The organism is Brucella sp. NBRC 12953, assembly GCF_040369775.1.
Lineage (GTDB): Bacteria > Pseudomonadota > Alphaproteobacteria > Rhizobiales > Rhizobiaceae > Brucella > Brucella pseudogrignonensis.
Window position 1 is genome coordinate 57,672 of record NZ_BAABSV010000005.1, and the last position, 228,718, is coordinate 286,389.

Genomic DNA, 228,718 nt, shown 5'->3' on the forward strand with positions numbered 1-228,718 from the left:
CCGAACGCAGGAGTGATGAAAACTCAACAAGCACTTGATCACCGATTGAATGACCAAATTCATCGTTGATCGCTTTGAAATGATCAATATCAGCAATGATAACGGCAAGCCTGTTCTTCTCAGCAGCCATAAGGCTTCGCTTCGCAGCTCGCTCCAGACCTCGACGATTAAGAGCCCCGGTGAGAGGGTCTGAATCCCGCTCGGCTTGCAGTTCGTTAATCACATCCGCAGTTGCAACGACCAAAATAACGAGGCCCAGCAATACGCCTATGAAAGAGACAGAGATTGTAACCAGTGTCCAATATTGGGACCTTATCAGCTGCTCTGTCGTGCTAATTCCACTAAGCATTTTGACGGTAAGGATGCTTCTAAGGAAGAAATGCGCGGCAAGGATCGTGAGAAAACCATGCAATGTGCGCTCGATCCATTTGCCATGCATTAGCGCCCGCGACTGCAGACAAAGCGTGGCAATCATTGCGCCAAGCCCAAAATTGGATGCAACGGCCATATATTTATAATCCGCCCCCACCTGAGCCAGGTCACCTATCACCGCCAGTGTCAGCACGCTAATCGATGCGCTCGCAAAAGGCGAAAACTGCTTGTCCAGCCGAAGCATGACTGCTTCACAGAAGAAAAGGCCAGCCAAGAGATAAAGTGTTGTTGCTGTAAATACTGCCGCATTCAAACTCGGTAAGAGCTGCAAGACCTGCAGCAACAAACCAGCAGCAAAGGTTGCGAAACCCAGCCCGAAGAACAACATATGCCTGCGTCTGGTGTCTAGCATCCAGACGCCAGACATTGTCGTCGCAAACAATATAATCAGGAGTGGTGGAACAAATTTCACGACCTATGATACCGTTTAATTAAAAAAATTATGGAAAATCAAATTGAGCATCTTTCAAACGACAATAAACGATTTAAATCAAGAATAAATTCAGCATAAAAGTTTAGGTATTATTTTAATTTACTACATTATAACATAATAATTTTCTGATAAATAACTACAATCAATGCATTCGCAGCAAATGTTATCATGTAAAGAATTTCGAAGGAAAAACTTATCCCCAAATATCGATTTCAAAAAATGACTTAAATACGCCAATAGCAAGCTGAAACACCAACATTACCTGTTACTAAATTTATTGAGGGCTTGGTCAGCAAGCCGTGAAATGCCATTTTATAGCTACGCACAGCCCCAATGCGGAGAAAACATATGCGCCACCAGTTCGACCTCTTTGTCCCTTCTGCCGAAGGCGACGTGAAGCAGGCAGAACTGCGCCCTGCCCGCACCAAACCCGGAAAGACGACCGGCCCTGACGAAGCGGAAATGGTCCAACGCCTGAAAGACAGCGGACGCTATCGTATCTTGCAGCGGCTTGACCCACCGCCGACAGTGCCGGATGCAGACACGGTTGCGTTTCCTAGGCTCGGGGTTGTGGTCGATACCGAAACGACGGGCTTGAGTGCTGCGCAGGAAGAAATCATCGAGATTGGCGCTGTGGCCTTCCGCTATGCGGATGATGGCTCCATTGGTGATGTTTGTGCAACTTTTGGCGCTTTGCAGGAACCTTCAAAGCCAATTCCAGCCGATATTACGCGTATCACCGGTATTACCGATGAGATGGTCGCCGGGCAGATCATTCCGCGTGCGAAGCTTGAAGCACTGATCGGCAGTGCGGATCTCATCATTGCGCATAATGCAGGTTTTGATCGGCCCTTTCTGGAACGTTTTTCACCAGTCTTTGAAAACAAGCCCTGGGCATGTTCGGTCAAGGAGATTGACTGGACGGCTCGCGGCTTTGAAGGCACCAAGCTTGGTTATCTGATCGGCCAGAGCGGCTATTTCCATAATGGCCATCGTGCAGAAGATGATTGTCAGGCGTTGCTCGCCGTGCTGAAGGAACAATCCGGCAAGACGACACCTTTTGCAGAATTGCTGAAGGCCAGCCAGAAATCGCGCCTGCGCATTTATGCAGAAAACAGCCCTTTTGAAATGAAGGATAAGCTGAAGGAGCGTCGCTACCGCTGGTCTGATGGCAGCGATGGGCGCCCGAAATCCTGGTGGACCGAAATAGACGAAGATGAACTCGAAGCCGAACTCGAATATCTACGCACAGAGATTTACCCTTGGCGCGATGCAGAGCCGTTGATTCAAAAGCTCACTGCCGTCGACCGCTATAAAGAGCGAGCGCCACTCAGATCAAAATAAAGAAAAGGCCGCATCAAGCGGCCTTTTCTTTGCAACGTGTGTGATTTTGTCTAAGGGTAGCCGAAAATGGTGGCGTTCGAGAACCGGAGCGAAGTGTACTTAAGGTACATGAGCACCGGAAGCGCAGAACGACGCCATTTACAGGCAGCCAGAGGCGAAATCTAGAGAACTGGCCAAGGGCGCTGCGCTGGCCGCATATCTTCATATGCCTGGGCGAGACGCAGCACGCCCAGATCATCAAAGCGCTGGCCAAAAATCTGCAAGCCAATAGGCAGCCCCTTGGACGTATAGCCACAATTGAGCGAGATTGCAGGCTGTTCCGACATATTCATCGCAACGGTAAACGCGATGTGCTCGAAAGGACGCTGCGGATCATTGACCGGAGAGGCCCATTCCGCCGGATAGGTCGGCATTGGAGCGGTCGGGGAAATGATGAAATCGAAATCCTTCGACGCCGCAAGAGCTGCATGGCGCATCGCATCTATTTGGGAAAAGCCGGAATAGACTTCCTCGCCAGTCAAACCTTCAGCGGTTTCAGTCCATTGATAGATGTATGGCAAGATTTTCGCACGATTTTCCGGCGTCATCTTAGAGACGTCGGCCCAGGAACGTGCGCGCCAGAAGCGATCAAGCCCATCGATCATGGTGCGATTGAGGAATGGGGCAACCGGCTCAATAATCGCGCCAGCATCCGCAAACAGCTTCGCTGCCGCTTCCACAGCCGCGCGTGTTTCATCGCCCGTTGGTTCGCCAAAACCGGCATCGAGCCAAAGGCCGATTTTGAGACCTTTTACATCGATATCAAGGTTCATCCAGTCGATATCCTGATATGGCAGGCTCATCGCGTCACGGCGATCAGGACGGGAAAGCACCGACATATAAAGCGCGCTGTCGGCAACCGTGCGCGTCATCGGACCAGCAACGCGACCAAGAAACGCCGGATCGATTGGAATACGCCCGAAGGACGGCTTCAGGCCAACCAGACCACACCAGCCGGCAGGCAGGCGGATGGAGCCACCAATATCCGTACCGATATGCAGTGGCCCGTAACCAGCAGCACCAGCGCTGCCTGCACCTGCACTTGAACCGCCCGGATTGGTGTTCAAGTCCCACGGGTTGCGCGCAAGCTTATGAAAGCTCGAAAGCCCAGAGGACAACATACCGAGATCAGGCATGGTTGTTTTAGCCAAAAGCACGCCACCAGCCTCGCGGGTGCGGGCTGCGGGCGGCGCATCAACGGCTGCAGGATTGAGAGGCAGTGCCGCACAGCCGAGCGGAACAGCGGTACCTTGCGTGGCAATATTTTCCTTGATCGTCAGCGGCACACCGTCAATGGGGCCAGCGGGCTCACCTTTTGCCCAACGTTCTTCCGATGCCTTCGCAGATGCCCTCGCGTTTTCCGGATCATAAGCCCAAAGCGCATTCAGTTTCGGCTCATAGGCCTCGATGCGTTCAATTACAGCTTCCGTAACTTCAACCGGCGAAAGCGATTTCGCCTTATAGGCAGAAACAAGATCGACAGCTGACAAATCGGCAAGTGAAGACATGGCGTTCCCTTATTTCATTCTGGTAGTTTGATTGTAGAATTGAGCTTACGGGCACGTTTGCGCCGTCCCGAAAATGGCTTCGGCACAGCATCAACCAATGCGCGCGTATATTCATGTTTCGGATGATCGAAGACCGCGTTGGTCTCTCCCTGCTCGACGATATTGCCGTGATAAATCACCGCTACACGATCGGTAATTGCGCGCACGACACCGAGATCGTGACTGATGAAAAGATAGGAAAGGCCGAACTTTTCCTGCAGATCCATCATCAAATTGAGAACCTGCGCCTGAATGGAGACATCAAGAGCTGAAACAGGTTCGTCAGCAACGATGAGTGCCGGTTTGGTAATCAGGGCGCGAGCAATAGCGATACGCTGGCGTTGCCCCCCGGAAAACTCATGCGGATATTTTTCGGCAGACGCTTTTGGGAGGCCGACAGCTTCCAGCACTTCTGCCACGCGCTCATCCCGCTCCTTGCTGCTTGTCCCGCGCTCCAGTGAAACAATCGGCTCCGAAATGATCCGCTTGACCGTGTGGCGCGGATCGAGCGAACCATAAGGGTCCTGAAAGATCGCCTGAAAACCTTTACGCGCTTCACGCAGGCCAGAACGGTCAAGCGCGTAGATATCCTGACCATTGATAAGAATTTGGCCAGATTGCGGTCGTTCCAGTCCCATTACAGCACGGGCAAGTGTTGATTTGCCCGAACCGCTTTCGCCTACGATGCCAAGGCTTTTCCCTGCTTCGATCTCGACATTGACACCGTGGAGAACGCGCAACGATCCCGGCTTTGAAAGGAATGATGGGCGCGGGAGCTGATATTCACGCACGACATCACGAACCTGCAAAATCATCTTGCTCATGCCAGCACCTCGCCATCGCGTGGATGCAGACAGGCAGCGCGATGGGCAATGCCTTCGCTTTCACCGATCAGATCGAGCGGCGGAATGAGCTTTCGACAATCGCCTTCAACGAATGCGCAGCGATCAGCAAAGCTGCAATATGGCGGGCGGGCCAGCGGGTCCGGTACAACACCGGGAATTGCAGCGAGGCGCTGACGTGGTTTCGTATGATCGCGAACCAGATTAGCCCCATGTGGAGAAGCCTGAAACAGCCCCCGCGCATAAGGATGCGCCATACGATTGAACACGGCTTCGGTTCGCCCCGTTTCTACAATCCGCCCGGCATACATCACTGCGATACGGTCGGTCATTTCCGACACAACGCCGAGATCATGGGTAATGAGCATCAGCGCTGTTCCAGTTTCGTCGATCAGCTCATCCATGAGATCAAGAATCTGTGCCTGAACAGTGACATCGAGCGCCGTGGTCGGTTCATCAGCAATCAACAGATCAGGCTCGCAGGCAATCGCCATGGCGATCATCACGCGCTGGCGTTGCCCGCCGGAAAGCTGGTGCGGATACAGATCGAGATTAAAGCGTGGTGCAGGCAGTCCCACGCGATCCAGCAACTCGCGCGCCTTGCGTTCGGCATCAGTGCGGCTTTCGCCAAGATGCAGACGGCGGCCTTCGGCAATTTGCGCACCAATGGTTTTAACCGGATTGAGCGCTGTCATTGGCTCCTGAAAGATCATCGCCATGCGACGACCGCGCATTTTGCAGAGTTCGGCTTCTGGCTTGTTTACCAGATCCTGCCCATCAAAACGCAAAGTTCCGCGCACGCGCATCCGGTCAGGCAGCAAGCCCATGGCAGCAAGTGCGGTAATCGACTTGCCACTGCCAGATTCACCCACAACGCCCAGGCGTTCACCACGGTTGAGGGTTAACGTAATGCCCGACACGATATCTGCAGTGCGCGTGCCAAATGGCAGCTCGACAGACATATTGTCCATTTCAAGAAGAGGTGTTTTTGGCAAAGCTTTTATCATCTCTGCCTCCTTACGCGCGGATCAAGTATGTCGCGCAGACCGTCACCCAGCATGTTGAGACCAAGGACTGCGAGCGTAATGGCAAGACCAGGGAAGATCGCCAGCCATGGCGCATCATAGATAAAGGTCTGTGCATCATTGAGCATCTTGCCCCAGCTCGGCATTGGCGGCTGTGTACCAAGCCCCACATAGGAGAGGCCTGCTTCCGCCACGATGGCGAGTGCGAACTGGATAGTCGCCTGTACGATCAGCACATGATTGATGTTGGGCAGAACATGCAGCAGCGTGATCGAGATATCGCCGCGCCCTGCGCAACGCGCTGCCTGCACATATTCGCGCTTCCAAAGCCCAAGCGATGCACCACGCGTAACACGGGCAAAGACGGGAATATTGAAAATACCGATTGCAATCATGGCGTTGACCGCACCGGGGCCAAAAATAGCAGTGATAATGACTGCGGTCAGCAGCGCCGGAAATGCAAAGGCCAGATCGGTCATACGCATGACAAAGCCATCGACCAATCCCCCGCGCGCTGCAGCAAAGGCACCGAGAGGGATGCCTATACCCGCGCCAACAAGCACAGCAATAATCGACACGGCAATGGAATTGCGCGCACCGACCATAATCATGGAGAACACATCACGACCGAAATTATCCGTTCCGAACAGATGACTGAAGCTCGGCCCCTGCAGCTTGTCGCGGAAGTTCATGGCGGTGGGTGAATAAGGCGTCCAGAAATAGGAGATGAGAGCCATAGCCACCAGGATAGCGGTAACAAGCGAACCGATCACAAGGCTGCGGCTTAAAAACAGCGTCCGAAAGCGGCTTGGCTTTGCAATTGTCTGAACCTCACTCATCGGCTGCCTCCCGTCGAAAGACGCGGATCAATGAAGCCATAGACAAGATCGACAATGAAATTGACCGTAATCACGGAAGCCGCAAGCAGCGTCACCAGCGACTGCACCGTTATCAGATCGCGCTGGGCGATTGCCTGAAACACCAGCCTTCCAAGGCCGGGAAGATTGAAGACATTTTCGATGATGATCGTTCCAGCCAACAGAAATGAGAATTGCAGGCCAATAATCGTGACAACCGGGATCAGTGCATTTGGCACCGCATGGCGCCAGAGTGCCGCGTTACGGGTAAGACCTTTTGCGCGCGCGGTCCGCACGAAATCCTCACCCAGCGTTTCGATGACGGCAGAACGCGTCACGCGGGCAAGAATAGCGGCAAGCGGCAGGGCAAGAGCCAGCGCGGGCAGAAACAGCGAGCGGATACCGTTCCAGAATCCACCTTCCCAGCCAGCAAAGCCAGAAGCTGGAAACCAGCCTAGCTGCAAAGCAAACAACAGGATCAAAAGCAGGCCGAGCCAGAAATTCGGGATAGCAACCCCCACCTGCGCCACACCCATGGAAAGCACATCGCCGGTTTTGCCACGTTTGGAGGCCGCATAAACGCCCACGGGAATAGCTACCGCAACCGACAGAACCATGGACAAAAGCGCCAACGGCAGCGTGACCATAATGCGTGGTCCGAGCAATTCACTGATCGGCACGGAATAGGTGTAGCTGGTGCCGAAGTCTCCCTTCAGAAAGCCACCAATCCACGAAAGATACCGCCACCAAAGCGGCTGATCGAGGCCGAGCTGTTTGTGAAGCGCTGCCAGTGTTTCAGGTTGCGCGTTGATGCCGAGGATAACTGCGGCAGGGTCGCCCGGCAGCACCTGCATCAACAGGAAGACGATGACGGAGGCCGCAAGCGTCGTAAGCAAGAGCGAAACTATTCGCCCGGAAATATAAGCCAGCAAGGCGACCTCCTAAGCACAATCCCGAAAACTTGTCCGGTTTTTCGGAAAAGATTGTGCGTCATAAAAATGCAGGAATGAGCGTTTCACGCCATTCACTCCACATTCCATTTCTTGCCGTGCCGCAGCCCCTTGATTGTTATCGCTGCACGGCTATTCGCGTAAAACCGCCCCCCAAAAAAGCCGGGGCGGAAATGTTCTTATTCGGCCCAGTAAGCCTGTGTCAGATCATCAGCCGGGATCGGCATGTTCTTCCACAGACCTTTGACGTTCTTATTCCAAACGCCGATTTTTGGCAGCGCATAGAGGAAGATGTTCGGCTCGTCTGCAGCAAGCTTTTCCTGAAGCTTCTTCACCAGTTCGAGCTGTTCTTCGTCGCTACCGGCCTCGGCATAAGCTTTGTAGAGCGCCTTATATTCCGGGTTGTTGTAGTTGAAGTAGTATTTGTCGCGGGCATAGATATCGAGATCACGCGCTTCTGTATGTGCAATGATCGTGGCATCGAAATCCGAGCGCTTGAATACCTGATCCAGCCATTGTGCAAACTCGATTGGAACGAGATTGGCCTGAATGCCCACTTCCGCCAGCATGGCAGCGATGATTTCACCACCACGACGCGCATAGGCCGGAGGTGGAAGCGTGATGGTGATTGACGTGCCAGCCGGAACACCCGCCTCTTCCAGCAGCTGCTTCGCCTTTGCCGGATCATACGGATAGGTTTCCGAAAGATCGACATAACCCGGATCGACCGGTGCATAATGCGAGCCGATTGGTGTACCAAAACCGGAATAGACACCTTCGATCAGCGCCTTGCTGTCAATGGCATGGGCCAGTGCCTGACGCACCTTCACATTGTCGAATGGAGCCTTGGCATTGTTAAGCGAAAGCAGAACTTTGCCTGCAGTATCACCGACTTCGACCTGCAACTTATCATCGCTCTTGAAGCGACTGATCAATTCCGGCGCCTGGAACATCGGGAAGACATCAATGTCGCCAGCAAGGATTGCAGCGGCTGCTGCCGAAGGATCGCTCACAAAGCGGAAAGTAACCGCAGAAAGCTTTGCTGGCTCGCCCCAATAGTCCGGGTTACGGTCGAGCTCGACACGATCACCCTGCACCCAGCGCTTGAACTTGAACGGACCTGTTCCGACAGGCTTGGTCTTGTTATCGGCTGCCGAATTCGGAGCGATCATAACCGCGTCGCCCCACCCCATATTGAACAGGAAGTTCGAGGTTGGCCGCTTCAGCGTTACAACTGCAGTCGCTGGATCAGGACACTCGGTGCTGGCGATTGGTTCAAAAAGACCCTTTTGCGCATTGGTGGAATCTGGAGCCACCGCACGCTCATAGGAGAACTTTACAACCGAACAATCGAATGGCGTCCCATCGTGGAACTTCACGCCCTGACGAAGTTTGAAGGTGTAAGTCTTCTTATCGTCAGAAACTGTCCAGCTTTCGGCCAGTTGTGGCTTTACAGTGCCGTCTTCGACGATACGAACCAGGCCTTCATAGAGATTGGCGTAAGTAACCTGCCGGATACCGGCAGCAGCATTTGCCGTCGGATCAAGGCCCGGCGGTTCCAGCACTTCGCCGACCACCAGCGTATCCTTTGCGAAGGCACCGTTGATCGATGCAAGCATCGTGGCTGTAATCAGCCCGGCTTTCAGCAGTTTACTCATCGTTTCTCTTTGGCTCCCCTTATCAATTTTTTAAATCGAACGCCCGCCATCGACGTCGAGCGCAACCCCGGTGATCATAGAGGCTTGAGGCGAGCAAAGGAAAGCCGCAGCTTCAGCCAAATCATCAGGTTTCAACAGGCGGCCCATCGGAATGGAATCGCGGAACTTCTTGCGGATTTCTTCGGTATCCTCGCCCATGAAGGTGGTGAGAAGCGGTGTCTCACCCGCAACCGGGTTCAAAGCAACCACACGAATCTTCGCCGGTGCAAGCTCGATAGCGAGCGCCTTGGTCACAGAAACCACCCAGCCCTTCGTCGCATTGTACCAAGCGAGATTCGGGCGCGGACGACCTGCGCCAGTCGAAGCGACATTAAGAATGACGCATTCCTCACCCTTGGCACCATTGCTCTTAAAATGTGGGATGAGCTTGCGCGTCATCAGATAAACGCCACGCACATTGACGCCAAGAATGCGATCAAACTCGTCCGGCTCAACCAGCTCAGCGTTTTGCGGCTTATGGCCGATGCCAGCATTGTTGATGAGAATATCGACTTTACCGAACTTCGCCAGGGCGGCTTCTACTGCTGCATCAACATCTGCTTCCTTGGAAATATCGGCAGCGATCGCCAGTGCTGCATCTCCAATTTCGCCTGCGACGCGCTCGGCACCTGCCTTGTCGCGGTCAACGATGACGACCTTGGCGCCGTCTCTGACAAAGCGCTTTGCCATGCCCTCACCAAATCCCGAACCAGCTCCAGTGATGAGCGCGACCTTACCTTCAAGCGACACTGCAATTCTCCCAAATTCTAACTTCAGCACATTTTCGGACGGGAAACCGGTTCCCACTTTCCCTGAAAATGCTATTTCAGCCGTGATACACGGAAATCGTCTTCAGCGAGGCAAATCCGTAGAGCGCCTCAAAACCCTTTTCACGGCCATGTCCGGATTTTTTCACGCCGCCGAATGGCAATTCGATACCGCCGCCAGCGCCGTAATTATTGATGAATACCTGACCGGAATGGATAGCGCGGGCCAAACGGAATTGGCGTCCGCCATCATTGGTCCAGATCCCGCAGACGAGGCCATATGAAGTCCCATTGGCAATCGAAATGGCTTCTTCTTCGGTATCGAAAGGTAGAATTACCTGAACAGGACCGAAAATTTCCTCCTGCGCCAGACGATGGTCGGCAGGCACATCACGGATCAGTGTTGGCAGTACATAAGCACCACCTTCCGGCGCATCGTCCACCAACACACCTTGCGCCGCAATCGCCAGACCACTTTCCTTTGCAAGATCAAGATAGCCGTCAACAATCGCCTTCTGGCGCTGCGATACAACGGGACCGACAGAAAGATCATCGCCTGCCGGGCCAACCTTCAACGCGCGATAGCGTTCGCTCATGCGAGCCACGACATCTTCATAGACGCTGCGTTCGACCAGAATGCGCGAGGATGCCGAGCAGGTTTGGCCGGCATTCTGGATGCCCGCATTGACGAGGAACGGAATGGCACGGTCGAGATCAGCATCCGCGAAAACGATCTGTGGAGACTTACCACCAAGCTCCAGCGTTACCGGAACAGTGTTTTTTGCGGCTGCCGCCTGCACTGCTTCGCCTGTACGCACCGATCCGGTGAATGAAATGTGGTTCACGTCCGGGTGCTCCGAAAGTGCTGCACCTGCTTCTGCACCAAGTCCGGTTACGACATTGAGTGCGCCTTTCGGCAGACCGGCTTTCTCAGCAATCTTTGCGAATTCCAGAATGGTCAGGCAGGCTTCTTCCGCAGGCTTGACCACAGCAGCATTGCCCATCGCCAGTGCTGCGCCGAGGCTGCGGCCCAAAATCTGCACTGGATAGTTCCACGGAATGATATGGCCCGTGACGCCATGCGGCTCATAGATCGACAGAACGGTGAAACCGTTCTGATAAGGCAGCGTGTCGCCATGAACCTTGTCGGCGGATGCGCCATAGAATTCAAGATACCGCGCCAGCGCCACAACATCGGCGCGCGCCTGAGTTACAGGCTTGCCAACATCCTTCGATTCAAGATCAGTCAACAAGTCGATGTTTTTTAACACTTCTTCTGAAATGCGGTGCAAGACACGACCGCGCTCGGTCGCGGTCAACTTGCCCCATTCACCGGAAAGTGCGGCACGGGCTGCAGCCACAGCCAGATCGACGTCGGCGTTTGTGCCGCGCGCGATGAGAGCCAGATCGCTACCATCGGAAGGATTGCGAAGCGTAATGTGCTCGCCACCCAAAGCGTCCTGCCATTGACCGCCAATGAAATTGCCATAAAGAAGAAGGCCTGAGCCACCCGACTTGTTTTCATGCTTCATTTTCATTCTCCCGCAGAGGCATTTCCGCCTCCAGTCTTGCCGTGGTTGCGCGGATATGTGCCCGCGCCAGCCGCTCGGCCTCTTCCCCATCACGCGAAGCGATGGCTTCAACAATTGCTCCATGTTCGCGAATTGCATCGCGTGCGCGGTCTACCGATAGCGAAAAAGATGGCGCGAAAACCTGCGATGTCATGCGCAACAACGGAACGAATGCGATCAGCGAGGCGTTGCCCGCCGTGTTCATCACCGCCATGTGAAAATCGACATTCGTCTGCGTATAAGCTTTCGGGTCCCATGGATCGACAACCGTTGCCTGACCGGCGACATGGGCACGCAGCTTTGCAATGTCCTCATCTGTTGCGCGTTCAGCCGCAAAACGTGCAGCAACGCCATCAAGAACTTCTCGCACAGCATAAGCATCAATCAGGCGTGTGAGATCTGCGGAGGCCACACGAACGCCTCTGCCCGGCAAGTGGATAACCAGCCCATCACGTTCCAGAACACGCAAGGCTTCACGCAATGGCGTGCGGCTAATGCCAAATTCGGCAGCGATATGTTCCTGTCGGAGAATGGCACCCGGCGCATAAACGCCCGCATAAATTCTCTCACGAAGCGCTTCTGCAACTTCGTCCAGCAAACGGGTCTGACTGCGCCATTCAAAAGCCGCCAAAAGAAAAGCCTCCCAACTTTTCTGAGTACAATATCCTGGATACAAAATCAGTCAATCCGAAATTCGACGCGCTTTCTGAAAAGATTTATGCGTGCCGGCGAAGGATAATTTCGGATAACAACCGTCGCACGAAACAAGGCGCAAAACACAAAAACGCCGCGACGAGCGCGGCGTTTTTTAGGGCATAAGTCCTCTCGGTGTGAAACGAGGACCGATAAGATTATGATTCAAATAGAGAGGCTTAGATCACGTTAGCACAGAGATAGGGGCTGCAAGATATGGAGACACATCGAGCCGAAAATGGTGGGATTCGAGAACCGGCGCGCAGCGTGCTTATGTACGTGAGCACCGGAAACGCAGTCCCGAACGCCATTTACAGGCGGCGAGAGCCCAAATGCTGGCTGTCTCTAGAGGAAGCTTTCCGGTATCGGCTTCCACTCGCCATCCTGATTATCGAACTGCGGAATGTGTGCGAGGCTGTGAAGCAATTTCACATCATCGCCAAGCACTTCCTGCCAATCCTTGGCTTCGGTGAGGATGACACCAATTCCAACGACTTCGCCACCAGCCTTGCGCACCAGCTCTGCCGAGCCCTTGATGCTTGATCCGGAAGCAACGACATCATCCACCACGACAACGCGCTTTCCTTTAAGAAGCGGGATTGCCTGACGGTCGAGAAGCAGGCGCTGCTCGCCTTTAGAGGTGATGGAAGAAATCGTCTGCACGAGTGCATCGCCAAGATGGATCTTAGGCGATTTCTGCAAGATAACGTAATCATCGAGGCCAAGAGCACGCGAGACTTCAATCGCAACAGGAATGCCAAGTGTCGCAGCGCCAACAATCACATCCGGCTTCAACGGCGCAAGCTTTTCCGCCAGTGCCTTGCCTGTATGTTCGCCAAAACGAACGCCAAGATCGATGACCATCATCAACGAAATAGCGAAATTCGGATTGATCGGCACAATCGGCAGATCAACCTTGCGGCCCGCTACATCAACGGTCCAGACCTGACCGTTTCCAGAGAGTTTCGCGCTGTCTTCAGTCATCGTTTTGCATCCTTGGGATTATAGCATTTCCAGCAAAAGCGCGAAGCGGTTTTGCGTCGGATAATGCGAAAGAACAAACAGTTACAGCGGTTTCGTCGGTTCATTTTTAACTGGAACCGCTGCAAGTCTCGATTCGACCAGCAGGCCGACATTACGCCATGTTGTGCGCTTCCGCTTGGTGTCAAAGCCATAAATGGCAAGGGACAGCGAAATTGCGTGGGCCATGCGGATAGCCTGAACCAGCAATGGCACCCCGCGCGCCAGCGCAAAACGCAGACGCATTGGGAAGGAAACGTCGTCAATTTCCATTCCGCGTGCGCGCTGAGCATCCGCAATACGCTCGAAATCCTCACGCAGCATCGGAATAATGCCGAATGTGAGCGACAAGACGAGTGTCACCATCGGCGGTAGGCGCGCAGCACTCGCAGCAGCCAGAATGGAGCCGGGCGTGCTGGTTTCCATCACGAAATAGAAAGCTGCAGTCGTTGTCACCAGACGCGCAGCCATACCGGCTGCAATCGGTAAAGTGTCAACGAAAGCAATACCTTGCAAGACGAGATTGAGAATCCAGCTTGCCATGACAAGCAGCGTCAGAAGCACGGCACCTTTGAGATAGCCACGCAAGCCCGGAACCTTAACCAGCACCAGAAAGGCGACCGTGACCAGCGCCAGTGGCACACCGTATTTCCAACCCGGCACGAGCCAGGCCGCAAGCATGACCAGAAATGCCGCTGCGAGCTTTACGAAGAAGTTCAGATCATAAAAGATTTTCATTCTGCTTCTCCTGTCTCGACAACACGCGGCTTGGGCCAGCCCAGCGCACGATAGGCATCGGAATCCCAGGATGCATCCACATCGCCATCAAAGGTGACATGACCGCGATCCAGGATCATGACGCGGGACGAAACGTCATCCACGAGTTCCAGATCGTGAGAAATCAACATAACCGCACGGTTTTCGGCGAGCGCCGTTTCGAGGAACAGTTCCAGCATTCGACGGCCATTGAGATCGCGTGCCAGAAGCGGCTCATCTAGAATGGCAACCGAAGCGCCTGCTGCTTCCGCACAGGCAAGGCCCAGCAGAGCCTGCTGACGAGACGAAATCGCAAATGGGTTGGTTTCCTCATGGCCACCAAGTCCATATTTTTGTAGGCAGTCCGTTGCACGCGCAGACACTGCATCGTCCTTTGTTGCACGGGTCGCGGCGGTGATCGCAAAGGCCACTTCTTCCAGCACAGTCATGTTGAACAGAATACGGCGCATGTTCTGCGGCAGGTAAGCCACCGAGCGGGCACGCTTTGCAGCCGTCCACTTGTCGGCATTCTCGCCGGCAATGATGATTGAGCCTGCTGCAATTTTCTGAAGCCCGAGTATCGATTGAAACAGCGTGGTTTTGCCCGCACCGTTTTTGCCGATCAGAGCGACGACTTCACCGGCGCGGATCTGGAAATTCACGTTTTCAAGAACCGGCTGGCCGTCCCGACGCTGAAGCTGCGTCTTAATTCCTGAAACGGAAACAAGAACTTCACCGCCGCTCTTCACATCTGCCAGACGTTTGCGTGCAGCAATTGGTGGCAGAACGCCCGCATCTTCCCAGGAAGCCACATCGTTGATGATCGAGGCAAGCGGCACGACGGGCGCTAACTTACCGTCTTTAACCAGACCGATATCGGTGACGACGGCCTGCAGCGATGCAGGGTCCTGTTCGGCAATCAGCAAGGCTGGAATTTCTGCACCAAGCTTTTTCAGAACCCGCACAAGACGCTGACGCGCTGCAGGATCAAGTCCGGTTGTCGGCTCATCAAGCACAAGCAGTTTCGGCTCGGCCGCAAGTGCCGCAGCCATCGCCACCATGCGCCGTTCGCCGCCCGAAAGCGTCAAGACGCGCCGCCCTCGCAATGCGTTCAGCTCAAGCTCGTTGAGCAGCTCGTCGATACGAGCACGAACAGCATCCTTGGCAAGTCCACGATTTTCGAGTGGAAAGGCGACCAGATCTTCAACGCTCAGATCCCAGAGCTGATCTTCAACATTCTGCGAAACGACGCCGACTGTGCTGAACAGCTCATCCTTCGGCATGAAAGACATGAGCTTGCCATTGAGCGAGACTTCGCCATCGAAGACTTGTGGGGTAATCAGGCGTGGAACGATGCCCGATGCAGCGTTGAGCAGCGTGGTTTTACCACTGCCGCCCGCGCCACACACCAGAAGCCGTTCGCCGTCGCGAATTTCGAGGTTGGCTTCGGCGATTGCCAGAACGGAATCGCCAAAACCTACTTTTACATTCTGTAGTTTGAGCACTTTTACTGCTCTCTATCAGAAACGTGTGAAACCGGACGGGTGAGCGCCCTTGAGAATCTTGAGGGCTGGAACAACCAGCAACGGCGTACCGATCAGCATTGGAACGATGTCCGAAAGGCCGAGATACATTACCGCCCACCAGTATGGGAAAATGCCGAGATAAGCCAAGCTGGCCGAAACGGCGGCAACCATCAAAAGACCAACAACAAGGCAGGTTGCTGCAATTTTAATCAGCGTTGTGCGATTAAACGTTGTCGTCTTAGGATCAAACAACATGCCCGGGATCAGGCCTGTAAGACCGACCATGATGCCGTCAATGATCAGCGAATGCGCGGGAATGAACGTGCCTGCCAGAAGCGACCAGATCACGGTGCCGAGATAACCGCAGATGAATCCGCTCTTGCGGCCCAGAAGAATGCCGACAAGCGGTGGCAGAAATGCAAAAATTCGCCACTGGATCACGCCCGGAACGAGCTGGATCGGATTGGCATAGGCCCAGAGAACGCCGGTTGCAGCAGCTGCAACGATGGAAAGGACGATCGGAAACAGCGTATTTCCGTCGTTATGCGTGATCGTGGTGTTGGACATTGTCGTATTCCCGTAAAGTGCCTCCCGTCTGCAACAAGCAAAAACCGTGCCGCCTGGTGATTGCAGCAAACGAAGGGAACTTTGAGATGAAGGTGGTGGAGCTATCCTGTCGGCATTTCTGTAGCGCTATCAACAGGCAAAAACACCGCGTTTGCGGTAGAGTCAAATAGATTCAGTGCCTCTGACGCAATGAGTCACATCAAAACTGACTATTAAAGCAATAATCGATCATTCACCCACAATATCGGCTAGCATCTGCACAAGTTGCCGCATTTGATCCGGGCCGTTCTCCATGTGCTGGATGACGATTTCCATCGGCTCTACAAATGGTAATCCGGCTTCTTTTGGAACAATGCGGTGCAACGGCAGTGCGACACGCGCAGGCAACAAGCTGACACCCAGTCCTTCAGCAATTGCACTTTGAACACTCGCGAGGCTGGAACTGGTAAAAACAACATGCCAAGGCCTGCCAATACGGTCGAGCGCCTCCATCATGTCGCTCCGATAAAGCCCGTTTGGCGGGAATGCGACGAGAGGCAGTGGATCGACGTCTGAAACTGGATAATCAGCACTTTCCAGCCAGGATAATGGTTCAGGCCAATGGATGGTGCCAAGCGTTTCACCGCGCTTCTGTTTAATCATCACCAGATCAAACTCGCCCGTTTCAAAACCTTTCTGCAATTCGCGGCTTAACCCGCTCGTCACTTCAAGTTTCATCTTGGGATGTGCGCGCAAGAATGCGGCAAGCGTCGGCGTCACCAATCTTGCTGCAAAATCCTCTGCCAGACCAAGGCGAAAGACTGCGGTGAGCGCACTGCCAGTCATGGCAGCAGCAGCCTCATCATGGAGGTGAAGCATCCGCCGTGCATAGCCGAGCAGCTTTTCACCCGCATCAGTTGGCCGAACATCATGCCTTGCCCGCTCCAGAAGCGATTGTCCGGCAGCTTCTTCAAGGCGCAGAATTTTCTGACTGACTGTGGATTGCGTCGAATGCAGCTGCAGCGCTGCAGCGGTGAAGCTGCGACTGTCGACGACAGCCACGAAAGCACGCAATAGATCGAGGTTGAATATTGTATTCATAATTCAAATGAATACCAGTTGAACATTTAATTTCTAAATATGTCTTATTGCAACTATTTTAGCAACGAATAAGGAGCACTGCCGATGCGTCAAACAATATTCAGCTTGGGTGCCTTGGCATTGATTGCAGGGACGATAGTCATGACCGAGCCAGTTTTACCGGGCAGCCATGCTGTCGCACGCGCCGAAACACCGCTCATTCAATCCGCTTCAGCGGGAAATCTCGCTGCGGTTAAAGCAGCAATCAAGGCAGGCGTCGATCTTGAAACCAAAGGCAAGGCTGGTGAAACAGCGCTTCTTGCGGCCACACACGCCAATCATGTCGATGTTGCCCGCGCATTGATCGAAGCTGGCGCCAATGTGAATGCAAAGGATGCGATCAAGGACAGCCCCTATCTTTATGCAGGCGCACGCGGACATCTGGAAATACTGAAACTCACGCTTACGCATGGCGCCGATCTTAAAAGCACCAATCGCTATGGCGGAACGGCACTCATTCCGGCTTCGGAACGGGGTCATGTTGAAACCGTCCGCACGCTGATTGAAGCAGGCGTAAAGGTTGATCACGTCAATAATCTCGGATGGACGGCTTTGCTTGAGGCTGTGATCCTGGGCGATGGCGGTCAGCGCCACGTTGATATCGTAAAACTGCTGATTGATGCAGGTGCTGATGTGAACCTCGCGGACAATGATGGCGTTACGCCATTGCAGCATGCGCGAGCACGTGGGTTTTCTACTATGGTTGCCATGCTTGAGAAAGCAGGCGGCAAATGAGCAACGACAAAGAGTTCTTGCAAAAGGCAATCGCGCTTGCATTCGACAATGTCGATCTCGGTGGTCGTCCCTTTGGAGCCGTTGTCGTAAAGGATGACAAGATTATCTCCATCGGGGTCAATCGTATGCAGGCCGATTGCGATCCGACTGCCCATGCGGAACTTCTCGCATTGCGCGCGGCAGGCAAGGTTTTGCAGTCGCCTCGGCTGGATGATTGCAGCGTTTACGCGAGCGGCCAACCCTGCCCTATGTGTTTTGCTGCGATGCGGATGTCAGGCGTCAATAAAATCATATTTGCCTATTCCAACGAGCAGGCTGAACCGTTCGGCCTTTCGACAGCAAAAATTGCCATGGAACTCGCCAAGCCTGTGACAGAACAAACTGGCGTTCACTTTGAACAATGTTCGCCAGACGATGATGCAGCACTTTATCGGCGCTGGCAGGAAAAGAAGAAATAAAAGACTGAATTTATCATGCAGACCCAGCAAACCAATGGCAGCACGCAAGCCGCACCCGTAGCCCTTATCGCCCTCGTTGTTCTGATTGGCCTTAATCTAAGACCATTCCTGACCGCACCGGGACCAGTGCTTTCCGATATTGTCACAGATACCGGAATGGGCTTTGGCATGTTGTCTCTGCTAACATTCCTTCCCATGATGCTGATGGGCCTTGGCGCATTCATTGCACCACACATTCAGTCGCTAATTGGCACGCGCCGCAGCATGTTCGCTGCACTCATCATTCTTGCATCGGGTTCTGTTTTGCGGGGCTTCGTGCCAGATGGTTTTTCTCTCGTGCTGACCGCTGTCCTGTGCGGCGCAGGCGTTGCGATGATACAGGCGCTGATGCCCGGCCTGATCAAAGCAAATTTCCCAGCAAGTATTGCAGCTGTTACCGGCCTTTATTCCGCAATGATTATGGGCGGCGGTGCGCTTGGTGCGCGCCTGACACCGTGGCTTGCGGGCACTGAACACAACTGGCGTTTCGCGCTATCTGTTCTTGCAATTCCTGCCGTGCTTGCGTTGCTTACTGCTATTCCAATTCTTAAAGAAACGGCGTCTTCTGGTTCAAAATCTGGCATCACCGGAAAGCTGCTCCGTCGCCCACGAACATGGGTGCTGATGGCGGCTTTCGGCCTCGTCAATGCGGGCTATTCATCGATGGTGGCCTGGCTTGCTCCTTACTACCAATCATTGGGCATGGAAGCGGCAGAAACCGGCAATCTGGTCGCCGTCATGGCAATCGCGCAGGCTTTGTCGGCCTTTGGCCTGCCGTTGCTTGCAAGACATGGCGTTGATCGTCGCCCTTGGCTTTTCTTAACACTGGCGATGCAAGCGACAGGCTTTGCTGGTCTGGCTTTTGCACCGCAGCTTTCGCCTTATTTCTGGTCCGCGATTTGCGGCGCAGGTCTTGGTGGCAGCTTTGCGCTCGCCATGATTACCTCGCTCGATCATCTGCCCAAGCCTCAAGAAGCAGGTGCTCTGGCCGCGATGATGCAAGGCGGCGGCTTTCTGATCGCAGCTCTGGGCCCAGTGGCAACGGCATTGCTACACAATTTAACCGGCACCTTTGCATCGGGCTGGATCATGCATCTGGTGCTGGTTGCAAGCATCTGTCCGCTCTATCTGAGCTTTAATCCGCGCCATTACGCGCATGTGATGAATCTGGCGCTTCCTGCCGAAAGCGGCACACAATAGCGTTACCTGACGCGATAATGCGGGGTTTATCTATGTTCTGCGGGCAATTCTGAGCTAGATGACTTGCTGTCCTTCCCATGAGGGTTAAGGTTGCTTGAAATTCCGCATTACTGGTCAATTGAATGAAGCACGAAGCAGTTATAGAGCCGAACAAGTCCACAATTCAGGACGGTTTGCCCAAGCCAAGAATTTATTGGGCGTGGGCGACCCTGATGGTCGGTCTCACACTCGCAGTTATCGACGGTACTATTGCCAATGTCGCGCTTCCCACCATTGCGGCCGATTTCTCGGCAGGACCGGCTGCCTCCATCTGGATTGTGAACGGATATCAGCTCGCCATCGTTATCACTTTGCTGCCATTTGCAGCTTTGGGCGAGATTTACAGCTACCGTCGCGTCTATCTGCTCGGCGTGTCGCTCTTCACACTTGCCTCGATTGCCTGCGTTTTTGCGCGGTCGCTTGAAGCGCTCACGATCGCACGCATTATACAAGGCTTTGGTGCAGCAGGCCTGATGAGCGTTAACGCTGCTTTGCTGCGCTATACGGTGCCGCAAGCAAAGCTTGGCACCGCAATCGGCTTGAACGCACTTTTCGTGGCCCTCTCCTCGACCATAGGTCCAACGCTCGCAGGTATCATCCTGCATTCGCTCACATGGCCCTGGCTCTTTGTCATCAATATTCCACTCGGCGTTCTGGCGGTGGTTATGGGAATGAAAAGCCTGCCCTATAACGAACTCTCATCACGTCGGTTCGATTATCTGAGCGCTATCCTCACTGCCTTCACGCTCGGCCTGCTGATTACGGTCATTGATAGTGCAGGTAATGGCGTCAGCTCGACATTTCTGGCCTTGCAGGCAATCGGCTGCGCGGTCGCAGCAACATGGCTGATACGACGCTCAATGCAGACAACTAACCCGTTGCTGCCGCTTGATCTTCTGCGTATCCGAGTGTTCAGCCTGTCTCTCTGCACTTCAATCATGTCCTTTCTCGCACAGATGATGGCATTCATATCGCTGCCATTCCTGTTTCAGAACGTCTATGGTTTCCAACCCATCGAGGTTGGCTTTTTGATGATGCCTTGGCCGATTGCCCTGGCCATCGTTGCCCCGTTATCCGGCAAATTCTCGGACAAATATTCACCTGCCACGCTCGGTTTGGTTGGGCTTGTGTTCTTCGCTGCCGGGCTTGCACTGGTCGGAACGCTGCCAGAACAACCGTCCGTGGTCGATATCTGCTGGCGCATGGCGATTTGCGGCATCGGGTTTGGCTTCTTTCAGGCTCCGAACAATCGCATGATTATAACCTCGGCCCCACGCGCAAGAAGTGGCGCTGCCAGCGGTATGCTTGGAACAGCTCGCTTGCTTGGTCAGTCGCTTGGTGCTGCATTCGTAGCATTTTTGCTCTCGCATTGGGGCATCAACAACATACCTCGCATCCTGCTTGTTGCTGCTGGGTTCGCGGCTTTTGCATCAATCATCAGCATTTCGCGCCGCAAACGCTAAACACCCCGGCAAGATTTTGGTGATATGAAACTCAAAAATGAACAAGCCTGTGAATCTTTTGAAATATCTTAGTCGACACATGAAATTCCCTATTGCAATCCGGATTCCGTTGGTTCATATACCGCCTGCCTAACGGAAACGACTTCTCTCAGAGAAGACTGGCGCGAGCGGGTGTAGCTCAGGGGTAGAGCACAACCTTGCCAAGGTTGGGGTCGAGGGTTCGAATCCCTTCGCCCGCTCCAGTTTTTCCGAGGTATTTCCCAACAGCGTCATAATATTGAGCCGTGAAGGCTTTAGCTGTGCCTCTCTACCGCAATACGCATAATCAGACTGAGACTGCCTCATGATCCGTAGTGTACTTTTGTTGATCGTTGGTGTTGGCGCCCTCGTGCAGGGGATTTTACGCCTGGGAAAACCCGCTCAAGCCGTTGAGCGAACCGGCTGGCTATATCAACAGTTCGGTGATCAGGGCGTCGCTTATGGCATGATGGCTATTGGCTTGGTCGCGCTGATTGTCGGTGTGATCCTGTTCGACAACACTTGGGTCAGAGCTATTCGCGAACGCAGAAAAAGCTGAAACTCTATTCATTAAATAGAAGAACAACGACAGAATTCAGCTTTTAATTACTAGGCTTAGACCATCAATCGCATGCCAGCTATGCTTTATTATTTATTGTCCTCAGCTGTTTTTCGCCCCATATGCGAGATCAACGTCACAGGACGATTAATTCCATGAAACCGGATACTGTTGTCACCGCCGTTCTGGCGATGTGCCTGTTGTTTTTAACATGGGCCATTGCTCAACGTGCTTTCGATGAAATGGCACATGTGCAAAATGGTGCCAGCGGACTAGCCTTGCCCGCTGCCTCCATTCAGCATCCTACGGCAGATAAAAGCCGGATAAACTGACCTCCCCTGCCAGATGCGGGACTCAGCGGTTAAGTGTTATTTGCAGGCTTGTTGAAATTAAATTCGATAATTCGGCGTGGATGTCTTTCCGCGCCCTGCCAGTTTCCTCGCAAATAGGATCAATTTCCCCCACCGACTTGAGGAATGCGCGCGCATCTTCCTTACACTCCGGCAGAAAACTAAAGTGATCCGCTCCACGGACAGTGACATAAGAGCTGCCTGGTACCAGCGCGGCCACTTCATCAGCTTTGACTGATAAAGGCACCTCACCTTCATTACCCAGATTGATAAAACTCAAAGGGATTTTGATATTCTTGAGGCTATCTTCGTCGTAGGCTTGAGCCATCCCCGGATCGACAAGCACCGCGGTTTTGACGCGCTCATCAAGATTGGACTGCTCAAAAGCCGTTTTATCAACGGTGCGCAAATCGAGCTTTGGCACTGATACCGGCTCCATTTTGGCATAGCCGCGACCACCAGCATACCATGCGCAATCCCACTTCGTGTAAGTGTCGCAATATTTGGCATAAGCCTCAAGATTTGTGCGAGCGCCAGCAAGTTTCAGTGACGCAGCACCACCAAGCGAAAACCCGACAACGCCGATATGTTCTGCATCGATGTGAGACTTCCAGTCTTCGCTTGTAGTCAGATAGCTGATAACGGTCGAAAGATCGTCAGTTCGCTTCCATAGTTTTGGCGTTTCATCGGGCAGCGAGTCGCCTGAAGTCGTGCCCGGATGGTCAGGTCCGGCAACGATAAAGCCCGCCTTTGCTAAATCTGTCGCAAGCCAGTTTATGGCTTCAGCGCGCCCACCCGAACCATGCGAGAGAATGACGAGAGGAAAGCGACCATTGGCAAGTGATGCATCTTTCGAAGCCTTTGTTCCTTTAAAAATTCTATCGTCACCAAAAAGTTCGGGCGAACCTCCACCCGAGGCGGGATACCAGATCGTTACTGCCAGGTTTTGCCCCCGCATTGCAGAGGGCACTTCAATAGTGCGAACGCCAACCTCTGCGGCCATCGCAGCAGAACTGAAGAGGGTCGCACCGAGTGCGATGCTCGACCAAATAAAACGAATTTTGCTCATCTTGTATCTCCGTGTTTGCAAGATGAGCCAGGTTTTTCAAATATCCTCCGATCCGGCGTTCTAAATCACGATTCAGGTCGTCCAGAATCGCGATATAGATCATTGATCGGCGATCTTTCGCCCTTTAGATCGCGAGAACGCTTTTGATTTTCGTACCATTACCCTTTGTCGTTGCCCTTCTGCAGCTGATCCTTCTGGTTGCCATGTGGCGCAATCAGGATAAAGCGATTGCAGGCAACCCGTTCCAACTGCTGGTCGCTTTGTGCGCCGTGCAGTCAGCAGCCGTTGGTGTTCGCTGGGGTTATGGCGTCGAGGAAGTCCGCTATCTGATGCCGATTATCGCAAGCTGTTTGCCACCGCTCGTTTACGCAAGCTTTCGCAGCCTAATACATAACGATAACAAACGTTTGAGCGACCGCAATCTCTGGAAGGTCGCGGCTTTCCCGATAGCGATCATATTCATATTGCTCATTCTGCCTGCGTTGCTGGACGCAGCCCTGATTATCCTGTTCGTCGGTTTTGCTATTGCTCTGCTTAATCTTGCACGCGCCGGTCCTGATGCCTTGGATGAAGCACGATTTGACAGTGCAATTTCTGCTCATCGAGCGTTGATAATTGCGGCTGTTTCACTATGCATTTCTGCTTTATTCGACTTTGCAATTCTGATGGATTTTGAATGGGCAAACGGCAGAAATTCGGCGCTGATTGTGAGCAACGCCAATCTTCTTGGGCTCCTGTTTGTGGCACTCACGGCTCTGGTCGCAAGCCGCGCTCAACCCGCTGCATCCGGTCTGGATGAGCGACCCCTCGACAAGAATGATATCGAACAAGACCGAGATACTTTGGCTCGCGTCGAAAACATCCTCGCACAGAACAAGCTCTATCTGGATGAAAACCTGACCCTTATTCGGCTGGCGCGAAAAGTCGGTCTGCCAACGCGTCAAATATCGGGCGGTATCAATCGGCTAACCGGCAAGAACGTATCTCAATATATCAATGAATTTCGTATTGCCGAGGCTTGCCGACTTTTACGGGAAACCGAAATGTCAGTGACGATGATTATGTTGGAATCAGGCTTTCAAACGAAGTCTAACTTCAATCGAGAGTTTCGCCGTGTCACTTCATCAAACCCTGCCGCTTGGCGAGAGCAAAACAGCTTAGAAAAAAGAAAGCGCAAGCTCGTCGCATAAGATGCTACACGAGCCTGCGATAGTTTAACCAAAAATGCTTCTTCCGCCAAGGAATGGTTGTCCACCAGCTGGTCCGGTTATGGTTCCCGGCCGGCTTTTGCCTACAGCCAATTGAATCAAAGTTTCGTTCCCCTGCTTTTCAGCTTTAGACACCGTCTCAATACTCGCAGGTGCGGCAGCCAGCGCAGAACTTGCGATCATTAATGATGCAATCGTCGTTAGTGAAATCGTTTTCATTTCGCCCTCCAATATTGGCTGAAGCCAAACGCGCCGTGAGTCGTTACTCGGAGATCATGCTGGCGCGCGACACGCACAACCCAGCGCGACCTTAGTTGGAGACCAGCAAACGACACATACGTCATATGACGTATTTCGTTATGAAAGACGCTCGATACACGGCTGAGAAATGGGGAAAATGGCGGAGGGGGTGGGATTCGAACCCACGGTACGATCTCTCGCACGCCGGTTTTCAAGACCGGTGCCTTAAACCGCTCGGCCACCCCTCCGCATCTGCACGAAGCAGATGTGAACGCCTCTTTATCGTTATCAAACAGCAGCGTCAATCTGCCACTTGATGTCATCCTCGATTAAATGACTGATAGCCTTGCTCTTCAGGTTAATGAAGCATAAACTTGAGAATAATAGTCATAAAGAAAAGGGAACGTATGAGCCTGGAATCGGTCAAGGCGTTTTTCGCAGACAAGGCACCCGAAATCAAAGTGATTGAACTGCCAACCAGTACGGCGACAGTCGCCCTCGCCGCCGAGGCGCATGGTGTGGAACCGGGACAGATCGCAAAGACACTGTCATTTGCAGCGAAAGATCAGACCATACTTATCGTGACGCGGGGAGATGCGCGTATCGATAATCGCAAGTTCAAGGACCAGTTCGGAACCAAGCCGCGCATGTTGGATGCAGAAAGCGTCTTGAATGAAACAAGTCATCCGGTCGGTGGTGTTTGCCCGTTTGGATTGCCTAGCGCCCTGCCCGTTTATTGCGATTTGTCGCTCAAGACTTTCGAGGAAGTCGTTCCGGCCGCCGGGGCTACAAACAGTGCAGTGCGGATCGCACCGCAGAAAATGGCCGAGCTTGTTTCGGCTGAATGGATTGATGTTTGCCAGTAAGGCAAGTGTTGCCCGGATTATCTAATCGCGATGACGTGATGAAATGAAGTGCTTTTTTGCCCTTTAAAGGTGATAAAACACTTCATATATTTTAAGAATAGTTCTAAAGTGGATTCGAAGTGAATGCACTCGCTTGGCACATATCCCTGAAATCTCCGGGCTCCGGAGGAGCCTGATGGGGTTGTGACGTAACCAAAAGCAGAGTTTTCCGTGGGTAGGTCCATAAGGAAGGCTTGAGGATGTGCTGAAAGGAATAATCAATGCGTCTTACTCGTCAGACGAATTATGCCATTCGCATGCTTATGTATTGTGCCGCCAATGACGGCAAACTGAGCCGCGTTCCGGAAATTGCCCGCGCTTATGGCGTTTCGGAGCTTTTCCTCTTCAAGATTTTGCAGCCACTTGTCGAAAACGGACTGGTTGAGACTGTACGTGGCCGTAACGGTGGTGTGCGTCTCGGACGCGCTGCCAAGGATATTTCGCTGTTCGATGTCGTGCGCGTGACTGAAGAAAACTTCGCCATGGCAGAATGCTTCGAGAACGACGCAACAGAATGCCCGCTTGTCGATAGCTGTGGCCTTAACTCAGCCCTGCGTGAAGCACTCAATGCGTTCTTCGGCGTATTGATGAAGTATAGCATCTCGGATCTGGTTAAGGCGCGTCCAAATGTTCGCGTGCTGCTCGGTCTTGATGAAGATCTCGAAGCGGAACGTGTTGCCAGCTGATTTGCAGCGTGGTTGAATAAAACAAGGCTGAGAACCGGGCAGGTTCTCAGCCTTTTTGTTTGTCTCAAACTTTTCAGAGTGCCGCGGCATAGGCCGATTGCGGCAACACGAATGGCACGCCTTGCGCTGGCGGTACACCGACCCTTAGAGAGCACTCATAAACCCGCTCCAACCGATCATCAGTCAGCGCATGTTGTGGCGTGCCGATGGTATCAAGTTTGCCCTTGTGCATGACAGCGATGCTGTCGGCGAACATGGCAGTCAGATTGAGATCGTGAAGGATAGCAATCACGCCGCCACCAGCGGCCGCGAAATCGCGTGCAATTTCCATAACTGTGATCTGATGCTTGATATCGAGGCTAGAAATAGGCTCATCCAGAAACAGATAACGCGGTTTTCCATCCACGACTGGCTTCCAGACCTGACAAAGCACGCGTGCAAGCTGCACCCGTTGCTGTTCACCTCCCGAAAGCTCCTGATAAAGCCTACCGCTGAAGCCTGCGAGATCAACCTTCTGCAATGCAAGATCGGGCAACTTCTCCTGCTCTGCACCAGTTACGCCGCTGAAACCACCCGTCAAACCGATATGGACGATCTCGCGGACAGTAAAAGGAAACGACAAAGCGCTGGCTTGCGGCAGCACAGCCCGGCGCGCAGCCATACGCCAGGGCTTGATCCCTGCAAAATCCTCGCCATCCAGATAAGCAGAACCCGTATAAGTAATATCACCGGAAAGCGCGCGCAGCAGCGTCGTCTTGCCGGAACCGTTAGGCCCAACAATCGCTGTCACTTCGCCAGGACGCGCGACAAAATTGATATTCTCTATAATCGGCTTATTGCCGATAGAAACACTTAGGTTTTTGGTTTCGATCATTTAGCGCCTCACAGATCAAGAACGCCGCGCTGGCGCAGCAATATCCAGAGGAAGAATGGAGCGCCGCACACAGCCGTAATGATGCCAATCGGCAATTCGGCAGGTGCAACAATGGTGCGGCTTACCGCATCTGCAAGCAAAAGCATGATTGCGCCGAGCAGTGCTGCGGAAGGCAACAAGTAACGGTGATCCGGACCAATGCTCAAGCGCAGCATATGCGGCACGACAATGCCGATAAAGCCGATGCCGCCGGATATTGCGACCGTCGCACCCGTCGCCGCAGCAACAGTTACGATTGCGACGTTTTTAATCCGCTGCACAGGAATACCAAGATGGCCGGCTGCCGCCTCACCCAACGCGAGCGCATTAAGACCCCGCGACAGAAACGGTGTCGCAAAAAGTATGACCATGATAATCGGGCCAGCCGTGCCGATCTTGCCCCAAGTAGCACCTGCCAGCGAGCCAAGCCCCCAGAAGGTCAGATCACGCAACTGTCGATCATCAGAAATATAGACGAGAGCGCCAGTGGCAGCACCTGTCAGAGCGCCAAGCGCGATACCAGCCAGAAGCATCGTAGCGACAGAGGTGCGTCCGCGCCGCGTCGCCACGCGATAAAGGATAAGCGTGGTTATCAGGCCACCAAAAAATGCAGCGAGAGGCAGGGCGTAAAGACCGAGCAACAGATAAAGCGGAGCAAGTGCTGTTCCACCCAAGACAATCATTGAAACCGCACCGAGGCTGGCACCTGCGGAAACACCAACAAGTCCCGGATCAGCAAGCGGATTGCGGAACAAGCCCTGCATAACGGCACCGGAAACGGCAAGCGAAGCGCCAACCAGTATTCCCATGATGATGCGCGGTAGACGAATTTCCATAATGATCAGATGGTCACGCCGGAATGCGTCTGCACTTTCTTGCGTTCCAAAAACCAGTTCGCGCAAAACGCTCATAACAGAGGCGTCGGAAGCACCCGCAGTCAGGCTGAACAGTGCGGTTATGCAAAGCGCAACAGCGAGAATTGCGATAGCCAAACGAGCGCGCGCGGAGCGATCTCCGGCATGACTATCGTTGGCTTGATCACGCACGGCAAAGCCCCCGGGTTTTGCCACGCGGTCTTGGCTGGTCATTTCGATATGTCCTTATTGCGGGTTTCCGCGATATGCCTGCCGGCAATGACGCTCGACAGGCATATGTTTTAGTTTGCAGCCTGCTTGCCATAGAGCTTTTCAGACAATTCACGGCTGGCAGCGCCTGTGCGTGGACCAAAGCCGAGCAGATAGAGTGAATCCATCTGAACGATGTTACCGCTGCGTCCAGCAGGCGAATTAGCAAGAGCCGGGTTCTTCAGCAGATCTTCCTTCTGAACGCTATCCTTGCCAATATTCATGGTGAGGATCAGATCAGGAGCAGCCTTCTCAACGGCTTCATCGGTGAGCTGCTTATAACCCTGATAAGAGTCGATTGCGTTCACACCGCCCGCAAGGGTGATGATGCCATTGGCACCTGTGCCCGTACCGGACGCCATAATGCGCCCTTCCTGAGCCGACATGATGAACAGCACGCGCTTGCGCGGATTCTGGTTTGCTGAAATTTTCTGCGCAGCTTCCAGATCCCGCGATACGTCAGCTGCGAGCGCTTTGGCTTTATCTTCCAGACCAAGCGCCTTGCCGACGGCTTCAATCTTGGCAATCACGCTTTCGCCGGTATGCTCTTCGGGAATAACAACCATCGGAACCGAAGCTTTTTTCAGCACTTCAAGCGCTTCTGGAGGACCACTGCCCTCAAGCATCAAAATACCCGTAGGATTGACTGAAAGAACACCTTCCGGCGAAAGACGGCGCATATAGCCGACATCAACCAGTTTTCGAGCTTCTTCCGGATAGCTACTGGTTTGATCACGAGCGACGAGCTTATCGCCCGCGCCAAGCGCATAGACGATTTCGGTGACAGAACCGCCGATGGACACCAGACGTGACGTATCGGTGATTTTCTCAACCGTATCGGCTTTTGCGACACCGCCAAAAGCAACAGAAGCGACAATAACCGCCAGCGCCGCGCAACGACCGATGCTTGATGAAATGATTGACATGTTCCGCTTCCCTAAAGCACGCCCTGGAAACGAGCTAACTCGTTCTCCAATGATGACGTGCATATAAAACTGGGCTTAGTGTGTATTCCGAACGGAAAAAACATCCGGAATACACATCAAAACAAGGAGTTAGCCGCCTGTTCTTTAAGCAGCGTTCGACTGCGGCAAGCGCGGCAGATTTTCCGCTATCATACGCCAGTCAGCCAGTTCCGCTTCGCCCTCGTGACGCTCGCCGAAGAACTGGATAATCAGCTCACCATTGGCATCATAAGCCTCAAGCGAAGTGACATGACCGTCCTTGGTTGGCTTACGAACAACCCAGGCATTGGCGATATGATCGGCGCGAAGGTGCAGATGGAAAGTCGGATCAAGCACATTGAGCCATGGACCCATTGTCTTGATTTCGGCAATCTTGCCGGTGTGAATCTGGATACAGCCTCGGCTTCCAACGAAACACATGATTGGAATCTGTTCCTGAACGACATGGTTCATCATCGCTTCGACAGCAGACAGATCAACGCGCCATGCGAAATCCTGCCCAGCAAGATGCACGGCCTGATGACGATCAACGCCGAAATCTTTCAGAAGACCGACAAACTGGTGAACATCGGTGAGTGCGCCCCAGCGTTCACGGAACGCATCGGCATCGATAGCCGAAACATCGGCTTTTTCTGCCTTGGCAGCGACAGGCTTTGTTTCGATCGAAGGCGTCTGATCATCGAGCAACAGTTCAGAAACAAGCTGCTCGTAGGCTTCCAGATTAGAAGCTGGACGCAGATGAATTTTATGAACGGCTTCGCCCGATGCATCAAAGAACTGAAGGCTGCGGCGAACGTGTTCGCCATCAAGCTTGGCAACCGCAAAACCATGCACCCAGTGCTTTGGGAAAATGCGGAGATCGATTTCCTTGCCGAGCGTGAGCGACGCATGCGGTCCCCAGATCGTCTTTTCAAATGGACCGATCTTCTCGTGCACAGCGCTTTCATTGCGTGTCAACGCCATGACTTCACCAAGCGAAGGGGCGTGTTTGAGCAAGGTTTCCACATCTGCGCGAATACGGCGAGCGGAGATCGAGCTGTCAGCATCTGCACCGGTGTAAGCCGCAATGAAATCGGCCTCTGATATCCCGAGGCTCTGCGCAAAATCACGTTCACGCATTTTCGGGTTATCTGCCCGTGCCTTGAGTATCTGCTCTGGGGAGGGCTTGGTCTGGGTCGTCATCTGTTGTTTGCCTATTTGTTCAGGATGAGCTTGCCTTGACGGGTGATCTTCAAACGATAGAGAGAGCCGCCGTGCTCTATCGCCACTTCACGAGAGCCGTTGAAGAGTTCACGGCTGCCATAAGTTTTGAGCTGCGGCTCGTAGGACTGTTCAGAAACGTGCGATTTAGCTTGTCCGCCCGTTTCAAGACGGGATTGAATTTCGGGCATGCGGCTGGAGACGCGTTCACGCGGCAACCGCACCTGCATGTCGATATGGATTCGCCTATTCATTTTATTGCCTCTGCACCAGTTATGGAGCCGTCTTGTGAACTGACCGGATGCCAAACAAATCATTAGTTGACATCGAAAGTCATGTTTTATAATCACTGCCTTACTGGATTAAACGAGTCAAGTTTAAATCTTGTTTTTTCCAGCGCAAGCCCGAAGGTTGTCCCTTCCAGCCAGCACAAATGCTCCTCTCGGGATGAGGAGAAACTAACCATTTGTAACAATTGATCTTCTTGCTCCCTCTTGGGCGCGGGAGACTTCCTTTGGCCTCAGGAGAAACCAAGGCAATGCGGGCGAAAAACGGGGAACAGACGCGGTCATTTCTGGCGAGCACAGGTCTCGCTGTTGTAATTCTGGCAATGACGTCGAATGCATACGCGCAGGAACAAGCTGCAGCGACTGACAACAACGGCGTCGAGCTGAAACCTATTGTTATCAAGAACACACGCGGCACAAAGGGATCGGTTTCCGATACACCTTTGGCAAACGTCACAACCGCTGACGAAATCCGCAAGAAGGACATTGATTCCGTCCGCGATCTGTCCAACACGCTGGAACCTGGCCTCGCCGTCAGCGCTACGACCGGTAGCGTGAACATTCGCGGTCTTCAGGATGATCGCGTACTCACGACAATCGACGGCATTCCTATTCCTTATCTCGACGCAGCCATCCGTACCGATGTGAGCGGTGGCAGCAGCGATGCATATGATATTTCTGCTCTCTCCACATTTGACGTGCTTTACGGCGCAGATGCCAGCCGTCTTGGCTCGGGCGCTATGGGCGGCGCGATCGCGTTGAGAACACTGGAACCGGAAGACCTGCTTGCTCCGGGCAAAGCATTCGGCGGCATCGCAAAGCTGACTTACGACGGCTCCGACCGATCCTTCATCGGCTCTGGCGCGGTTGCACAGAAGATTCAGAACACCTCGGTTCTGTTTCAGGGCTCGTATAAGCGCGGCCATGAAATTCGCGGAACGGGTGACGTCGGCGGATATGGCGCAGCACGCACCGAGGCAGATCCTAAAGATTACGACCGCAGCAACCTGATGTTCAAGCTACGTCAGGAGCTTGAAGGCGGTCACACCATCGGCATAACAGCCGAGCGCAATCGGTATGATTCAGACACCAATCTGAATTCGGACGCAGGCACGACCTACAACAATCGCGATTACAATCAGAACCGCAAAAACGATCGCGATCGTGTATCGCTCGACTATCGTTATGAAGGCCAAGGCGATGGCCTTGTAAACAATGCCTGGGCAACTGTTTACTGGCAAAAGATGACGCGCTCTTATGGTACGGACACCATACGCAAAGGCGCCCTCGCAGGTCCTTTCAGCCGCCATTATAAGCTGGAGGATGAACGCTACGGCGCAAGTGGTTACACAAACCTCGGTTTCGACACTGGGATTCTCAATCACTCGCTGACTGTTGGTGGTGATTTCAGTATCGGAAAAAGCACCCAGTCGTTTACCGGTGACGATGCTTGTATTCGCGGTGTTCAGAACCCAACCTGTGCATTCCTGCATATTAATCAATCAGATACACCGGACGTAGATTCCTATCGTCTTGGCCTGTTCGCTGAAGATCGTATCGAAATCGGTGATACTCCGTTCGCAATCACGCCAGGATTGCGCTTCGACTGGTTCAAGTATGAGCCGGACTCGATCAGCGGATATGATAATAATTCTGACGGCCGCATATCACCAAAAATCCGCTTCTCGTGGCAAGCCGCGCCTGCTCTCGAACTCTTCGCGCAGATTTCATCGACCTACAAAGCGCCTGAGATCGATCAGCTTTATGTGACGTATCTTTCGGCAAGCTACGGAACTATCGGTAATCCCGACCTGAAGCCGGAAACGGGTTATGGCATTGATGTAGGCGCCAAGTTCGGCGATCAGGATTCCGGCGGTAAAATCACCGTCTTTGCAAATCGTTATAATAACTTCATCGATACTGTAACGACCCCAACCGACGAATATCCAGACGGCTTGACGACCTTCCGTAACCTGAACAAGGCTCGCATCGCTGGTATTGAGGTCCAAGCGCACCACAACTTCGTTAATGGCTTCAATGTCCATGGCACCCTTGCTTATTCCAAAGCAATGAACCTTGACGACGATATCGCATTGTCATCGTCGCAACCGTTCAAGGGCGTATTCGGCGTTGGATATAATGCTGAAACCTGGGGCGTTGACACCAGTGTGGTTGCTGCCGCCTACCTGAACCAGACCATTTCGACCAGAGCGGGCAGCGCTACGCGTAGACTTCCTGGATACGGTGTTGTGAATCTCACCGGCTGGTGGGAACCAAAGCAGCTGAATGGAACACGCCTGCAGGCTGGCGTCTATAACATCTTCGATAAGGGTTATTATGACGCGATGAACGTCAGCACGGTCACAAATATCTCAGAGCGTTACACGGAAGCTGGCCGCTACTTCAAGCTGTCGCTGACGCAGAAGTTCTAATCACATTCGGGAGGTTGTTGCCTCCCGGAAACCAATCGTCGTGTCTACGAAGTCCACCCAACTCTGACCGCGGCTGTGGCCTTCATATCCCGAGATACGACGCGGCGAGTGCGGGCCCTACCACCGCACTCGCCGGAAAACCGACAGGACACGACAGATCATCTGTGCGATTGTCCTGACGAATTTTTGTAGCCAGTCCATCTTTGCAAAGAAAAGGATCAGCAATGTTCATAGCAATGAATCGCTTCAAGGTTATCGTCGGCAACGAAGCCGAGTTCGAAACCGTCTGGAGAAACCGCGATTCCCAGCTCGCCGAGCTTCCGGGCTTCGAAAGCTTCAACCTTCTGCGCGGCGCAACCAACGAAGATGAGGGTTACACACTCTACTCCTCTCACACCGTTTGGAAAACGCGTGAAGATTTTGTCTTCTGGACCAAATCAGAGCAGTTCCGCAACGCGCATCGCAATGCAGGCGACCGTAAGCCACTTTATGCCGGCCCACCTCAGTTTGAGGGATTCGAGGCTGTTGAAGGCATCTGATCGCTCGTTTGAGTGTGTTTTCCACACGGTGCGGCGAAATGGCACATAAAGTTGAAACGGGGTCAAAATGGCCCCGTTTTGAGCAGGTGAAAATGCTAATTAATGTTTAAAGATGGGCTGTTAACTCATATTTAGAATTATTCTAACTTATTGATTTTTAGAACGTTTCAAAAACATAAAATTTGACAGAACCACCCCACAAAAGCCATAACCTGACTTAATTCGGTGGGTTTTATAAAGACTTATCGAAGTTTACCTTTGATGTTCGGGCCTTTAACCCCTGCAATTGGAGGAACCATTGTTCGGTTCAGAGTTGCGCCAAGCGCGCGTACAAATAAATGTAGCAGCTGATAGCTGTATTCCTGATGCCTTCGCAGGCAACGAACGGGTTTATTCCAACCGTATTGTGAATAATATACTTTCACATCGCATTGCAGATGCCGGAGTTTACTGCTCATGCTAGTCTGCAGCTGCAATGTTATTACTGATAAAGACATCGAAGCCGTCGTCATACAACTTCTCGATGAAGATTGCTGGCGGTTGATTGTCCCTGGCACCGTTTATAACGCTATGTCCAAGAGCGGCCGTTGCTGTGGCTGCTTCCCAAACGTCGTAGAAACCATCATAAGGGTTACCGAAGAATACCATCTTCGTCGCAACCATATGGACGAAAACGTCATCCAGTTCATGGATCGTGTACGTTCTCTACGAGAAAAATTCGGGAGTTCTTGGAATGAAAGGCGAACCAAAGGTCATCGAGCGGCTTAACGAGGCACTGTTTCTCGAGCTCGGCGCCGTCAACCAGTACTGGCTGCACTATCGTCTGTTGAACGACTGGGGCTTCACGCGTCTTGCAAAGAAGGAACGTGAAGAATCCATCGAAGAAATGCAGCATGCTGACAAGCTAATCGACCGCATTATCTTCCTCGAAGGTCATCCAAACCTTCAGACGGTTGCTCCGCTGCGCATCGGCCAGAACGTCAAGGAAGTTCTGGAAGCCGATCTGGCTGGCGAATATGATGCACGCGCATCCTACAAGAAGTCGCGCGAGATTTGCGACGAACTCGGCGATTACGTTTCCAAGCAGCTTTTCGACGAACTGCTTGCTGACGAAGAAGGTCACATCGACTTCCTCGAAACGCAGCTCGACCTTCTCGCCAAGATTGGCGAAGAACGCTACGGCATGCTCAATGCAGCACCTGCCGACGCTGCTGAGTAAAATAGCCTGAATGAACGACTTTAAGCCGGGGCTACGCTCCGGCTTTTTGTTTATGAAGGGTTTCGGGAATGCGCGTGAACGAATAGGCTTATACCTACAAATTAAAGCATTTCCAGCAAAAGTGGGAACCGGTTTTGCGTCGGATAATGCGTAAAAACAAATAGTTACAGCGGCTCCAACGATTCAGTCTTAACTGGAACCGCTGTAAAGCCCATGGACGTTCTCAATGACCGATACTGCAATATCCATCCGCAAAGCCAGTCAGGCCGATCTGACGGCGATTGTTGCCATGCTTGCAGATGATGCACTTGGAGCAAAACGCGAAGATGCAAGCCACCCATTGAAAGCGTGTTACATTGATGCATTCAACGCCATCGAAAGCGACCCAAACCAGCTGCTTGCTGTGGTTGAACAGGATGAACAAGTAATCGGCTGCTTACAGCTCAGCTTCATTCCCGGCCTTTCGCGCAAGGGCATGTGGCGCGGGCAGATCGAGAGTGTGCGTATAGCAAGCAATATACGCGGTGGTGGCGTAGGCCGACAAATGATTGCGTGGGCAATCGATAAATGCCGCGAACGTGGTTGCGAACTTGTGCAATTGACGACCGATAAATCGCGCGCCGATGCCCTGCGTTTTTATCAATCGCTCGGTTTTGTTGACAGTCATGAAGGCATGAAGCTGTCGCTTTAATGAATTCAACTAGTTCCTTGATGTAAAAAGAAAAAGGGCGCATCAAGCGCCCTTCCTTATTCGATCTTCAAACTGCTTATTGTGGCAGCTTATCGTCAACGCCTGCGACGTAGAAGTTCAGACCGAGCAGGGTCTTGTCGTCAGCCTGCTCGCCTTCCTTGAGCCACTCCGAACCGTCCTGCTTCTTGATAGGACCGGTAAATGGCTTGAAGTCGCCCGACTTGATCTTGGCTTCGGTTTCTTCAGCCAGTTTCTTAACGTCATCTGGCATGTTGGTGTAAGGCGCCATCTTGACGAGGCCTTGCTTCATGCCCCACCAGATGTTCTGCGTCTTCCACGAACCGTCAAGCGCGGCCTTGGCGCGGTCGATATAGTATGGGCCCCAATCATCCACGATTGCTGTGAGCTGGGTTTCAGGGCCGAACTTGATCATGTCCGAAGCCTGACCGAATGCCTTGATGCCACGCTCATGCGCAACCTGGATCGGAGCAGTCGAATCCGTGTGCTGGGTCAGGATATCCACGCCCTGGTCAACCAGTGCCTTGGCAGCATCTGCTTCCTTGCCTGGATCGAACCATGAATTGACCCAGATCACCTTGACCTTGAAGTCAGGATTGACCGACTGAGCGCCGAGCATGAATGCATTGATGCCCTGCACCACTTCCGGCACTGGAACTGAAGCGATATAGCCAGCAACGCCCTTGGTCGACATTTTGGCAGCGATAACGCCCTGCACATAGCGACCTTCGTAGAAGCGCGCATTGTAAGCAGATACGTTGTCTGCGGTCTTGTAACCGGTTGCGTGTTCAAACTTCACATCCGGGAACTTGGCAGCAACCTTGATGGTTGGGTCCATATAACCGAAAGAGGTCGTGAAGATCAGCTTGTTGCCTGCGCGAGCAAGACGCTCGATCGAACGTTCGGCATCCGCACCTTCCGGTACGTTTTCGAGGAAGGTCGTTTCGACCTTGTCGCCAAGAGCTTCGATCATTTCCTTGCGGGCCACATCGTGCTGATAGGTCCAGCCGAAATCTCCCGGAGGTCCGATATAGATGAAGCCGACTTTCAGCTTGTCTTCTGCATGTGCTGCCCCACCAACCATAAAGCTGGCTGCAGTGGCAATCGCCAACAGCGTCTTTTTCATGTTCCCTGCACTCCTTGTTGTCACCCTCAAAACAAAACGGCAGGCCGTGGGAGCCGGTCTGCCGTTCAGAACTCATATTTACCTGTCCGGCACAAAAGGTTTGCCGAGCGATGCAGGCGTATTCATCATCGTCAGACGCCTGTTGCGTGAGATGATGACCAGAACCACAATGGTCGCGATATAAGGCAAGGCCGAAAGGAACTGCGACGGAAGACCGAAACCAAGCGCCTGCGCATGAAGCTGGCCAATGGTTACGGCACCGAAAAGATAAGCGCCGATCAGAACACGCCACGGACGCCATGAGGCGAACACGACGAGCGCAAGTGCAATCCAGCCACGCCCTGCCGACATGTTCTCCACCCATTGAGGCACATAAACCAGTGACAGCTGCGCGCCCGCGAGCCCTGCACAAGCGCCGCCAAACAGCACGGCGAGATAACGCGTGCGAACCACATGCACACCAAGCGCATGGGCTGAGCCGTGATTGTCACCGATAGCGCGCAATTGCAGGCCTGCTCTCGTGCGAAAGAGGAACCATGTCACGCCAATCACCAGCAATATGGATATGTAGAAAATCGGATCCTGCCCGAAGAGGAAGCGGCCGACATAAGGAATATCGCTGAGATATGGGATACTGATCGCACCCAGACGCACGCCCGGCATACCGACGAAGCTTTCGCCCAACATGGCTGAGGCACCAATGCCGAGAATAGTGAGCGCCAGACCCGTTGCGACCTGATTGGTCACAAGCGACAGTGTCAGAAAAGCAAAAATGCCTGAAAACAACGTGCCTACCAGAATGGCGGCAATCATGCCGAGCCACGCCGAGCCGGTGAACTGCGCGGCAGCAAACCCCGAAACAGCGCCCATCAGCATCATGCCTTCGACGCCAAGGTTCAAAACGCCGGAGCGTTCGACAACGAGTTCACCAATGGCTGCAATCAGCAACGGTGTTGCAGCTGTTGCGATGGTGAGAAGGATTGCCTGTGTCAAATCCATTGATCAGGCCTTTCCTGCTGAGCGACCCGCCACAAAGCGGATGCGATAGTGAATGAGCGTGTCGCAAGCGAGCACGAAAAACAGGATCATGCCCTGAAACACGCGCGCTGACTTTTCGGAGATACCGATGGCAACCTGTGCCGCCTCGCCGCCAAGGTATGAAAGTGCCAGTACAAAACCGGCTGCAATCGCACCAATCGGATTGAGCCTTCCAAGGAAGGCAACGATAATCGCCGTAAAGCCATATCCGGGTGAGATGACAGGGCGTAGCTGGCCAATGGCACCGGAGGTTTCGGCGATACCTGCAAGACCAGCCAGTGCGCCTGAAACTGCAAAGACGAAGAAGACCAGCTTACCACGGCTGAAGCCTGCAAAGCGCCCTGCCCGTGGGCTTTGGCCGATAACCTTGACCTCAAAGCCTTTCAGCGTCTTGGCGAGCAGAAACCAGACCAGCACCGCAGCAACAATGGCAAAGATGAAGCCCCAATGGGCACGGCCCGATGCACTCCAGATTTCAGGCAGCACCGCACTTGGATTAAACTGCCGGGTTTCCGGAAAATTATAGCCTTCCGGATTGCGCCATGGACCACGTACCAACCAGTCGAGGAACAATTGCGCGACATAAACCAGCATCAGGCTGGTAAGAATTTCATTGGTGTTGAAGCGAACTTTCAGAAGCGCCGGGATGGAGGCATAGGCAGCTCCACCCGCCATGCCCATCAGCATCATCAAAGGCAATACGATCCACATCTGCAGATCGGGGAACATCACCGGCAGGATCGAACCGGTAATTGCGCCAATAATGAACTGGCCTTCAGCGCCGATATTCCAGTTGTTGGACTGAAAACAGACGCAAAGACCAATAGCGATCAGAATAAGCGGTGTGGCCTTAACCAGAAGCTCATGCCACGACCATACGTCAAACAGAGGTTCGACAAAGAAGACATAAAGCGCATGAAGCGGGTCTTTGCCCATCAACGCAAAGGCAATACCACCAAAAACAAGCGTAAGCGCCAAGGCCAGCAACGGCGAAACGGCGCTAAAGATTTTTGAAGGCTGCGGACGTTTTACGAGTTCAATACGCATCACGCTGCCCCCGCCTGATCCGAGCCGGAAACGCCGCCCATCAGAAGGCCAATCTTTTCCAGCATTACGTCTGCGATAGGCATTGGATCGGAAAGCGCGCCATGGTTCATCACGGCAATACGATCACTGATTTCGAGCAGTTCATCCAAATCCTGACTAATCACAAGCACGGCTGAACCCGAGCGGGCGAGATCAACCAGAGCCTGCCGGATATGCGCCGCAGCGCCTGCATCCACGCCCCATGTCGGCTGATTGACGACCATTACAGAGGGAGAACGGTCCAGCTCGCGTCCGATGATGAACTTCTGCAGATTACCGCCCGACAAGGCCGAAGCTGGCGGATTTTCCGCACTCTTGCGTACATCCATTGTATCGATGATGCGCTTTGCAGCCGAGCGCAGCGCGCTTTCGGCAATAAGTTTCAACTTGCCGCCGCGCATGAAGGCCTTCGCATCGGTCTTATAGCGCGAAAGAAAAAGATTGTCGGTCAGCGTCAGCGCTGGAACCGCGCCATGTCCAAGGCGCTCTTCCGGCACAAAAGCTGCGCCCATCATGCGGCGCTCACTAATGTCAAGTTTGCCAGCATCCGTGCCACGAATGCGTACCGCCGAGGGCGTAGATTGCAGAACCTCGCCCGAAATGGCTTCAAAGAACTCGCCCTGCCCATTACCGGCAACGCCAGCAATACCAACAACTTCACCGGCTTTAATGCTGAGCGAAATGTCTTTCAGTGCAGTCGAAAACGGGCCGCGCGGAGCTTGAGACAGGTTTTTGATTTCAAAAAGTGGCGCTGCCTGTGCTTCTAAAGCTGCCATCGGGCTGCGTGCTACGACCTTGATGTCATTGCCGACCATCATGCGGGCCAGCGATGCAGCCGTTTCCTGCCTCGGATCACAATGCGCGACGACTTTGCCGTGACGCAGCACAGTGGCGCGGTCGCAAAGCCGTTTCACCTCTTCGAGGCGATGACTGATATAAAGGATCGACTTGCCTTCCGCCTTCAAACGCTCCAGCGTTTCAAACAGGCGGTCAGCTTCCTGCGGTGTGAGAACCGATGTCGGCTCGTCAAGAATGATGAGGTCTGGTTCCTGCAAAAGGCAGCGCACAATTTCGATACGCTGGCGTTCACCGACCGAGAGGTCACCGACATGGGCTTGCGGATCAATCGGAAGACCGTAAGCCTGCCCCACATCGCGCGCACGTTTGGCGACTTCGGAAAGGGACAGCGAACCATCGAGCGACAGCGCAATATTTTCGGCAGCAGTGAGCGAGTCAAACAGCGAGAAATGCTGGAAAACCATGCCGATGCCAAGTTTTCTTGCCGTAGCTGGTTCGTTGATCGTTACCGGCTGACCTTTCCAGACGATCTCGCCCTCCAGAGGCTGGAGCGCGCCGAACAGCATTTTCACGAATGTGGATTTGCCAGCACCGTTTTCACCCAAAAGGGCGTGTATTTCCCCAGCTTCGATGACGAGATCTACCGCATCGCACGCTCTGAGTTGACCAAATACTTTAGTGAGCCGGCGGACATCCAAAAGAGGCCGGTCGGATAAAGGCGCTGACATTGTTCCCCAAGGTTATTTTTGAACGACCTTATCCAGCAAGTTCGTTCTTGAAAAGCCAAAAAGAAAACGGCGGAGGACATATGCACACCGCCGATTCATTTCACGCAATTTATGATCCAAAAAGCCTCGCAACTTTTCGGGATCGTGCTCACAGCTTCTATATTACGGAAGCAGAATACTCGCACCCGTCGTCTTGCGCGCTTCGAGGTCTTCATGCGCTTTACGCACATCTTTTAGCGCATAGGTCTGGTTGATTTCTATCTTCACTGCACCACTTGCGACGACATCGAACAACTCGTTCGCCGTCTTTTCGAGTTCAGCTCGCTTTGCAACGTAATTAAACAGCGTTGGGCGGGTCGCAAAGAGCGAACCCTTCTGAGCGAGAAGATTGAGATCAAACGGAGGAATAACGCCGGATGACTGGCCGAAGCAGGCAAACATGCCCAGCGGCTTCAGAACATCGAGCGAACCCATATAGGTGTCGCGACCCACGGAATCATAGACAACATTTACGCCCTCGCCGCCGGTCAATTCCTTCACACGTTCAACGAAGTTTTCAGTGCGGTAATTGATGACATGGTCATACCCATGGGCTTTGGCCAGAGCGATCTTCTCTTCCGATCCGGCTGTACCGATAACGGTTGCACCTAGATGCTTCGCCCATTGACCGGCAATAAGCCCGACGCCACCTGCTGCCGCATGAAACAGGATCGTGTGTCCCGGCTTCACAACAAAGGTCTGACGCAGAAGATATTGCGCCGTCATGCCCTTGAGCATCATGGCAGCAGCGGTTTTCAGTTCGATGCTGTCAGGTACTTTAACAAGCCTGTCGGCAGGCAAAATGCGCTCTTCGGCATAGGAGCCGGGCGTCGCTGCATAGGCAACCCGATCACCAACTTTGAGGTTTTCGACGCCAGAGCCGACAGCAACGACAATGCCCGCACCCTCGTTGCCGGGCGTAAACGGCATCTGCGCTGCCTTATAAAGCCCAGTGCGGAAATAAACGTCGATGAAGTTCAGCCCAATGGCCTCATGGCGCACCTTGGCTTCACCTGCTCCCGGCTCACCGATCTCGATCTGTTCATATTGCAGGACTTCCGGACCGCCGGTCTGGTGAACCCGAATAGCGTTGATCATGGTTTCCTCAGCCTCTCTTCTTCGCTTCTGCAGCCTGTTCAGCCGCTATAACAGCAGCAGTTCGTCCGAGATTAGGGAAGAACTGCATGATTGCGCCGATGAAGTAGATATAAAGACCGGTCACTGTGATGCCGACGCGCACCCAGAGCGGCGCATCGAGCGTATAGTAAAGACCTGCAGCGCCAAAGGCACACCACAGTAAAAAGATCGTCAGATTGAGCGGGCGCAGACGCACCACACGCACCGGATGCAGGAAGCTGATTGGCAGGAAGGAAAGGATCGCCGACAGAACCACAATGGCGAAGGCTTCCCATTCTCCGGGCCGGACAATGAAGAGCGTAAACACCACCATATTCCAGACGACCGGGAAGCCTTTGAAGAAGTTCTCCTTCGTCTTCATGCCGGTGTCGGCATAGTAAATCGCGCTCGAAACCACAATAATCGCACCGGATATGAACGACAGGTTCGTCCCCATGAAACCGCTTTGATAAAGCGCAAAGGCCGGTATCAACACATAGGTCACATAGTCGATAATGTTGTCGAGCAACTCGCCCGACCAGTTCGGCAGTACATATTTGACTTCGAGCTTGCGCGCGATTGGTCCATCGATGCCATCAACGAACAATGCAAGACCAAGCCACCACCACATCGCGGTGTAGCGGCCATCACTTGCAGCCACGATTGACAGAAACGCCAGAAACGAACCGGACGCGGTGAGCAGATGAACAGAAAATGCCTTCGCCTGTGGCGCAGTCACTTTCTTGGCTTTGAGTTTTCCGGTCAGTTTGCTTTTCACGCCGTTTGCCATTTCTCTTGATCGCCGCCTTCAATCTTCCAACAAGGCGTGAAGCGGCAGATAAGACCTCCAACGCGAAAGATCGGTGGAAGCCATGCTGTTGCACAAAGCTTTCCCCGAATAAGGCGAAAAGAGCAAGTAAGTCGTGAGACAAAACCGCCCTCATTCCACCAAAGATTGGGTTTTAGCTTATGCAACAATGGCCTTTGACCGCCATTTGCGGTTAAGTGGCAACAAATACGATGCGATAAGAATCGCTTTGGGCCGGAAGTTTCTGGCCAGGGATAGAGCACTATGAATGACGTGGTTGTAGAAAAGCCCCTCACCGAAATCACAATCAGTGGCGGTGGCCCTGCCGGAATGATGGCCGCATTGGCCCTAAGCGCCAAAGGTTATCGCACGGCATTGCTCGGTCCGGAAACCGACAGAAACGACCGCCGCACCACAGCGCTGATGATGCCTGCTATCCGCTTTCTTGAAGAAATCGGCGTCTGGGGCGATATCGCGCCTGAAGCTGCTCCTCTTGCTTCAATGCGTATTGTCGATGCTACTCAGCGTCTGATCCGCAGCCCTGCCGTAACATTCCGCGCAGGCGAAATCGATGAAACAGCCTTTGGCTACAACATCCCCAATGCAGCGTTGAACCAGAAGCTTGCGGAAGCGGTTGAAAACAACCCTGCAATTAAACGCATCACGCAGCCTGCAATCGAATATCGCAACAATGGCGATCACGTCACCATAACACTTGCAGGCGGCGATACGCTGCATACCCGTCTTGTCGTAGCAGCTGATGGACGCAATTCCGCTGCACGCGAAGCTGCTGGTATTCGCACACGTCGCTGGAGCTATCCGCAGACGGCCGTGGTGCTTTCTTTTGCGCATGAAGTCGAACACGAGAACATCTCGACCGAATTTCATACAGAAGAAGGCCCGTTCACACAGGTTCCACTTAAGGGAAAACGTTCGAGTCTCGTCTGGGTGGTGAATCCCGGCCGTGCCGAAATGCTGCTCGCATTGGATGACGTGGCCCTCGCTCAGCGCATCGAAGACATGATGCAATCAATGCTTGGCAAGGTGACGATTGATATCCGTCCGCAAGCGTGGCCGCTATCGGGAATGGTGCCGCTTTCATTTGCATCAAAGCGCACCATTTTAATCGGTGAAGCAGCGCATGTGTTCCCGCCTATCGGCGCGCAGGGGCTTAATCTCGGTACACGCGACGTCGAAACACTGATCAAGGCCATTGCAAGCGATCCATCGGACCCCGGTTCGGACCGTGTGATCCGCGCTTATGATCGTGGTCGTCGTCCAGATATTCTGGCCCGCACAGGTTCTGTGGATGCACTCAACCGTTCGCTGCTCTCGCCTATGCTGCCAGCACAGATTGCACGCGGCGTTGGTCTGGAAATGCTGCGCTCTTTTGCGCCGCTCCGCGCATTCTTTATGCGTGAAGGCTTGCGCCCTGGCAGCGGCTTTTCTCAGCTGTTGCCGCGGCTTCCGAAACTCCCTAATCGCGGGAAAAGCGCGACAAAATAATAAATCGCCTCAATAACCGAACCTGAAACCTCCCGCAGCTTTAATTCAGCGCGCGGTGAACTACATATGTCTCATGGGTATGACACAGATAACGCACGCTAAGTTTCAGATCGGACAGGTGGTCAAGCATCGACTGTTTCCTTTCCGAGGGATCATTTTTGATGTCGATCCGGAATTTGCGAACACCGAGGAATGGTATGAGTCCATCCCTGAAGAGACCCGGCCGCGCCGCGATCAGCCGTTCTATCATTTGCTGGCGGAAAACTCGGAGTCCGAATATGTGGCCTATGTCTCTGAGCAAAACCTCGTACCGGATCTGAGCGATGAGCCGCTGCGTCATCCGCAGATCAGTGAAATGTTCGACAAGCTTGATAACGGGTCGTACCGCGTGAAGCTGCACGCCAATTAAATAAAATTGGGTATTTACTCGGATCACTTAATCAAATGCTCAAACAAAAAGGGCGCTAAAAAGCGCCCTTTTCGATTCATTGCAATAGAGCAGCTTAGTTAGCTGCGCCCTTTGCCTTGGCCTGTTCAGCCTTCATCTTTTCTTCGAATTCCTTCTGGCGCTTTGCAACAGCGTCCTGAAGTTCCTTCTGGCGTTCTTCGAGTTCAGACTGCTTGAGGCCCGGGCCGGTAAGGGCTGCCGAGAAGCCGGTCAGAGCAACTGGAATCGGGTTCTGCTTGTTCTGGTAGTTGACCGAAGTCAGCGTAACCTTCGTGCCTTTTTTCAGCGCATTGATCAGATCGTCTGAAAGCGGAGCTTCAGCAATGCAGCGATCCGGGAAGCAAATGCCATACTCAAGCTTGGTTGGCTTGGCATTGTCGATCTGCAGACCGACACCAGCAGGGATCAGGCGGCCGATTGGAACAGTGACCTGAAAAATCTTACGATTGATCTTGCCCTTGATCTCAATGAGGTTAACTGCGGTCAGCAACTGGCCGGAGTCTGCAGTGATAATGTTCTGCGTGTTGCAGATGTCATTGTCTTCCTGCTTCGAGCAAACCTTGAACCAACCCTGAGGCGGCTGCTGTGCAGCTGCAGGCATCGTCGCGGAGGCAAGCAGGGCGAACGCGCCAGCAAATGCGGATGCGGCAGCGATTGTCTTCGTGCTGGTCATGATCAACAGGTTCCTTTCAACGCTATGATCTTCCGTCTCTGGTTGAGTCAGCGATAGACCGTCACTGATTAGAAAATGCGGCAACAGCGTGACCTTTGGGAATTAACATCCCATTCCGGGCGTCGTGTTACAACGACTTCTGATATGAATCCAGATGGTCGAAGCCTTTCAACCAGCAAAATACGTCATATTTTTTGTTTTAATCTGCACTGTCGCGCGTCAGACACGCTGTTAATCCGCACAAACTCAAGGTTCATGCTAATTTCGCCACACGAATCGATACTAAGATTTCACACTTATTTACAATGAACCTATTAAGTTGAACGAGGACGCGAGAAAGTTGACTGGATTGTTTGCTCTTTTCCGCAACACAGCTTTAGCCAGCCTTATCGGCATTTGCGCCAGCATCGCTCCAGCGAAGGCCGAAAATGGTGCAGCGCCAGACTACGCACTTTCAATGCATGGCGACGTGGCACTGCCTGCTGATTTCACCAGCTTTCCATATGCCAATCCCGACGCCCCAAAAGGCGGCGCGCTGCGTATGGGTGTTGTCGGCACGTTTGACAGCCTTAATCCGTTCGTTCTCAAAAGTATGCGTACAACCGCGCGCGCGCTTTTCAGCGATGCCGATTTCGGGAATCTGGTCTACGAAACGCTGATGCAGCGTTCACGCGATGAACCTTTCACGCTTTACGGATTGCTGGCAGAGAAGGTCGCGATCGACCCGGAACGCAAATGGGTCGAATTCACGCTCAATCCAAAAGCAAAATGGTCTGACGGTGAACCTGTAACAGTTGAGGATGTCATCTTCACCTACGATATTCTCACGGAAAAAGGCCGTCCGCCTTACAACAATCGAATGAGCCGGATCGAGAAAATCGAAAAGACCGGCGAGCGCTCCGTGCGCTTTGTCTTCAATGACAAATCGGATCGCGAGTTTCCGATGCTGATTGCCGGAACGATGCCGGTGCTGCCCAAGCACGCAATCGATCCGGTGACATTCGGCAACTCGACACTCAAGCCTCCAGTGGGAAGCGGCCCTTACACCGTCTCCGGCGTTCAGCCCGGCCAGCGCATCACCTATAAACGCAACCCGGATTACTGGGGCAAGGATCTGCCAGTTCAGCATGGGCTGAATAACTTCGACACGATCTCAATTGAGTATTATCGCAACGAGACATCGCTGTTTGAGTCCTTCAAGAAGGGCATTCTCGACGTATTCATCGATGCCAACCCGACACGCTGGGAAAAATCCTACGACTTCCCGGCGGTCAAGGAAGGCAAAGTCGTTAAAGAAAACTTCGAGAAGGGAACGCCAGCAAATATGCTTGGCTTCGTCTTCAACACACGCCGTCCAGTGTTCGAAAATCGTCGCGTCAGACAGGCACTCGGGCTTCTGTTCGATTTCGAATGGGCCAATCGAAATCTCTTTGCTGATCAGTATGAACGTCTGCAAAGTTTCTGGGAAGGCTCAGATCTGTCATCGGTAGGTAAAGCTGCTGATGCGCGCGAGAGGGAGCTTCTCGCCGCTTTCCCTGATGCTGTTCGCAAGGATGTGTTGGAAGGAACGTGGCATCCATCGACCACCGACGGCACCGGTCATGATCGCGGCCCTGCCAAGGAAGCTTATGAACTGCTGATAGATGCCGGCTTCTCGTTTGAGCATGGCAAGGCGATTGATCCATCTGGCAAGCTATTCCAGTTTGAAATCATGACACGTTCGGCTGATGAGGAAAAGGTAGCACTGGCCTATAAGCGCAACCTCGCCCGCCTCGGAATCGATGCCGAAATTCGCACCGCTGATGACGCACAGTATCAGCAGCGTTTGCAGACATTCGACTACGACATGATCCTCGGTGCCCTCACGGGCTCGCTATCACCAGGCAACGAGCAATGGATGCGCTGGGGCTCTGCATCACGCGATGCACAAGGCAGCTTCAACTATCCCGGCGTATCCGATCCGGCAGTCGATGCGATGATCGAAGCGATGCTTGCGGCGCGGGAACGCGATGATTTTGTGAGTGCAGTGCGTGCGCTAGACCGTATTCTCATCTCCGGTGATTATTACATCCCGCTCTATTACCTGCCTTATCAGTGGGTGGCACGCTGGGATCGGATCGGACATCCGGAGAAAACATCGCTTTACGGCTATCAGTTGCCAACCTGGTGGCAGGCGAGCAAATAGACTGAGTTGATCGCGTCGTAATTCACCCTACATTTTCGATCTATAAAGATAAGCAAGCGGGAGAATAATCCTCCTGCTTGCCGAACGGAGCACCTTATGACCACAAGAAAAATCACCATCGACGTTGTGTCTGATGTCGTTTGTCCATGGTGCTTCCTCGGCCGCAAAAGGCTGGAACAGGCACTCGAATTGACGCCGGAAGTTGACGCGGAAGTTCGCTGGCGTCCTTATCAGCTCGACCCTTCTCTGCCTTCGCAGGGCAAGGATCGTCAGGCCTATATGCGCGAAAAATTCGGTACTGGCTCGAAAATTGACGACATTCACAAGCAGCTAACTGAGCTTGGCGAAGAGAACGATATTGTCTTCGATTTTGAAGCCATTACGCGCGCGCCCAATACGCTTGATGCTCACCGGCTGATCCATTGGGCTGCACAGGCCGGACCCGGCCTTCAGGACAAGCTGGTTGGCCGACTGTTCTCGCTCTATTTCGAGCAGGGACAGGATATTGGCGACCATGAAGTGTTGGTTGATGCTGCAGCAAGCGTTGGTATGGAAGCGCCTATCGTTGCCCGCCTTTTGCAAAGCGAAGCCGACAAGGCCACGATCCGCGAAGAAATCGACACTGCAAACCGCATCGGCGTGCGCGGCGTTCCGTGCTTCATCATCGACCAGAAATATGCCGTCATGGGTGCGCAATCAGCCTCCGCGCTCGCTGATGCTATTCAGCAGACAGCGGAAGGTTTTGAGCCTGGCATTTCCGAAGATCGCTGATAACCGAATAAGTAACGAAAAAGCCCGCGCATTCTCTCGGATGCGCGGGCTTTTTCTTTAAATATCAAGCAAATGTTTACATGCTTTCGTCGGATACGCGAACCAGCGTCCAGCACGGCTTTTTGGCAAATTCAAATTCCATATATTCGCCATTGTCGGTGCCTTTGATTACGACAATCTTATTGCCGTTTTCAGCGTCTTTGTATTCAGCCTGTTTCTTTCTTCCGGCCAGCGTTTCCACATCTGGCATCACCGGCCATTCAACATCAGCGAGCGGAACTTCGGTGCTGACCTTCTTTGGCTCCGGATCGGCTTCCATATCCAAGCTCTCAAAGATGACGGTCTTTGCGGTATTGGCTTCCTGAATCGAAATATCATGGCTGAAAGTCTTGACGAAATGCTCAATCGTCTCAACCTTGCAATTCGGCGTAGACAAAGCGAAAGCCGATTGAGAAACAAATAGGTGTGCTGCAGCAGCGCAGGAAACGCGCAAAGCATTCTTTAGCATCAAAGTTCACTCCGTTTTAAACTTCAGAGCCGGGGAATGGCACTGAACCCTCAGTGTTTAATAGCTAACTATTTAACTGCCGGTAGCAATCTTGGCCAGCTGAGTCATGATGACAGCCGAGCCATTAAGACGCTTTTCGGGCGTAGCCCAATCACGAATGAAAACAATGCTCTGATCTGGTCTGATCTTGGCCATGGAGCCCTGCTCGCCGATCATCTTCACCAGCCCAACAGGGTTGTTGAAAGTTGCATTGCGGAACTGGATAACCACACCCTTCGGACCGGCATCGAGCTTCTCGACATTGGCGCGGCGGCAGAGTGCCTTGATGTAAACGATCTTGAGCAGATGCTGCACTTCTTCCGGCATTGGTCCGAAACGGTCGATCAGTTCTGCGCCGAATGCATCGATTTCCTGCGGTTCTTCAAGGTCTGCAAGACGACGATACAGGCCAAGGCGCAATTGCAGATCCGGCACATAGGCCTCCGGAATCATCACAGCTGTACCGATTGCAATCTGCGGCGACCACTGGCTGTCTTCGACTTCAATGGTGCCCTTGAGCGTTGCAACCGCTTCTTCCAGCATCTGCTGATAAAGCTCGAAGCCCACTTCCTTGATGTGACCGGATTGTTCTTCGCCAAGCAGATTGCCTGCCCCGCGAATATCCATGTCATGGCTTGCAAGCTGGAAGCCCGCGCCAAGTGTGTCGAGCGATTGCAGAACCTTGAGGCGGCGCTCGGCAGTCTGCGTCAGCGTGCGACCGGCAGGCAGTGTGAACAGCGCGAAAGCACGCTGCTTGGAGCGGCCAACACGTCCCCGCAACTGGTAGAGCTGCGATAATCCAAACATATCGGCGCGATGCACGATCATCGTATTGGCCGTCGGAATATCAAGGCCTGATTCCACGATGGTCGTCGACAGCAGCACATCATATTGCCCGTCATAGAAGGCATTCATGATGTCGTCGAGCATACCCGGTGCCATCTGGCCATGTGCGACACCGACTTTGACTTCCGGCACATGTTCTCTGAGAAACTGCTCTATATCGGCCAGATCGGCCACACGGGGGCAGACATAGAAGCTCTGGCCACCACGATAACGTTCACGCAGCAATGTTTCCCGGATCACCAGCGGATCAAACGGTGATACGAAGGTACGCACGGCCATACGATCGACTGGCGGCGTCGTAATCAGTGAAAGCTCGCGCACGCCTGTCAAAGCCAGCTGCAATGTGCGCGGAATCGGCGTTGCGGAAAGCGTCAGGACGTGAACGTCCGACTTCAGTTCCTTGAGCCGCTCCTTGTGCTTCACACCGAAATGCTGCTCTTCGTCAATGATAAGCAAGCCGAGATTTCTGATCTTGATAGAGTTGCCCAACAGTGCGTGGGTGCCAACCACAATATCAACGGTCCCGTCTTCAAGACCCTTCTTCGTAGCGGCCAGCTCTTTGGTACCGACAAGACGCGATGCATGCGCGACATTGACTGGCAGACCATGGAAGCGCGTCGAGAAAGTCTTGAAATGCTGGCGCGACAGAAGCGTGGTCGGTACAACGACAGCTACCTGAAAGCCGCTCAAAGCTGCAACGAACGCCGCGCGAAGCGCCACTTCCGTCTTGCCGAAACCAACGTCACCGCAGATGAGGCGATCCATTGGCTTGCCTGCACCGAGATCGTCCGTGATGGCATCAATGGCGCGCAGCTGATCTTCGGTTTCATCATAAGGGAAACGCGCTGCGAATTCTGCGTAAAGGCCTTCTGGCGGCTGCATGACTGGCGCGCCACGCATCTGTCGTTCGGCTGCGATCTGGATCAGATGTCCGGCAATCTCAAGCAGGCGCTTCTTGAGCTTGGCTTTGCGCATCTGCCATGCGCCGCCGCCAAGCTTATCAAGAACTGCTTCCGATCCTTCCGACCCGAAGCGAGAGAGCAGCTCGATATTTTCAACTGGCAGGAACAGCCGATCATCGCCCGCATAGTGAATTTCAAGACAATCATGCGGCGCACCTGCAGCCGTAATCGTCTTAAGACCAACGAAACGACCAATACCGTGATCGACGTGAACGACGATATCCCCAGCCGAAAGCGAAGCCGCTTCCGAAATGAAATCCTGATCGCGCTTGCGGCGTTTAGAACGGCGTACAAGGCGATCGCCCAGAATATCCTGTTCGGCGACGACAACGAGATCGCCTGCATCGAAGCCGCTTTCAACAGCCAGAACCGCGGCCGTGATCTTGTCACGCGACAGCGCCTTGACGGTGGAAAGGCGATCCACCGTCTCGATCTTTTCAAGGCCGTGCTCGTCCAACACCTGCAAGAGACGGTCGAGCGAACCTTCCGACCATGCGGCCACCAGCACTTTTTTGCCAGCCACGCGCAGATCGGCGATATATTTCACCGCCGCTTCAAACAGGTTCACATCGGTCGCAGCGCGCTCTTCCGCAAAACTGCGACCTTTATGAACGTCAGCATGAACAACCGTGCGGCCTGAGACTTCCGGTGTGCCGAACGGTGTCAGATCAATGCGCAGACCACTCATTTCTGCAATTGCTTCAACTTCGCGGGGCGTCAGATAAAGCGCTTCCGGCTTAACCGGCTTATAGGGCACGGCATCGCTGCCCGGCTCTTTCCCTTCGGACTGCCGCAAACGCGACTCAAAATGATCGACGACCATCGTATGACGCTCGGTCAGCGCTTCATGTACCAGATGATCGAACACCACCGGCATGTCGCCCGTATGGTCAAATACGGTTTCGAGATTGTCGTAGAACAGCGGCAGCCAGTGTTCCATACCGGCAAAGCGACGCCCTTCGCTGATCGCCTGATAAAGCGCATCATCACGCTGTGGTGCACCAAACATCGCCACGTAATTCTTGCGGAAACGGCTGATCATATCCGGCGAGAGCGAAATTTCGCTCATAGGCTGAAGCACGAATTCCTTGCGCGCGCCTGTGGTGCGCTGCGATGCCGGATCGAACGCGCGGATTGTTTCGAGCGTGTCGCCAAAGAAATCGAGCCGCAGCGGTTCTTCTGAACCCGGCGCATAAAGATCAAGAATGCCACCGCGCACAGCATATTCGCCAATGTCACGCACGGTCGAGACACGCTCGAAACCGTTACGCTCAAGCCGCGCACTCAGATCATTCATATTGAGCTGATTACCGGGGCGTGCGGAAATCACCTGCTCGGCGATTGCGGCCTGCGGTGGCAGCTTTTGCAGAATGGCATTGGCAGTGGTGATAATGACAGCTGGATGCCGCGTTTTCTTGAGCGATGCCAAGGCAGCGAGTGCCGCAAGCCTGCGCGCCGATGCATCGGCCCCCGGCGACACACGATCATATGGCAGACAGTCCCATGCTGGCAGATGCAGCACAGGAAGATCGGGCGAAACAAAGTTCAGCACCTGTTCCAGATCAGCAATGCGCTGTCCATCGCGCACAATATACAAGACAGGCCCGCGTTCTCCGATCTCTTCGACCAGACGCGCAAGACAAAAAGCCTCGAAACCATCGGCTACGCCGTCGATAACGATATGCTTGCCATTTTTAACGCTTGGGCCGGTTTTAAGACCAAATTTGCTGAATACGGGCATGGGGATTTATTCTCAGAATTCTATGCGGTCGCGGAAAGCGATGATGTCTCGGAATAAAGGCGTATCATATTCCTGTGGTGTTTCGCTTTCGCCTGTCACCCACTTCAAAAGATCTCGGTCGAGCACCTCAAGAATTTGCTCAAACTCATCCAACTGTGCATCGGTGAAGTCTGGAAGATATTGATCGGCATACTGGCCGAGGATCAGATCCATCTCGCGCATACCGCGATGCCAGGCGCGGAACAGAAGCTTGCGACGCCTTACATCAAGATTCCCTGCCGCAAGTGTGCTGCCAGTCATTGTTTAAGCGCTCCATTAACAAATATGTTGCCGGTATATAGCATCTGTTGGCGATGAGGGAACCAGTTTCCTCAATAAGAACAAAAATAGTACAAAACTATTTCAAAGGCTTGCACAGAAAAGCAAAGCAGTTAATGCTCCCCGCCATGCGTCCGTCTGTGCTTGATCCGTTTTTCGCTTCCGTCCGCTCCCTTTCCGGCATTGGCCCGAAAGTGGCAGCTTTGCTTGGCAAACTTTTAGGCACAGATGTGCCCGGAGCCGAGCCAAAAGTTGGCCAGCTTCTTTTCCTGCCGCCTCACAGTGTGATCGACCGGCGCAATCGTCCCGGCGTTGCATTTGCGCAGGAAGGCGCGATTGTCACGCTTGAGGTGATGGTCGATCAGCACCAGCCAGCACCGCGCGGACGCGGCAATGTCCCACATCGCGTGATTGCGCATGATGATACTGGCGAAATCATCCTCACATTCTTCCATGCGCAATTGCCTTGGCTTGAAAAGATGCTGCCCGAAGGCGAAACTGTAATCGTTTCTGGCAAGGTCGAATGGTTCAACGGGCGTGCCTCGATGGTACATCCGGATTATATCGCAAGCCTTGAAGATGCAGCCAATCTGCCCATGGTCGAACCCGTCTATCCGCTGACGGCTGGGCTTTCTTCCAAAACGCTTGGCCGCGCCATGAAAGAAGCTCTGACACGCGTGCCGGTGCTGCCCGAGTGGATTGACGGGCCGCTGATTGCGCGTGAGCGTTTCACCGCTTTCAAAGACGCACTCAACACGATGCATCTGCCGGAAGACCCCAGCGATATTGCGCTTGAAAGCATCACCCGGCGCAGGTTGGCTTATGATGAGTTTCTGGCGGGACAGCTGGCGCTGGCTCTCGTGCGTGCCAAAACACGCCGCCTTTCAGGGCGTCCGCTGGAAGGCAATGGCCGCATCGTTGCTGAAATCATGCGCCACCTCCCCTATAAACTGACCGGGAGCCAGGATCAGGCGGTTCGCGAAATCATCACCGATCTTAAATCGCCTGAGCGTATGCTTCGCCTGCTACAAGGCGATGTCGGTTCGGGTAAGACGGTTGTGGGCCTTTTATCGATGGCACACGCTGCGGAATCTGGCGGTCAGTCTGCCCTGATGGCGCCTACAGAAGTGCTGGCACGGCAGCATTTTGCAACCATTGCACCTCTGGCAGAAAAGGTTGGCCTGAAAGCCGCTCTTCTTACAGGCCGCGAAAAAGGCAAGGAACGCAATGCTGTGCTTGAGGGCCTGAAAAGCGGCGAAGTCGATATTGTCATCGGCACCCATGCGCTTTTTCAGGAGAAGGTTGAGTATCATGATCTCGTCTTCGTCATCATCGACGAGCAGCATCGTTTCGGCGTGCATCAGCGTCTGATGCTGACAGCAAAGGGCAGCGCGCCCGATATGCTTGTGATGACGGCAACGCCTATTCCACGCACGCTGGTTCTGACCGCATTTGGCGATATGGATGTGTCCAAACTCACCGAAAAGCCCGCCGGACGCCAGCCGATTACCACTGCCATTCTGCCCATGGAACGCATGGGAGAACTTGTCGAGCGTATTCGGAAGGCCGTTCACGAAGGGCAGAAGATCTATTGGATTTGCCCACTCGTTGAAGAATCCGAAGTCGTAGAGCTGACTTCCGCCGAAGAACGCTTTGAATCGCTCAAATCTGTTTTTGGCAACAAGATCGGCCTCATCCATGGTCGCATGAATGGTGCTGAAAAAGACGAAGCCATGCGCGCTTTCAAGCAGGGCGAAACACGGCTGCTCGTCGCCACCACCGTCATTGAGGTTGGCGTCGACGTGCCGGATGCAACGATCATCGTCATCGAACATGCGGAACGTTTCGGCCTATCACAATTGCACCAGCTGCGCGGGCGCGTCGGACGTGGCGACAAACCATCCACCTGTCTTCTGCTTTATAAAGGCCCGCTTGGTGAAGTCGGACAGGCGCGTCTCAAGGTGATGCGTGAAACGGAAGACGGTTTCCGCATCGCCGAAGAAGACCTGAAGCTGCGCGGTGAAGGCGAGCTGCTTGGCACCCGCCAATCCGGTACACCAGGCTTCCGCCTTGCTTCGATTGAGGCACACGGAGACCTGCTGGAAATCGCCCGCAAAGATGCCCGTTATGTGTTGACCAGCGACCCCGACCTTGAAAGCGAACGCGGAAAGGCACTGCGCGTTATGCTCTATCTTTTCGGTCGCGATGAGGCCATTCGTCTGCTACGCGCAGGATAAAGCATGTCGCGGAAAAGTGGGAACCGGTTTTCCGATAACGACATGCACGAAAGTAAAGACGAAAATGGCCGCATCGCTGCGGCCATTTCTATTTATCTGTCAAAATTTCCAGATAAGCGATTGTTTTAATTTATTCTACCGTCACTGACTTTGCGAGATTACGCGGCTGATCAACGTCTGTACCCATTAGAATTGCGGTGTGGTAAGCGAGCATCTGGATCGGCAGGGCATAGACCAACGGCGTGATAAACTCAGGCACATCCGGCAGAACGATGGTCGCCATCGTATCAAGGCTCGCTGCCGCAGCACCCTTCTTATCGGTGATGAGAATGATGCGACCGCCGCGTGCTGCCACTTCCTGCATGTTGGAAACGGTCTTCTCATAAAGACGATCCGACGGTGCAATGACAATAACCGGCATGGTCTCATCGATGAGCGCAATCGGGCCGTGCTTGAGTTCGCCAGCCGCATAGCCTTCGGCGTGAATGTAGGAGATTTCCTTGAGCTTCAGCGCGCCTTCCATTGCTAGCGGGAAGGATGTTCCGCGGCCGAGATAAAGCACATGATTAACCTTGGCCAGCTCATGGCAGACGGCAGCAATCTGGTCTTCAAGCTTGAGAACCTGATTAAGGAAGCGCGGAGCTTCCGAAAGCTGACGCACCAGCTCCTGCTCGCGCTTGTCATCAATCGCACCGCGTGCTTTAGCAGCAGCAATAGCAAGTGATGCCATGGTCGACAGCTGGCAGGTGAAAGCCTTGGTCGATGCAACACCGATTTCAGGACCGGCAAGCGTCGGGAACACAGCATCCGATTCACGCGCAATGGTCGAGCCAGTGACATTGACCACGGAGGCGATTTTCAGGCCCTGTGACTTACAATAACGAAGCGAAGCAAGCGTATCTGCCGTTTCACCAGACTGCGAAACAAACATAGCGAGCGAATCTTTTGAGAGCGGTATTTCGCGATAGCGGAATTCCGAAGCGATATCGCTGTCGACTGGCAAACGTGCGATCTGCTCAAACCAGTACTTACCCACCGAAGCTGCGTAGAAAGCCGTACCGCAAGCAGAGATCGTCAGACGATCAATCTTGCTGAAATCTATGCTGACTGCTTCCGGACGCACCTTGCCGGTAGTGAAATCGAGATAATTGGCGAGCGTGTGCGAAATCACTTCCGGCTGCTCGAACATCTCTTTTTGCATGAAGTGGCGATGATTGCCCTTCGAGACCAGCATATTGGCAGTCTGCGATTTCTGAATCGCGCGCTCAACCTCTACATTGTTTTCATCATAGACGGTCACGCCCTTGCGGGTCAGCACAGCCCAGTCGCCATCTTCGAGATAAGCAATCGTATCCGTGAACGGCGAGAGCGCGATAGCGTCGGAGCCGAGGAACATTTCACCTTCGCCATAGCCAACAGCCAGTGGCGGTCCCTGACGGGCACCAATCAGAGTTTCTTCATCGCCTTCAAACAGGAAAGCGAGGGCAAAAGCACCCTGCAGCTGCGGCAGGCAATCGCGCACGGCCTCTACCGGCGACTTGCCCTTTTCCAGCTCACGCGTCACGAGATGCGCGACAGCTTCGGTGTCGGTTTCTGTCTCGAACTTGTAGCCTTCAGCTGCAAGCATGGCGCGCAGTTCGGCAAAGTTTTCGATAATGCCGTTATGAACAACGGCGAGACGTGGCGTGATGTGTGGATGCGCATTGCGCTCAACAGGCTTGCCGTGGGTCGCCCAGCGAGTGTGGCCAATGCCGATAACGCCCGGAAGCGGCTCACCTGCAAGGCGTTTTTCCAGATTGACCAGCTTGCCTTCCGCACGGCGACGATCAAGCTTGCCATCTAGCAGCGTAGCAATACCGGCAGAATCGTAACCACGATATTCAAGTCGCTTCAGCGCATCGACCAGACGCGGTGCGACTTCGTCATTGCCGATAATGCCGATAATTCCACACATAGGGTGCTCCAGATCCGAGATTCACGCATTCAATTGCGATTTAAAGATTCTAACGCTGAACGGCAACCCAAAGGACTGCCGTTTCAATCATCTGTTGGTGGTTTATTTCGAAGAGGTTTTAGCCGCTTTGATGGCAGCATACTTCTCTCGCAGGATCTTTCCCCGACCTTCTTTGGTTTCCTGTCGCGCACGACCGAAAGCCAGAGCATCCGCAGGCACATCATCCGTGATCGTGCTGCCGGATGCGATATAGGCATTATCACCAATCGATACGGGCGCAACAAGCGAGCTGTTGGAGCCAACAAATGCGTTTTCGCCGATCACGGTCTTGTATTTGTTATAGCCGTCGTAATTGCAGGTGATCGTGCCTGCGCCGATATTGCTCGACGCTCCAACGGTTGCATCGCCAATATAGGTCAGGTGGTTGATCTTGGCGCCCTTGCCGACCTGCGCATTCTTCACTTCGCAGAAATTACCCACTTTAGATTTTTCACCAAGATTTGCACCTGGACGCAAACGCGCAAACGGTCCGATCTCAGCACTCACGCCGATCTTCGCACCTTCAATATGTGAGAAAGCATGGATCAGCGCGCCCGAAGCCACATGCACGCCCTGCCCGAAGAAGACATTTGGCTCAATCACAACGTCAGCTTCGACCAGCGTATCATGCGAGAAGAACACGGTTTCAGGCGCAATCAGCGTCACACCGGCAAGCATCATTTCCTGACGCTTGCGGTTCTGCCAGATGTTTTCAGCTTCTGCGAGTTCAGCGCGATTGTTGATGCCGATCACATTATCGACCGGCACTTCAATCGCTACGACATTCAGGCCCTTGCCATGAGCAAGGCCGACAATGTCGGTGAGATAATATTCGCCCTTGGCGTTCTTGTTATCAACCGCATCGAGAAGAGCAAGTGCGTGGCTTCCACGAACGGCCATAAGTCCGCCATTGCAGAAACCGATTTTCTTCTGCGCTTCGCTCGCTTCTTTTTCCTCGATGATTGCGGTGAGCTTGCCACCTTCTTCGATCAGGCGACCGTAGCCATGCGGGCTCGCGGGACGGAAACCGATAACGACAACATCAGCACCCTCTGAAAGCTTGTTGCGCGCAGTTTGCAACGAATGCGCTTCGATAAGCGGTGTATCGCCAAAGACGATCAGCAGATCATCATAGCCGCGTTCAATCGCTGCACGCGCAGCCAAAACTGCGTGCGCCGTACCAAGACGTTCTTTCTGCTCAAAAGCAGAAACAGCATCGGCAACTTTTTCGACAGCGCCGCGCACGTCATCAGCACCACGTCCGACGACCAGCGCAACGTCGCTCTTACCGGTTCCCTGCACGGCTTTGACCACATGAGAGACCAGCGGCAGGCCTGCTACCTGATGCAGAACTTTTGGCAAATTCGACTTCATGCGTGTGCCTTCGCCAGCGGCAAGCACGATGGAAAGGCAGGTACGGTCTGTCATTGTTTCGTCCAGAATGATTGAAGGCTTCTCTGCTCAATAGCATCAAAGCGTATATGGAAGCTTACAGCTCTTTATCCAAGTCTGCCCAATGCAGGAAAGGTTTCAAGCAGCCAGAACGAGAATGACTGCATTCCGCCCGTAAGGAAAAGGATGCCTGCAGCGATCAAAAGAGCGCCCATCGCTTTCTCGACCTTGCCGAGATGCACACGGAAGCGGGACAAAAACCGCATGAACGCGCCAGAGAAAAGCGCTGCGATCAAAAACGGAATGCCAAGCCCAAGCGAATAGACCGCAAGCAGTGCCGCACCCTCGCCTACAGTGCTGCTGCCGCCTGCCAAAGTGAGGATCGGGCCTAAAACCGGGCCGATACAAGGCGTCCATCCAAACGCAAAAGCCAGCCCCATGACATAAGCGCCCAATGGCGTGGCAGGCGCACTGCGCGCCTGAAAACGTGCTTCGCGTGACAGAAATGAAAAACGCAGAACACCAAGAAAGTTCAGGCCCATCAGAATGATGACGACGCCCGCCACCATTGCGATTTCCTGCTGCCACATGCGCAGGAATGCGCCGATAGAAGAAGCTCCCGCGCCAAGCGCGACGAAAACAGTGGTGAAACCGAGTACAAAGCAGATAGCCGCGAAAGCTAGCGAACGACGATGCGAAGGGGCGGCAGCAATCCGTGATTCTTTTTCGGCACGAAAATCCTCAACACTCACGCCCGCCATATAGCACAGATAAGGCGGCACAAGCGGCAGAACACAGGGCGAGAGAAACGACAGCGCACCCGCACCGGCAGCCGTCAGATAAGAAACACTAAGCACCAAAACCTCATTTTTCACATAGAACTTGGTTTTATCTGATACAGATAAATAGCTCTATTCATTTGTTTTTGATCAAAGTTAGAAGAAATTGAGCTTTCTTTCCCCACTCTGTTCAAAGCGCTTGCGGCAAAAACCATTTCGCTCAACTATACCGTCTAACTTCGACATTACTTTTAGTATTTTCAATGCGGCATCTCGCTCGAACATAAGTTCGCCCTAAATCAGGATCACTGCGCGATTTTAGATTGCTCCAACTGGACGACGCTCCTATGAGCCTAATTGATGATGATGAACCTACCGTAGTAACCAGCGGACCGAGTACGTCATTTGGCTGGCTAAGGCGATACCAACATTTTCTATTTCCTGTCGCCGGTATAGCGATCGCTCTGCTGGCAATTTATGTTCTGGAAAACCTTCTTCAGAACACGTCCCGCAAGGATACGCTTGAAGCATTTCACAGCTTTTCGTGGTCCACTATCGGCCTCGCCGTTCTCTTCACAATGCTTAGCTATGCAGCGGTAGCACTTTACGACGTGGTCGCGGTTGATACGATTGCACCCAACCAGATTCCACGCCGTATCGCGGCGGTCGCAGGCGCTGCGGGCTACGCGATCTCCAACGCAATCGGCTTCTCACTGCTCACCGGTGGCGCGCTTCGCTACCGCATCTATGCAGCCGAAGGCATAAGCCTTGCCGACATTGGTAAGATCGTTGGAACGTCGTGGTTTGCAATCTGGTTTGCACTCATCATCATGGTCGGAGCAGCATTGCTTATCGACCCACAAGATGTGCCATGGATCTCCACCATCGACTCGCGCATCGATATTGTTGCCGGCATCGTCATTCTGGGTGGCATCACATGGCTGATTTATTGGCTTTCGCACGGTCAGCGGACGCTGCGCATCGGCTCGCTTAGCCTTCGCCTGCCCAACTCAAAGGGTGCAATCACCCAGATTTTAGCGGGTCTTGTTGATGTCGGCGCAGCAGCAGCAACCCTTTACGTGCTGATGCCACAGGATGCGGTTCCAAGTTTTGCGGTTTTCGCACTGGTCTATGTGATTGCTATCGTGCTTGGCATTGCCAGCCATGCACCGGGTGGGCTCGGCGCATTTGAAGCGACAATCATTGCCGGCTTGGGCATTGGCGGAAAACCCGACGCGATCGCAGCGCTTCTCGCCTATCGTGTGATCTATACGGTCATGCCGCTCGTTGTTGCCACGATTGGTTTGCTTATCTGGGAAGCTATGCGCCGCAGGCAGATGCTTGGCCGACAAGCCAAGTTTGCCAAGCGACTTGTCGAGCCTCTCATTCCCGGCCTTTCTGCCAGTATCATTTTCCTCGGCGGCATTATCCTGCTCGTTTCAGGAGCCACGCCGGATCTGCATAACCGGACCAAAATTCTTTCAGGCATTGTGCCTGAGTTTTTTGTCGAAACATCGCATCTTGCTGCAAGTCTGATCGGCGTCGCTTTGCTTATCGTTGCGCGCGGCCTGTTTAAGCGGCTGGAGCGCGCCTGGATTGCAGCACTTGCACTGCTGCTTTTCGGTGCCGTTTTCTCACTCACCAAGGGTCTCGACTGGGAAGAGGCGACTATTCTCTGCGTCTTTGCCTTCGCCCTATGGGGCTTCCGCGATTCATTCTATCGCCGCCCGATCTCCGGCCCGTTTGAACTGAGCTGGAGCTGGATTGCATCCGTCGGCACCACTGTTATCGTTTCAACATGGCTGGGCTTCTTCGTTTATCGCCACGTCGAATATTCCAACGATCTCTGGTGGGATTTTGCCTGGAACGACAACGCACCGCGATTCCTGCGAGCAACAGTTCTCGTCTTCGCGGTGGTGGCAGCAGTCGGTCTTCATTCCATCATCAACCGGCACAGCCAGCGCAAACGCAAGCGCGATTATTCCATTCCTGACGCGGTGCCCGCGCTTGTGGCCGCTTGCCCGCATACGGACGCTGCGCTTGCCATGCTTGGCGACAAGCAATTCATGCTCGCTCCTGATGATACTGCCTTCATCATGTATGCGCAGTCTGGCGGAAGTCTTATTGCGTTAGGCGAGCCTATTGGTTCTCCCCAAAGCAGCAAAGACCTCGCATGGGCTTTCCATGGCCTTGCCGACAGAATGGCTCTGCGCACAGTCTTTTACGGCGTTGGCCCACAAAGCCTGCCGCTGTTTCTCGATATGGGGCTGGTGGCACTGAAACTCGGCGAAGTCGCTCGCGTCGACTTGACTGACTTCTCGCTTGAAGGCCCCCGTCGCCAGCCGTTCCGTTATGCCGATCGCAAGGTTGATAAGGACGGACTGACCTTTGAAGTCATTGACGTTAAAGACGTGCCTCCATTGGTGCCGCGTCTGCGTGAAATTTCGGATGCATGGCTTGATCATAAGTCCGGCAGCGAAAAAGGCTTCTCACTCGGTTACTTCGATGATGACTACATGGAGCGCTTTGATGTGGCCGTTCTGAAAAAGGATGGCGAGATCGTGGCTTTCGCCAATCTCTGGCGCGGCGCTGATAAATACGAAATCACCGTCGATCTGATGCGTTATATGCCCAATGTCCATAAGCTTTTGATGGACGCGCTTTTTGCCAAGCTGCTTATGTATAGCAAGGATCAGGGCTATAAATGGTTCAATCTGGGTGCGGCACCACTCTCTGGCCTGAACCGCAGCAGGCTCGCTTCGCGATGGAACCGCTTTGGGTCCTTCATTTATCGTCGAGGCGCAGACCTTTATCACTTTGATGGCCTCAAAGCCTTCAAAGAGAAGTTCGACCCGATCTGGACGCCGCACTATATGGTCTGTCCCGGCGGACTTGAAACACCACGTACTCTTATCGATGCCACAACCCTGATCAACGGCAACCCTCTGGAGTTCATCCGCAAATGAAGAAGCGACGCATTCTTTTGACCGTCCTTGGGCTGGCACTGATCGGTGGCGCTGGTGCCTATGCCGCACTTCATCCGGGCAAAATTGCCCGTCAGTGGGCGCAGTTCTTCAATGCAGATGAACCCGTCATTCATGCAAGCGCTGAGCGGCTTTCAAACATTCCGGTTTATATGCCCAAAAGCGATCCAGTTGGCCTTGCCATTCTCCTGAGCGATGAGAACGGTATTGGCGACAAAGAACGCAGCTATATGGATGCCATGTTGGCACGCAACATCATCGTGTTGCCTGTGGAGCTTGGCCCTTGGCGTGCGGCGCTAGACAAGGAAGATGGCGAGTGCAACTATCTCGATTCCGACTTTGAGGCGATTGCCAAGGAAGCCCTGCGCGGGCTTGATCTGGATGTCTATTTCCATCCCGTCGTAACCGGCATCGGTCAGGGCGCAACGATTGCTTACGCCGCCGCATCGGACTCGCCAGATGCAACTATCGCAGGAGCCATTTCGCTTGATCCAACGCCTGCGAAAACGCGTCTGCCTTCATGCACAGAAGCAGCAGAAGCCAATAAGGCACCGGAAGGCGGCTTTACCTATGGCTATAACGCCAACATGCCTGCCCCGACGCTGGTCATCGGTCCGACAGGCTCGCCAGTAAACAACCCGGTTGAAGCGCGTCAGAAGAAGATTGCGGTATTGCAATCCGGGCCAGATTTCCCGGCACGCATGAAGATGGCGGTCGATAACGTCGTTGCCATGGCTGATCAGGACGCAAAAAACGAAGCTCTGCCAATCGTCGACCTGCCTGCAAAGAATGGCAATGCCGATATGGTTGCTGTATTTTATTCCGGCGACGGCGGTTGGCGCGATCTCGACAAATCAATTGGCGAGTGGCTCCAAGCACATGGTGTTCATGTCATCGGTGTCGACTCTCTGCGCTATTTCTGGTCGGAACGGACACCGGAAGAAATCGCCCGGGATACAACGGCGATGATCCAGAAAGCCGATCCAACCGGCAAGCTGCCAGTCGCAGTTCTGGGCTATTCCTTTGGTGCCGATACGTTCCCCTTTGCGTGGAAATATCTCGATCCTACACTGCAGGATCGCACGAAAATGATAGGGCTCCTTGGCGTCGAAACAACCACCACATTCCAGGTTTCGATTGAAGGCTGGCTCGGTATGGATGGCGACAAAGACGTAGTTCCAGCCATCACGACAATTCCGCTTGATCGCGTTGTCTGCGTCTATGGCGAAGAGGAAGACGATACGGCCTGCACCGCGCCGGAGCTTAAAGGCGCTGACCTGATGAAGCTGTCGGGCGGGCATCACTTCGATGAAAACTATGAACCGATTGCAGCAGCACTGCTCGACAGAATGCGGGCACGCGCAGGCTTGCCGCCACGCCCTGCGAGCTAACGCTCATAAAAGGCACCGGCCAAGGCCGGTGCCTCTATAATTCAGATTTTGGCGATTGTAGCCAGTTTCCAGCGCACCAAATCTATAGCCAGAAATACCAACAGGCTTAGACCGACCATCGGCAAGGTCCATCCGATGACAGCCGCAATCAGCACGACAACGAACCTCTGCGATATGCCAAGATAGAGCCAGCTCTGGATCAGTGTCCGCGGTGTGCTGCCCGCGGGCGGACGTCGCTGCCACCAAATGCGATAACCATAGATAATTGCGCCGATCAGCGCCAAACCCAGCAAAGCCATGATGACCTGATTGGCGACGCCAAACAGGACGCCCATATGCAAATCAATCCCCCAGCGGATCAGCTTGGCGATGATCGGAAAGGTTGCAAAATCGGCCCGACTGATGACCTGCATATCACGCGGATCGATTGCAATCGTGTCGACCTGTGTTGGCCATGAACGATCATATTCACGAACTAGCCAAGCCTGATCGGCATTGCGCGGCAGTCGAATTTCCAGCATCGGCGATTCAAGGCCGGATTGTCGCGACAAAAGATTTACGGCGTCCAGCTGACCAATATAGTCAATCGTTGCAGATGCAGCATCATGATCCTGATGATCTGCATGATCGTGATGTTCAGCATGGGGATCAGCCGCGACAGCAGGCTTATCAAGTGCCACCGAAACAGATGGTGTGATCCATCCGACAGCGGCACGGAAGTCATCAATCCGACCACCAGCCAGCTGCGACCAAGTCATACCCGTTGCCGAAAGAAAGACCAGTCCGACGGCGATCCAGATTCCTATCTGTCCGTGCAGGCGACGGGTGCGTAGGTGCTTGTTCTCATTCGCCTTTGCATTGCGGCGAACATCACGTCTCCACCACCAGAGCAGAACCCCGCCAAGTGCGGCGACCCACAACCAGGAGGCAGCTAGCTCGCTATAATAGCGCCCGAAATTGCCGAGCATGAGATTGCGATGCAGATAGTCAATCGACGCGCGCAACGGCAAAATACCGCTCGTTCCATAGACGACGAGATCGCCTTTGATCGCCAGCGTGATCGGATCAACGAAAATCGCTCGACTTTCCGATTCACCCAAACCCGGCTCGCTGAACATAATACGCGAGTTCCAGCCCGGACCTGTTGATGGCCGTATAGCAAAGAGCCTTGGTTCGTCACCGATAAAATCGCGCGCAGCCTTAACTTGATCCGCCAACGGCTGCACGGTCCCCAGAGAGGACGTGCGCAACTGGTCGCGATAGATCATATCTTCGAGTTGTGGCGTCAGTACGTAAAGCGTGCCCGTAATCGCTGCAATCAGAATGAACGGGCCCACAAACAGCCCGACATAAAAGTGCAACCGTGTAATGAAAGCCTTCAAGCTTGAACTGGCAACGCGCGTTGCCTCAGCAGAACGGGACTTGGGCTTCGACAATACAGTATCTGTCATAGCTGCACCCCATATCGTGCAGCATCTGCGAATAAACGAATAGAAAACATTGGCATCTCCAGCCTATGTGAAACAGCCGGACGCCACGCGATCGCGCCTCACTTAGAATGCGCGAAAACTACGTAACGTCGGATTTGATTCATGCTTGAGCTGAAAATGCGGGCGGGCCTCTGGGAAGATGTGTTTCCGCAACATGATCCGGTGGACCAAGAACCGCAAGTCGCACGACATGGTGCGAGGGAATGAAAACGGCGTGATAGGCAAATGAAAGCGTCTGAGCCGCAAGACCTGTGCCTATGGCACACGCAGCCTGACAAAGCGTCGAGCAACAGGACCGTGCCAGATCCTTGAGTGGCGCGTCGTCGCTCGTTCCCTGACTGTTATGGATCGAGCAGATGATTGCGGTTGGACCATTGGACCATGCAACCATCGAGGCCTGAGCATAGGATGTTACGATGCCCTGAAACAGAATGACGAGCGCAATTGAGGCCACCCAAAGGGCAGCTTCAAATTTATCGCCGATAATTCTGGCTTTAAGGCTCATAATCGCTCATCTCATCCCTTGGCGGGATTGTCACTGCGACAAATGCGAGAGCCGAGCACCAGAATTTGCTCTGAGCTATTTCCTGTTCAATTGGAGAACAGGAATGTTTGGTGAAACTCCAGACAACGGTTTACCCTTGGGATTGTCAGAGCAATCAAACTGATAAAGCTGCGGCGACTTTGCAGGCGGATACCAGGGAAAATCTCCCGATGCCGGCAGTTCTGGCTTAATGCGCCAAGCAGGCCTAGTAACAGTGTTGCTCAAAGCACCTGTTCCTTCAAGCGGAACGATGTTGCAACTCACCACTCCTGCGAAAGCAGGGCTGCTAAAACCGCTCAAAATTGCAATAATTGAAATGATAAAAAGCTTTAAAGTTAAGCGCATGATCATTCTCCAAACAATCATACGCAATCTAAGTAGATTAACAGATGGCGGTATCGCAAAGCCTCGCGACCCATTGATTGGGGTAGCAACTAATATTTCGAAGGATGGTAAAGCTAAGCAAATAAACTGACGAACAAGTTTAAAATAAAAACATAAAGGTAAAACAGCTAGTCTTAATGTTTGCTAAGTCATTGAAAATGGTGAGCGCGCAGGGATTCGAACCCTGGACCTACTGATTAAAAGTCAGTAAATCTATTGTTATTTTTCAATGCTTTATAACCACCATGTGTCATTCATGTGCCAATCTATCATCACGCGAGTGTTTCCGCAATCCTGTCGAACGCGGCTTTATGATCGTCCGAAGGAAACAGATGGCCATAGCGATTCATAGTGATTGCGTAGCTCGCATGACCGGCCAATGTCTGCACCGCTTTGGGTGAAAGGCCAGCCTCAATCCAAGTCGAAATAGCGAAGTGACGAAGAGCGTGCCAGCCGATATCTTCAACCTTTGCCAGCTCGATCGTCGGCTTCCAATCGCGCTTCATAAAATTGGTATGACGTACAAAGCCGCCCTTGCTGTCAGTGAAAACGAAGTCGTCAGGCGCGCTGTGCTTCGTTTCACCCTTCCAAGCTTTTAACTGCTCAAGCATCGCCTTCCCGATTGGGACAGTGCGACGACCAGCGGATGATTTCGTTGTGTCGAATTCACCGTACGCATCCACACGCGTTTCGACCGAGACGAAGCCTTTTTTCAGATCGAGATGCACCCAACGTAGCGCCCATTGCTCAGAAGCTCGCAGGCCTGATGAAGCAGCGAACCTGATTCGTAGCGCTAATTTGTCATCAGCCTTTTTAAGGATCTTAGCGAGAGCTGCCTTTGAAGGTGGCGTTACCTTATCTCCAGCCTCATCGCGCTTGCCAATAACTCGAACACCTTTGGCGACATTGACCCCCACCTTATCCGTCTCAACGCCATGTTTCAGAATACGACTCAGCGTTCCGAGAACACGCCGTGTCGTGACAACGCCGGCTGACGCATCCCGCATTTCATTTCTGAGCTTGATAACGTCCGCCGTTGTCAGTTCCGACAGCGTTTTGGTTCCGATCCCTTTGCTGAAACCAACAGTACTTTCGTCTTTTGGATCAATCCAATTATCGATGTGCTGCTTTGTGGTGCGGAGATACGACTGAACAACGCTTTCACCGCGCTTATTACGCTTCTCCATCTCTTCATAGTAATCGCGACAGATATCAGCAACTGTCGTCTTTTGAGCTGCTTCTTTGTATGTCGCGGCACCTGTCGCACTCACAAGGTCAGAAAGACGAGCTTCGGCTTCGCGTTTCTTTGCATACTGTTCTCGATGACGCTTCCCATGCCTGTCAGTGAAATCCAACTGCCACGCTTCGTGTTTTCCGCTCGAGTTTTCCCACGAACGCTTCTTAATTTTAGCCAAAATGATCTCCTGATAATCGCGTCACATGATACCGCATGGCACACACGGCTGCAATCTAACCAGGATTATTGACATCTCACAAAAAAGAGAACATAACAAGAACATTGACGGGTGGCAATTCAACGATGGAGAGCGCCATGAATGGAGTTTCGGGAAACTACGACGCTGAGATAGATCTGGTATTAGCCTACCACAAGGGCGACGTTCGCGCGTCCATTGAAGCGCTTTTAAAAGACCGAGATTTCCTAGCGCGTGAAATTGAGCTTTCGCGCCTTGCTCTCACCCACGGCCAGCGTGGCAGTTCTTTCAAAAGGGCCGCGTGATGAAAACGTTCCAAGTTGCTCTTCCAGAAGCGTACGCACTGAAATGCGCTCGTCGTGAAGTTCACAGAGATGCCGGCCGGCTTGGCGCTCGCTTACCTCACCGCATGGCACGCAAGTCGGGTATCGACTTCTGCGTATTCAGTTTTCCATCGGAAAGGCGAATGAGCGTCTTCATGGGGCGTCACGGCGGCAAGCCATTCGGTGATGGTAATTGGGAACGAGTTGTCGTTCGGTAATCAACATGCCCAGGCCTACGTCTTATGAGAAAATTGGCGAGTTCACTTGCATCGCCGACTTGGAACCTTGGGCTGTCCTTTGCGGCCTTTGCGCTAGATGCGGTCATGTTCGAGACTTGAACATTGGTGAAATTTGCCGAAAAATTGGGCCCAATGAGTTTCTCAAAACTCAGCAATGGAAACTTAGATGCAGAGCTTGCACTGTAAAAGGGCAAAGCGAATTCGTTGTTTCTAGAGCGCCGAGGTAGATATGTCCGGCTATAAATCTGAAAGCGGTGTCGCTGGAACAAGCAGTAAAAGGTTTGAGCATTGGTGTGACGCGGACGGATGCGAAGCTTGGGGCACCTACGGATACAAAACCAAGTTTGGGCAGTTGTGGTTCTGCTACGAACACAAGCAGCAAGGCGAAGACGCGCTAGCTGGACGGAAATGAAAGGCGCCCTATCCTAATCAGATCAGGAGGAGCGCATGTGCAATCTTTACAACCTCACTACGACACATGAAGCCATGCGCCGTCTGTTTCCGAAGTTCGGAGATGTGACGAACCGCGTCGATCCGCAGTTAGATGTCTATCCAGACTACCCAGCCCCGGTCCTGCGCAACTTGGCAGATGGTGAGCACGAGCTTGCACATCTTCGTTGGGGAATGCCGACGCCACCTATGTACGTTAAGGGTGAAGCTGACAGCGGCGTGACGAACATACGTAACCTCACCTCTCCGCATTGGCGGCGGTGGCAGGGCGTGGAAAGCCGTTGCGTTGTACCTGCCACATCCTTCTCCGAATATGGGCAAGAACCCGATCCAAAGACCAAACGCAAGCCTCTGCACTGGTTCGCTCTAAACGAGGCGAAGCCGCTTTTTGCCTTTGCTGGCATCTGGACGATTTGGAAGGGCGTGCGGAAGAAAAAAGAAGGGCCGGTCGAAGTTGATATCTTTGCCTTCCTAACCACCGAACCTAACGCCGTGGTCAAACCTATTCACCCGAAAGCGATGCCGGTAATCCTACGCACGACCGAGGAGATCGACGCGTGGTTGCGTGCGCCATGGGATGAAGCGAAGGAAATGCAAAAGCCACTACCAGATGCAGACTTGATCGACCTGACGCCAAGCAATGACAATAAGGACGAACAAACTTCTCTGTTTTGACTGGATTGATAGGAGCAAACCGATCCGAGCAAATAGTCACTCAGGCACATATACCTCAACCATGATAACGGTGATTGACTCTCAATCAAAATGAGAACATTATGGGAACATCCGAAGCGGAGACGAATTAGAAAGACTCATGGCAATTAAGTTTACGAACACCCCTGTCCGCCCAGTAGAACCAAAAACAGGTAAAGCCAAAGGTTCGAAAAAAGCAGGTGGGACGTCGAACCGCGATAATTCCGACCTCGACAAAGACACCAACGGGAAGTGACCTGAATGGCTAATGCGCGACTGATCGTGGTTGCTGCCTTTGATAAGAATGATGACGGTGAGCTCGTTCCTGCATTCGATCCAATGTCGTTTGAGACCGAAGGCCGCGCAATGAAAGCGGCGACTAGCCTGGAAGGAAAGCATTCGGGGATTGTCGCTTGGAGCCGGGAAGCAGATCCAGATATTGGTGAATATGGCCCTCCAGCCATTATTTTTCAGTTTGGCGAGATCCCTGACATGGAATAACGAAACGCCTGAAACCAAAACCCCGTCAAAGCGGGGTTCATTTTTATTTAGGTATTGCATCTGTGGTATGGCCCAACAGTGCTAAAACACACTTTTCAACAAAAATTCATTTTGATAAAATCTTGCCGCGCATCGCGTCAGGAAGCTGGGTCCAAGCGCATGCGCAGCCCCGTGACGTTGGGAGACGTGCCGGGGCTTTTCATTGCAGACAGCAATCATAAAAATATGATCAATTTGCCTAGGAACCTAAGGCTCGTCCGCATGTTTCTCTTGCGCAAACACCCCTAGGAGTAATGCAATGAAGATCGTCCTGATTGCTGCCGCTGCACTCGCTATGATTTCAAGCTCTGCACTAGCGCAGGAGCCGCCTAAGCCACCGGCACCTCCATCTGCAGAAGCGCCGGGCACGCCACCACCACCTCCGCCACACAGAGGTCCGCCTCCTCCCGAAAAGTCAGCACACATTCGCGTTGAGGATAAGGGCTTCAAGGTAGATGTGAAATGCTCTGAGGATGAGTCAACGAGCGACTGTGCTGAGATCGTTTACAAGTTGCTCGATCGCGTTGGCCCACCGAAAAAGTAACCTGGTTAAGCTGACCCCGCCTCGGTAGGGTTATTTTATTTCACGGATACGAAAAACCCGCCCAGTGAATGATCTGAGCGGGTTTTTTGGGTTTTCGCTGGCGGGAGGGATCGGTACGGATTGGATCAGCCAGCCAACTTAGTAAATGCTATCAAGGTTAACGTGTGGTTAAAACAACTTAGGTTGTAATTATAGCCGTCCGATTTTTGGCGCTCAGTTCGAGCGCCTTCAATCTCTCAGCGAAGAATATGATCTTATTCAGATCGTAAAGGCGGCTGGCCGCGTCCTTCTCACCAAAACGATAGCAAGCCTTAAAGATGTTCCCGAGCGCAAAGGACATGCCTTTGTGCTCAATAAGATCATTGAGTTCGCTCGCGCCGTCGGGCAGCTCGTAATAGCTGGTAGAACCGCCGTCGGATTTGATGGGCTGTGCAGCATATACAGGGATGTTGCCGACGCGACTATTATGTCCATCCATAATCTTGCCGGTTGGTGCAATTATTCCCATCATACGTCCTCCGGCGGCGCTGGCGGCAGCATCCAATGAGTTGGTACTGGTGGCATTCCACCGTCAAAGCGCTCATCGAACCAGCCCTTTTCACCCACGGGCGCGCCATTAAGCCAATGATGGTAATTGAATGCGCAGGCGGTTATGCGCCCAAAGTTCGTCCACAGATCGACCTCAGTCCCATCTAAAGGCGCAGTTTCCATTCTCTGCCAGCTACTCATACACCCTCCCCCACCTTACGCTTTGGCTCTTCGAACTTCTCAGTCATAGGCCCGCCAGCAAGCAATCCGCGCAACGCTGAAAGCTTATCTTCAACGAGCGGCCGGAAGCGCCGTGCTGCAAAAGGCGGGTTTTCATAACCAAACTGCGGGCAAGTTCCGCGATCTACGCCCTTGAGGCGTACGCCGATGTAAGAGCCATGAATATAATGCTCAAAAGGTCCGATCCACTCTATCTCGTAAATCTGGCCTTCCTTCACCTCGAGGTATTGCTCAAAGCCAACGACTGAATCGATGCAGACCACTTTTTGCCCAACATGGAATTGGTTCATGCTGTGTCTCCTTCAATAATGGCTTCGGCAATAATGCCTCCTGCAATTCTATGTATATCCGACCACGCATCCTCATCGTCGAATACGCAGATCGCTATCGCAGCACATCGCTGCCTTTCTGCAAGGACGGCTGCTGCAATTCTCTCCTCGATGTGACGCTCAAGTTTAATCGCTGCAATATTTTCGCCCATCACGCCGCTTCTCTATTTTCAATGCTTCGGTACTCAACTGGCACATCGTGCTGCATCGCTCGATCGATACCCATCTTCATTCCGCCGCTGATACCACGATCAGCGTAAACAACGCATTTCGTTGCCACGCGATACCAGGCAAGACCGGCCTCAATGCCCAACGATCGTTCATCGGGCCGCATATCGTCAAACACTTGCGTGTGCAGCAAATGGCTGGCAATCGGCGCCTCGCCACGCCTTAGGCTGTCTAAGAGGCAATACCGTGCATATGCGGTGTTGGCTTCCACGTCGCCGCTATACGGCGTTTCGATGATGATGAGTGGTTGGCGGTTGACGTTATAAGGTTTTGGCGGGCACCTTATAACCCCTGTTCTTAACTGCCGACCTTCAACAGCTGCACGCGCAGCTTTGTCTTCTGCTTCTTCAAGCATATTCTCTCCTCGTGTTGTGGTGTTACGCCGCTTGGTGGGCGGCGTGGGGTTGGTATTGTCTGGATGCGGTTTCCAAGCCTACAGTGGACAAACAATCAGGGAGGCCGATATGCAAATATTAGATGCCAAGTACATTGGGAACTCAGCATCCATCACTGTGCAGTTCTCCGGAAAGAAAGTGGTCGTGGAATATGGCCCGATAGCTCCACCATTGGACGGAACAATGCATTCCCCTTTCATCGACAATAAGGATTTAGCCATGAAAGAAATCTTGGCACAAACCAACCAACTTGAAACTGAAATTCGAGCGGCCGTTGCAGACTATCTAGCGTCCCAAAAGGGCTGACAGTTAGGCTGCAGCCCTTTGACTTTCCGCATTATCATTCGCCGCCGCATACTTACCCGCGACCATCTCAGGACGGAGAATGTCGCGACCGACTTCACCGAACTGCTTGCTATAGGTTATTCGCTTTGCTGATCGGCCTGACAGCCACCCGCCGCCAGCTGCATAAGCGTCTGGTGCCGCGAGCGTTTCATGCTGCTCGACATACATCAGCGTGCCTTTTCTGGCATCGTCGCTGTGTCTGTGACCTATATGCACGTAGGCTTGTAGTGAGCGACCGAACATCCCGCGAAACATGCCTGCAATCGTGCCCTCGATATTTGCGACACCGCGCTTATGCCCGTGGTGATAGGCCAGCATCGTGCTGCCCCACTCGAAGGCGTAATAGAGGCTGGGTGAATTATCAACAGTGATGCGCGGCTCGTTCTCGTACATTACGGCGAGCATCTCACGAAGCCATGCGGATGAGGCCGGGTCGTGATTCCCCGAAGCCATCACGACATGAACGCGCTCGTGCTTCTGCAAAAGCATATCGATGATGCGGCGGATCGTACGGATCACAATGCGAATGACTTTCTGCAGGCGGCTATCCGCGTCCAGAACATGCTTGTGGGCAGGCGTGACGCTTTCAAGTGCATCGTGATGCATAAGGTCGCCCAACTGCGCCAGAATGGCCGTGTGAGCGTCGGGAGCCTGTGCCACAGCCGCAGAGAACCAATCAAGCAATAGCTGCTCGGCAATCCGCAGATCGTAATCGCTGCCAGTTTCTTCGCGCCACGACATCATGCCGAAATGGTTGTCAGTGATCGTGAACTGATTCAACAGATCCTCGCGACACCCCTTTGGCGCCGGCATAATCGAAACGCGCGGCAAATCTTCTTTTAGCGCTTCAACCATGGCCGTGATTGCTGCACGCTGTTGGTCGGCGTCCGCACGCTCCATGATGTGTTGAGTGACGATGCGGCCTTCGCTGTTAACGAGCGTCGTCTTGCCTTTGACCGCTAGACCGGCAGTCGCTTCATAAACAGGGCCAGCCTCTTTCGCCTGGCGCATGTAGGTGCCGTTAGGCGTTTCGGTCAGGCTTTTGATTGCATAGCCTGGCAGCGTTTCCTTCGGACCCATCAAGCCAAGCTCGGCCGCGCGCTTGATGCTGTCGTGAAACGCGGACTTCTTAACGCCACAAGCTGCAGCGGCCTTCGTTATCGTGCCGTGCTGCTGATACGCAGCAACACGGCGGCCTAGTTCTTGGTTTGAAAGGCGCGTGTTCGCCCGCTGTCTGTCATTGGACATACAGTCTCCTCGTGTTGGTTGGTTTGCGGGTTGGTGGTCCGCAATTTGTCATTGTGGTGGGAGTGAAAGGGTCGTCAACAGGTTTGCGCCGAAATAACGCCAGCAAGTCCCTAATTCTCTGACTGGCAAACACCTCAGCTACCTGACCTTTCAAAGATCGTCGTTCGCAACTGTTAAAATAATTAACGAATAAATACATGTAAAAAAGCTAACTACGATTGTCTTTCTAATAACAAAAATAAATATAATTTGACAAAATCAAAATAAATCTTTATGCATTATTTATCGATATTTTCTTGATGTGTTTTGCTTATTGCGCGTTTAGCAACGCGCCCTGAACGAACCCCCTTTTAAAAATCGTTATCACTTTGCGTCACGCAAATGCGTGCTGCTATCTTTATTGCTATGAGAGGGTTCTTTATGAGCACTGGCACAGTTAAATGGTTCGATTCCACCAAGGGCTTCGGCTTCATTCAGCCTGATAATGGCGGCCTCCATGCGTTTGTTCACATATCTGCTGTCGAGCGCGCCGGAATGCGCGAACTCATCGAAGGCCAGAAAATCGGCTACGATCTGGAACGCGACAACAAGTCGGGCAGGTTGTCGGCTGGCAACCTCCAGCCTGCATAAATATTATCCTTCTTTCCTTTGACCACGGATGTACTGGCACTGTTGAAAGAAGTTTACTTTAGAGGTCAGGCAATGCCTGACCTTTTTTATTCAAAAAGGAATTCTTTTATGTCCCTTGAGATGCAACCAACCTACACAAAAGAGACACTCTTCAAGCCAACCTCATCTGTTAAAGAGTCGATCGCGGAGAGAATAGATCGTACTTCACGTTCCATTCAAAAGGTCGAGACAGATGCTCGAATTGCAAAGACCTTGCGCCTCAGGAAAGCTCGGATGGAATATGAAGAAACTATTGTTCCTCCAGTGGCAAAAAAGAAGAGGGCACGTAAACGACATTAGTGAGAAGGACCACGTATCCACACGAGATGAAACAATAGCTTGTTTTTTTGATCTGGCGGGAAGTTGCTGCACGATGTTTTTTACCTAGCTAATGTTGATCCATTACGCGAACTCATCAATTCCTGTCGCGTTACTCCCTATCCCCTCGCCCGCGTAGTCTTCTGCTCAAACACACGATCCATGCGCTCGGTCAGTCCATCGATGCGGTTCGCAACGCTTTCGATTGCGCGCATGATCTGCGAGGTTTGCTCTTGCATCCCGGCCTTTGTGGCGAACGTTTCTGCAGCACGCAGCTTATAGTCTGAAAGCTCCTGCCGCGTGAGCGTGGCAAGTGCTGTGGCTGCTTCGGCTTTGGCGGCCGTTTCGTTTCTCGCAGCGTTGATCTTGCTGTCGACGTACTTCCAAAGGCCAAACAGAAAGCCGAACAGCATCACGATGAAGCCGACAACGCCCATGATTTCTGGTCCGGTCATGCTTCGTTTCTCTTTAGATTAAACATAGTTAATGTGCCCCTTTGTGTTCGCTTAAGGTCTTTGCTGATATGATTGCGGCATGAGACAGGTATCGAACAGTTTGATTGGCGAAATCTTCGGTGCGGTTTTGCGGGTTTTATGCATCGCGGTGCCGGTGATTGTTGCACTGGCAGCTATAGTCTTCATCGTGAAATACGAAGAAAGACGGGCGTTCATGCCGAAAGAGCAAACCCCGGGAGTGACTGAGCCTTTGGGCAACTGACCTCAAGGCCGTGCCCCGCATAGCTTTTCCATTTTCTCGTTCTCTGCCAGGATCTGGCGCTTGGTTTCTGACGTGTCGTCATGGCTGGCATAGATCGCCCGCGCCACGTTGCAATAGTTACCGCTTGTCGCGCATCCACTTAGCAAGCCGAGCGTCAACAGCGCTGTCATCAAGACGGCTGATTTCATTTTCTATCTTCCGTGCTTTTGTTGCAGATTGCGCGTCGCGCGCGGTCTGGGCTGATTTGCTGTCAGACCGTCCTTTGAGATAAGCGCTGACAAGGACAGCAAGCGCCGCAGCGATTGCCACGGCGTAGCCTGTCATGCGTGCCTTTATGATTGCAAGCCACGTCACGCCGCGACCCTCTTCAGCTCAAGCCGGCCCGTATGCCAAAGCCAGAAACCTCCACCCAAGGCAACCACGATCAAGGCAACGGTTAGGAATGCCCACGGGTTCGACACAGCACTGATAAGGCCGGTCAAAAACGTACCGCCACCAGCTGCGACAATGGTCTGCACCGTCTTATCCTTGAGCAACGGCACATCGTCAGGCTTCGCGTCATCAACAGACGCAGCTTTCATTTCTCGCGCTGCGGTCAAGCTATCGAGGAAGTTGCGATAATAACCAGCAATCAGCGTTGCCTTATCGGTGCCGTTGACGATGACACGCGCGCCTTCAGGATCTGCTTTGCCCTTGCCGAAATAATCCGCGAGCTTGCGGCCTGTGAACTTGCCCAACACCATGCCTTCAAAGAGGATGCGGACTGCAGTGGCTAACTCCAGCGCCTTCTCTGGTGTATCGGCAATGCCGAACTTCTTGTAATTCTCCTCGCCAGTGATCTGAGGCAGGCCTCGTCCGCGATAAGTCCAGCCGTCATTGACGCTGTCGTTACCCATGCGACCGCCATAGACCTTGTTAGCGAGCTTTTGAGGCTGGCGAACATATGGCTGGGCCGCAGCAATTGACGAGAAACGTTTCGGCCATGTCTTCCGAATTTGCGCCGCACTGGTGTAGTTGAGATTCTCAACAACCGGCTGCATCTTGCCGCCAGTCTCATGAAACACGGTTGCAAGAATATAAGCGGTCTGCTCGTCGAGTAGATTGCGGCGCTCGGCTTCGGCCAAGATAGACGATGTGCCATCAACCTGAGCCTGGCTCAAACGGCCGCCAAAAGGCGCGCGCCTCGCATACGCGAAGAACGTTGTTTTGTTCATTTGATTGTCCTTGGGATTGTATATGCGGATGAAACGCAGTTTTGGTGCGGCCCTCGGCAGGAAATGCGCCCTTCTGTACGGTGTCGTACATTGATTAGGCGTGGATTTATGAGATGATGAGGTGGCGCAAAGACGGTCTGCCAAATACTGCTGAGCGCAAAGCTCCGACTTGATCCGTCTCGTCGGGGCTTTTTTATTGACCGGTGATGAACTCGCGGCTTCTGCTCAGTTCGTTGCACGACTTGTGCACTTCAACTGCAAACTGTAGCATCGTCTTTTGTATCAGGAGGGGATCATGGACTGGATCAGCGTTATCAATATGGCTTTGGCAATATCGATGGCAGGGTTCGGCCTATTATGTCTCGTGATTTTGTGGGTACAGCGAGATTGAAACTATCGCCTCTCTGTACGCTACCGTACATTGCATTGGCACGCATTTGTGAGAAGATACTGATGCGTATCGACGTCACCGCAGACAGGCTGTACGCAAAGCCCCGGCTCGGTACGATACCCACGAGCTGGGGTTTTATTTTTCTACCCCAAAGTAGAAGTTCATGGACTTGCGCTCAATGCCTAGTTTCCGAATAACACCCTTAGGTAGCCTCGCACGGCCTCTTTTTCAGAGAAGCTCCGTCCTCGTGTTCGCAGAAATTCAGGATCGTGCCGGGTCTGAAGTTGTTCCATGATTGCAGTTGCTAAGGCATTCACATCTGCAACCGGAACAAGGGGACCGTACTTTCCGTTCTCAAGAATTTCTCTTGGTCCGCTCGGACAGTCCGTGCTCACGACAGGGCAACCACAGGCGAGAGCTTGGACTAAAACACCAGGCAGCCCCTCATACTTAGAGGACAGAACAAATAAATCAGCGTTGCGCATGTACTTAAACGGATTTTGAACGAAGCCCTCAAATATAACATCATCTGTGATATTTAACTTCTCTACCAATAGGTTGAGATCTGAGAGCATTGGACCTTCGCCCAAGATGATCAGACGAGCTTTGATTTTGGTTCGGACTTTTGCAAATGCTTTAATTAGTGTTTCAAAATCCTTTTGGGGCTTCAACTTCCCTACCGCGATAATTACGGGGATTTCCTTATTGTTAAACCAAACATGCTGCATGTCCTCCAATGATTGTTCTTCAAGTGTCGAATTGTATACAGCATTGTAAACGGCATGAAGCTGATGATCAGGTAACTTTAAAGCTTCGCCTAAATCTTTAGAAACGCCCTTTGAAACAGAAACGATTGCATCGGCCCGTTCAAAAAAATACCTTAGCGTCGGGGCTATGTGTTTCTGACGCCATTTTGCACGCCCGGTATAACCCTCACTCAATTGGTTTCGTTGGCCTATAATGATGCGTGTATCGACATCTGATACCGTTCGTGCAACGACCGCTGCGATGTTACCATAATCTAGAGCAGTCAGTAGCGCTCGAGGCCGAGTATTGCGAAGATAATCAGCCAAAGCTGGCACGGCAGCTGCGGGCTTTGGTGAGCTGGGAATAACGATTAGTCGCAGCAGGTATAATAAGTCCATCGGATAGCGCCACAGACTACGCATTGTTTGGACGAAGGAGGCTTGGCGTAGCCTGATAAGATTGACTTTATCGGAAACCAGATCATGAAAAGCGCCTTTTCCGTCGACTACCAAAAGATCGACATCGACGCCCGACGCAGCAAGAGCATTAGCAAGATTCACAGTTGATCTTTCGGCACCGCCTCCCTTCAACGATTTGATGAAGATGGCTAGTTTCCCATTCTGGTCAGTAAGTGACGCCACCCAACAACTCTCCATTTTCGAGGAAAACTTCAACTCTTATCCCAATCTAATCAAGCTAACCGAGTTGCAAAAGACAATTTTTTCAGCCCTTGACGCTGAGATATCGGACACTAAATCGAGGTTATTCACCGGATCGAAGCATTGCTCGAGTTGCACCAGTGAGTAACCCCGGTTCATGGCTGCCCGCCTGCCGGGGTTTTCTTCAATCTGCGGTGAGTGTAAACTCGACTGGCGCAGCTCTACATCTAGACGCGACTGGCGAACTGCGTGGCTCTGTCCGCAAGCGGCCGGTCGGGTTTTTCTTTTGGCGTGAGAAAACCACCTCAAGTGTGGCCAGCGCATTGCTTGCCATTATTTGCGGGGTGGTATAACCCTTCGAAGGGCATTACTCTGAAGGCAGAAAATATGGGGAACAGCGGCCATCAAAATAGCTTGGATGCTATGCGCTTCGTTCTGTCATCTGGAGTATTATTTTCTCACCATTTTGCACTTTCCGGCTTTATTGAACCGAAATTCCCACTTCTCGATATTTCAGTCGGAAACTTCGCTGTGTTCGCGTTCTTCGCTATCAGCGGATTCTTAATGTACGGATCTCTAAACCGATCGAACAATTTCTTCTTTTATTTCACATCAAGAATTTTAAGGCTTGCTCCGGGATTGATTGTGGCTGTCGTAATCACATCGTTTTTTTTGATGCTTATTTTCGACAACTTTTCAAACTTTTCATCACACCTATATTATATTCAGAGAGATTCATTTTCTTTTGTTTCTGAACCGTCTTATTTCATAAATGGAATATTTGATGATAGGCCGAACAGAGGCGTCAACGGATCGTTATGGACACTTCAGTATGAATTCTTCATGTATATCGTTATGTTCGGCGTCTTCCTACTACCTAGGAAAATAGTGCCTTTCGCAATTATATTTCTGCTATGTTCTTTTGTATTTTACTATTATTTTCAACCCAACCGAATATATCATCTAGGTACATTCCATCTCAATAATGAGTATTTGTTATCCAACGGATTTCACTTTCTATCAGGGGCACTGATTGCGCATTTTTGGCCATCAATATCTGCAAATCGTTTAACTTTCGCGATTACATCGTTGTGCTTAGCCGCATTATTTATTCTTGTATTCCCGCTCGAAAGGCTGATTGGCATCGGGCTCTTGTGGGTCTCGTTTTTAATTGCGTGTATGTCTCCCATAGTTTCCAAATTCAGTAAAATAGGTGACGCGAGTTATGGCGTCTATATTTATGCCTTCCCGATTCAGCAGACGATGATCATCTTTGTAGTAGGGTTCTGGGCATCTATGGCAGCGGCTTTTCTATCAACCGTTGGTGTATCCTTCCTGAGCTGGCACCTCATTGAGAAAACAGCCCTCTATCGAAGAAAGAATGTTTCTATGTTGCTAAGCGATTTCTCAAAAAGGCTGCGTATTTAAACCTGACTTAAACCTTTGACTATCCCAGCCATAAGCTATCAACGTCTGCAATTGTAATATTAAGCAACGGCACCCACAAAGGCGGCGGACGTCCCTAGCCAAATTTCAAACCTTCCGACGTTTTCTTTATTCGAGAGCGGGGGTAAGAGTGTGGAGCGCAGGTTAACTTGGAGACCAGACCGGCGATCAGCTTGGCCACTGCTAGTACCGCATCACGGGATGATTGCGGGAAATACTTGTAGATGTGAGCTGTAGCGTCTAACCTAACTCATCATTGGAGGGGATGATGAACTGTAACAGCGATAACTTGGTAATTTTTACAAATGACGACGGTTCAGAAACATTTGAGGAAATGGTATCTGGAGCCGTTGAAGGAATGCATATTGAGGTTTCAGGCGCAGGTAACCGTCTGAGAATTGCAAAAGGTCAGACGTTTGTAGGATGCAATCTAAATATTTCCGGTAACAATAATACTCTAAATATCGAGCTTTCTAAGAACCCAATCTATCACTCTTTATTCCATTTCGCCCCGCCTGGCCACGAAAGGTCGATCACTATTGGTGCAGGTTTCTCTGGTGGCGGACATTTCCGCGTAGTTGAGGATGGCACGTATATTAAGATTGGCGAGCGCTGCCTCTTTAGCTGGGACATAACAGTTATGGCCTCCGATTATCACGCTATTTATGATGATACGGGGCATGTTATCAACAAGGCTACAAGTCTAACGATAGGTGATGACGTTTGGGTAGGATGTAAGACGACCATCCTGAAAGATACCACTATCCCAGACGGCTGTATTATTGGCGCCAACAGTGTCATAACAAGGCCCTTCGAGGATAAAAGGTGCCTTATCGCAGGCAATCCAGCTCGCATAATTAAAAAGAATGTTCGATGGAATTACTATGAACCTCACCTAGCACCAACAATAGAGGCGGTTTTGCCCGACCAGAACTCAACAGAGCCATCGAGAAAACGCGGTAGTTTGATGTCTTTGTTGCAACGATTTCGCATACTGCAGCCAAAAACGAATATATGAGACACGTTCTCATAATTTGCAGAACACCTTGTTAAGACATTAGAATAGCGGCGCGGTGCTCTCCAAACAGCTCCGTCGCCATTGTTTTAATAATTGGCCAGAGTTCATGATCTGAGCGGAAGGTGTTTGCCGTGGCGAATATGCGCTGTGTGCGCATGGGCTGTGTTGCCATGGCTTCATTTACCTGATTGGCCTCATCCTCGGTGAGACGTTCCCAAAAAGTTACAGTCGCCAAGATCGTTATCTTGGGAAGTCCTATGACGGGGGAGTTCATCTCTGCAACAAAATCCACCAGAGTTTGCCCTACTCTCCCAACATACAGTTGGCCTCTTTCATCAACCCATTGGTTATCTTTTCCATCGACACGAGTCAGATTAGCGGCGTCAATCATTAGACATATCTCGTTTTGAAGTTCATCATTTGAAGTGTAATCGTCTGCCCAGTAACATTTCCTATTCCGTATACATCATTGCCGATATGGGTCATAAATATATTACTGTTACTACTCTCTCCAAATATCGTGCCAGTCTGAGATACCAATCGTGCAGTTCCTCCTCCAAGGATATAAATTGCAGTTGCTCCAAAAGACTGAGTTTCGGAAACGATAGCCATCCCGTTCCCGGTCTCAAAATTGTATCCCGCTAGATTTGCAAGAGTAACGGTGAAGGTGGTTTTAAACTGCCAATCCGATGCTGGAACGTTCGTGGATATCGGGCCGCTGAACGTGTCGCCCGCCCTGTTTGCGGGGGAATATCCCAATGAGGTCACCGCAGGCGTAGTGCTGGCAAGCATCGTTCTGGCTTGCGCAGTCAAATCCGCAAGAGCGGCTGCATTCTCTGCTGTGAAATATGGGAACTTATTCGCTCCGCCAGTGAGCGCCAGAACAGCTAACGCGGCAGCCGTAATATCCGATTGCGTAAGGCTGCCAGACGCATCAGTATTCAGAATTTTGTTTGCTGCCAGCGTTAAGGCTGCAAGCTTCCCAAGGCTGCCGGTAGGGTCTTGGATGCCGAAGCCTGATGTCGGCTTCAGCTCATACTGACCAACTGCATTGCCAACGGGAACCTTGCCATCCTCGACGCCAAGTTCAGCAAGATTTGCCAGGACGCCGTTACCGAGAAGTTCAATCAGGTTTGTGGACTTGCCTGCAAGCCTCGCACCATCTGGAAGAAAGCGCATGCGGTACGCGAATGTTCCACTCTGCCCCGGCCAAGGCTCAACGAACTGACCCGCTACATTGCTGTCGATAGGATTGCCGAATTCGCTTGTTCCCTTGATGATCGCTGTGAAACCCTGCAATTGAACAGTATCACCCTCGCGAAATCCCATCGTTCGCCAAAGCGTATTGGTGCCGGTAAAATTGACGTCACCTTGTGTCACAGTAATCGTTCCGGACATGTAATCAGGTAAAACGGCCATAGATTTGCCTCCCCATGCAAAAGCACGGTATGGTTAGTCAGATTGTTTGATTGAGACGATCAGCGTTTCCAGACGAGCGATTTCAGATTTCCTGAACCGCTCAAGTTCGTTCCGCTCTGGTTGTTGGTCTTTCTGACCTGATAGGTATTGTTCCCACGAACCGCGCTGCTATCAATAGCTGCCGTGTTGATCGAAACCGCTGTGCTCTGACCGGTGGTGAGACCATAGCTGAACTGTCGAATGACAGCCCCTGTAGTGGTATTGATCAACCAGATCGTGGTCGTTGACTGCGTTGAACCGCCGATAATGCTCAACGATGCATTGATGAACCAATCCAGCAAAATCGTGTTGCCCTGCGGGCTATTGATCACGAATGAGCTTAGGGTAACGTCATTTGCTGAAGTGTTGATATTATACGACGTGTCAGTCGTCGCCGTCACAGCATTGAAGTCGAGATTGCTGGTTCCTACAATCAGATTGTTGATCACAGCATTCTGAATTTGCGCCCAATCGATCGAGACATTAACGATCTTCGCCCAGTCCATGACGAAGCCTTCGCCATACATGACGTTGTTCTGAATGACGAAGGGGTGAAAAAACTCAGTGCCGTTGGTGAAAACAATCTGTGCAGCCATCAGCGCTATGCGAGCCTGTGTACTATTGACGTCCAGAAAAAGCCCCGCGCTCTTCCAGTCGCCAACCGTGCCACCTTCAACCTGCATTCCGATACGCGAATTCCAACCAGACGGCGCAACTGAGCTTGCCATTCTGAACGTAGCATTTGCGCTGACATTGTTTACAACAGTCGTCAGGCTGGTGATTGCAGTTGCCTGAGCTTCAACCTCATCTTCAACGCCATCAACTCTGGCCTGAAACAGCTGCAATATGCTAGCACCGGTATTATCCCAGAGCTGCGCATTGATGCGGATGAGCTGCTGACCAATTGCACTGTTTGGACCAGTTGCGACAAGGATGTCTTCTTGCCAGCTCGCCTGCGCATTGCTGAACGTGCTCGTAAGCTGACGGCTTAAACGCTGGATATCTGCATAATTTGCGTTGTGGTTGTCAGATGTCGTTGTTGCGAGTTCTTCAGCCTGACGGATGATTTCGCGCATCTGCGGACCAATCCAGCCGAGATAGCCTTTCAGGTCATCCGCCAGCCCCTCGTAATCAATCGGGTTCTGATCTCCTTGAGCGTTGAGTGTATGAACTTTAACAGCTGCTGACCACGCCACAGGACGCGTCCCCGAAGCCACTCTGAGCCTTGTTCTGACCCACCAATCGGTTAAACTCGTCAGTCCGTTGACAATCTGAAAGACTGTTACGTCCTTTGTCACAAATGCTGAGAACACCTGTGACGGGTCGTTGTCAGGCCAATATTGGATATCAACGCCCGCCACAGTTATGTCATCTATTGTGTCCCACAGGAGACGTATTCCGGGGTGCTCATCGCCATTATCACCGACGACAAGGTTAGGAATAGCGGCGAAGTTTTGCACCTCAGCAAGGTAATCCGGATTTCCATTTGGTGTTGGAACGGGCGGGTTTGTTGCATACGCCGTCGGATCAAAGATACCGTCTCCAACCTCCTGCCACGAGATCGAAACATCGCGAACACTGTCGCTGCCCATTGCGCCAAGGGCTTTCGAATGAACCTGAAACTTGATCGTGCGGTTATAGCGCGCTGATACCCATTGAACCCATTGACCAACCTGCAATCCGAGGAATTTCGGATGAACGGTGAAGTTGCCGTTAGCCTGATAGCGTGAGGCCCGGATAGCAATATCTGCCAGACGGTCGCCTACACGCGGATCAGTGACGGCGGTGTAATCCACCTTGGAAGCCAGTCGCTCGCGATCCTGAGCCAATGCAGCAGCATCAACGCGCGTGGTGAGCGAGGTAGTTTCATAAAACAATTCTGGACTGACATACGAAGCCGCAACGGTGTTGACGAGTTCAGTCCGAGTGCGCGTCAACGACAGCTGGAAAGATTTCTCCCACGCAATGTCATCATCAGTGATCGTCGCAACAACGGCCTGATTAGCGCCTACGATTGGATACTCACCTGTCACGCCTTCAATCCAAGAGCCTGCACAAGCTTCGCGCAATGGCGTCATATTGGTTTCGTGCGTAACGCCGTCACCAGATGACGCAATCAATGCCGCTGCATAACGCTTGCTGCCGTCTGGCATGACTTCATCGCAGATATTCATCGCGGTGAACCATTCAGACAAAGGCAAACGGCTCTGCGCAACGCCTCGGCCAACGATCTTTTCAGTCCCGTTGTAGATGCCCAATTCGAGGTTATACATCATGACAGCGGGATTATCGGAGAAAGCCCAGCTATCCTGATTATTCCTGCGCTGTGTCCCCGATCCACCTACACTGGTATCGAAGCGCGGGTCATACAATGGAGCGCCGCGCACTTCGAACATAAGGCTCGGAGGAGACGTGAGATTATCGGCCTCCATGCGTGACGTCACCACGACGTAGCAAATACCAGCCCCACGATGAGCAGAAGTCCAGCGTCCAGGCGGATTGGCATCAGCCACCAGATTATAATCAGCGGCCTGATCCATGGTGCCCTGATAGAAGCGAACCCAGACTTCGCCGCCTTCGTGGACACCGAGCACTTTCCTCCCATATGCAATGTCGTCAGTGGTTAAGCTCTTCCACTCGCCATCCATCTGCACGCGCAAGAGCTCGACGCATCGAAAGTCAGAAAGCTTGAACACGTCCTGCACCATTCGGTTGCCTTTACCGAATGCATTGCGATAGACGTGATGCCCCATCGTGCCAAAGACGCCTAGGCCGACTTCACGAACGAGGTTTTCGCCGTATTTGGTTTCTGTGGCAGAGGCCGAAGACTTAGGTGTCTGCTGAAAGATCGACGTGAGCGCGTATTTTGCAGCGACCAGAAGCCCGCCAAGCACAATGTTTGCAAGGACGGTACCGCCGAATAGCCACGAGCCGAGGCCAACGAGCCCTGTCACAATAGAAACAGGGTCCGCCGCCGCGGGCGATGCCAGCAGCGCGAATAAAATCGCCAAAATGTAAAACATCAGGAAACCTTGAAGGCCTTCTCGGCCATTGTGCGTGGCAGGAAGCGCAAACCGTCCTCGCCTTTCACCGCGAAGCCGTATTCACAGAAGTAGCCAACAGTTTTCTCAAAAATGCCGACGTCGCCGCGCTGCGCCATCGCAACAGGCGTTTCCTCGAAATGATTAGCCAAGACGGCGCTTAAGCTGGCAAAGCCTCGCTGCTTGATCAGGCGATAAGAGCCGGTTCGGCTTTTGTATTTACCGCGCACTTCAGAAGCAGGATCGCTGCCCGTAACCGCCTCTATTGCGTCGGATGTGGTGAGAAGACAATCAGACTTTCCCCAAACCAAAGGCGTGTTTATGTGCGCCTCCGTGACAGCCACGAGGCGTTTTTCCCATTCCGGATGTCGCATGGCGATCCTTACGGTGCTGTGATGTGGAAGTTTTCTCGCTTCACCACTGAGGCATATTCAAAGAACTTGTCGCCCGGTGAAATGAGCTGCTGATCTTCGTGAGAGGCGGTGCGATAGCCGTCACGGTGGTTTTCCAATGCCGTCGTTTCAACGTTGGCTTTGAGAACCATTTCGCCGCCATCCGTTTCGTGATCGATGGTGTCGATAAAACCTCGATACATCGGCTCGACGTGAAGCAGTTCGCGCGTGTCCGGATCGAAGTAAGCATCTGACAGAATGACCGTGCGGCCTTTGTAATCCAAGCTCTCAATTTGTGCGAGCTTATCAGGCGTCACACCGTAATCCGCTGCCGTCGGCATGGTGATGGTGATCGGCAGAGCTTCCGCACCCATCTGATAAGGCGGTTCTTCAATGGCAATCAGCTGGTTTGGAATGTATGTGTTGCCATTCCAGGTGAATTCGGACGAGCCATTCCACATATACCAGAAGCCAGTGCCAAACTGGAATTCGCCAAGAGAGCGCACGACAATGCGCCCCTCTTCTAGCAATTGCTGTAGACGAGTTGGGAAAGCCATGAAGCCTCCGAATTGTAGGAAAGTGTAATCGACTATCGGTTGCGACTCGGCTTTGATGGCCAAGCGGAGGCAAGATCATGTCAAAAGGTAAGAAACATCCCGGCAATCGTCCCGACCGGCGCCAATACCCACTGCACGATATCAGCATCGAACATCTAGTGGGTTCCCTTGTCATCGCATGGAACAATGCCGAGAACAGCTCTAAACTGCTGCTCAATCGTCTGCTTGGCAGCCCGCCTGGCATTCAAGCAGTCACGAATGAGTTAAACGGACAGTCACTTTGGTTTGCTCTGAAAGCAGCATCGTCACAGTCGGTACACACTGAAATTGAAGAGCATGTGAGGCAAATATCAATTGCCTTGGAGAGGCTCAATGAACACAGAAACTACTTTGTTCACGGTTCATTGAATAAAGAAGGGGAACACCTCGTGCTGCGCACTGAATATGCGAAAGGCGAAGTACGAGAGTATGAGGACCGCTTTGACAAACAGGAAATCCACCAACTTGTTCGCGATTGTGACGACATAGGAATGTGTGCGATCGATATTACAGCTTATCTAATGCTGAAAAAGATGGATCGAGCTTCTTCACTTCCTGATACGCCCTTTTTACCACCTCAGTTAGACAAAACCCGTCGAAATCCGAAAGCTCACGCTCCAAAACCTTCGTCATCGCCGGAGTAAAACCGAAGAAATCTCTATCTTCCTTGTCCATATTTCCCTCGATCACTTCGGCACCTCGATCAGCTGGAAAGATGCAGTCGGTCGCGGACCTTTCGACATCTGAAAGCTGTCTTTCACAAGTCGGGTATTCATCTCGGGCTGTTTGAAACGTGCCGTTGCGCCGGTTGCGATATAAGACGCAATCGGCTGATCCACCTTAACTGTGATTGTGGTACTGACGGCCGTAGCACCACCGCCATAAGCGACCTGCAAGAACTGGCGATAGTCTCCACTCTTGAGTGAGAACATATCGCCGTCCATGAGCTGCAAGCCCGGTACAACGCCGGTAAGCTGTACTGTATAACCTCCGGTCACCGACCCGCGTGACGCCGTTCCAGTGATGTGTGTGTTGTTTGGATCACCCCAATACGCACGCGGAATACAGATGTGCTTCGGACGATAAACAATCGTTTCCATGCCGCCCTTGGCAGCCGCAATGAACGCCTGAAGCTGTACCGCCTCGCTGGCGGTCATCGGCAGTGTTTCCATATCTACGGTGCGATACGGATCAACGAATTCAACCGTCGAAATAACCCGACCGCCAAACTTCGTCTGACTGGTCGGATTATTAAGCAGGGGGTAAGACGGTACAAAGCGGACGGTTGAGAGAAGATCGATCATCGCACTAAACCCCGCCTTGATGCCTGCTTGCTATCCCGCGCAAAGCGCATTGGCCCTGATTTGTCGTATGCTTTGACTGTGCGCGAACTTGTGCTTTGAGACACGTTCTCAACATACGAATGGAAGTTGCCGTCGTTCTCGAACCGGGTCACAACATCCACACGCATCGGGCCAGCGGCTCCTGATCTTTGTGGAGCACTGAGTATCGGCATTGACGGGGCGCGCAGACTTTTTGTGCCATTTGCAAAGGCCGGCAAGCGATCTTCATTGATCGCTTCCAGAAGCCCGCGATATTTGGCCGTTGAACGAGCATTAGTAATGAACTCTCTGTTCGACACTCTCGCAAGGATGCTGTCGCTTCTGCCGGTACCACGTCCACGAATAAGGCCGGGACCGGGGCGCGATGGAGTTCCGTTGGCGAACTTTGGCAGCCCGCCGTCTTTGAACCCCATAAATCCACCGAACAGACTACCTGACTTCCCGAACAGCCCGTCAAAAAGGCTGTTCAACGTCATATCTAGAAGCTTATCGATCAGCTTTTGCACCGCATCGGTCAGAGCTTCAACAGCATCTTTTCCAGATGCTAGGTCAGTAACCAGCCCCTTGAAGGCATCTAGCTCTGTGCTACGCCATTCTTCGGACTTCTGCTTTAGCTGGCTTTGCGCTTCGTTAAGCTTATTGGCTTCAGCAGTAGCGAGAGCCCACTGCTGGGCAGTTTGCGCAATCTGCGAACGGAGTTCAGGAGTGATGGCAATGCCAGCCTTTTGAGCTGCATTGAGTAACTCCTGTTCGGTGCGCGCCTTTTCAGCTGCAAACCCGTAATCATCAATCAACGGGTTAATTTGGCGAAGAGCTTCAGTTTCCGCGACAAGTGCAGCTGTGCGGTCATTTACTTCGCGCACATCATTATCGAACTTGTCTTCAGGTGTTTTCTTTTGGCGCTCTTTCTTCGGCTTTTTGCCTTCAGATGTGCGGCTTTCTTGTGCTGCAACATTAGCACGTGCAATCGCATCAATTTGCTGCTCGGTAAGCGCGATGCCATCCTTCGTGGCGGCATTTCGCACTTTCTGCCGCTCCATTTCGAGCGCGTGTTCTTTCTTGCTAAGAGCAGCTAGGCGGAGCTGGTCGCGTTCATACTCATTCGCAGCTTCGCGCTGCATGATGTATGGATCCTTGGCTGAACGCGTTGAGCGATCTTCGATGACCGCACGAGCGCCAGACACAGCAGCTAGGTCAGCTGCAGCGCCACGAGCAGCGCTAGAAACCATAGCCAAACGATCAAGGATCGGGCCAATTGCGTCCGCAACTTCCTGAAAGTTGTAGTCAGCGTTCGCCATAGCGAACAACGATTGTTTGGCATCTTCTGCCGAAACAGTGCCTTCGTTTACTCCATCACGAAGACGAGCCAATTCAGCATACTGCTCTGGAGTGATGAGGCTCATCGACGACACTTGAGCAAAAGAGGCCAACATGTTGACCGCAGCTTCACGAGCGTCATCAAGCGCGACGACGGAAGCCTCAACTTCTTTGCTTAGTGAGTTCTGGGTGTAGGCATCATTCTGTCGGCCAGCCTGTTCAACGGCATTGCCTGATGACTTAGCGGCCTCTTCAACCTTCTTTAGCCGCTCTGCAAAGAGCGTGGCTCCCTGACTCGATTCACCGACTGTTGAATTGTAGAGAATAAGCGACGACACGACCGCGCCACCAATGACCATGCCTAAAGGGCCAGCAGCGGCACCAAGGCCACCGAAGGCTGTAGCCAAACCGCCCATTGTGCTTGCTGCGGCTAAAGCTTGCCTGAACTGGCCAAGAGCCACGCCAGCGGTTCCGAGCGTGCGGATCATACCAAGGAGAGATCTACCAACCAAGGCACCCGCAATTACTGCTGCAACCTGCAAAGCGCCATCTGCGACCTTGTCGAAGTTGTCGGCAATCATGACCAGCGCTTCGGAAATCTTCGCAGACACGCCAGCTGCGCTGTCAGCATTGCCAACGTACTGAAGCAGAGCATTGTTCAGAAGTGTAAAGCCGTCGCCGATCGTCGCTGGCATGTCGGCCGCTTCCTGACGCAGCGTTTCCATCTGGCTCGATAGGCCGCGAACAATGTCGTTGCCCGTGATCTTGCCCTGCGAACCAAGCTTGCGCAGGCCGCCAACTGTCGTATCAAGACCAGCTGCCAACGCTTCCGCAACGCGGCCGCCGGATTCAATCACCGTATTGAGGTTATCGCCTTGCAACTTGCCGGTAGCCATAGCTTTGGCGAGAGCATCGATAACTCGCGCTGCTCGATCACCTTTAGCGCCTGACACGACGAGAGCGTTGTTCAACGCCTCGGTGTAGTTGAGTGATTCATCTGTATTGTAGCCAAGTTCGCGCAGCGCCGTGGCATTGGAAAGGTAGCTCTCAGCAGTCTGAGAAAGATCCGAATAGGTACGGCGCGCCATCTCGCCGAGACGGCCCATGACCTCAGTACCCTTATCGATCGAACCTGCAGCAAGGTTGACGCGGGACGTCATATCCGTCCACGTATCAGTCATCTTGCGAAGCTGATCGACACCCAACGCGGCGCCTATTCCGGCGAGCGGTGCCGTAAGGCCACTAAATGAGCGTGTGAAAATACTATCCAGATTCTTGTTCATCTGGCGCGCGCGTCGTTCAATCGCATTAAATTGGCGATTAGAAACATCGTTGGCGCGAGCCAGGCTTTTTTCAAATGACTTGAAGTCAGCAGAAAGCTGAACAACCAGACTTTCGAGGTCGGTTCTTGCCATACTCAACGATGTCCTGATAAGAAAAAAGCTCGCAGTCACGCGAGCTTGGGGATGTGGATGAAAGTATTGGTCGGCGCGGCCTGCATCGCGGTTATCGCTTTCGTCGGGTACTATTTTTGGAATGAGTACCGGACAGCAGAAATGCTGAAGAGGCAGGCGTTTGCCACCGATTGCGGGAAAATTACGAGCAACAGTCCGACGTTCGACGAGGCTTACACCAAAGCGATCCCACAGGCCGAACACGTAAATCGTCTAAGGAAATGTCTCGATTTCTACGAGAGTGGGAAGATGCGTTAAGCTAGATAAAACTGAGTCCAGGGGCACGATGTTTTGGTTCTTAGTAGGCGTTTTGGCTATCGCCGCGCTCACAACGTTTGTGATCTTGCGGCCAAACCGCCGCAACTGGCATTTATCTGAAAACAAAAACCAGACACGCCTATACAAAGGATCTCAAATAACGGTCTTTGAATCGGATGGCGGATGGAAGTTTTGCATCGCTGATCCCGTTGATGATGACGATCCCTACTTCTCCGATCCATACGAAACTCAACTGGCTGCTATGGAAAGTTGCATCGCGCTGATCGACAATACTCCATCACCGCATCAATCACGGCGTGATATCCGAGATGAAAAGAAATTGGCTTTATCTCTTGAGATCACAGCACAGTCTTCCGACCTCCTAGCGGATGCCAAAGAAAAACTTAGACATATGCATCACACCGGCAAGTTCTTGGTGAAGGATATCGAGCCAATCCAAAAAACTTGCAAAACCCAGATCAGGTTCATCATTGATTTGTATCAAAATCATTATCTTGAGGGTCGTTCAGACGAAGCAGACAAAATTTGGCTGGAGCGTAAAGAGTTCATCGCACTAGAAAGCCATTGCAATGAACTATTGACTTGGATTCGGTCTGGAACAAAAAACGATAGAGGCCCCGCTCCATCATTTCCTCAATAGATGATTACGCTTTTGCAAACTGAGGCATCACCCAGCCTTAATCCAATCCCAAAGATCGTCTTTCTCGGACTCTGACAGCTTACCCGGCTCGTCTGGCGTATTCGCTTTGATGTAACCATCAAGCGCAGCCATGTATTGCCACATCGACATTTTCCCAACGTCTTGCGGCGTAAATCCTAGAACTGCACCGTTTCCGTAGATTGCGGCAAATCTGATCTTTCCATTGGGGAGACTGTCGAGTTGTTCCCCTCCTGACTTGCCGCCCCCGGCTCCCCCACTGGCTCGTCAGGCGCTCCCTGAAGGGCGGTTTGCAAAATAGCTATCGCAAATAAGAGGTTCTCAGCCAAATCAGACACACGCTCTTTGACGTATCTCTGAACCAGCTTTGTGGCTTCAGGCGGCTTCAAACCGCCACCGATGAGCCCCTGCCTGATAACATCAGCAATCTCACCAGACCGGCATTGCTTGTTGTGAAGCCGCTCAAGAATAACCCAGGGGCCCGCATCGCAGGCCTCCTGAAGTGCTTCGAGTTCGCTCCATCCAAGGCGGAATGTGTAATCATCATCCGCCCAGGTTAGCTCGATCGATGCGTCACGGCTCATTATGGTGTAGCCGGGGTAGACGTACGAACCATAACACCGTCAGACTGCAAGCTGACATTCAGGGTCGCGCGCTGGCCATTGGTTGCGCCCGCCTCAATGCTTTCAACATGCATGAATCCGGTCCACGTAATGGTTTTTGCAGGAAATTCCCACTCTACCTTAACTGGAATGGATTCGAGACTGTCGACCGCATCTAGCCAAACATCGACGCTTTCAGCGGCAAGTACGCCTTCACCACTGATACTCATCGAAAGGCTGGTTGCATCGCGCCCGACCCAATCGACCTTATCAGGATCGGTACAGTCAGGAACATTGACCTCTTCGAGGCCCTTGTTGATTGTAATAGACCGCTGCGTGAAGCCGCACGGGTTTTCGTATACAATTGGGTCGGCATCGTTGCCGATAAGGACGCGGAACTTGCCGCCCTTGATAGTCGTTGCTTGAGCCAATGCGGCCTCCAACAAAAAAGGCCGCCTATGGCGACCTTACAACAGAATGAGTGGTGAAATCCGACTGTGCGGGCTACGGCGTCTCAATGACGGCCGTGTACTGGAGTGACGCCTGATTGACACCTGGAGCGCGGATATAGTCGGTGCGCCAAGGGTCGAAGGTGACGAGAGCGTTTACCGTGAGCGGGGGTTCCCATCGTCTAAGTGCCTTGGTGACAGCGTCGGCGATTTGCCGAACCTGTTTTTGGCTTGGAAGAGACGACCAGCAATTAATTTGAAAAGTGACGTCAACCGCATCAACGCAATCGGCACTGTCATCAGAAGACGAAGCGCTGCCAAATGAAACATACGGATAAGTTGCGGCCGGTATATTGCCATTAGGATCGGCGGGAGGATTGTCATAGACCTTTTCCGCGCCGATTAGCGTGGTCAGCGCAGCATTCTGCGATAACCGCGCATAGATCGCGGTTTGAAGTTCCCATACAGGGTCCATCCATCAGCCTCCTGCGGCTACTGTTTTCGCTGCTTTGGTGATGGCTCGACGAATACGACGTTTTGTTTCTTTGGCTTTTGCTCGCCACGTCACGTAGAAGAATGGCTGTTTTCCCTGACCGGGGTTCGTTGTGCCGGGAAACATGCCTTTATTGGCAAAGCCTACCGTACCGAACTCAACCCAGCGCGCGTAGTAAACTTCTTTGTTGCCTGCATAGATTGTGATAGTCCAATCAGCTGCAAGGCTAGCTTCGACTGTCGCGATCACCATGCTGCCTTTTGGAGCTTTACCCCACGTCCAGCCGATGCTTTCCCGTAGTGCTCCGTCATCTTCAGCAACACGACGTTTCATCATGTCGACGATATCGTCGGCACCCTGCTCCATAGCGCCGCGAACCATGTCGCGAGCGACTTTCGGCAAGCGTTTGAACTTCTGTTCGAGTTTAGCCAACCCTAGAATGCGAGCACCATAGCCATCAACCACCGCCCTGCACTACAGCGCGCATTTCGATGTACTGATTAACCTCGTCAGGGTTCGCACATGACTGGATCTCGTAAAGAACTCCGGTTCGCTTGTTTCTAGCCCGCCAAGACGGCGTGACGTCGCGTGTCCGCAGTTCGCTTCGAACGACAAGCGTATAAGGCTGGATGCCTTGCGTACGAGCGGCGATGTCCGTTTCAGAACCAAGGCGGGGCTGCAAACGAGCCGCAGTTTCGAACTTGTCGACCCAATCCTGGCTAGTGCCTCCGCCCTCGTCCCTCACCGGTTCCCGCTGCTGAAAGACGACGATGTTATTGAGCGCACCGGCTCCTTTACGTGGCGCCATCCTTCTCACCTTTTTTCGGGGTTTTCAGCCGCAAAGCCTTGTTGGCTTGAACGGCAGAATTTGCGCAAAGTGTAGTCACAAGGCCGGACCAGCCAGCCTTATAAGCAATCGTGACTTGCGGCAGAGGTTTCCAGTCGAAGTCTTCGGAGAAGCGGACGTGAGGCATTACGGCACCTCTTCTTCAATCCGCCAAACCCTAAACGCCGAGAGCAACGCACGTACATGTCTTGGCAGAACTGCGTCTCCGCCAGATGCTGTGTCAGGCTCGCGATTTTCGTAAAGGTCTGCACCGACAAGCAGAATGGCCGCCGAAATAGCGGCATTAACGACGATGCCGTCAGCAAGTGACGGCGTTTGACCAGCCGCTACGACCTCGCGATCGAGGTATTCAGTGACCACAGTTTCCGCGGCGACGAGATAAAGCGTCAGCTCGTCGTCTTCGTCATCGTGAAAAACACGAAGGTGACGCTTGAATACAGTAAGATCAATCAGAGCCATCGCCACCACCTTCAGGCGGCACTTCCGGCTCCGGTTCGGGCTGAGGATTTGGGATAACGACCCCGGCGCCGATGTAGCTGGCTACCCGCCTCTTACGCGTCTTTGTCGATACTGCCATCTGATTTCGCCTTCTGCTTGGGCTTGGTGCCATTCTCTGGCGTGACGCCGTCCGCTTCCTTAGTCGCATCTGACTTGCCAGCCAAAGACACAAGGCCCTGTGCTTCCAGCTGTCGAGCTTCACCAGCTTCAACTTCGAAAGACGGGCTCTTGCGTGTTTTTAGCTCTTTGCCGAGGGCAAAAGTCTTTAGGGCTTGAACTTCTAGAAAATCAGTCATGTTCTCTCCAATCTGGAAAAGGGGAGCCGAAGCTCCCCGTCCCCATTAAGCGCCTTCGACGTCGCCGGTTACGAACGACTCTGGTCGATAGACGGCAAATGCCAGTCGCTCTTCCGCGCGGATCGTGAACATGTTCTTTTCGAAGTCATCGACGTTCTCGCTCGACAGCAGCACTTCGATATCGAGACGATCGAAGATCTGTGCCGCGAAGCTGAACGCGCCAGTGAGGAATTCACCTGCAGCCATCGCCTGAGTGGAAACCACTGGCAGGTTCCAGAGAGTTGGCGTCAGCGATCCCTGCGGATTGCCGATGATGTAATTGCCGCCGGCATCTTTGGTTAGCTCAATCTTTGTCCAATCAATTGGGTTGAGGACAAAAGCTGTGGCCGGATACTCAGCAAGAACAACCTGAAGGATTGCGAGGCGAAGGCGATCAATACCGGTCGCACCTGGCAAAGTGAAGGCTGGGCTAAACGCGGTTGCCTGCGGAACCAGGCCGTGAATGTTCTGACCGGTGCCAGAGCCATTTAGCAGCTGATTTTCTTCCGCAAAGCGCAGACCGTAACGAGCACGGCCATCGATATAGGAACGAAGAGCCGGAGCATCGTCCAGGATCTGGCGCGAAGCCTTGAACAAATGAGCAATAGTGCGAACCGGCGCAGAAGTCATATCGAACGTCAGGTCCGAATATGGCTTTGTAGTCGTTTCAGCGACAGGAGCCGCATTGTTCGTGTAGCCGGTTTCCTTCACATACTCGATAGAGCTCGAAGAAGTTTGGCCCGGAAGCACGAGATCGCGGATCGTCAGAGTACGCTCCGGAAGACCAAAAATGCCCGGCACCCGTGCACCTGGAACGAGTGACGTGCCCTGACTACGACCAGCGCCCACAGTGGTGTTGGCCGAAGTGATTGCAGCACGATCTGCCGTCACCTTGATCGAACCGCGGGACGCACCCGTCAGCATCCCTGCCTTATAATCGGCAGACTCGATAACCATGTCACCAAGCGACTTCTGTTCGTTCGCGCCTTCTTCCTTTTCACGGGCGGCACGCTTTTCGAGATCGCCAAGGCGTGTGGTCATGTCGCCGAGTTCAGAAAGAGCCTTATCGGTCTTTTCCTTGAGTTCAGCCGAAACCTCGCCGTTAGCAGCAAGTTTCGACGTAAAGTCTACAGCGAGATTGCCAACCTGCTCCTTAATGGAGGCAAGCGAAGTACCAAGCTCGCCGATCTTATCGGCAAGTACATTATCAGCCATGTGTGGCTCCTTAAATTTTGATGAGTGGTGTGTTTGCTTCGGCCAAAAGCCGGTTTAGGGCTGCCAAAGCAGCAGCATCCGTCTCGACGTCAGGAGCCCCCTGACCTTCCTTGAGGTAGAGCCGAGCGGCCCGCTCTGCCTCAGAATTCGATAGGTTTAGAAGACCCTTCAAACCATTCTCGAATTCGCGCTTGGTAATTTGTTCGCCTGCTGCCATTTTAGAGGCAAGAAGCGTGGCTGCATCGGCCTTTGCGGCGTTAGATGCTTTCACTCGGCGCACATATGCTGGCTCGGTTTCGGCGCCAAAGCGTGCCAGTGTCTCGTCCAGCGTTGCGACACGGTCCGCCATACCCAGCTCAATGAGCTTTTCTGAGTAGAAAACCCGGCCCTGACCGAAGTCAGCTTCCACACGGGCTTTTGTGATGCCGCGTCCTTCAGCAACGCTCGTTAGGAAACGCTCATAAGAGCGATTCACGCTTTCCTGAATGTAAGCCAGCGTTTTCTTGCCAAGTGGCTCAGTTTCGTTGCCCTCGACTTTGTGCTCGCCAGCGGAAATATACGTACGCTTTACGCCAGCCTTATCCAAGGCTGCTGAAATGTCCTCATGCGCTGTGTAGACACCGATCGAACCGGCCCGGCCCGAAGGCGTAACCACGATTTCGTCAGCGGACGATGCCAACCAGTATGCGGCACTTGCGGCTAGACTGTTGACCTGCGCAATGATCGGCTTTTTGTCTCCGCGTAACTTGCGGATCTCCGTTGCCAACTCCTCGGTACCAGGAACTGAGCCGCCAGGGCTATCAACGTCAAGCACCACGGCCTTCACATCATCATTTGCCAGTGCCTTGTGTAGCTGTCGCTTGATGCCGGCATATGAAGTTCCGCCGCTCATCGCCGAAAACATATCCATACGGTCAGACAGCACCCCGTAAACAGGGATCACTGCTACCTTACCGTCGGTTTCCGCGATTTCTTTCGCCCGAGCATCAGAAACAGCAGCGGCAAACTCAGACGTCACAAACTTATCACCTGCAGCACGAGCTGCGATAACATCTGCAAGAACCGCCAGTTTTTCGCGCTGAATCGCCCACGGCTCAGCCTCAAAGGCTGTCAAAATGTGTTCGAATTTCATAAATTATCCTTAAGCAGCGCGCGTATCCGGCGCTTCATCAAACGATGGTCCGCCGTTGTGGCCGATGCCGTGCAAAGGTTGCATTGTTCCGTTGACGATGAGCTCGTTACCGCCAGGCATTTCAGCCTTGTTTTCATAGGATCGAGCTTCATTCGGCGTATAAATGCCGTTATTGACCATCTTCTGCAGGAAGTCAGCGCGCGCTTGGCTATCGCCTCTCAGCAAGCCTTCCATATTGAACTTCACGACAGTCGTTTTGCGGGTCTTTGCGTCTAGCAAATCGCGATAGACTGCCGATTCAATGCTGCGCAGCAACGGCGTGAGGCAGGTCTTAGTAAACTGCAGGATAAGTTGCTCAATCCCGCTGCCCCACGTCGTCGTCCCGTTTGAAGCATGACCAATCATGACAGGGGGCACACCAAAGATGCGGCAGATCTGCTCAACGCTAAACTGTCGCGTTTCTAGCATTTGTGCGTCTTGAGGATTGATCGTTAGCTGCTGGTATTTAAGCCCAGCTTCCAAAACAGCAATCTTGCCGGCCTTTTCAGACCCAGCAAACTGGCCAAGAACTTCACCAAGCTGTTTACGCTGTTCTGATTTTAGGATCTGGTCAGATGAAAGAACGCCCGCAACCTGCATGCCGTTGGCAAACATTTTGCCAGCCGTCTTTTCACCAGCAAGTGCGTTGCCGACAGTGTTCCGGACAACGCCAATTGGCGAAAGACCGCGATCACAGCCGGGAATAACCATTCCACGAACGTGGAACATCTTGTCTTCGCTGATACGACGGATTGTGCCTGACTTGCCTTTGGTAGTTTCAGTCACTTCGTAAAAGCGATTGTTCCGATCGTCACGGCAGACCTTAACGGCGAGTGGATGAAATGGATTCAAAGCTGTAAGGCGCCCGCCGTTCATCTTCTTTTCGGCGAAAAAGTTACCGTCCAGACAAAGGCACATCGCAACCATGGCCCAAAAATCAGACGCTGTGTCATCAAGATTGGGCATATCGTGGAGTAGCTCATAGAGAACATTGTCACGATCAATGGTGACACCGTCGTCCTTGAACACGTTGCATGGGAGCGTCTTCACGGAGTTGGCTACAAGATTTACGCAAGCCCAAACAGCATCAAGCTCTAGAGCCTTTTCGTAAGTGACTTTTTCACCTGACGTCGTTCCAAGGCCGAAAAAACCTCGCCAGAACTCGCCGTCGGTGAGCTTGATGGGCTTTCCGACCCATCTATCAATGAAGCCCATATTCGCTCCGTCGTGAGTTAGGCGATGACGACCATGTTATTGATGAAGTCATCTAGGTTTTCTTCCGGCTCAATCGGAGTGTCCATCGCAACGCCAATAGCCATTGCCAAAGCAACGGCGGCATCGATGCGTACAGAAGCTTTTGTTTTGACAAACCATCGGTTTTCTTGCGGGTCGTGATCGAACGTGGCGCCCATGAGCGCAGTCATCAACACCGGGTTTCGCCTCAATCGAATGCGACCATCGATGATCATGTCTTCCAGCGCCAACACTGAGCCTGGCATCCACAAGCCTTGCGGTGCTGGCAGTCCTGCGGCTTTTGCGGCTTCTACCTTGGCTGGTTCAGGCTTAGCCCTAACCTTGCCGCCCTGCGGATGTGCAACGTGATCGACTTCAATGCCCAGCGCATCCACCTCTTCGCGAAACTTGTCGTAAGCGTAGCGGTCGTAAGCGATGGCTTTGATTTCAAACTGCTGATCAAGCTTCTGCAGTCGTGCCGCAACAAAGTCATATCGGACACGTTTACCCGGACTGGCATTGAGCCAGCCTTGCTGTACCCATAACTCATATGGAGCTTTGTCGGCTTGCGCTCTGGCTTGCAGCGTTTCCTGTGGTGTCCAAGCCTCAACCCACGCATCAAAGGTCGGCAGGCTGACGGTAGCTCCATCATCTCGTTCCATTTCCATGAAACCCGTAGGAACCACACAGGCAAGAACAGTCATATCCTTACTGCCGGAAAGGTCGACGCCCATGAAAACAGGTTTGTCAGCGTGTTCCTCTTCGGGGTCGAAGTCGTCCATGACGCTTTCGACTGTCTCACGAGGCATCCAGGCCTTATCGGCATCCGTCCAACAGCAGAAGTGCAGGCGCAGAATGCCGTTTAGCTTGCCCGGCATTTGTTTTGCCTGAGCAACAACGCCTGCAAGATATTCCTGTGTCAGAATTACGCCGAGAAGTGGATTAGCTTTCTTCCAGCAACTTGGATCATTTAGAGGGTCATCGCCCTTATCGAGCGCGCAAACCCATGCAAACGTTGTGTCGTCGATGACTTCACCGACGTAATTGAATACTTCGTCCGGTGTCTGCGTCCCGGCTGCAACCCGAACTGCGTGCTCGTGCTCTTCCCAGCAAATGCTGTTCTTGTCACTACCCGAGTTTGTAATCATCAAAAGCAGCGGTTGGCGACGAAACTTAAAGCCGCGCTCCAGCATTTCCATCGTCGATCGGTCTGGATGCTCGTGCACCTCATCGCAAAGCGCGAAATGCGGCCGCGGACCAGAGCCCGACTTTCCGGAATCCTTTGAGATCGGACGGAAGAAAGACTGCGATTTGTGGTGCGCGATATTGAACTCGCGCCCGATACCGCCGCTAAACTTCACACGCTGCATCAAAGCCGGAGCAGCTCGCGCCATCTTCACAGCGTCCTGAAAAAGAATGCCGGCCTGTTCTTTCTTGGCAGCGGCCGCGTAAATCTGCGCGCCAGCTTCCTTGTCGGCTATCAACCCGAATAGGCCAACACCGCCAGCGAATGGAGATTTGCCGTTGCCCTTGCCCTCTTCGATGTAAGCACGACGAAAACGGCGGGAACCGTCCTCACGCTTCCAACCGAACAATGAACCGAGCTTGAATGCCTGTGAGGCGTGCAGTTTAAACGGTTTTCCTTCGAACTGACCTTCTGAAAGCTTCAGTCGCTCTTCGAAAAAGCGAAACACACGATCCGCTTCCTCGTCGTCAAACCAGAGTCCACGCTCATGACCAGTAGCCAAATCGTCGAAATGACGCTGGCAAGCGTTCCGAACGTGCGGGCCTGCAATCTCAGTGCCATCAAGGACAGCTTGCGCGTAAGCGCTCACACGCTCCAGCGCAGGCATATCAGTCAAGCAAATCATCCTTCTCATCGCCATCGTCGGCAGTGGTAACTTTTGATGCGTCCGCAGGCGTTGCGCCCATCTGGCCAAGCATCTGGCGCAGCAAGTTCATCTTTTGAACGCCAACATCCTCGCCAGCCATGATGCGACCCTGAATATTGGCAGCCATACCGACTAGCGTGCGGTGTGACTGGTTCAGCCACGGCAGCTCTTTTTCAAACAGCTTCCAGGCCGCCTTGGCTTTTAGCTCCGGCGTATCCTTCAACCATGTGGGAGGATTGCCGAGCGGGCCGTCAGCCTTGGCATCGGTGCGGTTTTTGAAGCGCTGTGGGTTTTTCTTATCGCTTGCCTCGACTGCCGCCTTGGCGCGAGGCGTTCTAGGCCTCGCCATGGCATAAATCCTTTACAGGGGTCATATTTTGAATTGTGGATGCGTGCGCGATGGACCCTCGCCGTTCCGGCGTTTTCGACCTTCGTCGACTTTTTCGTGCCCCCCCCCGGGGGTCAAACCGGCCACCCGTCGGCCCCGAAGGTCACAATGTCCTGACCTCGCTCCAAACGCTGCTTGGTTCGGTCATGGCACGTCTTGCAAAGTGACTGGAGGTTACCTGCATCCCAGAAAATGAACTCGTCGCCCTTGTGAGCGATGACATGATCGCAAACCGTCGCCGGTTCGACGTCGCCAACCTGCAAGCAGAACATGCAAAGCGGTTGCTCGGTCAGTTGTCGCTCGCGCATTCGTTGCCATCGGGCAGTCTTGTAGAGGCGGAGCCATGTGCGTTGTGGCATGGTGTGAAACCAAACATAGAGATCCGGCAAAAAGCAGGGGACTTATCAATGAGCAGTTTCAATTGACAAATACGTTTAGATCGCGCGCCGATGCTTGCAGGTAATCTATACTCATTCCAAACAAAACGGCCTGAACTGTCGAATTATCGTACGGGCGCAAGGCATAGGTGCTAGGCTTAAATTAGAGCAAAATGACCTGAACGGATATCTGTGCAGGTTTGGAACAATCCGCTCTGAACAAGAAAGTTTCCGTCATGGCAAAAGGCCAAGTACGCAGTAATCGTGAAGTGCGCAAACCGAAGAAGGATAAATCAGCATCTGCTGAGAAGTCTGCAAGCAAAACAGGAGGTGGCTTCACCACCCAAATCAAAGATACCGAGAAGCAAAAGAAATAATTTAAAGCTCTTGCACAATACTGCCGGATACGAACTTGAGGTAGGCGTTTACCGCCTGCCTTTTCTCAAATGAAAACGCCCCGACAAGCCGATTCAAAGGATTTTTTGTGGCCGCATTTCACATCACTCTAAGCTGGATCGCCCCTTTTTATAAGCGCGGACTTAGGTTTGCTTGCTAGTTTGGTGATTATGTATACCATTGTATGATGAAAACTTCGGCGAAGAACGCCTATCAGCTCGTTCTAACTGCCGTGTACGTCGATGGAACCCTTTTAGAACCATTTACGGCTCGTGATTTACGTCGAATTATACCAGGTTGGAATTACACCGATTATTTCGGCTTTCTAGCTTACAACAGTGATTACAACTTACCCTTAGAAGTTGCGCTTTTTATCCGAGTAGAGAGAGGATCTTATTCCCTCAACAACTATTCAGTTCAGACCTTTTGATAATTTTCCCGTAGTTTACGACGAAGCTTTGCCGGTCTCGTTTTGGATGATCTGCAACCGCAAAGGCGATTTCGCGGGCCACGCCCTAGAACAGATCAATTGGTTGCAGGAGCCGGACTTGCACCGGCGTTCTTCTGGGTATGAACCAGATGAGATGCTGCTTCTCTATCCTGCTATGAATGGCGGAAGGTGTAGGATTTGAACCTACGGGACGTTGCCGCCCGACGAGTTAGCAACCCGCTGCATTAAGCCGCTCTGCCAACCTTCCTTTTATTGATCGGCGGGGAGCCCACAGGAATGAGCTCAACCCGCCGCATCCCGTCTGCCGGAGGAGAAACGGCGCCGGGGATCTGAATTGATTGGCAAGCGCAATGCAGGCGTGCACTGCCTATGTCTGCGAGCAAATGACTGCAGGGGATCGCGCTTGCTTTTCAGATTGACGACTGAATACCGTCGTCGGGTAGTTACGCCCGGTTCATCGCTGACCGAGCGTCTGTCGCTGGCAACAGCCTGTGCGCACAGAACTTGGAATGATTTGGAAGATTGCCTTCCCACTATTACCAACGTTCTGGCAGATCAGTGCATGCGTCAGGCGGCAAGGTCTCGACGGTTTAGTTCCCCGACAATCGCTCGCAGTGTTACAAGCGCAGTATGAACTAGAGCTCTGCCCGCACCTTGCGCTCCTGTCCGGTTAGAAATGCCTACTGTCTCACCTACCTCAGCCAGCGTCTTCCCATCGATGCAAGCCAACTCGAAGGGCTCACAAAGATAGCCAAGAGACCTTTGAAGGCTTGCTAACTTGCGTTTCGCATCGATCATATCGTTGACTGGTGCATCGCCTTTCCATGGCTTCGGCACGTTGGTGTAGCCGCTTTCCGATTTATCAGAAGACAACTGCGTCTCAGAGTCGGTAATGCTTTTCTTGCGAGACGGGATATCTATGCTGGCAGCCGTGGATTGCCTGACATGCTTGTATGCGATGCTTCCATTCGGACGAACATGGATATGGCGATCCAGAGCCATTCCTTCACCGAGTGTCACAGTCGAACCACCCAGAAGGGCATTGCTCTTCGCTGCAGTGTGAATACGGCGGTAATACATCGCGTACTTCAAAAGATCGGTGTTGCCTTCCTTGATCAGCGCAGTAGCCAGCGGCCAGGCAATATTGTCATTTGCAGCACGGCCGTCCCACTCGTTCCCGATCCCTTGGCGATTATTGATGCGCCGACGCAATTTGGCCAAAGCCTTTACTTCACGTGCACGTTCAATTCGAATGCGCTCTCTGGCTGCATGCCGTTGTTCTGGTGAACGTTCAGGCATGTGCGTTCCATGCATGGCGCTAGTTGCGATGCGTGCCTTCAAATTAAGCTGCGTCATTGATGGTTCTCCTCGTGTGGTTCTGGTTGGTTTTCGTTCGAAGCTTCCAGCAGCCAGCCTTTAACTAGCCTTACCGCCTGCTCTGCTGCGTCATCCTCAGTGACTGCCCTGACGACCACAACGGGAAAGCCAAGAGCATCAAGCAGCGGATGACGCGTTATCTGGCTTGGTTCGAGTTTGGCCTTGCCGACCTTGTTTTCGATCTGGCGAAGCACACCACCGTAGAGATAAATCCGGACGTCTGCTTCTCCCGGCGTCAGTCCTGCCGCTAATGCTTCGGCTCTTGCCGTAGGGCCGCGCTTGGCTGCGTTCTGATCTCCGGCCAGCGTGAACGTTCCGGGTCGTACGTCTCGCGCTGTGTGCACGTATTCTGGCAGTTTACGCAGGCTGCGAACTTGTGCAGCTTGCAGTTCCCATTCCAAAGGCAGAGCTGCTTTTGTGGTCACTTTGCCGTCGCGTGTCGTGATGATTGTTCGGACGCCATTGATGCGGACGGTTTGGCTTGTGGTTTTTGGTTTTGCTGGTTTGGTGCTGGCTGCTGATTTGGAATTGAGCTTGTTTGAGCTGAGCTTGGTGGATGACGCGCCTGTCAGCGCACGTCTTCGTGTCATGGTCTCTCCTCGTGTTCATGGTACGTCAGCTTGGTGGGCTGACAATTCACATCATGGTGGGAGTGACAGGTCGGTCAAGCGTCGACCGGCATAATTTCAACCAACCTCAAATCAGGTTGTATTTTTCAATCAGGAAATTTTCTAAAAAGCGCGTAGTTCTCAAACGCATAGAACTACGCGCTGCGCGCTTTGTGCGTAAGTTTCTATATAAGAACTCTTACGCACTAAAAGCAGCGTGCTTTTGCGCAAGTCTTTTTAGGTTTTTTGAGACTTACGCAACAAGACTTACGCGTTACCTATGGTTGTATTTTGATTGTGACGGTTGGTTGTGCAAAACTGATTTAGTCTAATTTCTGATTGATCAAATTGCGCATATTTGTAGGAGTTTTTTTAAACGTCACACATGTGGGGAAATATGGAAGACCAGCATTATTGGGCCAAACGAGCTTTTGACCGCAATGATCAATTGCACGACGAACTATTAAAAGCTGCACTAGATTCCGCCCGCGACGCTCTTAAGGCTGCTCTTCTTCTCAATGGTGGAGCATGCATTGCTTTGTTAGGCTTTCTTGCATCAATAACATCAAAGGAGGCAACAAGGGCATCATTGATGCTACTTGCCCCTGCAAAATTCGGTCTCACTTGGTTCGCGGCAGGTGCATTTCTAGCAGCGTTTGGATCTGGATTAGCTTATATATGCAATAGTTTATATTCTGGGGCAGCTGCAGAAAAAGACAAAAGATTCAGCCATCCCTACATATTTGGAAATAAAGGATCTGATCGATTATACTGGTGGGCGAGAGCCATCAATTGGGCGACAGTCGTCGTTATTTTCGGTTCGTACAGCTGTTTTGTTTTAGCACTTGGATTGATCGCTTATAAATTCTAGTGAATGACATCTGTGCGATTCAACTTGGACGATTGCGCAAATACCACTGGTCATGCCACTAATATTACTGACAGTTATGTGGATTCACGGGGAAAACATGAGAATTTTTGCCAGTTGGTCAGGCCCTGCAAGTAAAGAAATCGCAGAGCTTCTTAAACAATGGATCCCGAACGTACTTCAAGATGTCGAGGTGTATGTATCTTCACAGGACATTGGAAAAGGAGAGCGTTGGTTATCTTCCGTAACGACAAACCTAGCTGAGATAGATTTTGGCATTGTGGTCATCACTAAGAGCAATATGAATGCTCCTTGGATATTGTTTGAGGCGGGAGCGCTTTCCAAAAGCGTAAAAGGATATGTGGTCCCTCTACTGTGTGGAATTGACGCAATTGATGCTGCGACCAGCCCACTCACTCAATTTCAATACATTCGGGCAATTCGTGATGAAATGAAGGAACTGCTGGTTCAGGCGAATTCCGTTTGCTCAAAACCTCTTGATAACCAGAGAGTGGTTGCTTCATTTGAAAAATGGTGGCCTGATTTTGAACAAGTTTACAAAAAAATAGACCTGGATGACAACAAGGCAATTAAAAAAGACAAGGAAGACGATTCAACGCGTTTGGGAAAGATAGAGGAAGCGTTAGGAGAACTAATGTTGGAGACTCGTCGATCGAGGCGTCAACAGAATGCAGATCTATCTTCTTCCGTTCTATCCTATTTATCAAAGATTTCGCTTGATGAAGGACAAGAAGAGAAAGATTTCAACATCATCTTTCATGAAGATAATCTCCGCAAATTGCGTGAACGTGACGCAAGTCATGTCCGCCTACGGCGCGGCATATCGCCAAAAAATGATGGAAAGTAATTCATTTTAGAAAAAGGCCCCTCTCGGGGCCCATTATACTACATAGCTCTCACAAACGTCGTCGCCCTGCGCTGAACAGGATCTCGGTCTTCCACCTTCGTTAGGAAGCCTTCCGCAAATAGCGCCTTGGTGATCATCCCGACACGCTTCTTGTCCGTCTCTTCATCGACGTCGAGCTGCAGCGCATACGCAACTGCACGCCCTACCCAATCCTTGGCCTGCGGTGCCGGCTTGTACATGCCGCCGTTCACAACACCACGAATCGCGTTGCGTTCGTCTTCGGTGAGGGTTTCAGCCACCTCCTCACTCGTTGGCCATGCCCACGACGTCACAACCGGCGCATGGTCCTGCGGCTTGGTCAGGCCTTGCCCGTTCCCAAGCGCAACACTTTCCAGCTTGCGCCAGTCAGCCTTGTGCGACAGTGCCGACAAGTTTGACTTGCCATAGACCACGCTGAAATATGAGAACCGCGCTTCGTGTGTAAGGCCAGCCTCACTGGCTTGCGCTTCCGACATGCGGTTAAGCACCCGCACTGATCGCGCCGCACCGATAAGTGAGACTGCGCCACGAGCGTCTTCGACAGTCGCTTCACGATCGCTCACCTTACGCAGGTGATGCACGATATCGATTGAGCAGTTCGTCCGATCCGCCACCTGCGCCCAAAGCTTGGCCACCTTGTCGATTGCGCCGTTGTCGTTTTCATTGACCTGGTGCGTCGACACGAACGGGTCAACAATCATCACGTCAATCCCAAGCTCAGAGATCGTCTCAACGACTGCCTCAACGACCGGCTCCTGAATCCGCACGCCTTTCTTGTCATCGATCGCAATGACCAATTCTTGCTCGCGGCCTGTGTCTAAAAACAGATGCCCATCGATATCTGCTGGCTTCAGATTGAAATGAATGCATGCCGCCATGATACGGCGCTCAAGTTCGTCGCGCGGATCTTCGGCATTGAACAACCAGACCTTCAGACGCTTCGGCGGCTTCGTGCCATTGAGCGCTTTTCCCGAAGCCATGGCCAGCGCCTCGACGATGCTGTTCGCAGTTTTGCCAAGTCCACCCGGCGCGACAGTCACTGAAACATACTTGCGAATGAAGTGTTTACCGAACGCAAACTCGCGCCGTGGCAGGGTCTCCGGGTCCTTCCAGACAAACGGCGTTGCAATGATTGCTCTTTTATTTTCAGTGGTTTGTTCAATAGTGCTAATATTCTCATCGAAGTCCGCGACTGGCTCGGCAATAACGTCAGTGCGCGCCTCCGCTTTCGCCAGGCCATTGGCGATCATACGGCTGATATCGACTAGACGCGTGTTATCGTTGTCATTCTGCGGCACACTACGCGGGCTGCGGGCACCAGCAGCCAGGCCGTTATCGATCGTCTTGACGCAGCGCGGCCAGTCGCGGCCCCATCCGCGAGCCACGTCCTGCAGCAGAGCGCGCGCTTCGGATTCAGCCAGAGCGCCTGCCCCGACGAAAGTGCCCAAACGAAACGCCGCGTCGTTCAGACGGTTGTTGCGATTGCCCATCGGTTCAAGCGCGAGATCGTCCAGCTCGGATTGAACTGCACGCTCGACATAGCGGTCATTTATCTTGCCACTGACAGACGGCGCTGCGGTGTACGTGCTTTCATATGAGCGTGGCAGCACCAAATCCAGCAACCACTCCGGCGCGTCGACCGGCTCTTGTTCCGCGATCCAGCGATAAGGCAGGCCAACCTCCGGCACGCTGCCGGCAGCAATGACATAACCGCCGTCACCTCGTACGTCGACGCCTGAACCAAGTGCGCCACGATTGCGAACGCCCTGACGATGACGAAAGAAATAGTGACGGCCGCCGCTCGTGGTTTCGGCCGTTAGCGTTGCAGGCAGCGCGCCGTGTGCGGCCTCCAGCGCTGCAAGCGTTTCGTCGCCGCCGTGTTTCGGATCGATATCCAACACCCATGCACCAATAGGCGCACCGGTTGGCACGCCGATCATAGCGGACGGATTGCGGCGCCAGTATTCGCGAACGATACGTTCGTTCAGCGTCGCGCCACGGAACCCGTTGCTTGTGAGCGGGGTCTTGGTGGCGAGGATTTCGATTTCGCCTGTTTGAGGATCAATAATTTCTTCGTCGCAGTGGCGGCAAGGAAAGACTGGCCAGTTTTGCGCCTGATACGACAGCGCGACGTCGAGCATTGGGTCGGTATCTGCGATTGCAGTCTGCATCTGTAAATGGTGCATGTGAACTCCTGAAGGAGGAAAATATGGCTGAGAATGGTTATGCAGCACGACACGAGGCCGACGGCAGCTGGTCAGTGATCGATGTGTTCAAGGGAGAGCCAATCACATTCAAAGGCCATCTTCAGACGAACCTGTCCGAAGAAGAGGCCAATGAAGCGATTGTTCAACTCTGTCGAAAATACATGGAACGTCACCACGAAGGTGGCAGTGGTCGACTGCCTTAAGCGGCTTTGGCATACGGGTTGTTGTCGTTTGCTGCCACTAGTTCGGTTTCGAGATACGCTTCGATGAAGGCTTGCGCGGCGGTCGCAACGATTGCATTGCCGTAACCGCGCAATCGTCCCACTCGGGCGGCAGCCCCATTAGCCAGCGGGAATGTGCCGGGTTCAACTGGCCGCCACTTTCCATCCCGGCAGTGGACCCAGTCAGCATCTGACCAGAGGCCGTTAGTCGGGCCGGGCCATGATGAGACACAGGATACCCCATCGCTTCGCAAATCTCGGCGTCGGTTGTGATCCGGGCTGCTTCGTTCAGATACATCGGCGTGGTGTTCTGATTGGCATTGCGTTTCCGAAAGTCCCGACGCTTCTGGTGTGTCTCCAGATTTGCATTGCGCTCCAATGCCGTCGGCGTGGGCCAACCCGCGATCGATGCTGCATCCGCTAAGTTCAGACCAAAGCCCTTCGCCTGTCTTGCTTCTGGTGTCTCGCCCTTGCCGTTGTTCGTCACAGTAGGCGTCGGCCACCCCGCCAAGTCGGCTTCCCTCACTAGGCAAGCACAGCCGTGTTTGGTCCCGTGAATTGCTTTCTGACTTTTCGAACGTCCTGACGTGTCGTGCGCCTGTGGCGTCGTCCATCCTTTGTCCAACCCAATAAAGCCGTTGTCTGATGTGCGGCGCACCGAAGCCCGCAGCGCAGGTATCGACCGCCCCGCTGGTGTAGCCCGATCCTTCCAGGTCAGCTTGTACAAGGTCGAGCCAGCCGAGTCCGTCCTTGCTCGCAACTTGCTCGCCAAAGACCACTGCAGGTCGGCAGTTTTGAATAAGCCAGTGGAAGTGCGGCCATAAGTGCCGCTCGTCAGCAAACCCATCTCCTTTGCCTGCCGCGCTGAAAGGTTGACAGGGACAAGAACCTGTCCAGACAGGACTGTCGTCGGGCCATCCGGCTCGACGCAAAGCGTAGGACCAGACGCCGATCCCGGCAAAGAAGTGGCATTGTGTGTATCCGACGAGGTCGGCAGGTCGAATATCGACAATTGAACGCTCATCAACATCTCCCGGTGCTATGTGTCCTGCCTTGATTAGCTCCCGAAGCCAAGCGGCAGCTTTCGCATCAAATTCATTGTAGTAGGCGGTCAAAACGGCGCCTTTCCTAAAATGGTGCTTCTTTGAGTGCTTCCCGCATTCCTCGCCCGCAGCCTTCCCATGCGGCTTTCACCAGCATGCGCGCTTCGAGTTCATCGCACTCCGCAAGGTCGGTTTTCTGTATGGACTGCAAAAATTCCCCAACGGCCTCAACGCCTGTATCAAGGGCACGCAGTTCGTAAGGATCTAGCCTGCGGCGTGTGCGGATATGCTCGGCAATGTCAGCGCAATCCTTGCATAGCCAGCGGATCGGTTCTTTGGGTTCCTGCACGCCGAGACCTACGGCGTGGCGGAAGCAGACGTGGCATTGATCTGGATGGCTCATGCTGCGTCACCGAAGAGGCTGGGCTGCACAAGCGGCCGGTTGTCGTTCGCCGGTTGCGCTTTCGCGGCAACGACGGGCACATCTGTAAATTCAACGCAAACGATCTCGCACATTGGAGAGACGCCTTTCCACTGATCGATGAAATAGGCAGTATCGACGCCGCAGCCTGCATCGAAATGCAGACCGGTCAACTTCTGGAACTTAACGGCTTTGCCACTGGTCTGACGCTCATAGCTATTCCGTCCGGAATAATTGAAGCCTGCCGACATTTGTGGAACGATGAACGTGCCGTAGTCCGCCAGATGTGCCGCAATATCGATTACGTGGAATTCGAAGTCCTTGCCGCTGTATCTCGGGGAATTTCTGGTCCGCTTGATGTTTCCGAACGGAGGGTTGCTAATCGCAGTGTCGAAGTGCCCCAGTCCCATATCGAGAACATCAAATACGTCAGCGTGAATCCATTCTGCTTCTGGCAGTAACTTTTTCCCGACCTCAAGATACTCGGCATTGCGCTCTACACAGGTAATTTGCGGCCTATTATCGTTGAAACGGCTACGCTGCCAAATTGCGTAAGAGAGCATTCCAATCCCAGCGCACAGGTCAATAATGCGACCGCCGCCAGCATCTATCGCAAAATCAAACGCCATATCGAATGGGGTGAAGAAAGCACCAGCTGCGCCGTTTACGTGGTTCGCGCCCTCGTTCCAGTTGCGATATACGAATTCCTTATCGTCTTCCGACAACCGTTCTTGCTGAAGGAGGGCAACTGCTTGAGAGTGCGCCTTTGCTTGAGCCTTCGTGAGTTTCGCCATTAAGCCGCCCTCCCCAGCAAATCCTGATTGTCGTTTGCGGCTACCGGAGTTGCAGCCACATACTTCTCAGACTCATTGCCCCATGAAGACCAGCCCGGCCACGCCTGACGGGCGAACAGCTCGAGATAAGGACCGTCAACCAGCTTCTCGATGCGTCCGTATTGCTCATCTGGTTTGCGGGAATGCTCGCGGCGCGGAGCCTTAATGAGGGAGCGCACGCCTTTTGACAGGCGTCGAGGCTTACCGCGTTTGAACAAATGACAGATTTCGACTTCCTGCCGTGTCCAGTAACCCATGCCCATGCGACCTTTGTCCCAGACAAAAGCAACGCTGACGGGCTTAAAGCCCCATGCGGCTGCCACGTCGATTGCAGCGGCCTGTAGGTGCGACACCGTCCACATGAACAACAAACAGTCGCGAGCGCATACCTGTTCGACAGGTAGCGCTTTGATATCGTCGAGCGACATCACGCCGTAAGGCTGACGGCCTCGTGCCGGTGCAACGTCTTTTTTTCCGTACGTTCTGAAAGACCATGGCGGGTCCGCAAGGACGCAGCCAAAAGGCCCGCCGGGTAGCGGTGCATGCATTCATTCTCTCCTCGTGTGTGGTAACCCGCCAGTTGGTGGCTGGCGGATGTAGGTGGCTGACTAAGCGCATTTTTGCTCAAGGGGAGCGGGAAAATGATTACTTAGCGCGCAAGGGGTGATGATCGAGTAACGTGATAACTAGTGCTGAAGCAATTGCCGTTGCGTGGCGAAATGCCTCCGCCACCTCTTCATGCAATTCGTTTGGGATAGTTGGATTAATAGCACCAATAATAAGATCTACTTTCAGGGTTCCGTTCTCTTCGGCAGATCCCTCATAGTCTAACGCGTGGTGAATATGCGTTCCTGATAGGTGAACCATACCTGACGTTCGTTCATATACTATCTTTACCCACGGGTGTTTCTCTGAAAGTTTTTCTATTAGGTAACCATCCATCAGCTTATTTCCAGAACGGCACCGCAACTTGTTATATTTTTCGCCACCTAGAATTCGACGTATTCCGTCTTCGTGGTTTGACATCAACAGAAGGCCGTTTACTCGCATAGCAGTATCTAACTGCATTCTCAAAATGGCTGACATGATCGTATAATTTCTACTTTCGACCATTGCTTTGAATCCAGCAGCATTCGCTTCGATTCTTTGCAGCGACGCTAACAGGAAAAGTGTTGTCGTCCAGATCGGTCTTTCCGGAGACATAAACTTCACGGCAAATTCCTTATTGGATTGCACTAGGGCATCAACATCGGCAATCGTTTGACCCATCTTCGACATGCGTAGCCCCCAATATTTTGCAACCAACTCTTCTAAACGGCAGCCAGAATGCTATAATTCCACAGTGAGGTGAAGCGTAAGATCAGCTTGGCGAACTTCACCCATCACCTCGCAACGCGCTCCTCTCGCACATTAAAGCCCGGCACCTGACGCATACCGGCGCGTACGGTTTCCTCGGCCATTGCTTGCACGACAGCTTTGAAACGCTCCGGCGCACGGCCATATGCCCAATCCAAAGCCACGCCTTCATCAACCAGATCGCAATGCCATACCGAGCGCAGGCCAGTACCAGTCGTTGCTGCCTTGTCTTCGCGCTTAGCCCAACGGTCAGCCTGTTTGGCTTCCTTGACCAGTTCCTCTGCCTGCTCGCGCGCTTCCAGATTGCCAGCACTCTCCTGTATGGCTTTCTGCGCCTCCCGGATTACGCGGTCGGCTTCCTCGCGCGCTGCCTTGGCAGCAGCTTCCTTTTCAGCGGCAACCTTATTGCGCCATGGTGTCAGGAGCCCCTGCAACACTTCCTTGCCAAGCACGACCTTGCCCTTGCCTGACGTCTTGGTGTTGCCGATCAGCTTATTGTAACACGCCTGGATTTCAGCCTTAGCGTCATCGTGCGGCTTGGCTTCAGTCTTGCGAGCGGTATCAGCACGGTTGCCAGCATCGTGGATCTTATCGTGCAACTCAGTCACAGCGTCTGCCAACGCCTGATTGTCGATCGCTTCGCCGTCTGCGAAATTTTTCGCCTCATCGAATAGGTCTTCAATTTCCTGCTTGATTTCTTCATATGCAGACGCCGGCGGGTTGTTATGTCCCGGCTGCGCCGTGGTTCTGGCGTTGTACGGATCGTAGGTATCTGCGTCGGTATTGGTCATTGAATTCTCCTCGTGTCGTTGGCTGGTAAGGCCGGTAATACTCATTGTGGTGTGGTCGTCATTCGACGCAACAGGAATCTAAAGTAAATGTAACTATTACTTGCATGCCTTTGATGTTACGTTTGAATTGCGTATTGGCTTCCGGGTGGGGGCGCCGTACGCAGTCGCTCTGACAGCCCTCGCTGCAGGGCGACTTTTTTGGTTGCTGCACTAACAATTTGCAACTGCAACAAACTGTCATTTCCGAATTCAGCGCTCGTACCTATTTAATGTCGGCATCCTGTTCGCAGGACGGCACCCGTATCGCGCTACCCAAGCCCCCCGCCCAAGCGCGATACGGGCCTTTTCTGAAGAAGAACGCTGGGCCATTCATGTACTCATAAGAACAAATCAAATACCACTAACCTTGTGGGATTATGTATTTATCGGTACTTGTTGCTTTACTAAATCAATACTGCTAAACGATCGTCGTCTGGGAGGACAAGACCGCCTGCGCGCGCTTCTGCGCTGCCGGGCGGTTTTCCATTTCTAAGGCCATGCATATGCTGCATAACTGATGTGCATCATCGCCCATTGTAATCATCATACCAGCTACCTATCTTCGGGTTGTTCAGTCTCACTCCTCCTCCCAGAGGCTGAACTCGAAGCGCGGCACTCCTCCTCCCAGTCGCGCTTTCCAGATCAGCCCGTTGCACACTCCTCCTCCCAGTGCAGCGGGCTTTCTTGTTTTAGGGGCTTGCTTCAGAACGGAATCTCGTCGTCCAGCATCTCCGAAAGGCCTACCGACACATTGTCGTTTGCAGACTCCGGAACGTTGTCGTTATCGGCCGCGGTTCCTGCCCTTACGTCTTTCACATTCCAGTATTTGCCATTCGGAACGACGCTGATTTCGTCGGTGGTGAGCAACTCACGCTGGCGTTCAAGCCATTCAATGACCGTCTTTGGAAACGGCCGCTGACCTCCGTGCTGCGTCCACCACCGATGCGCCTTCGTCTGTGCGAAACCAGTATGCTGCGGGCACAGCCATTCATTTATCTGGGTATAGCCCGCGATGTAGCTGCACTTGACCGACGGCGGCTTGTCGCCCTTACCTTCGTGAAAGTGAAACGTCCGGCCCGTCACCTTGCGCCATTCTGCTTCGGCGGTGCTGACAATCGGAACGTCCGCGGCTTGGCGGGTTAGCTTCTCATCCTCATTCGGCGGGAAGTCATAGCCGCAGCACGGGCACTTCATGAGCGAGATATGCACCTTCTCACCACAACCGACCGCTCCGTTGTCGTCTGACACTGTCGGGCAGATCTTGATTGGCGGCTCACCGTTGCCAGCGCTTGGTGCTTTCGGCTCGACCATATCGACAGGGCCATGCCGATCGACGAGTTTCGCGAAGTCCAGAACGAGGCAATTCTTCTTTGGTCCTGACGCAATAGCAGCAAGCCGCTCCTCAACAGTATCAAGTGGCACACCCGCTTTATACAGCGGACGAGTGCCCCTTCCCGCCATTTGAACATACAAACTCAAAGACAGAGTTGGGCGGCAAAATGCAATTAAATCAACCCCCTTATGATTGAATCCCGTCGTAAGAACTGAATTATTGGTCACGCACTGGATGCGGTATGCTTTGAAGTCCTCAAGGATGCGGCGGCGTTCTTCCTTCGGAGTATCGCCCGTTACGGCCTCACACGTAATTCCGCGCGATCTGAAGACGTCGCGCACGTCCAGAGCAGCCTTTACGCCGGCGCAGAAACAAAGCCAGGAGCGACGATCAGCGCCCTTTGCGATGATCTCAGAAACCACAGCATCATTAAGGTCAGTGCGATTAATTGCTTCTTCCAGCGCGCGCTGCTTGTAATCTCCGCCAAGCCGACCAACGCCTTTGACGTCGTATTCAGTTGCTGTCGGCTTGCTCGTCAAAGGAGCGAGGAAGCCGTCGCGGATGCCGTCTGCAACGCCGTAGGTATAGACGATCTGGTCAAACAGACGATCCGCGCCCTCGTCCAAGCGCCCGCTGTCGAGCCGATAAGGTGTGGCAGTCAGTCCGAGGATCTTCATATCCGGGTTGATCTCGAGTAGCGCATCAATGAACTTGCGATACATCGTGTTGCTGTTGATCGGGATCAGGTGGCACTCGTCAACCATCAGGACGTCGACGTGAGTTGAGACATTGGTTATTTGGCCCTTGGCGTCTCGTTCAACGCCACAGAGCTGATCCGCCTTGTTGTGAACAGTCTGAATGCCTGCAAAAACAATCTGACTGCGCGCATCACGACGACCCAAACCAGCCGAATAGATGCCTGCAGGTGCAAATGGCCAAACGCCAAGCAATTCCAGATAATTCTGTTCGATAAGCTCCGCGACGTGAGTAACGACCATCACGCGCATATCGGGCCAGCCCTCAACGAGGCGCTGGATCAGAGATGCCATAACCAACGACTTGCCGCAGCCCGTCGCAAGATCAACAAGCGGATTGCCCGCCTCCTCTTGCCAATAGTCGAACACGGCGTCTATTGCTTCTGACTGGTAGTTTCGTAAGGTTAGCATGTTGGGGGCGTTACCTTGTCTGATAAAGAGAATGCAGAAAAAGAAAACGAGCAGTTTTCTTCGTCGATTTTGTACGTGGCGACAGCGGTCTACGTCAGTGTTTGCGCGATGGTCTTCGGTGCGCTCTATGCAAAGCTGCCGACCTTTGGGGAAGCGTTCTTGCTTCTTACGAAGGACTACGGAACGATCCTTGCGGGCATCCCGGTTTTGGTTGCTGTCGTGGTTGCTAAGCAGCAGTTGGATGCGATGCGAAGGCAACATATCGCCAACGTAAAGAGATCCCTGAAAGCAGAGATCGACGCTCTGGCAAATATACGCGGCTATGCAATGGAAACCATTAACAGCACATTCGAAATCGCCAAGTTGCAGGGTTCAGCTATAAACTCGAGGAGCATATACGTCTCGATCATTCCTCCAAGTTCCGTTAAGCGGTACAAAGAAATTCTGAATGAGAAAACAGTTGCTCATATCGAATTGATGAATACCAATCTTAATATGGCAATCGAAATATCTGACGCTCAAGCAAATTCAGCAAAGGATTACCTGAGCAAAGGCCAAGTTGAGGCTCGACTGCTGTTGATTGCAGTCGATGAAGAGATGGATCACCTTTCCCAATACTGGTCCTAACCCTTAGAGCCATCCACCCAAACCTCTCCAGATTTCATCTTATAAGTAATCGTTTCTGCGTCCTCATCGACGTCGATCTGCTCACCATTCACCATTCCCGGTAGATACAAATGCGCCGGGCACCCGTCGCGCTGTTCGTCGATCGACAAAGGCTTTGCCCATCGCGCGCACGAGATATGACAATCCCCGCCGCTTTCAGGCTGAGCATGTAGGCAGGTTCGGCAGTTCACTCGCGGCTGCGCATCGTGATGACAGACGGCTTTGTGCTTGCAAAACATGCATCCAAAAAACTCCGGGTTTTCGCTAATTCTACTTGGTGGAGTGTCCGAAAACACGATGCGTTCGCAGCGCGCTACCAGCCGAAGGCAGAATTCCAGATCGTATTCGATGCGCTCGGAATAAAGGCTGTCGCTGTCCTTGCACGACATCAGATATAGGCACCGCGTCAGACCGAAGGCATGCATTCCGAGCTGGCACTGCGCATAGTGCAGCGGTTTTGCTTTCTGGCATCCATCCTTAACAATCAGCGCGAAGCCTTTGGCGTTGCTTGATTTAAACTCTAGCAGGTGTTCTGTCTTCGACGCCTCCGGCACATTCATTGCCTTACCGTCGCACTTGCCACGCACGAAGCCAGACACGAGCCGGATCTTGTCTTGCTGCCCGTAGACCTCGACGCCGATGCGCTCGAGATCAGCGACGAGCCGGTCTTCCTCGATGTTACCCGTTTCGAACAAGCGTAGCTGGCGGCCGGTATGGACCTCGTGAGCTGATGCCCACCTGAAGGCATACCAAAGCGCCCTGTCGCATTCGGTGCCCGCCTCGCCCACGCTGATGCCCCACGAGTCCCAGGATTTCGCCTGGGCCTCATAAGCAGCATAGATCGCGCCGACGGTTGTTGATTGAGGTTTGGGGAGTGGTGCCACGGTCTACACGCGCATCGGCATAATTACGCACCTGTATCCCGGACGACCGGCAGACGTGATCAGCGCAGGCGAACCGGAGTCCGCCATCGACATCGTGATTTCATCCGCACCAAACGCCGCCATCAGATCGGTGACATACTGACCGTTGAAACCGATCGTCAGAGGCTCGCTGCTGAAGTTGACTTCCATCTCCTCAGTTGCGTCGCCGCGATCTGGATTAGCAACATTGAGCGTCAGAGCATCCGAAGCAAATGAGAAGCGAACTGCCTTACCGCGCTCACTGGCGATAACAGACGTGCGGCCGACAGCTTCGCGCAGTGCTTTCGCCGACAGCGTAGCGACACGCTCCGATGGCTTGGGAATAACGCGCTCGTAATCTGGATATGTGCCGTCGACGAGCTTCGACACGATAACGGTTGAACCGCTTTCGACCATCACCTTGTTTGACGATAGCGAAACCGACACAACGCCTGTCGGCAGCAAGGATAGCAGCTTGTTTGGGAGAATAACCGGCGCAAACGCGGCGTCCTGCTCAATGCGTGTCGACGCGAGACGATGCCCATCTGTCGCCGTGGCAACGATATGTCCGTCCTTTGCTTCCAGAAATACGCCGTTCAGGTAATAACGGGTTTCCTCGGTGCTGACAGCGAACTGCACTTCCTGCACGAGCGCAGCGAGATCGATTTCGATCTTGGTGTCGAAGCTTCCGTGGTTGAAGGACGGAAAGTCAGCGGCTGGCAGAGTATCCAGCTTAAAGCGGCTCTTGCCAGATTTAACGACCAGATGATTGCCGTCGGATTCCAAGCTAATGTCACTTGTAGCGCGCTTGGCAATATCCAGGAGCAGCTTGCCTGCAACCGTAACAGTGCCGTCCTGACTGTCCAGAACCGGCAAGCTGGTGCTGATTTCCAGATCAAGGTTGGTGCCGGTGATGCTCAGCTGTCCTTTGTCCGCGGACAAAAGCACGTTGCCAAGAATTGGGATTGTCGTTCTGGCCTCGACCGCCTTTGTCACGGTAGACAAGGCGTGCGCAAGCTGCGCTCGATCAAGCGTTACCCGCATGGGTTTCTCCTCGTGTTGGTGGCGGTAGGCGCGGCTGGTGACCGCGCCGTGGTTGGTTTTAGGCTGCGAGAGGCCAGCCGTCTTCATCAAGCTCAGGCGGAACAAATTCGATGCCATTGAGATCGGCAAGGTGTTCCAGCAGAGCTTCTGCATTGCCCGGCATATTATCGTTGGCCGGTTGCACCCATGGTTCACTTTCCGCATCGTCCACAGTCAGCGCCTCAATAGCCGCCTCAATGGTGAAAGGCTTGTCCTCGTTACCCAGCACAACCTTGTCACCATACGCGCCACCGATCTGGTCTTTGAGGTCTTCCCAAGTTTCGATCTTCACGCCGCGAACGGCCAAGGCAACTTTCATAATGTCGCCTTTTCCTATGGTGTAGCCACGCTGTTGATATTTCAGGACGCGGGTAGCTGATGCGAGTGGATAGCGTGTGCCAGCATTGAACTTCAGAAAGCGCTGGCTGTTGTGCTTCAGAAAGTCAGGATGAAAGGCAAACCCAGATTCTGCACCGTTGGCGCCCGTGTCCAGATCCACCGCTCCCATGCAAACGGTAAAATCAAAGGCGTCAAAAATAGACAGCGCACTTGGGAAGAAGTCAAAATACATCAACTGAGCAATATTGTTGCTCCGGTCAGTAAAGGTAACGGCGCGCTTACTGGCAGCCACACACCAAAGGCCCTCCTCATATGCATCATAAACAGCTCGCTCGAATGCGCAGCGAGATTTGAAATACAAGTCAACGTCATTGATGTCAGTCCCGGTAAAGACGCTTGTGACTGCGCCACCAGCAACAAACGCACCGTCGAAGCGTATCGGAAGCGCACCATCGATCTGTCTGCGCTCGGATTCGTAAGCCATACAAAACTCCTCGTGTTCGGTTCGGTGGGCTACCGGCGCGCAAGCACCGGCAGCTTGTCGGTTGTTACTTAGACCAAGGACGGCTGCCCGCAGCTTTTGCAGGCTGCGCTGGCTTGTTGTTGTTTGCCGCTGCAGGACGGTTGTCGTTGGCTGGGCGCTGCGCTGCCGCAGCAGGCTGCTGAGCGTCAATGCTCGGCTCAGGCACGTTATTTTCGTCGGGGAAGAAGTATTTCTTGATCTCGGCGCGCGCCGGATACTGGCCGTCTTTTGAAGGCTTGCCGAGGGCGACGCGAACCGTGAACGACTTGAAGAGCAGGTCGTCGGTGTCTTCTACCGAGGACATTTCGAGCGCGCGGCAAAGGCTGGCGAACTGTCGCTGGCCGATCTCCTGCGCCTGCGGGTTCTTGTTCTCAATGTTGTAGTTGTTGAACAGCTTGCGATCAGCGTATTCAGCAGGCTCTAGCACCTTCAGGGTTGTTTTCAGGATGGTGCCGCTGCCGGTCGAAGTCGGCACCACGTCGGCCGCCTCGATTTCCATCTTGTATGTGCCGTTCGGCAGTTCGGAATAGTCCGACTGCGTCGTGTCGTGTTGGGTGGCGTCAAACGCCGTTCCAAGTCTCGCCATGTGTTAGTTCCTCGTGTTGGTGGTGTGGTGAATGCGCAGGTTAAGACTTTGCGCGAAACACGGTGGGTCGGACAAACCCTCCGATGAAGCCAAGCGCAGCGCCGATCTGCCAAAGTGACATGTGTCCAGCATTGATGCTTAAAGCGGTGAGGAATGCCTGCACTGTTTCAGTGAAGAAGAAGCCGACAACCCATCCCGAAAACGCGCCAAAGAGAACGCCGATCAGCGGTGCAAAGAAAAGAATGGCGGCAACGGTAACCAGTCCAGCTAGTGCTTTTTCCATCAAGCAACCTCCTGCATCGTGTCCGGCCAGTACTTCGCCAGCTCGGTGAAGCCCTGCCCTTTGCGGTATGGAACGGCGTCGGGCATTGAATACCGGTTCTTGGCGTTGAAGCCTGCGCCTTCATTCAGATGGATCTGGCGCTCTTTGCCGCCCTCGGCATGGGCGACCTTTGTCTGGCGCGCGACTTCCTTTTCCTTGATGGAAACTCGGTAGTTCATGAACGCCACAACATCAGACTTTTCTCGAACAAGTGCATTAGCGCGCTTGTGCAGTTTCGGCTGGTACCTCGAATATGGATCTGTCGTCGGGCTGTCGAAGCGCACAATCTCGGGGTGAGCGAGGATGACCACATAAATGCCGGCTTGAGCGAGCGCAGACAGGGCCGACATGAGCTCATTCCATTCGGTGTCGGCTTCCACGTAGCCTTTACCGAACCCAGCTTCCTCAATGCTGTTGATACCAAGGCGGACACATGTCGCAGCCCAGACAAGCGGTTCGAGGCCGTCGGCACTGTCGATAATCACGGTGCGCCGATCATGCTCAACAGTCAGCAGTTCGCCGATAATGTTGAGCAAATCTTCGAAGCTTTCAATTGTGCCTGGCGTTGCCATTTCGATATCAGATGGCGGACGCTCGCCTTCTGTGGCCAGATAAATCGGATCTGGAAACTCAGATGCAAGGCTGGTCTTGCCGATGCCGTCGACGCCATACAAAAGCATGACCGGCGGGTCGTTTCTCTTCGTCGATTTGAGGCTTGATAGGCTGATAGCCATAAGTAACTCCTCGTGTGTGGTTAGTGGGTAAGTTGAATGATGATCATCATGGCCAGCAGGATGATCGAGCCGATCAGCCAGACTGGCGCCGATGTGGCCAGCGTGGGAAACCGTGGGTAGGTCATTGGCCACCCCACAAATAAAGCAGGCCGTAGAAAGGCAGCACTGCGTTCCAGAAAATGAAGCCTGCCACGACCAGTAAAAGCCCAAGGGTAAACCCCGTGAGAGCCAACGAACGTGCAATCTTCCCGGTGCCATTACCGGCTGGCGTGACGGCGTTCACAACAGCACCCATGAGTAAAAGCCGATGCCCAGCGCTAAAGCCGCGACAACTGCCAGCCCCATGACGAAGCGATCACCAAGGCCCAGCGTAGTTTCGCTGGACAAGATCCGGTCGTCCTCACCGATGTAGTCTTTGAAGGGCGCCGTCATTCGGCACCGCCCTTATTAAATCTGAGCATAATACCTCCTCATTCCCCGCCGCGATTGCAGCGGGGCTGGCTGGTCTAACGGTGGGATTTGCTGGTTAGGCGGCGATGCGCGAGTACGGCTCGTCGTGCGCGATCCAGTGTTCGACGGCATCCTTTGCCGCTTTAAGCCCGAGACCCGTCACAGATCGCAGCTCTTTGATCGCTGAAATCTTCTCGCCTTTCGCAGCGAACCGTTGCCATTCGTGCTTATAGGATGGTGCAGGCTCACTCACCTTCTGCGTCATCACGTACACGCCGAACTCCTTGCCTTTCTGGAGGCTGGCTAGACGTGCGGCTTCCTTCGCGGCCAACGTTTCATTGGCGTGAACGAACGGCGCCACGGACGGCTTTGGCTGGCCGTTTTCAATCAGCGCAACGATTGCGGGTTTTGCAACCGGAGCAGCCACCTTGACAGGCTCATCGATCCATTCGGCGATGAGGTCAGGACTATCTTTGGCTCCAGCGTATTTCGCGGTTCCATCATCAAGCCAGACGCCCCCGTTCAGCGGATGCTCCGCACGATCAGAATGCCAGCCGCCGAAACACCAAGCTTCCATAGGCCCAACCTTACGGCCGTCACGCGTGCGATAGTATTGGCCTGCTTCGATTTTTAGGGGAGCGGCGACAAGGTCAGATAATTGTGCGTGCCAATTGCGCCCTGTTTCTCCCCATCCAGTAAAGGGCGCATCGAACAATACGCGCGCATAATTATTATTGATTTTCTCGATGACACCGATGGAACCGCTATACCGACCATCGCCCTCATTGGCAGTCAAACGCACCCGATCACCGCCCTTGAAAGCTGGCTTGTCTTCCGGTGCCTTCGCAGCTACAGGCAGCGTTTCAAATTCATCTGACGTCAAATACCAGTTGTCGCCAACGTCATCGATGACCCAAACATCACCACCATCGACGGTTTTTACCTCGTAAAGTCCGCCTGCGCGAACGTCGATCTGTGTTACCAGGCTTCTAACCTTATCTCCAACTTTCACATTACCCATCAAGCTACTCCCCTCGTCTTTGTTGATTTTGTCAATTTCACGCCCTTGGTGAAATCGACCGGAATGACATTGGCTTCTTCTGTTCCGATCTCAGAGCCGCCACCGCCGTCGCCATTATTGGCCGGTGGTTCGACTTCGAAGCGCGAAACCTCGATCGTCCCAAGGCCAGTACCTGGTATCCAGAACCGCACTGTGAGGAACATGCAGCCGTCTCGATCGCCGATAATGATCCCCTTCCAGCCTGTCAGCTTGTGGGTCACAATTGAGCCGGGCAGATCCCAGCAGTCACCACATTCGCAAGTCACGCTGCACCCCGCTTCGTTCTGCTGAACGACACAGGTGCGTTAGAAACATACCGACCGTCTTTAAGGACGGCAGTGTCGCGGGCATGCTGCTTCTGCGCGACTGTTCGATAAGGCTTGCGGTTTGTCGTGTCCCGCTCACCAGTCCGCGTGAATTTGGTTTCGTAAGCCTTGTGGGGCTCACGCAAGTTATGAGATTTCATTGATATTCCTCCTGTCAGGAGGTTGATCTGTGGCCGGTCAAGAACGACACGACCAACGTTGCTCAGGCTGCGATTGCGCCCGGCTGTTCGTAATTGTCGTTCGCGGCTTCCAGCGCACGAATGCGTGGCATTGCGATATAACTGAAGCAGTGATTGGCTGTGGACCATCCACCGTTAGAAACACACCGCACGATAATGCGGTCGGCTGTAGATTTTGGGATCGGTCGGCGGAGAATTGAAGCTACCGTCGATCTGGGCAGGCTAAGCGCATTTCCGATTTCAGTCGGGTTAGCGCCCACCTCGTGCATGCGATGCACTTCTTCTATGGTTTCATAATCTTTCATTCTCTCCTCGTGTGTGGTGTTGGTTGACAAATAGCTGCGGTGAAGCCATCTGTTGTCCTGCGCGGGGTGGTACTCGCGAAGGAACCCCCGGTGTAGAAGTGGCGCAAGCCCTCCTCGTGTAAGCCGGGGTATTACGAGGACGGCGGAGCAGCGGGTGGTGCCGGCTCACAACGCCGTCCTATAAATCTCTCGACATTCAGGAATGCCGAAAGCGCCACTGACCCTATTCAGGTCAGCAGCGTCCCTATTGATCCTATGGCGGCGCCTCAACGAGAGCCGGTTCGCTTCTTTCGGCGGAATTGGTCATTTGCTCTCTCCTCAGTTTCAATTGCGCTTCACCGCGGCTTCTATCTATTGAGTGCCGATATCCTTGGGAGGATGTTCTCTGGCATCATGAGGTAGGCCCTCCTTCGAACTATCCGACGTCTTATGCGCCGGTTGATGACACCTATATATGACAGATTCGCATCTGTGTCAACACACGGTGACATTTTCGCACGTTACATTTTCACAACAATATGCGAAAAGCGCAACATGGACAAAGATTTCGCGCAGCGCCTTCGTTTGGCGCGTGACCTTAAAGGAATGAGCCAGGCTGACCTTGCCGCCCTTATTGGGCGCGACAAGTCGTCGATCAGTCTTTTGGAAGGCGGGAAGCGCGGGGCCAGCGTTGAGTTTGTTGCCCGCCTGGCTCGTGCGCTGGATCTTAATGAGGATTGGCTTGCCTTTGGCAACGGCGAGATGACTGCGACGTCAGTGAAACCAACTTCTGATACGTTCACACCAACACCAATCCCCGGCGATCAGCTCGTAAGCCAGGAACGAGGCCTGCCTGTTTACGCTGCGGCGAAGGGAGGCGATGGTCACGTCATCATCACCTTTGATCCCATCAGTTATATGAAAATGCCTGCAGTCCTGCAGGGCGTTAAGGGTGGTTACGGCCTTCTATTGTCTGGGGAATCAATGGTTCCCGCCTACCGCCCCGGCGAAACTGCACTCGTAAACCCGAATTTGCCGCCAGTTCGCGATGAAGACGTAATTCTTTATCACACAAGCGCAATGGACGAGAACGAAGCGATCATTAAGCGACTCGTCGGCTTCAATGACCGAGAATGGATGCTGGAACAGTACAATCCGCATAAGGAATTCAAGGAATTTCGCGCAGATTGGCCGGTCTGTCATCGCGTCGTTGGCAAGTACAACACCCGTTAAAGACTAGCCATTAACTACAGCCTCAAGCGCGCTATCAGGTACTCGGCCGATAGCTGCGATGATCTGCGTCTCATTATTCCATCTATATAAAGCAAGAACAGCAGGCTTTTCGCACGCCAAGCGATGAGCCAGCCTCAGCGCATGATCTTCCGTATCAACCTGGATCGGAGTGTCAGGGATTACCCCCCACCTGCACGCAGTAAATCCTTGCACGACAAACAGCGGATACATGACACCTCACACCCTTAACACTGGAATTATGATTCCATCATAATGAGAACATTTCAAGAACATTCTTTATGTTTGGTTAACCATGCGAATTTCGTTGATGTGTTTTTGTCATCGTTTATGTTGACATGCGGTGACTGATAAGCATATATAGGTGACAGAACAGCACGAAGACAGCCTCACCAGCTCGATCTGCTGAACCAACCAAACACGAGGAGTAACCCAATGACGAACGCGAAAACCCCGAGAAGAAGAAGATCGCCAGCACCTCGAAAGAACGAAGTAATCGGCGGCGGATTCTTTGTATTCCGCCGCGGCAAACTAACCGGCCGCGTCAGCGTAGCCACTACCCTACCGTATGAACACGGCTCGTTTGAGCAAGCACTGGCTGAGGCAACGCGCCTTGCCAAGCTCTGCCCAGGCGAAACATACGAAGTTTTCCAGACAAGCGGCGCGATCGCCACATCCAACCATGATGTGTTTCTCGCCGAACTCCGCGAGGCCGGTGCCAGCGTTGAGACTGTCGCTAGTGAAGACCCCGAGCTGGCGGAGGCTGCGTGATGAACCGCGCTCTGCTGGAAATGCTCGCCGATATGGAACCTGAGCTGCACACCGAAGTGCATCGCGCAGGCAGTGACGAACCAATGCGTCGTCCCGACCACCGTGCAAAGAAGCACGCTCGCCCCATGCCTTGGATACGATACGCAGCGCGCGAAGCCGTTGAGATGACGGTTGTCATTGGTTTCTTTGTGACCATCGGCGCTGTTGGGCTCGGCGTCACATGAGTTACCGCGAAAGATAGCGACGGGGCGTAGCGCCCCAGGATTTACCAGCCATCGACGATCCGAGCGTTTTCACGCCACGGGCCGTCACGGTCACCAAAACCACACGAGGAGCATCAATTCATGTCTAACAGACACACGCACATTCTTACCGCCGACGAGTTCATTGCTCAGGGCACCACAGCAGCAGCAATCCTGTCGATTGCCCGTTGGTATCGCGTAAGCGATCCGGCAACCGCCGCAAAGATCAAAGACATTGCATATGACATGTCGCGCAAAACGGGCGAGAAGTTCCGTATGCGCCGCGTGCGACCGGCCAACGACAATCGCCGTCCTTTCAAGCGGAGGGCGGCGTGATGGACAGCCGCGGCACCAGTATAGACGCTGCGTACTTAAACGCGTTGAGGCTCGGCCCGCAGCGATTAGGCCGGGCTTCCCTTGGAAGCGCTGGAATTCCCCGACCTGTTGCTCGCCGTCTGGCGGCAACAGGTCGGGCTGTCGTCGTTGGTGATGAGGTGCGATCTATCAAGGCGGCGGCTCGTCAGGGTCCGCCAACAGATTAAGATAATTGGTTATCTCTTCGGCTTCATCGCGCCGGAGATTGCAACAGAATTGGCCGTTCAGCTTCGCAGGTTCGCCCGTTGAGAGCTTAACGACGGTCCATGTTCCATCCGGCTCTTGCCGCTTGTCAAAATGAAGTATCGGCATGGCATCAGCAGTTTGTTGCTATGCGAGACAGATAAGCTGGAGAAGCCAGGTTTCAAGGTTGTGGAGATATCACAATGTTTAACAATGACCGCCTCCCAGCCTCAACGGGAGCGTCGTCCACCCGCCCGACAGGAGGCAGCAACCATGGCGAATGAATTGAAGCCTTGCCCGTTTTGCGGGGCAGCCGCTGAAATGCAGCCTTGGCATGGAGGCGCACCAACGAAACAATTGATTTCGTGCAGCGACGATCAATGTGATGTCGGTCCTTCTGTCACAGGCGAGACGCCCGAAGAAGCAGCCACACGCTGGAACACCCGCCCCGCCGCGCCGGTCGAGGGGTTGGAGACGGTTGCTTGGACCAACGCGGCACAACTTGGATTTTTGAAGGACGAAAAATGGAAAGTCGTCCCCATGGCAATGTGGGCGAAGGAATATGTGGCTTCGAGTACCGACGATATTAAACTCGTCACCCGCTCGCAGGCTGAGGCCATCATTGCGGAGCGTGACGCCGAGATAGACCGCCTGAAAAAGATCAACGCCATGATTATGGGCGATGATGAAAACGCACCGCGCTACACGACCAAGCGATTGAAACAGGAAGTCGAGCGCGTTACGCAAGTTATGCGTGGCGAAGCGGCAGACCGAGAAGCTCACGTCAAAACTCTACAAGCCGACAACTCGGCGCTGACGGCGCGGGTTGCTCGCGATGACGCTGCATTTCAAGAACTGATCAAGTTGGGAAAAGAGGCGGACACTAAGTTCGAAGCCCTCGAAATCCAACTCGCGGCGGCCAGGAAGGCGTTGGCCGACATCGCCAGCCATGACATGATTTGCCTAAAAGACCCGTATCGAACCATTCTGCAGGATATGATCAACACGGCTCGCGCCGCCTTGGAGGATCGCCCATGACCCTCATTGACAGACTATCCAAGCTGGACGGGCCTGATAGGCAAGACGGATTTGCTAACTTCTGCCGCTACAATGTTGAGGCGTACCTACTGGATACATGGCTGCATATGCACCACGACAGAAAACCAGTGAGAGATGAACAGGTTATCGAAGAAGTTCGTCCAGACATAATCGAAAGCCGCATTTCCCTTTTGAAACTACACATAGTTCGCATGGAAGCCCTCTTGCGCGCAAAAGGAGGCAGTAAATGGCAACGATTAAGCTTGTGAACGTTGATGAGCATGATTTGGCCTATGCGGCCAACTTAGCGGTTCATTTCGTACGTCAATATCCGGATCGAATGGGGCTTAGGAACGGCGTGGCATTCACCAAGGACTGCGTTGATTATTCGCTCTACATCTATCGCACAAAAACGCAAATCGTTGTTCGCGGACGCGAAAGCAGCCCACTAGGGGAGCAGAGCGAATGAAGCTGACCGCCAATCACGTTGCAAACAATCTTCCTGATCCTTCCGAAAAGGACTGGCACTCACAACGTTCGAATGGCGAGTGCAGGTGTTCCGCTGACCAGTGGCGAACTAGGGACCGCGATGAAGTCCTTTTTATCAGTGAAATGTCGGATAGACATTTGGGCCACTGCATTCGTTTCGCTTCAACAAAGCCACAGCATAGATCAAGATTGTCGGCATTGTTGGCAGAACGTGCCGGTCGCCAAGCCCTGAAAGGCGGTGAGTGACCATGGCTAAGCCGCCAGCGAAGCGTCCAGGCTGTTGAGATACTCAATCAGTTCTTCCGCATCGCGCTTCTTAAGTGAGCAACAAAACTGCCCATTGAGAGAAACCGGATTCTGACTGACGGTTTCCTTTACGGCCCAAAGACCGTTCGACTGTTCTGAGAGGTAGTAAAAATTTTGAATCGCGCTGTTTACGGGCCACATTTCCATATCCTTAGAAGGGAAATTTGCCGCAATAACGTGGACCAGGAATCTTTGTTCCAAACAATTTAACAACAATGAGGGAATCAACATGCATCATGAAAACGACAACGAAGCTGATTTGCTTATGGGCGTCGAGCCTATCGCTAAATATCTAGGCGTCACAAGGCGCCAAGCGTATCGGCTGGTCTACGATAAAATTATGCCTAGCTTTAAGCTCGGTGGCACCGTTGCTGCTCGCCGATCCAGCCTCAAAAAATGGATGGAAAGTCTGGAAGCAGATCACGCCGCGTAAGCCGTGTGCCATGTGTCAAACCATGTGCCGTCGATTCCCCGCGCAATCCTGAAAATGCGTGTTTTTCTGGGAAATTCCTGAATATCTGCGGCACATGGATTGCGATGCCACACCAAGATCAAATATTTGATATTGTTGGAGATTTTTGGTGAGCGCGCAGGGATTCGAACCCTGGACCTACTGATTAAAAGTCAGTTGCTCTACCGGCTGAGCTACGCGCTCCCAGAGGGGGAACAAATCGTCCCTGGAAGTGCGGCGGAACATACGGGCGACTTTCAGAATGGTCAACACCATAAAATCAAGTTTCTTCAACATAAATTCAAAAAAACGACACCAATCGGCAGATTTCCACGATAAGCTGGGTGCGCCGCCGATTTTCCACCGTCAAAAAGCGCATTTATCAACAAAATTTCCGCGCCCGCCCATCCGAGACGACAAAGAATCGCGTCGGAATTGACGAACTAGCCAAAAATTTCGAGCTTTGAAAAATCGATTCCTGTTGTTGAAATGTTACTGTAGGCTCACGGGTGTAACTCATTCCAGCATTTTGGTTTTTCATGTCCTTCGTTGCCAATGCATTCTATCGATTCAGGCATTCCCTATCTGGCATAGGGCTTGCCCTCGCAACTTTATTGTTCGCAGCGGCACTGACACCAAGCCTTGTTCCGCGGACCTATGTCATGCAGGGCATATTGTGCGGCGTCGCATTTGGTTCTGGATATGGCCTGGGCGTATTTTGGCGTTGGGTCTGGCACTATCTGGAGCTGCCCGAGCCGGGGGAATGGTTGCGCAGCCGTGTTAATTTACTCGTTGGCCTTATCTGTCTGGCAGTTGCTATAGCTGCGCTTTATTTTTCGGCCGGCTGGCAAAATTCAGTCCGCGCCGTGATGGGCATGGAGCCAGTGCCCAGCGCCTATCCTGCAAGCGTCTGCGGACTAGCTGTTATAACCTTTTTGATCCTTCTGCTCTTGGCACGCGGTCTTATCGGGCTTGGCCGATTTATTTCTACACGAATACACCGTGTCGTACCTCGCAGAGTAGCTAACGTCATTGGTGTTGCAGTGACCGTTGTCCTCATCTGGACAATCGCAAACGGCCTGTTGATCCAATCCACATTCGAAGTGCTTGATCGTTCGTTTCGCGAATATGACGCGCTGATCGAGCCCGATCGCCCCCAGCCTTTGGCGGTTGATAAAACAGGAAGCGCTGCATCACTGCTACAATGGGATGAGCTTGGCCGAGCAGGACGCGAGTTTGTTTCGTCGGGTCCAACGGGCGCTGAAATATCATCGTTCACAAAACGCCCGGCCATTGACCCTATCCGCGTTTATGCGGGTTTGAATGTTGCAGATACCCCCAAGCAGCGTGCTGAGCGAGCATTGGATGAGCTCAAACGACAAAACGGATTTGATCGCTCGATCCTGGTAATCATTACTCCCACAGGAACCGGCTGGGTCGATCCTGCGGCTATGGATGGACTCGAATATCTTCACGATGGCAATGTCGCCAGCATCGCGATGCAATATTCCTATCTCAACAGCCCGCTTTCACTTCTGTTTCAGCCGGAATATGGCGCAGAGGCCTCGCGGGCGTTGTTCACGACCGTTTACAACTACTGGAAGGCATTGCCAAAAGATAAACGACCTCGCCTCTATCTCTATGGTTTAAGCCTCGGGGCGATGAATTCCGAGAAATCAGTTTCGCTATTCGAAATGCTGGCAGACCCGATCAACGGCGCATTATGGAGCGGTCCTCCCTTCCCTAGCCGCGACTGGAAGCAAATCACGCGCGACCGTAATCCTGACACTCCGGAATGGTTGCCGGTCTTCAAAGACGGCTCTTTTGCTCGGTTTATGAACCAGAATGGTGAGGCACCTGGAAACGGCGACCGTTGGGGACCGCTACGCATCGTCTATCTGCAATATGCCAGCGATGCAGTCGTGTTTTTTGACAGCCATTCTTTCTACCGCCAGCCGGACTGGATGAACGAACCGCGTGGTCCCGATGTTTCACCACAGTTACGCTGGTATCCAGTCGTGACCATGCTGCAGCTGGCCTTGGATATGGCGTTCGCAACCGCAACGCCTATTGGACACGGTCACGTTTACGCACCCGAACATTATGTCGATGCTTGGATCGAAGTCGCCGATGTGGATGGCTGGAGTGCGGAGCAAATTGACCGCCTGAAACAGTATTTACATCATAAAATGACAGGCGACGACGTTGAAGGCTATGACCAGCGCGGCGGCTAATCGCACAAATATGGTCTTGGTATAATCTGACCTGCAAATGAAAACAGCCGCCCTTTTGAGGCGGCTGTTTTTCGGATTTCGACTTCTATCAGCGGTAAGGCGAATAGCACTGCTGGCGCGGACCATTATAAGGCTGGAACGTATTGTCCGAAGCGCGATATGATCTGTAACGGTTATAGCACCACTGAACATGGCTATTGCTAGCGCGGTAAACCGGCTGAGGTGCTGGCTGAGCGATTGCACCACCGATGATTGCTCCAGCGCCGAAAGCTGCCAGCGGATACCACCAGCCATCATTATGACGACGATAGCCATGGCGATAGTGGTTATAGCCGCGATGACCATTCCAATAACCTGGACGCGGGCGATGATGGTTCCAACCCGGGCGCGGACCGGGACGGTGCCCATTCCAGCCAGGGCGACCGGGACGATGACCGTTCCAATTGCCATGACCACGACGGTCCCAACGGTCACGCACTTGCATGACGTTATTAGCATCAACAACCTGAGCAGTTGGCAGGACCGGAGCAGCAGAGACAGGCGCCATCGCACCGATCATAAAAGTTGCGCCGACTAAGCCAACCATCATTTTCTTCAAGGTGTTTATCATCTTGTTCTCCAGTTCAACTGCACACATCATTATCGATGCTAGATGAACGTGTGCTGAATGATAGTGAGGAATATATAGCACCCTATACATCTGACAAGTGACTGGCACGATTTAGGGAAAAGCAATCTCGTGAGTTGAGACCTATGTCAGGTTGCTCCCAATCATACTTACGGCGGCTCCAGTTAAGACTGAACCGCAGGAACCGCTGTGAATTTTTTTAAGCATTATCCGACGCAAAACCGGTTCCCACTTTTGCTGGAACTGCTTTAAGTCTCAAATCGATTTTGTTCGCCATGGTTCACATTATCAGTTAGTTTTGCCCGTGACTGATGGGCGTCGTAACAGCGCGTTTATGGTGGGGTTTGTCGTGTCAACTGAGTTGGAAGCATCCAGATTTTATGCTGCAGACATGATTTCCAAAGACGCCGATCCTTTTCTGGCGGCTGTAGAAAATACACCCACACCTATGCTCATCACCAATCCGCAATTTTCCGACAACCCGATTGTCTTTGCGAACAAAGCTTTTTTGCTGCTGACGGGATATTCGACAGATGAGGTGATCGGCCAAAATTGCCGTTTCCTGCAAGGTTCTGGAACCAATCCGGATGATGTGATTGCAATAAAAACAGCAATTGCAGCGGGCACTTCAATCGATATCGACATATTAAACTATAAAAAATCAGGTGAAGCTTTTTGGAACCGGCTGCATATTTCACCAGTCAGAAGCTCTGATGGTGTAATCCAGCATTTCGTTTCCACACAACTCGATGTCACGCTCGAGCTAAAGCGTTTGGTTGAGTTGCAACAAGAGCGTGACACGCTTTCCAGTGAGACCAGACGGCATCAGAACTATCTTGATTACATCGTAAATGCCGCAAATATCGGCTATTGGACCCGCGATCTGAAGACAGGGAGCGTGACCGGTTCTGCTGAGTGCCGCCGGATTTTTGGTTTTAGGGACGACGAACACATCAATTTTGACCAGATTCTTGAGCTGATCGCGCTTGAAGATCGTATGTCAGTGATTCAACAGACCGAAGCTGCTTTTTTAACTGGCGAGCCGTATTCCATGGAATATCGGATCGTAAACAGAACCGGGCAGACGATCTGGGTGGAAACACGAGCCAAAGCGCTGCTCGGCGACAATCCGACATTGCTTGGCGTTATGCTGGATGTGACCGAACGCAAGCAGACCGAAGCTGACAAGGCATTGGTGACGAGGGAAATCTCCCACCGCTTCAAAAACTCTATGGCCATGGTGCAATCCATCGCCAACCAGACTTTACGCAATGCAGACAGTTCCGAACAGGCAAGCCAGCTGTTCAACGAGCGTCTTCATGCGCTCGCCCAGGCACATGACATGCTGTTGCAAGATGACTGGGGTGGCGCAACGATTACGCAGATCGCCAATACGGCATTGGCTCCATTCAACAGAACTTTTGGCAATCGCATCCGCATGAGCGGCCCTTCGCTCTTTGTAAGTGACCGGGTAACGGTCTCGCTTTCTCTCGGTCTCTATGAGCTTACAACAAATGCGGTGAAGTACGGTGCCCTGTCCAATGAGCATGGCAGCATCGATTTCAGCTGGGGTATTGTCGATGATCAGGGCGAAAAGAAATTCCAGATGCGTTGGCTGGAAACCAATGGTCCCTCCGTTACGCGACCTTCACGACGCGGCTTTGGCCAGCGGCTTATCCGACTTGTTCTTGCCGAAGAACTCAAGGCACGCTGCGACATCGACTTTGATCCCACAGGCTTGAAAATCAATGTGCTCGCGCCGATCACGGCCGATGTATTTCCGGGCTTTGATCATAGGATGAGCGCAGGCCCAACGATCACCTGACATCACGCTTTCGCGTAGAGGCATTTTGACATCTGGCGGTAGAGCATAAAAAGCGCCATATGCTGCGATCATGAACGATAGCTCTGCTCTTTTTTCCGAACAATCCGAAGTCACCGCGCAGGAGAAGGAAACGCACTTCTTCCCAGTCATGGCCGACTCACCGCCCGTTGATTGGCTGATATCGGACGGTTTGACGGATTACGACGAAGCGCTCGCTTTTATGGAAGCGCGCGTGGCAGCTATTCGGGAAGGAACGGCGAACGAACTCGTCTGGCTCGTCGAGCATCCATCGCTCTACACGGCTGGCACCAGTGCTCAATCAGCGGACCTGCTGACCCCGGATCGCTTTCCCGTGTTCAACACCGGACGCGGTGGCGAATATACCTATCACGGTCCCGGCCAGCGTGTGGCCTATGTCATGCTCGACCTGAAGCGGCGCCGTGAAGATGTGCGCGCATTTGTGACTGCGCTTGAGCAATGGATTGTCGAAACGCTCGCGCAGTTTAATGTTAAAGGTGAAAGGCGTGCAGATCGCGTTGGCGTCTGGGTTGTCCGTCCGGAAAAGCCGCTGCTTGCCAATGGTGGCATGTGCGAAGACAAGATTGCTGCTATTGGCATCCGTCTGCGCCGTTGGGTGAGCTTCCATGGCATTGCAATCAATGTCGAGCCGGAACTCGAACATTTTGGCGGCATCGTTCCGTGTGGCATTGCTGATTACGGCGTAACAAGCCTCGTCGATCTCGGCCTTCCGGTAACGATGGGCGATGTCGATGTTGCGTTGGGCAGGGCCTTCGAAAACGTCTTTGGACCTCGCCAGCCCAAATAATCAGACGCTCTTCACGCGCCGCTCGCGCATGAAGACATAGAAACCTGATCCCACGATAATCGCGATGCCGAACCATTTGGACGGCGTCGGAAAATCGCCAAACACAATCAAACCGACCAGAACCGCATTGACGATTTCCAGATACTGGAAAGGTGCAAGCATGGATGCCGGTGCGAGTTTGAATGCCTGCACCACGAGCAGATGACTGACCGTACCGATCGTACCCAGCAAAAGCAGAAGCAGCCAAGGCTGCAGGCTATGCGGCAGTGCAAAACTCAAATCTTCAATGCCCAAACCTGTGCCGAATACCATCGCCAGTGCTGCCAGCGCTGCCCCACCGATGCCAGCATAAAACTGCATGACGACCGGGCTTTCCTTAGCGCCATATTTACGGTTCAGGATCAGATAAATCGCAAAAGTTACGGCGGTTGCGAGGGGCAATAAGGAAACCGCACCGAAAATTTCGAAGCTTGGCTGAATAACGATCATTGTTCCGATCAGACCGATACCCACAGCGCTAAAACGACGCCAGCCGACTTTTTCCTTCAGGAAGACGGCCGAAAGCAGCGTTAGGATCAATGGTTCAGCAAAAAATACAGCCATAGCATCTGCCAGAGGCATATATTTGACAGCGGTGAAGAAACACGTTCCGCCAAAGCCCATCAGCGCGCCGCGCACAAGATTGCCGACAAGATGCGTGGTCCGTAAAGACGCGAAACCACTCATGACGATCAGCACGAAAAACATCAGCACTGATTGAATGAAAAAGCGCATGAAGGTGACAGTAGCCGGCGGCATATTATCCATCATGGCAAGCCATTTACCGATGGCATCCATAAGCGGCAGCAGCAGTACCGAGAGGACCATGATCGCCATGCCCTTTACGTGCGCTTCTGTGCCGCCTGCTACCCTGCCCTGCATCTCACTACTCGCAATTTTCTCACTCCCATTGCGCTTACGCGAATGGCCTGCCCGTTTCCATCTTAATTCACGCAAGAAAAACGCCCGGTTTGACTTTCGCCATGTTTCTGGTGCAAATCGGCTTCGCTACGAGCAAAACCATTTGATAACTTCGGGCAAAAGCGGAACGTAAGGCGAACTTTGTTCGCATTGCGGGTATTCCCGTGGCATTATCTGTGTGATTCGCAGCTAACTTTATTTCGTGCCGTTCAGTGGGGGCGGTTCTTTCGGTTTCAGACAGAAAGCTTTTCGGACAAAGATGGACGACAGCAACGATCTCTTTTCCAGAGTAGTCAACAATGCCCGTGAACGGCAGATGGAGCAGCAGCCCAAAAAGGCTCCTGCATCGACGCCTGTTGCGCAAACGGCAACGACACCATCTGCACCAAAGTCAGCCCCTGTTGCAACCAAGGCTCCGCCTGTTTCATCAGGCGCTGATGATTACAACGCCTCCTCCATTCGCGTTCTCGAAGGGCTGGAACCGGTTCGCCTGCGCCCCGGCATGTATATCGGCGGCACCGACGAAAAAGCCCTGCACCACCTCTTCGCGGAAGTCATCGATAACTCGATGGACGAAGCCGTTGCAGGCCATGCCAATTTCATTGAGGTCAATCTCGACGCCGAAGGCTTTCTGACCGTCAGCGATAACGGACGCGGCATTCCGGTTGATGAGCACCCGCAGGTCCCGGGAAAATCGACACTTGAAGTTATCATGACCAAGCTGCACGCAGGCGGTAAGTTCGACGGCAAAGCCTATGAAACATCCGGCGGTCTGCACGGCGTGGGTGTTTCGGTGGTCAACGCACTTTCAGATGTTCTGGAAGTCGAAGTCGCGCGCAATCGCCGCCTTTATCGCCAGCGCTTTTCGCGCGGCATTCCGCAGGGCGGGCTTGAAGATGTCGGCGAAGTCCACAATCGTCGTGGTACGCGCGTTCGCTTTCATCCTGACCCGGATATCTTCGGCAAAACCGCGCAATTCGATCCGCACCGACTTTATCGCATGGCGCGCTCGAAGGCCTATCTGTTTGGCGGCGTAGAAATTCGCTGGAGCTGTGATCCGTCGCTTCTCGACCCGAAGAAGGAAACTCCGGAAAAGGCTGTTTTCCACTTCCCCGGCGGCCTCAAGGATTATCTCTCTGCTTCGCTCGGCAAAGAACATCAGGTGACGCGCGAGATTTTCTCGGGCCGCACTGAAAAGCAGGGTGGGCATGGTGCTGTTGAATGGGCGGTGTCGTGGTATGGTGGTGATGGCTTCGTCAACTCCTATTGTAATACGATCCCGACGGGCGACGGCGGCACGCATGAAGCAGGATTGCGCATTGCATTGACACGTGGCCTCAAGGCCTATGCGGAGCTAACCAACAACAAGCGCGCTTCGATCATCACAACCGATGACGTGATGATTTCGGCGGCCGCTATGCTCTCGGTCTTCATTCGGGAACCGGAATTTGTCGGCCAGACCAAGGACAAGCTTGCGACCGTTGAAGCGCAACGTATCGTGGAAAATGTTATCCGCGATCCGTTCGATCACTGGCTTACAGCTTCACCACAGGAAGCATCCCGCTTGCTCGACTGGGTTGTTGATCGCGCGGAAGAACGCCTGCGTCGTCGTCAGGAAAAGGAAACCGTCCGCAAGAGCGCGACGCGCAAACTGCGCCTTCCGGGCAAGCTTGCAGACTGCACGCAGAATGCTGCAGCAGGTGCAGAACTTTTCATCGTCGAAGGTGACTCGGCTGGCGGCTCCGCCAAGCAGGCACGCAATCGTTCTAATCAGGCGATCCTGCCGCTACGCGGTAAGATTCTGAACGTTGCCAGTGCTGGCCGTGAGAAGCTGACAGCCAACCAGCAGATTGCCGATCTCGTGCAGGCGCTGGGTAGCGGCACGCGCAAGAATTATCGTGAAGACGATCTGCGTTATGATCGCGTCATCGTCATGACCGATGCTGACGTGGATGGTGCGCATATTGCATCGCTGCTCATCACGTTCTTCTATCAGGAAATGCCGGATCTCATCCGCAACGGCCACCTGTATCTGGCAGTCCCGCCGCTGTATCGTCTGAGCCAGGGTGGCAAGGTCGCCTATGCTCGTGACGACGCGCACAAGGACGAGCTGCTTCGCACGATGTTTACCGGACGTGGCAAAATCGAAATCGGCCGCTTCAAAGGCCTTGGCGAAATGCGCGCCGAGCAGTTGAAAGAAACGACTATGGACCCGAAAAAGCGCACGCTTCTTCGTGTTCATGTCGATGAAGATTATATCGATGAAACACGCAGCACTGTTGATGATCTGATGGGTACAAAGCCGGAAGCGCGCTTCCGCTTCATTCAGGATCGTGCCGCTTTTGTGGAAGAACTGGATATTTAAACTTTATCTCTTCCGATCCTGAGCTTGCCGAAAGATCGGAAGAGATTCGAACTTCACCATTCCCCCAATTTTTTAAGGGGAATGGATAATCTTTTGCGGCAAATACTCAATTCTTGACGTCGATGCCAAGCTTGGTTTCGATTTCCTCGGTCGACTCTTTAACGAAGAATGTCAGGTCCGCGCTGAGCGTAACGATACGGGTTCCAGTACCGTAAGCGTTGTATGACAGGACGTGGTTGAAGTTCACTGCAACCCGTTCGCCACTAACATCCGTAAGCATGATCCACATGTGCCCCTCCTCCTGAAAATAGTTGCTATAGAAGAGGATAGGAGCTTTTCTTGAAATGGCAATGCTCGCCTAAAGCTTTACCTGCATTCTGACCTTTTCAACCTTGCTACCAAAACTCTCCGACCATTCTTCGCTGCGGTGATAGGTCTTGAACCCAGCTTTTTCATAAAGCCCGATTGCTGGAGAATTATCGGCATGGGTGCCGATTTCAGCTTCCGCAAAACCATCAAGAACAATCTGCGCCATCAGCGCTCCAAGCAATGCGCCGCCTACGCCCTGACCATGGTGTGCGGGATCAACCCAGAGGTCGGAAATATAGTTTGATTTCGGGACACGAGCGCCCCAACCGTATATTTCGCCGCATCGTTCCGCCAACAAAACACCCTCGGCATTCTCGCGCAAGTCGCGCAGAAATTTGGCCTGGAGTTCGGACCGGCTTTCGTCCGTATACGTAATGTCACGCGCTGCGGTTTGCCATGCGCGAACTGCTAGCTCAGCCATCAAAGCAAATTCGCCGGGCGTTTCTGCCCGGCGAATGAGAGTTTCAGATTTTACCACCATTTCTTTGGGGTAAAGCGTCCGGCTGCCTGCTCAATTGCGCTGGCCGCCTGGAACAAAGTTTCTTCCTCGAAGGGGCGACCGATCAGCTGCAAGCCAAGCGGCAAGCCCTGATCATTCAGTCCCGCAGGAACAGCGATCCCCGGAAGACCCGCCATGTTGAGCGTGATGGTGAAGATGTCATTGAGATACATCTTCACAGGATCGTTTGCGAGTTCCTTGTCGCCAATGCTGAATGCAGCAGAAGGCGTAATCGGCGTCAGAATTGCATCAACACCACTTGCAAAGACATTTTCAAAGTCCTGCTTGATCAGCGTACGGACCTTCTGGGCGCGCAGATAATAAGCGTCGTAATAGCCAGCCGACAGAACGTAGGTTCCAGTCAGAATACGGCGCTTTACTTCCTTGCCAAACCCAGCAGCGCGGCTCTGCTCGTACATATCGGCAATGTCCTTGCCCGGCACGCGCAGACCATAACGCACACCATCGTAACGTGCGAGGTTGGACGAAGCTTCCGCAGGTGCCACAATATAATAGGCAGCAAGCGCATATTTGGTGTGCGGCAGCGAAACATCGACGATTTCTGCACCAGCATCTTTGAGATACTGAATGCCCTTCTGCCAGAGCGCTTCAATTTCGTCTGGCATACCATCGATACGATATTCGTTCGGAATACCGATCTTGAGGCCCTTCAGCGACTTGCCAATAGCTGCTTCGTAATCCGGAACCGGCAGATCAACCGAGGTTGTATCTTTCAGATCAACCGATGCCATAGACTTGAGCAGAATTGCAGCGTCGCGAACATCACGCGCAATCGGACCAGCCTGATCAAGCGAAGACGCATAAGCGACAACACCCCAGCGCGAAACGCGGCCGTATGTTGGCTTGATACCGACGGTGCCGGTAAATGCCGCGGGCTGACGGATCGAGCCGCCCGTGTCAGACGCCGTAGCGCCTGCGCAAAGATGCGCTGCAACCGCTGCCGACGAACCACCAGACGAGCCGCCCGGTACCAGATCAACGTCCGAGCCATTTGCGCGCCATGGGTTTTTCACCGGGCCGTAATAGGAGCTCTCATTGGACGAGCCCATCGCGAATTCGTCCATGTTGAGCTTGCCCAGCATGACAGCGCCATCAGCCCAAAGGTTGGAAGTGACGGTTGATTCATATTCAGGCTTGAAGCCATCAAGAACGTGCGAGCAGGCCTGCGTGTGAACACCCTTCGTCGCAAACAGATCTTTCACGCCAAGCGGAATACCTTCAAGCGCACCAGCTTTGCCTTCGGCAATGCGCGCATCGGAAGCTTTTGCCATTTCGCGCGCCTTTTCAGGCGTTACCGCAACATATGCATTGATCTTGTCGTTGGCGGAATCAATAGCCGCAATATAGGCGTCAGTCAGTTCGGTCGCAGTGAAGACTTTAGCCTTCAGCTTATCGCGCGCTTCGGCAATGGTCAGTGCGGTCAGTTCGCTCATCATCTAATCCTGTAAAGTCATGCCTCAGCAAGGCGCTTTTCAAAAAAGGCGCTGTATTCGGAATCGGGATAATCTAAAACCACTCCGCAGCGCGCAAAACCCGAATTTTCATAAAGCCGCCAGGCACCCTCAAAGCCGGGACCAGTACCCGTTTCAAGGACCAGACGCGAAGCACCCTTGGCTTCTGCCAGTTCGACAATCGCATCGACAAGATGTGAGCCGATACGCTTGCCGCGAACTTCAGGACGCGTGAACATGCGCTTGAGTTCACCCACACCGTTATCGTGCATCTTCAATGCGCCACAGCCAACGGCCTTGCCGTCTTCATCTCGTGCAACGAAAACTGTCGTATCCGGCTTCGCCATCTGTTCAACAGTCATCTTGAACTGGAACTCGATAGGCGACAGCGGCAGCATATGCGCGTTCAATGCTTCAACAAGATCACGCACGTCATCCTGCAATGGGGTCTCGATGGAAACCCGGATAGCCATCGGCTTACTCCACGACCTTTGGCACAACGAAGAAATTGTCTTCGGTCACAGGTGCATTGGCAACAACCGCATTGGCAATATTGCCGTCCGTTACTGCATCTTCGCGCAGGCGCATTTTCATCGGCGAAACCGAGGTCATAGGCTCAACACCTTCAACATCGACTTCGTTCAATTGCTCAACAAAGCCCAGAATTGCATTGAGTTCGCCAGTCATGCGCTCGGCTTCGTCTTCTGTGACGGCGATACGCGCAAGATGCGCAACGCGCTTGACGGTTGAAATATCGACGGACATCCTGTTCTCCGCAATTACATGTTTAGGACGGTACGAAACCGCCCCGAAAAGGTTCTTTTACCGGCTATAACGGTGTGGGTGCGGAAGCGCAACATTTCTTGCGCTTCCATCCATAGTTAGCCAAAATTAGAACGTGTGAACAGTGCCAGCGTCAGCCACCAAAACCTTCGTTTCCTTATGGTCGGACATTGCCGCTACAAACTTGTCTGCCGTCTTTTCAATAAATGGGAACGAGCCGTAATGGCACGGCAGAACGGTTTTGAAATTGAAATAACGCTGGCACGCAAGAGCTGCCACAGCACCGCCCATGGTAAAACGATCGCCCACAGGCACAATGCCGATTTCTGGCTGATGCAGTTCATTGATCAGCGCCATATCAGAGAAAATATCCGTGTCACCCATATGATAAAGTGTCGGCGCATTCTCGAAATGAAATACCAGGCCGTTCGGATTACCCATCGACTGAGTGATGCCGTCTTCTGTCATCAACGCTGAAGAATGCAGCGCGTTAACAAACGTTACGCTGAAACCATCGCGGACAATGGTTCCGCCGGTATTGCCCATGCTGAACTTTTCCAAACCTTTGCGACCCAGCCAGCCGGTGATTTCTGGATTTGCGATAACCGTCGCACCGGTTTCTTTGGCAATCTCAACGGTATCGCCGATATGGTCACCATGACCATGAGTCAGCGCAATATGCGTGGTTCCCTTGGTGGCTTCCTTGAAATCGATGCCCTTGGCACCCGGATTTCCATTGATGAACGGATCAATCAGAATGACGGCCTTATCCGTTTCAACGCGATAGGCTGCATGGCCCAACCAGGTGATTTTCATTGTGTGTCTCCTTGCGGCTCGATTTTCAGTTTTAAAACAGATATTACGGCTCAATTCCATCAGGCAATATGAAGCCTGATCAAAATACTATGAGGACATATGGCCGTCGTTGAGATCGAAGACGTTTTGGAAATTCTGCAACCCGGCCAGACAGTCGCCGGGCTTGATCTTGGCACCAAAACTATTGGCCTTGCGGTTTCCGATCTGGGCCTGTCGTTCTCACATCCCCGTCCGGTTATCAAACGCACCAAGTTCACAATCGATGCACAGGTGCTGCTGAAAGCACTCGAAGCAGACAAGGTCGGCGCCATTATTATTGGCCTGCCGATGAATATGGACGGGTCGGCCGGACCACGCGTTCAGGCAACGCGGGCTTTCGTGCGCACCATGCAGCCACTGACCGACCTGCCCTTCATATTCTGGGACGAGCGCCTGTCCACGGTCGCAGCTGAACGCGCACTGATCGGCATGGATGTTTCACGCGGCAAGCGGGCCGAACGCATCGATTCGGCCGCAGCTTCCTTTATTCTACAAGGCGCACTGGACCGCCTGCACATGCTGCGCTCATCGCACGCCGATGACAGCGATTACGACGCCGGATAAAGCTGATCGAGTATCCGGTTGGCATTATGACGTGCATCCAACATGCCATAGGTCGAGCGCCACTGCCCACCAAGTCGTGTTTCGATGAAGGCATCGGCCACATCATCCGCGCCAAGATTGCGCAGTTCGGCAGCAGCGGCCGCATAGGCAAGTTGCTCCGTCAGAAGACGCGCAACGCCCTGATCGGTTTCGGTCAGCTGCAATGCCGCCTGCAACACATCAATCGTACCCTGACCACGCACGCCCAGCTGTCCGCTGATCCAGTCGAGAACTTCGTCGAACAGCGAAGGTGCGCGTGAGAGCACGCGCGCCACGTCGAGCGCCATGACATTGCCCGAGCCTTCCCAGATCGCATTGACCGGCGCTTCTCGATAGGCGCGTGCGAGATTGCCGTCCTCGATGTATCCATTGCCACCGAGGCACTCCATCGCTTCATAAAGCAATGCCGGTGCGATTTTGCAGACCCAATATTTGACAACTGGCGTCATGCATCGCGCGAAAGCAGCTTCCGCGCGATCACTTGCAGCCATGTCAAAGGCACGAGCCAGACGCATGGAAAGTGCGGTCGCACCTGCAACATCCAGCGCCATATCGGCGAGAACGCGGCTCATCAGCGGCTGTTCGATCAGCTTTTGCCCACCTACCTCGCGATGACGTGCATGATGAACGGCCTCGGCCAGCCCCGAGCGCATCAGGCCAGCGGAGGCAACAGCGCAATCAAGTCGCGTCAGCGTGACCATATCCATAATGGTTTTGACGCCTTCGCCGGGATTTCCGACCAGATGACCGATAGCGCCGTCGAACTCGACTTCGGATGAAGCATTGGACTTGTTTCCGAGCTTGTCCTTCAAACGCTGGAAGAAGAAGCCATTTCCAGCCGCCTCATTGGTCAGGCGCGGCAGCAGGAAGCAGGAAAGCCCCTCTTCCGCCTGTGCCAGCACCAGAAAAGCATCCGACATCGGCGCAGACATGAACCACTTATGGCCGCTGATCGTATAGGTGCCATCTTCATTGCGTTCTGCGCGGGTAGTATTGGCGCGAACATCCGTACCACCCTGCTTCTCGGTCATACCCATACCAAGCGTAATCCCCTGCTTCTGCAAGGCGGGCTTTTGCGAGGAATCATATTTGCGCGACAGAATCTGCGGCGACCATTCCTTGTAAAGATCAGGCGAAGCCATCACTGCTGCGAGCGAAGCATTGGTCATGGTCAGCGGGCAGAGATGGCCTGCCTCAAGCTGTGCGGTGAGGAAGAAACGCGCGGCGCGCGCCTGATGGCGACGTCCGGCTTCAGCTGGATTAGCTTCCCATATCGAGCAATGAAGGCCCTGCGCAATCGAACGGCGCATCAGCGCATGGTAAGCTGGGTGATATTCCACCAGATCAACACGGCGTCCCTGACGATCATGCGTCCGCAGCTTTGGCAATTCGGTATTGGCGAGACGTGCAAGATCCTGGGCTTCCGCCGACATGACAAAACGCCCGGTATTCTCGAGGTCAGTATGCAGTTCTTTCGGGAAACGCGCTGCGATCTGAATCAGAAGCGGATCGCCCAGATATGCATTCGTACCCGTCATAGACGGGGTCTGGTTGGTGACTTCGTGCGTTTTCACAGGCTTATCCGTTCGGCTTTGTTCAACTCAAAATCAGCTTGCGAGCCGATTGAGGCGCGCAGAGCTGACATTCTATGCGTTCTTGCATTGTAATTTACTAACATTTTCCAACAGCTCACCGCTTTATGCCCAAAGAATACAGGTTTTTCTTTGTGAATCTGCCAAAGCCATTATAAGGGCGGTTGCGGTCCAGCTTTCACGGCTCTATACGGGTGACTTGCCATGACAAATCAAACGGTCTCACCGATTTTCCCTCATCGCCACCTGCTTGGCATCAAGGGGCTATCGCCCCTGGACATTAATTGTCTTCTCGATCTTGCGGATCAGGAAGTGGCTGTCTCCAGACAGTCCGAGAAGAAAAAGTCCGTGCTGCGCGGTCGCACTCAGATCAACCTCTTCTTTGAAGCATCGACGCGAACGCAATCATCGTTCGAGCTCGCCGGAAAACGGCTGGGCGCGGACGTGATGAACATGTCGGTCGGTAACTCGTCGGTCAAGAAGGGCGAAACGCTCATTGACACTGCGATGACGCTGAACGCCATGCAGCCAGACATTCTGGTCATACGCCATGCGTCTGCCGGTGCTGCGGCGCTCCTTGCGCAAAAAGTCGGCTGTGCAGTCGTCAATGCTGGCGACGGTGCTCACGAGCACCCGACACAGGCGCTGCTCGACGCGCTGACCATCCGCCGCGCAAAGGGCGACATCGGAAACCTAATCGTTGCCATTTGCGGCGATGTGCTTCACTCGCGCGTTGCGCGCTCCAACATTCTGCTGCTCAATGCACTTGGCGCACGCGTTCGCGTTGTCGCCCCTTCGACCCTGCTGCCTTCCGGCATCGCCGACATGAGTGTTGAAGTTTACAACACCATGGAAGAAGGCCTGAAAGACGCCGATGTCGTGATGATGCTGCGCCTCCAGCGTGAGCGCATGGCCGGCTCCTTCGTACCGTCGGTGCGTGAATATTTCCGCTTCTACGGTCTTGACAAGGAAAAGCTGAAGCTTGCCCGACCTGATGCACTGGTCATGCATCCCGGCCCCATGAATCGTGGCGTCGAGATTGCATCCGATGTAGCGGACGGCCCCCAGAGCATGATCCAGCAACAGGTGGAAATGGGCGTCGCTGTGCGTATGGCGGTTATGGAAGCCCTGCTCGATCCGCGTCGCGCAGAAGCCGCAGGAGAACGTGCATGAGTGCGATCCTTTTTGAAAATGCCCGCATCATCGATCCGTCTCGCGGACTGGATGAAGTCGGAAGCCTGCTGATCAAAGACGACAAGATTGTCGCCAGCGGTGCCGACTTCCGCAATCAAGGCGCGCCTGAAGGTGCTGAAATCATCGACCTCAACGGCATGACTATTCTGCCGGGTCTGGTCGATTCCCGCGTTTTCATCGGCGAGCCCGGTGCTGAACACCGCGAAACCATCGCATCGGCCAGTCAGGCCGCAGCAGCTGGCGGTGTAACCTCCATCATCATGATGCCGGATACCGATCCGGTTATCGATGATGTGGCGCTGGTCGAGTTCGTGAAGCGCACTGCGCGCGACACGGCTATCGTCAATGTGCATCCCGCCGCTGCCATTACCAAGGGCCTGCATGGCGAGGAAATGACGGAAATCGGCCTGCTTCGCGATGCAGGTGCGGTTGCCTTCACTGAAGGGCGCAACACCCTCACCAATACACAATTGATGCGCCGTGCTCTGACTTATGCGCGCGACTTTGATGCCGTGATTGCCTGTGAAACCCGTGATCCGTATCTCGGTGCCAATGGCGTCATGAATGAAGGCCTCTTCGCAAGCTGGCTCGGTCTTTCGGGTAGCCCGCGCGAAGCGGAAGTCATTCCACTGGAGCGTGATCTGCGCTTGGCTGCTCTCACCCGCAGCAAATACCACGCAGCACAGCTTTCCTGTGCCATGTCAGCCGACGCGCTCAAGCGCTCAAAAGACCTTGGCACCAACGTAACGGCAGGCGTTTCTATCAATCACCTGTCGCTCAACGAAAACGACATCGGCGAGTTCCGCACCTTCTTCCGTCTGTCGCCGCCTCTGCGCAGCGAGGAAGACCGTCTGGCAATGGTTGAAGCCGTCAAGAACGGCACAATCGACATTGTCGTTTCTGCACACGATCCGCAGGATGTGGACACCAAGCGCTTGCCTTTTGCCGATGCAGAAGCTGGTGCAATTGGCCTGGAAACGCTGTTGGCTGCAGCCCTTCGACTTCATCACAACGACAGCATTCCGCTGCTTCGTCTGGTTGAAGTACTCTCGACTGCGCCTGCGCGCATCTTCGGACTGGATGCAGGCACTCTGAAGCCCGGTGCCAAGGCTGATCTTGCTATTGTCGATCTGGATGAGCCATGGGTGGTTCGTGAGCAAGACCTGCATTCACGCTCAAAGAACAGCTGCTTTGAAGGTGCCCGCTTCCAAGGCCGCGTCAACCGCACTATAGTCGGCGGCAAGACAGTTTATTCGGCTTAACATTTTCAGAAAAGCCGTCTTGCTTTTGGGCGGCTTTTCTTCTCAAGTAATTTGAATAAAGAACATATGGGGAGTTCCATGGCCGAAACAGGTCTGGTCAATTTAGTGACAATCTGCACGTTGATATTCGGCTATATTCTCGGCTCCATTCCCTTCGGGCTTATCCTGACGCGGTTTGCAGGACTGGGCGATGTACGTTCGATTGGTTCCGGCAATATTGGTGCTACCAATGTTCTGCGTACCGGCAACAAGAAGCTCGCGGCGGCAACGCTCATTCTTGATGCGCTTAAAGGCACGGCAGCTGTATTAATCGCCTCAAAATTCGGCCAGGAAGCTGCAATTGCAGCCGGTTTCGGTGCCTTTATCGGCCATCTTTTCCCGGTCTGGATCGGCTTCAAGGGCGGCAAGGGTGTTGCAACCTATCTTGGCATTCTGATCGGCCTTGCATGGCCCGGCGCTCTGGTTTTCATCGCGGCATGGATTATCACGGCACTTCTCACCCGCTATTCTTCACTGTCAGCACTTGTTGCCAGTCTGATCGTGCCAATCGCACTTTATGCGCGCGGTGATCACGCGATTGCGGCTTTGTTTGCTGTGCTGACCATTATCGTCTTCATAAAGCATCACGCCAATATCTCGCGCCTCCTCAGCGGCACTGAAAGCAAGATAGGCAAAAAAGGATGAAACAGAGCGCGAATTCAACTTCTGGAATTCGCCTCTCCGACCGACAGCGGCTCAATTGGCTGCGCCTCATTCGCACTGAAAACATCGGTCCTGTCGCTTTCCGCGACCTCATTATGTTCTGTGGCTCTGCCGCCAGCGCCATAGAAAGACTACCTGACCTCACCATACGCGGCGGTGGCGCTAAGCCCGTGCGCGTGACACCGCTTGAAGATGCGGAACGCGAACTGGAAGCCATCGAGCGGATAGGTGTGCGTCTTGTTGGCATGGGCGAACCGGACTATCCACAACAGCTCAAAAATTGCGAGGCACCGCCGCCGCTTGTCATTATCAAGGGCAATCCAGATGTCTTTCGCAAGCCCCCTGTTGCCATCGTCGGCTCGCGCAACGCATCTGTGGTCGGCGCACGCTTCACAAAGCGTCTCGCGCGTGATCTGGGTGACGCTGGCTTCGCAATAATCTCCGGCCTCGCGCGCGGGATCGATGCGGCAGCGCATAAAGCCAGCATAGAAAGCGGAACCGTGGCAGTGCTGGCCGGTGGCCTTGATAGGCCATATCCGCCCGAAAACCTGCCGATCTATCGTGCCATACCCGAAAACGGCAGCGCACTCATTACCGAGATGCCGATGGGTGCATAGCCCCGTGCACGTGATTTTCCACGTCGAAACCGCATCATAGCTGGACTTTCGCTTGGTCTCATCGTGGTGGAGGCTGCCGAGCGTTCAGGCTCGCTCATCAGTGCTCGAATGGCTGGTGAAGTGGGTCGCACAGTGTTCGCAGTGCCTGGTTCGCCGCTCGATCCACGCGCCCGCGGAACCAATGCACTTCTGAAACAAGGCGCAACGCTTGTAACCTGCGCCGACGACGTTATCGATTCTTTGTCCCCGCTCATCGGGCGCGATACGTTCAAAGCCGAAGCAGCGCAGCCCGATCTGTTGACCCAGATCGATGAAGCGCCTGAGCCGCTTCAAGCCATAACAACGGATGAGCAACGCGATATTCTCGTCGATGCCCTTGGGCCGGTTCCAATCGATGTTGATACGCTTGTCAGACACACAGGCCTTGATGCAAGCAACGCCCAACTAATCCTGCTGGAACTTGATCTTGCCGGGAGGCTGTTACGCTATCCCGGCAATCAGGTCGCCCTTGTGCCACGCGATGAGCATTTCTAAACTCAATCACACGGGCAATGATGTTGATTGTCGCGTGCTTCCTGCAATGCCATGTCCATGAGATAGACGAGAAGATGACTATCCGTCCCTCTGGCCATTTTGACGAGTTCTTGTAGCATTTCTTCTATATAAGCCAGTGTCTCCTGACGAGTTGTATCTCGCTGAACCACCTTTGCCCCCAAAATGTGCCGGTTTCCTTCAAATGAAAATCACCCTTCTGGTTCAAACCCGACGGATATACCCCGGCCAGACACTACCACAAGCTTTATATTTACATACAGCCACTTTAGGTTGTATTTGACGATTTTTACCGTCTAGCTCTTGACCAAACGCAAACCGCTGTTCATGTGAAAGGCAACTATTTGAACGCGATACAGGGATAACTTACCCGTAAACATCGCGAATCTGGGCTGTTGTAATGAACGTCGTTGTCGTCGAATCGCCTGCAAAGGCCAAAACTATCAACAAGTATCTCGGGTCGAACTATAAGGTTCTGGCCTCGTTTGGTCATGTGCGAGATCTGCCAGCCAAGGATGGGTCTGTCCGTCCGGATGAAGATTTTGCAATGTCCTGGGAAGTTGACAGTAACTCTTCCAAGCGTTTGGCGGATATCGTCAATGCGTTGAAGGACAGTGATGGTCTGTTTCTGGCAACTGACCCTGATCGCGAAGGGGAAGCCATTTCGTGGCACGTACTCGAAGTGCTCAACCAGAAAAAGGCCTTGAAGGGCAAGACCGTCAAGCGTGTCGCGTTTAACGCCATCACCAAGAAAGCCGTTCTCGACGCTATCGCAAATCCGCGCGATATCGATGAGCCGCTGGTCGATGCCTATCTCGCTCGTCGTGCACTCGATTATCTCGTTGGCTTTACGCTTTCACCGGTCTTGTGGCGCAAGCTGCCCGGCGCTCGTTCGGCAGGCCGTGTTCAGTCGGTAGCTCTGCGTCTCGTATGCGACCGCGAATCCGAGATCGAACGCTTCATCCGCGAAGAATACTGGAATATCGCCGCTTCGCTTAAAACACCGCGTAACGATGCGTTCTCGGCTCGTTTGACTGCGGTTGACGGCAAGAGGCTCGGCAAGCTCGACATCAAGAATGAAGAGCAGGCAACGGCCATCCGTACCATGCTGGAAGGCGCAAGCTTCAAGGCAGTTTCTGTCGAAGCCAAGCCGACCAAGCGCAATCCCGGCCCTCCATTCACCACATCGACGCTCCAGCAGGCGGCATCAGGACAGCTCGGCTTTTCGGCATCGCGCACCATGCAGGTTGCGCAGCGTCTTTATGAAGGCGTGGACATTGGCGGCGAAACCGCCGGTCTGATCACCTATATGCGTACCGACGGCGTGCAGATGGCCCCCGAAGCTATCACCGCCGCCCGCGATGCGATTGGCAAGAGCTTCGGCCCACAATATGTGCCGGAAAAGCCACGCTACTATTCGAGCAAGGCCAAGAACGCTCAGGAAGCGCACGAAGCGATCCGTCCGACGGAATTCACGCGCCATCCGAAAGAAGTGCGCCGCTATCTCGATGAAGATCAGGCGCGTCTGTACGAGTTGATCTGGAAGCGCGCTATCGCGAGCCAGATGCAGGCTGCCGACATTGAGCGCACAACCGCTGACATCGAAGCAACCAATGGTTCGCGTTCGGCCATGCTGCGCGCCAACGGTTCGGTTACGAAGTTTGACGGTTTCCTCGCGGCCTATATGGATCACCGCGAAGAAGAAGATGAGGATGAAGACAGCGCAAAGCTGCCTGAAATCCGCTCCGGTGAGGCGATTGCGCGCGAAAAGATCGATGCGACACAGCATTCCACCGAACCGCCACCGCGTTATTCGGAAGCATCGCTCATCAAGAAGATGGAAGAGCTCGGCATTGGTCGTCCATCGACCTACGCGGCGACACTCGCAACGCTTCGTGATCGTGAATATATCACCATCGACAAGCGTAAGCTCATGCCGGAACCCAAGGGCCGTCTGGTTATTTCGTTCCTTGAAAGCTTCTTCAAACGCTATGTCGAATATGATTTCACAGCGGACCTTGAAGAAAAGCTCGACCTCATTTCCGATGGCAAGCTTTCCTGGAAAGACGTGCTGCGTGATTTCTGGCGCGACTTCTCCGGTTCTGTTGATGACATCAAGGAACTGCGCGTTACCAACGTTTTGGATGCGCTGAACGAAGAGCTTTCATCGCTTGCTTTCCCTGATCGCGGCGATGGTAGCGACCCGCGCACCTGCCCAACCTGTGGCACGGGCCAGCTTTCGCTGAAGCTCGGAAAATACGGCGCGTTCGTCGGTTGTTCGAATTATCCGGAGTGCAAGTTCACCCGTCAGCTGGGCGGTGAAGGCAACGGAGAAGCAGCAGCTTCCGACGAACCTAAACAGCTGGGCAAAGATCCATTCACCGGTGAAGAAATCACCGCGCGAACCGGTCGTTTCGGTCCATATGTCCAGCGTGGCGAAGGCAAGGAAGCCAAGCGTGCCAGCCTGCCAAAAGGTTGGACGGTCGATACGCTTGATCATGAAAAAGCAATGGCGCTGCTGTCGTTGCCGCGTGATGTTGGACAGCACCCTGAAACCGGCAAGATGATCTCTGCTGGCATTGGTCGCTATGGTCCTTACGTCAGCCATGATGGCACGTTTGCCAATCTCGAAAACGCTGATGAAGTGTTCTCGGTGGGCCTCAATCGCGCTGTTTCCGTCCTTGCGGATAAACAGTCGAAGGGTGGTCGTGGCCGCTCGACGCCTGCAGCGCTTGCGACATTGGGTGATCATCCAGATGGTGGCGCAGTCACCGTTCGTGACGGTCGTTACGGTCCTTACGTCAACTGGGGCAAGGTGAATGCTACGCTGCCAAAGGGTAAGGACCCGGCCAGTGTGACGCTGGAAGAAGCGCTGGAACTCGTTGCCGCAAAAGCTGGCAGCACAAAGACAAAGAAGGCTCCTGCCCGCAAATCTGCCGCCAAGGCCGCAGATGGCGAAAAGAAAGCCGCACCGAAAAAAGCTGCTGCAAAGAAGCCGGCAGCGAAGAAGAAAGCCCCTTCCAAAGCAAAGGCGAAGGCGGCAGAGGAGTAAGAATTGGCACGTCGTTTCCCCAAACCCGATACCGGACGATCCGCACGGACCGAACGGCGTGCTGCTAAAGCAAAATCAGAAGCTGCACAGGCAGGAGATTCAACCTCCTTCCTGCCGACGCGTGACGAGGTTCTCAAGTTTATTGAAGAGAACCCGGACCGCGCAGGCAAGCGCGATCTGGCCAAGGCATTCAATATTAAGGGCGATGCACGCGTCTATCTCAAGGATCTGCTGCGTGAACTCGGTGATGAAGGCCTGCTTGAAAAGCGTGCCCGTCGCCTCTCCCGTCCCGGCACCCTGCCACCGATCTCCGTATTGAACATTATTGGCCGTGACAATGATGGCGGACTTATTTCACGCCCGGCTGAATGGGACGAAGAAAACTACGGCAAACCGCCAGTCGTCACCATCCGCCGAACCCGCCTCAACAAGTCATCCGATGGTCCCGCGGTTGGTGTTGGCGATCGGGTATTGGCCAAGATCTTCCGCAACAAGGACAGTGACGGTCCGGAGTATTCCGCTCGCGTAATCAAGGTTGTCGATCAGAGCAGCAACGCGGTACTTGGCGTATTGCGTAAGCTCAGCAATGGCGAATGGCGGCTCGAGCCAGTCAATCGCAAGCAGCCGGAAGTACAGCTTGATCCAAAGTCGCTTGCCGATGCGGAAAGTGGCGATCTGGTTGAGGTGGAACTGACGTCGTCTCGTCGCTATGGCTTGCCGAGCGGCAAGGTGCGACAGGTGGTGGGTTCAATCGACAGCGAAAAAGCCCTGTCGATGATCGCCATTCACGAGCATGAAATCCCGCATATCTTCCCGGATGATGTGATCCGCGAAGCAGAAGCTGCAAAGCCTGCAACGCTTGACGGTCGTGAAGATTGGCGCGAGCTGCCGCTACTCACCATCGATCCGTCAGATGCAAAGGATCACGATGACGCCGTTTATGCGGAGCCGGACACTGATCCCGACAATGTCGGCGGTCATGTGGTCGTCGTTGCGATTGCTGATGTGGCAGCCTATGTGCGCCCCAACTCGGCGCTTGATCGCGAAGCACTGAAGCGTGGCAATTCGGTTTACTTCCCCGACCGGGTTGTACCTATGCTGCCAGAGCGCATTTCCAACGATCTATGCTCGCTGCGTGAACTGGAAGATCGTCCAGCACTTGCCGTCCGCATGGTGTTTGACGCCAACGGACATAAGAAATCCCACAAGTTCCATCGCATCCTGATGCGTTCGGCTGCAAAGCTTGCCTATGCGCAGGCACAGGCTGCAATTGACGGCGCAACGGATGAGAAGACTGCACCTATTCTGGACACGATCCTCAAGCCGCTGTGGGCCGCCTATGGCGCACTCAAACGCGGTCGCGATGCGCGTGAGCCGCTTGAGCTGGATTTGCCGGAAAAGAAAATCCTGCTCGGGCCTGATGGTAAGGTCGACAAGGTCATCGTGCCTGAACGACTGGACGCCCATAAGCTCATCGAAGAGTTCATGATTCAGGCCAATGTGGCCGCAGCTGAAGTGCTTGAAGCACATCGTCAGCCGTTGATTTTCCGCATCCACGATGAACCGGCACTGGCAAAGCAGGAATCTTTGCGGGAGTTTCTTCGCACGCTTGAAATTAACCTCGCCAAAGGCGTTGCTCTCAAGCCAGCACAGTTCAACCGTATTCTCGAAGCTGTTGATGGAACAGATCATCAAGATCTGGTCAATCAGGTGGTGCTACGCACGCAAAGCCAGGCGATCTACAGCCCGGATAATATCGGCCATTTCGGTCTGCATTTGCGCAAATATGCGCATTTCACCTCACCGATCCGCCGTTATGCCGATTTGATCGTGCATCGCGCTCTGATCAAGGCTTTGGGATTTGGCAAGGATGGTCTGACCACCGATGAAGAAGCGCATCTGGAAGAAACTGCGGCGCTCATTTCTTCGACCGAACGCCGTGCGATGCTTGCAGAGCGCGAGACCGTTGATCGCCTGATTGCCCATTTCCTCGCAGCGCATCTTGGTGATGAATATGAGGGACGCGTAACTGGTGTCACAAAAGCCGGGCTTTTCGTATCCCTTGCGACATATGGCGCAGACGGACTTGTCCCCATTTCAACTTTGGGTAATGAATACTATCTGTATGACGAAGCAAACCATGCACTCGCCGGAGAAAAAAGCGGAAAAGGCTTCCGTCTGGGCGACAATGTAACGGTTAGACTGGTGGAAGCGCTCCCTGTCGCGGGTGCGCTTCGGTTTGAGATGGTTTCGGAACCGCATTCCTTGCCGATGTCGACGCGTTCGCATCACAAGGCAAGCAAAGGGATGCGCGGGCGCAAAGGAAAGCCGGCAGGCGTTTCGCGCTCCAAGAGAAAAGGTCACAGATGAGCACGCTAGAGGCCAATTCCACGGATAGTCAGATCCACGTTTTCGGTGGTGAAAGCCAGAAAACTGCACGCCCGACCCGCGATCTGGGTCAGGCGATGTGGCGCGGATTTAAGTGCCGCTGCCCGCATTGCGGCGAAGGCAAGCTGTTTCGGGCTTTTGTAAAGCCTGTCGATAGCTGCTCTGTCTGCGGTGAAGATTACACCGAGCAGCGCGCAGACGACCTTCCGGCCTATCTGACAATCCTTGTTGTTGGACACATCGTCGTTGGCGCCTTCATGGGCGTTGAAGCAACCACGAACCTGTCGCTCTGGGCGCATATGGCTATCTGGGGACCGATGACCGTCATCCTGTCGCTTCTCATGCTGCAGCCAATCAAAGGCGCAACCATCGGCCTTCAGTGGGCGCTGTTCATGCATGGTTTCGGCGGTCAGGGCGAAGGTGATTACGGCGACGTCACCTGACAGGGTTCATCCCCGTGACATCCCCTTCACACGCCACAACGCATACACCAAGGCTGCCGCTTCGCCCGCGCGATGCTGCTTCATTGCTTCTTATTGACCGCACGGAACGCGTCCCCCGCATTCTGATGGGCAGACGCCATCCGTCTCTGGCGTTCATGCCCGGAAAATACGTATTCCCTGGCGGCAGAGCCGATCCTATCGATGGCAGCATTGGCGCTGCCTCCGAGCTCAGTTCCGATGACACGCAGAAGCTCGTATCTGGTATGGGTGCGCGCGCTTCACAACGCCGCGCAAGAGCGCTTGGGCTCTGTGCCATTCGCGAAACATTTGAAGAAACCGGGCTAAAACTCGCGCGTCCCGGGGCGGAAAACGCCTTGTCATTAAACGGTGCCAATTATCCTGCAAACAAGGACTGGTTGGCATTTCTGGAAGGTGGTGCGCTGCCTGCGCTGGGAGACCTGCGCTATTTCGCCCGCGCAATCACTCCACCCGGAAATGTACGCCGTTTCGACACGCGCTTTTTTATTGCTTTCCGTGACAGCCTGCCGGAACTGGCAAGCCAGAAACTTGTTCCCAGTGGAGAACTACAAGATTTGGATTGGGTGGCCGTCGATGAAGTTGATAAACTGGACGTCGCCCGTATTACTCAGACAATTCTGAAAGAAGCGCAAATGCTGCTGACGGAAACCCGGCTTGAACTGCCAGCCACTCTACCAGTGGTGCAATACAGCAAGCGGCATGGCCGCTTTGTTCGCGAAGTGATCTGACCTAATGAATAAAGAAGTTTATCCTGCCGACATCATCCCCCAGGAACCAGACGGCGGGAACACCCAGGGCCAGATGCATTGGCGTTCCCTTGCAGCGGCAATCGCCACGATCAGCGCCATGGGTGCAGCGATCGGGCTTGGTATTCCGCTTCTGAGCGTTCTGCTTGAAAGCCGCGGCCACTCAGCCAGCCTTATCGGTGCGAACACTGCAGTCGCAGGTCTTGCATCCATTGTTGCCGCACCGCTCGCAGCACCCATTGCCGCCCGCCTCGGTGTGGCCAAGGCAATTGTGCTGATGCTCTTGATTGGCAGCGTCGCATTTCTGGGCTTTCACTTTTTTCAGCCACTCTGGGCATGGTTTGCTCTGCGAATCGTCCTGCATTTTGCGCTGACAGTGCTTTTCGTTCTCTCGGAATACTGGATCAACGCCTCCGCTCCGCCTGAAAAACGTGGCCTTGTGCTCGGCATTTACGCAACCTCGCTTTCGCTCGGCTTTGCGCTCGGCCCTTGGCTCTTTTCAAAGATCGGCAGCGCGGGCGGTTTGCCGTTCTATGTCGGTTTCGCCATCATCTTGATCGCCATCATTCCGGTGGTGGTCGCATGGCGCGACAGCCCGGATTTCGAAGAAGGCGAACACGTTCCCTTTCTACCGTTTATTTTTGCCGTACCGACGGCAACGATGGCAGTCTTCGTATTTGGCGCGGTTGAAACCGGCGGTTTCGCCCTGTTCCCGGTCTTTGGCGCCCGTGTTGGCTATGACGAAGGCGATGCAGCCCTGCTGCTGACGATGATCGGTCTCGGCAATGTCCTGATGCAGATACCGCTGGGAATCATCAGCGACCGCATTTCGGATCGCCGCAAACTGTTGCTGTTCTGCGCCGTCACGGGTCTCGCCGGGATGATGGCCCTGCCTTACCTGATGGAGAACTGGTATCTGATGGCAGCTGTCCTGTTTGTCTGGGGCGGTGTCGTTGCGGGTCTCTACACTGTCGGGCTTGCGCATCTTGGTTCAGAACTCACCGGTCGCGAGCTTGCATCAGCCAATGCCGCCTTCATCTTCTGCTATGCAATCGGCATGTTGGCAGGACCACAGGCCGTTGGCGTGGGCATGGATATGGCTGGACCTAAGGGCTTTCCACTGACTCTGGGCGTCTTTTTTGCAGCTTTTGCACTCTTTGCTGCGATAAGACTTGTTCAAAGGAAGAAGCGGGGTTGACTTTTCGCCCTTAATCCGTAGTGTCGCGCCGAATTTCCGCTTCTGACCAATTGGACAGACTCGCAGCGGTTTAATCATGAAAGAGCAGGTATTTCGATATGGCCAAGGCTACGACCATCAAGATCAAGCTTTTGTCGACCGCTGACACCGGCTTCTTCTACGTAACGAAGAAGAACAGCCGCACGATGACGGAAAAGATGACAAAGACCAAGTACGACCCGATTGCGCGCAAGCACGTCGACTTCAAGGAAACGAAGATCAAGTAATTCGTTTCCGACGCCAGATTACTGGCAGGAATCAAAAAAAAGCCGTCTCTCAAGAGACGGCTTTCTTATTTGGGAGAGCCTAATCAGGCGGCGGAAAGAACGATGCGATTCCGGCCTGTTTTCTTGGCTTCATAAAGTGCTGCATCCGTTCGTGCAAAAAGTGCCTCAGCAGTATCTCCACCCATAAGCCGTAGCCCGGCAATACCGATGCTGATCGTCATATTGATCTTGTGCTTACCACCAATGATGAGGAACGGCGCTTCGGCAACAGCTTCGCGAATGCGCTCTGCTACCGCTGTGGCAGCTGTTAAATCAGTATCCGGCAATACGATGGCAAATTCTTCGCCGCCATAGCGACACATGACATCCATGCCGCGTATCTTTTTACGCAGCCGCGCAGCGAATTCTCGCAGAACATCGTCGCCACCGTCATGCCCGTATTTGTCATTGACGCGTTTGAAATGGTCGAAGTCAATCATGATGACCGAAAGCGGCCTCTCGCGCCCTGTAGCGCGCGACAAGAGTACTGGCATATGCGTATCAAGGTAACGCCGATTATGCAGCCCGGTGAGGCTGTCAGTTACCGCCATTGTGATTGTGCGGTGTAAGCTCTGACGCAGCAAATCATTATAGCATTTGCGCTTGATCTGGGTGCGCAACCGCGCATAAAGCTCCAGTTTCTCAAGCGGACGCATCACATAGTCATTTACGCCCAGTTCAAGCGCACGAACGACCAAAGCGCCCTCGTCTTCATTGACGATCAGAATGATCGGAACAAGCCGTGTGCGCTCGATTGTGCGTATCTGTGAGCATAATCGCAATGGGTCGTAATAGGTAAAATCTGCCGAAATGACGATGCTGTCGTAATCATTCTCAATCGCCTTGATGAGAGCCGCATTTGCGTCATGTGCGACATCGACAAAATAATCCTCGCCGAGGATTAGGCGCAACCGTGCTGCTGCCAGTTCATTCTCATCCACCACCAGAATACGTGCTGCATCCTCCCCGCCGCCAAAGCGCCCGGATAATTTGGTCACGAGTAGAGCTTCGACTTCTGTGTCAGCGACAGTTCCAGTGCGTTGGAAAAGCTCATCCGAAACCATTTTAAGACGCGCGAGGCTTTTCACGCGTGAAAGGAGTTGGAGATCCTGAGCGGGCTTGGACAGGAAATCATCCGCTCCGGCCTCAAGCCCTTTGATCTTATCTTCAGAGCTATCCAGAGCCGTTAGAATCACAACCGGAATATTGGTGGTGCGCGGGTCGTCTTTCAAGCGACGACAAACGTCAAAGCCGTCCATATCTGACATGACGACATCAAGGATAATCACATCGATCTGCCCGCCCAGGCAAATCTCGATCGCTTCCGCGCCTTTATTAGCGGTTACGACCTCATAATATTCGCGCAAGAGCAGCGCTTCGAGCAGCTTTGCATTTGATTCTGCAGCATCAACGACAAGAATTCTTGCAGTCATATCAGCCAGCCCCCCAAATTCTCACCCTTGCGAGATTCCCCAAATCGAAAAGGTTTAAGCGTCACCCAAGTAGGATTTTATGGTTTCTATAAACCGCGGCACCGAGATCGGCTTGGATATATAGGCCTCACAGCCTCCCTGCCGAATGCGTTCCTCATCGCCTTTCATTGCGAAGGCCGTCACCGCAATCACAGGAATATGCCGCAATTCCTCATCATCTTTAAGCCACTTGGTCACTTCCAGACCGGATACCTCCGGAAGCTGAATGTCCATCAAAATCAGATCGGGACGATGTTCGCGCGCAAGATCAAGTGCCTCAAGACCGTTGCGTGTCCTGATGGTTTCATATCCGCTGGCTTCGATAAGATCGCGAAACAACTTCATATTGAGTTCGTTGTCCTCGACGATCATGACACTTTTCGTCATCGAATATTCCCTGGCCTTAATCTTTCCCGAGGTAAAACAAGGCTGTCTTGTTTGTCCTACCCATATAGCTCCCTTATAGTTTAAGCGCATTTCATTGACGAAAGGCAAATATTCGCCAAATCCCGCATTGTCGTTAAGACTTTGGGCGATTAAACAAAGGCCACAGTCTAAAGCTTTCCTCAAAACGGCAGAAAGCGATTTTTCTGCATAAAATCACGTAAAAACAACGAGTTAATTGGAGAGGCCATATGAAGACGCTGTTAAGCCAAACCGACGCGGAAAATCTAGCAGTCGAAGCGCTTGTGTGGTTGGCTCAAGACAAGGATCTATTGCCGCGTTTTCTCGCACTCACCGGCATTGAAGCGTCATCTATTCGCTCTGCAGCACAGGAACCGGGCTTTCTCGCAGGAGTGCTGCAATTCTTTCTCGGGCATGAACCAACATTGATACGTTTTTGCGAAGAAACGGGACGCGATCCTGCCCTTATAGAAAAGGCCATGACACTGTTGCCAGGTGGCCTTAATCATCATCTTTGAAAAAAGCCCCGCCTCGCGGGGCTTTCTCGCCTGCAGCCTGCAGAACTATGCAGCGCTGACCGCTTCAGCGTTTATCACACTGATGACGCTCAGCTCATGAGCTTTGCCGTCGCGTGCAGTCCACGACATGGACTGGCCCGGAGTAAGGCCAATAAGAGCAGTGCCGATTGGCGTTAGAATAGAAATCTTGCCCTGAGCAATGTCTGCCTCGCCGGGATAAACCAACGTTACTTTGCGTTCATGCCCGTCGTTTGAGCGAAACTCTACCGTCGAGCCCATGCGAACGACGTCTGCCGGCAGTTTTTTCTGCGGCACAACTTTTGCGCGATCGAGTTCCTGCATCAACTCCTCAGCCACTTCCTCCAACTTTTCGGAGACGTTGCCGGCCAGAATTGTCAGGCGCTCATGGTCAATATCGCTGACGACGATCTTTGGCTTCTTGCGATTCTTTTCGCTCATGACGATAGCTCACTGCTGTCTAAGGATAATTGTTCTCCGCACCGAATCCCGGCTGGAGCATTTACTTGATTTTTGGATGAAAGCGCTTTTAGCAATTCCGCTTGAAGCCAAGCGGCAACCCGTCCCCCGGAGCCCTCTGCGCAAGGCAGGCCTCGAGGGTTGCTATCCCGTGATCGGTTGAACCCGATGGAGTATGGAAGCAAAGCGGTTGTTCATAACACTAAACTTGGTGATATCTTTGCCAATGTCAAGGGCACAGCTGACAGGGTGACAGAGTATCGATGGCATTGGCTCGCTTTAGTGCTATAAGGCGATGTTCCTTTTATGTTCATAAAAACGCACACTGCCATGGCTGACCAACTCGCTATAAACCGCTCGGAGCAAGGCTTTTGCCGCGATTGTTTGTCGCTGCAAAAGCTGGAATCAGCTCGGCGCTGTCGGACCTGCGGAAGCCCTCGCCTTGTACGTCATCCTGAGCTTTACAAGCTGTCGCTCGCTCATGTGGATTGCGATGCGTTTTATGCTTCAGTCGAGAAAAGAGACAATCCCGATATACGCGATAAGCCGGTCATCATCGGTGGTGGAACACGCGGTGTCGTCTCGACCGCTTGCTATATTGCACGCATTCATGGTGTGCGCTCTGCCATGCCAATGTTCAAGGCGTTGGAAGCCTGCCCACAAGCCGTTGTCATCAAACCCAACATGGAAAAATATTCTCAGGTAGGCAGGGAAGTTCGGCAACTGATGCGCGAACTGACGCCGCTGGTCGAGCCTATTTCTATCGACGAGGCTTTTCTCGATTTGGGCGGCACTGAACGTCTTCACCGAGCGCCCGCGGCCATGGTGCTGGCGCGGTTTGCCAAGCGTGTCGAAACTGAAATCGGAATCACGATCTCTGTCGGGCTATCTTATTGCAAATATCTCGCAAAGGTTGCGTCAGATCTCGAAAAACCACGCGGATTCTCTGTTATTGGTGAAATGGAAGCGCTGGATTTTCTTCGCGACAAGCCTGTCAGCATGATCTGGGGTGTCGGAAAATCATTTAATGCAAAGCTAGAAAGTGATGGCATTCGCACCATTGGGCAGCTTCAGACGATGGATGAAGGCACACTCATGAAGGCTTACGGTACGATGGGGCAGCGGCTGTTTCGGCTTTCACGCGGGCAGGACAGCCGTAAAGTCGAACCTGAGCACGATATGAAGAGTGTTTCAGCTGAAACCACCTTCAATAAAGATCTTTCTCAGGCTACTGATCTCATACCCGTGCTGCGCGCTTTATCTGAGAAGGTCTCACAACGGCTAAAGGTTGGGGATATAGCGGGACGCACCGTTATACTTAAGCTCAAGACACAAGATTTCAAACTACGAACGCGCAATCGGCAGCTCGCCGATCCAACGCAACTTGCCGACCGCATTTTCCGCACCGGCCTGCAGCTTCTAGATAAGGAACTGGACGGAACCAGATTCCGTCTACTCGGCATCGGGGTAAGCGAACTTTCATCAGATGAACGTGCAGATCCGCCAGACCTTGTTGATACTCAAGCTACAAAACGCGCAGTGGCTGAAAGCGCCATCGACCGTCTGCGCGACAAGTTCGGGCGCAACGCGGTTGAAACCGGCTACACATTTTCAAAGGGCAATCTCGCCAGACCGCAAACACCATCAGATCGCGACCCGGATGATTAATCCTGTATTGAAGCATCTTTTGGAAAGTGTTGGAGAAAAATGATTCAATCGTTGGTAACGGCTTGACGAAGTGTGTCTGGATCAATATTGGAACTGCTCAAGAGAGCGCTGACTGATTTGACAGTACTCTTTCGGAAGGCCTCATGGCGGAGTGGTTACGCAGAGGACTGCAAATCCTTGCACCCCGGTTCGATTCCGGGTGAGGCCTCCAACAGTTTTCAAAAATCATTATAACTGATTGAAATCGCCTTGATATTTTTCAAGGTGTGGCAATCCGTTCTTACGGTGTTCTGCCACACTTATTTTGGGGGTGGCAACTTTTTCCCCTTACACACCACCCATCCCAACCTATTTCGTTTATTTTTGTGGGGTCGTATTGACTCTTTTAGCGCAGTGAACAAAATAAGAACATCGTAATATATGGACACGTCTGGCGGCGAGTGTGTCTGCTTTAACGGAGCAGGACAATGAATGCGGTTGCGCAAGAAAATGGATACGACGACGAGATTGAATTGGTGCTGGCTTATCACAAAGGCGATGTGCGAGCGGCAATAGAAGCCCTGTTGAAAGACCGAGACTTCCTCGTCAAAGAGATCGAGTACGCCAGCCTTGCAATGTCGATGGGCTTTGCTCGTGGATGGAAGCCGACCGTCATAAAATGAAAACCGTGCTTAGGAAAGCGCCTACTGTGTTTCTGAATTGATCTGAGCGTCAAAGATTTGCGCAGATTCATACGTGATGGCACTAAGGGTTAAAATTAACTGAAGTATTCGTCTTCAGAAAATATTTTGCCGATTTTAGGTACAATCATTTGATTTCCCTAAACAAATCCCGTCACATAATGGACAAACAAACGTTGAATTTCAAGAATTTATGAAACTTGTTCTACAAATATAAACGCGCTCTTGCACCTCCTTGCTTAATGACAATAAGAAATAATCGGAAGTACTTTAAACTAGGGAGACGAATATGAACCGTTTAATCCTCACAGCGGCAATTGTTGGAACCACATTGACTTCTGCATTTGCTCAGCAGCCGACACCGGAACAAATGGAAATGGCTTATAATGCGGCACGTAATCAACTTGGCGTGCTCGCATACTGTCAGGAAAAAGGTTTCATTGATGGTAGTGCTTCTGAAATTCAGACTAAGCTGATGACACTTGTTCCTACACCTGCGGATGCTTCGAAAGGCGACGCAGCGGAAGCAGCTGGAAAGCAGGGTAAGGTTTCGGTTATGGGCATGGAACAAGATCTGGCGACATCAGCAAAGGCACAAGGCATTGAAGAAGCCAAACTTTGCGAAATGATGGCTAATGCATTGAAACAGGCCGCAGCAAATATGCCGAAGTAAGAAAACAGCCCCGCTGCGTTTAAAACAAGCGGGGCTATATTTTGTCCCACGCTAAACTGGCCAGCATCTGGTCAAGATGCTTGTTACCCTCTTTCGATTGCTCGCGAGTTTCTTCACGCCTTTCACAGTTGCCGAATACCTGCAACGACTACACGACTGGCAATCGGATCCATATTCGGTATTGTCCAGATTAGAGCAGCGATTGAACGAGTAGTGTTGTGATAAAATTTCTTGCCGGAGTAATAGTTCTACTTTCATGCCAAGGCGTCAGCGCTGAACCGTTTGCGGTCCAAAACGCTAATGTCACTTTCGATAATTCGAATGGTGAGCTCATAATAGCGATGAAGATTATGCAGCCAGATATTCGGCGTTTTAGTGACATGACCCAAAGAAACATTGGCCGAACAGTTTCCATTAAGGTCGGCGACCAAACTCTTTCTGAGGTCCGCATAGCTGAACCTATCAAAAATGGCTTTCTATCAATAACTTACCTTGAAAGTGTCCTATCAGCACAAAAGATTGTCAAAAGCATCATCAATGCCGGAACCATTGATGTATCGCCTAAAGATTGACCACCCATTTCATCAAGTGAGCACGAAAGCACCTGATTTGCCATCCCAAGCAACTATGCATGACCGGATTTTTTACCAGTAAATACATTCATTTAAGCAGTCAGTCGAAAAGATTTCCTTGGCACAAAAGGAACGCAGGTATGCACCAATTTCATCCGATAATTGCAATCAGTGCCATTGCGGCTTTAACGCCACTCAGCCAAGTCAGCGCTTCTCAGAATGAGGCATATATTAAGAAAGCAGCTTTTGAACTCACAGTGGCCTATCAATGTGAGAAAGTTTTGAACGATAAAGAAGTGTATAAAACTGCCAAGCGCAACGCCGTTAAGCTGATGGGTGAAAGTGAAGCCGCCAAGCTGATCACTTCAGTAGAAACTCACCCTCGTGATGGCCACACGAAGGATAAAGGTTTTTGTCGAATGATGATAAAAGAAATACGGTGAGGATGTCTCTATACAAAAAAGCTTGGCTATTTCTTATTATAGCGTCCGTTTTGGTTTTAACCTCTCCTGATTGGACAGTGGGTATTGGCATTGCCATAGGAGTAAGCAGCGCCGCGATAGGATCAGTCGCATTAGTCGTTGGTGCGCTGATGTTCATGTTCGTTTTTGTGTGTCCCCAATGCTCGTTTTCACTCTTTAGAAGCGAGAGTATATTTGGCCTATATATTTACCATCCATGGCCAAATAAGCGTTGCTCCAGATGCGGGTCTGAGCACTCACACCATAGTGTGCATTGATCATAGTGGCAGGATTGGCACACGTTAGAACCAATGCCTGGCTGAAGGTAATATCGGCTTCATAAGCGGATCCACGCCCTGCGCATCGAACTGCTCAGCCAGAAGAGTTGCAGTTGTTGGTCCAAGTGTAAAACCCTGATGACCATGACCAAAGTTAAACCATAAACCTTTATGTCTGCTAGGCCCTACGACCGGCAACATATCGGGCATACAAGGCCGCGTGCCTGACCATGGGTTTTCTTCGACTGGTTTTTGCAGCATGAAAAGCTCGCGCGCCGCTGCTTCAGCACGAAGCACCTGCCGCGTTGAAGCAGCAGTTCCCAGCGGGGTCATATGTGCACCGGTTAAAATACGTAGCCCCTTGTTCATCGGTGCGATGAATGCACCGTTTTCAACGTCCAGCGTTGCTATTTGCGGCTCTTGCTCAACGGCGAAATGTCGATGATAACCGCGCTTGAAGACCATCGGAATGCGATAGCCAAAAGCCTCCAGAAGTGATGGCGACCACGGACCGAGAGCGATAACGACGCTCTGCGCGGAAAACGGCCCCTCATTCGACAAAACTCGCCAGCCTGTGGCATCCTGCTTTAAGCTCGTTGCATCGCCGATCGCAAACGTTCCGCCGCGTGAGATGAAGAGCGATGCATAGCGGCTAACCAACTCTCCCGGATCACGGCATGTCCAGGGAGACGTCCAGTGAACTGCACCTGCTAGCGGACGACGCAGCGTTGGCTCGGCCGCGGCAATATCGCTTGTCCCCAGCACTGTGTTTGGCACGCCATATAGCTGCTTCAGACGCTCCGCCCTCACCGCTGCTTCTTCGAATTTAGCGGTCGTGCGATAGGCAATTCGCCAGCCCTTCCGAATAATCAGCTCATCTGCACCTGCAGGCACGATAAACTTTGCATGGTCTTCACTCGCCCGCAGGACGAGTTTCGAATAGGTCGCCACCGTTTGGGCATAAGATTGCGGTGCCGAATGCGCAAAATAACGCCAAAGGGGTTCAGCCAAGCGCGGCATATCACGCACTTGCCAATCAACGTCGTTGCCACGTTTTAACGCAACGGAGAGAATTTCGCGTAAAGAACGCGGAAAAGCATGAGGCTCAACCGCCTCGGTTTGAATGATACCGGCATTGCCATAACTCGTCTCTCGTCCCGGCGCCCTGCGATCGACAAGGACCACATTGTGCCCCCTCTCCTGCAAAGCAAGAGCGGTAGAAACACCGACCATACCGGCTCCAAGAACGATTGCGTCAGTCATGGTTCAGTTCCATCATTAAAATCTGGAAAAATCTGGCAGAAAACTTTTGATGTTCGCGAGCCTACGACTACCCGACCACATCAATCAGTTTGACTTTCCGACAATAAACATATTTTTATTATTCGAAAATCCCATTCTTGTGTTTGAGAGATCAGAATGAAGCTTTTCATCGCCGGACTTGACACAGAGACCAACACATTTTCACCGATGCAAACCGGCCTTGAGGCATTCTCAGAGAATCTCATTGCTTACGGCGATGCGACCCAGAAACCATTGAACTGTTGCTCATCGCAGCTTTTTGTCTGGCGTGATGCCGCACAAAAAAGAAGCTGGCGCGTTGTTGAAAGCCTGTGCGCTGTCGCAGAACCGGGCGGGCGGACCACGCGTTCGGTCTATGAACATTTCCGTAAAACAATTCTCGATGATCTGAAGGCAGCCATGCCCATTGATGCCGTTATGCTGGCTCTTCATGGCGCGTGTGTTGCAGACGGTTATGACGACGTGGAAGGCGATCTGATTTCACATATTCGCGCACTTGTCGGCGCTAATATCCCCATCGCTGTAGAGCTGGACCTTCACTGTCACATCACAGATGTCATGACCACAAATGCATCTATAATCATGACTTATAAGGAATACCCACACACCGATATCGAAACAGTTGCAGCCCAGCTTTTTTCCCTATTGGCAAACACACTTGAAGGCCAAACCCGACCAACCATGGCCACATATGATTGCCGCCTCGTCAGCATTTTTCACCCACATAAAGCTCCATTGCGTGGCATCGTCGATCGCATGAAAGACATGGAAGGCCAGGATGGCGTGCTTGCTGTTTCCTTCGGACACGGCTTTCCATGGGGTGATGTTGCAGATGTTGGGGCTAAAATGCTCGTTGTCACCGATAATGATCCAGACAAAGCTGCACGCATTGCTGAAAATTTTGGTCGGGAAATATATAACGCACGCGAACCAATGCGCGGCGAGTATCTGACAATCGACGATGCGCTGGATCGTGCCATTGCTATAAAGCACGGACCAGTGGTGCTCGCCGATGTTTCGGATAATGCTGGTGGCGGCGCACCCGGCGATTCAACTTTTATTTTGCGCCGCATTCTTGAGCGCGGCATCGAAAATGTTGCTTCTTGCCTCTATTGGGACCCTGTTGCAGTACGCATGTGCCGCGAGGCTGGCGAAGGCGCAATTTTGGATTTGAGGATCGGTGGCAAAATAGGAAAAGTATCTGGCGATCCACTCGACCTCACAGTCAAAGTCAGGCGAGTTGCGTCTGGAGTTACTCAGCATTTCGGACCAACATCGCTTAGCATTGGTGATGCCGTATGGGTTAGTGCAGGCAGCATCGACATCGTTCTGAACACGGTGCGCACGCAAACTTTCCATCCAGAATGTATGTCCGCATTGGGGCTCGACCCATCCAAAAAGAAGATAGTGGTGGTCAAATCCAGCAACCATTTCCGGGCTGGTTTTGAACCTATAGCGAGCGATATTCTTTATGTTGGAGCGCCGGGCGCATTGCAGCCTCGTTTCGAAGACTTACCATTTACCAAGCTTACAAAGCCATATTGGCCACGCGTCGCCGATCCACTGGCTCAGTAGCCAGTCACTAAAACCCGCAAGACGATCGCTCGTAGAATGGATTGCGTTTCAATGACATATTGATTACGCGCTCGTGTTCATTGAATAGTTCTATCACCGCGTAAGCTGGGTTAGTCTCGCTTATCGCACACCTCCACGATCTGGTCGAAGGCGAATTGGAGACGTCAAGAATGAATGATGCGAAATCCAGCCTCGGCGACATTCTGCGAGACATTCGCAATCGCAACCAATGGACGCTCGCCGAAGTAAGCGCGATGACAGGGCTGGCCGTATCGACACTCTCCAAGGTCGAGAATAATCAAATGCAGCTCACCTATGATCGGCTTATTGAGCTTGCGCAGGGAATGAACATCGACATTGCAGAGCTTTTTGGCACAGTCGCCAGCCCCGATGCGACATCAAATGTTATGGGCCGTCGCACATACACGAAATCGGGCGAGGGAAAATCGATCATTACGCAGAACTACGATTACCTGTATCTCTGCACCGAAATATACAAGAAGGCGATGGTGCCTATTCTGGCGGTCGCACATGCCCGCACTCTCGAAGAGTTCGGCCCGCTTATCCATCACAAAGGTGAAGAGTTTTTCTACGTCGTCGAAGGTGAACTGGAACTGCACTCGGAGATCTATGCACCTTTGCGCCTCAAGAAAGGTGACTCTGCGTATTTTGATGCAATGACGGGTCATGCCTATTTGAGTGTGAGTAAAGAACCTGCACAAATCCTATGTGTCTGCTCCACACCGGAAACTGAACTGGTTTCCACGCTCGTCAACCAGCAGACGATTAAGTTCAAGACCAACTGAGCAGAAACTCTCGTATCAATGCATCATTTCGCAGAATAGTTTGCGAAAATTATGTTTCTTATAAGAAAATAAATTGATTGCCTTTCAGAGCTGTGCGAACTTGCACCGACTACCTTCGGGTACAGCTGAATTAGCTGGCTGAAACTATGCATGCGGCCGGCACCACTGTTGGAGACAACATTGTCTGACCATGCGGCAATCGAAGATTTCAATCGCCCAATACCAGCCGACCTTCCTACGCCTTATGTAGAGATCGACGAAGAGCGTTTGATGCGTAATCTCAAGGCGATGCAACAGCGGGCCAACCAAGCTGGCGTCGCTTTACGCCCTCATATCAAGACCCACAAAAATCTTGCAATCGCGGGACGACAGCTTGAACTCGGAGCAATTGGCGTCACAGCCTCCAAACCGGAAGAAGCGCTTGTTTTTGTGGAAGCTGGCGTGCCGTCGGTGACAATTGCATATCCAATCGTCAGGTCTGAATCCATTGAGCGACTTGTTAAGAGTGCAAAAGTCCATCAGACCGAACTCCAGTTCATTGCGGCTCATGAGATGGGTATTGAAGCGATCGGGGCAGCGGCTCAAACGTATGGTGTAAAACTTGGTGTCTTTCTAAAAATCGATGTTGGACTAGGTCGCGTCGGCGTTAAGCCACAAGATCCCGCAACAATCCAATTGGCAGAGAAGATTGCACGCCACCCTCAACTTACATTCACAGGACTACTGTCACACGCTGGGCACTCTTATGGCAGCAAGTCCGTCGAGCAGCTGACAAGCATTGCCAATAAAGAAGCGCAAGACCTGCTCGAACTTGCAGAAAAATTGAAAAAGTCAGGTATCGAAGTGCCCCACATATCGGTGGGCGCAACACCAACCTGTCTGGGCGCAGCTATCCCAGAAGGGATTACTGAAATACGGCCCGGAAACTACGCCTTTCTGGATCGCACTGCACTTCGTTTGGACATCGCATCTTCGGATGACTTGTCGCTCTCGGTAATTGCAACGGTCGTCGCCCATAACGACCATCATTTCATCGTTGATGCAGGTTCAAAAACTCTGTCATCCGATCTTGGCGCACATGGCTCTGGTGGCAGTGGTTTCGGGATTGCGGTCAATGTGAGCGACGCCACCCAAGCTTGGGAAGTAGAGCGCCTTTCGGAAGAGCATGGTTTCGTTCGTTTTCCCGATACGCCACCGGCGATCGGTAGCCGCGTTCGCATTTTCCCAAATCATTCCTGCGCGGTTGTTGCACAGTTTGATCGGGTCATATTGCTCAAGCTTGATGGACGACCGCACATCTTAAAAACCGACGCCAGAGGCCGACAAACCTAAAACGAAAGCTTTCGGCTGGTCGACATCATGCAATCTAAAATAATTGGGAGAGAGTTGAACATGACAAAGGAAGTTGAATGGGCGCGCATGTCCGCCCCTGCCCTTCGTGAAATAGCGGGAAAACCCGGTGCGCTGGCCATCTTACCGATTGGCTCGCTAGAACAGCATGGGCCGCATCTGCCGGTCATTACAGATACGGCTAGTGCTTCGGCAGCATCGATCCGGGCAGCACGTCAGGTCGCCGACGAAATTCCAATCGCTGTCCTTCCCGGGCAATGGCTTGGTATGAGCGAACACCACCTGCCTTTTGGCGGAACGATCACTCTTGATTACGAAACTCTCAGCCGTGTCATCCGCTGCATTGTGAGATCGTTGAAGGCAATCGGTTTCTCGCGTCTTTTTATCGTTAATGGTCATGGCGGCAATATTGATCCACTTGCTGTCGCTGCCCGTGAACTTGCGGTCGAATTTGGAATGCCGATTGTCGTCACCACACCTTGGATGCTGGCAAACGAAGACGCAGCCAAAATCTTCGAGGTCGATAGCGGACCACACCATGCTTGCGAGGGCGAAGCTTCTGTTATGCTCGCGATTGCCGGTGATGCTGTAAAGTCCGAAATGTTTGGTCAGGCCTTTGGCAATCAACAACACCCTATTGATTTGCCAGCAGATGTTTCGCGTTTCTACTCATTTGCAGAGCGCGCACCCATCACCGGAACGTGGGGTGATCCACGCAGCGCCACTGCCGAAAAGGGCGAAAAATTCCTCGATCTTCATGCACGAGAAATTGTGAAACTGATCCGCAATGAAGTGCTTTGGACCAAACCCGACCCCGTTTGGACGGCAGGACGCGGCCTTGGAACAACTGAAGGCAGAACCGAATAATCGGCGACAACAGCCAAATAATTAAGAGGGAACAAACATGATAATAAAATTAAAAAGAGCGCGTCAGACTTTACTCTCATTGGCAGCAGCGGCAGCACTTTCCGGGGTGGCACTGGCCCCGACTATGGCCAAGACGCTTGTCTATTGTTCGGAAGGTTCGCCCGAAGGCTTTGACGCCGCGCTCTATACTACCAACAGCACATGGGATGCTTCTGCCGAGACGATTTATGATCGCCTGACCGAATTCGAAAGCGGCACAACGAATGTCGTTCCGGGGCTGGCCGAAAGCTGGGTTATATCCGACGACAATCTCGAATATACACTGAAACTACGTCAGGGCGTGAAATTCCACACGACAGACAGTTTCACTCCAAGCCGTGAGTTCAATGCGGACGATGTGCTTTTCACTTATAATCGGCAGCTCGATAAACAGCATCCCTGGAATAACTATTTCGTGGGTGCTGGTTGGGAAATGTTCAATGCAATGGACATGCCGACGATTATCAAAGAAGTCGTCAAAATTGACGATCACACCGTCAAATTTGTGCTCAACCAGCCCGATGCTTCACTGCTTGCAAAGCTTGCGTTGAATTTTGGTTCAATCATGTCTGCTGAATATGCAGAACAACTGGGCAAAGCCGGACAGCGCGAGGATCTAGACCATAAGCCTGTCGGTACCGGGCCTTTCCGTTTTGTTGATTATCAAACCAACGCAGCAATTCGCTTTGCTGCAAATACTGACTATTGGGATGGTGCTCCCAAGGTAGATGATCTGATTTTCGTGATTGCAACAGACGCCTCCACCCGTATGCAAAAGTTGCAGGCAGGCGAATGTCACATTGCTGCCTATCCCGCTCCGGCCGACGTTGCAGACTTGAAGAAAAATCCAAATCTCACTGTGATGGAACAGCCCGGACTGAACGTCGCTTATCTGGCGATGAACACACTGGATGCACCATTTGATAAGGTGGAAGTACGCCGTGCATTAAACATGGCAATTGATCGCAAAGCCATTGTTGATGCGGTTTATCAGGGCATGGGTCAGGTTGCACAAAGTGTGCTGCCATCAACCATGTGGGGCTATAATGCTGACATCAAAGGGTACAGCTACGATCCAGCTGCAGCAAAGAAGCTTCTTGATGAAGCTGGTGTCAAAGACCTGAAGATGAAGATATGGGCAATGCCCGTCAGTCGGCCTTATATGCCGAACGCCCGTCGTGCAGCAGAATTGATGCAAGCAGATCTCGGCAAAGTCGGCATTAATGTGGAGATCGTTTCTTATGAATGGGGCGAGTATCTCAAAAAGGCGCGCGACAAGCAGCGCGATGGCGCAATCGTTTTGGGTGGAACCAGCGATAACGGCGACCCGGACAATCTGTTGAGCTATTTCTTCAGCTGCTCAGGTGTTGGAGGAAGCAACAATGCGAATTGGTGCTACCAACCGCTTGAAGACATTCTGCAAAAAGCGCGCGTGAGCTCGAATAAGGATGAGCGCACTAAACTTTATCAGGAAGCGCAAGCCATCATCAGCGATCAGGCGCCTTGGGTACCATTGGCGCATTCAACTGTCGTGTTGCCAATGTCGAATAAAGTCAAAAACTATGTGATGGAGCCACTCGGATCACATCGTTTCGAGAAGGTCGATATTGAGGAATAAAGACTGCCTCTGCCTATAATCGATAAGCAAAACGGGACCGAGGACAGCAATTATAAGAGCTGTCCTCGGGCATAAGACTCAGTATCAGCGCATCATAGCAGCGACATTACCACCATCGACCGTGACCACCGCACCGGTTGAAGTACGCGCTGAAATGAGATGCAGAAATGCGTCCGCCACATCATTCGCCGAAACTTCTCGTTTGAGCAGATTACCACGCATATAGACTTCCGGCGTCACACCACGAGCCTGCGCACGCTCTTCGACCATTTCGTCAGTCATCAGGCCTGTGCGGATACGATCTGGATTGACGGCATTCACTGTAATTCCATCCGCGGCATGTTCCAGCGAATACTGGCGCATCAGGGCCATCAGTGCTGCTTTTGAAGTGCCATACGGGCCGAAGTCGGGACCCGGATTGACCGCCTGCTTGCTCACGTTGAACACGATGGAACCGCCGGTTTCCTGTCGCTTCATAACATTGACGACAGCGCGAGCGATGTAATGATGGCTCCAGAAGTTGAGATCGAATGCCGATTTGAACAAAGCATCATCAACTGACGTCAGCGCTCCCTGAAAAGCCGCCCCGGCGTTGGAAACGAGAATATCAACGCCACCAAAAGCTGCAACGATGTCAGCAATGGCCTTCTCCGCGGACTGGGGGTCTGTCAGATCGCAAGCGATAGCTTTGCCACCTAGTCGCTTGGCTTCGGCTGCCACACGTTCTGCATCAATATCAATCAGCGCGATTTCGGCACCTTGCTCCCGCAGACGTTCTGCAATGGCAAGACCAAGACCGCCTGCCCCACCAGTTACAACTGCTACCTGACGGGTCAGCGGCTTCTCGGTCTGTTTGGCGAGTTTGACCTGCTCTAGCGACCAATATTCAATGTCGAAGAGGTCTTCTTCGCTCAGGGCCTCGAATTGATCAATTCCCTCAGCACCGCGAATGACTTCGATAGTAGCTTCAGCCACATCCGCACCGATGCGCGCCGCGTTTTGCGTTGGCCCCGCAGCAAACAAACCAATACCGTCGATATAGAAAACCCGCGGCATCGGGTCGAGCATGGTTTTACCACCACCAACGCGCGCATTGTTGCGCTCAAAATACTCTTTATATCCAGCGACATAAGATGCAACGCTGTCTTTGACAATCTGTGCCCAGCTCTCAAGATCATGTGCGTAAGGAGCAGGAAGCGATACACCATAACGCTTGATATGGATGACGTGCTCCGGCGTTGCGTTGCCGCGGCGAACAAGATCCGCAACATTGGGCGCTCCGCAGAAATCAAGGATATCGTCATTCGAACGATGCTCCACGATGAAACGGCGCGGACGACCTTCTTCCTTGCTCGAAAGCGCAATTGCTCCGCGCAATATCGGCGCAATATCGGAGACAGAAGCGAGCTCATGCCTATGCTCGCTTTTGCTTGCATGACCGAACGGTTGCGGATTGCCTTCAGCAATCCGTTTCTCGGCCCGATCAATTGCTTCGATCATATTTTCATAGGCGATGCGGGGATCTTCCGACCATGTGAAAATGCCATGTTTAAGCAGGATCATGCCCGGAGCATCCGGGCGCTCAGAAAAGGCTTTCTGACAGGCTTTGGAAAGATCAAACCCTGGCATGACATAAGGCACGATAATCATCTCGGGAAAGAGTTCGCGAATGATCGATTCCCCGTTTGGTTGATTGGTCAGCGCGACAATTGCATTGGCATGGGTGTGATCGACATGCTTGAACGGAAGAATTGCATGGAGGATCGCTTCGACGGACGGATTTGGTGATGACGGATCGAGCAGCAGGCGGCGCTGCAGCATCACCATATCGTCATCGCTAAGCGTATCGTAATTGACCATAGCTCTCAGGCGTTCAAGATTGAGCGCGGGCAATCCTGCGGGCTCGATCTTGCCCATATCCCAACCACTTCCCTTCACACAAAGCACTTCAACCGGGGTGCCATCATGGTCATTCAACACCGTCTTAACTGAGGTATTACCGCCGCCATGAAGAACGAGCTTTGGTTCCGAACCCAGCAAGCGCGTGGTATATGTGCGGATGGCCACATCGCGATTGATACCCGCTTTCTCATATGCATCAACAATTGCGTTGAAATCCGCATCCGACCAATTCGACTTCATCTGCCTACTCCTCAGTTGGCAATCTGTGACCCTCAAGTCGCAGACATAGAAAAGCGCTCACGGAAAGTGTGTTTTTCCATGGCAAAACAATAATTTATGGAGACATCTCCTCACCGGATAACAATTGACACTATATACTGACATTAGTCAACTTCCTTCATTGGCTTGTTGATTAAAACTCGTTTCTGTGCGAACCAGATCAACGGTTAACATCAGGAAATCAGTATGACATCGGACGATCTGACACCGTCTACGCATGCCATCCCGGCTGAATTTGATGACGCGATCGTATGGGCTGCCTGGCTTTATTATGAAGACCAGCTCACCCAGAACGATATCGCGAAGAAGATGGGAGTTTCGCGCGCGACCATCGTCAATTATCTGCAGGAAGCACGGCAGCGGGGGGTGGTGCGGATTCTGATGAATTCGGAGATACTCACCCGAACCGAGATCGCCCAAAAACTCGCAACCCGGTATGGTTTGGACGAGGTCCTAGTCATTCCCAGCGAAAAGGCAGCCTCCCCAGAAGCACGACTTCAGGCGCTGGGAACCGGCGGCGCACGCCTCATTGAACGTATGGTCAAACCGGGCGATACGATCTGCGTGTCCTGGGGGCGAACCGTTCTGGCAATCGCAGATGCGATCTCGCTGCCTCGCCCCATCGAAGGATTGACCGTCGTTCAGGTCACGGGCTCATCGATGGGCAAACGTGAATTTGCTGCAGAGCTTTGCACCTCGATAATGGCCCGTAATGTCGGTGCAACCAGCGTAAACATGCTGGCTCCAGCGATTTTGAGCAGTGCTGGCTTGCGCGACGCATTGATGGGCGAACCTGCGCTTAAACGGCAATTTGAACTAATTGCTCAGTCAGACATGATTGTCTTTGGCGTTGGCGGACTATCATCAGAAAGCACGATGCGCATTGCCGATGTCACCAGCGACGAAGAAATCGACGCCTATGCCAAAGATGGTGCGGTCGCGGTATTGATCTGTCGCTTCCTCGACAATGACGGCAAGCAGGTCATTCGTGAACTCGACAAGCGCGTCATCGGCATCGAGCTGGATGAATTGCATCGGGTTCCGCGCAGGCTTTGTGTGGCGGGTGGTTCGCGCAAGGTCGAAGCGATCCGCGCAGTTTTAACCGGCGGCTACGCAACCCACCTCGTTACCGATTTTGAAGCAGCAGAACTGCTGCTCGCGCAATAAAGCAAAAAGCGGCGGGTCGTTTTAATAACCCGCCGCAGTTTTAATTACTGCTTGATTGGCGCAGTATTCATGAAATTCAGTGTATCCTCAAACGAACGGATACCGGCATCTGAACCAAGTCCTGTGGCAACCAATGCTGCGGATGCCTGCGCAAAATTCAGTGCGGTTTTCACATCCATTTTGCGGTGCAGTGCCGTGATGAAACCTGCATCGAATGCATCTCCGCAACCTGTCGTATCAACCACTTCAATCTGGAATGCTGGCTGACGCAGAGCCGCGCCAGTTGCATCCAAGAAGCATACGCCATCACCACCAAGCGTGAAGACACAATGCTTCACGCCGCGTTCGGTAAAGAAGTGTCCCGCTCCTTCGACATCAGCTGCGCCCGAAATCTGCTTTGCTTCCTCAATAGAGGGCATGAAATAATCAATATGTGGGAAAAGTGGAGAGATCAGATCGAGAGTACCATCATTGGCTCCCAAAAGATCAAAGGTTGTAATGCGCCCGCGCGCCTTGGCCTCGGCCAGCAATTTACGGCTTGGTTCACCATCAAGTTTTGCCAACAGACCGGTTCCGCCCAAATGAATGATTGGTGGTGCCAGAACTGCATCGAGCGCGCTGTCAGCAATTTCAAAATGATCTGACGCGCCACGTGCATGAAGTGCCGGGCGATCACCGTTGCGACGGATATTGAGAATAGTCGAAGACGTAGGAACGCCTTTCAGACGCTGCATCTGCGCAACGTCTACGCCAAAGCGCTGCAAAGTCGCCAGTACGAAATCAGCCTTCTCATCGTCCCCCACCGCCCCAACCGCAAGGCAGTTTAGACCAAGCTTCGCCAGATCGACGACTGTTCCGCCAGCGGTTCCCGCAACTGTCAGCCGGATTTCATCAATAAACTCGACATTACCGCCCGGTGGAATTGCATCAACCGGACGCCCGAGTACGTCGAGAATATAAAGCCCTATAACGGACACATCGTGAGACATGAGATCCTCCCAGATTTCAATTGGGAGCGGTCTGTGTAAACAACACAGACTGCCCAACACTATTCAATTTCAACAGTTGATGGTTTTGCTCATCAGGCTTGCTTTAAGTCCTGTCGCGCAACGCGAAGATCGTGCCAGCAAGCAGGATGAAAGCCCCAACGATTGCCAGCTGCAGCGTGCTTGGAATGCCCACAAAGATCAGGACGTTACTGACAAGCGTTATCAATAAAACGCCCAGCAATGTCCCTATAACCGATCCTGAACCGCCGGTGATACGCGCTCCGCCAAGGACCACCGCTGCAATAATTTCAAGCTCCATCCCCGCAAGGTCGAAAGGATTGGCAAGACGATTGCTGGAGACGTGAACCACACCCGCAATACCCGCCAGTAAACCTGCATAGGCAAAGACAAAAATACGGACACGGAAAAGGTTGATCCCAAGTCGCTCGGCGATGGATGGATTACCACCAACCGCGAAAATAGCACGTCCCATCAATGTGCGTTCAAGGATAAACCACGTCACAAAAGCTGCGACCACCAAAACCAGCACAGTGGCAGGCAGAACGGATACGACGCCGTTCGATGCACGATGCGTGAACAGCGACGCTTTACCGAATGCGTCCATCGCTGCCGGAATATTCATGAAAAGTGCAGTGCCGACGAAGGTCAGAAGGAAGCTTCGGATCACATATTGCGTGCCGATCGTCACGATCAGCGAAGGCGCTTGCAGCTTTTGCACGAGAAAACCATTGAGCGCACCAAAGCAGGCACCGCCGAGAGCAGCTAACACCAGAATGAGAGCCATCGGCATTTCTGGAAACAGGTTCGTCACCAACATTGTCAGCGCATACATGACGAAAGCAGCAATAGCTGTAAACGAGACGTCGATACCACCTGATGCGAGAACGACAAGCACCCCCATCGCAAACAAGCCGCGCACGACGGATGCGCGCAGGATATCAACCAGATTGCTCATCTGCAGAAAATCAGGGTTGGCCGCGATAACCACAAAACAAGTAATGACTGTCAGCAGAAGCGTAAACAGTTCCGGTCTGGCACCCATCAAGTCCCAAAGCCGGAGCAGTATGCCGCGCTCTTTCGCGCTGGCCTTTTCTACCGATACGATGTCGGTCATTGCGCGATCTCCTTTGCAGTGCTGGCCATGGATGCATAGATCGCGTCTTCGGTCAGTCCATCGGCATTGTGTGTGGCAACGATACGTCCCTGCCGCATGACGAGAATGCGGTCGCAGTTCTGCAAGAGTTCAGGCAGATCGTCGCTGATAATGATGACACCCATTCCATCGTCAGCCAGACGCTGGATGATGCGGAAGATTGTATCCTTGGAACCGACATCGACGCCAACCGTCGGACCATGCAGGATCAGAAGCTGCGGATTGATGGTCAACCAGCGCCCAATCAGAACACGTTGCTGATTGCCACCGGATAGAGATTGAACCGGGATCGTGACATCAGGTGCAACAATCTGAAGATCGGCGACACTATCTTCCGCAACCTTTCTGGCACGTCTTCCACTGATCATGCCCAGCGCATTGCGCAAACGATCAAGAACCGGAAGCGTTATATTGTCCTGAATAGGCTTTTCCAGAAACAGACCTTCCGTAAGCCGATCTTCGGGAACATAGCCAATGCCAAAGCGGATCGCGTCAGCTGCCGATTGTGGCGCGATTTCTTCGCCGTTCAACCGGATTTTGCCAGAGCTTGCCGGCACAACACCAGCAAGCGCCAGCGCCAGTTCATTGCGACCTGAGTCAAGCAGACCAGTCACGCCAAGGATTTCGCCTTTCTTCAGCGAAAGCGAAACAGATTCAAAATTCTGTCCGTCACCTAGGTGTTCGACGTCCAGCATCACATTGCCTAGTTTAGGGTCGGTGCGATATCGGGTTTCACTGATTTCGCGACCTGTCATCCAATGGCTGAACTCAGCCTTCGTATGTGTTGCTACATCAAGTTCAGCGACTTTCAGGCCATCACGCATGATGATTGCACGACCGCCGAGTGACTTGCACTCATCAAGCTTATGCGTGACGAAAAGGACAGCAACTCCTTTGCTAAGCAGCTTTTCGACAACGCGCAGAAGATTGACAACCTCCTGTCGCGTCAGTGAGGTCGTCGGTTCATCCATGATAACCAGACGTGCCTCGGAAGCAACCGCGCGTGCGATTGCAATAAGCTGTCGCGTAGCAAGCGGCAATGTATCTGTTCTGCGTTTCAGGAAGGCGTTATCGGTTGGAAGATGCACTTCCGCCAGAGCACGGCGCGCTGTTTCATTCAGTGCCGAAACATCGAGCCTGCGCGCAAGTTTCCCGGACGCTTCGACGAGCTGCTCGGTGAAGGCGACATTCTCGGCAACCGAAAGGTTCGGCAATAGCGACAGGTCTTGATAAACCGTCTCAATACCTGCGCGTAAAGACCCGATGGCACCAATGTCGCCTGCGCGGGCGCCTGTTGGTTCGCCGTCGATATAAATCTGCCCCTCATCGGCAGGCTGCGCGCCGGAAAGGATTTTGATCAATGTGCTTTTGCCACAGCCATTTTCACCCATCAGGTGATAGATTTGGCCCGCTTCGATAACAAGGCTTACTTCCTTGAGCGCTTTGACGCCGCCAAAGGATTTCTTGACGCTTCTGATCTCAAGAAATGGCGGTGTTGATGCAGGTGTTGAATCTGTAGCGTGCATGGAAATTTCCTGAAACTCTCAGACACTTCTGCGCCGTGCATTTTCTCAAGGCGCGAACTGGTTGGGTGCGATACCGCAGTTCCGGGGCCGCTGTGGTGCTACAGCCCCGGAATATTATCGGACAGGCGGCGCGCTTCTTAGAACGGGAAGTTCTTGTAGTTGGACTTGTCCACGTCTACCCATGCCTGACCCTGCATGATGACGCCCTTGCCCGGTCCCTTAATCACCGTCATCTTCTCATAGCCAGGAACACCAAGGTCCATACCGTCCTTGATTTCCTCACCCTTGAGAACCAGATCGGCGACCTTGTTCATGACATAGCCCGCGTCTTTCGGATCCCAGAAGAAGATCTGATCGACGGCACCGCTTTCGAGATATGGGCCGGTATCCTTTGGCAGACCAAGGCCATAAACGCAGGTCTTGTCCTGCAAACCAGCTTCTTCAACAGCGCGGCCGATACCAATCACATCGATAGCCGATGAGCCCTGGAAGCCCTTGATATCGGGGTATTTGCGTAGGATTTCCTTAGCCTTTTCATAGGCTTTGTTGGCATCGTTGAAGGATTCATTCTTCTCGGCAACCAGTTCCATATCTGGATACTGTTTTGCGTTGGCAGCACCTGCATCAACCCACTGATTATGCGTAAGGCTTCCGAGCGAACCTACGAATGAAGTCCATTTGCCAGACTTACCCATGCAGTTTGCGAGCGCTTCATTGATACGCGTTCCGAATGCCTTGTTGTCGAAAGCTTCGATGTCGACATCAACATTGGTCAGGCTGTCACCTTCGTGTGCGATGACCTTGATGCCACGCTGGGCAGCACGACGCAGCACGCCTTCAAGTGCCGATGGGTCCATCGGTACTACGGCAATTGCAGACACGTTCTTTGCAACGAGATCTTCAAGAATACGAGCCTGCTGTGCAGCATCTGCCTTTGCCGGACCGACCTGGCTTGCGCTGACATCGGCATTGTCTTTGCCAAAGGCATCGACGCCTTCATTCATGCGTGTGAACCAGTTTTCACCGGTTACCTTCACGACAGTCACGATGGTTGGCTTATCCTGTGCAACGGCAATACCGGCCATCGCAACACCTGCGAGCATTGTGCAAGCAGCCAGTTTGGAAATTATACGCATGCTTCTCCTCCAATTATAATGATGCTTATTGTTGAGTTTCATTCCTGATGACCAGCAAAGTTCCTCCCGCTGGACATCAGGGAATTGGTTATCTTCTTAGTCGCAACCAGTAGCCCAGATGCACGCGTGCCGAAGCCAGCAGCACCAGAAGCAACACACCCCAGGCAAGGTCGCGGAAGAAATTGGAAATGTTCATGAAGTTGAACAGGCTCGAGAGTATCTGCAGTGCTGTTGCGGCCAGCAGCACGCAAAGAACCTTACCGTAGCCGCCTTCCGGTTTAACGCCGCCGAGCACCGCGATAAGAATAGCGATCAGCACATAAGAGCCGCCGTAATCCCACTTCACGGATGAATTGCGCGCTGCAATGATGATACCCGCGATTGAGGCCAGTACGCCGCAGATCGTGTATGTAATAAGCAGCATACGCTTTTCGTTGATGCCGCCATAACGCGCGGCTTTTGAATTGCTGCCCATCAGCATCAGCTTCACGCCGAATGGCGTGTATTTCAGAAGAAAAGCCAGAAGAGCGGCAATTGCGAGAAACAGTGCAAAGCACATCGGAATGCTTAGCACCGGCATGTTGCCGAAATTATCCAGCGGCTCGATATAGCCAAGGCTGATCGCAGAACCATTGGTCAGGAAGACTGCTACGCCCGTGAAAACCAGCTGTGTGCCAAGGGTCGCAATCAGCGGCGTAAGCCGTGCATAGGCGATCATGATGCCGTTGATGAAGCCGCCAACGAGGCCGACTGCCAGTGCCAAACCGGCAAAAGTCCAAGAAAACAGAAGCGGTGCATCGGCAACCGGAATAAGGTTTCGGGTCAACAGGAAGGCAACAATTCCTGCGAGATTGGCAAGCGCAATACCCGAAAGATCAATGCCACCGTTTCCCGAGATCATGGCGAGCATAACACCCAGCGCAAGCAGACCAAGCTCAGGCACCTGAGCGGCCATGGACTGCAGATTATAGCTATCCATGAAATTGGCGCCGGCAAAAGCCGCGCCAGCAGCCAGAACTGCGCAATTGATCAAAAGCAGAAATAGAGTCTGCCTATCCACGCCATACGATGACACGTCGTCTCCTCCCGGTATTCAGGGGCTCTCACCCCTTAAATGAGCCAGCAATCCATCAGACTTTCGGCCTGAATGATTTATGCCACCTCACACTGACATTTGTCAGCCTATGCTGTCGCTTGTCAACACATTTTGTTTTTGGTCTTTCAAAAGCCCGGATTCGCGGCTTTTCTGGCCCATTCACTCTGGTCCAGGAGAGCCTTCCTCCTAAGCTCAACTTCAACGTTAATCAAAATTCTTACATTTGTCGATTGCCTATCGAAAAATGTAAGAATTTTGAGGTGCGTAATTACACTTTCGGAGAAACATCTCAATCAAAGGCTTCAAATTTCCGGCCACTTCTAGACAATTGGATGCCGTTTTTATCCGTCAAAACGACGCAATAAGCCGATCCGTTGGCGCGGGAAATCAAGCCGCGCAGCAAAGACGATTAAAGACACCATTAAGAAGGGTGGTGGTTATTTTCTCTGTATCTTCGTGACCGGATTACTTTCGCCAAGGGCGCGTTTCACAGCGGCACGCGCCGAAGCCAAATCCGGCATAACCCAGTTCGGCTCGCTGCCAAGAAACTTATCGAGAAACGCGATCGCATAGCCTGGCATTTCCGAGACATTTTCTTTGTAAGACCACCATGTCCGAAGCTCATCGGCACATTGGTCGATATCCGGCACCGTGCCAAACTCCTGCTCCTGCACAGCGGCAATCGCACAGATGCAGTAGTTGGTGTAGAGAAAACCTTCCGGCCAGAAGCTGATGATCTCGTAAAGGCGGGCAGAATCGCCTGTGGCATGTTTCGGCGGTGAAACGACCTTCGCTGGCGACAAACGGATGAGCTCGCGCAACACAAGACCTGCAGCAAAAGTAATGAAATCTTTGCGGTCCACTTTGGCAAAACGCTTATTCTGATTGACCAGCTCTACCCAGTTCAGGAACGCCTCGGTGAGCTTCTTTTCATCAATGTCGTATTCAACGCCATAGAGCTCATGCAACAGAGCAGCATGTTTGCGAAATGTCGCCCTGAACCAGCGCAGCTGGCGCAGTCGATGGCGCAAATCAGGCATTGATGCCATTTGTTCTCTGAGTACCAAGTCCATGTTGCGAGCGACCTCCCGTTTGCAAATGACATTATTCGAAACCGATAGAAATGTCAGTCTTCATTCGTCTTCGAATATCGGAAAAATTATACATATTGACATTCAAGAAGACAAATGTTCTCTAATTGATGAAAGACGAACTCGGAAAATATCCTGTTCGTCCTTCGTGGGAGGAGATCAAAAATGGCTATCTGGCAATGGGCTTTGCTGGCGCTTGCTTTGCTGTGGGGCTTTCAGTCGCTGGGCGTATGGTTCCAGATGCGCCACTATTCCGATGTGATGAAGGGCATCACTTCGAAATATTCTGACGGTTTTGTTGGTGCGGGGCATATTCGGGGACGCTTCGGCAAAGGCGTCATCGTGTTGATCGTCGTAGACCGCAACTTGGTGGTGCGACGCTTCCTGCAAATGAGCGGACGGACGGTTTTTGCACAATTCAGCCGCCGCGAAGGCTTCGAGGGAATGCGCCTCAGCGAATTGCAGGACAATCCCGCAATTGGAGAAGGAACGCCTGAAGTGGTGGCTGCTGCCAAACAGGCGATGGAGCAGATCGGTCGCATAAGAGATCAATCCGATGGGATCGAACTCGAAGGTCTGAAGGCAGTGGGAGCATAGGAGTTGCTTGCCTGAAACAAGCAATCGAGGAGGAACAATGTCGATAGTGACGATGTTGGCACAACATGCCGACACAACGATGCAAACAATACATATGGCTGGCAGCATGATTTCCGATGCCGCCCTGCACGGCAAACACGCCGCAGAGCACACAGGAAATGACTTACTACAGCTTGCACAAGCGACCACCACCGCGCCGGGCGATGCTGGCAGCGGCGGAATTACCGTCGATCAGTTCAAAGAACGACTTCAGAACGTCCAGCAGGAAGAACAGCTTGGCTGGCTTGCCTCTATCGGCAAGCACTTCATTGGCGTCTTTCAGAAAGGTGGCGAAGTTTTCGCCGGATTTGTAACTGGTATCATCCCGACACTCGTCGTGCTGATGACAGCGTTTTACGCCGTAACTGAGCTGGTCGGTGAAAAGCGCGTCCATGGCCTCGCACGCAGCGCCGGACGTATCGCGCTTACCCGCTACACGGTTCTGCCAGTGCTCGCGGTCTTCTTCCTGACCAACCCAATGGCTTATACATTCGGTTCATTCCTGGACGAAAAATACAAGCCTGCTTTCTATGACGCGGCTGTGTCCTACGTTCATCCGCCGCTGGGTCTCTTCCCGCATATCAATCCGGGCGAGTATTTTGTCTGGGGCGGCGTGCTCGTTGCACTTCTCGAACTTGAGAAGAAAGGTGCTGTTCCAACAGGTTATCACATCAACGTCGCCATCTGGTACGCAATCGTTGGTCTCGTCGTGATCCTCCTTAAAGGCATGCTCACAGAACGCATCACCGCCATCATGGCGCGGCGTCAGGGCATTGAGCTTTAAGCGGGAATTGGGGAGGACGACATGGTAAAGACCTATAAGGCAGTTAAGATTTCCCGCGGCTCAAATGGCTGGGGCGGACCACTAGTCATTCAGCCAACCGAGCAGCGTAATAAGGTGGTTTCGGTCACTGGCGGTGGCATCCATCCACTTGCACGCCAGATTGCTGAGCTGACCGGCGCGGAAGCCGTTGACGGTTTCCGCTCACCACCAATCGAAAGCGAAATGGCCGTCGTGGTTGTCGATTGCGGAGGTACAGCCCGTTGCGGCGTCTATCCACGCAAGCGCATTCCAACGGTGAACATTACGCCGGTTGGACAATCCGGGCCTCTCGCACAATTCATCACCGAGGATATTTATGTTTCGGGTGTGAAGCCAGAGAATATTGTTCCAGCTGATGGTTCGGCCGCCGCAGCTCCTGCTGCAGCAGCCGCAGAAGAAGAGGCGCCTGCGCCGGTAGAACTGCCAAGCGAAGGCGGTATTGTCGGCCTCATCAGCAGCATTGGTCGCGTGATGGGTCGTGTGGTTGGTATCTTCTTCCAGGCTGGTCGCCGCACAATTGATCAGGTTATCCGTAACGTTTTGCCATTCATGGCTTTCGTAACGATGCTGATCGGCCTGATCCTCTACACAGGTATCGGTGACATCCTTGCTCAGCCGCTCGGACCGCTTGCCAATAACATTGTTGGTTTGCTGGTGCTTTCTGCAATTTGCGGCCTACCGTTCCTTTCTCCAATCCTTGGACCAGGTGCGGTTATTGCGCAGGTTGTTGGCGTGGCTATCATCGGGCCACAGATCGCAAACGGCACAATCGCCCCGGCGATGGCCCTGCCAGCACTGTTTGCCTACAACACACAGGTCGGTTGCGACTTCGTGCCGGTCGGTCTGGCACTTGGAGAAGCGAAGCCGAAGACCATTGAAATTGGTGTTCCGGCAGTTCTGATCAGCCGTCAGATCATGGGCCCACTTTCGGTTCTGATCGCATGGCTCGTCAGCCTCGCAGTGCTTTAAAACTCTGAGCCTGCCGCGGCAGAAGCGGCGGCAGGCATTTTCCCAAACATGTACAATATCGATGTTCCTGATTGACTTTCGTGGGCATCGAACGACTATACCAAGAAAGGACCGCCTCTATGTCGATACATCTGAAAACGCGGATCACCGCGATCGGCCCGGAAGTAGCGGATCTCGCCGAAGGCGGCGTTCTCATCCTGTTTGCTGACGGCTCGCCACCTGAACTGGCAGAAGTATCTGTTCTTCACGTCGTGGAAGAAGGTCCTGAAGCATCAGCTCCCGCTATTGGAGCAAAGATAACCATTGGTTCTCTCAAAGCAGAGATTACTGCCGTTGGCGAAAGCGCCTGGCAGAAGGTGCGCGAAATCGGGCACGTCGTTATTTCCTTCACAGGCGCGAATTCAACTGATCGCCCCGGTGAAATCTGTGCCAGCGAAATAGCAGGTGAAGACCTTGTCGCTGCTCTCAAAGAAGGGCAGATTATCACCATCGACGGCTAGAAACTGGCGATCTCTGGAATAAGAATTGCGTGTTAAAACAGACAATTGAGATGATTTTTACGTCATGGATGTGAAATCGTTTAGTTGTCGATTTGAGGCTTACATAAATGGAACGCTCGACTATCGTCCGGGTGCATGAGGGGCTGCATGCGCGCCCTGCAACTCGCTTTGTTAAACTGGCCAAAGGTTTTGAGAGTGACATCGAAATTGCCAAAGCCGGAAAAAGCGTAAGTGCCAAAAGCTCCGTCAAGCTGATGCTGCTTGGCGTAAAAGAGCTCGATGAAGTGACCGTTCGTGCTGATGGGGCAGATGCTATTGAAGCCATTGAAGCTTTGGTAGGCTATCTGGAGAACCCCCAGGCTGGCCTTGAAGAAACTACAACCCCGACAACTCCAACTTCTGAGGCTACGCCTAAAGCTGAAGTCGCCCCGCAGCCTGCAATCTCGATCAAGCTTCCTGCTGGTCAGATAAAGGGCGTGGGGGCCAGCGAGGGCATCTCTTTGGGAACAGCTTTTCCGTTCTTTCCTGAAGAGATCAAACCTTCGGGCCGAAAACTCGCAGCATCTGAAATAGACGCCGAAATTGCCCATTTCAAATCTGCAATCTCAATAGTGCAGCAGCGCATGGATGCTTCCCTCTCCAGCGGCAATCTCGCTGACGCAGATAGGGGCATCATCGCCGCATTAAAAGATATTGCTGCGGATGATAGCCTGACCGATGAAGCGCTTGGGCTAATTCGGGACGGCCTTGACGCAATTTCGGCCATGCTCGCTGCTGCTTCAACGGTAGCCGGCCAATTTGCGGCACTTGATGATCCGTATCTCAACGCGCGCGCGGATGATGTGCACGCTGTCAGCCGCCAGATTTGCCTGGCTCTGCTTGGTAAGGAAGACATCAATCTGGAAGGCCTGCCGGAAGGCTCGGTCCTTATTGCCGAAGACATCGGCGCTTGGGATCTGGCGCGCGCGCCGCTCAAGAAGATCAAAGGCGTTGTCTGTGGCCACGGCGGCGCAACATCGCATGTCGCCATTATCGCCCGCACGCACGGTATTCCGGCGGTTCTTGGCCTTGGAAGTGCAGTTCAACAGCTCAAGAATGCGAAAACCGTAGCAGTGGATGGAAGTTTCGGCATCGTTCATGCCGATCCGGATATAGCCACCCGCGACGAAATCGAAGCGCGCATTTCCAAAGCGCTACAGGAAAAGCAGGCGCTAGATGCCTACCGCTCCATCACGCCGCGTCGCGCTGACGGAACAATCATAGAAGTGGCAGCCAATATGGGTGCGCTGGAAGAAATCGATGTTGCCCTCGAAGCCGGTGCGATGGGCGTCGGGCTTTTCCGCACCGAACTTCTGTTCATGAAGCATATTCACTTGCCTTCAGAAGATATGCAGACAGAAACCTATACGGCACTTCTGAAAGCTTTCGCACCAAACTCCGTAATCGTTCGCACGTTGGATATTGGTGGTGACAAGCCGATTGCGGGGATTGAGTTTCCCGAGGAAGAAAACCCTTTCCTTGGTTGGCGCGGCATTCGCATGTGTCTGGACCGCCCGGATGTATTCAAACCGCAATTGCGGGCGCTGTTACGTTCAGCGGTTAACGGCAATCTCAAAGTGATGTTGCCCATGGTTTCGGATGTTGAAGAAATTCGTGCGACCAGGCGCCTTATCGCGGAATGCATCACTGAGCTTAAAACCGAAGGCAAAGCATTTGCAGAGTTTGATCTTGGCGTAATGATCGAGACACCTGCGGCGGTTTTCACTGCGCGAGAACTCGCAAAAGAAGCTGCTTTCTTCTCCATCGGCACCAATGATCTAACACAGTATGTGATGGCTGCGGATCGGCTCAATCCAACCGTTGCGAAGCTCAATGATGTCAGTCATCCGGCTGTAATGGCTGCAATCGAGATGACCGCGAAGGCGGGAACGGAAGCAGGCATCATGGTCGGCATGTGCGGTGAAGCAGCTGGCAAGCCCGAGCTCATCGGCGAATTCATTCGTATGGGATTGACCGAACTCAGTATGAGCCCTGCTTCAATTCCCCGTGCAAAAAAGCATATCGCAGATATGTTTGGCAGCTAAACTTGACCTGCAAGCACTTATAAGATGCCCGGATATTACTATCCGGGCTTTTATTTTATGGAAGATGAGCGATCAAAGTCTGGAACAGTATTTCGAGCTGAGCCTCATCGCGGTCTTCTGCAGCCTGCACGAGACGATCATGGCGTACATCCAGCGCCAGAATGGCGCTTTCCAAAGAATCGACGCCTGCCAGATCTGCCGCTTTTGCAGTTGCCAGACCACAAGCGACACCAACGGCCGCAAAGCACGTTGTTTCAAATCTGCGCAGCGCCTGCGGGTCGCAATGACCATCCATCGAGATAAACCGTACTGGTCTTTCTTCAAGCAGCTCCAAAAACATAGCCGCGACAGTTTTGGCCGTGGCTGCAATCTTCGTATCACCAGCTTCTGACGAGAAAACGCTCTTCAACAACGAGCCATGTTTTTGCATCATTCTGGCGTGGACCGTGACAAATGTGGCTTCCTGAATCAGCACATTCTGCAATTGATGACGGCGGAGCACGTCTTTTGTGAGGTAATACATATCCTTACGAAAAGCGCGTGCGCCCTCCGCACCAGCGCCGAAATAAACCGACAGGCTTTTCACATGCGGCGCGCTGTTGTGCACATTTGGATTAGACGAAATCAGCGAAATCGAAATTGTTTCAGCCGTTGTCAGCGCCTTATCCATCACGCTTGCGGCGTGTCCCAGCAACAATTCCGGCGACACGATTTCTCCCGGACGTGTCGTTGATTGTTCGACCTGCAAACTTTCATGACGATTGCGACGAATCATGTATCGAACCTCCCGCAGGCGGTCCTTCAGGTTGACTGCAATTTCTTCCGAAAGAATGCGTAACATGTTCATTTTCCTCAACTGCAGCGCCATCGTAACAGGATGCAACAAGCACATGAATTATTGTTTGCCTTCGCGTGGAAAAGCAATAGTTTCGGTGTAAGAACACTACTTCTATAATGTAATAATACGCCAATAATTTGAGGGACAGTTTTGAAAAAAGCCGGCAAGAAGACGCAGAAAAATCCGGAAGCGGCAGACCTCATCATTGGATCGGAAGGTGTGGCCGCGGAAAACCGTACAAGCCGACTGCGAACCCGCGCTGCGTGGATGTATTACGTCGAACAAATGACCCAAAATGACATCGCAGAAGCGCTGGGTGTCGGCCGTGTCACTATCGTTCGCCTTCTTGCAGATGCGCGCGCTCGCAATGAAGTAAAAATTACGATCGAAGGCAAGCTGGCAAGTCTGACATCATTGGAAGTTGAGCTTGAGAAAACTTTCGGGCTTGAGCGCGCCATTGTCGCGCCCCTCTCTTCGGCTGACATTGATCCAATACCACCGATCAGTGCGGCAACAGGCGCATATCTTTCGGAAAAAGTGCAGCACGGCATGACGATCGGCGTGGGCTGGGGCCGCACACTTTCCAGCACCCTGCAACATATCGGTGCCCGCCCGCTCAATGATCTCAAGGTAATTTCTTTGCTTGGCGGCATCGTGCAACCGCGTCGTTCAAACCCACCGGAATTTGCGTGGCAGTTTGCGCAGATTTTTCAGGGTGAAGGCTATCTGATCCCCGCCCCTGCTCTGGTCGACAGCAAAGAAACGCGGATCGCACTTATCGAGCGTTGTGGGCTGAATACCGTGTTGGACATGGCCGAAGAACTCGATATGGTTTTGCTCAGCGTCGGTGATATTCAGACTGCGAGCAGCACGTCATATCGCGTGGGCCTGATCGATGAGGCGCAGAAACTGTCACTGATAGAGAACGGTGCCGTCGGCGACGTGCTGTTTCACTTCTACGATAGAAATGGCAAGATCGTTGATGATCCAGTGCATGACCGTGTCATGTCGGCCAAAATTGAGAGCCTTCAGAAAACGCCGCAACGTATTCTTACATCAGGCGGCAAAGAGAAGATCGCAGCTCTGCTTGGCGCAGTGGAGCTTCTGAAGCCAACTGTTCTCATCACTGATGAGGAAAGTGCTGCTGAGATGCTCAGAGCGCAATCCAATTAAATGCAAAAAGCACATCGTCGCAAAACGATGTGCTTTTTTGATTGCCGCATTTGCGACGAAACCGGCATCAATTGGCAGCTGCTGCGCATTCTTTAAGGATTTGCAGCACCGCAGCCCGCTCTTCGATTTGTGGCATATGTCCACAACCTGCAAAAATGTGGACGCCCATCTTCCCCGGCAAACCATGAGCATGAGCAACCGGGATAACACGGTCTTCGACACCGAAGATAAGCCGCACTGGCATCGCTAGCGAAGCAATGCTTGAGCGTACCTCGAAGGTTTGCGTGCCATCTGCAAAGAACCGCGCACCAATTGCTTCCTGCGTATCGCGCAGTTCTGCATCCGCAGCCTGAGTAACGGTCGCATTGATGAAAGGTCTTGTCAGATGGCTCTCATCAGCGACGAGCAGTTTCAGCCAGGGAACGATGCTGGCTTCGCTTTTCGCGCCGACGAGACCCGTTATAAATGCCCCATTGACCTGTGGTCCCAAGCCGCCCGACGAAATGAGCAGCAGCGAACGCACATCGACAACACCGCGAGCCGCGGTGACAGTTGCGACCGCTCCACCAAGTGAATGTCCGACCAGAAGGCAGGATGTTACACCCAATGACGCAAGCGTTGCCTCCACGCTTGCTGCAATCTCATCTATGCTTTCAGGAACGACGCGTGGTGAATTGCCGTGTCCCGGGAGATCGAGTGCAAGGATTGGATGACCAAGCGATGCACCGGCAAACAATCCACGCCACGAATTGAGATCAGCTGCATAACCGTGAATCAGAACAACCGGCAAACGGCCAGCTTCCCCCTCACGCAGCCAGACTGCATTGAGCTGTCCAGGTGCAAGCGGTTCAGCAGTGTTTCTCACTGGCGGTTTAGCCGCAACCGCAGCTATGGCAGGCTTCGCAATGCTGATATTGCCTTCAACGTCCTTTTTCTGCACACGACCTTTCGGACCTGAGCCTTGAACGGATTTGAGATCAATACCTGCCTCACGCGCAAGCCGACGAGCGAGCGGTGTTGCCCGAACATCATTGGCTGAACCCGCTTCATCGTCTTGGGAGGACTGGGGTTCAACCTGTTTCGAAGCTACCGGCTCAACAACCGCCTCCACCTGAGCAACAGCGACAGGTTCTTCAACAAGCGGAACCGACTTGCCGTTACGCTCTTCACCTTCAGCATAAATCCAGGCGACAGCTTGACCGACGGGTACAACAGCCCCTTCCTCAGCAGTAATATCTGCGATTATACCGGATGCTGGAGCATCGACTTCCATCGCCGCCTTGTCAGTCTCAATTTCAAAGAGAAGCTGACCTTTCGTGACGGTATCGCCATCTTTAGCAAACCATCGCGAAATCTGCCCCGTCTCCATATCCATATCGACCTTGGGGAGAATGACTTCCACAGCCATGGTCAGCGCACTCCTTTGGCCAGATCACGAGCGCTTTTCAGGATGTCAGGCACCTGTGGAACGGTCGCACGTTCAAGGTCGGGATTATAAGGAATTGGAGTTTCGGCTCCGCCAAGACGCACAATTGGCGCATCGAGGTAATCGAAGGCATCGCTTTCCGCTACAATGGCAGATATTTCAGCGCCTATACCAAGGGTCTTTACTGCCTCGTAAACGCAAAGAAGCTTCGACGTCTTCTTGACGCTTTTAATGATGGTTTCACGATCAATCGGACGCACGGTGCGCAGGTCGATCACTTCAACATCAATGCCTTCCTTGGCAAGTTCAGCGGCAGCATCAAGGGCTTTGTGCACCATGATTGCAGTTGCAACGATGGTCAGATCGCGCCCTTCGCGAACCACTTCCGCCTTGCCGATTGGTACGATGTAGAAGCCTTCAGGAACCGGACCTTTGGTCTTGTAGAGCAACTTATGCTCGAAAATCATAACCGGATCGGGATCTTCAACGGCTGCGAGCAACATGCCCTTGGCATCGTAAGGGGTCGCTGGCTGCAAAACTTTGAGACCCGGTACATGGCCAAGCCATGCTTCAAGGCTCTGGCTGTGCTGTGCCGCAGCACCCGTTCCCGACCCTGCCGGAAACCGCATAACCAGCGGCACAGAAACCGCACCGCCAAGCATATAGCGAATTTTCGCAGCCTGGTTGACGATCTGTTCCATCGCAAGTGCTGCAAAGTCAGAAAACTGGAACTCAAAGATCGGGCGCATACCGGTCAGTGCTGCACCTACAGCAACACCTGCACCGCCCAATTCTGAAATCGGCGTGTCCATGACCCGGTCTTCACCAAAGCGATGCACCAGATCACCTGTCACCTGAAATGCGCCGCCATAGACGCCAATATCTTCACCCATCAGGAACACGCGGTCGTCGCGTTCCATGGCAATTGCCATTGCTTCCTGGATGGCTTGCGAATAGCTCAACTCACGGATTGTCGTGTCCATATTCAAATATCGTCCGTGTAAACGTCGCGGGTCAGGTTGGTCAGATCAGGTGCCGGGCTGTTTTTGGCGAACTCGATCGCGTCAGCGATTTCCTTCTCCACTTGAGCGCGGATTTCCTCGATCTCGGCGTCATTGATGAAGCCATAGGCTTTCAAGTCGGCCTCGAAATGCGCGATTGGATCGCGATCATTTTGCCAATGCTCGATTTCTTCCTTGGTGCGATAGCGGTTGCGATCGCTTTTGGAATGACCACGAATGCGGTACGTCTTGTTTTCAATCAGCGTCGGACCATCACCGCGCCGTGCGCGTTCAGTGGCTTCATTGATGGCCTCCGCCACTTCCGACAGATTGTTACCATCGACGATCACGCCGGGCATATTGTAGGCCGAGGCACGGTCTGCAACATTGGCAACCGCTGTTGAACGCTTGGTGGAGGTAGACATGCCGTAGCCATTGTTTTCACAAACGAAAACAACAGGAAGTTTCCAGACAGACGCCATATTGAGAGCTTCGTGGAAAGCGCCTTCATTGTTTGCGCCATCACCAAAGAACGATACGACTACCTTGCCGTTCTTCTGTTTTTTGGCGGAAAGCGCAGCGCCGACCGCAATCGGAATACCACCACCGACAATGCCATTTGCGCCGAGATTGCCCTTGGAAACGTCGGCAATGTGCATCGAGCCACCACGGCCTTTGCAATAACCTGTTTCCTTGCCGAAAAACTCAGCAAACATACGTTTCACGTCTGCACCCTTGGCGATGCAATGACCGTGGCCGCGATGGGTCGACGTGATCATGTCATCATCATTGAGCGGCAGACAGGATCCCATCGCGCTCGCTTCTTGACCGATGGAAAGGTGCATCGTTCCGTGAATGAGACCACGCGTGTAGCTTTCTTCCGCGCCTTCTTCAAAGCGGCGGATGAGATACATCTTATGCAGTGCTTCTTTCAGTTGCTCCGGCGAATAGGTGCGGAAGGCATAAGGCAAGTTATGACGGTCACCCGTATCCTGCGGTTCGACTTTTTTGGCTTGAGCCATGATGTTTTGTCCTCACGCTCCGTAAACGAGCTTGTCTTGACGCGCGCGCAGCTCGGCAATCTTGGAACCGGGAGCCACGGCCGCATTATCGTAGGTGATAAGCTCGCCCTTCTTGATCGGTTTGGTCACGCTGCCACCCTGCAGAAGCCCGCAAGGGATCGCATGTGCACTGCGCGCCTCGCCCGAAGTCATGATCCATGCGCGGTAGCAATATTCGCCAATCGCATCGAGCTTTTCGCCCGGCTGCATGTCCTTCTTTGCAACCGCAGCCACTTCGGCGACCGGCTTTGAAAGCGGAACCATGTCAGGCTTGCCGTAAAGTACAACGCGGGCGCAGGTGAGCGGCACTTCGAGAGAAGTCAGGTGATATGGGCGATGGAATGTGAAATATGGACCCTTGCCCATCTTCAGATCTTCCATGCGCTCGGAAATACGTGGGTGCGACATGTCGGCGACGACAAACACGCCAGGTGCTACACCTTTCCCGATCGAATAATCAACAACACCAACTTTGGACAACACACCGCCGTCCTTTTCAGGGATCAGTGTCTTGTTGAGCTGGTCGAGCGTTGCAGCGGGACCGTGCATACCGGCTTTATCCGGGACAAGACCTGTCGCATTGGCAATTGCGGCCATTTCGACCATGGTCTTTGAACCATCGACGAACTCCACCAGCATACGCACGTTCATGTTACGGCGCGTGGCTTCTTCCATATATTGATCGGGAACCGCATCGATATTGAGCGGGTTGTTCTTGCCCTTGCCTGCCGCCACAATCGGATGACCCATGGCAGTCACAAACTCGATCAACTCCATGCAAGATGACGGCTCGTCACCGGCGCCCAGCGAATAGGTAACACCAAGACGTTCGGCTTCCGCTTTCAGATAAGCGCCGATTGTCACGTCTGCTTCGACATTCATCATGACCAGATGCTTGCCGTGTTCCATGGCGCGCAGGCCAATCTCTGCACCGACAGCCGGCACACCCGTTGCGTCGATCACAACATCGATAAGATCGTTTTCAAGGATCAGATTGGCGTTATCGGTTACGGCAACCTTATGCGCTTCCATGGCAGCAGTCAGATCTGACGCGGTCGAAACCTCACGGCCATGACCTTCTTCCTGAAAAGCAATATCGACTGCCTTCAGGGCATTGGGAACGCGCAACTCAGAAATAGCACCAACTTCGATACCCGGCATATGCGCAACGCGCGTGACGATATCGGTGCCCATTTCGCCTGAGCCAATCAGTCCGATACGGATCGGTCGCCCACTATCCGCCCGCGCCTGCATGTCACGCGCCAAACCCGTCAACGCCACATTGGTTGCCATCGTTTCCTCCTGAACGTCCCTGCAAATATTCTCGCAGTCTCCTCTGATACATTATCGATTAATGAACATTTGTTTCTAAGTCAATACCAGTGTTCATAAACCGCACACCTCAACCCGCTTGCAAATGCCATCTTGTTATTCAACTTTAGTTTGCTATAGAATACAAATGTTCTGCCGTTTCGCACAATTCACATTTTGAAACGTCGATACGTGCGAGCTAATAATGGCGTTCTGTTAGCTCGGCGCACTTTGGGAGTGCTCCGGGGGGAGGAGAAATAAATGGACGCATTTCTGAGCGGACTAAAAACGGCAGTCGATACGCTTGGGGCAACGGTTCTGTTGCCTATCGTCATCTTCATCATTGCGGTGGTACTCGGCGCAAAGGTGGGCAAAGCCTTCCGTGCAGCCATCACCATCGGAGTTGCTTTCATCGGTATCAATCTGGTCCTGGGCTTGATGTTCACTTCTATTGGTGAAGTGGCTCAGGCAATCGTCACCAATACGGGCATCAAGCGCGATATTGTTGATGTTGGCTGGCCTTCGGCCGCAGCAATCGCCTTCGGTTCATCGGTGGGTCTTTGGGTTATTCCTGTCGGTATTCTGGTCAACATCGTGCTGCTTCTGCTTCGCTGGACACGCACGTTGAACGTCGATGTGTGGAACTTCTGGCACTTTGCTTTCGTCGGTTCGCTGGTTGTCGCTGCAACCGATAACCTGGCTTACGGCATCATTGTTGCAGCACTTGTTGCGGCACTTTCGCTGCTGTTTGCAGACTGGTCGGCGCGTGCTGTTCAGCAGTTTTACGGTGTACCGGGGGTTTCCGTGCCGCATCTGGCCTCGGCACAGATTCTGCCGATTGCAATCGTGCTCAACTGGATCATGGATCGCATTCCCGGCATCAACAAGATCAACATCAGCACGGAAACCATCGAACGTCGCTTCGGTGTATTCGGCGAACCGGTTGTGCTCGGCCTGATTATCGGTTTGGTGCTCGGCCTAATCGCATTTTATAATGCAGGGGATTTCGGCGTCGTACTCGCGAAAGTTTTCGGCACAGGCATGACACTTGCCGCCGTTATGTTGCTTCTGCCGCGTATGGTCAAAATCCTGATGGAAGGCCTGCTGCCAGTTTCCGACGCTGCACAGGAATTTGTGCGCAAGCGCACCGGCGACCGCGAACTTCTTGTTGGTCTCGACTCGGCAATCCTTATCGGACATCCAGCCGCGATCTCGTCGTCGCTCATTCTGGTGCCTATTGCGATCATTCTTTCGGTCATCCTGCCAGGCAACCGCGTCATCCTGTTTGCCGACCTTGCCGTCATTCCTTTCATCGTCGCCATGACTGCACCGCTTCTGAAAGGAAACGTGTTCCGCATGGTCGTCGTAGGAACGATCACACTGGCAATCGGCTTCTATGTAGCCAATGCGCTTGCTCCGTTGTTTACGAGTGCTGCGGTTTCATCCGGCTTCAAGCTGCCTGAGAACGCCTTGCAGATCACTTCAGTGGTCGACGGATTCCTGTGGGTGCCATACATCATCATATCGGCCATCCAGTGGCTTGGTGCTATTGGTATCGCGGTGATCGCCGTTGTTATTGCTGCACTTTTCATGCTCTATCGCCGCAATACCCAGGCATGGGAGCGTGCGGCAGGCGCTGAGGACGAACCAGCAGACGAAATTGCCGCCTAAAATTGGCAATGATCGACACATGAAATAAAAGTCGCACGTCGAGACCGACGTGCGACCTTCTTTAAACGGAGAATGAAATGGCTGCTGGTCTGATTGATTTTCTCGACCCTCAAGCGATCGAGCTTCAGAGCGAAGCAAAAACCAATGAAGAGATCATCCGGATTCTGGCGGGTAAGCTGGAAAAGCTGGGTTATGTAAAGCCAAGCTACGCCGACGCGGTCGTAAGCCGCGAACTGACGATGCCAACAGGATTGCCCCTTGAGCGCGAAGAAAACGTTGCCGTGCCACATACTGATCCTGAGCATGTGCTTAAGGCTGGCATTGCCTTTGCAACCCTGAAATCACCAATTGAATTTGCCAATATGGAAGATCCTGAAGAGGCCGTTTCTGTTGGATATGTCTTTCTGCTTGCCATCAATGACAAGGACAAACAGATTGAAACCTTGCAGCAAATCATGGCGACAATTCAGGATCCGAATGCACTCGATAGGCTGAAGGCGGCGCGCACGCTTGAAGATATTCAAACTGCACTGAATTAAGAGTAGATCTTAACAGCCGAATTCGAGACAACAAAAATACGATATTCGCGCGTTTCATGGAATGCACGAACACCAATTGGAGGAAACCATGGCTAGAATAAAAACAATTCTCTTCGCTTGCGGAACAGGTGTAGCGACATCTACGGCAGTCAACGCAACAGTCACCGAAGAAATGAAAAAGCGCGGGCTTACCTTCAATGCTCAGCAGGCAAAGGCCACGGAAGTAGCCTCCTTAGCTGACAATGTGGATTTCATCGTTTCAACCACGCCTATTTCCGCTTCCGTCACCAAGCCAGTCATCAAGGGTCTACCCTTCCTGACTGGTATCGGAAAAGACAAAGCGTTGGACGAGATTGAAGCCGAGCTTCGCAAATAATCTCAGTCAGCTCAAAAAGCGGAAGCGGGGGACGCTGTTCCTCCACGTCAAATGATCTAAAGAAAAGCGTCGGTATCCGACGCTTTTATGTTTTTTGAACCACACGGATACGTTGCTCACCGCCGATATCTATAAACTGCGTGGGTGGCGGCAAATGATACACATCATGTGTACCAAAGCTTTCGGGATAAAACGCGTAGCCTTCTGGTGCGTTGGGTGGGTTTCGATCATCGATCAGCCGACCGCCTGTCAATTCCGTCATCGGATCGGGAATAGCGGAGATCAGCCGCCGCGTATAGGGATGCGTCGGGTTCGAGAATATACGATCCCACGGGCCACTCTCAACAATCTGGCCGAAATACATAACGGCCACCCGATCACTCATATGCTCTACGACGCTCAGATCATGACTGATCATGATATAGGAAAGACCAAGCCGCTCTTTCAGGTCCAGCAGCAGATTGATGATCTGTGCCCGGATCGAAACATCCAACGCTGAGACAGGTTCATCCAGCACGATAACTTTCGGATTGAGCAGCAAGGCGCGCGCAATCCCTATGCGCTGGCGTTGCCCCCCGGAAAACTCATGCGGGAAACGTTTTGCCTGCTCGGGCTTCAATCCGACGAGGCGTAGAATTTCCTCAACCCGCCCATCAACCTCACTACGTGACTTTACACCATGAAGCCTTAAAGGTGCGGCGAGCGATGTATAGACCGACTGGCGTGGATTGAGTGAAGCAAACGGATCTTGAAAGACCATTTGTGCCATCTTTGCCCGTTCCAGCCGCGAAGGCTCATTCTTGCCAGTGATCGGACGTCCTTCAAAATAGATCTGACCACTGGTTGGCTTCTGAAGGCCTACGATGGAGAGGGCGAGCGTAGATTTGCCACAGCCGGACTCACCCACGATGGACAAGCACTCGCCTTTATTAAGGGTCAGGCTGAGATTATTGACGGCGCGCAGCAATTGCTTGGAATGGCTGAAGATGCCGCCGCTCACCGGGAAATAAACGCAGACATCATCAATTCTGACCAGTGGCTCTGCCAATTTCGTTGAATGCATATCATTCATGATGGAAACACCTCACCACACCCGCATCCTCAAGTGGCGTCCAGCCCGGCTTTTGCGCGCGGCAAATATCGGTGGCACGCGTGCAGCGCGGCTCAAATCTGCAGCCTGCCGGGAAAGCGGAAATGGAAGGCACCACGCCTTCGATTTCCTGAAGTCGTAACTGACCTTCTTTCTTGCGAGAACCAAGCTGCGGGAGAGAAGCCAGAAGGCCATGCGCATAAGGGTGCGCCGGATGGTGAAACAGACCCGCTGTTATGCGCTCCTCGACAAGATGCCCGGCATACATCACACCCACGCGACGGCACATTTTCGCAATAACACCAAGATCATGACTGATCATGAGTACGGAAGTCCCACGCGCTGTGCAAAGCTCCTGCATCAGACGAAGAATTTCCGCCTGAACCGTCACATCAAGCGCAGTCGTGGGCTCATCGGCGATCAAAAGATCAGGGTTGCATGCAAGCGCAATAGCGATCATCACTCGCTGGCGCATACCGCCCGACATCTGATGCGGATAATTTTTCACGCGTTGCTCTGGCGCTGGCACCTGAACGCTGGCAAGCGCTTCGACCGCTTTGCGCTCTGCTTCATGCCAAGTTGCACCCTGATGCAGCACGAACATTTCTGCAATCTGCCGCCCTACAGGTGAAAGCGGATTGAGTGCGGTCATCGGTTCCTGAAAGATCATCGCGATGCGATTACCACGCAGCTTTCGCATTTCGCGTGACGACATGGATCGCAAATCCTGCCCTTTGAACCGTATCGCGCCACCGGTTATCGATAGTGGTTTGCGCAGCAATCCTATCATTGACAATGCGGTGATACTCTTTCCGCAGCCGGACTCTCCAACCAAACCGAATGTTTCACCGGCACCGATTGTGAAGGATACGTCTTCAACAACATTATGCTTGGTCGAACCAGACACGATATCGATCCGCAGGTTTTCGACCTCGAGAAGTGTTTGTTCGCTCATACTTTGCGCGTCCTCATATGCGGGTCGAGCCAGTCACGAAGACCGTCGCCGAACAGATTGAGACCAAGCACTGTGAAAAAGATTGCTAGACCGGGGAATACGGCTGCCCAAGGTGCATTCACGATCAACTCACGCGCATCAGTGAGCATATTGCCCCAACTAGGATCAGGAGGACTGATACCAAGACCCAGATAGGAAAGGGCAGCTTCTGCGAGGATCGCGTCACCCATTCCCAGTGTGCCGATCACAAGGATAGGTCCAATCATGTTCGGCAAGATCTGCGTAATCATGATGCGAACATCGCTATAGCCCAGCATCTTGGCGGCCTGAATGTAGCCCTGCTTCTTGAGCGAAAGGGTGGAACTGCGCGCAATGCGGCACGTCCAGGACCAGTTTGTGAGACCAAGCGCGAGCAAAAGGCTCGGCAAACCGGGGCCGAGAACAGCCATGATCGCCAACGCGAAGATCAGCGACGGGATCGCCAGCATGAGATTTGTGAGACCATTGACGAAATCGTCCCACCAGCCGCCGAAATAGCCAGCAGAAATTCCAAAACAGAGGCCAATGACCGTGTTGATGCACTGTGAGACCACACCAACGGTCAATGACACCTGCGCGCCATAGAGGATGCGCGAATATACATCGCGGCCTTGTGCGTCAGTGCCAAACCAGAATTGTGCATCGGGTGGCAGTTCTGCATTCATCAGATCGGCATCGAGAACCGGATTATAGTGCGCCAGCAATGGTGCAAATACGGCAGCGCCCACGATTACGATGCAAACGAACCCGCCAAATACGAGATTGAAACGGAGCTTCATGGGCTTACTCGTGACTTATGCGCGGATCGATAACCGCGTAGAGAATATCAACAATCGTATTGATGACCAGAAACCACAATACGATCACGAGAATAGCCCCCTGTACGACGGGAATGTCGCGCAGCGAAACGCTATCAATCAGCAATGAGCCAAGGCCCGGCCATGAAAACAGCTTTTCAACCACCACGGCTTGCCCCATCATCGATCCGAATTGCAGACCGATTGTCGTAATGATTAAAACAAGCGCATTTCGCATGACGTGCCACGTCACCAGCCTGAAGCTGTTCATGCCTTTTGAACGGGCAGTGCGAATGAAATCCGCGCCCATCACTTCAAGCACAGCTGCGCGCGTTGTCCTTGCGAGAAGCGCCAGCGGTGCAACACCCAAAGTCAGCGCTGGCAGAATGATGTTGCGTATGCCGCCATTGCCGTAACCGAAACTTGGCAACCATCCAAGCGTCAGGGCAAAGAGATACATGGCAAGGAGCCCCAGCCAGAATTGCGGCAGTGAAAGGCCAGAGACAGCGCCTATCATGGTCACACTGTCGAGAATGCTTCCGGGCTTCAGCGCCGCTATAAATCCAAGTGGCACCCCAATCAGAATGGCAAATCCCATAGCTGCGAAAGCGAGTTTCAGCGTTGGCCACATACGTTCCTGGATGAGCGAGACAACCGGCTGCCTCGATCGATAGGACGTGCCAAGATCGAACTGTGCCAACTGCACCAGATAGTTGCCGAAACGCACATAAACAGGCTTGTCGAGACCGAACTCCTGCGTGATCTTTTCAACCATCTTCGGGTCGTTCATGCCTTTGCCGTTGGCGATAAGACCAGAAGCAATGCTGCCCGGAACGACGCTGAAAATGACGAAGATAAGCAGCGATACCGCAATGACTGTCGGCATCATCTGCAAGACGCGGCGGGCGATAAAATAGAGCACACAGTCCTCCTTTCGGATCAGCGTGAAAGACGCTGGAGCAAAGGGGATCAGTGGCCCGCCCGAAATCGAGCGGGCCGATCCAGATCAGCCGGAATTAACGACCGGACGGAACCGTGTCGTCGACCCAAAGCTTTTCATAGGACTGTACTGCGAGCTCCGCAGAGTTTGGCTGCAAGCCGTGCAACCATGGCTGATGCGCCATGACGGCCTTGTTGTAGTTGAAGAACCAGACTGGCGCTTCTTCCTGCAGCAGGTTGTTGGCCTTTTTCAGCAGCGCATTCTTTTCGTCTTCTGTTTTCGCAAGTTTTGCTTCATCGACGATCTTATCAAATTCTGCATTGGCGAACTTCTGATAATTACATGCAGATTGCGGTGTCGTGGAGTAGAAGCACTGCATTGCGGTCAGTGCATCTGGGCCGCTTTCGAGCGACCACATATAGGCTTGGAAATTGCCAGCAGGAACCACATCCGCAAGTACGGAGGCTTCAACCGGCTTTGCCTTGACCTTGATCCCAACCTTATCCAGCATCGGGATGATCGCCTGAACGATGGTCAAGCCCCAGCTTTCGTTTTGCGTTGCCGTCAGCTCAAACTCGAAACCGTCTGGATAGCCGGCTTCAGCAAGCAAAGCTTTCGCTTTTTCAGGATCATAGGGATAAGGCTTCGCATCTTTGTCGAAGGCAGGCGATGAGTTCGGAAGCCAACCCACAGCACGATAGGCCTTGTCCTTGACGAGGCGCTTGATGATCAGATCACTATCAATAGCGTAGTTGATTGCTTGGCGGACACGCTTGTCCTGAAACGGCTTGAAATCCGGGTTAAAACCAACAGCGCGGGTATAGACCTCGGCGACTTCCACCATATTCTTCGCAAGTTCAGGATCGGCAAGATAGGCAGTGTACTGCGCCGGTCCGAGCACCGCCACATCAATTTCCTTATTGCGGAACGCAACGTCACGGGCAGCGGCATCGCCCATGATCATGATGTTGATCTTGTCTGCGTACGGCTTGCCCTTTTCGTAATATTTGTCCCACTTCTCAACCGTCAAACGGGAGCCGGGGACGTATTCGGCAAACTTGTAAGGTCCAAGACCGATTGGGTGACGCTGATATTCTTCGCTGTCGCCCTGACCGGCAGGATAAATCGCCGTGTTGTTGCGCATGAACTGATAGCCGGGATCAATTGGCTGTTTCAGTGTGATCTCAAGCGTATGGTCGTCGATCTTCTTCAGACCGGAGATTTCCTTGGCTTTGCCCTGTGTATATTCTTCGGCACCCTTGATTTCGGCAATATAGCGCGCTGGCGGGAAAGCCTTCTTCGGGTCCATAATGCGGGTATAGCTCCAGATAATGTCGTCAGCCGTTAATGGCTTGCCATCATGGAAAAACGCATCCTGGCGCAGCTTATAGGTATAGACGAGCCTATCCTCAGAAACGCTTACATCTGTTGCCAAACCGAGAACGGGCTTGTTCTGATCCGCATCCCAATCATATAGCGTGCGGTGAATGGCCTTGGCATAAAACTCGTCCTGCGTTGCAGGTGAAGCCTGAACGTCAAGCGTCGAGAAGCTGTCACCATAAGGCGCAACAAAATTAATAACGCCTCCCGAACGTGGTTCGTCAGCAGCATAGGCGGCAGTACCCGCCATCAGTGCAATGGACATCGCCGCAAGCAATGTAAATTTCCTCATAGTCTTCCCCTTTTACTTTATTTTTTTGAGATCCGAATGACCGTCTTCAGGCAGCGGGACCGAAGCCTCGCTGCCTGTCCTCCTTACGAACGTTCGAACACCACTTCGCCTTCGCGAATAGTGAGCATACAATGCGTGTCGTTGAGAATTTCCTGTGGTTTTGCGGTAAGCATATTGCGTGAAAACACTGCGATATCAGCCGCCTGGCCCGGAACTAATTTGCCTTTCACATCCTCCAGTTTCTGCGAAAAAGCACCGTATTCGGTATAGACCTGAAGCGCTTCTTCGATTGAAACACGCTCACGGGCATCCATCACCGTTCCCTTGCCAGTTTCGCGCGTGAGCATCGAATAGATGTTGGGGTAAGGATTTGGATGACAGACAGGCGCGTCACTTCCTGTAGCAGGTTTGAAACCGAGGTCTTTCCACGTCTTGAGTGGATAGCTCGACAATGCTTTTTCTTCACCAAGCACGGAAATATACGCATCACCAAAGTCGTAGATGAAAACCTGTTGTGGGCATGGATAGATGCCAGCCTTTTTCATCCGCTCGTGCTGTTCCGGTGTAGAGAAGCCGCAATGTTCGATACGGTGGCGACGGTCAGGATCGGGATGCGCTGCAAGTGCTTTTTCGTAGGCAGTAATGAGCTGACCAATCGCTGCGTCACCGATTGCGTGGCAGGCAAGCTGATAGCCCTTTTTGTGGGCATCAAGCACCAGTGCTTCCAGTTCCGCATCCGGTAATATCTGCACGCCGATATTATTATCGTCGCCGAGATAAGGCTTGCTCATCCATGCGGTCCGCCCACCTGCCGAACCATCAAGGAAAATCTTGACTGCACCAACCGTCAGCATGTCATCACCGACCCCGGAAACCAATCCGGCTTCGTAACATTTCTCCACAATCGACGTGCCAGGATCACCCAACAGAACCAGCCAAGTGCGCACCGGCAACCGTTTCTGAAGTTTCGCGATATTATAGGCGCGAATTTCGTCAAAGCCTGCAACCTGCCCAACGGCTGCATCCATAACACTGGTAATGCCATATGAAAGCAACAGATTACCAGCAGCCTCAATGGCTTCGATCATTTCTTCCGTTGTTGCTTTTGGAATTGCTTTGCGAACTGCCCCTTGTGCATTTTCCGCAACCATTCCGGTCAGCACACCATTATGCTGTTCGATCAAACCGCCGTCCGGCACTGGCGATTTTTCATCGATACCGGCCAGCTCAAAAGCTTTTGAGTTGAAGATCGAAACGTGACCACAGGCACGCACCAGCATCACCGGATGATTGGGTGCTACAGCGTCGAGTTCTGACTTATGCGGATGGCGGCCGATGTCAAGTTTGGTCTGATCGTAGCCACGAGCTCTGATCCATGTCCCTGGTGGAACCGAAGCCGCCATTTCGCGTATCGAACCAAGCAGACTTTCCAAAGTGGGTGCTGCTTGCGGCGTTGCATCAAGCCACTTGAGCGTCAGCCCGACTGAAATCAGGTGGAGATGAGAATCGTTTAATCCGGGTGTAGCGAAACGCCCCTCCAGATCGATGACTTTCGTTTTGTCACCTTTGAGAGACCAGACTTGGTCTTTAGTACCAGTGGCTAGAACCTTGCCTTGCCAGATTGCCAGGGCCTCTACCGTGCCCTCTTCGTATCCACACCAGATCGTGCCGTTATGAATAATGGTATCAGCACGCAATTCGGGCATTACAACAGACATTCAGCGATCCCCTCCCTAAGTCACGCCTTCATATAAGAAGATCAGAGTTCCACCGATGGATCAACCGTGCAAGCCTTTGATATGACAAATTTTGTGTGGGCAATTTAATCAAAACGACGAAGCTACCGTCGTTTTGTTGAAACATTTGCAAAGATCAAAAATCCAAAATCAACGAAATAAAAGCGTTAAGACCTTATTGCACTGCTCATTGATCAGCTTTAACCAACCGCTTCGCATTACATGCTTGACCAACCATGGTCATGGCAGGCAAAGCAAAGTTATATTGTGTGGGATCAAGAGTTGAACATTCTGTTTGATAAAGCCGAGGCGAAGTTTGCCGATAAGGTGGTTCTGGAACCGCTTTCGCTTGAGCTTTCAGAACGGCGCATTGGTATCATTGGCCTCAATGGATCAGGTAAGTCCACCTTCTCACGCATGGTGAATGGGCTGGTTCTGCCATCGTCGGGACGCGTTCTGACAAATGGCCATGACACAGCAATTGACGGAGCGAAAGTGCGCGCGGCGGTTGGCTATATCTTTCAGAACCCCGCGAACCAGATCGTACTGCCACTAATCAAAGACGACGTTGCATTAGGCCTGCAATCGCGTGGGCTGAGCAAGCAAGAATTGGCGAACACGGTTTCAGCGGTACTTGATCGCATTGGGATAGCGCATCTGTCCGAACGCCGTGCACATGAGCTATCCGGAGGTGAGTTGCAGCTCGCAGCGCTCGCTTCGGTTCTGGTCACGGAACCTGATATTGTGATCATGGACGAACCGACCAATCAGCTCGACTTGAAAAACAGAAACATAGTGGGGCGGACCATCCGTGAGCTTAAGGAAAATGTTATCGTGGTCAGCCACGATCTAACCTTGTTGTCGGGCTTCGACCGTGTGCTGCTTTTCCATCAGGGTAAACTCGTCGAGGATGGCCCCGCTGATGAGACGATTGCGCATTATCTGGCTTTGGTCTCATGAACTTCTATGAAGCGCGCGGAAATGGACCAATTGATCGACTGCCACCAGCAATCAAACTCATTGCTCTTTTCGGGTTAAGTGTCGTTCTCTTCATGATCAACACTCCGGTTGCACTTGGAATTTTAACCGCTCTCGTGGCGTTCAGTTCCCTCGCCTTTTGTCGTTCGGCGGTCGTTCAATGGCTAAAATCTTGGCCACTCTTACTGACGATTGTCGTTGTCGTTGTTTGGACTGCCTATGCCAACAGTTTTGAAGCGGCTTCAATCGTTCTGATGCGGCTGGGATCATTGAGCCTTTTTGCAACCGTCATTACGGCCACAACAACGATTGGTCAGTTCATCGACACGATAACCAGAGCCGCACAACCATTTGAAGCAATTGGTATAGGCAACGCTCGTGACATTGGATTAGCGATTGGGCTCGTTATTCGCTTCGTGCCTGAGGTTCATGCACGCTATAAATCGGTGGCGGAAGCTCATCGTGCGCGGGGATTAAAAATGCGGCTATCCACGGTTATCGTACCGATGGTAATTGGCACGATGCAAAGTGCGGATGAAATTGCAAACGCTATTGATGCGAGATGCATTCGTTCGCAACAGCGCAAACACAATTAGACACGTAGGCGCACCGCCGCTTACAGCCACAATATCGTCAGTAAGAAGGTACACGACGTGCAAACGAGATCTTTGGTTATGATCGCGCTGTTTACAGCAATCATCGTGGTGCTGGGCTTGATACCACCGATTATGCTCACCTTCATACCTGTACCTATTCATGCCCAGAGTCTGGGTGTCCTGCTCGCCGGTGTGGTGCTCGGCGCCCGCGGTGGAGCGCTGTCCGTCTTACTTCTGATAGCACTCGTCGCAATTGGCTTACCTGTTCTTTCCGGAGGCAGAGGCGGCCTCGGCATCTTCTTCAGCCCAACCGCTGGATATCTGGTGGGCTTCTTGCCTGCGGCCTTTGTGACAGGCTGGATTTCAAACAAAGTGGCCCAAAGCACGATCGGTGGCTGGAAAACCTTCGCAGGCTTTTTCATCGCTGCAACGGTCGGCGTTATTATCGACCACATCTTCGGTGTCGCATGGCTTGTCGCCTATGTCGGCCTCTCCCCGTGGAGCGCCATAATTGGAGATTTGGCCTTCGTGCCCGGTGATCTCCTCAAAGCAGCGATTGCAGCTTATGCAGGTCAGTTCATCTTTGTAAACTTTGGAAATCGGACCCGCGATATCTAACCTCACTCCTTCCATGCAAGGTTAGCCGAACTGGTCTTTCCAGGGAGTTGCATTGCCGCAACTCCCTGGGACAATAAGGCGACCAATCCCTCTGAACCAAAAGCAAGAATTATACACGCAATCTTTGCGCAATGTTTGTGATTCAACTAGCGGGACGTTTAAGGACACGCTAAATAAGCTGTGGGACGGCAGAAAGCCGTGGGAGGGGATAATGAAAAAGCCTGAGATGCTGCTATCGAGCAGCTCTATACTGACGCTCGCATTTCTGATGAGCATATCGGCATTGGACACTGCCGCAGCCAATTGCAGTTTACCGGGTGGATCGCCCCCTTGCTTTGCAAGCATGGCACCTTCTCTGCTGCCAGTAACGGTTGATGAAGGCGCGGTTGAGATAAATGGTTTCCAGGTATCTCATCCGAGTGACAATGCAATCGTCGGAACGACGAGCGGCAAACAAGCCAGCCTTGTCATTTCTAACGGTGGCACCCTCGAAAACCTGCGCGGTATCGTCGGTGACGTTGCAGGTTCTGAAGGCGAAGTCCTTGTCACTGGCCCAAACTCTGCTTGGAACAATATCGAGCGGCTCATAGTTGGCAATGACGGCGTCGGCACTCTGTCGATTGAAAAAGGCGCAAAGGTTACAAGCGGTCCTTTCTCGGCTGTTGGCTGGGGTGCAGGATCGGTCGGCAACGCTACAATCACTGGCACCGGATCACATTGGTCTTTCGACTATGCAATGGATATCGGTTCCGGCAGCAAAGGCACTATGACCATCGCGGACGGCGGCGCTCTCAGTGGAGACGACCTCTTCGTCGGTTATGACACTGACGGTCAAGGCAGCTTGCTTCTTAAGGAAAAAGGCTCGTCAATCGACGTCAATGAATTCTACGTCGGCTTCTATGGCAAAGCCGACGTTAAGGTGGAAAATAGCGCCGAACTCAAAAGTGCACGAATTCGCCTAGCTACGCAGGCTGGCTCAGAAGGTTTGCTTGAAGTAAGCGGCAACGGTACTGTCGTAACGACCGGCCCTATTCTGGCAGGAACTTCCGGGAAGTCCGACATCATCGTGCGCGAAGGTGGAGCGCTGAACACCAATTCTCTCAGAATGGGGATTCTCGCCGGCTCTAATTCGTCCGTCACAATTTCCGGCTCAAATGCAAAGCTCAACGCCGATGAAATCTGGTTTGGAAACGGCAAATCAACGCTCGATTTCCGTCACAACAATGAGCTTTACGAATTCTCCGGGAAATTGATCAGCAAGCACATTGATGGCAATACGTGGAAAGACGGTATTACCGTTGGAACCCATGAACTGCACCAGAGTTCTGGCAAAACACTTCTGTCGGGCGACAATTCGCTTTTCCAAGGCAAGACCTATGTTGAAGGCGGCACATTGCTGATCGGCAACAAGCTTGGTGGCGACGTACTTGTCAGCGGTGGTGGTGCGTTAGGCGGCTCAGGCGCGATTGGAACAACCGATGCGCTTTCGTCTGTGACAATTGCTTCAGGAGGCATCCTTGCACCGGGCAATCTGAACGGGGGACTGACAATCAATGGCGATCTGATTTTTGCCGCTGGCTCGTCCTATCAGGTCAATGTTGACCCAAAAAGCAATGCATCTGATCATGTTTACGTTTCTGGCAAAGCTTCGCTCAATGGTGGCTCCGTGCTCCATGTTGGTGCAAGCGGCAACTATAACCCTTTTTCGACCTATCGCATCCTGACCGTTGGAAATGAACTAACCGGCACATTCAACGGCGTAACCTCAACCTTCGCATTCCTGACACCAGAGCTTATTTATGACTATGCGAAAAAAACGGTCGATCTGAAGTTATCGCGGAACGATATGAAATTTGCCAACAAGGCTATGACCGCAAATCAGCGGTCATTGGCCGGTGCCTTGGACACCCTCAAGGCTGATGGGAACGCACTTTACACCGCTCTTGTTACTTTGGGCGACGATCAAGCAACAATCCAGAGCAGCTTTGATGCATTATCCGGCGAAGTGCATGCATCAGCTAAATCAGCACTGATCGAAAATACCCTGCTGACACAGAATGCTATAACCAATCGCTTGCGCTCTGCTTTCAATGAGCCTGTCGCAACGCCTCCAATCGAGCCTCTTGGCTACGGACCGGAACGCAAGCAGCCTACGGCATTTAACAGCGTTGTCGATAAAGACAGAGTAGCCGCGACTTATGGTGGGTGGGCGCAAGCCTATGGCCACTGGCTTAAACAGGACGGCAATAGCAATGTCGGCGAATTCAGCGCCTCGTCAGGCGGTTTCGTGGCAGGTATAGACACCACTATCGCTGATAGCTGGCGTGTCGGCGTGCTGGCAGGCTATGGACAGACAAGCTTTCACAGCAATGACCGTGCTTCATCGGGCAATAGCGACAATTATACGCTTGGAGCGTATGCAGGATCGCAATGGGCGATGTCGCATGGCGTACTCGCGTTCAGTTCCGGCATCGCTTACACTTGGCATCAGCTGGAAACAGAGCGATCTGTTGCTTTTAACGGGTTCTCTGATCGTCTAAACGCAGATTATGATGCCGGTAGCCTGGTTGCCTTTGGTGAACTTGGCTACAAAATCGCAGCTGGCAGAAGCACTTTTGAGCCTTATGCCAATTTGACCAATGTCTATCACAAGACCAAAGGTTTTAATGAAACCGGCAATACACTTGCTGCGTTGAATGTAGATTCCGACAAGACCAACACCGTCTTTACAACACTTGGTCTGCGCGCGGCGACGACGTTTGATCTGGGCAATATTTCACCGAAAGCAAGAGCCGACATTGGTTGGCGACACGCTTATGGTGACGTTGATTCAGAATCCTCCGCGCGTTTCACAGGTTCCGACATCTTCACTGTTGGGGGAACTCCCGTGGCAAAAGACGTCGCTACGCTTGAGGCAGGGCTGGACTTCAATCTGCTGCCATCGACAGTTCTTGGGGTCGCCTACACCGGTCAGTTTGCCAAGGATGTGAAGCAGAACGGTTTCAATGTAAAACTGGCTGTTTCGTTCTAAATCAGCCAATTTACAACTTAAGGGTCTGGTGGCGCGTAATGCACCACCAGACCCTTTTTACAACTAAATTTTTCATCTCGTATCATGGATAAAAGCTTGCATTTAAATTGCCTTTTGATGCCTCAAAAGAATATCCAGTCTCCAAAGCTGATATTATCAAATATTAATTTTTTCAACCACTGAGCATCGAATATTATGGTTATACGCCCGTAATGTTTTTGATGATGAAATTTTCCATATAGGATTTTTCAGAAGAGTATATATTTCTATACCTGTTTTGGAGGAGGTGGAATGAGATGGCATTGGCGATTTGACTGGATGACTTTGGCTATACTAGCCTTTTTGTTATCGGTCCTGATTGCCGTTTTCGGCACCAATCATATGATGTCTATCGCACTAAATGGGCTGCATCAGCGTGGTGCCAACACTTTGGGTCTGGCTTCATCGGCGCTTGGCGGCCAATTGGCCCGCTATGAAAAGCTACCGGCGCTCATTGCTGAACACGACACCATTCAAAATCTGGTACGCAATCCTGCAGCTCAAAATGTGACGGCAGTAAATCAGTATCTGCAATCGATCAATAATCTGCTCGAATCCTCAGACATCTATCTGATGAACGACGAAGGCGTGACAATTGCCGCCTCAAACTACAATGAACAAAGGCCTTTTGTCGGAGAGAATTTCAGCTATCGTCCCTACTTCTTCGATGCAATTGCGGGGGATAGCGGCAGGTTCTTTGCACTCGGCACAACATCCGGAAAACGCGGCTACTATTTTAGCGCCCCGGTAATGGTCGATGGTCAAGCACGCGGTGTTCTTGCTTTCAAAGTCGACATGGATGTGATTGAGCGGTCATGGCATGGCAATGATTTCGAAATCATCGTGACTGATCCCGAAGGCATCATCTTCATGTCGGGGCGACCCGATTGGCTGTTTAAAAGTATAGGCCCCCTCACCGCTGATCAGATTGCTCGCACGGCTCACACCCGTCGCTATGCGGAAACACCGCTGATCGAAATACCAGTCCGCAGCACGCAAACGGATCGTGGTGACACTTTGCTTGAGATGGATGACGCAGAGCGCACCATTGAATATCTGATCCTATCGGAAGAAATGGTCGATGCCGGTTGGACCGTCAGCGTGTTGCAGGCGACGCGCCCGGCCCGAAACCAGGCTTATACCTCCGTGCTTGCCCTCTTGCTGCTGGTTGGGCTTGGCGCAATGGCCATTGCTGTCTTTCTGCAGAACCGCACACGGCTTGCCGAACGTCTCGCAGCCCAGCGTGAAATCAAAGAGCAACTGGAGTTTCGTGTTGCGGCACGTACCGTTGAACTGGCGACAGCAAACGACAAACTGGCAAGCGAAGTCGAAGAACGCAGAGCAACCGAGCGGCAGTTGCGGCGAACGCAGGTCGAACTTGTTCACGCCGGAAAACTTGCGGCACTTGGGCAGATGTCAGCGGCGCTATCGCATGAGTTCAATCAACCGCTGGCCGCAGTCCGCGCTTATGCCGAAGTTTCTGGCCTGATGCTCGATCAGGGGCGTGAGCGCGATGCTAAAGCGGGGTTGGACCGGATATTAAAGGTCGTCGAGCGCATGACGAGCATCAGCAAACATCTGCGCAACTTTGCCCGACGACCCAACAAAAAGCTACGCGCTGTGAAAGTGCAGGATGTCATACGTGATACGAAGGAAATCATTTCATGGCGTCTGAGCGTCGCGAAGGCTGATCTCTCCTTCAACCAGCAAGACGAAGAGACCTGGGTGGTAGCGGACTCCGTGCGTCTGCAGCAGGTGCTCGTCAACATCATCTCAAATGCAGCTGATGCCGTTGAAGGTCAAGCGAGCCGATTTATTGGTATTGAAATCAAGACAGAGCCTGAAAAGGTTCAGATCGCGATCACAGATAATGGCCCTGGCGTTCCGGATGCTATAGCGGCCCGCATTTATGATCCGTTTTTCTCGACCAAGGGCGTGGGCAAAGGCTTGGGTCTGGGTCTCTCTATTTCCTACAACATCGTCAAAGATTTTGATGGGGACCTCGCCGTGAAAAATCTGATCGGGGGTGGTGCCGAGTTTTGCATCAGCCTCTATAAGGCGACTGCTCCAACCAACCAAGAAACTGGAAAAGACATATGAGTGTTGGCGAAATCCTCCTGATTGATGACGAAGAAGAGACCCGAGAAGCGATAGCACTTGGGCTTAAATTCATGGGATATCGCGTGCGCCAATTGTCGAATGCGGAACGTGCGCTTGAACTGGTCGGCTTTGGTTTTAAAGGCATTGTCGTCACCGATATACGTATGCCCGGCATGGATGGTCTGACACTCATGTCACGCATTCATGAGCTGGATCCTGAAACACCCGTCATTGTGTTTACAGGTCATGGCGATGTGCAATTGGCAGTACGTGCGATGCGTGACGGCGCATATGATTTTCTCGAAAAGCCTTTTGCCATGCAGCAACTGGCAGAGACGGTCGGGCGTGCACTCGATCGCCGGCAACTGGTCATGGAGAACCGCCTCCTTCGTGCTGCTGCCGGACAAAAAGACGACATCGAGCAACGACTTGTCGGGCGAACACAGGTCATGATTGATTTGCGCTATCATGTCCGCGCCGTCGGTCCTACAGACGCCGATGTTCTGATCGTCGGTGCAACGGGCACGGGCAAGGAAGTCGTCGCGCGTACGTTGCATGATCTGAGCACCCGCGCCGACAAACCTTTTATCGCGATTAACTGCGCCGCACTTCCGAGTAATCTCATTGAAAGCGAATTATTCGGCCATGAACCGGGTGCTTTCCCCGGTGCGATGCGGGCCCGCTTTGGCAAGTTTGAACTCGCACAAGGAGGAACCATTCTTCTTGATGAAATCGCAACCATGCCCATCGACACGCAGGCGAAATTGCTGCGCGTTATTCAGGAGCGTACAATCACGCGGCTGGGATCGAATGAAGTTTATCCGTTGGATGTTCGCTTCATCGCGACCAGCAAAGCCAATCTGGAAGATGAAGTGGCTGCTGGCCGCTTCCGTGCCGACTTGCTTTACCGGCTCAATGTCGTGACGATTAAAGTGCCATCGCTCGCAGAGCGGCGTGAAGATGTTCCGGTGCTTTTCCTCAAACTCGTCAACGAAGCAGCTGCACGCTATCGCAACGACCCGACCCCTGTTCCGCCTCACCTGATAACCACGCTTACGGAGCGTGAATGGCCGGGAAATGTCCGCGAGCTACGCAATGCGGCCGACCGCTTCGGGCTTGGACTTGGCCTGCAATTTGATGATGATCGCAAACATCAGACACGCCCGATGCGTCTTGCCGACCGCGTTGCCGCGTTTGAAAAAAGCATCATTGCAAGTGAGCTTGTGATGCATCGCGGAAGCCTTAAACCCGTCTACGAAACGCTCGGACTATCGCGCAAATCACTTTACGAAAAGATGCAGAAGTTCGGCTTGGACAAGCAGAACTTCATCAGCTCACAAGAAGACTGAATGCCGAGATGGGTGGAAATCCACCCATCTAATTACGCCGACGTTACCGTTTCCACCCATGACCATCCACAAACTGGCAAAAACCGTATGTTTGTGCCGAGCTTTTCCTTGCACGGCAAATGATCAGCCCGCGTTATCGCATTAAGTGGTCTGGGAGGAACCACGGAGTGAGCGGGCATATCGTGTCCGCTTGCTCTATTCCGCCCGTCCACACCGCGAGCCTTTTCAAGGCATCAGGGGCAAAAGACATCCGGGAGGAATTCAATTGAAAAAAGCAATTCTCACTGCTTTGGCATTCACCGCTCTTACTGCAACCGCGTTTGCGCAATCCTTTCCAAGCCAGCCGATCACGATCATTGTGCCATTCACAGCAGGTGGGCCGACCGATACTGTGACACGTCTTGTTGCGCAGGCCATGAGCCGCGATCTGGGCAGTCAGATTGTCGTTGAAAATGTTGGTGGTGCAGGCGGAACGCTCGGCGCGGCAAGGGCTGCTCAAGCAAAGAATGATGGTCACACGCTGCTGCTTCATCATATCGGCATGGCGACATCGGCCACTCTTTACCGTGAACTTCCATACAAACCGCTCGAAGCATTTTCCTATGTCGGTCTGGTTACGGAAGTACCGATGACCATCATCGGTCGCTCAGATCTTGAAGCCAATTCGGTTGAGGAAGTTATCGAATACATCAAGACCAATGGCGAAGAGGTTATGTATGCCAATGCGGGCATTGGTGCGGCGTCGCATCTTTGTGGCCTATTGCTGATGAACGCGCTTGGCACCCAGATGACCACAATTCCTTATCAGGGCACCGGTCCTGCAATGACGGACGTTATGGGTGGACAGGTTGATCTGATGTGTGACCAGACGACAAATACCACCAACCAAATTCGTGACAAGTCGGTAAAGGCTTTCGCTGTAACGGTGCCGGAACGCGTTGCAAGTCTGCCGGATCTGCCGACCATCGCGGAAAAGGGATTCCCAGATTTTAATGTCAGTATCTGGCATGGCCTTTATGCTCCGGCCGGAACGGACGAAGCTGTGGTTGAGCGCCTGAGCCAGGCTCTGCAGGTCGCCCTCAAGGATGAAACCGTCATCGCTCGCTTCGCGGATCTCGGCACGGTGCCGTCATCAGAGGAAGACGCAACACCGACTGCACTCAAGGCGAAGCTTGAAAGTGAAATCGAGCTCTGGCGCCCCGTCATTGAAGAAGCAGGCGTTTACGCGAACTAAAAACTGACAAAATCAAATCCATTTCATTGGGGTATCGCAAAATGCTGTCCCGAGATTATAGAGATATTGTGGGGGGCATCCTGCTGGTTGCCCTCGGTCTCGCTTTCTCCTGGTATGCGGCTGCAAACTACGAGCTTGGCACGTTGCGGCGCATGGGACCGGGTATGTTCCCGACATCACTTGGCGTTGTACTGGCTGGGTTTGGTCTGGTGATTGCCATACCAGCTTTCTTCCGCCCGGGCGTTATGCCGGAAATTCGTGTCTGGACACCAATTTATGTTCTGTTGGGCGTCGGTGCTTTCGCGCTCACGATCCGGCCCTTTGGCTTGATCCCGGCAGTGCTGAGCGTTGTCGTGATTTCTTCCTTCGCCGAGTTGCGTGTGAAGCCACTTAGCCTGACCATTCTTTCAACCGCACTTTGCCTTATCGCCTGGCTGGTCTTCCGTGTCGGACTTGGGCTTCCTGTTGCAATGTTCCGGTGGCCGTTCTGATGGATATATTCTCCAATATCGCGATTGGCCTGGAAACAGCTCTGACGCTTAACAATCTGTTCTATTGTTTTCTGGGCGTGTTTCTGGGAACTCTGATTGGCGTCATTCCAGGTATCGGGGTGCTTTCAGCCATTTCGATGCTTTTCCCGATCACCTTCTATCTAGAGCCTACCACCGCTCTCATCATGCTGGCAGGTATCTGGTACGGCACGTCTTATGGAGGGAACACAGCCTCCATTCTGCTCAATATCCCCGGAACGCCTGCCAATGCTGTCACCTGCCTGGACGGGTATCCGATGGCGCGTCAGGGGCGCGGCGGTATCGCGCTTCTGATGACCACGGTCGCCTCTTTCGTTGGCGGTTCCATTGGTATTGTTTTGCTGATGTTGTTCTCACCCATCATCGCAAAATATGCGTTGAGCTTTGGTTCAGCGGACTACTTCTCACTAATGGTTCTGGGGCTGGTTGCTGCGTCCACAATATCGGATGGCTCGCTGGCGAAGGGCCTCGCAATGGTTGTTCTCGGCATCATGTTTGGCACAGTAGGGGCTGATATCTACACCGGCACTGCGCGCTTTTCGTTTGGCGTACTCGAACTGACCGACGCCATCAGCCTGATCGCGCTTGCCATGGGCATTTTCGGCGTGTCCGAAGTGATTGCCAGCGTGCGTAAAGTCAATGTTGGTGACATTGACCCAGAGAGTGTGAAACTCAAGGCCATGAAACCATCCCGCGAAGACGTAAGCCGGTCATGGTTCCCGATGCTACGTGGATCGTCAATCGGCGCATTCTTCGGCACTTTGCCCGGCACCGGACCATCAGTAGCGGCTTTCATGGCTTATGCTGTCGAAAAGCGTGTAGCAAAAGAACCGGAGCGCTTCGGCAAAGGTGCGATCGAAGGTATCATGGCGCCGGAGTCTGCCAATAATTCCGCAGATCAGACCTCGTTCATTCCCACGCTTTCACTGGGCATTCCGGGCAGTCCGACCATGGCACTGATGCTGGGCGCTCTGATGATCCACGGCATTGCGCCTGGCCCTACTCTCATGACCGATCAACCATCTCTGTTCTGGGGTCTGATCATGAGTTTCTGGATCGGCAATCTCTTGCTGGTGATCCTCAATATTCCACTGATTGGCGTCTGGGTGAGATTGCTAACCATCCCGTATCACCTGCTGTTTCCTGCCGTTCTCATGTTCATCTGCATCGGAACCTATTCGGTCAACAACAGTGCATTTGAAGTTTGGCTCGTGGTGTTCTTTGGCTTTGCCGGATACCTCATGCGTATCTTCAACTTCCCCGCCGCACCCCTGTTGCTCGGCTTTGTGCTCGGACCGCTCATGGAGGAACACTTCCGGCGGGCGATGTTGATGTCGCGTGGCTCGTTCTCCACATTCATCGACCGTCCGATCAGTGCCACGGTTCTTGCTGTCACTGCCGCTCTACTCGTGTGGGGAACATGGTCAGCGTATCGCCGCCGCAATCAGCGTGTGCTGGCTGCGCAAACTCTTAGTTCCTAAAACAAAATGGCCGGTGAGAAATGACTGTCTCACCGGCCACAACTTTGCTCAACAGGGCTTAGAACTTTACGCTAAGCTTGGCCTTACCCGAATTCTGATTAAAGCTCGAACCATACTGACCAGAATATTCAAGACCCAAGGTAGTCTGGTTGCCGAGATCAATATCAAAACCAGCCTTGATAATCGCAGTATCCTTGGCAATTGGTGCACCAGCCACTTCAAATACTGTTCCAGCATCAAATGCAGCAGCTGCAGTCGGTATAGTGTCGCCATAGGCGTGCTGCCAGCCGACAGTTCCGTTGAGCTTGGCATTTATGCTACCAAACACGACAGGAGCAGAAGCACGAAGACCAAGCGTAGTGAACGTAGTTGTCGTTTTTTCTTTTCCAATCTGCAGCGCAGCATTGCCGCCATGCTCGTTAAAGCGGTCTGTTTGCAGACGTACAACAGCAACATTCGCAAATGGCTCAATCGCTGTTCCATTCAGATCGAAACGATGTGAGAGTTCACCAAAAGCCTGGAAGGTATTTGCGCTGTAATCCGCATCAAGACTCTCTGAAAAGCCCGGGAAGGCGACAAAACGATCAGTTTCGATTTTGTGCCAGCTATAGGCAACGCCTGCTTTGAGCAATGTCGCGTCCCATTGAGTGCCACCATAGATACCCAGATGATAATTATCGCTGTGGCCCGACGAGTTGCGATCATTCACATCGAAGCTGGTGCGGCTATATCCTGCGAGAGCACCCAGCCTCCAGTTTTCGACAACTTCCGCATCATAACCTGCAACGAAGCCACCCGTGGATTGCTTCAACTTACCGGCATTTCCGTCAGCTCCGGTTTCACTCCATTGACCGAGCGCCTGTCCCCAGATTGCTGCGCGCGGTGCGGAAATCTGAGCTGAATCAGCATCCGTTGCGACCGACGAGGATGCAGCATTTCGCTCACCACCAAATGCTGCACCAATGCGGTCCATAACTGCATTTCGAACAATGGAACTGTCATTGATGATCGCAGTTCGCGTTGAAGCATGAACTTCACCCGAAAGAGCATTGAATGCGCGATGCGCATTTTCTTCGCTGTCCTGCATGACGACCGTGTCGTAAACAGCGTTGCCAGCACCAAGCTCTTCCACAGCGAGGGCTACCGACTTCTGATTACTTGTCTTTGCTGTAGCAATGAAGTCGACATCGTTACGAGCGATATCGAGGTAAACCGCATTGGCGTCATAAGCCAAACCGAGATCTACGAAAGGCATGTTCTGGCTCATATCGCCAAATGTACCTGTGATTCCGCCTTCAGCACTCAGAATGGTGTAACGCTTGCCCGGCATATAGGTGCCAGCAGCCTTTTCTACATAAACCTTAGCGCCACCAAGCGCTGCCGTTCCACTCACATCGATACGGTCACTTTTACCGGCGGCATCAATTTCAGCAACATAAGTAGCTCCCGCATCAAATGCCAGGTTGCCGGCAACCTTCAGCGTGCCGATAGAATTGCCCGGCGCTATGATACTGCCAGCACCGGCGTAAAGTCCGCCGATGAAGCCTGCACCACTAAGATGTGCACCATTTTCAACGCTAACCGTGCCGCCAAGGAATGCACCTGAATGGGATGCATCACCGATGACCAGACCGCCTTCTTTTACAGTTGTACCACCTGTATAGGTGTTGGCACCATTAAGAACCAGAACACCTGAGCCGGACTTCGTAAGGCTGCCAGTACCATCAATGTTGCCGTCAAAACGCGTATTGGCAGACTGGTTTACAGTCAAAGCTGCAGAGCCAAGGCTCAATGTTCCGCCCTCACCCATCAGTGACGACATGCTCACATTGAAATTATTGAGATCAAGCTTGCCACCATTCACGGCGAAAGCCGTGTTGTTGACGAATGCACCATCTACACCAGCCTGAAGAACACCGCCTTCAACCAAGGTTCCGCCCGTATAGTTGTTTGCCTGCCCCAGTACGAGCGTACCGGCTCCACGCTTGAGCAGAGTGCCCTCGCCCGTGGCTTGCTGCAACAACGTCACACGGTTGTTTGCATCAGCAATGTTGATCCATCCAAGCCCTTCAAGCGACACGGTGCGATCCAGCGTTTTCATATCGCTGCCGGTTATGCGCAAACCGCCATCAATGAGACGCAGGCGAGCAGCGGCATTGCCAAGAGCTGCATCTTCGCTGACGAGGATCGTTCCGCCGTCGGTGACTGCTGTTTCACCAATGAAGGAATGATCATCAATACAATAGTCCTTGATGGCCTGCTGGAAGCGCGCATCGGTGCTATCGCAGTTGAGCAATGTCTTCTTCTCTTCAAGCGTCAGATCGTTCAGGATTGGTTTGCCATTGGCATCCGAAATCTGGCCAAGATAGAGATCTGTACGATGGTTGTTTCGCGTTAGAACAAATTCCTTGTTCTTGTCCGCAAAACCATAAGCATTCGCACCCCAAACGAGGCGTGTTTTCTGAACTTGGTTCTCCGAATAGGTCTGCAACTGAGGCCCGACCCAGCGGAAATCGTGCGCAACGGGTTCATGATCCGAGATTGCTTCTGGCTGGCGGCCCGGCCGCGTGACTTTTACGTCTTTAATCACCCCGGTATAGGGATCATTGGGATCATCTACAATCTCATACCACTTCCCGAATGGTCGCGAGACGAGGAAATGGTCGATCTTGGCACGGTCCCAGCTCGCCCAGGTATTGGTTGCGTCTTCGCCTGCCGATGGCCATGTGGTGCTACCATCGTTGAGATCATGTGGCTTGAAACCTTCACGGGCCGCATCAGTCTGAAGCAGCATATACTGCTTCTTGAGAACATTCATGGTAACCGGCGTGTTGTTATCAACCGCATAGGTTTCTTCTTGCAGACCAACATCCTTACCAGCTCTGTAGGCGGCTGAAAGAGCGTCACCCCATTGCTTCCACGACAGGCTGTCGATGTTTTGTCCAGCATATGCTTCCTGTATGACCGCGCGCATAGTCTGCTGATTGGCGTTGAGAACATATTGCCGTGTCAGGTCGCGGTAAAATGTATTGCCGTCAGACTGCTGCATCAGCCTAATTTGTGCATCAATGTGATGAAGACCACGCTCAGAAACATCACCAGCATTGAAATCGCCAAGAACGATGATTGGCTGATTAAATCCTTTTGCCCATGTATTGAGGGCTTTGGCTTCGTTCAGGCGACCAGTTGAACCGTCTGCATAATCAAGATGAACCGTACCGATCATTGTCTGCGGACGGGGACCTTGGGCATCCAGTTGAGTGTAGCTGACATAGCGCCCCTGCGTCGATCCACCCAGATTAAGTGTTCCAAACGTGCCTGGCAGACGCGAAATAATACCCACATCGCCGACCTGCACGTTGCCGTAAGTGCCACGACCAGCGGTTTGGAGGAAATCGGGGATACGCGTAACATAAGTACTACCGTTGATTTCCTGCATACCGAGGACATCAAAATTGGCGGCTGCCATAAAATCCGCGGTCAGTTCCGGGTTCTGTTTGAACTTGTTCCAGATATTGAGCGTCATGACACGAATGTCATAGCTATCGGCCGCGCGTGCCGGAGCCGCGGCTATTCCTGCAACTGCAACACCACATAAAAGCTGCGCAGTTAAAGCCAGAAGTTTTCGGTTACGTTTGGTTGTCCCCGGTACCATCCCTCAGTCCTTTTCTTGGAAAATGCATCCATTTCATCAATGTGACAGCCGGATTGATCATCCCACTTCACCTGATGCTGAAATGACAGAGTTCAATGTCACTTTTATTACATTTTACTCTATAGCGACTTTGGAAGACTCAATTCTTTCACCTCATGAACAGTAAATGTCATTAATATTACATTTTTATTTGCTATCGCCTCTGGGAGTTCTTGTGGCCTAAGCCCACAATTTCCTTGCCTATTTCAACCTGGGAATGAGAGATGGATCTGAGCAACCACGCGCATAAGGATGCGACAGCAAATATGAGCGAACTTTCTGGTTCCGGTGGCAAAAAGAAAGAAATCCGGCAGCAAATGCTGCTTCAGTGGATTGAGAACAGCCATTATGTTTCGCTGGAGGAGATCGCTGAACGATTCCGCGTTACTACGCAAACAGCCCGACGTGACATTGCGGATCTGGAGCATCAGGGCAAAGTCAGAAGGCTACATGGTGGCGTATCACAGCTAGCTCCGCTGGACCCCGTCACCTATCGTCAGCGCAGGCATGATAGGGCAGATGAAAAGGCGCGAATTGCTGAAGCAGTGGTCGCGCTCATTCCCGATAACGCCACTATTTTTCTTGACACCGGCACCACATGCGAAGCGATTGCCAATGCGCTTGTATGCAGAGAACGCCTGCATGTTGTCACATATAGCCTAAGATCCGCCGCCATTATTAGTGAGAAAACGGATTTCACTTTAGCAGTTCCTGGTGGCTTTGTTCGACCTATCGATGGCGGGATGTTTCAGGAAGATACACCGGAATTCATCCGACGCTTCAAGTTCGACTATGCAATCATTTCCGTCAGCGGCGTTGATGATGACGGTGATCTTTGTGACGACGACCATACGGAAGTGGCCGTCGTTTCAGCCGCATTGCGACAAGCGGCACACAAGCTGCTCGCAGTTGACAGCTCAAAATTTGGCAAAAGAGCGATGGTCAGACTTGGATCGGTTCACGACATTACCGCCGTCATAACCAACGAGATGCCAGCCCCAGTTTTATCCACCTTGCTTGCAACAGCGAACATCCCTGTCGTTTTGGCAAATATGGAAGCATGAAGCCATGAATCACCTACTTTGCTGATCCATTCGTCCCGTTCGGTGCAAGATTCTGAGATCGCGCAACGACTTTAACGACCCAATCAGCAAAAACGCGGAGGCGATTGCTCAAATGGCGATTGGGTGGGTAGACGAGATGGATCGGCATCGGTTCGATCTGCCAGTCCTGCAATACCGGGCGCAAGGTGCCGTTCGCTATATCCTCCTGCACCATGAATAAGGGCGCCTGCACCACGCCTAAGCCAGCACGCGCAGCGGCAAGATAGGTGGTCGATTCATTAGCCGCGACAACATAGCGTCCATTGACCTCGACTTCTTCTGTACCTCGTTTGAAGTGAAATGGCATTTGCTGGCCGGTTGAAGGCCGGAAATAACCCACTACATGACAATTATTGCTCAGGTCGGATGGATGTTTAGGTGTGAAGCACCGATCAAGATATTCCGCAGACGCACAGGCGATAAAATGCATATCACCTATCCGGCGCGCAATCAGCGACTGATCGCTCAACTCGCCGATCCGAATCGCACAGTCGACGTTTTCCGCCACATAATCGACAGGGCGGTCTGATACGCCAAGATCAATCTGAATATCGGGATAGCGTTGATGGAACTCGATTAGTGCCGGGATGATAATCAGATTGGCAACCGCACTCGCCATTTCTACGCGCAGGCGGCCTTTGGGCAGTGTTTGGGCGCTTGAGAGGCTGCCGTCCAGTTCTTCGAGATCGGAAAGCAAGCGTGCAGCGCGCTCATAGTAAAGTGCGCCATCTGGTGTTACGAGAACACGGCGGGTCGTACGATTGAGGAGTTTTGTACGAAGATGGGCTTCCAATCCTTGAATAAGATTGCTGATTGTTGCCTTCGGCACATTGAGAGAAGCAGACGCGCGCGTGAAGTTACCGGTTTCGACAACCCGGAGAAATGCGCGCATGGCGGAGAGCTGATCCATTTTCAATAGCCATCATTGTTCGAAATTTTGGATAGTGTAATCAATACATGGGGACTATTCCAGATAATAGACAATGATAATATCTCAACATGGCAGTTTGCCGCTAGTGGTTTGATTCCGACATTTGCTCTTACGAGTTACAAAGGTCGAACAAATGTCAGAATCAAATGACCGCTAGTCACGAAAGCAAGAAAGATGTGCGAGAAATTTACGGTTGGAACAATGCAGGCTGGTGATGCCACCTGCACGGCACGCATTTATCGCGGTGCCAAGTTGCTTTCACCGCCACCAGTGGTTTTACACCTGCATGGGGGAGCGTTCTCAAACAGCTGTCTTGGTGCCTGCGAACGCGTTGCCGAAACACTTGCCGAGGCAGGTGCGGTGGTTGTGTCGCCTGAATATTCATCGGCCTGTCTCAACCCGTTCCCGGCGGCGCTGGATGTGGCTTATTCGATAATGACCTCAATGCGCGCGCGTTGCCCGGAGTTTGCGCATAAGAAGTCGATGCTGTTCGTCGCCGGTGAAGAGGCGGGCGGTAATATTGCAGCCGGCGTGGCACTCATGGCGCGCGATCAGCATCTGGCAGACCTTAAGGGTCAGATATTGCTCTCGCCCATGCTTGATCCCTGCCTCGCCACGGCATCTTTCCGCAAATATTGTCCGGAAAGTGCCGTTCAGACGATTGCAGACGGCTGGCAGAACTATCTTGGCGAATGTGCAGGGTTCACCCACCCTTATGCCGCGCCCGCCCTTTGTACGCGGCTTGGTGGTTTGGTGCCAACTCTGCTCGTCACCAGTGCCCAATGTCCAATGCGTGACGAAACGCGGGCCTATGCAGAGCGTCTTCGTCAGGCCGGCGTCAAGGTTCAGTCGCATGTCCTGCCCGGACAAGCCGGCTGGATACCCGAGAACAAAGTCACGCGCACGGACTGGACGCCGCAGGAAAAGACACTGATCGACCTGTTTTCGGATTTCTTCCGGCAAGCAGGTGCAAAGCAAATCGAAGCATAACGTCAGCTCGAATGGTCTCCCAACCTTTGGCCTGACGCTCAATTTGAAGCCGGCCCCCACCGGTTAGGAGATACAACATGACATCGAACATTGCCCGCCGGGCCCTATGGGGCGCCGGCCTGAGTATCCTATTGTCTGCAGCAGGTGGTGGCGCCATTCTTTTCGGTATGCCGCACCTGAGAGCCGACGCCGCAACCGATGTATCTGCTCCACCACCCGCAGTTCCGGTTTCAGTTGCAGCAGCCGAACAGCGCGCCATCAACAGTTGGGAAGAATTTTCCGGTCGTTTGGAAGCCATTGACCGCGTGGAAATTCGTCCGCGTGTCGGCGGCGCAATATTGAAGGCACATTTCCGCGAAGGTGCTTTGGTGAAACAGGGCGATCTACTCGTCACAATCGATCCGGAACCTTATGCCGCTGCCGTTGAAAAGGCCAAGGCACAGGTTTCAGCAGAAGAAGCGCGTGTAGCACTGGCCAAAGCTGAACTGGAACGCGGACGCCAGCTGGTGACAACCCGTACCATCGCACAAAGCGGCCTTGATCAGCGTTCAAGCGCCTTTGATGAAGCACAGGCAAGCCTTCGTTCTGCAAAGGCAGCACTGCGCTCGTCTGAACTTGACCTCCAATATACCGAGGTGCGCGCACCAATCTCCGGTCGTGTCGGACGTCTGGAAGTAACGGCTGGTAATCTGGTCGCAGCAAGTTCAGCTTCACCGGTACTAACGACACTCGTATCGGTCGACCCGATCTATGCAAGCTTCAGCGCCAATGAAGAAGTTGTCACCAAAGCGCTTGCCAAGCTCGCGACTTCCCCCGGCGGCAATTCCATCGAGCGCATCCCCGTGCAGATAGGAACAGCGGCGGATAATGGCACACCGATTTCAGGACATATTCAGCTCATCAACAACGAGGTGGATGCCACGACAGGCACGATCCGTGTTCGTGCAGCCATCGATAATCCGGATGGCAGGCTCATTCCTGGACAGTTTGTCCGCATTCGCTTTGGCGAACCGGACCCTGATCAGAAGCTCGTGGTAAGTGATCGCGCAATTTCGTCGGATCAGGACAAGAAATTCGTCTTCGTGGTCGGCGCAGACAACAAGGTTGAATACCGGCAGGTGGTGCTTGGTCGTAACTATGACGGCCTGCGTATTGTCGAAAGCGGGTTGAAGCCCGGCGAAAACATCGTCGTCAACGGCCTGCAGCGCATTCGCCCCGGCGTAGTCGTTGCACCGCAGCCCGTAACCGAGACACTTGCCAAGAATTAATTGAAACGGCGCGTCTGTCGGCGCGCGCAAACGCAAAAAGCTCAGCCTATTCATCCCGCGAGAACACATGTTTTCGCGGGAACGGGAGAGTCTTTTGCTCATCCGCCTAAAGGGGGATAATAAGATGAACTTTTCACGCTTTTTCGTAGACCGACCGGTCTTCGCTGGCGTTCTGTCGGTTCTGATCTTTGTTGCCGGTCTGATCGGCATGACAGGTTTGCCGATCTCGGAATATCCGGAAGTCGTGCCACCACAGATCGTGGTACGTGCACAATATCCGGGCGCCAATCCAGCCGTTATTTCAGAAACTGTCGCAACACCGCTTGAAGAGCAGATCAACGGTGTCGAGGGCATGCTCTATATGCAAAGCCAGGCGACCGCTGATGGTGTCATGACCCTGACAGTCACTTTCGCACTCGGCACAGATCCCGATCAGGCCCAGCAGCTGGTGCAAAACCGTATCTCGCAGGCCGAGCCACGCCTGCCGGAAGAAGTTCGCACGCTCGGTGTCACGACAGCTAAGAGCTCGCCCGATCTTACGCTTGTTGTTCACCTGATATCGCCCGATGGCCGATATGACGTGAACTACTTGCGTAACTATGCTGTTCTCAACGTCAAGGATCGTATTGCTCGTATTCCAGGCGTCGGTCAGGTGCAGATTTTCGGCGGTGGCGACTATTCGATGCGCGTCTGGATTGATCCACAGAAGGCCGCTGAACGCGGGCTTTCGGCCGGAGACATTGCCAACGCTATCCGCCAGCAGAACGTTCAGGCCGCAGCTGGTGTTATTGGCGCGTCCCCATCCGTTTCAGGCCTCGATCTTCAGCTTTCAGTTAATGCTCAGGGACGTCTCCAAACACCTGAAGACTTTGCCGATATCGTTGTGAAATCCGGAAGCCAGGGTGAAGTTACTCGCCTTGGCGATGTTGCGCGCGTTGAAATGGGGGCAGCGGACTACTCGTTGCGCTCGCTGCTCGATAATAAATCAGCCGTCGGTATGGGTGTTTTTCAAGCGCCCGGTTCCAATGCCCTTGATATTTCCGCAAACGTCCATGCTGCCATGGCTGATCTGAAGAAAACCATGCCGGAAGGCGTGGACTTCGATATCGTCTATGACACAACGGCGTTTGTTAAGGCCTCTATCGAGTCGGTTATTCACACTCTGCTTGAAGCCATCGTTCTGGTGGTAATCGTGGTCATCATGTTCCTACAGACATGGCGAGCCTCGATCATTCCTCTCGTAGCTGTTCCCGTTTCCATCGTCGGCACCTTTGCGGTGATGTATGTATTTGGCTTCTCCATCAATGCATTAAGCCTCTTCGGCCTCGTGCTTGCGATCGGCATCGTCGTCGATGACGCGATCGTGGTGGTGGAAAATGTCGAGCGCAATATTGAAAAGGGCCTCTCTCCGATTGAGGCGACCTATCGCGCCATGCAGGAAGTGTCCGGCCCGATTATCGCCATTGCACTGGTGCTGGTTGCGGTTTTCGTGCCCCTGGCCTTCATTACCGGTCTGACTGGCCAGTTTTATCGTCAGTTCGCGTTGACTATCGCCATATCGACCGTGATCTCGGCGTTTAACTCGCTGACACTGTCGCCAGCGTTGGCAGCTTTGCTGCTGCGCGGCCACAATGCGCCGAAAGACCGTTTGACGCGCATTATGGACAAGCTGTTTGGCTGGTTCTTCCGCGGCTTTAATCGCTTCTTTGGTGCAAGTTCAAATGCCTATGGTCGCGGTGTTGGTGCTATTCTCACACGCAAGTCGCTTGTGATGGGCCTCTATGTCGTGTTGCTCGGCGTCACCTTCGTTCTGTTCCGTGCGGTGCCCGGCGGCTTCGTTCCGGCACAGGACAAGCAATATCTGATCGGCTTTGCACAATTGCCGGATGCGGCGACGCTCGACCGTTCTGAAGATGTTATCCGCCGGATGACGGATATTGCACTCAAGCAGCCTGGCGTCGCCAATGCTATCGCCTTTCCGGGCCTATCAATCAATGGTTTCACCAACTCGTCGAACTCCGGCATTGTGTTTGTAACCTTGAAGCCGTTTGAAGAGCGCAAGACAGCTGAACTCTCTGCAAATGCCATCACCATGCAGCTCAACCAGCAGTTTGGATCCATTCAGGATGCCTTCATCGCCATGTTCCCACCCCCTCCCGTACAGGGACTGGGCACCACCGGCGGCTTCAAGCTTCAGCTGGAAGATCGCAATGGTTTAGGCTTCCGCGCGCTTGACGATGCAACCAAGGCATTTCTTGCCAAGGCGTATCAGACACCGGAACTGGCGGGTCTGTACTCGAGCTATCAGATCAACGTTCCGCAACTTTTCACTGACATTGACCGCGTGAAGGCACGCCAGCTGGGCGTGGCCGTTACGGATGTTTTCGAAACTTTGCAAATCTATCTTGGTTCACTTTACGTCAACGACTTCAATGCCTTTGGCCGCACTTACAGCGTGCGTATTCAGGCAGACGCGAATTATCGCAGCCATGCCGAAGATATCGGCAAGCTGAAGGTTCGTTCGCAGTCTGGTGAGATGATCCCATTGTCCGCCCTTCTTAAAGTTGAGCAGACCGTGGGGGCAGAGCGCGCAATCCGTTATAACGGCTTCCTTTCAGCCGATATCAACGGCAACCCGGCTCCCGGCTTTTCATCCGGTCAGGCACAGGCTGCCATCGAGCGGATTGCGGAAGAGACCTTGCCTGCAGGCATTGCCTATGAATGGACCGACCTGACATATCAGCAAATTCTGGCTGGCAATTCGGGTTTCCTTGTCTTCCCGCTGGCGCTGCTACTGGTTTATCTCGTACTGGCTGCGCAGTATGAAAGTCTCACTCTGCCACTCTCGATCATCCTGATCGTACCAATGGGCATTATGGCCGCACTGATCGGCGTCTGGCTTACAGGAGGTGATAACAATGTCTTCACCCAAATTGGTTTGATCGTTCTGGTGGGGCTGTCCGCCAAGAATGCGATCCTGATCGTTGAGTTTGCCCGTGAGCTGGAACTATCCGGAAGAACGGCAGTTCAAGCGGCTATCGAGGCAAGCCGACTGCGTCTGCGTCCGATCCTCATGACTTCGATGGCTTTCATCATGGGCGTCGTGCCGCTTGTCATATCGACAGGGGCTGGTGCGGAAATGCGCTCGGCAATGGGTATCGCAGTGTTTGCAGGAATGATCGGCGTGACGGCCTTCGGTATCTTCATGACGCCGGTGTTTTATGTACTGATCCGCAAATTGACCGGCGAACGTCCATTGAAACATGCTGGACCGAAAGTAGAAATACTGGATGCTCACGCTGAAGTCTAAAACATTAAGGCCGGAGGCAAAACCTCCGGCCTTTCTGCATATGAATGACTAATCGTGTAACCCAAAGCCTTTCTCAATGGCTTTCATTCGTTCACGTGCTCGGGCTTACGCAGCACAAGTTGAGCTTGAGCCATATGAACTTTCGGAATGAGAACGGCTTATCTTAAGTGTTTTCTCAAATGACATATCGTTCCACATTGGCGACCGGCGGGGGAAGAATCGCCTTCGAAACTAATGCTGCAGAACTGGTTTGAACGCCTTCCCTGTTATAGGCGTCAGAATAGCTTCATCAGAAGCGGTAGTTTACGCCTGCCTTTATGACATGGTCATGCACATTCGTCTTGGTGGTACCATATGATGTCGCGCTCGAGACATCCTTGGTTGTCACGTAGTTATACTCGATTTTTGCCGACAGACCGCCGCCAAATCCCTGTTCGATACCACCGCCCAGAAGATAACCAGATTTCCAGCCGTTAGGACCGGTAACGTCATCGCCGTCTTTGAATTTCGTCATGGTCAAACCTGCTGTGCCGTAAACCAATGACCGATCAAACGAGAGACCAGCTTTGGCCTTCGCTGCACCACGAAACCGCTCTTTCAACCGGCCATGCGGTACGCGCGCTTCATTTCCCATGTACGAACCTTCAAGTTCGGCACCAAGAACAGCAGGGCCAAACTGGAAATTGTAACCAGCCTGCACACCGCCGGTCATGCCCTTGCCGCCAGTAAACGGATTAATCTTCGGCGAAGCCAAACCACCATGAGCACCGATATATGCGCCGCCCCATGAAAATGCTGGCGGGGTTTCGTAATCGTAGGACCCTGAATTGTAGTTGAGATCAGCTGCATATGCGTTCGTTGCGAGCGCCAGGGCGGCGGTCGCGGTCGCAAGGGTTTTTGCGATAAAAGACATGTATAACTCCAGACGAAGCCAGCGCATCATTCATTGACGCTTACAAAGCTTCAGTTCGCGTTGGAGAGCCCGAAGCAGGCTCCTATTGATCTCCCAACCCAATCAACAATGTGCGCTGACTAATTCAGAAGATGCTGGCATTCTCCTCGCGAGAGTTGCGTCTAGATTGCAGGGACATTAATTTCATAAAATTTATTTATTATTTTTATATATTTACACGTATTTCTTTAACTAAATAGTAAGCAATTATGCTTTGAGACATGAACCGCTCAATGCTGTTATTTGTTTAGATCCGCGCCTGATCTCGCCGCGACTGAGTGAATCTGTAGACGCACGCAAAAGCCAGGCTTCAAATCAAAAAACACGACTTTTCCGCCGTGAATTTCTGCAGCCTTTTGGACAAGGTTCAATCCAAGTCCGGCACCCGATGAATGTGTATTAATGCGCCGAAATGGCTCAAACACATGCTCGCGCTCAGAAAGAGGAATGCCAGAACCCTCATCACAAACATCGATAATGCCAGAAGCGCCGACTTTGATAACGATAGCCCCTTTGCCGCCCGCATGGTCGATCGCATTGCGGATCAGATTAACGACTGCCATCTCGATAACCGAAGTCTGAACGGTGAAAATAGCTTCTTTGCTGCTCGGTTCGAAATCAAAATCATAACCGGCGTCGAGCGCCAGCGGTGCAAGATCAGCAGCCAGTCGCTGAACAAGCACATTCAAATCCTGGCGTTCAGCACGCAGTTCAACAACACCAATAGCCTGCATTTCAAGCAACTGATGTGCCACACGAGACAGACGATCAATATCGGATCGCAACTGCTTGCTTACATCATCATCGGCTAGAAGATCAGCTCGTGTGCGAGCTATGGCGATTGGTGTTCTAAGCTCGTGAGCAGCGTCTGCAAGAAAGCGGTTTCGGCGATTATAACCTTCATCTAGTTTCGAAAGCGCGGTGTTGAAGGCGTCGACCAGCGGAATGATTTCCTGCGGAACCTTGGACCGGTCAATCCGTGCAGAACGGTTCTCAAAATTGATAGCCTGCGCTTGTTTCACAGTTTCCATGAGACCGCGAAGGGAGCGGCCAACAGCCCGTGGTGTCACGATCAATGTCGCAATGCTAGTCAGGATCAACATTGGCACGACAGCGATCAGGACGATGATACCCAGGCCCGGCAACACATTGGACCAATGAATTTCCCCATCAGGATATTTTGCGAGATCCACCTGCATGCTGATCCAAAGGCTGATACCGTCGTTTTCAAACCCCTTTTCCGTGGCCGCTATCACTTGAAGCTTGCCAACGGAGGTATTGCGATTTTCTACTGTAGCACGCGTCGTATTGGCCGTTTGCACACGCGCACGGTCAATGGTCCACGGGAAGGTCGCATCAAGACCGGCCCACGGTATCTTTCCATATTGCAAGACAATCGCATTTTCATTTCTCACGATGAACCACAGATCAGGATACCGTTGTTTGAGCTGCGTAAACTGCGGCGTCTCTAATAGCTGAACATGGCCCTGACCGTCTTTCATCACACTTTCGGCAACGACGCGCACTGCTTCTTCATTGGCATCTTCCAGCTCGGGGTTGATGATCCAAATCCATCCGACGAGCAGAATGACGAAAAGCACAAGTAAAAACGCCTGCAGTACGAAAAGGCGTTTCATCAGACTCCATCGCAGCGATTGGCTACGCATCTTTTTCATGCTTTTGACCGGATCAAATAACCAATGTTTCGCACCGCCCTAATCTCGACGGTCGCTTCGGCTTGAGCCAGTTTCTTCCGAATACGGGAAATGTGAGCATCAAGAGCGTTTGACTCAATCTCATCATCAAGTGTGTAAACGGCTTCGACGAGGTTGGAACGGGTTACAATACGGTTTGGTCGCCGCATTAACGCTTCCAGTGCCAGATATTCTCGCCGCGGAAAATCAATAACCGCATCAAGCACAGTGACCTGATTGGTCCGAGGGTCAATGATAAGGTTTCCGAAACTCATAAACTTATCTGACAACGAAGTTCCCCGTCTTCTAAGTGCGCGCAGTCGTGCAAGCAGCTCTTCAATGGCAAAAGGCTTGGCAAGATAATCATCTGCACCTGCATCTAGCCCATCGACGCGGTGATCGACGCTTCCCAACGCAGTTAAAACAAGAATGGGTACGGAGAGCTTACTCTTGCGCAGCGCTGCGACCAGATTGAGCCCCTCTCCGTCAGGCAGACGACGATCAAAAACCAGCACATCGTAATTGCCATCACGCGCCAGAGCATCGGCATCGGCAATGGTGCTGACATGATCAACCAGCACTTCATGTCGCCTCAACGCTTCAAGTAAAGCGCGCGCCATTTCAGGTTCATCTTCAAGAAGCAGGATACGCAATGATTTTCCCTCAGAGGCCAGTTCTTGCCCTCATTCCCCCAACTAGCCATCCAACATTGCGACTACATTGCAATTGGCATCCCTTACTATTTAGCACCTTGCAATAAGCTTTCCGAGCGGCATTGTTAAACAGTGGCTAAGAGCATCTCTGAACAACCAAAACGTGCAATGTACTTGCAATCTTGGCTCATATCGTTGCTGCCAATAGCAACCGATAGGAACAATCATGGCAATCAGTTTATTTCCTGCCTCCCACTGGGGAATAGCCGCTCTTGGCACAGCTGTAATGCTGACAGGCTGTGCTTCGCAAATCATGAAGAACTATATTGGCGCACCCATCAGTAGCGTTATGCTCGATTACGGCCCTCCCGATAATGTCTATAAGCTGAGCGCAAACGAGCAAGCCTATCAATGGAGCCGAACCAAAACGCAAGCCATTGCTGGTGAGTATAACGGAGAGGTACAAGAAACACGTCGCGGAGAACGTTATAAAGGAACTGAAACTCCCGGATATGTCGAACATACCGAGTGCTTCTACACCTTCTATACGCGAAGATCAGACCATGATTGGTTGGTAACAAATTTCCGTCAACCATCGCTACAATGCGAATGATTTCAAAGTGTTACTCGCGCATCCTGATGAAGACTGATAGCTTAAAAAACTAAGGCTTTCGACACATTATAGCATCGAAAGCCTGGTAATTATGGCAACGGCCTGATGCAGCTGCAAAAGCAAAACCCGATCAGTTCTTCTTCCACTGAACCTCTTCAATCGCGACTTTACCTGAACGCTTGTCGTAGAGGCAAACAACAGTTGTATCTTTGGCTTGCTTGCGATTGCGGGTCGACCCTTCACGCAAAAGCAGTGCTACTTTCCCAACGCTATCATCAAAGTCGACAGGCTCGGAAACAAATGGACTGACCATGGATGATTTCGCCATGCATGAACTGACGACTTTGGTATGAAGCGCCTCCCAAGCAGCCGGACTGGATGCATGAGCAGAGCCCACGCAAAAAGCAAACGCAGTAAGTGTAAATGCTACCGTCTTCATTGAGAGACCTTTCAAGCAGGATAGTTATTGCTTGCCGATCAGTATCG

General features: G+C 52.8%; 227 protein-coding genes, 6 tRNA genes and 1 pseudogene (1 of these 234 running past the window's edge). 99 read left to right on the top strand and 135 right to left on the bottom strand.

From position 1 onward, the window contains the following. Positions 1–844: the 5' portion of a GGDEF domain-containing protein gene (locus ABWV94_RS13155; protein WP_353413834.1), read on the bottom strand. Its footprint begins 326 nt before the window's first position; the window shows 844 of its 1,170 coding nt (coding positions 1–844); it begins with the start codon at positions 842–844; the stop codon falls past the left edge of the window. A gap of 369 nt (positions 845–1,213) precedes the next feature. On the opposite strand from ABWV94_RS13155, the gene ABWV94_RS13160 reads away from it, so the two are divergent. Further along, complete coding sequence (locus ABWV94_RS13160; protein ID WP_112812851.1) at positions 1,214–2,209, top strand: 3'-5' exonuclease; 996 nt, start codon at positions 1,214–1,216, stop codon at positions 2,207–2,209. Positions 2,210–2,370: 161 nt separating this feature from the next. On the opposite strand, the gene ABWV94_RS13165 is transcribed toward ABWV94_RS13160, so the two are convergent. From ABWV94_RS13165 to ABWV94_RS13230, 14 genes are all read right to left on the bottom strand, one after another. Then, positions 2,371–3,756 carry an amidase gene (locus ABWV94_RS13165; RefSeq protein ID WP_112812852.1) on the bottom strand — a complete coding sequence of 462 codons (1,386 nt, stop codon included), beginning with the start codon at positions 3,754–3,756 and terminating at the stop codon, positions 2,371–2,373. A 14-nt stretch (positions 3,757–3,770) separates the two neighbouring features. Next, the gene (locus ABWV94_RS13170) at positions 3,771–4,619 is read right to left on the bottom strand and encodes an ATP-binding cassette domain-containing protein (RefSeq protein ID WP_353413837.1); all 849 of its coding nucleotides are present in this window, start codon (positions 4,617–4,619) and stop codon (positions 3,771–3,773) included. Further along, positions 4,616–5,644 carry an ABC transporter ATP-binding protein gene (locus ABWV94_RS13175; protein ID WP_353413839.1) on the bottom strand — a complete coding sequence of 343 codons (1,029 nt, stop codon included), beginning with the start codon at positions 5,642–5,644 and terminating at the stop codon, positions 4,616–4,618. The genes ABWV94_RS13170 and ABWV94_RS13175 overlap by 4 nt, the downstream gene beginning before the upstream one ends. Next, positions 5,641–6,501, bottom strand: a complete 861-nt coding sequence (locus ABWV94_RS13180; RefSeq protein WP_353413841.1) for an ABC transporter permease — start codon at positions 6,499–6,501, stop codon at positions 5,641–5,643. The genes ABWV94_RS13175 and ABWV94_RS13180 overlap by 4 nt, the downstream gene beginning before the upstream one ends. Further along, positions 6,498–7,451: an ABC transporter permease gene (locus tag ABWV94_RS13185; RefSeq protein ID WP_007878959.1), complete on the bottom strand. Its 954-nt coding sequence runs from the start codon at positions 7,449–7,451 to the stop codon at positions 6,498–6,500. The genes ABWV94_RS13180 and ABWV94_RS13185 overlap by 4 nt, the downstream gene beginning before the upstream one ends. A 197-nt stretch (positions 7,452–7,648) precedes the next feature. Next, the gene (locus ABWV94_RS13190) at positions 7,649–9,127 is read right to left on the bottom strand and encodes an ABC transporter substrate-binding protein (RefSeq protein ID WP_064321639.1); all 1,479 of its coding nucleotides are present in this window, start codon (positions 9,125–9,127) and stop codon (positions 7,649–7,651) included. Positions 9,128–9,157: 30 nt separating this feature from the next. Beyond that, positions 9,158–9,916, bottom strand: coding sequence for a glucose 1-dehydrogenase (locus ABWV94_RS13195; protein ID WP_353413843.1), 759 nt, complete (start codon positions 9,914–9,916; stop codon positions 9,158–9,160). Positions 9,917–9,992: 76 nt separating this feature from the next. Further along, on the bottom strand, positions 9,993–11,465 hold the full coding sequence (locus tag ABWV94_RS13200) for an aldehyde dehydrogenase family protein (RefSeq protein WP_353413845.1): 1,473 nt from the start codon (positions 11,463–11,465) through the stop codon (positions 9,993–9,995). Then, the gene (locus ABWV94_RS13205) at positions 11,455–12,135 is read right to left on the bottom strand and encodes a GntR family transcriptional regulator (RefSeq protein WP_007878950.1); all 681 of its coding nucleotides are present in this window, start codon (positions 12,133–12,135) and stop codon (positions 11,455–11,457) included. The genes ABWV94_RS13200 and ABWV94_RS13205 overlap by 11 nt, the downstream gene beginning before the upstream one ends. Positions 12,136–12,542: 407 nt before the next feature. Continuing rightward, positions 12,543–13,181 (bottom strand): phosphoribosyltransferase family protein, encoded by a 639-nt coding sequence (locus tag ABWV94_RS13210; protein ID WP_007878947.1) that lies wholly within the window; start codon positions 13,179–13,181, stop codon positions 12,543–12,545. Positions 13,182–13,262: 81 nt separating this feature from the next. Further along, complete coding sequence (locus ABWV94_RS13215; RefSeq protein ID WP_353413847.1) at positions 13,263–13,955, bottom strand: energy-coupling factor transporter transmembrane component T family protein; 693 nt, start codon at positions 13,953–13,955, stop codon at positions 13,263–13,265. Further along, complete coding sequence (locus ABWV94_RS13220) at positions 13,952–15,478, bottom strand: ABC transporter ATP-binding protein (protein ID WP_353413849.1); 1,527 nt, start codon at positions 15,476–15,478, stop codon at positions 13,952–13,954. The genes ABWV94_RS13215 and ABWV94_RS13220 overlap by 4 nt, the downstream gene beginning before the upstream one ends. 15 nt (positions 15,479–15,493) lie before the next feature. Next, positions 15,494–16,066 (bottom strand): aminotriazole resistance protein, encoded by a 573-nt coding sequence (locus tag ABWV94_RS13225; protein WP_353413851.1) that lies wholly within the window; start codon positions 16,064–16,066, stop codon positions 15,494–15,496. Positions 16,067–16,294: 228 nt separating this feature from the next. After that, positions 16,295–17,146, bottom strand: a complete 852-nt coding sequence (locus ABWV94_RS13230) for a LysR substrate-binding domain-containing protein (RefSeq protein ID WP_353413853.1) — start codon at positions 17,144–17,146, stop codon at positions 16,295–16,297. Between the two features lie 141 nt (positions 17,147–17,287). Here ABWV94_RS13230 and ABWV94_RS13235 point away from each other — a divergent pair, with 141 nt between their 5' ends. The 7 genes from ABWV94_RS13235 to ABWV94_RS13265 all read left to right on the top strand — a co-directional run bounded on the left by ABWV94_RS13235 (position 17,288) and on the right by ABWV94_RS13265 (position 22,028). Continuing rightward, on the top strand, positions 17,288–17,920 hold the full coding sequence (locus tag ABWV94_RS13235) for an ankyrin repeat domain-containing protein (protein WP_353413855.1): 633 nt from the start codon (positions 17,288–17,290) through the stop codon (positions 17,918–17,920). After that, positions 17,917–18,378, top strand: coding sequence for a nucleoside deaminase (locus ABWV94_RS13240; protein WP_353413857.1), 462 nt, complete (start codon positions 17,917–17,919; stop codon positions 18,376–18,378). The genes ABWV94_RS13235 and ABWV94_RS13240 overlap by 4 nt, the downstream gene beginning before the upstream one ends. Before the next feature lie 15 nt (positions 18,379–18,393). After that, entirely contained in the window at positions 18,394–19,617 is a 1,224-nt protein-coding gene (locus ABWV94_RS13245) for a cyanate transporter (protein ID WP_353413859.1), read from the top strand. Positions 19,618–19,739: 122 nt separating this feature from the next. After that, on the top strand, positions 19,740–21,119 hold the full coding sequence (locus ABWV94_RS13250; protein WP_113484864.1) for an MFS transporter: 1,380 nt from the start codon (positions 19,740–19,742) through the stop codon (positions 21,117–21,119). A 167-nt stretch (positions 21,120–21,286) separates the two neighbouring features. Continuing rightward, positions 21,287–21,361, top strand: a tRNA-Gly gene (locus ABWV94_RS13255). Positions 21,362–21,462: 101 nt separating this feature from the next. Continuing rightward, complete coding sequence (locus tag ABWV94_RS13260) at positions 21,463–21,696, top strand: hypothetical protein (RefSeq protein ID WP_353413862.1); 234 nt, start codon at positions 21,463–21,465, stop codon at positions 21,694–21,696. 155 nt (positions 21,697–21,851) lie between these two features. Next, positions 21,852–22,028: a hypothetical protein gene (locus ABWV94_RS13265; protein ID WP_353413864.1), complete on the top strand. Its 177-nt coding sequence runs from the start codon at positions 21,852–21,854 to the stop codon at positions 22,026–22,028. Between the two features lie 22 nt (positions 22,029–22,050). Here the strand turns inward: ABWV94_RS13265 and ABWV94_RS13270 are convergent, their stop codons facing one another. Beyond that, a complete protein-coding gene (locus ABWV94_RS13270; protein ID WP_353413866.1) occupies positions 22,051–23,115 on the bottom strand; it encodes an alpha/beta hydrolase family protein in 1,065 nt (354 codons plus the stop codon). A 143-nt stretch (positions 23,116–23,258) separates the two neighbouring features. On the opposite strand from ABWV94_RS13270, the gene ABWV94_RS13275 reads away from it, so the two are divergent. Continuing rightward, positions 23,259–24,305 (top strand): helix-turn-helix domain-containing protein, encoded by a 1,047-nt coding sequence (locus ABWV94_RS13275; RefSeq protein ID WP_353413868.1) that lies wholly within the window; start codon positions 23,259–23,261, stop codon positions 24,303–24,305. Between the two features lie 24 nt (positions 24,306–24,329). Here the strand turns inward: ABWV94_RS13275 and ABWV94_RS13280 are convergent, their stop codons facing one another. Together ABWV94_RS13280 and ABWV94_RS13285 are read right to left on the bottom strand one after the other, a co-directional pair. Further along, the gene (locus ABWV94_RS13280; protein ID WP_105519485.1) at positions 24,330–24,542 is read right to left on the bottom strand and encodes a hypothetical protein; all 213 of its coding nucleotides are present in this window, start codon (positions 24,540–24,542) and stop codon (positions 24,330–24,332) included. 179 nt (positions 24,543–24,721) lie between these two features. Then, positions 24,722–24,811: transfer RNA gene (locus tag ABWV94_RS13285), tRNA-Ser, on the bottom strand. A gap of 159 nt (positions 24,812–24,970) precedes the next feature. Here ABWV94_RS13285 and ABWV94_RS13290 point away from each other — a divergent pair. Both ABWV94_RS13290 and rirA read left to right on the top strand, forming a co-directional pair. Beyond that, the gene (locus ABWV94_RS13290) at positions 24,971–25,429 is read left to right on the top strand and encodes a YbaK/EbsC family protein (RefSeq protein WP_353413870.1); all 459 of its coding nucleotides are present in this window, start codon (positions 24,971–24,973) and stop codon (positions 25,427–25,429) included. Between the two features lie 260 nt (positions 25,430–25,689). Continuing rightward, positions 25,690–26,154: an iron-responsive transcriptional regulator RirA gene (rirA, locus tag ABWV94_RS13295; protein WP_007878913.1), complete on the top strand. Its 465-nt coding sequence runs from the start codon at positions 25,690–25,692 to the stop codon at positions 26,152–26,154. 73 nt (positions 26,155–26,227) lie between these two features. On the opposite strand, the gene ABWV94_RS13300 is transcribed toward rirA, so the two are convergent. The 5 genes from ABWV94_RS13300 to hemP all read right to left on the bottom strand — a co-directional run bounded on the left by ABWV94_RS13300 (position 26,228) and on the right by hemP (position 30,610). Beyond that, a complete protein-coding gene (locus ABWV94_RS13300) occupies positions 26,228–27,028 on the bottom strand; it encodes a heme ABC transporter ATP-binding protein (RefSeq protein WP_007878910.1) in 801 nt (266 codons plus the stop codon). A gap of 8 nt (positions 27,029–27,036) precedes the next feature. Next, entirely contained in the window at positions 27,037–28,155 is a 1,119-nt protein-coding gene (locus ABWV94_RS13305) for a FecCD family ABC transporter permease (protein ID WP_064321625.1), read from the bottom strand. A 68-nt stretch (positions 28,156–28,223) separates the two neighbouring features. Beyond that, positions 28,224–29,117: a heme/hemin ABC transporter substrate-binding protein gene (locus ABWV94_RS13310; protein ID WP_007878905.1), complete on the bottom strand. Its 894-nt coding sequence runs from the start codon at positions 29,115–29,117 to the stop codon at positions 28,224–28,226. Between the two features lie 144 nt (positions 29,118–29,261). Then, a complete protein-coding gene (locus tag ABWV94_RS13315) occupies positions 29,262–30,338 on the bottom strand; it encodes a hemin-degrading factor (RefSeq protein ID WP_200638345.1) in 1,077 nt (358 codons plus the stop codon). Between the two features lie 11 nt (positions 30,339–30,349). After that, positions 30,350–30,610 (bottom strand): hemin uptake protein HemP, encoded by a 261-nt coding sequence (gene hemP / locus ABWV94_RS13320; protein ID WP_039860725.1) that lies wholly within the window; start codon positions 30,608–30,610, stop codon positions 30,350–30,352. Between the two features lie 284 nt (positions 30,611–30,894). Here hemP and ABWV94_RS13325 point away from each other — a divergent pair, with 284 nt between their 5' ends. The 5 genes from ABWV94_RS13325 to ABWV94_RS13345 all read left to right on the top strand — a co-directional run bounded on the left by ABWV94_RS13325 (position 30,895) and on the right by ABWV94_RS13345 (position 35,524). Further along, positions 30,895–33,075 carry a TonB-dependent hemoglobin/transferrin/lactoferrin family receptor gene (locus ABWV94_RS13325; protein ID WP_353413873.1) on the top strand — a complete coding sequence of 727 codons (2,181 nt, stop codon included), beginning with the start codon at positions 30,895–30,897 and terminating at the stop codon, positions 33,073–33,075. Positions 33,076–33,299: 224 nt separating this feature from the next. After that, positions 33,300–33,614, top strand: coding sequence for a heme-degrading protein HmuQ (gene hmuQ, locus ABWV94_RS13330; RefSeq protein WP_312472968.1), 315 nt, complete (start codon positions 33,300–33,302; stop codon positions 33,612–33,614). Between the two features lie 456 nt (positions 33,615–34,070). Continuing rightward, positions 34,071–34,382, top strand: a complete 312-nt coding sequence (locus tag ABWV94_RS13335) for a (2Fe-2S)-binding protein (RefSeq protein WP_083898663.1) — start codon at positions 34,071–34,073, stop codon at positions 34,380–34,382. Next, a complete protein-coding gene (bfr, locus tag ABWV94_RS13340) occupies positions 34,348–34,833 on the top strand; it encodes a bacterioferritin (RefSeq protein WP_007878888.1) in 486 nt (161 codons plus the stop codon). The genes ABWV94_RS13335 and bfr overlap by 35 nt, the downstream gene beginning before the upstream one ends. 226 nt (positions 34,834–35,059) lie before the next feature. Continuing rightward, positions 35,060–35,524, top strand: coding sequence for a GNAT family N-acetyltransferase (locus tag ABWV94_RS13345; protein WP_112805918.1), 465 nt, complete (start codon positions 35,060–35,062; stop codon positions 35,522–35,524). Positions 35,525–35,600: 76 nt separating this feature from the next. On the opposite strand, the gene ABWV94_RS13350 is transcribed toward ABWV94_RS13345, so the two are convergent. The 6 genes from ABWV94_RS13350 to pcsA form a co-directional block, all read right to left on the bottom strand. Beyond that, positions 35,601–36,668, bottom strand: coding sequence for a BMP family ABC transporter substrate-binding protein (locus ABWV94_RS13350; RefSeq protein WP_353413876.1), 1,068 nt, complete (start codon positions 36,666–36,668; stop codon positions 35,601–35,603). Between the two features lie 78 nt (positions 36,669–36,746). Further along, on the bottom strand, positions 36,747–37,667 hold the full coding sequence (locus ABWV94_RS13355; protein WP_064321619.1) for an ABC transporter permease: 921 nt from the start codon (positions 37,665–37,667) through the stop codon (positions 36,747–36,749). A 3-nt stretch (positions 37,668–37,670) separates the two neighbouring features. Then, positions 37,671–38,753: an ABC transporter permease gene (locus ABWV94_RS13360; RefSeq protein WP_079212988.1), complete on the bottom strand. Its 1,083-nt coding sequence runs from the start codon at positions 38,751–38,753 to the stop codon at positions 37,671–37,673. Further along, a complete protein-coding gene (locus tag ABWV94_RS13365; RefSeq protein WP_353413879.1) occupies positions 38,753–40,318 on the bottom strand; it encodes an ABC transporter ATP-binding protein in 1,566 nt (521 codons plus the stop codon). Before ABWV94_RS13365 ends, ABWV94_RS13360 begins: the two co-directional genes overlap by 1 nt. Before the next feature lie 162 nt (positions 40,319–40,480). Beyond that, positions 40,481–41,455 (bottom strand): quinone oxidoreductase family protein, encoded by a 975-nt coding sequence (locus tag ABWV94_RS13370; protein ID WP_105519476.1) that lies wholly within the window; start codon positions 41,453–41,455, stop codon positions 40,481–40,483. Positions 41,456–41,462: 7 nt separating this feature from the next. Further along, complete coding sequence (gene pcsA, locus ABWV94_RS13375) at positions 41,463–42,263, bottom strand: phosphatidylcholine synthase (RefSeq protein WP_007878870.1); 801 nt, start codon at positions 42,261–42,263, stop codon at positions 41,463–41,465. Positions 42,264–42,545: 282 nt separating this feature from the next. On the opposite strand from pcsA, the gene ABWV94_RS13380 reads away from it, so the two are divergent. Further along, positions 42,546–43,787 (top strand): UbiH/UbiF family hydroxylase, encoded by a 1,242-nt coding sequence (locus ABWV94_RS13380; protein WP_113497860.1) that lies wholly within the window; start codon positions 42,546–42,548, stop codon positions 43,785–43,787. Positions 43,788–43,860: 73 nt separating this feature from the next. Beyond that, positions 43,861–44,196, top strand: coding sequence for a heat shock protein HspQ (hspQ, locus tag ABWV94_RS13385; protein ID WP_064321615.1), 336 nt, complete (start codon positions 43,861–43,863; stop codon positions 44,194–44,196). Between the two features lie 94 nt (positions 44,197–44,290). Here the strand turns inward: hspQ and ABWV94_RS13390 are convergent, their stop codons facing one another. Beyond that, positions 44,291–44,908: an invasion associated locus B family protein gene (locus ABWV94_RS13390; protein ID WP_007878867.1), complete on the bottom strand. Its 618-nt coding sequence runs from the start codon at positions 44,906–44,908 to the stop codon at positions 44,291–44,293. 457 nt (positions 44,909–45,365) lie between these two features. Between ABWV94_RS13390 and ABWV94_RS13395 the strand changes: the two genes are divergently transcribed. Together ABWV94_RS13395 and ABWV94_RS13400 are read left to right on the top strand one after the other, a co-directional pair. After that, the gene (locus ABWV94_RS13395) at positions 45,366–47,093 is read left to right on the top strand and encodes an extracellular solute-binding protein (RefSeq protein WP_353414094.1); all 1,728 of its coding nucleotides are present in this window, start codon (positions 45,366–45,368) and stop codon (positions 47,091–47,093) included. 96 nt (positions 47,094–47,189) lie between these two features. Next, on the top strand, positions 47,190–47,864 hold the full coding sequence (locus ABWV94_RS13400) for a DsbA family oxidoreductase (protein WP_113497861.1): 675 nt from the start codon (positions 47,190–47,192) through the stop codon (positions 47,862–47,864). Positions 47,865–47,940: 76 nt separating this feature from the next. On the opposite strand, the gene ABWV94_RS13405 is transcribed toward ABWV94_RS13400, so the two are convergent. From ABWV94_RS13405 to ABWV94_RS13415, 3 genes are all read right to left on the bottom strand, one after another. Next, a complete protein-coding gene (locus tag ABWV94_RS13405) occupies positions 47,941–48,372 on the bottom strand; it encodes a hypothetical protein (protein ID WP_113497862.1) in 432 nt (143 codons plus the stop codon). A 72-nt stretch (positions 48,373–48,444) separates the two neighbouring features. Next, positions 48,445–51,960, bottom strand: coding sequence for a transcription-repair coupling factor (gene mfd, locus ABWV94_RS13410; protein WP_353413882.1), 3,516 nt, complete (start codon positions 51,958–51,960; stop codon positions 48,445–48,447). A 12-nt stretch (positions 51,961–51,972) separates the two neighbouring features. Continuing rightward, complete coding sequence (locus tag ABWV94_RS13415; protein ID WP_064321612.1) at positions 51,973–52,260, bottom strand: FAD assembly factor SdhE; 288 nt, start codon at positions 52,258–52,260, stop codon at positions 51,973–51,975. Positions 52,261–52,394: 134 nt separating this feature from the next. On the opposite strand from ABWV94_RS13415, the gene recG reads away from it, so the two are divergent. Beyond that, entirely contained in the window at positions 52,395–54,515 is a 2,121-nt protein-coding gene (gene recG, locus ABWV94_RS13420) for an ATP-dependent DNA helicase RecG (protein WP_353413884.1), read from the top strand. A 130-nt stretch (positions 54,516–54,645) separates the two neighbouring features. On the opposite strand, the gene glmS is transcribed toward recG, so the two are convergent. From glmS to ABWV94_RS13435, 3 genes are all read right to left on the bottom strand, one after another. Beyond that, on the bottom strand, positions 54,646–56,469 hold the full coding sequence (gene glmS / locus ABWV94_RS13425; RefSeq protein WP_113497866.1) for a glutamine--fructose-6-phosphate transaminase (isomerizing): 1,824 nt from the start codon (positions 56,467–56,469) through the stop codon (positions 54,646–54,648). Between the two features lie 102 nt (positions 56,470–56,571). Continuing rightward, complete coding sequence (gene glmU / locus ABWV94_RS13430) at positions 56,572–57,936, bottom strand: bifunctional UDP-N-acetylglucosamine diphosphorylase/glucosamine-1-phosphate N-acetyltransferase GlmU (protein WP_113497868.1); 1,365 nt, start codon at positions 57,934–57,936, stop codon at positions 56,572–56,574. A 71-nt stretch (positions 57,937–58,007) separates the two neighbouring features. Continuing rightward, a complete protein-coding gene (locus tag ABWV94_RS13435) occupies positions 58,008–58,757 on the bottom strand; it encodes a cytochrome c biogenesis CcdA family protein (protein ID WP_039860724.1) in 750 nt (249 codons plus the stop codon). Positions 58,758–59,026: 269 nt separating this feature from the next. Between ABWV94_RS13435 and mprF the strand changes: the two genes are divergently transcribed. Next, positions 59,027–61,645 (top strand): bifunctional lysylphosphatidylglycerol flippase/synthetase MprF, encoded by a 2,619-nt coding sequence (mprF, locus tag ABWV94_RS13440; RefSeq protein ID WP_113497870.1) that lies wholly within the window; start codon positions 59,027–59,029, stop codon positions 61,643–61,645. Further along, positions 61,642–63,054 carry a virulence factor family protein gene (locus ABWV94_RS13445; RefSeq protein ID WP_353413887.1) on the top strand — a complete coding sequence of 471 codons (1,413 nt, stop codon included), beginning with the start codon at positions 61,642–61,644 and terminating at the stop codon, positions 63,052–63,054. The genes mprF and ABWV94_RS13445 overlap by 4 nt, the downstream gene beginning before the upstream one ends. A 41-nt stretch (positions 63,055–63,095) precedes the next feature. Here the strand turns inward: ABWV94_RS13445 and ABWV94_RS13450 are convergent, their stop codons facing one another. The 4 genes from ABWV94_RS13450 to ABWV94_RS13465 form a co-directional block, all read right to left on the bottom strand. Continuing rightward, the gene (locus ABWV94_RS13450) at positions 63,096–64,505 is read right to left on the bottom strand and encodes a PepSY-associated TM helix domain-containing protein (RefSeq protein ID WP_113497872.1); all 1,410 of its coding nucleotides are present in this window, start codon (positions 64,503–64,505) and stop codon (positions 63,096–63,098) included. Positions 64,506–64,644: 139 nt separating this feature from the next. Further along, a complete protein-coding gene (locus tag ABWV94_RS13455; RefSeq protein ID WP_064321607.1) occupies positions 64,645–65,049 on the bottom strand; it encodes a hypothetical protein in 405 nt (134 codons plus the stop codon). 75 nt (positions 65,050–65,124) lie between these two features. Further along, complete coding sequence (locus ABWV94_RS13460) at positions 65,125–65,433, bottom strand: hypothetical protein (protein WP_162761724.1); 309 nt, start codon at positions 65,431–65,433, stop codon at positions 65,125–65,127. Between the two features lie 311 nt (positions 65,434–65,744). Then, entirely contained in the window at positions 65,745–66,887 is a 1,143-nt protein-coding gene (locus ABWV94_RS13465; protein WP_353413890.1) for a tyrosine-type recombinase/integrase, read from the bottom strand. Between the two features lie 137 nt (positions 66,888–67,024). Between ABWV94_RS13465 and ABWV94_RS13470 the strand changes: the two genes are divergently transcribed. From ABWV94_RS13470 to ABWV94_RS13485, 4 genes are all read left to right on the top strand, one after another. Then, positions 67,025–67,210, top strand: coding sequence for a hypothetical protein (locus ABWV94_RS13470; protein WP_007878841.1), 186 nt, complete (start codon positions 67,025–67,027; stop codon positions 67,208–67,210). 704 nt (positions 67,211–67,914) lie between these two features. After that, positions 67,915–68,592, top strand: a complete 678-nt coding sequence (locus tag ABWV94_RS13475) for an SOS response-associated peptidase (RefSeq protein WP_113497878.1) — start codon at positions 67,915–67,917, stop codon at positions 68,590–68,592. A gap of 279 nt (positions 68,593–68,871) precedes the next feature. Then, positions 68,872–69,111 carry a hypothetical protein gene (locus ABWV94_RS13480; RefSeq protein ID WP_007878837.1) on the top strand — a complete coding sequence of 80 codons (240 nt, stop codon included), beginning with the start codon at positions 68,872–68,874 and terminating at the stop codon, positions 69,109–69,111. 298 nt (positions 69,112–69,409) lie between these two features. Further along, positions 69,410–69,694, top strand: a complete 285-nt coding sequence (locus ABWV94_RS13485; RefSeq protein ID WP_113497880.1) for a hypothetical protein — start codon at positions 69,410–69,412, stop codon at positions 69,692–69,694. Positions 69,695–69,872: 178 nt separating this feature from the next. On the opposite strand, the gene ABWV94_RS13490 is transcribed toward ABWV94_RS13485, so the two are convergent. The 5 genes from ABWV94_RS13490 to ABWV94_RS13510 are packed head-to-tail and all read right to left on the bottom strand — an operon-like array spanning position 69,873 to position 71,374. Further along, a complete protein-coding gene (locus ABWV94_RS13490) occupies positions 69,873–70,205 on the bottom strand; it encodes a hypothetical protein (protein ID WP_353413893.1) in 333 nt (110 codons plus the stop codon). After that, a complete protein-coding gene (locus tag ABWV94_RS13495; RefSeq protein ID WP_113497882.1) occupies positions 70,202–70,423 on the bottom strand; it encodes a hypothetical protein in 222 nt (73 codons plus the stop codon). The genes ABWV94_RS13490 and ABWV94_RS13495 overlap by 4 nt, the downstream gene beginning before the upstream one ends. Beyond that, positions 70,420–70,752 (bottom strand): hypothetical protein, encoded by a 333-nt coding sequence (locus ABWV94_RS13500; RefSeq protein ID WP_113497884.1) that lies wholly within the window; start codon positions 70,750–70,752, stop codon positions 70,420–70,422. Before ABWV94_RS13500 ends, ABWV94_RS13495 begins: the two co-directional genes overlap by 4 nt. After that, on the bottom strand, positions 70,749–70,943 hold the full coding sequence (locus tag ABWV94_RS13505) for a hypothetical protein (protein WP_113159102.1): 195 nt from the start codon (positions 70,941–70,943) through the stop codon (positions 70,749–70,751). Before ABWV94_RS13505 ends, ABWV94_RS13500 begins: the two co-directional genes overlap by 4 nt. Beyond that, positions 70,943–71,374 carry a DUF7768 domain-containing protein gene (locus tag ABWV94_RS13510; protein WP_113497886.1) on the bottom strand — a complete coding sequence of 144 codons (432 nt, stop codon included), beginning with the start codon at positions 71,372–71,374 and terminating at the stop codon, positions 70,943–70,945. The genes ABWV94_RS13505 and ABWV94_RS13510 overlap by 1 nt, the downstream gene beginning before the upstream one ends. Positions 71,375–71,483: 109 nt before the next feature. Here ABWV94_RS13510 and ABWV94_RS13515 point away from each other — a divergent pair, with 109 nt between their 5' ends. Next, on the top strand, positions 71,484–71,720 hold the full coding sequence (locus tag ABWV94_RS13515) for a hypothetical protein (RefSeq protein WP_007878805.1): 237 nt from the start codon (positions 71,484–71,486) through the stop codon (positions 71,718–71,720). Positions 71,721–71,723: 3 nt separating this feature from the next. Here the strand turns inward: ABWV94_RS13515 and ABWV94_RS13520 are convergent, their stop codons facing one another. Further along, a complete protein-coding gene (locus tag ABWV94_RS13520; protein ID WP_113497888.1) occupies positions 71,724–73,007 on the bottom strand; it encodes an oxidoreductase in 1,284 nt (427 codons plus the stop codon). 420 nt (positions 73,008–73,427) lie between these two features. Here ABWV94_RS13520 and ABWV94_RS13525 point away from each other — a divergent pair, with 420 nt between their 5' ends. Further along, positions 73,428–73,637 (top strand): cold-shock protein, encoded by a 210-nt coding sequence (locus ABWV94_RS13525; RefSeq protein ID WP_113497890.1) that lies wholly within the window; start codon positions 73,428–73,430, stop codon positions 73,635–73,637. A gap of 476 nt (positions 73,638–74,113) precedes the next feature. Here the strand turns inward: ABWV94_RS13525 and ABWV94_RS13530 are convergent, their stop codons facing one another. Further along, positions 74,114–74,449, bottom strand: coding sequence for a hypothetical protein (locus tag ABWV94_RS13530; RefSeq protein WP_113497894.1), 336 nt, complete (start codon positions 74,447–74,449; stop codon positions 74,114–74,116). 79 nt (positions 74,450–74,528) lie between these two features. Between ABWV94_RS13530 and ABWV94_RS13535 the strand changes: the two genes are divergently transcribed. Further along, positions 74,529–74,711: a hypothetical protein gene (locus tag ABWV94_RS13535; protein ID WP_113497896.1), complete on the top strand. Its 183-nt coding sequence runs from the start codon at positions 74,529–74,531 to the stop codon at positions 74,709–74,711. A gap of 117 nt (positions 74,712–74,828) precedes the next feature. On the opposite strand, the gene ABWV94_RS13540 is transcribed toward ABWV94_RS13535, so the two are convergent. The 3 genes from ABWV94_RS13540 to ABWV94_RS13550 all read right to left on the bottom strand — a co-directional run bounded on the left by ABWV94_RS13540 (position 74,829) and on the right by ABWV94_RS13550 (position 77,704). Beyond that, positions 74,829–75,065 carry a hypothetical protein gene (locus ABWV94_RS13540; RefSeq protein ID WP_162761725.1) on the bottom strand — a complete coding sequence of 79 codons (237 nt, stop codon included), beginning with the start codon at positions 75,063–75,065 and terminating at the stop codon, positions 74,829–74,831. Further along, positions 75,062–75,925 (bottom strand): chitinase, encoded by an 864-nt coding sequence (locus tag ABWV94_RS13545; RefSeq protein ID WP_113497901.1) that lies wholly within the window; start codon positions 75,923–75,925, stop codon positions 75,062–75,064. Before ABWV94_RS13545 ends, ABWV94_RS13540 begins: the two co-directional genes overlap by 4 nt. A gap of 573 nt (positions 75,926–76,498) precedes the next feature. Further along, a complete protein-coding gene (locus ABWV94_RS13550; protein ID WP_162761726.1) occupies positions 76,499–77,704 on the bottom strand; it encodes a glycosyltransferase in 1,206 nt (401 codons plus the stop codon). Between the two features lie 267 nt (positions 77,705–77,971). Between ABWV94_RS13550 and ABWV94_RS13555 the strand changes: the two genes are divergently transcribed. Together ABWV94_RS13555 and ABWV94_RS13560 are read left to right on the top strand one after the other, a co-directional pair. Then, positions 77,972–79,150, top strand: coding sequence for an acyltransferase family protein (locus tag ABWV94_RS13555; protein WP_162761727.1), 1,179 nt, complete (start codon positions 77,972–77,974; stop codon positions 79,148–79,150). 286 nt (positions 79,151–79,436) lie between these two features. Next, positions 79,437–80,186: an acyltransferase gene (locus tag ABWV94_RS13560; protein WP_353413899.1), complete on the top strand. Its 750-nt coding sequence runs from the start codon at positions 79,437–79,439 to the stop codon at positions 80,184–80,186. A 31-nt stretch (positions 80,187–80,217) separates the two neighbouring features. Here ABWV94_RS13560 and ABWV94_RS13565 read toward each other — a convergent pair whose 3' ends face one another. From ABWV94_RS13565 to ABWV94_RS13585, 5 genes are read right to left on the bottom strand one after another with little or no spacing between them, the layout of a single operon-like run. After that, positions 80,218–80,577, bottom strand: coding sequence for a hypothetical protein (locus ABWV94_RS13565; RefSeq protein ID WP_353413901.1), 360 nt, complete (start codon positions 80,575–80,577; stop codon positions 80,218–80,220). Then, positions 80,577–81,605, bottom strand: a complete 1,029-nt coding sequence (locus ABWV94_RS13570) for a hypothetical protein (RefSeq protein WP_113499261.1) — start codon at positions 81,603–81,605, stop codon at positions 80,577–80,579. The genes ABWV94_RS13565 and ABWV94_RS13570 overlap by 1 nt, the downstream gene beginning before the upstream one ends. A gap of 59 nt (positions 81,606–81,664) precedes the next feature. Further along, on the bottom strand, positions 81,665–84,667 hold the full coding sequence (locus ABWV94_RS13575; RefSeq protein ID WP_113499259.1) for a phage tail protein: 3,003 nt from the start codon (positions 84,665–84,667) through the stop codon (positions 81,665–81,667). Beyond that, positions 84,667–85,059: a DUF6950 family protein gene (locus ABWV94_RS13580; RefSeq protein WP_113499257.1), complete on the bottom strand. Its 393-nt coding sequence runs from the start codon at positions 85,057–85,059 to the stop codon at positions 84,667–84,669. Before ABWV94_RS13580 ends, ABWV94_RS13575 begins: the two co-directional genes overlap by 1 nt. A gap of 8 nt (positions 85,060–85,067) precedes the next feature. Next, positions 85,068–85,634, bottom strand: a complete 567-nt coding sequence (locus ABWV94_RS13585) for a hypothetical protein (RefSeq protein ID WP_113499254.1) — start codon at positions 85,632–85,634, stop codon at positions 85,068–85,070. 77 nt (positions 85,635–85,711) lie between these two features. Between ABWV94_RS13585 and ABWV94_RS13590 the strand changes: the two genes are divergently transcribed. After that, positions 85,712–86,317: a hypothetical protein gene (locus ABWV94_RS13590; protein WP_113499252.1), complete on the top strand. Its 606-nt coding sequence runs from the start codon at positions 85,712–85,714 to the stop codon at positions 86,315–86,317. 42 nt (positions 86,318–86,359) lie between these two features. Here the strand turns inward: ABWV94_RS13590 and ABWV94_RS13595 are convergent, their stop codons facing one another. Beyond that, positions 86,360–86,977, bottom strand: a complete 618-nt coding sequence (locus ABWV94_RS13595) for a hypothetical protein (RefSeq protein ID WP_113499250.1) — start codon at positions 86,975–86,977, stop codon at positions 86,360–86,362. Then, on the bottom strand, positions 86,974–89,748 hold the full coding sequence (locus ABWV94_RS13600; RefSeq protein WP_353413905.1) for a tape measure protein: 2,775 nt from the start codon (positions 89,746–89,748) through the stop codon (positions 86,974–86,976). The genes ABWV94_RS13595 and ABWV94_RS13600 overlap by 4 nt, the downstream gene beginning before the upstream one ends. A gap of 57 nt (positions 89,749–89,805) precedes the next feature. On the opposite strand from ABWV94_RS13600, the gene ABWV94_RS13605 reads away from it, so the two are divergent. Both ABWV94_RS13605 and ABWV94_RS13610 read left to right on the top strand, forming a co-directional pair. Then, complete coding sequence (locus ABWV94_RS13605) at positions 89,806–90,045, top strand: hypothetical protein (RefSeq protein ID WP_162761749.1); 240 nt, start codon at positions 89,806–89,808, stop codon at positions 90,043–90,045. 28 nt (positions 90,046–90,073) lie between these two features. After that, positions 90,074–90,706 carry a hypothetical protein gene (locus ABWV94_RS13610; protein ID WP_113499243.1) on the top strand — a complete coding sequence of 211 codons (633 nt, stop codon included), beginning with the start codon at positions 90,074–90,076 and terminating at the stop codon, positions 90,704–90,706. Between the two features lie 176 nt (positions 90,707–90,882). Here ABWV94_RS13610 and ABWV94_RS13615 read toward each other — a convergent pair whose 3' ends face one another. From ABWV94_RS13615 to ABWV94_RS13685, 15 genes are all read right to left on the bottom strand, one after another. Continuing rightward, positions 90,883–91,308, bottom strand: a complete 426-nt coding sequence (locus ABWV94_RS13615; protein ID WP_113499241.1) for a gene transfer agent family protein — start codon at positions 91,306–91,308, stop codon at positions 90,883–90,885. Next, on the bottom strand, positions 91,308–91,757 hold the full coding sequence (locus ABWV94_RS13620; RefSeq protein ID WP_113499239.1) for a phage tail tube protein: 450 nt from the start codon (positions 91,755–91,757) through the stop codon (positions 91,308–91,310). The genes ABWV94_RS13615 and ABWV94_RS13620 overlap by 1 nt, the downstream gene beginning before the upstream one ends. Positions 91,758–91,830: 73 nt before the next feature. Beyond that, a complete protein-coding gene (locus ABWV94_RS13625) occupies positions 91,831–92,250 on the bottom strand; it encodes a DUF3168 domain-containing protein (RefSeq protein ID WP_113499237.1) in 420 nt (139 codons plus the stop codon). 3 nt (positions 92,251–92,253) lie between these two features. Then, on the bottom strand, positions 92,254–92,733 hold the full coding sequence (locus ABWV94_RS13630; protein ID WP_113499235.1) for an HK97 gp10 family phage protein: 480 nt from the start codon (positions 92,731–92,733) through the stop codon (positions 92,254–92,256). Next, the gene (locus ABWV94_RS13635; protein ID WP_113499233.1) at positions 92,726–93,076 is read right to left on the bottom strand and encodes a head-tail adaptor protein; all 351 of its coding nucleotides are present in this window, start codon (positions 93,074–93,076) and stop codon (positions 92,726–92,728) included. The genes ABWV94_RS13630 and ABWV94_RS13635 overlap by 8 nt, the downstream gene beginning before the upstream one ends. After that, positions 93,063–93,242 (bottom strand): hypothetical protein, encoded by a 180-nt coding sequence (locus tag ABWV94_RS13640; RefSeq protein WP_113499231.1) that lies wholly within the window; start codon positions 93,240–93,242, stop codon positions 93,063–93,065. The genes ABWV94_RS13635 and ABWV94_RS13640 overlap by 14 nt, the downstream gene beginning before the upstream one ends. Then, positions 93,242–93,574 (bottom strand): head-tail connector protein, encoded by a 333-nt coding sequence (locus tag ABWV94_RS13645; protein ID WP_113499229.1) that lies wholly within the window; start codon positions 93,572–93,574, stop codon positions 93,242–93,244. Before ABWV94_RS13645 ends, ABWV94_RS13640 begins: the two co-directional genes overlap by 1 nt. Beyond that, positions 93,561–93,692: a hypothetical protein gene (locus ABWV94_RS13650; protein WP_268900948.1), complete on the bottom strand. Its 132-nt coding sequence runs from the start codon at positions 93,690–93,692 to the stop codon at positions 93,561–93,563. Before ABWV94_RS13650 ends, ABWV94_RS13645 begins: the two co-directional genes overlap by 14 nt. Beyond that, positions 93,667–93,909, bottom strand: coding sequence for a hypothetical protein (locus ABWV94_RS13655; protein ID WP_113499227.1), 243 nt, complete (start codon positions 93,907–93,909; stop codon positions 93,667–93,669). Before ABWV94_RS13655 ends, ABWV94_RS13650 begins: the two co-directional genes overlap by 26 nt. 45 nt (positions 93,910–93,954) lie before the next feature. After that, the gene (locus ABWV94_RS13660) at positions 93,955–95,163 is read right to left on the bottom strand and encodes a phage major capsid protein (protein WP_353413910.1); all 1,209 of its coding nucleotides are present in this window, start codon (positions 95,161–95,163) and stop codon (positions 93,955–93,957) included. 10 nt (positions 95,164–95,173) lie between these two features. Further along, positions 95,174–96,295: a S49 family peptidase gene (locus ABWV94_RS13665; protein WP_113499223.1), complete on the bottom strand. Its 1,122-nt coding sequence runs from the start codon at positions 96,293–96,295 to the stop codon at positions 95,174–95,176. Positions 96,296–96,304: 9 nt separating this feature from the next. Then, positions 96,305–97,549, bottom strand: coding sequence for a phage portal protein (locus ABWV94_RS13670; protein ID WP_113499221.1), 1,245 nt, complete (start codon positions 97,547–97,549; stop codon positions 96,305–96,307). A gap of 17 nt (positions 97,550–97,566) precedes the next feature. Beyond that, on the bottom strand, positions 97,567–99,420 hold the full coding sequence (locus tag ABWV94_RS13675) for a terminase large subunit (protein WP_113499219.1): 1,854 nt from the start codon (positions 99,418–99,420) through the stop codon (positions 97,567–97,569). Between the two features lies 1 nt (position 99,421). Further along, positions 99,422–99,808, bottom strand: a complete 387-nt coding sequence (locus ABWV94_RS13680; RefSeq protein WP_113499217.1) for a hypothetical protein — start codon at positions 99,806–99,808, stop codon at positions 99,422–99,424. A 113-nt stretch (positions 99,809–99,921) separates the two neighbouring features. Further along, a complete protein-coding gene (locus tag ABWV94_RS13685; RefSeq protein WP_113499215.1) occupies positions 99,922–100,206 on the bottom strand; it encodes an HNH endonuclease in 285 nt (94 codons plus the stop codon). A 254-nt stretch (positions 100,207–100,460) separates the two neighbouring features. On the opposite strand from ABWV94_RS13685, the gene ABWV94_RS13690 reads away from it, so the two are divergent. Beyond that, positions 100,461–100,601 carry a hypothetical protein gene (locus ABWV94_RS13690; protein WP_170289491.1) on the top strand — a complete coding sequence of 47 codons (141 nt, stop codon included), beginning with the start codon at positions 100,461–100,463 and terminating at the stop codon, positions 100,599–100,601. Between the two features lie 549 nt (positions 100,602–101,150). On the opposite strand, the gene ABWV94_RS13700 is transcribed toward ABWV94_RS13690, so the two are convergent. The 4 genes from ABWV94_RS13700 to ABWV94_RS13715 form a co-directional block, all read right to left on the bottom strand. After that, positions 101,151–101,225 (bottom strand) — tRNA-Met (locus tag ABWV94_RS13700). 5 nt (positions 101,226–101,230) lie between these two features. After that, positions 101,231–101,318 (bottom strand) — tRNA-Ser (locus ABWV94_RS13705). 320 nt (positions 101,319–101,638) lie between these two features. Then, positions 101,639–102,427 (bottom strand): hypothetical protein, encoded by a 789-nt coding sequence (locus tag ABWV94_RS13710; protein ID WP_113499212.1) that lies wholly within the window; start codon positions 102,425–102,427, stop codon positions 101,639–101,641. Beyond that, the gene (locus tag ABWV94_RS13715; protein WP_113499210.1) at positions 102,424–103,038 is read right to left on the bottom strand and encodes a VRR-NUC domain-containing protein; all 615 of its coding nucleotides are present in this window, start codon (positions 103,036–103,038) and stop codon (positions 102,424–102,426) included. The genes ABWV94_RS13710 and ABWV94_RS13715 overlap by 4 nt, the downstream gene beginning before the upstream one ends. A gap of 415 nt (positions 103,039–103,453) precedes the next feature. On the opposite strand from ABWV94_RS13715, the gene ABWV94_RS13720 reads away from it, so the two are divergent. Together ABWV94_RS13720 and ABWV94_RS13725 are read left to right on the top strand one after the other, a co-directional pair. Continuing rightward, positions 103,454–103,927 carry a hypothetical protein gene (locus ABWV94_RS13720; RefSeq protein WP_113499209.1) on the top strand — a complete coding sequence of 158 codons (474 nt, stop codon included), beginning with the start codon at positions 103,454–103,456 and terminating at the stop codon, positions 103,925–103,927. Between the two features lie 97 nt (positions 103,928–104,024). Then, positions 104,025–104,792, top strand: a complete 768-nt coding sequence (locus tag ABWV94_RS13725) for a toll/interleukin-1 receptor domain-containing protein (protein WP_162761748.1) — start codon at positions 104,025–104,027, stop codon at positions 104,790–104,792. Between the two features lie 38 nt (positions 104,793–104,830). Here the strand turns inward: ABWV94_RS13725 and ABWV94_RS13730 are convergent, their stop codons facing one another. Beyond that, positions 104,831–107,017, bottom strand: coding sequence for a bifunctional DNA primase/polymerase (locus tag ABWV94_RS13730; protein WP_353413915.1), 2,187 nt, complete (start codon positions 107,015–107,017; stop codon positions 104,831–104,833). A 23-nt stretch (positions 107,018–107,040) separates the two neighbouring features. Here ABWV94_RS13730 and ABWV94_RS13735 point away from each other — a divergent pair, with 23 nt between their 5' ends. Beyond that, positions 107,041–107,241 (top strand): hypothetical protein, encoded by a 201-nt coding sequence (locus tag ABWV94_RS13735; RefSeq protein WP_113499204.1) that lies wholly within the window; start codon positions 107,041–107,043, stop codon positions 107,239–107,241. Here ABWV94_RS13735 and ABWV94_RS13740 read toward each other — a convergent pair. From ABWV94_RS13740 to ABWV94_RS13770, 7 genes are all read right to left on the bottom strand, one after another. Further along, positions 107,238–108,374, bottom strand: a complete 1,137-nt coding sequence (locus ABWV94_RS13740; RefSeq protein ID WP_353413918.1) for a DNA cytosine methyltransferase — start codon at positions 108,372–108,374, stop codon at positions 107,238–107,240. The genes ABWV94_RS13735 and ABWV94_RS13740 overlap by 4 nt on opposite strands. 13 nt (positions 108,375–108,387) lie before the next feature. Then, on the bottom strand, positions 108,388–108,705 hold the full coding sequence (locus ABWV94_RS13745; protein WP_113499200.1) for a DUF6511 domain-containing protein: 318 nt from the start codon (positions 108,703–108,705) through the stop codon (positions 108,388–108,390). Continuing rightward, positions 108,702–109,517 carry a methyltransferase gene (locus ABWV94_RS13750; protein WP_113499198.1) on the bottom strand — a complete coding sequence of 272 codons (816 nt, stop codon included), beginning with the start codon at positions 109,515–109,517 and terminating at the stop codon, positions 108,702–108,704. Before ABWV94_RS13750 ends, ABWV94_RS13745 begins: the two co-directional genes overlap by 4 nt. Next, on the bottom strand, positions 109,517–110,104 hold the full coding sequence (locus ABWV94_RS13755) for an MT-A70 family methyltransferase (protein WP_113499196.1): 588 nt from the start codon (positions 110,102–110,104) through the stop codon (positions 109,517–109,519). The genes ABWV94_RS13750 and ABWV94_RS13755 overlap by 1 nt, the downstream gene beginning before the upstream one ends. Before the next feature lie 97 nt (positions 110,105–110,201). Continuing rightward, positions 110,202–110,834: a hypothetical protein gene (locus ABWV94_RS13760; protein WP_113499194.1), complete on the bottom strand. Its 633-nt coding sequence runs from the start codon at positions 110,832–110,834 to the stop codon at positions 110,202–110,204. Positions 110,835–110,938: 104 nt separating this feature from the next. Beyond that, positions 110,939–111,703, bottom strand: coding sequence for a hypothetical protein (locus tag ABWV94_RS13765; protein ID WP_113499191.1), 765 nt, complete (start codon positions 111,701–111,703; stop codon positions 110,939–110,941). A 741-nt stretch (positions 111,704–112,444) separates the two neighbouring features. Beyond that, positions 112,445–114,241 carry a DEAD/DEAH box helicase gene (locus tag ABWV94_RS13770; RefSeq protein ID WP_113499189.1) on the bottom strand — a complete coding sequence of 599 codons (1,797 nt, stop codon included), beginning with the start codon at positions 114,239–114,241 and terminating at the stop codon, positions 112,445–112,447. 15 nt (positions 114,242–114,256) lie between these two features. On the opposite strand from ABWV94_RS13770, the gene ABWV94_RS13775 reads away from it, so the two are divergent. After that, positions 114,257–114,868 carry a hypothetical protein gene (locus ABWV94_RS13775; protein ID WP_113499186.1) on the top strand — a complete coding sequence of 204 codons (612 nt, stop codon included), beginning with the start codon at positions 114,257–114,259 and terminating at the stop codon, positions 114,866–114,868. Here the strand turns inward: ABWV94_RS13775 and ABWV94_RS13780 are convergent. From ABWV94_RS13780 to ABWV94_RS13835, 12 genes are all read right to left on the bottom strand, one after another. Continuing rightward, positions 114,865–115,791 carry a PDDEXK family nuclease gene (locus ABWV94_RS13780; protein ID WP_113499184.1) on the bottom strand — a complete coding sequence of 309 codons (927 nt, stop codon included), beginning with the start codon at positions 115,789–115,791 and terminating at the stop codon, positions 114,865–114,867. The genes ABWV94_RS13775 and ABWV94_RS13780 overlap by 4 nt on opposite strands. A 3-nt stretch (positions 115,792–115,794) precedes the next feature. Next, positions 115,795–116,853: a DNA polymerase III subunit beta gene (dnaN, locus tag ABWV94_RS13785; protein ID WP_113499182.1), complete on the bottom strand. Its 1,059-nt coding sequence runs from the start codon at positions 116,851–116,853 to the stop codon at positions 115,795–115,797. 58 nt (positions 116,854–116,911) lie between these two features. After that, positions 116,912–117,715, bottom strand: a complete 804-nt coding sequence (locus ABWV94_RS13790) for a Gabija anti-defense Gad2 family protein (RefSeq protein ID WP_113499180.1) — start codon at positions 117,713–117,715, stop codon at positions 116,912–116,914. A gap of 64 nt (positions 117,716–117,779) precedes the next feature. Beyond that, positions 117,780–118,340 carry a DUF669 domain-containing protein gene (locus ABWV94_RS13795; RefSeq protein WP_113499178.1) on the bottom strand — a complete coding sequence of 187 codons (561 nt, stop codon included), beginning with the start codon at positions 118,338–118,340 and terminating at the stop codon, positions 117,780–117,782. Between the two features lie 40 nt (positions 118,341–118,380). Next, positions 118,381–118,623, bottom strand: coding sequence for a hypothetical protein (locus ABWV94_RS13800; protein WP_094544780.1), 243 nt, complete (start codon positions 118,621–118,623; stop codon positions 118,381–118,383). After that, positions 118,623–119,396 carry an ATP-binding protein gene (locus ABWV94_RS13805; RefSeq protein WP_113499176.1) on the bottom strand — a complete coding sequence of 258 codons (774 nt, stop codon included), beginning with the start codon at positions 119,394–119,396 and terminating at the stop codon, positions 118,623–118,625. Before ABWV94_RS13805 ends, ABWV94_RS13800 begins: the two co-directional genes overlap by 1 nt. A 121-nt stretch (positions 119,397–119,517) precedes the next feature. Next, the gene (locus tag ABWV94_RS13810; RefSeq protein WP_162761747.1) at positions 119,518–119,691 is read right to left on the bottom strand and encodes a hypothetical protein; all 174 of its coding nucleotides are present in this window, start codon (positions 119,689–119,691) and stop codon (positions 119,518–119,520) included. Beyond that, positions 119,676–119,828 (bottom strand): hypothetical protein, encoded by a 153-nt coding sequence (locus ABWV94_RS13815; protein ID WP_162761746.1) that lies wholly within the window; start codon positions 119,826–119,828, stop codon positions 119,676–119,678. Before ABWV94_RS13815 ends, ABWV94_RS13810 begins: the two co-directional genes overlap by 16 nt. Positions 119,829–119,922: 94 nt before the next feature. Further along, on the bottom strand, positions 119,923–120,867 hold the full coding sequence (locus ABWV94_RS13820) for a ribosomal protein L7/L12 (RefSeq protein WP_353413925.1): 945 nt from the start codon (positions 120,865–120,867) through the stop codon (positions 119,923–119,925). Next, positions 120,867–121,172 (bottom strand): hypothetical protein, encoded by a 306-nt coding sequence (locus ABWV94_RS13825; RefSeq protein WP_094544777.1) that lies wholly within the window; start codon positions 121,170–121,172, stop codon positions 120,867–120,869. The genes ABWV94_RS13820 and ABWV94_RS13825 overlap by 1 nt, the downstream gene beginning before the upstream one ends. After that, positions 121,169–121,372: a hypothetical protein gene (locus ABWV94_RS13830; RefSeq protein WP_113499174.1), complete on the bottom strand. Its 204-nt coding sequence runs from the start codon at positions 121,370–121,372 to the stop codon at positions 121,169–121,171. Before ABWV94_RS13830 ends, ABWV94_RS13825 begins: the two co-directional genes overlap by 4 nt. A 62-nt stretch (positions 121,373–121,434) precedes the next feature. Then, complete coding sequence (locus ABWV94_RS13835; protein ID WP_112808672.1) at positions 121,435–121,716, bottom strand: hypothetical protein; 282 nt, start codon at positions 121,714–121,716, stop codon at positions 121,435–121,437. 534 nt (positions 121,717–122,250) lie between these two features. On the opposite strand from ABWV94_RS13835, the gene ABWV94_RS13840 reads away from it, so the two are divergent. The 7 genes from ABWV94_RS13840 (at position 122,251) to ABWV94_RS13870 (ending at position 126,024) form a co-directional block, all read left to right on the top strand. Beyond that, positions 122,251–122,928 (top strand): XRE family transcriptional regulator, encoded by a 678-nt coding sequence (locus ABWV94_RS13840; RefSeq protein WP_321208965.1) that lies wholly within the window; start codon positions 122,251–122,253, stop codon positions 122,926–122,928. 453 nt (positions 122,929–123,381) lie between these two features. Beyond that, positions 123,382–123,717: a hypothetical protein gene (locus ABWV94_RS13845; protein ID WP_235819192.1), complete on the top strand. Its 336-nt coding sequence runs from the start codon at positions 123,382–123,384 to the stop codon at positions 123,715–123,717. Further along, positions 123,717–123,941 carry a hypothetical protein gene (locus ABWV94_RS13850; RefSeq protein WP_094544771.1) on the top strand — a complete coding sequence of 75 codons (225 nt, stop codon included), beginning with the start codon at positions 123,717–123,719 and terminating at the stop codon, positions 123,939–123,941. The genes ABWV94_RS13845 and ABWV94_RS13850 overlap by 1 nt, the downstream gene beginning before the upstream one ends. Before the next feature lie 120 nt (positions 123,942–124,061). Then, positions 124,062–124,295: a hypothetical protein gene (locus tag ABWV94_RS13855; RefSeq protein ID WP_113499168.1), complete on the top strand. Its 234-nt coding sequence runs from the start codon at positions 124,062–124,064 to the stop codon at positions 124,293–124,295. A 495-nt stretch (positions 124,296–124,790) separates the two neighbouring features. Then, entirely contained in the window at positions 124,791–125,555 is a 765-nt protein-coding gene (locus ABWV94_RS13860) for a Lar family restriction alleviation protein (protein WP_353413929.1), read from the top strand. Beyond that, positions 125,552–125,824, top strand: a complete 273-nt coding sequence (locus ABWV94_RS13865) for a hypothetical protein (RefSeq protein ID WP_353413931.1) — start codon at positions 125,552–125,554, stop codon at positions 125,822–125,824. Before ABWV94_RS13860 ends, ABWV94_RS13865 begins: the two co-directional genes overlap by 4 nt. Then, complete coding sequence (locus tag ABWV94_RS13870) at positions 125,803–126,024, top strand: hypothetical protein (protein ID WP_353413933.1); 222 nt, start codon at positions 125,803–125,805, stop codon at positions 126,022–126,024. Before ABWV94_RS13865 ends, ABWV94_RS13870 begins: the two co-directional genes overlap by 22 nt. A 272-nt stretch (positions 126,025–126,296) precedes the next feature. Here ABWV94_RS13870 and ABWV94_RS13875 read toward each other — a convergent pair whose 3' ends face one another. Further along, a complete protein-coding gene (locus ABWV94_RS13875; protein ID WP_162761744.1) occupies positions 126,297–126,491 on the bottom strand; it encodes a hypothetical protein in 195 nt (64 codons plus the stop codon). An 88-nt stretch (positions 126,492–126,579) separates the two neighbouring features. Between ABWV94_RS13875 and ABWV94_RS13880 the strand changes: the two genes are divergently transcribed. Next, positions 126,580–126,783 carry an excisionase family DNA-binding protein gene (locus ABWV94_RS13880; protein ID WP_113499154.1) on the top strand — a complete coding sequence of 68 codons (204 nt, stop codon included), beginning with the start codon at positions 126,580–126,582 and terminating at the stop codon, positions 126,781–126,783. Between the two features lie 146 nt (positions 126,784–126,929). Here ABWV94_RS13880 and ABWV94_RS13885 read toward each other — a convergent pair. Further along, positions 126,930–127,005 (bottom strand) — tRNA-Lys (locus ABWV94_RS13885). A 335-nt stretch (positions 127,006–127,340) separates the two neighbouring features. On the opposite strand from ABWV94_RS13885, the gene ABWV94_RS13890 reads away from it, so the two are divergent. Further along, a complete protein-coding gene (locus ABWV94_RS13890) occupies positions 127,341–129,035 on the top strand; it encodes an alpha/beta hydrolase (RefSeq protein WP_113499152.1) in 1,695 nt (564 codons plus the stop codon). Between the two features lie 88 nt (positions 129,036–129,123). Here ABWV94_RS13890 and ABWV94_RS13895 read toward each other — a convergent pair whose 3' ends face one another. After that, the gene (locus ABWV94_RS13895; protein ID WP_007878670.1) at positions 129,124–129,645 is read right to left on the bottom strand and encodes a BA14K family protein; all 522 of its coding nucleotides are present in this window, start codon (positions 129,643–129,645) and stop codon (positions 129,124–129,126) included. Between the two features lie 409 nt (positions 129,646–130,054). Between ABWV94_RS13895 and ABWV94_RS13900 the strand changes: the two genes are divergently transcribed. After that, positions 130,055–131,488: an HWE histidine kinase domain-containing protein gene (locus ABWV94_RS13900; RefSeq protein WP_113499284.1), complete on the top strand. Its 1,434-nt coding sequence runs from the start codon at positions 130,055–130,057 to the stop codon at positions 131,486–131,488. A 148-nt stretch (positions 131,489–131,636) separates the two neighbouring features. Further along, on the top strand, positions 131,637–132,314 hold the full coding sequence (gene lipB, locus ABWV94_RS13905) for a lipoyl(octanoyl) transferase LipB (RefSeq protein WP_353414099.1): 678 nt from the start codon (positions 131,637–131,639) through the stop codon (positions 132,312–132,314). Here lipB and ABWV94_RS13910 read toward each other — a convergent pair whose 3' ends face one another. Continuing rightward, positions 132,315–133,235 (bottom strand): DMT family transporter, encoded by a 921-nt coding sequence (locus ABWV94_RS13910; RefSeq protein ID WP_113499148.1) that lies wholly within the window; start codon positions 133,233–133,235, stop codon positions 132,315–132,317. Between the two features lie 298 nt (positions 133,236–133,533). Here ABWV94_RS13910 and parE point away from each other — a divergent pair, with 298 nt between their 5' ends. Continuing rightward, positions 133,534–135,639, top strand: a complete 2,106-nt coding sequence (parE, locus tag ABWV94_RS13915) for a DNA topoisomerase IV subunit B (RefSeq protein ID WP_113499146.1) — start codon at positions 133,534–133,536, stop codon at positions 135,637–135,639. A 106-nt stretch (positions 135,640–135,745) separates the two neighbouring features. On the opposite strand, the gene ABWV94_RS13920 is transcribed toward parE, so the two are convergent. The 6 genes from ABWV94_RS13920 to ABWV94_RS13945 all read right to left on the bottom strand — a co-directional run bounded on the left by ABWV94_RS13920 (position 135,746) and on the right by ABWV94_RS13945 (position 139,578). Further along, positions 135,746–135,928 carry a hypothetical protein gene (locus tag ABWV94_RS13920; protein WP_007878664.1) on the bottom strand — a complete coding sequence of 61 codons (183 nt, stop codon included), beginning with the start codon at positions 135,926–135,928 and terminating at the stop codon, positions 135,746–135,748. 69 nt (positions 135,929–135,997) lie between these two features. Next, positions 135,998–136,429, bottom strand: coding sequence for a GNAT family N-acetyltransferase (locus ABWV94_RS13925; protein WP_353413937.1), 432 nt, complete (start codon positions 136,427–136,429; stop codon positions 135,998–136,000). Positions 136,430–136,479: 50 nt separating this feature from the next. Continuing rightward, a complete protein-coding gene (gene gatA, locus ABWV94_RS13930) occupies positions 136,480–137,961 on the bottom strand; it encodes an Asp-tRNA(Asn)/Glu-tRNA(Gln) amidotransferase subunit GatA (protein ID WP_113499282.1) in 1,482 nt (493 codons plus the stop codon). Between the two features lie 17 nt (positions 137,962–137,978). Beyond that, positions 137,979–138,452: a GNAT family N-acetyltransferase gene (locus tag ABWV94_RS13935; protein WP_113499142.1), complete on the bottom strand. Its 474-nt coding sequence runs from the start codon at positions 138,450–138,452 to the stop codon at positions 137,979–137,981. Between the two features lie 4 nt (positions 138,453–138,456). Further along, positions 138,457–138,744, bottom strand: coding sequence for an Asp-tRNA(Asn)/Glu-tRNA(Gln) amidotransferase subunit GatC (gene gatC / locus ABWV94_RS13940; RefSeq protein ID WP_113499140.1), 288 nt, complete (start codon positions 138,742–138,744; stop codon positions 138,457–138,459). Between the two features lie 126 nt (positions 138,745–138,870). Further along, on the bottom strand, positions 138,871–139,578 hold the full coding sequence (locus ABWV94_RS13945; protein ID WP_007878658.1) for a metal-dependent hydrolase: 708 nt from the start codon (positions 139,576–139,578) through the stop codon (positions 138,871–138,873). Positions 139,579–139,677: 99 nt separating this feature from the next. Between ABWV94_RS13945 and ruvX the strand changes: the two genes are divergently transcribed. Next, complete coding sequence (ruvX, locus tag ABWV94_RS13950; protein WP_113499138.1) at positions 139,678–140,181, top strand: Holliday junction resolvase RuvX; 504 nt, start codon at positions 139,678–139,680, stop codon at positions 140,179–140,181. On the opposite strand, the gene ABWV94_RS13955 is transcribed toward ruvX, so the two are convergent. Then, positions 140,166–141,794 (bottom strand): acyl-CoA dehydrogenase family protein, encoded by a 1,629-nt coding sequence (locus ABWV94_RS13955; protein WP_007878656.1) that lies wholly within the window; start codon positions 141,792–141,794, stop codon positions 140,166–140,168. The two genes, ruvX and ABWV94_RS13955, sit on opposite strands and share 16 nt — an antisense overlap. A 222-nt stretch (positions 141,795–142,016) precedes the next feature. Between ABWV94_RS13955 and ABWV94_RS13960 the strand changes: the two genes are divergently transcribed. The 10 genes and pseudogenes from ABWV94_RS13960 (at position 142,017) to rpmG (ending at position 154,271) form a co-directional block, all read left to right on the top strand. Then, complete coding sequence (locus ABWV94_RS13960; RefSeq protein ID WP_007878655.1) at positions 142,017–142,985, top strand: aspartate carbamoyltransferase catalytic subunit; 969 nt, start codon at positions 142,017–142,019, stop codon at positions 142,983–142,985. Next, positions 142,982–144,268 (top strand): dihydroorotase, encoded by a 1,287-nt coding sequence (locus tag ABWV94_RS13965; RefSeq protein ID WP_113499134.1) that lies wholly within the window; start codon positions 142,982–142,984, stop codon positions 144,266–144,268. The genes ABWV94_RS13960 and ABWV94_RS13965 overlap by 4 nt, the downstream gene beginning before the upstream one ends. A 78-nt stretch (positions 144,269–144,346) precedes the next feature. Beyond that, positions 144,347–144,952: a glycerol-3-phosphate 1-O-acyltransferase PlsY gene (gene plsY / locus ABWV94_RS13970; RefSeq protein ID WP_007878647.1), complete on the top strand. Its 606-nt coding sequence runs from the start codon at positions 144,347–144,349 to the stop codon at positions 144,950–144,952. Further along, positions 144,949–146,121: pseudogene (dprA, locus tag ABWV94_RS13975) on the top strand (DNA-processing protein DprA). Before plsY ends, dprA begins: the two are co-directional and overlap by 4 nt. A 418-nt stretch (positions 146,122–146,539) precedes the next feature. Further along, positions 146,540–149,191, top strand: a complete 2,652-nt coding sequence (gene topA / locus ABWV94_RS13980; protein ID WP_353413941.1) for a type I DNA topoisomerase — start codon at positions 146,540–146,542, stop codon at positions 149,189–149,191. Between the two features lie 3 nt (positions 149,192–149,194). After that, positions 149,195–151,561 carry a ribonuclease R gene (gene rnr / locus ABWV94_RS13985; protein ID WP_079213011.1) on the top strand — a complete coding sequence of 789 codons (2,367 nt, stop codon included), beginning with the start codon at positions 149,195–149,197 and terminating at the stop codon, positions 151,559–151,561. Continuing rightward, positions 151,558–152,022, top strand: a complete 465-nt coding sequence (locus ABWV94_RS13990) for a DUF983 domain-containing protein (protein ID WP_007878633.1) — start codon at positions 151,558–151,560, stop codon at positions 152,020–152,022. Before rnr ends, ABWV94_RS13990 begins: the two co-directional genes overlap by 4 nt. Before the next feature lie 155 nt (positions 152,023–152,177). Then, positions 152,178–152,789 carry an NUDIX hydrolase gene (locus ABWV94_RS13995; RefSeq protein ID WP_328589893.1) on the top strand — a complete coding sequence of 204 codons (612 nt, stop codon included), beginning with the start codon at positions 152,178–152,180 and terminating at the stop codon, positions 152,787–152,789. A 73-nt stretch (positions 152,790–152,862) separates the two neighbouring features. Then, positions 152,863–154,005 (top strand): MFS transporter, encoded by a 1,143-nt coding sequence (locus ABWV94_RS14000; protein ID WP_113499280.1) that lies wholly within the window; start codon positions 152,863–152,865, stop codon positions 154,003–154,005. A gap of 98 nt (positions 154,006–154,103) precedes the next feature. Beyond that, a complete protein-coding gene (gene rpmG / locus ABWV94_RS14005) occupies positions 154,104–154,271 on the top strand; it encodes a 50S ribosomal protein L33 (protein WP_007878621.1) in 168 nt (55 codons plus the stop codon). 83 nt (positions 154,272–154,354) lie between these two features. Here the strand turns inward: rpmG and ABWV94_RS14010 are convergent, their stop codons facing one another. Next, positions 154,355–155,743 (bottom strand): PleD family two-component system response regulator, encoded by a 1,389-nt coding sequence (locus ABWV94_RS14010; RefSeq protein ID WP_007878619.1) that lies wholly within the window; start codon positions 155,741–155,743, stop codon positions 154,355–154,357. A 54-nt stretch (positions 155,744–155,797) separates the two neighbouring features. Then, positions 155,798–156,169 carry a response regulator gene (locus ABWV94_RS14015; RefSeq protein WP_007878616.1) on the bottom strand — a complete coding sequence of 124 codons (372 nt, stop codon included), beginning with the start codon at positions 156,167–156,169 and terminating at the stop codon, positions 155,798–155,800. Between the two features lie 248 nt (positions 156,170–156,417). Between ABWV94_RS14015 and ABWV94_RS14020 the strand changes: the two genes are divergently transcribed. Further along, entirely contained in the window at positions 156,418–156,705 is a 288-nt protein-coding gene (locus tag ABWV94_RS14020; protein ID WP_064321591.1) for a DUF3572 domain-containing protein, read from the top strand. Between the two features lie 45 nt (positions 156,706–156,750). Here ABWV94_RS14020 and rnk read toward each other — a convergent pair whose 3' ends face one another. Further along, a complete protein-coding gene (rnk, locus tag ABWV94_RS14025) occupies positions 156,751–157,164 on the bottom strand; it encodes a nucleoside diphosphate kinase regulator (protein ID WP_007878612.1) in 414 nt (137 codons plus the stop codon). A 348-nt stretch (positions 157,165–157,512) separates the two neighbouring features. Here rnk and ABWV94_RS14030 point away from each other — a divergent pair, with 348 nt between their 5' ends. From ABWV94_RS14030 to ABWV94_RS14055, 6 genes are all read left to right on the top strand, one after another. Then, entirely contained in the window at positions 157,513–158,850 is a 1,338-nt protein-coding gene (locus ABWV94_RS14030; protein WP_353413944.1) for a DNA polymerase IV, read from the top strand. Positions 158,851–158,987: 137 nt separating this feature from the next. Further along, positions 158,988–159,061, top strand: a tRNA-Cys gene (locus ABWV94_RS14035). 256 nt (positions 159,062–159,317) lie between these two features. Further along, complete coding sequence (locus tag ABWV94_RS14040; protein WP_064321590.1) at positions 159,318–159,512, top strand: CUE domain-containing protein; 195 nt, start codon at positions 159,318–159,320, stop codon at positions 159,510–159,512. Between the two features lie 307 nt (positions 159,513–159,819). Next, positions 159,820–160,203: a pore-forming ESAT-6 family protein gene (locus ABWV94_RS14045; RefSeq protein ID WP_007878608.1), complete on the top strand. Its 384-nt coding sequence runs from the start codon at positions 159,820–159,822 to the stop codon at positions 160,201–160,203. A gap of 218 nt (positions 160,204–160,421) precedes the next feature. Next, on the top strand, positions 160,422–160,775 hold the full coding sequence (locus tag ABWV94_RS14050; RefSeq protein WP_007878607.1) for a SecDF P1 head subdomain-containing protein: 354 nt from the start codon (positions 160,422–160,424) through the stop codon (positions 160,773–160,775). 59 nt (positions 160,776–160,834) lie between these two features. Beyond that, positions 160,835–161,218 (top strand): hypothetical protein, encoded by a 384-nt coding sequence (locus ABWV94_RS14055; RefSeq protein WP_146112687.1) that lies wholly within the window; start codon positions 160,835–160,837, stop codon positions 161,216–161,218. 320 nt (positions 161,219–161,538) lie between these two features. Here the strand turns inward: ABWV94_RS14055 and ABWV94_RS14060 are convergent, their stop codons facing one another. Beyond that, complete coding sequence (locus tag ABWV94_RS14060) at positions 161,539–162,777, bottom strand: NAD(P)/FAD-dependent oxidoreductase (RefSeq protein ID WP_353413947.1); 1,239 nt, start codon at positions 162,775–162,777, stop codon at positions 161,539–161,541. A gap of 156 nt (positions 162,778–162,933) precedes the next feature. On the opposite strand from ABWV94_RS14060, the gene ABWV94_RS14065 reads away from it, so the two are divergent. From ABWV94_RS14065 to ABWV94_RS14085, 5 genes are all read left to right on the top strand, one after another. Further along, on the top strand, positions 162,934–164,391 hold the full coding sequence (locus ABWV94_RS14065; RefSeq protein WP_353413949.1) for a M81 family metallopeptidase: 1,458 nt from the start codon (positions 162,934–162,936) through the stop codon (positions 164,389–164,391). A gap of 170 nt (positions 164,392–164,561) precedes the next feature. After that, positions 164,562–165,197 carry a helix-turn-helix domain-containing protein gene (locus tag ABWV94_RS14070; RefSeq protein WP_353413951.1) on the top strand — a complete coding sequence of 212 codons (636 nt, stop codon included), beginning with the start codon at positions 164,562–164,564 and terminating at the stop codon, positions 165,195–165,197. 180 nt (positions 165,198–165,377) lie between these two features. Further along, positions 165,378–166,529 carry an alanine racemase gene (locus tag ABWV94_RS14075; RefSeq protein ID WP_353413953.1) on the top strand — a complete coding sequence of 384 codons (1,152 nt, stop codon included), beginning with the start codon at positions 165,378–165,380 and terminating at the stop codon, positions 166,527–166,529. A 60-nt stretch (positions 166,530–166,589) separates the two neighbouring features. Next, positions 166,590–167,414, top strand: coding sequence for a creatininase family protein (locus ABWV94_RS14080; RefSeq protein WP_353413955.1), 825 nt, complete (start codon positions 166,590–166,592; stop codon positions 167,412–167,414). A gap of 37 nt (positions 167,415–167,451) precedes the next feature. Further along, positions 167,452–169,071: an ABC transporter substrate-binding protein gene (locus ABWV94_RS14085; protein ID WP_353413957.1), complete on the top strand. Its 1,620-nt coding sequence runs from the start codon at positions 167,452–167,454 to the stop codon at positions 169,069–169,071. Between the two features lie 84 nt (positions 169,072–169,155). On the opposite strand, the gene ABWV94_RS14090 is transcribed toward ABWV94_RS14085, so the two are convergent. Further along, the gene (locus tag ABWV94_RS14090; protein WP_353413959.1) at positions 169,156–171,213 is read right to left on the bottom strand and encodes a bifunctional aldolase/short-chain dehydrogenase; all 2,058 of its coding nucleotides are present in this window, start codon (positions 171,211–171,213) and stop codon (positions 169,156–169,158) included. Positions 171,214–171,438: 225 nt separating this feature from the next. Here ABWV94_RS14090 and ABWV94_RS14095 point away from each other — a divergent pair, with 225 nt between their 5' ends. Then, on the top strand, positions 171,439–172,419 hold the full coding sequence (locus ABWV94_RS14095) for a sugar-binding transcriptional regulator (RefSeq protein WP_007878586.1): 981 nt from the start codon (positions 171,439–171,441) through the stop codon (positions 172,417–172,419). A 44-nt stretch (positions 172,420–172,463) separates the two neighbouring features. Here the strand turns inward: ABWV94_RS14095 and ABWV94_RS14100 are convergent, their stop codons facing one another. From ABWV94_RS14100 to ABWV94_RS14125, 6 genes are all read right to left on the bottom strand, one after another. Next, a complete protein-coding gene (locus ABWV94_RS14100) occupies positions 172,464–173,408 on the bottom strand; it encodes a carbohydrate kinase family protein (RefSeq protein WP_113499120.1) in 945 nt (314 codons plus the stop codon). A gap of 103 nt (positions 173,409–173,511) precedes the next feature. Next, positions 173,512–174,543 (bottom strand): ABC transporter permease, encoded by a 1,032-nt coding sequence (locus tag ABWV94_RS14105; RefSeq protein WP_007878579.1) that lies wholly within the window; start codon positions 174,541–174,543, stop codon positions 173,512–173,514. Further along, complete coding sequence (locus ABWV94_RS14110; protein ID WP_113499118.1) at positions 174,540–176,108, bottom strand: sugar ABC transporter ATP-binding protein; 1,569 nt, start codon at positions 176,106–176,108, stop codon at positions 174,540–174,542. Before ABWV94_RS14110 ends, ABWV94_RS14105 begins: the two co-directional genes overlap by 4 nt. 137 nt (positions 176,109–176,245) lie before the next feature. Then, on the bottom strand, positions 176,246–177,244 hold the full coding sequence (locus tag ABWV94_RS14115) for an autoinducer 2 ABC transporter substrate-binding protein (protein ID WP_007878576.1): 999 nt from the start codon (positions 177,242–177,244) through the stop codon (positions 176,246–176,248). 88 nt (positions 177,245–177,332) lie between these two features. Further along, a complete protein-coding gene (locus tag ABWV94_RS14120; protein WP_007878575.1) occupies positions 177,333–178,319 on the bottom strand; it encodes an ABC transporter permease in 987 nt (328 codons plus the stop codon). 458 nt (positions 178,320–178,777) lie between these two features. Next, positions 178,778–179,413 carry a hypothetical protein gene (locus tag ABWV94_RS14125; RefSeq protein ID WP_113499116.1) on the bottom strand — a complete coding sequence of 212 codons (636 nt, stop codon included), beginning with the start codon at positions 179,411–179,413 and terminating at the stop codon, positions 178,778–178,780. 183 nt (positions 179,414–179,596) lie between these two features. Between ABWV94_RS14125 and ABWV94_RS14130 the strand changes: the two genes are divergently transcribed. From ABWV94_RS14130 to ptsP, 5 genes are all read left to right on the top strand, one after another. Next, positions 179,597–180,028: a transcriptional regulator GutM gene (locus ABWV94_RS14130; protein ID WP_064321575.1), complete on the top strand. Its 432-nt coding sequence runs from the start codon at positions 179,597–179,599 to the stop codon at positions 180,026–180,028. Between the two features lie 37 nt (positions 180,029–180,065). Beyond that, positions 180,066–180,851, top strand: a complete 786-nt coding sequence (srlA, locus tag ABWV94_RS14135; protein WP_113499114.1) for a PTS glucitol/sorbitol transporter subunit IIC — start codon at positions 180,066–180,068, stop codon at positions 180,849–180,851. A 21-nt stretch (positions 180,852–180,872) separates the two neighbouring features. Continuing rightward, positions 180,873–181,859, top strand: coding sequence for a PTS glucitol/sorbitol transporter subunit IIB (gene srlE / locus ABWV94_RS14140; protein WP_079213027.1), 987 nt, complete (start codon positions 180,873–180,875; stop codon positions 181,857–181,859). Between the two features lie 119 nt (positions 181,860–181,978). After that, positions 181,979–182,359 (top strand): PTS glucitol/sorbitol transporter subunit IIA, encoded by a 381-nt coding sequence (locus ABWV94_RS14145; protein WP_007878564.1) that lies wholly within the window; start codon positions 181,979–181,981, stop codon positions 182,357–182,359. Positions 182,360–182,466: 107 nt separating this feature from the next. Continuing rightward, positions 182,467–184,443, top strand: a complete 1,977-nt coding sequence (gene ptsP / locus ABWV94_RS14150; RefSeq protein WP_353413963.1) for a phosphoenolpyruvate--protein phosphotransferase — start codon at positions 182,467–182,469, stop codon at positions 184,441–184,443. A gap of 55 nt (positions 184,444–184,498) precedes the next feature. On the opposite strand, the gene ABWV94_RS14155 is transcribed toward ptsP, so the two are convergent. Then, positions 184,499–185,284, bottom strand: a complete 786-nt coding sequence (locus tag ABWV94_RS14155; RefSeq protein ID WP_113499110.1) for a hypothetical protein — start codon at positions 185,282–185,284, stop codon at positions 184,499–184,501. 147 nt (positions 185,285–185,431) lie between these two features. Here ABWV94_RS14155 and ABWV94_RS14160 point away from each other — a divergent pair, with 147 nt between their 5' ends. Continuing rightward, complete coding sequence (locus ABWV94_RS14160; RefSeq protein WP_113158384.1) at positions 185,432–186,454, top strand: sugar-binding transcriptional regulator; 1,023 nt, start codon at positions 185,432–185,434, stop codon at positions 186,452–186,454. 67 nt (positions 186,455–186,521) lie between these two features. Here ABWV94_RS14160 and ABWV94_RS14165 read toward each other — a convergent pair whose 3' ends face one another. Genes ABWV94_RS14165 through ABWV94_RS14180 form a run of 4 tightly spaced genes read right to left on the bottom strand, consistent with a single transcriptional unit; the run spans position 186,522 to position 191,235 of the window. Then, a complete protein-coding gene (locus ABWV94_RS14165) occupies positions 186,522–187,862 on the bottom strand; it encodes an acetoin dehydrogenase dihydrolipoyllysine-residue acetyltransferase subunit (RefSeq protein WP_353413965.1) in 1,341 nt (446 codons plus the stop codon). A gap of 2 nt (positions 187,863–187,864) precedes the next feature. Then, positions 187,865–188,863, bottom strand: a complete 999-nt coding sequence (locus tag ABWV94_RS14170; RefSeq protein ID WP_113499106.1) for an alpha-ketoacid dehydrogenase subunit beta — start codon at positions 188,861–188,863, stop codon at positions 187,865–187,867. Positions 188,864–188,865: 2 nt separating this feature from the next. After that, entirely contained in the window at positions 188,866–189,903 is a 1,038-nt protein-coding gene (locus ABWV94_RS14175; protein WP_064321569.1) for a thiamine pyrophosphate-dependent dehydrogenase E1 component subunit alpha, read from the bottom strand. Positions 189,904–189,915: 12 nt separating this feature from the next. After that, positions 189,916–191,235 carry an NAD(P)H-dependent oxidoreductase gene (locus ABWV94_RS14180; protein ID WP_024896485.1) on the bottom strand — a complete coding sequence of 440 codons (1,320 nt, stop codon included), beginning with the start codon at positions 191,233–191,235 and terminating at the stop codon, positions 189,916–189,918. Between the two features lie 279 nt (positions 191,236–191,514). On the opposite strand from ABWV94_RS14180, the gene ABWV94_RS14185 reads away from it, so the two are divergent. The 3 genes from ABWV94_RS14185 (at position 191,515) to ABWV94_RS14195 (ending at position 193,839) form a co-directional block, all read left to right on the top strand. Next, positions 191,515–192,924, top strand: a complete 1,410-nt coding sequence (locus tag ABWV94_RS14185) for a PTS galactitol transporter subunit IIC (protein ID WP_007878549.1) — start codon at positions 191,515–191,517, stop codon at positions 192,922–192,924. A 77-nt stretch (positions 192,925–193,001) separates the two neighbouring features. Further along, positions 193,002–193,463, top strand: a complete 462-nt coding sequence (locus tag ABWV94_RS14190) for a PTS sugar transporter subunit IIA (RefSeq protein WP_007878548.1) — start codon at positions 193,002–193,004, stop codon at positions 193,461–193,463. Between the two features lie 88 nt (positions 193,464–193,551). Beyond that, positions 193,552–193,839: a PTS sugar transporter subunit IIB gene (locus tag ABWV94_RS14195; protein ID WP_079213033.1), complete on the top strand. Its 288-nt coding sequence runs from the start codon at positions 193,552–193,554 to the stop codon at positions 193,837–193,839. Positions 193,840–193,924: 85 nt separating this feature from the next. Here the strand turns inward: ABWV94_RS14195 and ABWV94_RS14200 are convergent, their stop codons facing one another. The 6 genes from ABWV94_RS14200 to ABWV94_RS14225 all read right to left on the bottom strand — a co-directional run bounded on the left by ABWV94_RS14200 (position 193,925) and on the right by ABWV94_RS14225 (position 201,038). Then, the gene (locus ABWV94_RS14200) at positions 193,925–194,911 is read right to left on the bottom strand and encodes an ABC transporter ATP-binding protein (protein ID WP_353413969.1); all 987 of its coding nucleotides are present in this window, start codon (positions 194,909–194,911) and stop codon (positions 193,925–193,927) included. Then, a complete protein-coding gene (locus tag ABWV94_RS14205) occupies positions 194,904–195,884 on the bottom strand; it encodes an ABC transporter ATP-binding protein (RefSeq protein WP_105519437.1) in 981 nt (326 codons plus the stop codon). Before ABWV94_RS14205 ends, ABWV94_RS14200 begins: the two co-directional genes overlap by 8 nt. Next, entirely contained in the window at positions 195,881–196,702 is an 822-nt protein-coding gene (locus ABWV94_RS14210) for an ABC transporter permease (protein ID WP_007878544.1), read from the bottom strand. The genes ABWV94_RS14205 and ABWV94_RS14210 overlap by 4 nt, the downstream gene beginning before the upstream one ends. Positions 196,703–196,706: 4 nt before the next feature. Continuing rightward, positions 196,707–197,642, bottom strand: coding sequence for an ABC transporter permease (locus tag ABWV94_RS14215; protein WP_113499100.1), 936 nt, complete (start codon positions 197,640–197,642; stop codon positions 196,707–196,709). Between the two features lie 94 nt (positions 197,643–197,736). After that, on the bottom strand, positions 197,737–199,332 hold the full coding sequence (locus ABWV94_RS14220; RefSeq protein ID WP_039860625.1) for an ABC transporter substrate-binding protein: 1,596 nt from the start codon (positions 199,330–199,332) through the stop codon (positions 197,737–197,739). A gap of 83 nt (positions 199,333–199,415) precedes the next feature. Beyond that, positions 199,416–201,038, bottom strand: coding sequence for an amidohydrolase (locus ABWV94_RS14225; protein ID WP_502905179.1), 1,623 nt, complete (start codon positions 201,036–201,038; stop codon positions 199,416–199,418). A 312-nt stretch (positions 201,039–201,350) separates the two neighbouring features. Between ABWV94_RS14225 and ABWV94_RS14230 the strand changes: the two genes are divergently transcribed. From ABWV94_RS14230 to ABWV94_RS14270, 9 genes are all read left to right on the top strand, one after another. Next, complete coding sequence (locus ABWV94_RS14230) at positions 201,351–202,028, top strand: energy-coupling factor ABC transporter ATP-binding protein (RefSeq protein ID WP_162761743.1); 678 nt, start codon at positions 201,351–201,353, stop codon at positions 202,026–202,028. After that, on the top strand, positions 202,025–202,642 hold the full coding sequence (locus ABWV94_RS14235; protein ID WP_353413972.1) for an energy-coupling factor transporter transmembrane component T family protein: 618 nt from the start codon (positions 202,025–202,027) through the stop codon (positions 202,640–202,642). The genes ABWV94_RS14230 and ABWV94_RS14235 overlap by 4 nt, the downstream gene beginning before the upstream one ends. Before the next feature lie 57 nt (positions 202,643–202,699). Then, entirely contained in the window at positions 202,700–203,260 is a 561-nt protein-coding gene (locus ABWV94_RS14240; RefSeq protein WP_039860623.1) for a biotin transporter BioY, read from the top strand. Positions 203,261–203,471: 211 nt separating this feature from the next. Beyond that, positions 203,472–206,291, top strand: coding sequence for an autotransporter family protein (locus ABWV94_RS14245; RefSeq protein ID WP_353413974.1), 2,820 nt, complete (start codon positions 203,472–203,474; stop codon positions 206,289–206,291). Positions 206,292–206,582: 291 nt separating this feature from the next. Beyond that, positions 206,583–208,430, top strand: a complete 1,848-nt coding sequence (locus ABWV94_RS14250) for a sensor histidine kinase (protein WP_113499090.1) — start codon at positions 206,583–206,585, stop codon at positions 208,428–208,430. Further along, complete coding sequence (locus tag ABWV94_RS14255) at positions 208,427–209,779, top strand: sigma-54-dependent transcriptional regulator (RefSeq protein WP_007878517.1); 1,353 nt, start codon at positions 208,427–208,429, stop codon at positions 209,777–209,779. The genes ABWV94_RS14250 and ABWV94_RS14255 overlap by 4 nt, the downstream gene beginning before the upstream one ends. Positions 209,780–210,038: 259 nt before the next feature. Further along, positions 210,039–211,013: a tripartite tricarboxylate transporter substrate-binding protein gene (locus ABWV94_RS14260; protein ID WP_162733857.1), complete on the top strand. Its 975-nt coding sequence runs from the start codon at positions 210,039–210,041 to the stop codon at positions 211,011–211,013. Between the two features lie 41 nt (positions 211,014–211,054). Further along, a complete protein-coding gene (locus ABWV94_RS14265; protein WP_113158397.1) occupies positions 211,055–211,504 on the top strand; it encodes a tripartite tricarboxylate transporter TctB family protein in 450 nt (149 codons plus the stop codon). Further along, positions 211,504–213,024 (top strand): tripartite tricarboxylate transporter permease, encoded by a 1,521-nt coding sequence (locus ABWV94_RS14270; protein WP_079213896.1) that lies wholly within the window; start codon positions 211,504–211,506, stop codon positions 213,022–213,024. Before ABWV94_RS14265 ends, ABWV94_RS14270 begins: the two co-directional genes overlap by 1 nt. 58 nt (positions 213,025–213,082) lie before the next feature. Here ABWV94_RS14270 and ABWV94_RS14275 read toward each other — a convergent pair whose 3' ends face one another. Then, positions 213,083–216,679 carry an autotransporter domain-containing protein gene (locus ABWV94_RS14275; protein WP_353413977.1) on the bottom strand — a complete coding sequence of 1,199 codons (3,597 nt, stop codon included), beginning with the start codon at positions 216,677–216,679 and terminating at the stop codon, positions 213,083–213,085. Between the two features lie 263 nt (positions 216,680–216,942). On the opposite strand from ABWV94_RS14275, the gene ABWV94_RS14280 reads away from it, so the two are divergent. Further along, a complete protein-coding gene (locus ABWV94_RS14280; protein ID WP_113499083.1) occupies positions 216,943–217,782 on the top strand; it encodes a DeoR/GlpR family DNA-binding transcription regulator in 840 nt (279 codons plus the stop codon). Between the two features lie 13 nt (positions 217,783–217,795). Here the strand turns inward: ABWV94_RS14280 and ABWV94_RS14285 are convergent, their stop codons facing one another. Next, a complete protein-coding gene (locus tag ABWV94_RS14285; RefSeq protein ID WP_007878509.1) occupies positions 217,796–218,731 on the bottom strand; it encodes a LysR family transcriptional regulator in 936 nt (311 codons plus the stop codon). A gap of 195 nt (positions 218,732–218,926) precedes the next feature. On the opposite strand from ABWV94_RS14285, the gene ABWV94_RS14290 reads away from it, so the two are divergent. The 3 genes from ABWV94_RS14290 to ABWV94_RS14300 all read left to right on the top strand — a co-directional run bounded on the left by ABWV94_RS14290 (position 218,927) and on the right by ABWV94_RS14300 (position 224,320). After that, positions 218,927–219,742: an alpha/beta hydrolase gene (locus tag ABWV94_RS14290; RefSeq protein WP_064321559.1), complete on the top strand. Its 816-nt coding sequence runs from the start codon at positions 218,927–218,929 to the stop codon at positions 219,740–219,742. 77 nt (positions 219,743–219,819) lie between these two features. After that, positions 219,820–221,010 (top strand): efflux RND transporter periplasmic adaptor subunit, encoded by a 1,191-nt coding sequence (locus ABWV94_RS14295; protein WP_113499081.1) that lies wholly within the window; start codon positions 219,820–219,822, stop codon positions 221,008–221,010. 124 nt (positions 221,011–221,134) lie between these two features. Continuing rightward, the gene (locus ABWV94_RS14300) at positions 221,135–224,320 is read left to right on the top strand and encodes an efflux RND transporter permease subunit (protein WP_113499079.1); all 3,186 of its coding nucleotides are present in this window, start codon (positions 221,135–221,137) and stop codon (positions 224,318–224,320) included. Positions 224,321–224,609: 289 nt separating this feature from the next. Here the strand turns inward: ABWV94_RS14300 and ABWV94_RS14305 are convergent, their stop codons facing one another. From ABWV94_RS14305 to ABWV94_RS14315, 3 genes are all read right to left on the bottom strand, one after another. Continuing rightward, positions 224,610–225,233, bottom strand: a complete 624-nt coding sequence (locus tag ABWV94_RS14305; RefSeq protein ID WP_113499077.1) for an outer membrane protein — start codon at positions 225,231–225,233, stop codon at positions 224,610–224,612. Positions 225,234–225,511: 278 nt separating this feature from the next. Then, positions 225,512–226,948, bottom strand: coding sequence for a sensor histidine kinase (locus tag ABWV94_RS14310; protein ID WP_113499076.1), 1,437 nt, complete (start codon positions 226,946–226,948; stop codon positions 225,512–225,514). Beyond that, positions 226,945–227,619 carry a response regulator transcription factor gene (locus ABWV94_RS14315; RefSeq protein WP_007878482.1) on the bottom strand — a complete coding sequence of 225 codons (675 nt, stop codon included), beginning with the start codon at positions 227,617–227,619 and terminating at the stop codon, positions 226,945–226,947. Before ABWV94_RS14315 ends, ABWV94_RS14310 begins: the two co-directional genes overlap by 4 nt. Before the next feature lie 226 nt (positions 227,620–227,845). Between ABWV94_RS14315 and ABWV94_RS14320 the strand changes: the two genes are divergently transcribed. Beyond that, a complete protein-coding gene (locus tag ABWV94_RS14320; RefSeq protein WP_353413981.1) occupies positions 227,846–228,232 on the top strand; it encodes a hypothetical protein in 387 nt (128 codons plus the stop codon). Positions 228,233–228,362: 130 nt separating this feature from the next. Here the strand turns inward: ABWV94_RS14320 and ABWV94_RS14325 are convergent, their stop codons facing one another. Continuing rightward, a complete protein-coding gene (locus tag ABWV94_RS14325; RefSeq protein ID WP_312468687.1) occupies positions 228,363–228,671 on the bottom strand; it encodes a hypothetical protein in 309 nt (102 codons plus the stop codon). Positions 228,672–228,718: the final 47 nt, after the last annotated feature.

Excerpts from the sequence above, each read along its gene's own strand:
- ABWV94_RS14220 (WP_039860625.1), bottom strand. The coding sequence starts at position 199,332 with ATGAGGAAATTTACATTGCTTGCGGCGATGTCCATTGCACTGATGGCG.
- ABWV94_RS14180 (WP_024896485.1), bottom strand. The coding sequence starts at position 191,235 with ATGGCAACCAATGTGGCGTTGACGGGTTTGGCGCGTGACATGCAGGCG.
- pcsA (WP_007878870.1), bottom strand. The coding sequence starts at position 42,263 with ATGGCAAACGGCGTGAAAAGCAAACTGACCGGAAAACTCAAAGCCAAG.
- ABWV94_RS13920 (WP_007878664.1), bottom strand. The coding sequence starts at position 135,928 with ATGTGGATCATGCTTACGGATGTTAGTGGCGAACGGGTTGCAGTGAAC.
- ABWV94_RS13855 (WP_113499168.1), top strand. The coding sequence starts at position 124,062 with ATGTCTAACAGACACACGCACATTCTTACCGCCGACGAGTTCATTGCT.
- ABWV94_RS14270 (WP_079213896.1), top strand. The coding sequence starts at position 211,504 with ATGGATATATTCTCCAATATCGCGATTGGCCTGGAAACAGCTCTGACG.
- ABWV94_RS13405 (WP_113497862.1), bottom strand. The coding sequence starts at position 48,372 with ATGCTAAAGAATGCTTTGCGCGTTTCCTGCGCTGCTGCAGCACACCTA.
- ABWV94_RS13445 (WP_353413887.1), top strand. The coding sequence starts at position 61,642 with ATGAAGAAGCGACGCATTCTTTTGACCGTCCTTGGGCTGGCACTGATC.
- topA (WP_353413941.1), top strand. The coding sequence starts at position 146,540 with ATGAACGTCGTTGTCGTCGAATCGCCTGCAAAGGCCAAAACTATCAAC.
- ABWV94_RS14060 (WP_353413947.1), bottom strand. The coding sequence starts at position 162,777 with ATGACTGACGCAATCGTTCTTGGAGCCGGTATGGTCGGTGTTTCTACC.
- ABWV94_RS13690 (WP_170289491.1), top strand. The coding sequence starts at position 100,461 with ATGGCAAAAGGCCAAGTACGCAGTAATCGTGAAGTGCGCAAACCGAAG.
- ABWV94_RS13660 (WP_353413910.1), bottom strand. The coding sequence starts at position 95,163 with ATGGCTGATAATGTACTTGCCGATAAGATCGGCGAGCTTGGTACTTCG.
- ABWV94_RS13415 (WP_064321612.1), bottom strand. The coding sequence starts at position 52,260 with ATGACTGGCAGCACACTTGCGGCAGGGAATCTTGATGTAAGGCGTCGC.
- ABWV94_RS13835 (WP_112808672.1), bottom strand. The coding sequence starts at position 121,716 with ATGAAAGATTATGAAACCATAGAAGAAGTGCATCGCATGCACGAGGTG.
- ABWV94_RS13400 (WP_113497861.1), top strand. The coding sequence starts at position 47,190 with ATGACCACAAGAAAAATCACCATCGACGTTGTGTCTGATGTCGTTTGT.
- ABWV94_RS13260 (WP_353413862.1), top strand. The coding sequence starts at position 21,463 with ATGATCCGTAGTGTACTTTTGTTGATCGTTGGTGTTGGCGCCCTCGTG.
- ABWV94_RS13865 (WP_353413931.1), top strand. The coding sequence starts at position 125,552 with ATGACCCTCATTGACAGACTATCCAAGCTGGACGGGCCTGATAGGCAA.
- ABWV94_RS14275 (WP_353413977.1), bottom strand. The coding sequence starts at position 216,679 with ATGGTACCGGGGACAACCAAACGTAACCGAAAACTTCTGGCTTTAACT.
- ABWV94_RS13820 (WP_353413925.1), bottom strand. The coding sequence starts at position 120,867 with ATGGGTAATGTGAAAGTTGGAGATAAGGTTAGAAGCCTGGTAACACAG.
- ABWV94_RS13535 (WP_113497896.1), top strand. The coding sequence starts at position 74,529 with ATGAGACAGGTATCGAACAGTTTGATTGGCGAAATCTTCGGTGCGGTT.
- ABWV94_RS13350 (WP_353413876.1), bottom strand. The coding sequence starts at position 36,668 with ATGAAAAAGACGCTGTTGGCGATTGCCACTGCAGCCAGCTTTATGGTT.
- ABWV94_RS13625 (WP_113499237.1), bottom strand. The coding sequence starts at position 92,250 with ATGGACCCTGTATGGGAACTTCAAACCGCGATCTATGCGCGGTTATCG.
- ABWV94_RS14000 (WP_113499280.1), top strand. The coding sequence starts at position 152,863 with ATGCATTGGCGTTCCCTTGCAGCGGCAATCGCCACGATCAGCGCCATG.
- ABWV94_RS13910 (WP_113499148.1), bottom strand. The coding sequence starts at position 133,235 with ATGCAGGGCAGGGTAGCAGGCGGCACAGAAGCGCACGTAAAGGGCATG.
- ABWV94_RS13675 (WP_113499219.1), bottom strand. The coding sequence starts at position 99,420 with ATGCCTGCGCTGGAGCGTGTGAGCGCTTACGCGCAAGCTGTCCTTGAT.
- ABWV94_RS13170 (WP_353413837.1), bottom strand. The coding sequence starts at position 4,619 with ATGAGCAAGATGATTTTGCAGGTTCGTGATGTCGTGCGTGAATATCAG.
- ABWV94_RS13175 (WP_353413839.1), bottom strand. The coding sequence starts at position 5,644 with ATGATAAAAGCTTTGCCAAAAACACCTCTTCTTGAAATGGACAATATG.
- ABWV94_RS13880 (WP_113499154.1), top strand. The coding sequence starts at position 126,580 with ATGCATCATGAAAACGACAACGAAGCTGATTTGCTTATGGGCGTCGAG.
- ABWV94_RS14105 (WP_007878579.1), bottom strand. The coding sequence starts at position 174,543 with ATGACCGACATCGTATCGGTAGAAAAGGCCAGCGCGAAAGAGCGCGGC.
- rnk (WP_007878612.1), bottom strand. The coding sequence starts at position 157,164 with ATGAGCGAAAAGAATCGCAAGAAGCCAAAGATCGTCGTCAGCGATATT.
- ABWV94_RS13160 (WP_112812851.1), top strand. The coding sequence starts at position 1,214 with ATGCGCCACCAGTTCGACCTCTTTGTCCCTTCTGCCGAAGGCGACGTG.
- gatC (WP_113499140.1), bottom strand. The coding sequence starts at position 138,744 with ATGTCCGTCGATATTTCAACCGTCAAGCGCGTTGCGCATCTTGCGCGT.
- ABWV94_RS14210 (WP_007878544.1), bottom strand. The coding sequence starts at position 196,702 with ATGAAGCTCCGTTTCAATCTCGTATTTGGCGGGTTCGTTTGCATCGTA.
- ABWV94_RS14080 (WP_353413955.1), top strand. The coding sequence starts at position 166,590 with ATGACAAAGGAAGTTGAATGGGCGCGCATGTCCGCCCCTGCCCTTCGT.
- ABWV94_RS14310 (WP_113499076.1), bottom strand. The coding sequence starts at position 226,948 with ATGAAAAAGATGCGTAGCCAATCGCTGCGATGGAGTCTGATGAAACGC.
- ABWV94_RS13745 (WP_113499200.1), bottom strand. The coding sequence starts at position 108,705 with ATGAGCCATCCAGATCAATGCCACGTCTGCTTCCGCCACGCCGTAGGT.
- ABWV94_RS13595 (WP_113499250.1), bottom strand. The coding sequence starts at position 86,977 with ATGATCGATCTTCTCTCAACCGTCCGCTTTGTACCGTCTTACCCCCTG.
- ABWV94_RS14325 (WP_312468687.1), bottom strand. The coding sequence starts at position 228,671 with ATGAAGACGGTAGCATTTACACTTACTGCGTTTGCTTTTTGCGTGGGC.
- ABWV94_RS14245 (WP_353413974.1), top strand. The coding sequence starts at position 203,472 with ATGAAAAAGCCTGAGATGCTGCTATCGAGCAGCTCTATACTGACGCTC.
- ABWV94_RS13995 (WP_328589893.1), top strand. The coding sequence starts at position 152,178 with ATGCCCGGAAAATACGTATTCCCTGGCGGCAGAGCCGATCCTATCGAT.
- ABWV94_RS13680 (WP_113499217.1), bottom strand. The coding sequence starts at position 99,808 with ATGGCGAGGCCTAGAACGCCTCGCGCCAAGGCGGCAGTCGAGGCAAGC.
- ABWV94_RS14300 (WP_113499079.1), top strand. The coding sequence starts at position 221,135 with ATGAACTTTTCACGCTTTTTCGTAGACCGACCGGTCTTCGCTGGCGTT.
- ABWV94_RS13325 (WP_353413873.1), top strand. The coding sequence starts at position 30,895 with ATGCGGGCGAAAAACGGGGAACAGACGCGGTCATTTCTGGCGAGCACA.
- rirA (WP_007878913.1), top strand. The coding sequence starts at position 25,690 with ATGCGTCTTACTCGTCAGACGAATTATGCCATTCGCATGCTTATGTAT.
- ABWV94_RS14040 (WP_064321590.1), top strand. The coding sequence starts at position 159,318 with ATGAATGCGGTTGCGCAAGAAAATGGATACGACGACGAGATTGAATTG.
- ABWV94_RS13655 (WP_113499227.1), bottom strand. The coding sequence starts at position 93,909 with ATGACTGATTTTCTAGAAGTTCAAGCCCTAAAGACTTTTGCCCTCGGC.
- ABWV94_RS13965 (WP_113499134.1), top strand. The coding sequence starts at position 142,982 with ATGAGTGCGATCCTTTTTGAAAATGCCCGCATCATCGATCCGTCTCGC.
- srlA (WP_113499114.1), top strand. The coding sequence starts at position 180,066 with ATGTCGATAGTGACGATGTTGGCACAACATGCCGACACAACGATGCAA.
- bfr (WP_007878888.1), top strand. The coding sequence starts at position 34,348 with ATGAAAGGCGAACCAAAGGTCATCGAGCGGCTTAACGAGGCACTGTTT.
- ABWV94_RS13480 (WP_007878837.1), top strand. The coding sequence starts at position 68,872 with ATGGCTAATGCGCGACTGATCGTGGTTGCTGCCTTTGATAAGAATGAT.
- ABWV94_RS13850 (WP_094544771.1), top strand. The coding sequence starts at position 123,717 with ATGAACCGCGCTCTGCTGGAAATGCTCGCCGATATGGAACCTGAGCTG.
- ABWV94_RS14130 (WP_064321575.1), top strand. The coding sequence starts at position 179,597 with ATGGCTATCTGGCAATGGGCTTTGCTGGCGCTTGCTTTGCTGTGGGGC.
- hemP (WP_039860725.1), bottom strand. The coding sequence starts at position 30,610 with ATGAATAGGCGAATCCATATCGACATGCAGGTGCGGTTGCCGCGTGAA.
- ABWV94_RS14185 (WP_007878549.1), top strand. The coding sequence starts at position 191,515 with ATGGACGCATTTCTGAGCGGACTAAAAACGGCAGTCGATACGCTTGGG.
- ABWV94_RS13315 (WP_200638345.1), bottom strand. The coding sequence starts at position 30,338 with ATGACGACCCAGACCAAGCCCTCCCCAGAGCAGATACTCAAGGCACGG.
- ABWV94_RS14175 (WP_064321569.1), bottom strand. The coding sequence starts at position 189,903 with ATGGCTCAAGCCAAAAAAGTCGAACCGCAGGATACGGGTGACCGTCAT.
- ABWV94_RS14320 (WP_353413981.1), top strand. The coding sequence starts at position 227,846 with ATGGCAATCAGTTTATTTCCTGCCTCCCACTGGGGAATAGCCGCTCTT.
- ABWV94_RS13790 (WP_113499180.1), bottom strand. The coding sequence starts at position 117,715 with ATGGCTTACGAATCCGAGCGCAGACAGATCGATGGTGCGCTTCCGATA.
- ABWV94_RS14090 (WP_353413959.1), bottom strand. The coding sequence starts at position 171,213 with ATGAAGTCGAATTGGTCGGATGCGGATTTCAACGCAATTGTTGATGCA.
- ABWV94_RS14115 (WP_007878576.1), bottom strand. The coding sequence starts at position 177,244 with ATGCGTATAATTTCCAAACTGGCTGCTTGCACAATGCTCGCAGGTGTT.
- ABWV94_RS14155 (WP_113499110.1), bottom strand. The coding sequence starts at position 185,284 with ATGTTACGCATTCTTTCGGAAGAAATTGCAGTCAACCTGAAGGACCGC.
- ABWV94_RS14045 (WP_007878608.1), top strand. The coding sequence starts at position 159,820 with ATGAACCGTTTAATCCTCACAGCGGCAATTGTTGGAACCACATTGACT.
- ABWV94_RS14195 (WP_079213033.1), top strand. The coding sequence starts at position 193,552 with ATGGCTAGAATAAAAACAATTCTCTTCGCTTGCGGAACAGGTGTAGCG.
- srlE (WP_079213027.1), top strand. The coding sequence starts at position 180,873 with ATGGTAAAGACCTATAAGGCAGTTAAGATTTCCCGCGGCTCAAATGGC.
- ABWV94_RS13190 (WP_064321639.1), bottom strand. The coding sequence starts at position 9,127 with ATGAGTAAACTGCTGAAAGCCGGGCTGATTACAGCCACGATGCTTGCA.
- ABWV94_RS13475 (WP_113497878.1), top strand. The coding sequence starts at position 67,915 with ATGTGCAATCTTTACAACCTCACTACGACACATGAAGCCATGCGCCGT.
- ABWV94_RS13505 (WP_113159102.1), bottom strand. The coding sequence starts at position 70,943 with ATGGGCGAAAATATTGCAGCGATTAAACTTGAGCGTCACATCGAGGAG.
- ABWV94_RS14200 (WP_353413969.1), bottom strand. The coding sequence starts at position 194,911 with ATGAATGATATGCATTCAACGAAATTGGCAGAGCCACTGGTCAGAATT.
- ABWV94_RS13960 (WP_007878655.1), top strand. The coding sequence starts at position 142,017 with ATGACAAATCAAACGGTCTCACCGATTTTCCCTCATCGCCACCTGCTT.
- ABWV94_RS13845 (WP_235819192.1), top strand. The coding sequence starts at position 123,382 with ATGACGAACGCGAAAACCCCGAGAAGAAGAAGATCGCCAGCACCTCGA.
- ABWV94_RS13875 (WP_162761744.1), bottom strand. The coding sequence starts at position 126,491 with ATGTGGCCCGTAAACAGCGCGATTCAAAATTTTTACTACCTCTCAGAA.
- ABWV94_RS14020 (WP_064321591.1), top strand. The coding sequence starts at position 156,418 with ATGAAGACGCTGTTAAGCCAAACCGACGCGGAAAATCTAGCAGTCGAA.
- ABWV94_RS14165 (WP_353413965.1), bottom strand. The coding sequence starts at position 187,862 with ATGGCTGTGGAAGTCATTCTCCCCAAGGTCGATATGGATATGGAGACG.
- ABWV94_RS13580 (WP_113499257.1), bottom strand. The coding sequence starts at position 85,059 with ATGCGACATCCGGAATGGGAAAAACGCCTCGTGGCTGTCACGGAGGCG.
- ABWV94_RS13725 (WP_162761748.1), top strand. The coding sequence starts at position 104,025 with ATGAGAATTTTTGCCAGTTGGTCAGGCCCTGCAAGTAAAGAAATCGCA.
- ABWV94_RS13230 (WP_353413853.1), bottom strand. The coding sequence starts at position 17,146 with ATGAATACAATATTCAACCTCGATCTATTGCGTGCTTTCGTGGCTGTC.
- ABWV94_RS13200 (WP_353413845.1), bottom strand. The coding sequence starts at position 11,465 with ATGAAGCATGAAAACAAGTCGGGTGGCTCAGGCCTTCTTCTTTATGGC.
- ruvX (WP_113499138.1), top strand. The coding sequence starts at position 139,678 with ATGGCCGTCGTTGAGATCGAAGACGTTTTGGAAATTCTGCAACCCGGC.
- ABWV94_RS13670 (WP_113499221.1), bottom strand. The coding sequence starts at position 97,549 with ATGGGCTTCATTGATAGATGGGTCGGAAAGCCCATCAAGCTCACCGAC.
- ABWV94_RS13310 (WP_007878905.1), bottom strand. The coding sequence starts at position 29,117 with ATGTCAATCATTTCATCAAGCATCGGTCGTTGCGCGGCGCTGGCGGTT.
- ABWV94_RS13380 (WP_113497860.1), top strand. The coding sequence starts at position 42,546 with ATGAATGACGTGGTTGTAGAAAAGCCCCTCACCGAAATCACAATCAGT.
- ABWV94_RS13395 (WP_353414094.1), top strand. The coding sequence starts at position 45,366 with ATGCATGGCGACGTGGCACTGCCTGCTGATTTCACCAGCTTTCCATAT.
- ABWV94_RS13615 (WP_113499241.1), bottom strand. The coding sequence starts at position 91,308 with ATGAGCCGTGACGCATCGATCGAGCTAACCTGGGCGGATGATGATTAC.
- ABWV94_RS13240 (WP_353413857.1), top strand. The coding sequence starts at position 17,917 with ATGAGCAACGACAAAGAGTTCTTGCAAAAGGCAATCGCGCTTGCATTC.
- ABWV94_RS14085 (WP_353413957.1), top strand. The coding sequence starts at position 167,452 with ATGATAATAAAATTAAAAAGAGCGCGTCAGACTTTACTCTCATTGGCA.
- ABWV94_RS13715 (WP_113499210.1), bottom strand. The coding sequence starts at position 103,038 with ATGACACGAAGACGTGCGCTGACAGGCGCGTCATCCACCAAGCTCAGC.
- ABWV94_RS13760 (WP_113499194.1), bottom strand. The coding sequence starts at position 110,834 with ATGTCGAAGATGGGTCAAACGATTGCCGATGTTGATGCCCTAGTGCAA.
- ptsP (WP_353413963.1), top strand. The coding sequence starts at position 182,467 with ATGGAACGCTCGACTATCGTCCGGGTGCATGAGGGGCTGCATGCGCGC.
- ABWV94_RS13355 (WP_064321619.1), bottom strand. The coding sequence starts at position 37,667 with ATGGATTTGACACAGGCAATCCTTCTCACCATCGCAACAGCTGCAACA.
- parE (WP_113499146.1), top strand. The coding sequence starts at position 133,534 with ATGGACGACAGCAACGATCTCTTTTCCAGAGTAGTCAACAATGCCCGT.
- ABWV94_RS13545 (WP_113497901.1), bottom strand. The coding sequence starts at position 75,925 with ATGAACAAAACAACGTTCTTCGCGTATGCGAGGCGCGCGCCTTTTGGC.
- glmU (WP_113497868.1), bottom strand. The coding sequence starts at position 57,936 with ATGACAGACCGTACCTGCCTTTCCATCGTGCTTGCCGCTGGCGAAGGC.
- ABWV94_RS13640 (WP_113499231.1), bottom strand. The coding sequence starts at position 93,242 with ATGCCTCACGTCCGCTTCTCCGAAGACTTCGACTGGAAACCTCTGCCG.
- ABWV94_RS13235 (WP_353413855.1), top strand. The coding sequence starts at position 17,288 with ATGACCGAGCCAGTTTTACCGGGCAGCCATGCTGTCGCACGCGCCGAA.
- ABWV94_RS13300 (WP_007878910.1), bottom strand. The coding sequence starts at position 27,028 with ATGATCGAAACCAAAAACCTAAGTGTTTCTATCGGCAATAAGCCGATT.
- ABWV94_RS13165 (WP_112812852.1), bottom strand. The coding sequence starts at position 3,756 with ATGTCTTCACTTGCCGATTTGTCAGCTGTCGATCTTGTTTCTGCCTAT.
- ABWV94_RS13525 (WP_113497890.1), top strand. The coding sequence starts at position 73,428 with ATGAGCACTGGCACAGTTAAATGGTTCGATTCCACCAAGGGCTTCGGC.
- ABWV94_RS13925 (WP_353413937.1), bottom strand. The coding sequence starts at position 136,429 with ATGGCTGAGCTAGCAGTTCGCGCATGGCAAACCGCAGCGCGTGACATT.
- ABWV94_RS13560 (WP_353413899.1), top strand. The coding sequence starts at position 79,437 with ATGAACTGTAACAGCGATAACTTGGTAATTTTTACAAATGACGACGGT.
- ABWV94_RS13635 (WP_113499233.1), bottom strand. The coding sequence starts at position 93,076 with ATGGCGCCACGTAAAGGAGCCGGTGCGCTCAATAACATCGTCGTCTTT.
- ABWV94_RS14030 (WP_353413944.1), top strand. The coding sequence starts at position 157,513 with ATGGCTGACCAACTCGCTATAAACCGCTCGGAGCAAGGCTTTTGCCGC.
- ABWV94_RS13870 (WP_353413933.1), top strand. The coding sequence starts at position 125,803 with ATGGCAACGATTAAGCTTGTGAACGTTGATGAGCATGATTTGGCCTAT.
- ABWV94_RS13600 (WP_353413905.1), bottom strand. The coding sequence starts at position 89,748 with ATGGCAAGAACCGACCTCGAAAGTCTGGTTGTTCAGCTTTCTGCTGAC.
- ABWV94_RS13180 (WP_353413841.1), bottom strand. The coding sequence starts at position 6,501 with ATGAGTGAGGTTCAGACAATTGCAAAGCCAAGCCGCTTTCGGACGCTG.
- ABWV94_RS14110 (WP_113499118.1), bottom strand. The coding sequence starts at position 176,108 with ATGCACGCTACAGATTCAACACCTGCATCAACACCGCCATTTCTTGAG.
- ABWV94_RS13455 (WP_064321607.1), bottom strand. The coding sequence starts at position 65,049 with ATGAGCCTTAAAGCCAGAATTATCGGCGATAAATTTGAAGCTGCCCTT.
- ABWV94_RS14255 (WP_007878517.1), top strand. The coding sequence starts at position 208,427 with ATGAGTGTTGGCGAAATCCTCCTGATTGATGACGAAGAAGAGACCCGA.
- hspQ (WP_064321615.1), top strand. The coding sequence starts at position 43,861 with ATGGGTATGACACAGATAACGCACGCTAAGTTTCAGATCGGACAGGTG.
- ABWV94_RS13990 (WP_007878633.1), top strand. The coding sequence starts at position 151,558 with ATGAGCACGCTAGAGGCCAATTCCACGGATAGTCAGATCCACGTTTTC.
- ABWV94_RS13280 (WP_105519485.1), bottom strand. The coding sequence starts at position 24,542 with ATGAAAACGATTTCACTAACGACGATTGCATCATTAATGATCGCAAGT.
- ABWV94_RS13755 (WP_113499196.1), bottom strand. The coding sequence starts at position 110,104 with ATGCATGCACCGCTACCCGGCGGGCCTTTTGGCTGCGTCCTTGCGGAC.
- ABWV94_RS13490 (WP_353413893.1), bottom strand. The coding sequence starts at position 70,205 with ATGATGGGAATAATTGCACCAACCGGCAAGATTATGGATGGACATAAT.
- ABWV94_RS14170 (WP_113499106.1), bottom strand. The coding sequence starts at position 188,863 with ATGGACACGACAATCCGTGAGTTGAGCTATTCGCAAGCCATCCAGGAA.
- mprF (WP_113497870.1), top strand. The coding sequence starts at position 59,027 with ATGAGCCTAATTGATGATGATGAACCTACCGTAGTAACCAGCGGACCG.
- ABWV94_RS13895 (WP_007878670.1), bottom strand. The coding sequence starts at position 129,645 with ATGATAAACACCTTGAAGAAAATGATGGTTGGCTTAGTCGGCGCAACT.
- ABWV94_RS14065 (WP_353413949.1), top strand. The coding sequence starts at position 162,934 with ATGAAGCTTTTCATCGCCGGACTTGACACAGAGACCAACACATTTTCA.
- ABWV94_RS13935 (WP_113499142.1), bottom strand. The coding sequence starts at position 138,452 with ATGGCTATCCGGGTTTCCATCGAGACCCCATTGCAGGATGACGTGCGT.
- ABWV94_RS13890 (WP_113499152.1), top strand. The coding sequence starts at position 127,341 with ATGTCCTTCGTTGCCAATGCATTCTATCGATTCAGGCATTCCCTATCT.
- ABWV94_RS13485 (WP_113497880.1), top strand. The coding sequence starts at position 69,410 with ATGAAGATCGTCCTGATTGCTGCCGCTGCACTCGCTATGATTTCAAGC.
- hmuQ (WP_312472968.1), top strand. The coding sequence starts at position 33,300 with ATGTTCATAGCAATGAATCGCTTCAAGGTTATCGTCGGCAACGAAGCC.
- ABWV94_RS13665 (WP_113499223.1), bottom strand. The coding sequence starts at position 96,295 with ATGAAATTCGAACACATTTTGACAGCCTTTGAGGCTGAGCCGTGGGCG.
- ABWV94_RS14235 (WP_353413972.1), top strand. The coding sequence starts at position 202,025 with ATGAACTTCTATGAAGCGCGCGGAAATGGACCAATTGATCGACTGCCA.
- ABWV94_RS13210 (WP_007878947.1), bottom strand. The coding sequence starts at position 13,181 with ATGACTGAAGACAGCGCGAAACTCTCTGGAAACGGTCAGGTCTGGACC.
- ABWV94_RS13815 (WP_162761746.1), bottom strand. The coding sequence starts at position 119,828 with ATGACGGCGCCCTTCAAAGACTACATCGGTGAGGACGACCGGATCTTG.
- ABWV94_RS13570 (WP_113499261.1), bottom strand. The coding sequence starts at position 81,605 with ATGGCCGTTTTACCTGATTACATGTCCGGAACGATTACTGTGACACAA.
- ABWV94_RS13840 (WP_321208965.1), top strand. The coding sequence starts at position 122,251 with ATGGACAAAGATTTCGCGCAGCGCCTTCGTTTGGCGCGTGACCTTAAA.
- ABWV94_RS13510 (WP_113497886.1), bottom strand. The coding sequence starts at position 71,374 with ATGCTTGAAGAAGCAGAAGACAAAGCTGCGCGTGCAGCTGTTGAAGGT.
- ABWV94_RS13805 (WP_113499176.1), bottom strand. The coding sequence starts at position 119,396 with ATGGCTATCAGCCTATCAAGCCTCAAATCGACGAAGAGAAACGACCCG.
- ABWV94_RS13470 (WP_007878841.1), top strand. The coding sequence starts at position 67,025 with ATGAATGGAGTTTCGGGAAACTACGACGCTGAGATAGATCTGGTATTA.
- ABWV94_RS13360 (WP_079212988.1), bottom strand. The coding sequence starts at position 38,753 with ATGCGTATTGAACTCGTAAAACGTCCGCAGCCTTCAAAAATCTTTAGC.
- rpmG (WP_007878621.1), top strand. The coding sequence starts at position 154,104 with ATGGCCAAGGCTACGACCATCAAGATCAAGCTTTTGTCGACCGCTGAC.
- ABWV94_RS13290 (WP_353413870.1), top strand. The coding sequence starts at position 24,971 with ATGAGCCTGGAATCGGTCAAGGCGTTTTTCGCAGACAAGGCACCCGAA.
- glmS (WP_113497866.1), bottom strand. The coding sequence starts at position 56,469 with ATGTGTGGAATTATCGGCATTATCGGCAATGACGAAGTCGCACCGCGT.
- ABWV94_RS14190 (WP_007878548.1), top strand. The coding sequence starts at position 193,002 with ATGGCTGCTGGTCTGATTGATTTTCTCGACCCTCAAGCGATCGAGCTT.
- ABWV94_RS14285 (WP_007878509.1), bottom strand. The coding sequence starts at position 218,731 with ATGGATCAGCTCTCCGCCATGCGCGCATTTCTCCGGGTTGTCGAAACC.
- ABWV94_RS14015 (WP_007878616.1), bottom strand. The coding sequence starts at position 156,169 with ATGACGAAAAGTGTCATGATCGTCGAGGACAACGAACTCAATATGAAG.
- ABWV94_RS13265 (WP_353413864.1), top strand. The coding sequence starts at position 21,852 with ATGAAACCGGATACTGTTGTCACCGCCGTTCTGGCGATGTGCCTGTTG.
- ABWV94_RS13450 (WP_113497872.1), bottom strand. The coding sequence starts at position 64,505 with ATGACAGATACTGTATTGTCGAAGCCCAAGTCCCGTTCTGCTGAGGCA.
- ABWV94_RS13590 (WP_113499252.1), top strand. The coding sequence starts at position 85,712 with ATGTCAAAAGGTAAGAAACATCCCGGCAATCGTCCCGACCGGCGCCAA.
- recG (WP_353413884.1), top strand. The coding sequence starts at position 52,395 with ATGCTCCCCGCCATGCGTCCGTCTGTGCTTGATCCGTTTTTCGCTTCC.
- ABWV94_RS13575 (WP_113499259.1), bottom strand. The coding sequence starts at position 84,667 with ATGTTTTACATTTTGGCGATTTTATTCGCGCTGCTGGCATCGCCCGCG.
- ABWV94_RS14205 (WP_105519437.1), bottom strand. The coding sequence starts at position 195,884 with ATGAGCGAACAAACACTTCTCGAGGTCGAAAACCTGCGGATCGATATC.
- ABWV94_RS14095 (WP_007878586.1), top strand. The coding sequence starts at position 171,439 with ATGACATCGGACGATCTGACACCGTCTACGCATGCCATCCCGGCTGAA.
- ABWV94_RS13860 (WP_353413929.1), top strand. The coding sequence starts at position 124,791 with ATGGCGAATGAATTGAAGCCTTGCCCGTTTTGCGGGGCAGCCGCTGAA.
- dnaN (WP_113499182.1), bottom strand. The coding sequence starts at position 116,853 with ATGCGGGTAACGCTTGATCGAGCGCAGCTTGCGCACGCCTTGTCTACC.
- ABWV94_RS13495 (WP_113497882.1), bottom strand. The coding sequence starts at position 70,423 with ATGAGTAGCTGGCAGAGAATGGAAACTGCGCCTTTAGATGGGACTGAG.
- ABWV94_RS13370 (WP_105519476.1), bottom strand. The coding sequence starts at position 41,455 with ATGATCAACGCTATTCGGGTTCACCAGACCGGCGGTCCGGAAGTCCTG.
- ABWV94_RS13365 (WP_353413879.1), bottom strand. The coding sequence starts at position 40,318 with ATGTCAGCGCCTTTATCCGACCGGCCTCTTTTGGATGTCCGCCGGCTC.
- ABWV94_RS13800 (WP_094544780.1), bottom strand. The coding sequence starts at position 118,623 with ATGGAAAAAGCACTAGCTGGACTGGTTACCGTTGCCGCCATTCTTTTC.
- mfd (WP_353413882.1), bottom strand. The coding sequence starts at position 51,960 with ATGCCCGTATTCAGCAAATTTGGTCTTAAAACCGGCCCAAGCGTTAAA.
- ABWV94_RS13530 (WP_113497894.1), bottom strand. The coding sequence starts at position 74,449 with ATGACCGGACCAGAAATCATGGGCGTTGTCGGCTTCATCGTGATGCTG.
- ABWV94_RS13685 (WP_113499215.1), bottom strand. The coding sequence starts at position 100,206 with ATGCCACAACGCACATGGCTCCGCCTCTACAAGACTGCCCGATGGCAA.
- ABWV94_RS13610 (WP_113499243.1), top strand. The coding sequence starts at position 90,074 with ATGTTTTGGTTCTTAGTAGGCGTTTTGGCTATCGCCGCGCTCACAACG.
- ABWV94_RS13250 (WP_113484864.1), top strand. The coding sequence starts at position 19,740 with ATGAAGCACGAAGCAGTTATAGAGCCGAACAAGTCCACAATTCAGGAC.
- ABWV94_RS14290 (WP_064321559.1), top strand. The coding sequence starts at position 218,927 with ATGTGCGAGAAATTTACGGTTGGAACAATGCAGGCTGGTGATGCCACC.
- ABWV94_RS13735 (WP_113499204.1), top strand. The coding sequence starts at position 107,041 with ATGGCTGAGAATGGTTATGCAGCACGACACGAGGCCGACGGCAGCTGG.
- ABWV94_RS13765 (WP_113499191.1), bottom strand. The coding sequence starts at position 111,703 with ATGACCAATACCGACGCAGATACCTACGATCCGTACAACGCCAGAACC.
- ABWV94_RS13270 (WP_353413866.1), bottom strand. The coding sequence starts at position 23,115 with ATGAGCAAAATTCGTTTTATTTGGTCGAGCATCGCACTCGGTGCGACC.
- ABWV94_RS13605 (WP_162761749.1), top strand. The coding sequence starts at position 89,806 with ATGAAAGTATTGGTCGGCGCGGCCTGCATCGCGGTTATCGCTTTCGTC.
- ABWV94_RS13710 (WP_113499212.1), bottom strand. The coding sequence starts at position 102,427 with ATGACGCAGCTTAATTTGAAGGCACGCATCGCAACTAGCGCCATGCAT.
- ABWV94_RS14295 (WP_113499081.1), top strand. The coding sequence starts at position 219,820 with ATGACATCGAACATTGCCCGCCGGGCCCTATGGGGCGCCGGCCTGAGT.
- ABWV94_RS13390 (WP_007878867.1), bottom strand. The coding sequence starts at position 44,908 with ATGACCAGCACGAAGACAATCGCTGCCGCATCCGCATTTGCTGGCGCG.
- ABWV94_RS13245 (WP_353413859.1), top strand. The coding sequence starts at position 18,394 with ATGCAGACCCAGCAAACCAATGGCAGCACGCAAGCCGCACCCGTAGCC.
- ABWV94_RS13515 (WP_007878805.1), top strand. The coding sequence starts at position 71,484 with ATGCAAATATTAGATGCCAAGTACATTGGGAACTCAGCATCCATCACT.
- ABWV94_RS13770 (WP_113499189.1), bottom strand. The coding sequence starts at position 114,241 with ATGCTAACCTTACGAAACTACCAGTCAGAAGCAATAGACGCCGTGTTC.
- ABWV94_RS14055 (WP_146112687.1), top strand. The coding sequence starts at position 160,835 with ATGACCGGATTTTTTACCAGTAAATACATTCATTTAAGCAGTCAGTCG.
- ABWV94_RS13345 (WP_112805918.1), top strand. The coding sequence starts at position 35,060 with ATGACCGATACTGCAATATCCATCCGCAAAGCCAGTCAGGCCGATCTG.
- ABWV94_RS13810 (WP_162761747.1), bottom strand. The coding sequence starts at position 119,691 with ATGGGTGCTGTTGTGAACGCCGTCACGCCAGCCGGTAATGGCACCGGG.
- ABWV94_RS13830 (WP_113499174.1), bottom strand. The coding sequence starts at position 121,372 with ATGAAATCTCATAACTTGCGTGAGCCCCACAAGGCTTACGAAACCAAA.
- ABWV94_RS13900 (WP_113499284.1), top strand. The coding sequence starts at position 130,055 with ATGATTTCCAAAGACGCCGATCCTTTTCTGGCGGCTGTAGAAAATACA.
- ABWV94_RS13720 (WP_113499209.1), top strand. The coding sequence starts at position 103,454 with ATGGAAGACCAGCATTATTGGGCCAAACGAGCTTTTGACCGCAATGAT.
- plsY (WP_007878647.1), top strand. The coding sequence starts at position 144,347 with ATGGCCGAAACAGGTCTGGTCAATTTAGTGACAATCTGCACGTTGATA.
- ABWV94_RS13730 (WP_353413915.1), bottom strand. The coding sequence starts at position 107,017 with ATGCACCATTTACAGATGCAGACTGCAATCGCAGATACCGACCCAATG.
- ABWV94_RS14010 (WP_007878619.1), bottom strand. The coding sequence starts at position 155,743 with ATGACTGCAAGAATTCTTGTCGTTGATGCTGCAGAATCAAATGCAAAG.
- ABWV94_RS14125 (WP_113499116.1), bottom strand. The coding sequence starts at position 179,413 with ATGGACTTGGTACTCAGAGAACAAATGGCATCAATGCCTGATTTGCGC.
- ABWV94_RS13795 (WP_113499178.1), bottom strand. The coding sequence starts at position 118,340 with ATGGCGAGACTTGGAACGGCGTTTGACGCCACCCAACACGACACGACG.
- ABWV94_RS13500 (WP_113497884.1), bottom strand. The coding sequence starts at position 70,752 with ATGAACCAATTCCATGTTGGGCAAAAAGTGGTCTGCATCGATTCAGTC.
- ABWV94_RS13335 (WP_083898663.1), top strand. The coding sequence starts at position 34,071 with ATGCTAGTCTGCAGCTGCAATGTTATTACTGATAAAGACATCGAAGCC.
- ABWV94_RS13305 (WP_064321625.1), bottom strand. The coding sequence starts at position 28,155 with ATGACCAGCCAAGACCGCGTGGCAAAACCCGGGGGCTTTGCCGTGCGT.
- ABWV94_RS13750 (WP_113499198.1), bottom strand. The coding sequence starts at position 109,517 with ATGGCGAAACTCACGAAGGCTCAAGCAAAGGCGCACTCTCAAGCAGTT.
- ABWV94_RS14145 (WP_007878564.1), top strand. The coding sequence starts at position 181,979 with ATGTCGATACATCTGAAAACGCGGATCACCGCGATCGGCCCGGAAGTA.
- ABWV94_RS14305 (WP_113499077.1), bottom strand. The coding sequence starts at position 225,233 with ATGTCTTTTATCGCAAAAACCCTTGCGACCGCGACCGCCGCCCTGGCG.
- ABWV94_RS13520 (WP_113497888.1), bottom strand. The coding sequence starts at position 73,007 with ATGTCCAATGACAGACAGCGGGCGAACACGCGCCTTTCAAACCAAGAA.
- gatA (WP_113499282.1), bottom strand. The coding sequence starts at position 137,961 with ATGAGCGAACTGACCGCACTGACCATTGCCGAAGCGCGCGATAAGCTG.
- ABWV94_RS13585 (WP_113499254.1), bottom strand. The coding sequence starts at position 85,634 with ATGGCTTTCCCAACTCGTCTACAGCAATTGCTAGAAGAGGGGCGCATT.
- ABWV94_RS14070 (WP_353413951.1), top strand. The coding sequence starts at position 164,562 with ATGAATGATGCGAAATCCAGCCTCGGCGACATTCTGCGAGACATTCGC.
- ABWV94_RS14265 (WP_113158397.1), top strand. The coding sequence starts at position 211,055 with ATGCTGTCCCGAGATTATAGAGATATTGTGGGGGGCATCCTGCTGGTT.
- lipB (WP_353414099.1), top strand. The coding sequence starts at position 131,637 with ATGGCCGACTCACCGCCCGTTGATTGGCTGATATCGGACGGTTTGACG.
- ABWV94_RS14250 (WP_113499090.1), top strand. The coding sequence starts at position 206,583 with ATGAGATGGCATTGGCGATTTGACTGGATGACTTTGGCTATACTAGCC.
- ABWV94_RS14280 (WP_113499083.1), top strand. The coding sequence starts at position 216,943 with ATGGATCTGAGCAACCACGCGCATAAGGATGCGACAGCAAATATGAGC.
- ABWV94_RS13225 (WP_353413851.1), bottom strand. The coding sequence starts at position 16,066 with ATGTCCAACACCACGATCACGCATAACGACGGAAATACGCTGTTTCCG.
- ABWV94_RS13645 (WP_113499229.1), bottom strand. The coding sequence starts at position 93,574 with ATGGCTCTGATTGATCTTACTGTATTCAAGCGTCACCTTCGTGTTTTT.
- ABWV94_RS13945 (WP_007878658.1), bottom strand. The coding sequence starts at position 139,578 with ATGAAAATCACCTGGTTGGGCCATGCAGCCTATCGCGTTGAAACGGAT.
- ABWV94_RS13215 (WP_353413847.1), bottom strand. The coding sequence starts at position 13,955 with ATGAAAATCTTTTATGATCTGAACTTCTTCGTAAAGCTCGCAGCGGCA.
- ABWV94_RS14225 (WP_502905179.1), bottom strand. The coding sequence starts at position 201,038 with ATGCCCGAATTGCGTGCTGATACCATTATTCATAACGGCACGATCTGG.
- ABWV94_RS13460 (WP_162761724.1), bottom strand. The coding sequence starts at position 65,433 with ATGCGCTTAACTTTAAAGCTTTTTATCATTTCAATTATTGCAATTTTG.
- ABWV94_RS14100 (WP_113499120.1), bottom strand. The coding sequence starts at position 173,408 with ATGTCTCACGATGTGTCCGTTATAGGGCTTTATATTCTCGACGTACTC.
- ABWV94_RS13650 (WP_268900948.1), bottom strand. The coding sequence starts at position 93,692 with ATGGCAGTATCGACAAAGACGCGTAAGAGGCGGGTAGCCAGCTACATC.
- ABWV94_RS13565 (WP_353413901.1), bottom strand. The coding sequence starts at position 80,577 with ATGATTGACGCCGCTAATCTGACTCGTGTCGATGGAAAAGATAACCAA.